Origin of the sequence: Haladaptatus salinisoli (assembly GCF_020614375.1) — an archaeon.
GTDB lineage: Archaea > Halobacteriota > Halobacteria > Halobacteriales > Haladaptataceae > Haladaptatus > Haladaptatus salinisoli.
Genome location: NZ_CP085330.1, coordinates 332,405 through 539,871 on the forward strand (window position 1 = coordinate 332,405; position 207,467 = coordinate 539,871).

Below are 207,467 nucleotides of genomic sequence, written 5' to 3' on the forward strand. Positions count from 1 at the left end.
CGCAACGGACGGCGGCGCGCGGCCCGTCAACGTGGACGACGACGGGAACCTCGGCGACGTCGAGTTCACGGAACCGTCGGTCGGCACCAGTCAGGACGTGGACGGCGGGAATCCGACGGCCCGCCCCGGAGTGCCCGAGGGCGTCGAACTGGAAACGCCCTCCTACTCCATCCGGAGCGAGATGAACGACATCGACACGCCGGACGAAAAGACGTGGTTCATGGAACTGGACGAGGCGGTCATCGAGGAGGACCGCTGCATCCAGTGCGGCACCTGCGTCGCCGCCTGCCCGTCGGACTCCATCGGCATCGGCGACGACGACCTGCCGGAACTGGTGAAGATGTGCACCGGCTGTTCGCTCTGCTGGGACTTCTGTCCCCGCGGCGGCCTGCGCTACGAGCGCCAGTGGAAGATAACCGGCGGCGACGACAACGTCTCGGGCGCGGGCGACCCGATAACGGAGTTCTCCGCGAAGGTCACCGACGACTGGCGCGAGAACGCCCAGGACGGCGGCGTCGTCACGTCGATTCTCTCCCACCTCTTGGAGGCCGGGGAGATCGACGGCGCGCTCATCGCCACGGAGTCCGACGAGGAGGCGTGGAAGGCGGAGAGCTTCCTCGCCACGAACCGCGAGGAGCTGGTCGAGAACGCGGGGAGTTTCTACAACCAGACGATGGCGCTCGGTAACTTAGACCTCTCGCGGTGGGAGCACAAGCTTCCCGACAAGAGCGTCGACGAGTTGAGCCTCGCCGTCGTCGGCACGCCGTGCGAAATCGAGGGCATCCGCGCGCTCCAGGATTTCGACTGGGATTACCAGTCCCAGGACGGCGGCGTGCGCGCCATCGACTACACGATCGCCCTGATGTGCACGAAGAACTTCAACCACGAGCGCCTCATCGGCGAACAGTTGGAGGAAAAACGGGATATCGCGGCCGAGGACATCGGCAAGCTGGACGTGCTCGACGGCGAACTGCGGGTGTACGACCACGACGGCGAACTCGCGTTCTCGGAGTCCATCAAGAACTTCCACGACGCCGCGCTGAAGGGCTGCGACGAGTGCGCCGACTTCACGGGGTACTGCGCGGACCTCACCGTCGGCTCCGTGGGAAGCCCGGACGAGTACTCCAGCGTCATCGTCCGAACCGAGACCGGACTGGAGGCGTGGAACCTCGCCGAACCGGACCTCGAGTACGAGGACCTCTACAACCGGAGCGCCATCGGACGGCTGCAGAGCTGGGACAAGGACAAGGCGTTCTCCTCGCTGGAGCGACCGTTCGACCCGGACGCGCCGCGGTTCATCGAGTACACCGACCACGCCGAGGCGTACGGTACGGAGCGCAATCCCCACGAGGCCGAGCACTGATTTTCGGCGTCCGGTCCCGCCTTTTGGGACCGGTTAGCGCCCGCGATTTCCCGACCCGTTCCGCGGGGCGTCGCCGTTACGAATCCGAATCATATAATTACTGACCGATACCATAAGGAAGGTAATGTTCCGCTTCCCGCGATCCGTCTCGTCGATGGGGTGGGAGCGCGTCGTCGTGGGACTGGGTGCGCTGTACGTCGTGCTCGCCGGGGGACAGGTCGCGCTCGCGACCGCCACGGGCGAATCGCTCGCGGAAGCCCTCATCGATTTCGTCCTCGTGGGCGGTCCCGGCATCATCCTGCTGTACGTCGGGCACCGATTGCCGAAGACCGACCTCCACCCGGAGACGTATCCGCGCATCATCGCGTGGTGTCTCGGCGGGTTCGGGTCGCTTCTCGTCGTCGTCTGCCTGCTCGTCCTCAACCCCAGCGTCACCGTCGACCACCTGCTTTGGACGCTCGCGCTCGCCACGGGAATCGGCGCGGTCGGCGGGTTCGCCATCGGAGCGAACGAATCGCGAGCCGTCACGCAGGCGTACGAGACCGAACGGCGCAACCGAGAACTGACCCGGTACGAGACGCTCATCGAGGAGGCGACGGACGTCAACGCCGTCCTCGACCCGGACGGGACGCTCCGGTATCTGACGCCGTCGGTCGAACACGTCCTCGGATACGCGCCCGACGAACTCGTCGGTCGGAACGCGCTCTCCTACGTGCACCCCGACGACCGCCAGCACGTCCGGGAGCGCTTCGTTCGAACGATCGACGAACCGAACCGACGGACGACGGCCGAGTTTCGATTCGAACGCGACGACGGTTCGTGGGTCGTGCTCGAAGCCCGGAACCGCAACCTGCTGGACGACCCCCTCATCGGGGGCGTCGTCGCGTACACGCGGGAGGTCACCGACCGTAAGCGGTTGGAGGACAACCTGACGGCGTTGAACTCGCTGACCCGGGAGTTGATGGAGGTCGAAACCGCCGAAGAAGTGAGCGACCGCGTCATCGAGACGGCGGAGACGACTCTCGATTTGCCCTGCGCGGCGATAGGACTCCGCGACGAACGGGGTGAGGCCGTTCGAACCGTCGTCGAGACCGAGGCCGCGTCCGAGGTTCTGCGCGCCGACTCGCTGCTTCGGGACGAAGACGGCGTCGTCCGGAAGGCCGTCGAGAAGGGAATCCCGCGGCGGGTGACCGACGTCCCCGGCGCTGCGGACGGTTCGACCGCACCGACGGTCACCGAAGTGGCCGTCTTTCCGCTGGGCTCTCACGGCGCGTTCGTCACCGCCTCCGCGGCGACCGGCGGGCTGAGTCCTCCCGCGTTCGACTTCGCCGAGACGGTCGCCGCCAACACCGAGGCCGCGCTCGACCGGGCCGAGCGCGAAGGGGAACTCCAGCGCCAGAACGACCGCTTGGAGAGCTTCGCGAGCATGTTGGCCCACGAACTTCGAAATCCGCTCTCCATCGCGAAGGGGTACCTCGCGTTCGTCACGGAGGGTGACGAGGCCGCCGCGGACGAGGTCGCGACCGCCCTCGACCGAATCGAGGAGATGATAAACGTCCTGCTCGTCACCGCGCGCGGGGCCGATTTGACCGTCGAGCGCGAAACCGTGGCGCTCTCCGCCGTCGCCGCGGACGCGTGGACGAAACGCGCCGCGTCCGCGGCGACCCTCCTCGTCGAAACCGAGCGCGAGGTCGAGGCCGACCCGGTTCACCTCCGACACCTGCTCGAGAACCTGTTCCGAAACGCGGCCGAACACGGCGGCGAGGAGGTGACGGTTCGCGTCGGCGACCTCCCGACCGGCTTCTACGTCGAGGACGACGGCGGGGGAATTCCCGAGACGGCGCGGCGGTCGGTCTTCGACGCGGGCTACACCACGGAGACGGGCGGAATCGGACTCGGTCTCACGTTCGTCGCGCGACTGGTCGACGCGTACGACTGGAACTGCACCGTCGCCGAGAGCGAGTCCGGCGGCGCGCGGTTCGAGTTCACGGCCGTCGACTCGCCCGGCCGGCGGAACGACGAGTGAACGAACCGACGGTCGGTCGCACCCCCGCCCTCGAACTGAACGAACCGCGGCGTTTAACCGGTTTCCGCGCGACTATGGACGCCGTGTTCTCCCGAATCCTCATTCCGACGGACGGCACGCCGAGTTCGGACTGCGCCGTCGAAAACGGCCTCGGCATCGCGGCCGAGTACGGAGCGACCGCACACGCGCTGTACGTCGTCGAGACGAGTTCGTCGATGGGTCACGTCGATTTCGTCGTCGAGCGCCAGGAAGCGACGGGCGAGGACGCGGTCGAAGCGGTCGAGCGACGGGCGGAGGCGTTCGGCGTCGCCGTCGTCAAGGCCTTCCGCTACGGGGTCCCGCACGAGCAGATTCTCGATTACGCCGACGACTACGATATCGACCTCGTCGTGATGGGCACGCACGGACGGTCGGGTCTCGGCCGGTTCGTGAAGGCGGGCAGCGTCGCCGAACGCGTCGTCCGCGCGGCCGACGTCCCCGTGATGGTCGCGAGGCGAGACGCCTGTCGGCTCCCGATCTAACGTTCCCCGCGCTTCGCGGACTGCGGAACCCGCGCGCCGGTTCGACGGGGTGGACGGAAATCGACGCCGTTCGAACGTCCGGGGAGAGGTTGGCCCTCCGTAGCGAGGTACGCGCACTCTGCTACGAGAACAGGAACCGTATAACAAGGACGGTCGAGCGAGAGCGTGTTCCTATGGGGACACCGGAGTCGAAGAGAAGAGTCGAAAATCCGACGTTCGAAGGGAGCGACACGCGAGCAGAGACGGGGACCGAAAGGGAACGCGACGCGCGCTCGAGTCCGATGTGGGGGTTCTGGACGGCGCTGTTTCTCAGCAGCGTGTTCGGACTGTTTCTCTGGTTCGGCGTCGTCAGCGTGCTGTTCGGGTACGAACTGCTCAGCGTCTTCTTCGTCCTCCTCGGATGCCTGTTCATCTCGACCGCGTCTCGTCTCGTAGCGTAGCGCGACCCGAAAGCGGGGTTCGTCGGCGCGAGTACGCGGCGGTCGGTATCGCTCACCGACGGGAACGCCAAAAACGAACGAGGAGGGCGAGAATACAAACGACGGTGGGGGAAATTTCACGGCCACAATCCCTTTTGCCGTTGGAGGAATCCCCCTTATACGCGACTCTGAACTGCCCTCATGAGCAACACTGACGAAAATACGGACGATTCTTCTGGATGGTTCGAACGCGGTCTCGGAAAAACTCGCCTCCCCGTACTCCTGTTCGCCGGCCGTCGTCGACTGGCGTCGGTTCTCGCCGTCGCCGTCTTCGTCACCAGCGCCTATCTCCTCACGCACCCCTACCCGGCGTTCGGTGCCGGCCTCTTTCTCGAGATAGCCGAGACGATAGCGGAGCGAAATTACGCGTTTCCGAAACACATCTCCGGATACACGCGGGACGGCGTCCCCTTCGCGTATCCGCCGCTCGCGTTCTACCTCATCGCGGTCCTCCTCGACATCGGCGTCGATCCGCTCGTGATACCCCGCGCGCTCCCGACCGTGGCGACGATATTAGCCCCCATTCCGTACTACTATATGGCCCGCGAACTCCTGCCGTCGCCGACGCGGGCGGGCGTCGCCGCGATAATCGCCGCCGTCACGCCCGTGCTCCTCGAGTGGCACCTCTCGGCCGGCGGCATCGTCCGCGGCCCCGCGTTCTTGCTCCTCCTCTGCGGACTGTACGTCGGAATCAGACTGTTCCGCGAGGGGGGTCGGCGGTGGCTCCTCCCCGCGTGCGCCCTCTTCGGGCTGACGGTGTTGACGCACCCGACGTACGCGGTCTTCTTCGGCGTGAGTTACGTGCTCCTCTTCGCCGCGGAGAGTCGGTCGCTCGTCGGCTTGCGCGACGGAGCCACCGTCGCGGGGGCCGGACTGGCGATAGCGTTACCGTGGATAGCGTTGGTCGCCTCGAACCACGGCATCGGCGTCCTCACGTCCGCGGCGGGAACGCACGGCGGACTCGGTGCGGGACCGGCGCTGTTCGTCCAACGGCTCGAAGACCCGCTCTCGACGTCCGTCTTCATCGTCGTCTGGTACCTCCTGCTGGCGCTCGGGATCTACTACTTCGTCTCCGAACGGCGACCGTTCCTCCCGATTTGGTTCGGCGCCGCCGTCTTCCTGATGGACGAGATACGGTTCGCCTTCGTTCCCGGCGTTCTGCTCGTCACGATGGGTCTCACCGACGTGGTTCCGGCGATACAGTCGCGGCTCTCCGGGTCGGACGGCGGAGCGGTTTCGCCGACCGCGGTTCGGGCGTTCGTCCTCGGTCTCCTCGTCGTCTTCGGAACCCTGTTCGCGGCCGGGCTTCCCGTCGCGGGCCAAACGCCGATGCCGGCGTTCATCGACCAGGACGACACCGAGGCGATGGAGTGGGTGCAGTCCGAGACGCCGAGCGACGCGGAGTTCGTCGTCCTCGGCGACGCCGCCGAGTGGTTCCCGTACCTCACGGAGCGGACGATGCTCGTCGGTCCGTGGGGCGTCGAGTGGAAGACGCCCGCGAAGTATCGCCACCAGATGGACGCGTACACCGACCTCTCCGCGTGTCACACCGCCGGTTGTCTGACGAACGAGCTTCGGTCTAAGGGCGTCCGACCGACGTACGTGTACGTTCCGAAGGGGACGTACACGGTCCGAGGAGCGACGTTCGACCAACCGGAGCGCATGCGTCGCTCGCTGGAGCGAAGCGAGCGGTATCGGATCGCCTACGAAAACGAGGGGGTGCTTATCGTCCGGGTTCTCGCGGACGGTCGATGATTCGGCGCGGACGGCGAGGCGACCTCGCCGTCCGCAAAACGGTGCGTCACGCGCCCGACACTCCGAGTGCCCCGGCCGAGACTATGTTGAGCAGCGCGAGCAGCCACAGCACGACGCCCGACGCGATCCACGCTATCAACCCGATCACTATCGCGTTCCCCCACCCGCCGGGGTAGCGCCAGTTGATGACGCCGACCCACGCGATGAGCGCCAGGAGCGCGCCGAGGATGGGTATCCACCCGACGAAGAGGCTGACGATGCCCCACACTATCGCGCCGATGAGCGCGGTTACGACGGCGTGGAGGTAGCTCGTCGAGCGGCCGAGTATCATTCTAGCGCCGACGTAGATGCCCAACCCCCCGACCAGCAGGCTGATGACGAAGATGATGGTCGTAGAGACGATGCCCATACTTACACCCCTCCCCAGAGGCGCTGTACGATTTCGTGACCTTTCTGACGATGTTCGTATTCGTCCATCGTTCCCACCCGTCGTATCCTACGCCGGGAACGTTTGAATGTCTGATGGCTCCCGGTAGCGCCCATGGGTGAGAATCCGAACCTTCCCTGCTCGCCCGGTTCAGAACTCGGTGACGACTGGGATGCCGACGGTGTCGTAGGTTCCTAACGACGTGAGCGTCTCCGGCACGTCTTCGAGGGCGATGGTCTCGGCGACGATTCTGCCCGGGTCGATGGACCCGTACTCCATCATCCGGAATATCTCGTCGTACCTGTTCGGCGGCATCCCGAACGCCCCGTAGAAGTCCCGTTCGTCCATGGCCATCACGTCGACCGGCAGCGAGACCTCCCCTTCCTCCTCCGATGTCGTCAGCCCTATCTGCAGGTGTTGACCGCCCTTCCCGAGGCTGTTCACCGAGTTGCGGCAGGTCTCGGCGATGCCGAGCGCGTCGATGGAGATGTCGACGCCGCGACTGCCGTCGGTGACCCCTTTCACGGCCTGCGGAACGTCGGCCACCTCCGTCACGGGAATCGTCTCGACCGCGCCGAGTTTCTCGGCCTTCGCGAGCGCGTCGTCGTCGATATCGACGGCGACGACGTTCGCGCCGAGCGCGTCGGCGATGTGAACCGCCGACAGGCCGACGCCGCCGCAGCCGTGAACCGCCACCCAGTCGCCCGGCGTCAGGTCGACGCGGTGGGCGAGGCCGTGGTACGCGGTGGCGAACCGACAGCCCAGACCGGCGACGCTGACGGGGTCGACCTCGTCGGGCAGTTTCACCGCGTTCTGGTCGGCCGCCCGGACCGGGAACCGCTCCGCGAACCCGCCCGGGGCCATCTCGAGAAAGCCCATCGGAACCATCCGTTCGCAGATGTTCCCGCGACCGTTTCGGCAGTGGACGCACGTCCCGTCGCTCAAGTTGAACGGCGCGGTGACCCGGTCGCCCTCGCGGAGTCGTTCGACGTCGTCCCCGACCTCGACCACCGTCCCGGCGGCTTCGTGGCCGAATATCAGTCCCTCGGTCGGCATGACGCCGATCCAGTCCCAGTCGCCCTGCCAGGCGTGCCAGTCGCTTCGGCAGACGCCGCACGCTTCCGTCTCGACGACGACCTCGTCGTCGGCTGGCTCCGGCTCGTCGACTTCCTCGATTTGGAGCGGTTCGTTCACCCCTTTGAACACGGCGGCTCGCATGACACTCCCTCTATTCCAAGAGGTGATTAGTGTTGGGCAGGGTATGCGAGGTTCGTTTTTTGCGGGGGCTTTAACGCGCCGTGCATTAGTGGCGCTACCGCTTTCGCGTTCCGTGATAACACCTATCTGTCACATCGCGGGGCGGAGACGCCTCCCGAACGCCGCGAACGACGGTGACCACATCCCATGCAACGCGAGAACGATTCCGAGTACGGAACGATAAGCGAGGAGGTAGCGGAACAGCACCGAACGGTCGCCGACGACATCCTTCCGGACGAACCCTACGGATTACTCGTCGGCGGCGAGTGGGTGATCGGCGAGACGGGCGAGACGAACGAAGCGACCGACGCGACGACGGGCGAGACGCTGGCGACCTATCAGGCCGGAACGCGGGACGACGTCGACCGGGCGGTCGCGGCCGCGCGGGACGCCTTCGACGGGGCGTGGGGGCAGTTGTCGGCGACCCAACGCGCGGACGCGCTGTTTGAAATCGCGGACGAGATAGAGGACCGGAAGGTCGAGTTGGCCCGCCTCGACTCGCTCGAGATGGGAAAGCCCAACCAGCACTCGCTGCTCGTCGACATGACCATCACGGTCGAGCAGTTTCGCCACTTCGCCAGCATCGCGCGGACGGCCGAGGCCGGGCGACACCCCACCGCGAACGGCGACAAGCTGTGTTACACGCGGAGCGAACCGTACGGCGTCGTCGGCCAGATAAGCGCGTGGAACTTTCCCTCGATGTTCGTCGCGTGGAAGGTCGCCCCGGCGCTCGCCGCCGGGAACGCCGTCGTGTTCAAACCCGCGAGTCGGGCCGTCCTCTCGACGCTCGAACTCGGGCGAATCATGGACCGAATCCTCCCGGACGGAACGGTAAACGTCGTCACGGGAAGCGGCTCCGAGGTCGGGTCCGCGATAGCGAACCACGAGAAGATTCGGAAGGTCGCGCTCACCGGTTCGACGGCCGCGGGGCGGTCGGTGATGCGAGACGCCGCGGAGACGATAACGCCGGTGTCGCTCGAACTCGGCGGGAAGAGTCCGAACATCGTCTTCCCCGACGCCGACCTGGAGAAGGCGGTCGAGGGGACGCTCATCAGCATCTTCTTCAATCAGGGCGAGCAGTGCACCGCCGGGTCGCGGCTGTACCTCCACGAGGACGTCGCCGACGAGTTCCTGGAGCGGTTCACCGAGGAGATGGAGCGACTCACCGTCGGCGACCCGCTCTCCCCGACCACGGACATCGGCCCGCTCGTCGACCACGACCACTTGGAGGCCGTCCGTTCCTACGTCGAGACGGCGAAGGCCGAGGGTGCGCGGGTGCTCGTCGGCGGGGAGCGAATGGACGACGGGGACCTCGACGGCGCGCCGTTCTTCGAACCGACCGTCCTCGTGGGCGTTGAACCCGACCACACCGTCGCGCGGGAGGAGATATTCGGCCCCGTCCTCTCCGTCTTCGAGTGGTCGGAGCGCGACGAGGTCGTCGCGCAGGCCAACGACACCGAGTACGGGCTGACCTCCGGGGTCTGGACGACCGACCTCGAAACGGCGCACGAGATGGCCGCCGAAATCGAGGCCGGGACGGTCTGGGTCAACACGTACAACGAACTAGTCGACAACCTCCCGCACGGCGGCTACAAACAGAGCGGTATCGGGCGCGAACTCGACGTGGAGGCGTTCGACGCCTACCGCCAGACCAAGACGGTCGTGTGTAACTTCGGCAACCTTCCGAAGTTCGGGTGAGCTATCGGACACTTTCGGGTCGCCCGCCTCGTTCGGTCGGAAACCGGCGGGCGAGCGGCGGTCCGCCGAAACGGTCTCCCCCGATAAAATCGTTATTTCCGTGGCAAAATATATGGTGTAAGAAGAATAACGTATGTGCGTCATGTCGAAAATCGACAGGCGAGAATTTCTGAAAAGCGCGGCGGCCGGCGCCGTGGCACTGACCGCGATGGGCGTCTCCAGCGCCGCGGACGGCCGCGACCAGTTCGTCGCGACCGTTCGAGAGAAGGGCGTCCGAGAGCGCCTCGATCGAGCGGGGGTCGACGTGCGGGCGGCCATCGCCGACGGGCGCGTCCTGCTCGTCGCCGCGGACGCCGAATCGACCGTTCGGGGGGTCGACGGCGTCGAGCACGTCGCACCGAACCTCGGCTATCGACCGGTCGGACCCGAACTGGAATCCACCGACGAATCGATGGACGAGGAGTACGCGAGCCTCCAGTGGGACAAGCACGCCGATACGACCGGCGCGTTCGAGGCGCACGACGCCGCGACCGGCGACGGGCGGACGGTCGCCATCATCGACACCGGCATCGACACCGCGCACCCCGACCTCCGCAACAGCGTCGAACGGGGCCAACTGTTCCGCGCGGACGGCGTAACCAGCCCCGACGGGAGCCCCACGGTCGCGGGTGACACGACCATAGACGCGCGACTCCCCCCGAGCGGCGAGGAAATCGCCTCCTACACCTACCTGGGAGCGCCGGACACGCGGTCGCAGGCGGCGGCCGACGACGTACACTCGCACGGGAGTCACTGCGCCGGCATCGCCACGGGGAAACACGACGGAACCCTCGGCGTCGCGGGGATGGCTCCGGACGCCGAGGTGGTGCCGCTTCGCGTGTTCTACTGGAAGGAACTCACCGGCTATCCGTACGACGAGGACGGCGACGGCGAGGAAGAGAGCATCACGGTGACGACGCTCTGGACGACCGACTTCGACATCCTCAGCGCCATCGACTACGCGGGGCGAATCAGCGCCGACGCCGCGAACATGAGCCTCGGCGGCGGCGTCGTCAAGGGCGACGCGCACAGCAGCGGGGAGCACGTCGGTTACCAGACGGTCATCCAATCCGCCGTCCAAAGGGGTACCGTCGTCACGACGAGCGCCGGGAACTCGAGCGCCGACCTCCAGCACGAGGGCTACTACACGCTCCCGAACAGCGTCCCCGGTTCCATCAGCGTCTCCGCGACGGGACCGAACAACGAACGCGTGTTCTACTCGAACTACGGCACCAGCGACATCGACGTCGGCGCGCCCGGCGGCGGATACGAGACCCTCGAAAAGACGCTCGCGTCCGACACCGAGTGGCCCTACCCGACGAACCTCGTCCTCTCGTCGGTGCCGCCGGACCTCAACGACGGTGCCGCGTACGCCTGGTACGCGGGCACGTCGATGGCGGCCCCGCAGGTCGCCGGACTGGTCGCGCTCGTCCGCGAGGTCAACCCGGACTTGAGCGCGAAGGAAGTACAGAGCGTCATCGAGAACACGGCGCGCTACAGCAACGGCAAGGGCGACGCGGACCTCGGCGCGGGAATCGTCCACGCACCGGGGGCCGTCGCCGAGGCCGCCCGACGCGAGTAACGCGAAACGAACTCGTTTCGCTCTTTTCGTCGGTTCGACCGCCCCGTTCGAACATCACTCAGTTCGGTCGCGGCCGAGCACCCGCTCGATTTCGTCGGGCGCGAGGCCCGCCTCCCGGAGCGCGTCCTCGGTGTGCTCGCCGCGGTCGGGGACGGTCGTCGGAACCGACTCGGCCGCCGGAGTGCGGGCGGGGAACCCGAGACGGGGCGGCGCTCCCGACTCGGTCACGACCATGTCACGAGCCGCCGTCTGCGGGTCGTCGAGCGCCTCCGGGAGGGTGAACACGCCGCCGACCGCCGTGTCCACGTCCTCGAACTCGTCGAGCCACGCTTCGAGGGGCTTCGACTCGAACGCGTCCCGCAGCGTCTCCCGGACGGCCGTTCGAACCGCCGGGTCGTCGCTGAGGTGGTTCTCGGCGAGTTCGGGCCGGTCCATCGCCGCGCAGAGCGCGTTCCAGAACTTGGGTTCGAGGGCTGCAAGCGTCAGATATCGTCCGTCCGCGGTGCGGTACACGTCGTAGCAGGGGTACTTCCCCGTCAACATCGTCTCCCCCGGGCGGGGCGCGTCGCCGGCGAGCGCGCCGCCGGCGAAGAGTTGCGAGAACGACAGCATCACGTCCGTCATCGCGATATCGACGCGCGTTCCACCCGAACCGAGTTCCCGAGCGAGCAACGCGCTAACGATGCTGAACGCCGAGAACAGACCGCTCGCCATATCGACCACCGGATAGCCGGGTATCGTCGGCTTCGAGTCCGCGTCCGGTCGCGTCATGTCCAAGAGACCACTGGCCCCGGCGTAGTTGAGGTCGTGGCCCGCCCGCTTCGCGTTGGGGCTCTCCCGCCCGTACCCCGAGAGGGAGACGTAAATCAGCTCCTCGTTGTACCGCGAGAGCGTCTCGCGGCCGATTTCCAATCGCTCGGCGACGCCGGGACGGAAGGTCTCGAACACGACGTCCGCACCTTCGACCAGTTCGTAGAACGCCTCGCGCCCGGCCTCGTCCTTGAGGTCGAGGGCGACGCTCCGCTTCCCGCGGTTCACCGCCTCGAAGATGCGGCCGTAACCGCTCTCCCCGACCGTCCCCATCCCGCGGGCGTAGTCGCCGTCCGCCGGTTCCTCTATCTTGAGCACCGTCGCGCCGAGGTCGGCGAGGAGTTGCGTCGCGTACGGTCCGGGGAGGAGTCGGGAGAGGTCGAGCACGCGCACGTCGTCGAGTCGCATGGCGGTAGAGAGGAAGCGGACGACTAAATGGTTCGGGACGCCGAACGTTTCAAGCGAGTCGCCGGACAACCGTTTCCGCATGGCAATCTCCGGAACCGTCGACGCGCACGTCCACCTGATGCCGCCGCGCCTGATGGCGGCGATACGCGACTCGCTGGCCCGCGACGCGGGGTGGACGTTCGACCATCCCGTGGAGCGGGAGGCGATGGAGAACGCGCTGCGGTCGGCGGGCGTGGAGCGCTACTTCGCGCTCCCCTACGCGCACGAGGCGGGCATGGCCGCCGACCTGAACGAGTGGGTGCTCCGCGAAGCCGCCGCCTCCGAGATGGCCGTCCCGTTCGCCACGGTCCACGGCGACGACGACGTCGAGGCGGTGGTGCGAAACGCGTTCGAGGCGGGCGCGCGAGGGCTGAAGTTCCAGTGTCCGGTACAGGAGTGCGGGCCGGCGGACCCCCGACTGGAACCGGCGTTCGACCTCGCCGCCGAGTACGACCGGCCGATACTGTTCCACGCCGGAACCGCCCCGATGTTCGAGGAGAGCCCCCACGTCGGGGCCGACCAGTTCGCGCAGTTTATCGAATCGCACCCGGACGTGCGGGCCTGCGCGGCCCACATGGGGACCTACGAGGCGGCGGAGTTCCTGGAGTTCGCCCGCCGGCACGACCAGGTGTTCTTGGACACGACGATGGCCCTCTCGCCGCGCTCGGCCGACGTGCTGGGATTCGACCCGTCTTCGATATCCGACGAGACGCTGACCTCGCTCTCCCGCTCCGTCATGTTCGGCTCCGACTTTCCGAACGTCCCCTACCCCTACGAGGAGGAGCGACGGGGGTTGCTCGACCGGGACCTCCCGGAGTCGACGTACCGCGACATCTTCCGCCGAACCGCGGAGCGGTTCCTCGGCGAGCGGGACTGACGCGCCGTTCCGGCGTCGGAGAACTCACTCGCCGAGTTCGGTTTCGACGGTGCACCACCAGAGGTGGCCTCGGCCGCGGGCCTCGGCGCGTTCGAGGACGCCGTCGGCGACCAGTTCGTCCAAACGCTCGCGCATCGATTCGGTCGACGTTTCGAACTCGCCCGCGAGGTACCCCGTGTTCACGACCGGCGCCGGCGCGTCTCGAATCGCGGCCGCGATTTCGTCGTTCCCGACCCGTCGGAGCGGGTCGTCGCGGTTCTTCTCGTCGGATGTCACGATCGGGCGAAACTGACCGCGCGAGAACTAATCGACTTCGGCCAGGGTGAAAATCGGATCGCTTCGTTCGCGCCGACTCGCCCTCAGTATCCGCCGTCGCCGCCCGACGAGGAGGTCGTGGTGGTCGTCGTCGCCTTCGATCGTATCGGCGTGCCGTCGGGCGCGAGCACCCACCACACGTCGTTGACCCCCTGTCCGCTCGCGTCGCCGGGGTTCGCGTCGGACGCAAAGTAGTACAGCGGCCAGCCGTTGGCCGCCACCTGTTTTTTGCCCGACTTCCGCTCGAAGGTCGAGAGCGTCGCCGCGACGCCGTCGCCCTTCGTCGGCGACCCCCCGACCGTGAGCGGCGGCCACGCGTCGGCGCAGGAGTCGTAGCACGTGCTCGCCATCTTCCCCTTCGTATCGCTGTCGAACATGTAGAGCGTCATGTCGTTCGGACCGACGAGGACGTCGCCGAGTTTCGGGTGCGAGGAGACTCGGACGGTCGCTTTCGACGCCTGTCCGTCCGTCGTGGTCGTCGTCTTCGTCGCTCCCGCAGTCGTCGCGGTCGTCCGATTCGTTCCGCCGTCTCCGCCGAGGCATCCCGCGAGCGTCATCGTCGCGCCGACGGTCGTGAGGAACGCGCGTCTTGTTGGGCGCATGACTAAACGGAGGTCGACTCGGGGGATGAGCGTTTTCCGAACTCAGTCCAAAATTCGTCCAACTTCGGCCCCGAATCAGAGCCACGTGATTCGGGCGAGAAAGGCGAGCGCGACCAGTTCGAGGCCGCAGAGGAGCGTCACGCCGACCTGAACGTCGACCGCGGCGTGGTCGAACCAGCCGATGAACTCCGGATGGAGGAGGTAGAAGTACAGCCAGAGCGCGTTCTCCACGAGGAGGAAGGCCGCGAACACGAGCAGTCCGAGGGTGTGTCGAGCGCCGTGCCGGCGGTAGTTACGAAGCCAGACGGAGCCCAGCGCCAGCAGTACCAACAGGTTCACCCCCGCGGCGGCCCGGGCGACGTCAAGCCAGATGGTCATCGGTACTCCGTTTGCAGTCGGCGGCTATATGTGCTGTCCAAATTTCGTCCGGAATCATGGGTCCTCCGAGTCGACGACGGCGAGTATCTCCTCGACGGTCCCCCAGTTCGATTCGACTTGCTCGGTGAACAGGTAGACCGCGGCGTACTCGTCGTCCGTCCGCCTGACGACGTTGTTCTCCAACAGCACGTCGAGGTGGTGGCGAACCGTCGTGTAGTCGAGTTCCAGTTCGGTCGCGAGTTGGTTGGCGTTCCGCGGTCGCTCGTCCAGCGCCCGGAGGATGCGGACTCTCGTCGGTCCGCCCCGGGAACTCGCGAGAAGGTACCAGAGAACGCCTTCCATCAGTTAACCGATGGAAGGCCGGTGACAAAACACGTCCGGTCGAACGACGAAACTTACCGCTGGGATTCTCGGAGAATAAACGGGCCGATGGCGAGCGTTCGTTTGGCTACCGGAGCGATGCGAAGGATGTACGCCGTGAACAACAGGAAGGGGACGAGCGTGATCGTGAACGCGATACTAACTACCCACGTGACGGTCGGAATCCTCAGTACGGTTCCGGAGAACGTCTCGGCTCCGACGAACGTCAACATTCCGCCGGAGACGACGAGCGCCGGAATCGCCGCGTAGAGGATGTACTGGGAGAGGTCGACGAGCGCCCACTGGAAGTAGAGCGTCTTGATGTGCTCGCGCGCCGGACCGAACATGGCGAGCGCCGTTTCCAGGTCGTCGAACGCGGCGCGCTGGTCGTCGTTCAAGGAGTCGGAGAACTCCTCGCTCATCCGTTCGACCTGATATATCTTCCATCCGTAATTGAAGTTCAACGCGGCGAACAGCACGTCGAACGTCCCGAACTGCGCTCCCTCCAGTTCGTCCTGCACTTCCTTTGTGTTTCCGTGTAGGCTGTCGATGAACTCGGACGCTTGGCGAACCAACTCCTCGTCGTCGCTCTCTCGGACGAGACGGTCGAGCACCTCGGCCCGCCGTTCGGTCGCGGCGACGAGTCGACCGAGGAACGCCGAGGGGTCGGCCGGAACGACGGAGCCGAACAGGTCCTTCGTGTACGTTCGAAAGTCCATCGCGTCGCTCATGCGCTCTCGTTGGTCGCCCAACGGGCCGTTCTCCTGCGAGAGGACTAGTTGACTGATGGTGACGACGAGCGTCGTGCCGGTGACGATCACGCCGATCATCGCCGAGAATATCGTCTCGATGGTGTCCGTCGATTTGATCTCGCTCGGAAGCGGCGGGTCGAGAGCGGCGCTAAACGCGACGAGCGAAACGAAGACGAGGAACGCGAGTAGTCCGGTTAGAAGAAACCGATTCGTGCGGAAGAGCAACCAGATTTTGAGCCGACTTTCCTCCGACCGCCCCCGCATCGTGTCCGCAGTTTCGACGTCGCCCGCTTCGTCGTCACTCATCTTCTGCCCCCGCGTCCCTATTCAGCGGCCGTTTCAGCACCAAGAACTTCGTTCCACCGCCGGTGTAGTCGACGGTGTCGACGAACTCCCACCCCTCACCGCCGAGTTCGTTGAGTCGGTCCGTCGGGTCGCTCGCCTCCTTCTGCGTTTCCTCGCGGGGAGGTCTGAGACTTCGGTACTCCCACTTGGCGGGATTGCTAGCGCGCATAGAAACATCACTAGCGACGCTACCATAAGCGTGTTAGCGTGCGGCGAGGGGTGCTCCGGGCGACGCCGGGGCGAGCGCGTACGCTTGCGGCAGACGGCACGCCCGTTCCGCTCGACGTCGAGAGTGCTACTTTCCCTTCTCGTCGGGGCCTCGACCGATGATGAGGGTGTTCTTCACGAGGTTCTCGTGGGCGCGTCGGAGGCGTTCGGAGACCGCCTGATGCGTGATACCCAACTCTTCGGCGAGGTCGCCGGCGTCCAGATTGCGGGGGATGTCGTAGTAGCCCTCGTCGTACGCGAGCGTGAGCGCGTCCTGCTGTTCCTGCGTCAGGCCGAAACGCCCCTGCCGACCCTCCTCCAGACGGTAGATGTTCAGTATGTCGAGCGCGAGTCCGTTCTCTTCGCAGTAGTCGTAGGTTCGCGACAGGGAGTCCCGGTCGGGAAACAGGATGCGGAGATTCCAGTGGTCGCTGTTGCCCGTCGCGGCGAGGATGGTCCCCTCCTCCTCGACGAGAATCCGAACGAGCGTCTCTATCTGGTCGACCCACTCCATCCGATAGAACCACTCTTCGTTCGGATTGGCGAGCAACTCGAACTCGCTTACGCTCGGGTCCTCGGAGAGGGCGGTCTCGATCGCCTCGCGCTCGCCGCCGCTCACCCAGACGAACGGCATCATCATTTCGGCATCGTGGGCGACGACGCGCTCGATTTCGAATTCGGAGTCCGCCACGGCGGAGAGCGTCTGGCTGAGCGCGAACTCGTCGGCCGGAACCTCGACCTCAACGACGGTTCCCGTCATGTGACGGATATGGAGTGGGTCCTTGATATACCCGTTGGCTCCCGAAATCGGGGGCGACGACGGTGAACGAAACGACGGTGCGGACGCGATTCGGCGAACGATGTTCGGAGAGCGACAGACGCCGCGCCGCCCGGCGCATCCGACCGCCGCGACGGTCGAAACGTTTTTCACTCGAACCGCCCGAGGGAAAGACGGTATGTTCGCAGCCACCACTGCCGGTGGTCGATTTTGGCCGACCACGGCGCACTGAGCCGATTTCTGCCGTACCGTTAGCGAGAGCGTTCCCGCACGGAGGTCAGTCGTGACGAAACTCGACCCGTGGGGCGACGTGGAGGTGACCGACTACGAGGCGACGATGGCGCAGTTCGGCATCGAACCCATCGAGGAGGTGGCCGACCGCCTGCCGGACAACCGGCTCGTCCGGCGGGGGTTGGTGTTCGGACACCGCGACCTCGACGTCGTCCTCGACGCCCGCGACGACGGCGAACCGTTCGCGACGATGACCGGAATCATGCCCTCCGGCGTCTTCCACTTCGGCCACCGCACCGTGGTCGAGCAGGTGCTCATGTTCCAGGAGATGGGCGCGGAGGTCACGCTCTGCGCGGCGGACGTCGAGTCGTACGCCACGCGGGACGTGTCGCTCGAAGAAGCCCGCGAACTCGTCGTCGAGGAGTACCTGTTGAACTACGTCGCGCTGGGGTTGGACCTCGACGCGACGGACTTCTACTTCCAGTCCGGGGCGGGCAACGACCACCACGTTCGGAGCAAACTGTTCGCCCGGCACGTCACCCAGAACGAGTTCGAGGCGACCTACGGGAGCGCCGACCCCGGAAAACTCGTCTCGGCGCTGACCCAGTACGCCGACATCCTCCGGCCGCAGTCGCCCGACCGCGGCGGGCCGAAACCCACGGTCGTCCCGGTCGGCATCGACCAGGACCCGCACGTCCGGCTGACTCGCGACGTCGCCGCCCGCTACCGCGACGCGAGCTACGTCAAGCCGGCGAGTACGTACCACCGGTTCATGCGCGGCCTCCAGGGCGGGAAGATGAGTTCGTCCGACCCGAAGAGCTACATCGCGCTCACCGACTCCGTGGCGGACGCGAAGCGGAAGATAGACGAGGCGAAGACCGGCGGTCGGGTCAGCGTCGAGGAGCACCGCCGAAAAGGCGGGAACGTCGAGGAGGACACGGTGTTCGAACTGCTCGCGTACCACCTCGTGGAGGACGACGACGAACTGGAGCGCATCCGCGAGGAGTACGAGTCGGGCGAGATGCTCTCGGGCGAGTTGAAACAGATCGCCAAAGAGCGACTCGAAGCGTTCCTGCGCGACCACCGGCGCAGGCGCGAGGAGGCCCGCCCGGAGGTCGAAGCGTACCTCGACGAACACACCGCCGTCGGAGCGTCCGACTGATGCGAATACGGCGACTCCGGGCGGACGAACTCGCGACGTTCGTCGACGACCTCTGGTTGCCCTTCGCCCGCGAGATGGCCGCGGTGGACGACTTCGACGCGCTCGCCGAACGGGGCGTCCGACGGGAAGTTCGCTCCTACGTGACGGAGCGGTTTTCGGACGACGACGTCGCCACCTACGTGGCCGACGACGACGAACCGGTCGGCTTCGTCGCGGTCGAGAAGGGGTCGTCTCCCCCGGTGTTCGCCCGCGGCCCGCGAGGGTACGTCGACGGACTCTACGTCGCGCCGGAGCGCCGCCGGGAGCGCATCGCCTCGCACCTCCTCGCGCGCGCCGAGGCGTGGGCGCGACGCCGGGGGTGCGACCACCTCTCGCTCGACGTGCACGCCGAGAACGGGGTCGCGCGATCGCTGTACGAGGACGGCGGGTTCGAAACGACGCGACACCGGATGACGAAGCGGTTGTAGCGTCCGCGGCGAACGGAGGTTTATACCCTCGCGCGAAGCTAACTCTTCCATGTACCTCGCCGACAGGACGTGGCCGGAACTCGGTGACTACGTCGCGGAGGAATCGCTGGCGGTCGTCCCGCTCGGGTCGACCGAACAACACGGTCCGCACCTCCCGCTGGCGACCGACCACCTCATCGCGGAGGCGCTGGCCCGCGAGGCCGCCGACCGCGGGGGCTACCTCTGCACGCCGACCGTCGACGTCGGCGTCAGCCCCCACCACAAGCAGTTCCACGGGACGATGTGGGTCGACCCGCCCGCGTTTCGGGACTACGTCGATAGCTTCTCGCGGAACCTCTCCTACCACGGCATCGACCGCATCGTCTACGTCAACGCGCACGGCGGGAACACGGAGCACCTGCGGGAGGTCGGTCGCCGACTGCGGGAGGACGAGGTGGCGTTCGCCGTCGAGTGGATGTGGGACGAGTCCATCCCGACGCTCGTCAGCGACCTCTTCGAGCACAACGGTCCGCACGGCGGCCCGAAGGAGACGGCGATGATACTGCACATCGCGCCGGACCTCGTCCGCGAGGAGAAACTGGAGGACGCCCGGGACGGCGGACTGGTGGAGCTATCGGACGGGGACCTCTTCGTCCACGGCGCGCGCAACTACTACGACGCCATCGACAACACCGAAAACGGTGTGCTCGGCGACCAGACCGACGCGACGCCGGAGAAGGGCGAGCGGTTGTTCGAGGCCGCGACCGATCAACTCGTGAACCTGCTCGACTGGATAGACGAGAAGGACTTCGCCGACCTGATGGCGAAACCCCACGTCGACCCGCAACCGGGAAGCCGGCGGTCGTAGGCGCTCGCGGAAAGCGAAGTCGGCGGACGGGCGATTCAGTGGACGGTGCGCTCGTCGGACGTGTCGATATCCTCGATCGGATCGCTGTTTCCGCGTTCCACGTCCGGCCCGTCCTCGTTCGGCGCGGCCCACTCGCAGGCGTTCGCCAGCACCCGCTGGATATCGTCGTCGTGGTAGATGGGGTACGTCTCGTGACCCGGTCGGAAGTAGAACACTCGGCCCTCGCCGCGCTGATAACAGCACCCGCTCCTGAAGACCTCGCCGCCCTCGAACCACGAGGTGAAGACGAGCGAATCCGGTTCGGGAACGTCGAAGTGCTCGCCGTACATCTCGGCTTCGGACAGTTCGACGTACTCGTCGATGCCGTCGACGATGGGATGGGCGGGGTCGGTCACCCACAACCGCTCTGTCTCGGCGGCCTCGCGCCACTTCAGCCCGCAGGTTGTCCCCATCAGCTCCTTGAATATCTTCGAGAAGTGCCCCGAGTGGAGGACGAGCAGCCCCATTCCGTCGAGGACGCGCTCTTTCACACGTTGCACCACCTCGTCGTCCACCTCGTCGTGGGCGGCGTGGCCCCACCACGTCAACACGTCCGTCTCGTCGAGGACCTCCTCCGACAGCCCGTGTTCCGGTTCGTCGAGGGTGGCCGTCCGCGTTTCGAACCCCCGGTCGGCGAGCGCGTCAGCGATGACCGCGTGAATTCCGTCGGGGTAGATCTCCGCGACTTCGTCGTGGTTCCGCTCGTGGACGTACTCGTTCCAGACGGTGACCGTCGTCGACATAGCTACCTCCTACCGCCGTTCGATTAAACCGTTTCACCAAGCGGCAAGAATCCACCATCGGCGGCGACTCTCGAACCCCCTCGACGTCGTGGAGTATCGGCGTCGAGACCGTCGCCGCCGACGGATCGTCCCGCCTCGCCTCGAAACGAACGGTGGACTGAAACGCGTCGGTCGCGTTAGTGCGGTAACGAATGTCTTTCCGCGCATCCGACGCCAACGAGTGTCCCGCCTGCGGTACCGAGTACGACCAGCGAATCATCGTGGAACGCGGCGACCGGTGGGACGACCTCTTCCCGGGGTCGCCGCTCGATTTCTTCACCCGCTATCGGCGGCGATGCACCGCCCCGTACGACGCGGACGAGGACAGACAGCTACCGGAGCGCGAACGAGCCGTCTACTTCCACGAGAAGTAGCCGACCCGCGTCGGTTCCCCCTCGCCGCAGAAGGAGAAACTCGTCCCAACGCCTCGTCGGTTCTAGAATCCTTTAACAGCGGGGATGGTGTGCGATGACACATGACATCCCCGCCGTTCGACTACGGTCGCCACGACGAGGGTCGCGGCATGAACTACTGGCGCCACGACCCGGCGCTGCGGAAGGAAGCGCGACGGGTCTACCCAGAGGACGAGTTCGAGTGGGCCGAGGACCGACTGGACGAGTTCGGCGCCGTCGTCGGCGACACCATCGCGGACAACGCGGACGTGATAGACGAACGCGGTCCCGAACTGTCCACGTACGACGAGCGCGGGAACGTCGCGAACGAGGTGTACTACCACCCCGCCCAGCGCGAGAACGAGCGTCTCACCTACGAGCGCGGCGTCGTCGCCGACGCCTTCCGACCGCCGCCGGGGCGCGACGAACCGCTCGGTCTCGTCCACACGCTCACGATGCAGTTGCTCCTCTCCTACGTCGACGCGGGATTCGTCTGTCCGGTCTCCATGACGGCGGGGGCCGCGCTCGTCCTGCGGAACCACGACGAGGACGGCCACCTCGACGACTACTTCGAGGGGCTGACCAGCCGGAACCGCGACGACCGCATCGAGGGGGCGATGTTCCTCACCGAGGAGCAGGGCGGCAGCGACGTGGGCGCGAACGAGACCGTCGCCGAACCGGTCGGCGATCCCTCCGAAACGCGGACGTACGAACTCACCGGCGAGAAGTGGTTCTGCAGCAACATCGACGCGCAGGGGACGCTCGTGCTCGCGCGCCGCGCCGGCGCGCCGGAAGGAACGAAGGGGCTCTCGCTCTTCCTCGTCCCCCACGAGACGCGGGACGGCGAGTTGAACGACCAACTGTACCGCCGCCTCAAGGACAAACTCGGCACCATCAGCGTTCCGACGGGCGAAGTCGAGTTCCGCGGGGCCGAGGGCCACCTCGTCGGCGAACCCGAGCGGGGGTTCGAGTACATGACGACGATGCTGAACTGGGAGCGCGTCACCAACGCCGTGGGCGCGGTCGGCATCATGGGGCGCGCGCTCGTGGAGAGCAAGGTGCAGGCCGCGAACCGCGAGGCGTTCGGTCGGCCGATTCGGGAGTACCCGCTGATGAAGCGCGACCTCGTGGAGATGGCGGTGGACTACGAGGCGGCGCTGGCGTTCTCGCTGGAGGCCGGTCGCTGGCTCGACCGCTACGAGCGCGACCGCGACGACCGCGAGGCGTTCCGCCTGATGCGGACGCTCACGCCCATCGCCAAGCTTCGAACCGCCCGCATGGCGGTCGAGAACGCCTCCTACGCGATGGAGATTCAGGGCGGAAACGGCTACGTCGCGGACTTCGTCACCCACCGACTCCTCCGCGACGCCCAGGTGCTCCCCATCTGGGAGGGGACGTCGAACGTCCTCTCGCTCGACCTCCTGCGAACGCTGGAGCGGGAGGACGCCCACGAGGCGCTCCTCCCGCTCGTCGAGGGGTTCCTCGCCGACGCGGAGCATCCGTACCTCGAACCCCTCGCCGAAACCGTCTCCGAGGAGTTCGCGTCGCTGCAGGAGGCCACGCTCGCGCTGGCGGCGGGGGACGACGACTACGCGCAGCACGAGGCCAAGCGACTCGCCGACTACGTCTTCGACGTGGTGACCGCGAGCCTCCTGCTGTCGAACGCGCAGCGCGAACTCGACGAGGACGACGACGCCCGGAAGGCCGTCGTCGCCGAGCGGTTCGTCCGCCACATGCTCACGACGCCCTCCGCCCGCGGAATCGCCGACCGCGACGCGCCCGCGCTGGAGCACTTCGACGCCGTCGTCCGCCACGCGCCGCTGGACCCGGCGATGCTCGGCGAACCCGCGCCGGCCGACGACTGAGTCCGACCGACGGTGCCGCCGACCGCCGCCACGTCGCGGCTTCGAGGCGGCTCACCCCTCGTACTCGGGGATGTTCTCGAGTTCGCTCGTATCGACGTTCTCGAACGCTTCGCGGGCGATGACGCGCTTGTGAACCTCGTCCGCGCCGTCGACGATGCGGAACGCGCGGACGTTCTCGTAGAAGTCCGCGATGGGGAGGTCCTTCCCGATTCCGCTCCCGCCGCAGAGTTGGAGGCAGTCGTCGATGACGTCCTGCACGACGTTCGCAGTGAATACCTTCGCCATGGAGACGGGGACGCGGGCCTCGCCGCCGCCCGCTATCTCGCGGGCGGCGTGTCGAACCATCGTCCTCGCGGCGTGCAGTCGCGTCTCGGCCTCGGCGACCCTGAAGCGCGGATTCTGTTTCTCGCTTATCGGCGTCCCGAACGCCTCGCGCTCGCTCGTGTACGCCTTCGCGACGTCGAGCGCGCGCTCGGCCATCCCCGAAAAGCGCATGCAGTGCGTGAGTCGGGCGGGGCCGAGGCGCTGCTGTGCGTGCCTGAACCCCTCGTTCAGTTCGCCGAGGAGGGCGTCCTCGGGGACGCGGACGTTCTCGTACCGTATCTCGGCGTGTCCGGTCCCGGTGAGACCGCCGCCGACGTGCGGGATGTCCCGGACGATTTCGACGCCCGGCGTCTCCGCGGGCACGAGGAAGAGCGAGCACCCGCGGTAGGGGTGGGCGTCCGGGTCGGTTCGCGCCATCACGATGAGCACGTCCGCCTCGCTCCCCTGCGTCGTCCACCACTTGTGACCGTCGATGACCCACTCGTCGCCGTCCTTCTCGGCGGTCGTCCGAATCATCTTCGGGTCCGACCCCGCGCCCGGCGACGGTTCGGTCATCGAGAATCCCGACCGCGCTTCCCCGGCGACGAGGGGGCGGAGCCACGCCTCCTTCTGCGCGTCGGTTCCGAACTGCTCCAGCGTGTGCATGTTCCCCTCGTCCGGCGCGTCGACCCTGATGGCCGCCGGACCGAGCAGGCTGCGCCCGGCCGCTTCGAACACCGGGAGCATGTCCCGGTACCCGAGTCCGTGACCGCCGTACTCCTCGGGGAGGTGCGGGGCGTAGACCCCGTCGTCTCGGGCGGCGTCGCGCAGTTCTCGAATCGTCCCGTCGTCGACCGGCCCGTTTCCGAGCGCCTCGCGCTCGACGGGAACCACGACCTCGTCGATGAACTCGCGCGTCCGCGCGGCGAACGTCCGGGCAGTCTCTGAGTCGTCGTACTCCATACCGTCTACACTGACCCACATTGTAAAAAGAGTAGCGCAGAACAGCCACTATCGTTAAGCTTCACCCATAAATACTCGTACAATGAACACGAACGGAGGAGTATGTCCGACTCGAATCAGGAGGAGTACTTCGACCGACTCGTCGACGAGGACGCGCTGGAGGCGTTTTTGACGGACGAACTCGGCTCGGCGGGGTCGTACGCGGTCGAGCGCCACGCGGCCGGCCACTCGAACGAGACCCTGTTCGTCGAGTGGGGCGAGCGAACGCTGGTCGTCCGACGACCGCCGCCGGGCGAGACGGCGGACACGGCCCACGACGTCCTCCGGGAGTTCCGCGTTACGGACGCCCTCCAGGGAACCGAGGTTCCCGTCCCGAATACCGTCGCGGCGTGCGAGGACCGCGGCGTCATCGGGAGCAACTTCTACGTGATGGAACTGGTCGAGGGCGACGTGCTCCGCGAATCGGAACCCGACCGGTTCGACTCGCGGTCGCACCGCCGGCGAATCGGCGAGGAACTCGTCGACACCCTCGCGTCCGTCCACACCGTCGAGTACGAGGCGGTGGGACTCGGCGAGTTCGGCCATCCCGAGGGGTACACGGAGCGACAGGTCGAACGCTGGGGCCAGCAGTTGGCGTGGGCGTTCGAGCGCACCGCCGACGAGCGCGCGGTTCCGGAACTGGAGCGGGTCGGCGAGTGGCTCGAAGCGTCGACGCCGACGGGCCACCCCCGAGCGCTCGTACACGGCGACTACAAACTCGACAACGTGATGTTCGGGCCGGGAACGCCGCCCGAGTTGGTCGCGGTCTTCGACTGGGAGATGAGCACGCTCGGCGACCCCCGCGCGGACCTCGGGTGGATGCTCTCGTACTGGCGCGACGCGAAGGACCCGGAACCGGCCGTTCCGGAGCTGACGGCGACGTTCATGGAGCGCGACGGCTACCCGACCCGCCGGGAACTCGTCGAGCGGTACGAGGAGCGGACGGGAATCGCGTTCGAACACGAGCGGTTCTATCGGGCGCTCGCGGTCTACAAACTCGCCGCCCTCGGCGAGATGTTCTACCGGCGCTACCTCGAGGGGAACAGCGACGACGAGATGTACCCGCTCATGGAAGAACGGGTGCCGGCGCTCGCCGAGCGCGCGGTTCGCATCATCGAGGGGGAGGAACCGCTGTGAGCACTTACGCGGACGTCGCCGTCGGCGACGTCGACGAATTCGGCCGCTACGAGGTCACGAAAGGGGAGATACTCTCGTTCGCCGAGCGGTACGACCCGCAGCCGTTCCACGTTGACGAGGAGGCGGCGGCGGAGTCGATGTACGGCGGATTGATCGCGAGCGGGTGGCACACCTGCGCGATGACGATGCGACTGCTCGTGGAGAACTCCCTCGACGAGGAGGGGAGCCTCGGGTCGCCGGGCGTCGACGAGATTCGGTTCCGCCGACCGGTGCGACCGGGGGACGTGCTCTCCGTCCGAACCGAGGTGACCGATAAACGCCCGCTGGAGAGCGACCCTCGGCGAGGACTGGTGAAATCGCACGTGGAGACCTCGAATCAGGACGACGAAATCGTGCTCTCGATGGAGACCGCGATGTTCGTGCGCCGCGGCGAGTGAACCGACCAACCGCTATCGAAACCCGTGTTTAGCTTTCCAGTGCTTTCTCAGAACGAATTTTTCCTAACAACGTAATGTAAAAAGTGAGGATTAATGTAGGACGGCGCGAACAGGTACGTATGGACGTCACCGACATCGAACGCGTCGCGGTGCTCGGCGCGGGCAACATGGGTCACGGCATCGCCGAGGTCGTCGCCATGGCCGGGTATCCGGTCACGATGCGCGACATCGAGAGCGACATCGTGGAAGACGGGTACGAGAGCATCGAGTGGAGTCTGCGGAAACTCGCGGAGAAAGACCGTCTCGACGAACCCCCGGAGGAAATCCTCGACCGCATCGAGACGACGGTCGACCTCGAAGCGGCGGTTTCGGACGCCGACTTCGTCGTCGAGGCCGCCCCCGAGCGACTCGACCTCAAACGGGACATCTTCGCCGAACTCGCCGAACTCGCGCCGGAGGACGCGCTGCTCGCCTCGAACACGTCGTCGCTCTCCATCACGAAGATCGCCGCGGCGACCGACGACCCCGACCGCGTCGCCGGGATGCACTTTTTCAACCCGCCGGTGAAGATGGACCTCGTCGAGGTCATCTACGGGGAAGAGACCGCCGACGAGACCGCCGAAACCGTCTACGAGTTCGTCGAAGCCGTCGGAAAGACGCCGATCTACGTCCGGAAGGACGTGAACGGATTCGTCGTGAACTCGGTGCTCGGCCCGTTCTTGGACGAACCCGCGTGGATGGCCTCGAACGACGAGGCGACCGTCCGACAGGCGGACGCCGCGATGGTTCACCGGCGCGGCTACCCGATGGGGCCGTTCGAACTCGCCGACCTCACGGGACTCGACGTGGGCTACCACGTCCGAAAGGAGGCCGGGAAAACGATTCCGCCCGTCCTCCGAGAGAGGGTCGAGGCGGAGGAGCTCGGCCGGAAAACCGGAACCGGGTACTACGAGTACGAGGACGGCGACGGGGCGGACTACGAACCGGAGGACGGCGAGGGGTTCGACACCCTCCGCGTCGAGGCTCGCATGGTGAACGAGGCCGCCAAACTCGTCGGCGACGACGTGGCGACCCCCGAGGCGGTCGACACCGGGATGCGCCTCGGCACCGGGTTCCCCGAGGGGCCGTGCGGACGCGCGGACGAAATCGGACTCGACGCGGTGCTCTCGAAGTTGGAGGACCTCCGCGAGGAGACCGGCGAGGACCGCTTCGAACCCGCCGAGTACCTCGTCGAACTCGTCGAAGCGGGGAAGACCGGGCGGGATTCCGGCGAGGGGTTCTACGAGTACTCGTCCGACGGAATCGGCGACTACCGGTTCCTGAACTACGAGCTCGACGACGGCCTCCTCACCGTCGAACTCGACCGCCCCGAGCGACTGAACGCGCTCTCGGGCGACCTCCTCGGCGAGATAGACCACCTCCTCTCGAACGCGGACGTAGACGACGTCCGCTGCGTCGTGTTCGAGGGCGCGGGCGACCGGGCGTTCAGCGCGGGTGCCGACATCGGCGGCTTCGCGGACGCAACGCCAACCGACTTCGTGGACGTGACGCCCGCCTTCGAGACCGTCAACGAGTTCGACCGTCCGACGATAGCGAAGGTGGACGGCTTCTGTCTCGGGGCCGGCCTCGAACTGGCGCTCGCCTGCGACCTCCGAATCGCCACCGAAGGCTCCGAGTTCGGCTCGCCCGAGATCGGCCTCGGCCTCATCCCGGGCGGCGGGGGCACCCAGCGTCTCCTCCGGATACTCGGGGAGACGCGGGCGAAGGAACTCGTCTTCCGCGGCAACCGCATCGACGCCGAGCGAGCCGAGGAGTGGGGCCTCGTCAACCGCTGCGTCCCCGAGGACGAGTTCGAGGGGGTCGTCGCGGAGTTCGTCGACGACCTCCTCCGAGGGCCGCCCGTCGCGCTGAAGGTCGCGAAGACGGTCATGAACGAGGGGGCGGACGCCAGCCTCGACGCCGCGCTGGCGATGGAGAGTCAGGGCTTCGGCCTGTTGATGAGTACCGACGACGTCCGCGAGGGGACGGCGGCGTTCCGCGAGAAGCGCGACCCCGAGTTCGAAGGGCGCTAGGTCCGTCGGTGCTGCATCGGCTCCGTCGATGACGAGGCGACTTCGCGGAGAACGCCCTCGTCCGCTCGCGACGAACAGCCTTTGGTTGAGACGAGCGGGGCACCGAGGAGCAGACGCCGAAAGTTCCTGATCCCTTTCAGTTCCCCCAACAGTACCTGCCATCGTAGCCCACTCCCTCCCAGCCGATTCCCTCACCCACTGCGTTCGTTCGTCATCCCTCGCGCGACAGTCAGACAGACCCTCGGACGACCGTGTCCTCGGGCTCGTGGCTGATGCGGTTTGGGCGGGGGCTTTCGGCGTCCGCATCACTGCGGTAGTGTTGCGAGCGTCGCTGTGCACAGCGTCGAAACAGAACCGACTCGTAGCGATGGGGACGTCCCACCGTCGCTTTCCTCCCGTCGGAAACTCACTCCCCGCCCTTCGGGAGGTGGTCGAACAGTTCCGAACTCGTCCCGAACTTCAGCACGTTCGTCACGACGCTGTTCCGGATGTTGTCCACGACCTTCCCGTGTTCCTTGTAGAACTCGTGAATCCACCGCGACTCGGCCTCCCGGGTCTGGAACATCATCACGGATTTCCACTGGTACTCGCCGTCGGAGAGGAAGTAAAAGAGCGTGTTCTCGTCGTTCTGGATGTACTCCATCGCCTCCCGCCACCCCTCCGCGAAGTGCTCGGGGTTGAACTTGAACTCGAAGAGCGCGAAGATGAAGTAGGCCTCGTTCGGGATAACGGCCTCCCGGAAGACGCCGGCGTTCCGCATCTTCCGGATGGATTCGCTCACCGTCACGTGCGAGACGTCGATGTCGTACTTCTCCGCGAGCACTTCCGTGAGGTTTCGGGAGGATATCTGGGGGTCGTGCGCCAGTTCCTGGAGGATGGCGATGTCGCGCTCCTTGAACTCCCAGTCCGGTTCGTCCTCGGTCATACTGCGGTCTACGAAGGACATCGTTTTAGTTCCGTACGATGTTCGCCCGCGGTTCGCGTGTCGCCGTCCATCGTCAGAGCAGGCGGTCGGAGATGATGTTCTTCTGAATCTCGCTCGTCCCCTCGTATATCTTCGTGATGCGGGCGTCGCGGTAGTATCGCTCGACGGGATGGTCGGTGACGAACCCCGCGCCGCCGTGCACCTGAATCGCCTCGTCGGCGACGTCGACCGCGTGCTCGGACGCGAAGAGCTTCGCCATGCTCGCGAAGCGGGTCGCCAGTTCGTCGTCGCCGGAACCGACGTGGGACGCCGCGCGGTAGGTCAGCGACCTGGCGGCTTCCACGTTCGTGGCCATCTCGGCGACCTTGTGACCGATGGCCTGGTAATCCTTGATGAGTCGGCCGCCCTGCTCGCGCTCGTTCGCGTAGTCGACGGCCTCGTCGACGGCGGCCTGCGCGACGCCGACGGCCTGCGAGGCGACGCTCACCCGCCCGGACGCGAAGAAGTCCATGAGCTGGTAAAATCCCTTGTCCTCCTCGCCGATGACGTTCTCGGTCGGGACGCGAACGTCGTTCAGGACGATTTCGGCGAGATCGGACGCGCGGATGCCGAGCTTGTTGTCTATCTTCGTGGGTTCGAACCCGTCCGTATCGGTGGGGACGAGGATGGCGCTGATGCCGCGGTGCGGCGGTTCGGCCTCGGGGTCGGTCTTCGCCATGACGACGGCGACGTCCGCGACGGTGCCGTTCGTTATCCACATCTTGTTCCCGTTGATGACGTACTCGTCGCCGTCGGTCTCCGCGACGGTCTCGATGCCGGCGACGTCCGAGCCGTGACCCGGTTCGGAGATGCAGCTACAGCACGCCGACTCGCCGCTGGCGATGCGGGGCAACCACTCCTCTTTCATCCGCTCGTCGCCGTACTTCCGAATCATGTTCGAGCCGAACCCGCGGCTCCCGATGGCGCTCCCGATGCCGCCGTCGGCGCGCCAGAGTTCCTCGGTGACGATGATGGACGAGAGGGTGTCCATCCCCGCGCCGCCGTACTCGACGGGGATGCTCGGCGCGACGAAATCGTACTCGGCGGCCTTCTCGACCAGTTCGTGGGGGTACGATTTCTCCTCGTCGTGTTCGCGCGCGACGGGTTCTATCTCGTTCTCGCCGAACTCGCGGACGGCCTGCCGGACGGCGCGGTGTTCGTCTGAGAGTTGGAAACTCATACGCCCACCTTTGCGTTCCATTGTTTAGTATTTTTCCGATATTGGAAACTAAGTTAACAGTCGTCCCCGAGGGCCGCGAGCGAGTCCGCGTTCCGGGAGCGGTGACGAACCGCGCGAGATACGTTTTTCCCTTCCGCGCTCGATATGGAACCATGCCAAACGAACCGCTCTCCGCCCTCGAATCGCAGGTCGGAGCGACGAACCGAACCGTCGAGGGGTTTCGGGTGGAAGCCGGGAAAGTAGCGGAGTTCGCGCGGGCGATTCGCGATCCGCACCCGACGTACCGCGACCTGGAAACCGCACGCGAAGCGGGCCACCACTCGCTTCCCGCGCCGCCGACGTTCACCCGGTCGTCGTTCTTCCCCCGGTACCGCCCGCCCGGCGTCGACCACGACTTCGGCTTCGACCTCGGCTTTCGACGCGAGTACGTGCTCCACGGCGAACAGCGGTTCCGGTACGAGCGCCCGCTGCACGTCGACGACGAACTCTACGGCGAGACGACGCTCGAGGACGTCTTCCAACGGGAGGGGCGAAGCGGCGGGACGATGACGTTCGCCGTCCTCAGAACCGACTTCTACGACGCCGACAGCGACGCCCTCGTCCAGTCGGCGTGGAACACCCGCATCGAGACGGACGGCGCGCCGACGGGAGAAAGCGCCCCGGCGCGCGGCGAAATCGACGCCCCGGAGGACGCCGCGCCCGCCGAAGACGCCGCCGACCTGACGGTCGGTGCGGTCGGCCCGACGGTCGAAACGTCGCCGCTGGAGCGCCGGGATTTCGTCCGATACGCCGGGGCGAGCGGGGACTTCAACCCCGTCCACTACGACGAACCGTACGCGACGGACGCCGGTCACCCGAGCGTCTTCGCCCAGGGGATGTTCAGCGCGGGCGTCGCCTCCCGCCTCCTCCGGGAGTGGTTCGGACTCGGCGGACTCGAGTCCTACCGGACGCGGTTCACGGCGCGCGCCTTCCCGGGCGACACACTCTCCGCGCGCGCCGAAGTTCGGGAGATAGCGGACGCGGGCGACGAGGGTGCGGACGAGCGCGGCGGTCGGCGCGTGACCGTGGCGCTCGAAGTCGTCGCGGACGACGGTCAGAAGGTCGTCGACGGCGACGCGACCGCGGTCGTCTGATCACTCGCCGAGGTAGGCGGTTCGGATGTACTCGTCCCCGCGGAGGGTCTCGGGGTCGCCCTCCCGCTCGACCTTCCCGTTCTCCAGGAGATACACGCGGTCCGCGTGGTTCATCGTGAACGTCACGTTCTGTTCGGCGAGCAACACGGTCACCCCGGCGTCCCGAATCTCGTCGAGGCCGTCGCTGATGTCGCGGAGGACGACGGGCGCGAGTCCGAGCGTCGGTTCGTCTAAGAGGAGGACGTCCGGGTCGCCCATCAGCGCCCGCCCGATGGCGAGCATCTGCTGTTCGCCCCCGCTCATCGTCCGGGCGTTCTGGTCGGCGCGCTCCGCGAGCACCGGAAAGAGGTCGTAGACGAACTCCAAACGGTCTTCGACGCCGTCGCGGTGACGGTACGCGCCGAGTTCGAGGTTGTCCTCGACCGAGAGGTGGCCGAAGAGGTCGCGGCTCTCCGCGCAGTGGACCAACCCGTCGGCGACGAGGTCGGCGGGGTGGTGGCCGGCGACTTCCCGGTCGCGGTAGGCGACGCGCCCGTCGTAGTCGTGGAACCCGGAGACCGTCTCGACGAGCGTCGTCTTCCCGGCCCCGTTCGGGCCGATGACGCCGACGATTTCGCCGTCGTCGACGCGCGCGGAGATTCCGCGGAGCGCGGCGACCTCGCCGTACGAGACGCGAACGTCCTCGACGGATATCAGGTCGCTCACGAATCGGCACCCCCGAGGTAGGCCTCCTGAACCGTCTCGTTCTCGCGTATCGCCTCGGGCGTCCCCTCGGCTATCTTCGAGCCGAACTGGATGACGACGGCGCGGTCGATGAGCGAGAGCAACCCCCGCATGTTGTGGTCGACGACGACGAGCGTCACGCCCTCGTCCCGGAGCGAGCGGAGGAGGTCGGACAGTTCGCTCACCTCCCCGCTCGACAGTCCGGCGAACGGTTCGTCGACGAGGAGGAGGTCGGGGTCGGTCGCCAGCGCCCGGGCGAGTTCGAGGCGGAGGAGCCCGGCGTGCGGCAGTTCGTCCGGGGAACTGTCGGCGCGGTCGCCGAGTCCGACGCGCTCGCAGATGTCGGTCGCGCGCGACAGCGTCTCGCCGCGCAGTCCCGAGAGCGAGAGGATGCGGTCGGGGGTGAGCGCGATGGCAACGTTTTGGCGGACCGTCCTGTCTCGGAAGGGCCGGAACGACTGGAACGTCCGCGCCATCCCGCGCTTGACCATCTCGTAGGCGGGTTCGCCCGTGACGTCCTCGCCGCGATACCGAACGGTTCCGGCGGTGGGCGGATACGCCCCGGTGACGCAGTTGAACGTCGTCGATTTCCCGGCCCCGTTCGGCCCGATGAACCCGAGTATCTCGCCCTCCTCCACCGCGAACGAGAGGTCGTCGACCGCGGTGAGACCCCCGAACTCCTTCCGGAGGTCGTCGAGGACGAGGATGCCGTCCGATGGACTCCGCTCACCGCTCACGGTCGCCACCTCCGATTCGGTCGAGCGCCTCTCGGTAGGCGTCGAGAACCTGCTCCGTCGGCGTCCGGCCGCCGTCGGCGACCGGTTCCGGATTGTCCACGACGACGCTCCGACCCCGTTCGATGCCCCAGCGGAGGAGACCGCCGGGCAGGAAAAAGAGGAGCGCGAGCGTGACCAGCGAGAACAACAGGAGGTCGAGGGAGGCGACCTGCACGTTCAACACCGGGACGGTCGCGCTCACGTTCGAGAGCCACTCCCGAAAGAGGCTGAAGAACAGGCCGCCGACCGCCGCGCCCGTGATGGTTCCCATCCCGCCGACGATGGTGGCGATGATGACCTCGATGCTGACGGACATCACGAGCAGTTGGCTCGGTTGTGGTTTGCCCGCCGTGTGCACGAAGACCGCGCCCGCGAGGCCGCCGACCGCCGCGGAGAGCACGAACGCGAATATCTTGAACTTCGCCGGGTTGATGCCCGCGGCCGCGACCGCCTCCTCGTCCTCCCGGATGGCCGTGAAGACGGACCCGGCGTCCGAGCGCGTCACCGCGAGCAGGACGCCGAGGATGGCGACGAACAGCGCGAACGCGACGTAGTAGTCCGCCATCGTCTGGGCCGTGAAGCTCGACGCCGGAACGAGCGGGTCGGGACTCGGAAGCCCGAGTTCCCCGCCGAACGTGTCGCTGAACACGATGAACAGCTGGAGCAGGATGAGGGGTGCGACGAGCGTGATGAGCGAGAGGTACGGACCTTCGAGGCGGAGCGCCGGGACGCCGATGAGAACGCCCGCGAGCGCCGCGGCGACCGTTCCGAAGAGTATCGCCGCGACCGGGGGGACGCCGAATTCGAGGTTTAGCAGCGCGGAGCCGTAGCCGCCGACCGTGAAGAACAGCGCGTGACCGAAGCTTATCTGACCCGTGTAGCCGGAGACGGCGTCCCAACTCATCGCGAACATGGCGAAAAAGAGCGCGACGGTGAGCGTGACGACGGCGAGGAGGCCCTGACCGCGACCGAGGACGACCGGGAGCAAGAACGGCGCGAGCGCGAGGACGACGAGTCCCGCCAGCCCGAACACGTACCGCGGCGCGAGCGAGCGGACGGAACCGAAGTTCCGGGAGTCGACATCTTCGCTCATCGAATCACTCCTCCAACTCCCGTCCGAACAGCCCCTCCGGTTTCACGAGCAGGATGACCACGAGGACGACCAGCGACGCCAGCCCGCTCAGGCTCGAATCCACGTACGACACCGTGAACACCTCGAGGAAGCCGATGATGTACGCGCCGACGAGGCTGCCCCGGATGGAACCGATACCGCCCAGGACGACGATGGAAAACGAGAGCACGAGCGGTTCCCGCCCCATGGCCCAGTCGGCGGTCTGTATCGACCCGAGGAAGACGCCCGCCAGTCCGGCGAGCGCGCCCGCTATCATCCACGTGTAGAGGTACATCCTGTCGGTTTCGATGCCGACGAGCGACGCCCCGCGCGTGGACATGCTGGTCGCCAGGATCGCCTTGCCGGTCCGGGAGTAGTTCACGGTGGCGAAGAGGACGCCGATGACGACCCACGAGAGCGCGAACGCGAGCACGCGATTCGACTGGACGCCGCCCGCGACGGCGATGTGGCCCGCGAACAGCGACGGGATGGCCTGCGGCTGGGTGCCGACGAGTATCTTCACCACCTCCTCGACGACGATGGCGACGACCAGCGTGAGTATCATCACGGTGATCGGGTTGTCCTGCACGCGGCGTATCATCACGAGGTACAGCGCGGCCGCGAACAGGGCCGGTACGACGAGCGCGGCGAACGCCCCCACCCAGACGTTGAGTTCGATGACCCTCGTTACGAAGTACGCCGTGAACGCTCCGACGGTGATGTTCGCGCCGTGGCTGAGGTTGAGGACGCCGCCGACGCCGAAGATGAGCGTGAACCCGATGGCGACGAGCGCGTACAGCGCGCTGATGAGCACCGCGTTGACGACGGTGTTGAGAACTCCTGCCATAGCGAACTCTCACACCCATGGCGGCTTCTTGTACGACCCCGTCGCGATGTCCGACGGCCAGATGGGCTTTTGGACGCCGCTCTGGCCCTCCTTCTGCCACTGGAGCCACATCGGCCACGCGGCGTCCTTCCCGTAGACAACGTCGTGCGGGTACTTCTCGCCCTTCCCGTAGTACTTCAGCGTGCCCGTGGTGCCCGTGTACGTCGACGATTCGAGCTTCGGGATGACGTCGCCGGCCTTCCGCGAACTGGCGCTCTTCACGGCGGCCGCGTACTGCTTGACGGCGTCGAACGTGATGTAGCCCGTGTACACCGGGTACTTGTCGTACTCCTTCTTGTAGCTCTCCGCGAACGGGACGGTCTTCTTCGTGACCTTCGAGGTGGGGGTCGCGGAGTTCTGCGTGAGCGCGTACCGACAAGCGCCGCTCACCGAACCGTAGTAGGACGGGAACTGCATGGGAACGTGGATGCCGCCGAACTCGAACTTCCGTTGCTGTTTCGCCCACTGGACGACCGCGGCCGTCCCGGTGTGGGCCATGACGACGTAGGCGGCGTCCGCGTTCGCGCTCTCGATGTCGTCGTAGATGGGCGAGAAGTCCTTCGTTCCGCTCGCGTACCGCTTGTTGAGTGGAACGTCGACGCCGGTTTTAGAGAGCTGTTCGCCCAGCACCTTCGTCACCGGCTTCGTCCACGCGTAGTCCTCGGCGAGGACGGCGACGGACTTCCAGCCCATCTTGTCGAACTGCGACTTCGCGAAGTCGACCATGTTGACCCCGAGGAAGTGGGAGTTCACCGGACCGGTTCGGAAGAAGTACTTGTACTTGTCGTAGTTCTGCGCGACGCGCTTGCTCGCCTCCGGCGTGGCCGCGCCCGACCCCATGTGGACGGTCTTCTGTTGGGCGATGGAGTCCATGAGGTTCAAGAGCACCTCGCTGGTGAACACGCCGGTCGTGAAATCGACGCTCTGCCCGACGGTGAGGTTCTGGTACTTGGATTTCCCCGTCGAAGGGTCCTCGTGGGTGTCCTTGACGATGACCTTCACGTCCTCGCCGAGAACGCCGCCGTCCTCGGTGAGCTGTTTGGCCGCTAACTTCGCGCCGTTGGCGATGGACGCGCCGATGGGGTTCTTCGTCGGTTCGGGCGCGAGCACGCCGACTTTGATGGGTCCCGATGGGCCGCCGCCCCCGCTTCCGAGGCACCCGGCGAGCCCGACGGTTCCCGAGACGCCTGCCGTTTTCAGCACCGACCGACGAGAAAACAGCCCGGATGTTTTCGTTGTTTGATTGACAGGGCTGTTCTTCTTATTCTGGGTCGGTTTCCCGACGCCTTGGTTACTATCGTTAACCATCGTCTGTGTTGCCTATTGCAGAGATACATCATAAATATGCGGGTTGGTAGCACTCGGCCCGACGGAGGACGCGACCGACCTTCGCTCGTCGCCGGCGTCCGAAAAGCGGGCGAGGGGGTCGGCGTTCGCCTACACGTCCGGCGATTCGTCGATGCGCGGGACGCCGGCCGCGGTGATCGTCTCGCCGACGAGGTAGGAACTCGCGGGACTGGCGAGGAACTGCGCCACGTCCGCGATCTCGTCCGACGTGCCGATTCGGCGCTCCACGTCCTCGCGGTCGACGTCCTCGGCGGAGACGCCCATCTGCGATTCGAGTCCCGGCGTGGCGACGAAGCCGGGTGCGATGCAGTTCACGCGCACGTCGTCGCCCGCCCACTCGAACGCGAGCGTCCGCGTGAGGTTGATGACGCCGGCCTTCGCCGCGCCGTAGTGGCTCATGTACGGCGACCCGCGCTGTCCGGCGACGCTCGCCAGATTGATGACGGTGCCGCCGTCGCCAGCGCGCATGTGTTCGCCCGCGACCTGCGTGCAGTGGTAGGTTCCGGTGAGGTTGATGTCCACGATGGTCCGCCAACCGTTCGGGCTGATGTCGTCGAACCCCGCCATGAAACTCGCCCCGGCGTTGTTCACCAGACAGTCGATGCCCCCGAACTCCTCGACGGTGGCCTCGACGAGCGCCTCGACCGCGTCCCTCTCGGTCACGTCGCACTCGACCGCGAGGGCGTTCTCGCCGATCCCCTCGGCCACCGGGTCGACGTTCCCCTGCTCGCGCGAGCAGACGACGACGTTCGCGCCCTCGCGCGCGAACTGCTCCGCTATCTCGCGCCCGATACCGCTCGACGCACCGGTGACGACGGCGGTCCGTCCGTCGATGGAGAACCGGTCGTTCATCGCGGCCTCCGATTCGAACTCTTCGTTATCATCGTTAATTCGATTCCCTTGTTCCTCGCCATCGTTAATAAATACTCGGCTCCGTCGAATCTCCGTTAAGGTAATGTGTGATACCACCGCACATGGGGTATGGACGTACCAGCAGCGCTCCGCTCCGTGCCGGCGGGGAACGCCGCCCGCCTCTTCGAAGCGACCGCCGACCGCCGCGGCGACCGCGTCGCGGTCGAGATGAACGGCCGCGAACTCTCCTACGCGGATATCGCCGAGCGGGCGGCCGCCTTCGCGGGAGGACTCCGCGAGCGCGGATTCGAACCCGGCGACCGCCTCCTCCTCTACCTCCCGAACTGCCCCGAGTACGTCGTCGCGGTCCTCGGCGCGCTGCGGGCGGGGGTCGTGGTCTCGCCGGCCAACCCGCAGTACAAGGCGCGAGAACTCACCCACCAACTCGAAGACGCGGACGCTCGAATCGCGGTCACGCACCCGGCGCTGGTCGACACCCTCGCGGACGCGTGCGCGAAGACGAACCGTGACCCGACGGTCGTCACCGTGGGCGGGACCGGCGACGGCGTCGCGTTCGGGGACGTGACGGGAGACCCCGTGCTCGTCGAGCGCGACGCCGACGACACGGCGATGCAACCGTACACCTCCGGAACGACCGGCCGACCGAAGGGCGTCCTCGTCACGCACGAGAACCTCCGCGCGCAGGCGTTCTCCGGCTTCCGGTTCACCGAGCGGTCGCCGGATGAGCAGCGCGAACTCGCCGTCCTCCCGCTGTACCACATCACCGGCTTCGTCCACTCGACGTGGCAGTCGCTGGTGCGGGGCGGGACGGTTCACCTCTGGAGTCCCGCCGACTGGGACGCCGACGAGGTGATGCGGACCGTCGAGGAGTACGAGATAACCGGCTTCGTCGGCGTCGCCGCGATGTTCGTGGACATGGTGAACGCCGACTCGTTCGGCGACCGCGACCTCTCCAGCCTCGACACCGTGAACGAGGGCGGCGCGAAGATGCCGGTGGCCGTCCAGCGGGCGTTCGAGGAGACCGCCGGAGTCGAGATGACCGAGGGGTACGGGCTGACCGAGACGACCGCGGCGACGCACACCGGCGTCGGTTCCACCTTCGGCGCGAAACACGGCTCCATCGGACAGCCGCTCCGGATGACCGACTGCAAGGTGGTCGACGACGCCGGCGAGGAGGTTCGCCCCGGCGAGACCGGCGAACTCCTCGTGCGCGGCCCGCACGTGATGAAGGGCTACCACGACCGCCCGGACGAGACCGCCGCGGCGTTCACCGACGACGGCTACTTCCGAACCGGCGATATCGCGCGCCGGGACGACGACAACTACTACGAGATCGTCGACCGGAAGAAGCACACGATAAACACCGCGGGCTACAACGTCTATCCGAGCGAAGTCGAGGAGTTGCTGTTCGAACACCCGGACATCGCCGACGCCGCCGTGGTCGGCGTCCCCGACGAGCGCCGGAACGAGACGGTGAAGGCGTTCGTCGTCCGCGCACCGGAGGGCGACCTAAGGGCGGAAGCGGTTCGGGAGTTCTGCCTGTCGAACCTCGCGGAGTACAAGCACCCGCGGGAGGTCGAGTTCGTGGACGACCTCCCGCGAACCGCGAGCGGAAAGGTGCGGAAGTTCGAACTCGTGGAGCGCGAGGCCGACCAATGACCGACTACGACGCGGTCTTCTGGGACGTGGGCGGCGTCCTGCTCGACGTTTCGTCCGTCCGCGAGGCGCACGCGGCGTTCGTCGAACGACTCCTCGCGGAAAACGACGTCGAGGCCACCGCCGACGAATCGCTCGACGTTTGGCGGAGCGTCGTCGGTCGGCACTTCCGGGAGCGCGACGGAACCGAGTTCCGGTCGGCCTGCACGGCCTACGGGTTGGCCGTGGACGAGGTTCTCGGCCGGGACGTTCCCGACGACGAGTGGTATGCGCTGTTTCGCGCGACGGTTCGGGAGCACCTCCGCCCGAATCCGGGCGCGCGCGAGGTCACCGCGCGACTCGCCGACGCGGGCGTTTATCAGGGGATCGTGAGCGACGTGGACGCCGACGAGGGCGCGTTCATCTTGGACCACCTCGAAGTGCGCGAGCACGTGGACGACGTGACGACGTCGGAGGCCGTCGGCCGGACGAAACCCGACCCGGCGATGTTCGAGGCGGCGCTGGAGAAGAGTCCGGTTCCCGCCGACGGGACGGTGATGGTCGGGGACCGGTACGAACACGACATGGCGGGGGCCGCCGAACACGGCATCCACCCCGTGAGCCACGGCGCGGAAGACGGTCCCGCGGTCGAGCACGTCGTGGACGACCTCCGGGGCGTGCTCGCGGTCGTCGGCGTCGACGACTGAGCGCGCCGAACTTGGTCGAGTCGACGCGCCGGTCGAGTCGCTACCTCCCCTCGAAGTCGGGGGTTCGGCCTTCGAGGAAGGCCTCGACCCCCTCTTCGTGGTCGGCCGTCTCGAAGACGATGCCCTGCGCCGTCGCCTCGTCCGCCATCGCCCGGTCGAGGGGTTTGTCGAAGCCGTCCTGGACGAGGCGTTTCGCGTGACGGAACGCGACCGTCGGCCCGTTCGCGATTCGGTCGACGAGCGCGTCGACGCGCTCGTCGAACTCCTCGTCCGGGTAGACGTGGTTGAAGAGACCGAGGTCGGCGGCGCGCTCGGCGTCGCACACCTCGCCGGTGTAGACGAGTTCCTTGGCGACGTTCTCGCCGACGATGCGCGGCAGTAGGTACGAGGTACCCGCGTCGACGGTGAGGCCGACCCGCCGGAAGACGAACCCGATGCTCGCCGACGAACTGGCGAGTTGGAGGTCGCAGGCGATGGCGAGGTTCGCGCCCGCGCCGACCGCCGGTCCGCCCACCTTCGCCACCGTCGGATACGGACAGTCGACGACCCGGGACATCGTCTCGCTCGTGGTGCGTTCGAGCGCGGCGACGGCGTCGTCCAGCGACTCGTCGCTTTCGAGGCGTTCGCGCATCCGCTCGATGTCCCCGCCCGCGGAGAACGCGCTTCCCCGTCCGGCGACGACGACGCACCTGACGTCGTCGCGACCCTCGATTTCGTCGAGGTGGTCGCGGAGGGCGTCGGAAACGCCCCGGGTGAGCGCGTTCCGGGCGTCCGGTCGATTCAACGTGAGGGTGGCGACCTCGTCGGTCACGTCGAGGGTGACGGCGTCGGTCAACGCGACCACTCCGTGCTGTCGGGTAGCATACGCCACCATTGGCGTACGAAGGAATAAAACTTCGCCGCTTGTCGCACCATCGTTCGATATTTCGTCCTGAATCTTTCCAACGTTGTCCGGAAGGCGAAGATTTACCGTCGCGGCCGCACGATTACGAGCGAGATGACGAGCATCCATTCGGAGCGGCGGCGTCGCGGCCGCCACCGTCGGGAGGGGTCGGCGTGACCGAACCGGAGTCGTTTCAGGCGTTCATCGACGCTCACGGGTACCTCTCGTGGCTCGACCTCCGCGTCGAAACCGTCGAGGAGGGCTACCTCGAGATGCGGATTCCGTACGACGAGAAGCTCCTCAACCCCGTCGGGAATCCGAAGACCATCCACGGCGGCATCGCCGCGACGCTCGTCGACACCGCGAGCGGGTTCGTCCTCCGGACTGTCTTCGACGACCCCGCGAACGCGCGGCTGGCGACGACCGACCTCAACGTCTCGTACCTCCGGCCCGCGAGCGACGACCTCCTCGCGGAGGCGACCGTCGTCCGCGCCGGAAACTCGATGGGCGTCGTGGAGGTGACGGTCCGAACGACCGACGCCGACGGTGAGCCGACGGAGGCGGTCGTCGGCCGCAGTTCCTATCGGCTCTTTCGCTGAACGATTCGACGATGACACACGAAATGTTCGAACTCGACGGTCGCGTCGCGGTCGTCACGGGCGGAACGCGCGGCATCGGTCGCGCCATCGCGCGGGCGTTCGCCGACGCGGGAGCGGACGTGGTCCCGACGTCCCGGAGCGAGGATGCCGTCGACGCCGCGGTCGCCGACGTCCGCGACCGAGGGGCCGACTCGTTCTCGTGCCCGGTCGACGTCGCGAACGAGGACGACGTCGACGCCCTCTTCGAGCGAGTCGAGGCGGAACTCGGCGGCGTCGACGTGGTCGTCAACAACGCGGGAATCAATCCGGACGCGGCGCTCGGTCGCCCGGAGGCGGTCGACGCCGACGCGTTCGACGAGACCGTGGAGGTCAACCTCGGCGGCGCGTTCCTCTGCGCGAAGCGCGCCGCCGAGCACCTGCACGACGCCGGCGGAAGCGTCGTCAACGTCGCCAGCGTCGGGGGACTCGTCGGACTCCCCCGCCAGCACCCGTACGTCGCGTCGAAGCACGGACTCGTCGGACTGACGCGGAGCATGGCGCTCGATTGGGCCCCCGAGGTTCGCGTGAACGCCGTCGCGCCCGGCTACGTCAGCACCGAACTGACGGACGACCTCGAAGCGAACGACCGATTGCGCCGGTCCATCCTCGACCGAACGCCGCTCGATCGGTTCGCCGACCCGGAGGAGATCGCCGGACCCGCGCTCTTTCTCGCCAGCGACGCGGCCTCGTTCGTCACCGGAAGCTGTCTGACCGCGGACGGCGGGTGGACGGCGCGTTGAATCGACCCGAGCGACGCGCCTCGAGCGGGCCGGAGACTCGGTACGCTAATGAAGATCCGAGGGGAAACGTCACGAACGAGTATGTCTCGCCGACGGTCGAGTGCGTCCCGGTGGCAACTTCTGATGGTGGCCGGAAACTGCGGCGTCCTGCTCGGTCTCGCGCTCGCGGTGTTCGCGTCGAAACTCACCTTCCTCTGGGCGTCGCTTTTCAGCCTCGTTCTCGTCGTCGTCGCCGCGTACGATTACCGGACGAGCGAGGAGTACCGCGCGTCGCTCGACCTCGGGGACGAGTCGGACGAGGAGTAGGGCGGGGCGGAACGCGGTTCGGCGGAGTCACCGTCCCCACGTCCACCGCGCGTCGAGCACGTACCGATACAGCCCCGTGAGGCCGATTGCCCCGGCGTTCGCCACGAGGTAGGGGATGCTGCGCCACGTCACGAGAACGTAGAGGACGCCGAGTTGGAGGGGGATGGCGCTCCCGCGGACGACGTTCGTCTTGAGCAGTCCGACGAGGTACGAGACGCGACCCACGTTCCGGGTCGCTCGAAACGTCCACGCGTCGTTGAGAACGTACTGGAAGACGATGGTGAGCTCGATGGCGAGGAGCGCCCCCAGGAGGTAGTCGAGTCCGCCGTGTTCGACGAACGTCCAGAGGAGCGCCGTCTGCACCACCGAGGCGACTGCGCCGACGACGACGAACCGCCTGAGTTGCGGCGCGACCGGTCCGCTGAGGAGGTTTCGAAGGAACGCGCGGAACATCAGCCGTCTCCCTCCTGTTTCGCGGCCTCGCACCGGTTCGGGGCGGTCGACGTGATCGTATCGGTATCGACCCGCCCGTCGTCTCGGCGTGCGTCGGTGCGCGGCGCGTCCACGACGTACCATTTCGGCGTTCGGCTACTGAAAGTTCCGGCGTCCGTCCGCGGGCGCGGTTCCCGACCGGGACACCGGCCGGAGGTTTCTCCCGTGCCGAGAGCGAACCGGGTGCCGACGGGCGACGAGCGCGTCGGGAGAATCCAACGATGTCACCGGACACGTCTTCGATGCAAAACGACCGACTCGACCGAATCGAACGCGGTCTCGACCTGCTGTTCTCGACCGAGATAGCGAAGGAAATCCTCGACAGCGTCGACGTCGAGGCGCTCGACCGCGGAGCGAGCTTCGACGACGCGGTCGAGTACGAGCGACTCGGCGAGCTACTGGGTCGCGCGCTCGGACGCGGTCTCACGAGGCGGTTGCTCGACCGCGTCGCGAACGACCGCTTCGTCACGCGCGTCGTCGGTAGTTCGGTCGCCGGGCGACTCGGCGGGATGGCAGTTCGGGAACTGCTCGACCGAACCGACCCTGAGGAACTGCTGACGTGGCTCGCCGATTTCGGCGGTGCCACCGACCGGGAGTCGTTCGACGACGCGATTACCATCCCGGTCGAGAGCGACGGGCGCGAGTGAGAGGCCGCACGCCGCGGACGAAAGCTCGGTGCGGCGGTGTCCCATCGCCGCACCGCCACAACGCCTATTCGGTTCCCTCGGGTATCGATTAGTATGGTACGAGCCTCGACCCTAGTACTTCTCGCGGGAATCGTGCTCCTGTTCGTTCCGATTCCGCCGATCGCGACGATTCTCGGAATCATCGTCATCGTCCTCGGCGTCGCACTGCGGTTGCTCACCGACCGCTAGCGGTCGGTCGCCGGTTCGGCCGAGGGCGACCCCCTTCCGACTACATCTGCTCTTCCAGTCGTTCTATCATCTCGTCGGCGGGAAGCTCCGTCATCGATTCGTCGGCGAGTTTGAGGCGGAGCCGCGGACGGCCGACGTCGATGGGGACCTTCTCGGTGTCCAGAATGCCGAGGTCCTCGAGCCGCGTCTTCGTGCGCGAGAACGTCGCCTTGCTGGCGAGACCCACGTCCTCGCCCCACTTGCTGATGTCGTAGAGCAGGATGTTGTTCCGCGCCGCCACCAGCAAACTGATGGCGACTTCGTCCAGCCCCTGACCGCCGCGAATCTCGTCCAAGGACGTGAGTACCGTCGTGAAGTCCTCTTCCACCTGAGGCCCGATTTCGTCCTCCAGGGTTTCGCGCACCTCCGAAATCGGCGGAGTTCGGAGCGTGAACTCCTCTCCCTCCTCCCACGCCGACATCAACGAATCGCGCGCCGTCTCGACCAACTCGCCGTCGTCAGACTGCAACCCGTCGATTCGACGGTCGAACTGAACGAGCGTGACGATTCGGTCGTCCATCACCACCATCGAGCTCCGATAGACCTCGTCTACCGTCCGTAGGGACAGCTTGTCCCGGTGGATGAGGTCCGCCGTCTCGCTCGCTATCAGGAAGTCGTCGGCCATCGTCTTGAGCGTCTCCGAGGCGGCGATGATTCGGAGCTCCGGTAGCTCGTCCTCGAACTCGCTCGCGGTGACGACTGCGGCCTCCAATTGCGCCTGCGATGGATTGACGAACAGGATCGGCTCCGATGTTTCCTCGAAGAGTTCTACGAAGATATCCCCCATCTCCCGGTCGAGTAAGTCGGCCATCGACATGGATGTTTGAACAGACCCGACGTACTTAGTATTGAGTCAGTTAATTTAGGGTAATCCGGCGTTGTTTCGCGCGTTTCACGGAAAGCCAATCATACGACCGGCGGGGCTCCACTAACGCCGTCATTATCCGAATCAACGTCCCCGTAAACGCAATTTATCGGGCCGTTTCCCTGCCTCAAACACCCGCGTTGGCGGGAGATATCGTGGGGTTCCATAACGTTTTCGGCCCGATGATGACGTAATATGACAATGACAGGCGAACGACTGCGGACCGGGATTCACGGCCTCGATACCGTTTTGAACGGCGGACTCGCTTCGAAGCGCACCTACGTTCTCCGCGGCGACGCCGGCGCGGGCAAGACCCTCACCGAATTACGGTTTCTCGAAGCCGGAGCGGAGGACGGCGAGACGACCCTGTTCGTCCACCTCTCCGAGACCGAGGACGAACTTCGAGAGAAGGCGGCGTCGGTCGGTATCGACGCCGAGGCGATCTCGTTTCTCGACCTGCGCGCCGATACCCCCGAGGCCGACGGCCGACGGGAGACTTCGCGGCGACCGCGGACGACGCGGCTCTCGTCGGTCGACTCTCCGAGCGCATCTCCTCGCTCGACCCCGACCGCGTGGTCGTCGACCCGGTCGCTCGCCTCAGGGACGTCCTTTCGAGCCGGGAGCGGTACCGCGAGGAGGTCGTCGGACTGGGTCGGCATCTCAAAGAACGCGGCGCGACGGTGCTGTTCACCTGTCGCACCGACCGACACGGGGACGACCTCTCGCTCGTCGAAGACGGGCGGTTCGAACTACGGACGGGCGAGCGAACCCGGACGCTGACGGTGCCGAAAACGCCCACCGAGGGCGCGCGAGACGGGGCGCACGGGGTTCGCATCTCCGACGACGGCATCGACGTCTTTCCCTCGTTCGACCCCGAGGTTCACGACCGGGACTTCGAACCCGAGAGCGTCTCCTCGGGCATTCCGCAGGTCGACCAGTTGCTCCACGGGGGCATCGAACGCGGCACCGTGACCGTCCTCAGCGGACCGACCGGCGTCGGCAAGACAACGTTCGGTACGCAGTTCATGAAGGAGGCGGCCGGGCGCGGCGAACGCTCCGTCATCTACATGTTCGAGGAATCGACCGAGACGTTCCGCGAGCGCAGCGGAGCCATCAACGTCCCGGTGGCCGCGATGGTCGAGGACGGTTCGCTCCACTTAGAGGAGATAGAACCCGTCGAGCGGTCGGCTATCGAGTTCGCCACCGCGGTTCGACGGGAGGTCGAGAACCGCGGCACGGACATCGTGATGATAGACGGCGTCGAGGGGTACAACGTCTCGCTCCGGGACGACAGGCTGAACCTCGTCGAGACGCTGCAGGCGCTCTGTCGCTACCTCCGAAACATGGGGGTGACCGTCATCCTCGTCACCGAACAGGACTCGCTGACCGGTCGGGTCGAGGCGACCGGCGAGGGCATCAGCTACCTCGCCGACAACATCATCCTGCTGCAGCACCTCGAACTGGGGGGCGAGATGCGGAGGGCCATCGGCGTCCTGAAAAAGCGCACGAGCGACTTCGAGCATCTCCTTCGGGAGTTCCGCATCACGGAGCACGGATTCGAGGTCGGCGAACCGATGGCGAACGTCCAGGGCGTGCTCACGGGGATGCCCCGGATTCGAGGGGAAGCCGAGTAACCGCCCTCTCGAACGCCCGCACCGGACTCGTCGGTACGCGACGAGCGACCTGCACCGGCGGTTCGAATCGGCATCGGCGGTTCGACGGACCAACCGCGCGAAAGTTCACTCCACAAAACTTATTCCAAACTGGACGAAGCATCGAGCGAGAACGCGACCGACAGAACCGACGACCCTATCCCCCAACCCATGACGTTACGACGCATCGCGACCGGCACGGCGTACGGCATTATGAGTATCTTCACACTGGCGTGTCTGTTCGGCGGCGACCCGGACGATATCTGAAACCGTCCGCGACGACCGAGAGACGCGCACCCTTTCTCCCGCCCCTTCGAGGTCCGTTACGAACGGGTATGGTTGCAACGCGGGCGTTCGCCGTCGAAACCGCGGGCGGAAGGGCGGCGAACGGATGAGGCGCTCCGCGCCCGACCGTCAGACGCGCGCCTGACTGACTTTCTTGTAGGTGCGCGCCGACCTCCACCGTATGGCACTCACGACCGCTCTGTTCGTCGCCGGGGTGGAGAGAAAAGACGGACGGTGGCCGGGATGACCGAACGGACGATAGATATCGAACTGCTGGTCGCGGACACTCCCGAGGACGCACCGGCCGTCGAACCGAACTCGCGCGTCGACGTGTCGGTTAACGGTCAGATGTACCCGACCGCGAAACTGACCGACGGTCGTTACGTCGCGTGGTGGTTCGAGGCGACCGCGCCGCCCCCGGACGCCCGGGTGGCGACCGAGTGGGTGGCCGCACCGACCCGCTACCTCGCGGCGGCGACGTTGGGCGAACTGTGGGAGAACCCGACCGCCTTCGACTCGCTCACGAAATCGTCCATCTCGTGAGCACGTCCCGGACGGGGGCTATCGCGGCGCGAACACCGGGGCGGGCAGTCCTTTCATCTCGATGCTGTCGACGAACTCGACGGCGTCGCCGACCTCCGCGCGTCCCTCGATTCGACCGAGGAGGCGCGCGTCGCCGAGGTCGACGACGGCGACTTGGTACGGTCCTTCGACCCCCGCGGGCGGTACGTTGATCGTGGTCTCGCTGTGAACCTCGCCGGTCTCCGGGAGTCGGCGGGGAGCGAGGTCGCGGTCGCCGCACTCGATGCACGCGCGCTTCGGCGTGGCGGTGACGTGGCCGCACGACCGGCATTCGAGTCCGAGCAGTTCGCCCGCTCGGAGGCGCGCCCGCCAGTCGGCGTACGTCGCGGCGTCCCCCTCGGACGGGTCGTTCGAACTCACGTTCGGGCCTCCATGACGGTGACGACGGTCGTCGCGGCGTCGCCGCCGAGGTTGTGCGCGACGCCCGTCGCGGCCCCCTCGACCTGGCGACGGCCGGCGTCGCCGCGAAGTTGCCCCGTCAGCTCCACGATTTGGGCCGTCCCGGTCGCCCCGATGGGGTGACCCTTCGCCTTGAGACCGCCGCTCGGGTTCACCGGGATGTCGCCGTCGAGGTAGGTGCGACCCTCGGCCGCCGCCCGCCCGCCGGTGCCGTCCTCGAAGAAGCCGAGCGCTTCGATGGCGAGCACCTCCGCGCCGGTGAAACAGTCGTGCACCTCGGCGAAGTCGACGTCGTCGGGGGTGACGTCGGCCTGCGCGTAGGCTTCGGCCGCGGCGTCCCGGGCGGCCCGCGTCTCGGTGAGCGACGCCTTGTCGGCCAGCGGAACCGCGTCGGTGCTGTGGCCGACGCCCGCGACGGAGACCGGTTCGCCGGCGAAGTTCTCGGCGAGGTCGTCGGCGACGACGACGACCGCCGACGCCCCGTCGGAGAACGGACAGCAGTCCATGAGGTGGAACGGGTCCGCGACCGTTGGGCTCTCCAGCACCTCCTCGACGGTCGCGTCGCGGCCGAAGTGCGCGTTGGGGTTGTACCGGCCGTGGTGGTGGTTCTTGACGGCGACCTCGGCGAGCTGCGCCTCGGTCGTCCCGTACTCGTGCATGTGGCGCTTGGCGAGCAGCGCGAACACGCCGGGGAACGTGAGCCCCGCCGGTTGCTCGTACTGGCGGTGGGCCGCGCTGGCGAATATCTCGGTCATCTCGCCGGTGCCGAGACCGGTTTCGGGGGTGCACCGCTCGACGCCGCCGACCAAGGCCACGTCGTGGACGCCGGATTCGACCGCCTGAACGGCGTGTTTGAAGGCGTTCGACGAGGTGGCGCACGCGTCCTCGAATCGTTGGCAGGGGATACCCTGGAGACCGACGTGCGTCGCCAGTTTCGGCGCGAGGTGCGTGTCGCCCTCGGCCTGCCCGCCCAGCGCGTTGCCGAAGTAAAAGGCGTCTATCTCGTCGAGCGTCGCACCGGCGTCGTCGATGGACGCGAACGCGGCGTCCGCGAAGAGCTCTTCGAGTGGCCTGTCGTGCGGGCCGAACTCGGTCATCCCGGCACCCACGACGGTAGCTCGTGACATGATTACACGTTTTTCGAGCGACACTAAGAAATTACTGCTCACCGCATTCTTCCGCCGAACCGCCGCGTATCGAAAAGACTATACTTTCGATTCGAAACACTTGTAGCGTCGTGCCCCGCTTCCCGAACCCGATACGCCTCCTCATCTTCGCCATCGGTCTCGCGCTCTCCCGCGTCGGTCTCGTCTCCCGGAAAAACGTCCGTCGAACCACCGACCTCGCGTGGCCGCGCATCGTCACCGGTCTGGCGCGGATGTCGAAGAACGCCGTCGACGTCGCCTTCGTCGGCATCGCCGTGGGACCGGTGGCCATCGCCGGGGTCGGGTTCGCCACGCCGTACTGGGGCGTCGCGTTCTCGCTCGGCGGGGGGTTCGCGGGCGGAACCATCGCGCTCGTCTCGCAGCGATACGGCGCGGAGGCGTTCGACGAACTCGGACGGGCGATTCGGTCGAGCGTCGCGCTCGTCCTCGCGGTGTCGCTCCCCGTCGCGGTCGTCTTCGGACTGTTCCCGGCGGAACTCGTCTCGGTGATGACCGACGACGAGGCGGCCATCGGGTTCGGCGCGTCGTACCTCCGCATCCTCTCGGTCGGCGTCCCCTTCGCCGGACTCAACCTCGTCGGCAGTCGCATCTACATCGGCGCCGACGACGCGTGGACGCCGATGCTGGTTCGGACCGGCGGCGCGCTCGCGAACATCCTCCTCAGCGCCGCGTTCGTCTTCGGACTCGGGATGGGCGTCGAGGGTGCCGCGCTGGGGACGGTGCTCGCCAACGTGGTCGTGACCGTCGGGTTCGCCGTCGGTCTCGTGGCCGGTCGGCTCCCCGGCGGCGGGGAACTCCCCATTCGGGTCGACCCGTTCGCCGACTACCTCGACGCGGAGACGCTCCGTCGACTCGTTCGAATCGGTCTTCCGGTCGTCGGGCGAAATCTGGTGTGGACCGTCGCGAAGTTCCCGATGCTCGCCATCGTCGCGCTGTTCGGGCCGAGCGTGGTCGCCGCCTACGTCATCAGCCGACGCGTCTGGGGGCTGATGAACACCCCCGGCTGGGGGTTCGGACTGGCGTCCAGCAGCCTCGTCGGGCAGGAACTCGGCGGCGGCGACGAACGCGCCGCCGAGACGTACGCGCGCGACGTCATCGTCTTCTCGGTGGCGACCTACGCGGTCGCCGCGGTGGTCGTCTTCCTGCTGGCCGAACCCATCGTGCTCTCGTTCGGCGGCGACCCGGCGGACCCCTCGGTTCCGGTCGCGGTGTCGCTCGTCTACGCGGCCTGCGTCGCGGTCGTGGCGCAGGGAATCAAGGGCGCGGCCGCCGGACCGCTCGACGCCAGCGGCGACACCCGCTGGCCGTTCTACAGCCAGATAATCGGGATGTTCGGCTGCGCGATACCCCTCGCGTACCTCGGTGCCGTCACCTCGCTCGGACTCGCGGGCCTGTACCTCTCGTTCGTCGCCGAGGCGGCGGTGCCCGCGGCCATCAACTACCGCCGCTTCTCGACCGGAAAGTGGAAGGCCATCAGCCGGGAGTTCCGCCCCGGCGGTTCCGTCGCCGACGACTGAGAGCGAGTCCCCGTCGAAACGCCTTCGTACCGCGACCGCCTCGGTCGCCGCATGGTTCACACGGCGGCCCACCTGCTCTCCCTGCTTCCCGCCGTCCTGACCCACGGCGTCGTCGGCTACGCGCTCGTCCGAACCCTGACGGACGAACCCCCGGCGCTCGGATTCCTCGCCGGCGTGCTACCGGATATCGACCTCTACTTCGGCCGACACTGGCGGTTTCCGCTCGTCCACCGCGGCGCGGTTCACACGCCGCTCTTCGTCCTCGGGTGTTGCGCCGCGCTCTACCTCGCGACCCGCGACCGCTCGGTCGCGGTCGCCGCCGGTCTCGCCGCCCTCTCCCACCTCGTCATCGATTCGTTCACGGACATGGGGATACCGTGGTTGTACCCCCTCAGCGCGCGCTACTTCTCCTACGACGTCGAGATGCACGGCGTCCGAAACACGATACTCATCTGGACGCTGGTCGGGGCGGCGCTCGCGGTCGACCGCCGGCGAGTTCGTCGCGACCGGACCGAGGACGACGGCTGAGACGCTAGCCGTCGACCACTTGGGGAACCGGCGAGGCGGGTTCCGACGCGTTCGTTTCGTCGCTCTGCGGGGAACGTACGCGCTCGTCAGGTTCCTCCTCCGGCGTCGACGCACGTACCTTCTCGCGTTTTTCGTCGCCGCGAACCGGGTTCCCGGAGAAATCACAATATTCATACTGTTCGATGCGGAATATTAAGTCACGTTCATGCTCGCAGCTCCCCTCCAAGCCTTTCCCGGCGGACTCGAACTGATAGTCATTTTCTTCTCGCTCCTCGTCTGGCTCGTTCCGCTGGCCGGTATCGTGCTGGTGCTCTACTACCTCAGAAGCATCGATAAGCGACTCGAACGGTTGGTCGAGCGCTCCGAGTAGACGCCCCGACGCCCGCCGCCCCCGACCGCGGTTCGCACGGCGAGTCCGGGAGTAATCGACCGTGTGCATCCTACGAAGTTTCGTTCAGCGTCCCCCACCAGAGAATCGGCAGCGACATCGCCAGTATCGGTAAGCCGAGGAGCGCGGCGACGAGCGTCCCGCCTTCGATGGTCAGGAAGAGAGTCGATTCGAGGGAGCGCGGCATCGTCGACCAGTGACGCCAGAACTGCTGCCACAGCCGAGGTAAGAACAGGAATATACCCACCCAGCCGAGCCACGCGGCGACCGAGACGGCGAGCCGAGCCGGCGGACGTTCGGAGAGACGACCCATGAGCGTGGTATCGTTTTCGGCGCTTCCGTATTGGTTTTACTGACACGCGGCCGACATCCTATCGGCGCGAGTCGACTTCCGTCCCGCGGAGTTCGGATGGTCGGACCGCCGTCCCCGCCGGCGAGCCTCAGGATCGCGGTTTCGGAGGCGGGATAGCTCCGAATGCGCTCGTTCGTCGTTCCCGAGCGTTCCAGCCGTAACCGTCGCTCCTCGGACGCGGTGCGCGACGGTTCGGACGAGGCGGGTTCGTCCTCGGTATCGAACTCGGCTACCAGAGGGACTGGACGACGTTCGCGTCGATGAACGACGAGACGCTGATGATGAGCGTCATCCCCACCGCGAGGAGGACGACGATGCGAACGTGCCACAGCCAGTACCGCGGCAGGAATCGCTCGTGGAGCCCCTCGCCGAGTTCGGCCATCGCTTCCCGACCGTAGTTCCAGCCGACGAACACCGTGACGAGGAAGATGCCGGACGGGAGCAACACCTCGCTGGCGACCGAATCGAACAGTTCGAGCGTTGCCGTGTTCAGCGCGGTCGGAACGCCGAGGAGGAACGCGGCGACGCCGAGCACCCCGGCGACCACCGGTCGCCGAACCGGGTAGTTATCGACGAAGTACGCCGTGGGAATCTCGAGCAGGCTGATGGACGACGAGACGGCCGCGATGAGGACGACGAGGTAGAACACGACGCCGAGCGCCTCCCCCGCCGGAAGCGTCCGGAAGGCGTTCGCGATGCTGACGAAGATGGCGCCGGCCCCCGCCTCGCCGGGCCGCACGCCCTGCGCGAAGAGCAGGGGAAACACGATGAGACCGGCGAGGTAGCCGACGAGCGTGTTCACGACGACGATGGCGATTCCGTCGGTGACGAGGCTCTCGGAGTCCTCGACGTACGACGCGTAGGTTATCATGATGCCCGAGCCGAGGGACAGGGTGAACAACACTTCCCCGACCGCGGCGGGGATGAGGGTGTCGAGGTTCGAGAAGAGGTACTGGAAGTCGGGTTCGAGGAAGTACCGGTACCCGGCGGCCGCTCCCGGGAGGGTTCCGGCGTAGAGCGCGAGCGCGACCATCAGGAGGACGATGGCGGGAACCATGATTTTGGTCGCCAGTTCGATGCCGCGCTCGATGCCGAACGCCACGATTCCGACGGTGACGAGGAGGAAGAGCGCCCCGTAGAACAGCGCGTCCGCGCCGGCGGCGGCCGCCTCGAAGTGCGCGGCCGGTCTGGCGAAGTACGCCCCGGTCGGGCTTTCGAACAGGTAGCGCATCACCCAACCGCCGACGACGCTGTAGTACGCCACGACCCAGAACGACGTCACGGCGGCGAGCGCGCCGGCCGCCTTCCACGCCCGGCCGCCGGCCCCAAAGGCGTCGACGACGTTCCGGTGCGTCCGTCGCCCCATGGTGAACTCCGCCAGCATCGCGGGAAGTCCGATGAGCAGGACCGCGACGAAGTCGGCGAGCAGGAACGCGGAACCGCCGTGGCTCGCGGCTTCGTACGGAAAGCGCCATACGTTGCCGAGCCCCACCGCGCTCCCTATCGCCGCCGCGATGAAACCGAGCCGCGACCCCCAGTGCTCGCGGCCGGGGATTCGACCGGTTAGCCCCGACGTATCATTGGTACTTTGTGGCATATAATGATCGATGGCGAAAATTAATAATATCGATATTGGCCGATTCTTCGAAACAGAGGCCGCTCCGGCCGGTCTTTTACCGCTGGCCGTGCTACGGTGAGGCATGACCGAGGGAGTGAACGCGACCGAGTACCACGAGCGGACGAAACACTCGCCGGAGAGCGTCGGCGGCGGTCGATTGGATTGGGAGAACCAGCCGACGCCGTACAAGACGTACGCCGACGTCCCGCGGGTGGGGCTCGCCCGGTCCGTTCGACCGCCCCAACTGCCGACGCTCTCGGCGCTTCGCTGGCGGGTTTCGGACGCGGGCGAAGGAACGAATCCGGCCGTCGACCGCGAGATTCTCACGCAACTCTGCTACTACGCCGCGGGCGTCACGCGCGAACTCCCGATTCCGTCGCGGTCGCCGCTCCGGAGGGACACGGCCCGCTACCGGGCGGCCTCGTGTACCGGGAAACTGTATCACGTCGACCTCTACCCCGTCGTCGGCGAGGGCGTCGAGGGCGTCGACCCCGGCGTGTACCACTTCGACCCGACGACCCTCTCGCTCGACGCGCTCCGCGAGGGCGATTTCCGGGGCGTCCTCGCCGCGGCCAGCGGCGGCGAAGCGCACGTTTCCGACGCCCCGGTCGCGTTCGTCGCCACCTCGACGTGGTGGCGGAACGCGTGGAAGTACGGCGACCGAACCTACCGCCACGCGTTCTGGGACTCCGGAACCGTCCTGGCGAACCTCGCGACGGTCGCCCGCGCGCTCGAACTCCCCGCCGACGTCGTGACCGGTTTCGCCGACGAGGAGGTGGCCGCGCTGCTCGGCCTCGACACCGCCGAGGAAGCGCCGCTCGAACTCGTCCCCGTCGGCTCCGGCGCGCCCGCCCCCGACGCACCCCCGGTACGAACGATCGACCCCGAGACGGAACCGCTCTCGGAGCGCGTCGTCGACCACCCGCTCATCCGCGAGGCCTACGTCGGTTCGTCGCTCCCGGACGGAGACGCCGCCCGCGACTGGCGCGAACGGGCACCCCGCGAACCGCTGACCCGCGAGGCGGGGGACGGCGAGCGCGTCCCCCTCGAACCCGTCGGCCCGGAGCGAGCCTCGAAGGTGCCGCTCCACGGGACGATAACCCGCCGGGGTTCCTGCCGGGAGTTCGCGCGCGACGACCTCAACTTCCGGAAGGTGTCGACCGTCCTCGACCGGGCCGTGAGCGGCGTTCCCCTCGACGTGCGGCGCGCCGACGGTGCGCTCCAGTACGTCGACTGTTACCTGCTGGTAAACGGGGTCGAAAGCGTCGACCCCGGCGCGTACCACTACCACCCCGAGGCCGGTGAACTGGAACGACTCAAAGCCGGAGAGTGCCGGACGGAGGCCGGACACCTCGCGCTCGACCAGCGACTCGGCGCGGACGCGGCCGTCTGCGCGTACTTTCTGGCCGACCTCGACGCCGTCACCGACCGACTCGGAAGCCGGGGTTACCGCGTCGCCCAACTCGAAGCCGCGCTCGCCGGCGGCAACCTCTACCTCGCCACCTACGCGCACCGCGACCTCGGCGGCACCGGACTGACCTTCTACGACGACGCGGTTGCCGAGTTCCTCTCGCCGCGCGCGGCGGGCCAGACGCCGATGTTCCTCTACGCGCTCGGGCGACCGGCGTGACCCCCGCCGGGCGACGACGGTACTCGCCTCGGGGTTTCCGCGCCGACGTCCCCGTCGAAACGGTCATGATTCGGGCGAGCGTACCGTGTTACTGAGTACCACACCGGCGGTTTCGTTCCGCCGGCGTGTAGTGCTCCGGCCGCATCGGAGGGGGAAAACATGACACCGAAAACACGAGAAGAAACGCTTCGAAGCGTCGAACTCTACCGCTTCGACGGAGCCGACGTGTGGCAAGAGGGCGACGAGCGCGCCCGACTGCGCGGGTACTTCCCGCTCTCGCCCGGGACGCCGGGGGCGGGGGAGGTCGCCGGCGAGAGTCTGATGATGGTCTGCATCGAACTCGAACCCGGCAACTATCTCCCGACTCACCGCGACAGCGCCGAGGAACTGCTCCACGTGACCGCCGGGCGGGTGGAAGCGACCGTCGGCGACGAGACGATCGAACTTGCGGCGGGCGAGGTGACCGTCGTTCCGGTCGACGCTCCGCACGGCCTGCGGAACGTCGGCGACGAGACCGCGCACGTCCTCGGGATATTCCCGAGCAACGAGTTGACCGCCACGTTCGAGGAACCGCTGGAGCCGTTCGGCACGGACGTCGTCACCGTCGGCCCGGAACCGAACGTCGAGTAACGGGCCCGACGACGGGGTCGGCGACCGCCTTTTTCTGCCCGCCCGTGGAATCCGAGACCATGATAGTCGCCGAGCGGGAGAACAGCTATCGGTTCATCACGCAGCCCGACCACGCCGACCTGTCGGGGCAGTTCGCCGAACGCTGGGGAAACGACGAGGTCGAGCGCCCGAAACCGTCCCCGCCGATGGTGCTCGCGGCGTACACCCACGATAACGGCTGGTGGGAGTACGACCTTCACCCCCACCTCGACGAGGACGGCGAACCGATCGGGTTCACACGGATACCGGCGGACGCGTGGATCGACTGCTACGATCGGGGCGTCGACAACGTCGTCGAGATGGACCCGTACGCGGGTCTCGTGGTGTCGATGCACGGGACCGGCCTCCGTCGCCGGCGGTACGGCCTCTCCCCGTCGATGCCCGACCTGTCGTCCGAGTTCGCGGCGTTCGTCCGCCGGCAGGAGGAGCGCCAGGAACGACTCCTCGCCGAACTGCGCGACGCGAATCGCCACGGGTGGCTCTCCGAGGCGGACGAGTCGTTCCTCGCGGCGCTCCACGAGCGCGGAACGCCGCCCGAGGACTACGACGGACGCCTCTGGTTCGATTACAAACTCCTGCAGGCGTGGGACACCCTGTCGCTCTCGTTCTGCACCACCGAATCGCCGCCCGGCTACGACCCCATCGGCGCGGTGCCGACGGCCCCCGGCGCGCCGGACGAGACCCTGTCCATCGCCGCGCTCGGCGGGGACGAGTTCCGGGTGGAGCCGTGGCCGTTCGAGGAGTCGCCCGTCCGCGTCTCGGTGCCGGCGCGAACCGTTTCGAAGAGCGACTTCGACGGGGAAGACGGACTGGTTCGAGCCTACTACGGAAGCGAGCGCGAAACGGTGACGTTCACCCTCCGCCGGTGAGGGGGCGGGGACGCGCGGTGAATTCGAGTTGTTCGCCCCGAAACCGGCGGAGGGATTTTCGGGACGACACGAGTTCGTCGACGACGACCGAGATGTGGATAGAGCCGAGCACGCCGCAGAAGACGGAGGTCAAGGGCGGGTCGGGTCGCATCGCGAACGTGAAGTTCGGTAACGAGTCGGCGGGGAGAACGGCGGTTACCGCGACTTCGACTTGAAGGTGACCGCCGATACGCGGTTCCCGAACGTCGACCCGAAGAGCGACGGGGGACCGTACTTCCTCGTCGCGGTGAGCGGAAAAGCGGTCGCGCGAAAGGACGCGAAGTGGGACCATCGAGTACCGGTCCGGCGGATAGCGCTTCGAGGTCTCGCGGCGGCCGACGGAGGGGTACGACCGACGGGCCGTGCCCGAGAGGTCGCGGCGAGCGAGGATCGGCCGTAAAAATCGATTCGCATAACCGCCGTCAGCTACTCTATTTTCGTGCCGAAACGTGCGAGCGCAGGGAGAACACTCACGGTATCATGGTAGAGAGTGCCTTGCGCGTTTGCTAACAGATCCCTCACACCCCTCCCTGCTCCCGCCGATTGTTCGTTTTCCGCGCGCGAGACGCGACCGGCGGGTAGCCGCCGAACCGAAGGCGGCGCGGGAAAGCGATTATCCTTCGCCGATGAGTCGCTCCTCGTCCTCCCAGAACTCCTGGCGCAGTTGGTACTTCTGTACCTTCCCGGTCGCCGTCTCGGGGAGGTCGTCCTGAATCAGGATCTCCCGCGGGACCTTGTAGCCGGCCATCCGTTCGCGGCAGAACTCCTCGACGCCGTCTTTCGATAGCTCCGCGCCGGCTTTCGGCACGACGATGGCCGTCACCATCTCGCCCCACTCCTCGCTCGGGGTGGGGATGACCGCCGCCTTGGCGACGTCGGGGTGGTCGTAGAGGTGGTCCTCGACCGCTATCGAGGAGACGTTCTCGCCTCCGGAGATGATGATGTCCTTCTTCCTGTCCTGGATGGCGACCATCCCGTCCTCGTCGATGGTGGCGAGGTCGCCCGTGTGGAAGTAGCCCGGAAGGCGGTCGTTGAACGCCTCCTCGGTCGCCTCCGGCTTGTTGAGGTAGCGGTCCATCACCTGATTACCCTGCACGACTATCTCGCCCATCGTCTCGCCGTCGCGGGGGACGTCCTCGCCGTCCTCGTCGACGACGCGCACGTCGGTGCAGAGCGTCTCGCTCCCCTGTTTCACCTTGAGCGAGCGCCCGCGCTCGGCCAGTCGGCGGGGGGAGTTCGACGTCGTGATGATAGGCGCGGTCTCGGTCAGTCCGTAGATGTGGATGATGCGCCAGCCGATGTCGTCCTCGATGGTCTCGATGGTCGCCGTCGCGGGCGCGCTCCCGGCGGTGGCGATGCGAACGTCGCGGTCGCCCGTCGTCTCGACCTCGGGATTCTCGTCGTAGTGCGCGATGATGCGGTTGAGCACGGTCGGCGCGCCGCACATGAACGAGACGTCGTAGTCGCGCACCTTCGAGAGCGTTCGCTCGGGCGTGAACTTCCGCAGGCAGACGTGCGTGCCGCCGGTTCCCGTGATGGCGTAGGTGTGGCCCCAGCCGTTGCAGTGGAACATCGGCAGCGTCCAGAGGTACGTGTCGTCGTCGCGTATCTCCATGTGCTGGTTGAGCACGAGCGCGTGCCAGTGCTCGGTTCGGTGAGTTCTGACGACGCCCTTCGGGTCGCCGGTCGTCCCCGAGGTGTAGTTGATGCTCGCGTCGTCGTCCTCGGAGATGTCCGGGCGCTCCGGCGGTTCCGAGGAGGCGTCGTCCACGAGGGTCGCGTAATCGAGCCAGTCGCCGTCGATTCGGTCGGCCTCGTACCCGACGAACCGCTCCGCCGGGACCGAGTCCCGCACCGCCTCTATCTTGTCGGCGAAGTCGTAGTCGGCGATGACGACCGATGCCTCGCAATCGTCGAGGATGTACTCGTAGTCCTCGGGGACGAGGCGGTAGTTCATCGGGACGTACACCGCGCCGAGTTGGTTGGTCGCGTACAGCGATTCGAGGAAGTAGTGCGTGTTCGAGGCGAGCATCGCCACGCGGTCTCCCCGCCCGATACCGAGGTCGGCCAGCGCGTTCGACAGACGATTTACCCGTTCGTTGAACTCCCCGTACGTGTACTCCGTGCCGTCGTCAGCGATGACGCCGACGACGTCGTCGTAGCAGTCGACGGCGCGGTCGAGGAAGTCCAGCGTGGTCATTTCCGTCTTCATGAACCGTCGTTCGAGTCATTTCCGGGGGACGGGGTAAGTATTTCGCCTCGTGTTATCACTTCTCAGTGTCCGGCTCGCCCGTCGCTACCCCTCTCCGGGGAGCACCGCGTAGCAACCGAGCGCGACGGCCGAGAGCGCCGCCAGCGCGAGGAACGCGGCGTCGAAGCGGTTCGCGTCGGCGAAGAGGCCGACGAACGTGGAACCGGCCGACCCGACGAGGAAGAAGCCGGTGCGGAGGAACCCCCACGCGGCCCCCTCGACGTGGTCGGGGAGCGCCCCGACGATGTAGGCGTTCGTGACGGGCGCGATGGCCATCCGCGTCCCGAGAACCGCGACGACGACCGCGAGCGCCGCCACCCCCGACGCGAGCGTGAGCGCGACCGGCGTGACGACGCCGACGGCGGTGACGACGAGGAGGACGGGTTTGACCCCGACGCGGTCGGCGGCGTTACCCGCCACCAACTGCGAGAGCGCCCCCGCGACGAACATGAGTCCGTAGAGGAGCGCCGCGGTCCGCTGGTCGAGTCCCTTGACCTGTTCGAGGTACGTCGGCAGGAACGCGGTTAGGCCCTGAAAGACGAACAGGAGGAGACCGACGGCGGCGGACGAGGCGAACACCGACCGGTCGGAGAGCGTTCCGGCCACGTTCCGGAGGAGGCGGGTCGAACGCGGGGCGTCTCCCTCGGCGTCCGTCTCCGCGCTGGGGTTCGCCTCCTCGGACGTTCGCTCCGGGACGACTCGCCACGCAAGCGCGGCGACCGCGAAGAACGGTACCGAGAGACCGGCGAGGATGAGTCGCCACCCGACCCGCCCGACGAGGGCGGTCGCAGCGCCGGGGAGCACCGCGGAGCCGACGCTTCCCGCGGCGAGCGTGACGCCGAACGCCGCGCCCGCCCTCCGCGTGAACGCGCGCGAGAGCACGGTTCCTCGGCTCGGCCCGTACAGTCCGGAACCGAGTCCGAAGGCGGTGGCCCCGACGAAGAAGACGGCGAACGCCGGGGAGAGGCCTATCAAGCAGAGGCTCAGCCCCGAGAGGCAGAGGCTCGCCGCGAGCAGCGCGCGTTCGCCGACTCGGTCTATCAACACCCCGGCCGGGAACTGCATCAGGGCGTAGCCGACCCAGAGCGCCGTGATGGCCAGCCCGGCGGTCGCGTTGGAGACGGTGAACGCGGCCTTTATCTGCGGCAGCAGGGGCGGGATGAGAAAGCGCAGTCCGAGCGTGAACGCCCACCCGACCGCGACGACGGCGAGCAGCCGACCCCGACCGTCGCCGCGAAGTCCGCGCACTCCGTCCCGGAGGTGAGCGACGACCGACCGGCGACTCGGCGACATCGATGCTGTGCGTCGAACGTGGGCGGGCGGGCGGTTAAACGGGCGGATGGCCGCCAATCTCTCCGGTATCGAAGTCCGCCGCGCGACCGAGGAAACGAATAACTCGGTCGGCGTCGACGAACCGGTATGGGGGGACGCTCGGAGCACGGAGGCGACGGAGACGAGTCGCACGGGGACCCGCGCGGTTACGGCCCGGAGGGGCACGCCGCGCCGGGCGGACTGTCGCTCGCCGCGAACGGATTTCGGTTCGAACCGACGGAGACGCGGTTCGAACCCGGTACCGCGACCGACTGGACGTTCCGAATCCGCGACGACGACGGGGTCGTGACCCAGTTCGAGGAAGCGCACGGCGAACGCATCCACCTCGTCGTCGTCCGGCGCGACCTGACCCGCTTCCAGCACCGCCACCCGACCGTCGACGGGGACGGGACGTGTCGCGTGAGCGATTTTTCCCTGCCGGAACCCGGCGCGTACCGCGCGTTCGCGGACTTCGTCGCCGACGGTCGCCCCGCGACGCTCGGGTTCGACCTGTTCGCTCCGGGGTCGACCGCCGTCGAACCGCGCCCCGATTCCTCGCGGCGAGCGACCGCCGAGGGGTACGCGGTCGAACTCCTCGCCGACCGAATCGCCGCCGGCGAACGGACGCGACTGGCGTTCGAGGTTCGCCGCGACGGCGAGCGCGTGTCCCGGCTCGGCGAGTACCTCGGCGCGCTCGGCCACCTCGTCGCGCTTCGGGAGGGCGACCTCGCCTACCTGCACGTCCACCCGGAGGCGACCGACCCCGAGAGCGGTCGGGTCGAGTTCGACGCGCGCTTTCCGACGCCGGGGCGGTACCGGCTGTTCTTCCAGGCCAAGCCGGACGGCGTCCTCGTCACCACGCGGTTCGACGTTCGCATCGACGGGTGAGCGCGACGCTCGGGCGGTTCTCGACGTCGAAAAAAGGAACGCCGTCCGCGTTCGGGTGCGACCGGTTTACGACGCGATCATGGTACGACAGCTCTCGGCGCACTCTTCGAGCACGTCGGCGCAGACCTGACAGTGCTCGGCGTCGTGGCGCGAACACTCCTCCGCGCACTCCTCGCACGCGCCCGCGCAGGCTTCCGCGAGCTCCTCGCTGTAGTTCGAGTTCCGGACCATGAACCGGGCGTGGAGGGTGGCGAGGTCGGCCACGTCCCGACAGAGCCGGAGACACTTGGCCATCTCCTCGCCTTCGCCGGCGCACTCGTCCGCGCACCACTCGCAGGCTTGCGCCGCCTCGAAACAGTTGTCCACGCACTCCGCGGCGTCGTCGTTGAGGTCGAGTTCGCTCAGTGCCATAGCGTTCCTAGAGACGGGACGCTCGCTTTTTCCGTTTGAGGCCAACGTCGTTCGACTCGTCGGCGCGAGCGCGTCGATGTCCGAAGGGAGCGCGGTACATATCTCGGATTCGAAGGCGAGTCGGCGGTCGGATTTCGCGTTCGTAAATCGCCGCGTTCGCGCGGTCGAACGTCCGGTCGTCGGGCCGCTCGCTCGGGGGGTTCCGCGCGGCGTTCGGACGGGACTCAGTCCGCGCCCTCGGAGTCCATCCGAGCGGCGAGCGCGTCGGAGACGTTCGAGAGGTGGGCCGCACCCCAGATCGCGACCGCGACGCCGCCGACGGTGTCGAACACCAAGTCGAGCATCGTGTTCGATAGCGAGTACTGGGCGAGGACGCTGTCCGTGTTCGTCATCGACGCCAGTCCGTCGAGTCCGAACTCCAGAAGCTCCCAGAGCACGCCGAACGCCAGCGTGAACACGAGGATGAAGACGACCATGAACTTCTTCGGAAGGTAGACGCTGTCGGCGTGGATGTCGAGCGCGCGCACCGTGGTGTAGCCGGCGGCGGCGACGAGCGACGAGGAGAGCGCGTGGGTGAGTTGGTCCCACAGGCCTATCGACTGGTACAGTCCGAGGGTACCGACCGCGTGGAGGAACACCGGCACGACGATCCAGAGCGTCAGTCCGGCGTCGATGGGCAACCGGAGGTTCCGTTCGAGCAGCGCGGGGAGTTCCATCAGCGCGAGCGCTATCGCCGCGTTGACGATGATGCCCACGTTCGTCTCGTACAGTCCGACGAGCAACACGCCGACGAGGACGAGTTGGAGCCCGCGAACCACCTGTCGCTGGCGGCGCTCGGAGAGGCGTCCCCGCCCGCCGGAGGGCTCCGCGACGGTCTCGCCGTCCGGTCGGTTGCGCTCGCCGCCGGCGTCGAAGCCGAAGCGCGCCGTGTCGACGCGGCGAAAGTACGCGTCGAACAGCACGCCGGCCGCGACGCCCGCGCCGGTCGCGGCGAGCAGCGACCACATCACCCTGCTGAGTCCCCGGAGGTTCTGCGTGCCGAGCGCCTGATCGGCGACCCACTGGACGACCGCCCACGTGCCGGCGGTCGCCATGGTCGCGGTGACGACGAAGAGCACCGCGAACGCCGGGGAGAACTCGACCGCGGTGAACGTGTCCAACTCGACGGCGATGACGAGCGCCAACCCCGCGACGGCGAGGAACGCCGCGACGGGACGCGGGAGCAACGAATCGAACGACACGTTGGCGACCGGCGCGGCGACGAAGAGGAGCGCCTCCCACGGGAGCATCGCCGTGGCGCTGCGATACGCGGCGACCGGCACCAGCGCGATGGCGACCGCCGCGAACGCCAGCCCCGCCCACAGGTAGTCGCCGTCGACGACGCTCACGAGCGCCGAGACGGCGATGGCCGCGACGAGCGTCCACGCCGCGACGGCGTTTCGGTTCCGGGGGACGAGCGCGTCGTCGCCGGGTTCGACCCCCTCGTCCGTTTCCCCCTCCTCGCGCGTCCCGCTCCCGACCATGGGTGCGATACGGGCGAGGGAACCAAAAAGAGCGCGTCGACCCGTCGGCCGCGGGACTCGGCGGGAGACGAAACCATAAGTGCGCTCGACCGCAGTAGACGAGACGATGACGAACCGCATCACGGTGTCGTTAGACGACGACGCGCGGACGGCGCTCGACGGTCTCGTGAAGCGAGCCGACAAACCCCGGAGCGAACTCGTCAGGCAGGCGCTCACCTTCTACGCCGCGAACTACGACGCGGCGACGGCGGACGCGGAACCGAACCTCGAAGCGTACCACCAGATGCTGTCGAGCGGCGAGCACGTCCTGCTCGACGTGGATTTTCTCCACTGCTTTCTGAACTACGTCGAGGACGAGTCCGGCGACCCCGACCCGGCGTTCCTCAAACTGGCGGACAAGGTCTCCGAGTACCACGCCCGCGAGTACGAGCACCGGTTCGCGTCGCTCGGCGAACTCCTCGATTGGCTCTCGTTCTGCGGGTTCCTGACGGTTCGGGAGACGGAGGGCGACACCTACCACGTCGTCTTTCCGACCGAGTCGGTCAAGTGGTTCATGATGCGGTTCGTCGAACTGAGCACGGCGCGCCTTCCGTTCGAACTGGAAGTGGAAGAGGGGGTTTCGAAGGTGCTCGTCACCGAAGTTCGCCCGGGCGACCGATGAACGGTTCACACTCGTTCACACGTCCTCACACTCCGGCGCACCGCGATGCACGGCGTTCTTAGGCGGGTTTTAAGTCCACCCGTGGGTTGTGACAGCATATCACGGCTATGGTAACGAACATCGTCAATCGACTCCGTTCCATCGGGCCGGGCGCGATGGTCGCCGCCGCGTTCATCGGCCCCGGGACGGTCACGACCGCGAGCGTGACGGGCGCTCGGTTCGGCTACGCGCTCGTCTGGACCATCGCCTTCTCCATCGTCGCCACCATCATCCTCCAGGAGATGAGTGCGCGGTTGGGGGTCGTCACCCGACAGGGCCTCGGAGAGGCGCTCAGAGACCAGTTCGACCACCCGACGCTGTCGGTTCTCAGCGTGGCGCTCGTCGTGAGCGCCATCGGTATCGGAACGGCGGCGTACGAGGCCGGCAACATCCTCGGCGGCGCGGCGGGCTTGGCGACCGTCACGGGCATCGGCCCGTCGTTCTGGGGACCCCTCATGGGGCTGTGCGCCGGCGCGCTCCTGTGGAGCGGTCGGTACGAGCTCATCGAGCGCGCGCTGGTCACCCTCGTCGGGGTGATGGCGTTCTCGTTCATCGTCGACGCGATACTCGTCGGCCCCGACCTGAACCGCCTCGTCCTCGGGTTCGTCCCGTCAGCGCCCGCGGGGTCGGCGTTCCTCATCACGGGCCTCATCGGGACGACCATCGTCGGCTACAACCTCTTCTTGCACGCGAGCAGCGTGCAGGAGCGGTGGGGCGGGCCGAACGACCTCCCCGAATCCAGAACCGACACCGTGGCCTCCATCCTCGTCGGCGGGGTCATCACGCTCTCCATCCTCGTCACCGCGGCCGCGGTCTTTCCCGCCGGAACGCGGATTCAGGACGTGGGGACGATGGCCGAGCAGTTGCGGCCGCTCGTCGGCGACCACGCGACGATACTGTTCAGCATCGGGCTGTTCGCCGCCGGGTTCACCAGCGCGACGACCGCGCCGCTCGCCGGCGCGTACGCGACGGCGGGGGCGCTCGGCTGGGACGTCGACCTGAAGTCGACGCGCTTCCGCGCCGTCTGGGCGACCATCCTCGGGGTCGGTACCGTCTTCTCCGCGCTCGGACTCGAACCGGTCGAGGCCATCGTGTTCGCGCAGGTCGTCAACGGGATACTACTTCCCGTCGTGGCGGTGTTCCTCATCTACGCCATGAACGACCGCAGCGCGCTCGGCGAGTACACGAACACCACCGTTCAGAACGTCCTCGGCGGCGTCGTCACCGTCATCGTGATCTGGCTCGGCCTCCGCGCGCTCTACACCGTCGGCCAGGATTTGGGGGTGTTCTGAGTGACCGGCGAAACGCGCGTCGGCGTGGACGTCGGCGGCACCTTCACCGACGTGGTGCTCCTGTTGCCGGACGACGAACTCGTGACGGCGAAGGTGCCGAGCACGGACGACCAGAGCGTCGGCGTCCTCGCCGGCATCGAGAAGGCCTGCGAGGAGGCGGGCATCGACCCGAGCGACGTGGACGCGTTCGCCCACGCGATGACCGTCTCCGTGAACGCCCTGCTCGAAGAGCGCGGCGCGAAGACCGCGCTCGTGACGACCGAGGGGTTCCGCGACGTGCTCGAAATCGGTCGGCAGAACCGCCCCGACCTCTACGACATCGACACCGACAGGCCCGCGCCGCTCGTCCCCCGCCGCCGCAGGTTCGAGGTCGCGGAGCGAACCGCGGTCGACGGCGTCCGCAGGCCCGTCGACGAAGGCGAGGTCCGCGACGTCGCGGAGGAAATCCGGCGGTGCGGCGCGGAGAGCGTCGCGGTCTGTCTGTTGCACGCGTACCAGCACCCCGAGAACGAGCGGGTCGTCGCCGAAATCCTCCGCGAGGAACTCGACGCGCCCGTCTCCGCGTCCCACGAGGTGCTGGCGGAGTTCCGCGAGTACGAACGAACCTCCACGACGGTCGTGGACGCCTACGTCACGCCGGCCATCGACGCCTACGTCGGTCGCCTCGAGGAACGAGCCGAGGAGCGGGGCGTTCCCGCGCCGCGAATCATGCAGGCGAACGGCGGCATCGCCCCGGCGAAGACGGTGCGTGAACACGCCGTGACCACGACGATGTCCGGTCCGGCGGCGGGCGTCGTCGGCGGCGCGGAGACCGCCGGGGAGCGCGGTCTCGACGGCCTCGTCACCTTCGACATGGGCGGCACCTCCAGCGACGTGAGCCTCGTCCGGGACGGCGAGGTCGAGCGGACGACGAACGCCGAGATAAACGGGCGGCCAATCAAGACGCCGATGGTGGACGTGAACACGGTCGGCGCGGGCGGCGGGTCGGTCGCGTGGGTGGACGCCGGGAACGCCCTGCGCGTCGGGCCGCGCTCCGCCGGGGCGAACCCGGGTCCGGCCTGCTACGGACGCGGCGGGACGGAGCCGACCGTGACCGACGCGAACGTCGTGCTGGGGTACATCGGCGGCAGTTCGGCCCTCGGCGGCGAACTCGAACTCGACGCCGAGGCGGCCCGCGGCGCGCTGGAGCGACTGGCGGACGACGCGGGACTGGACGGTGCGCTCGACGCCGCCCGCGGGGTGTACCGGATCGCCAACGCGAACATGACCCGCGCCATCCGCTCGGTCACGGTCGAGCGGGGGCACGACCCGCGAGGGTTCGGACTGGTCGCCTTCGGCGGGGCGGGACCGATGCACGCCGCCGCGCTCGCCGAGAGCCTCGACATGGAGTCGGTCGTCGTTCCGCACGCCTGCGGCGTCCTCTCCGCCTACGGGTTGCTCGTCGCCGACGAGAAACACGACTCGGTTCGCACGCTCCGGAGTCCGCTGGCGAACGTCGCGCTCGACGACGTGGAGGCGACGTACGACGACCTCACGGAGGACGTGCTGGCGGACGTGGCGACCCCCGATGCGGCGGAGGTTCGTCGCGCCGCCGACCTGCGGTACGTGGGCCAGAGCTTCGAACTGACCGTGCCGGTCGACGGGGCGTTCGACGCGAGCGCCGTGGCCGACCGCTTCCGGGAGGCGCACGAGAGCGCCTACGGGTACGCGATGGACGACCCCGTCGAACTCGTGAACCTCCGGGCGACGGCGGTCGTCGAGCGCGAACCGCTCTCGGTGAGCTACCGCGACTCGGGCGAGGCTCGGAAGGGAACGCGGGAGGCGTTCTTCGGCGACCGGTTCCGCGAGACGCCCGTCTTCGCCCGCACCGGACTCGGCGAGGGCGCGACGGTCGAGGGGCCGGCCGTCCTCGAACAGAACGAGAGCACGGTCGTGGTGCCGCCGGGGTGGTCGGGGTCGGTGCGAGCGGACGGAACGCTCGCGCTCTCGGGAGGTGGGGACGAGTGAGCCCCGACGTCGACCCCGTCACGCTCGAAATCGTGCGGAACCAGTTCGAGAGCGTCGCCGAGGAGATGGGGCAGGTGCTCGTCACCTCCTCGTACTCGCCGAACATCAAGGAGCGACGCGACTGCTCGACCGCCCTCTTCGACGCCGACGGTCGCCTCGTCGCGCAGGCCGAACACATCCCGGTTCACCTCGGCGCGATGCCCGAGGCGGTGGACACGGTGCTGGAGTACGACCCGCGACCGGGCGACGTGTTCGTCCTGAACGACCCGTTCGAGGGCGGTACGCACCTCCCCGACGTGACGATGGTGTCGCCTATCGCCGTCGACGGGGAGACGCTCGGCTACGCCGTCTCCCGCGCGCACCACGCCGACGTCGGCGGGATGACGCCGGGAAGCATGCCCGCCGGAGCGCGGGAGATATTTCAGGAGGGCATCCGACTGCCGCCGGTTCGGCTGGTCGACGGCGGCGAGGTGAACGACGACGTGATGAACATCCTTCTGGCGAACGTCCGCAACCCGGGCGAGCGCCGGGCGGACGTTCGCGCGCAGATCGCGGCGAACGAGCGCGCCGAGGAGCGACTGGGCGACCTCGTGGACGAGCACGGGCGGGACCGAATCGTCGCCGCCTTCGACGCCGTCATCGACTACTCGCGCGACCGCGTGACCGCGGAGCTCTCCGACCTGCCGAACGGCGAGTTCGGCGCGCGCGACGTGATGGAAGGCGACGGGGTGACCGACGACGAGATTCCCGTCGAGGTGACCGTGACGGTCGAAGACGAGCGCGTCGAGGTGGACTTCGCCGGCACCGCGCCGCAGGTCGCGGGCAACGTCAACGCGCCGGTCGCGGTGGCGAGGAGCGCGGTGTACTTCGTGCTCCGGTGCGTGACCGACCCCGAGATACCGCCGAATCAGGGCTGTTACGACCCCGTCTCGGTCTCGGTGCCGGAGGGGTCGCTGTTGAACCCCCGTCCCCCGGCGGCGGTCGTCGGCGGCAACGTCGAAACCAGCCAGCGGGTCACCGACGTCGTGTTCACGGCGTTCGCCGAGGCGGCCCCCGACCGCGTCCCGGCGCAGGGACAGGGGACGATGAACAACCTCACCATCGGGAGTCGTTCGGGCGGCGAGGACGGCTTCGCCTACTACGAGACCATCGCGGGCGGGTTCGGCGGCCGACCGACGAAGGACGGATTGGACGGCGTGCAGGTCGGGATGACCAACACGCTGAACACGCCGGTCGAGGCGCTCGAAGCCGAGTACCCCCTGTTCGTCGAGGAGTACGGTCTCCGCGAGGACAGCGGCGGTCGCGGCGAACGCCGGGGCGGCCTCGGCGTCGTCCGCTCCGTCACCGTCGAGGCGGACGCGACGGTCTCGCTGCTCACGGAACGGCGGCGGGTCGCGCCGCGCGGCATCGCCGGCGGCGAGGACGGCGCGACGGGCGAGAACCGCATCGGGGGCGAGGTCGTCCCGGCGAAGACGACGCGCGACGTGTCCGCCGGAACGACGGTCGCGGTTCGGACGCCGGGCGGCGGCGGGCACGGTTCGCCCGCGGACCGCGACCCGGAGGCCGTCGAGCGCGACCGCGCGGACGGGAAGATGGGGTGGGAGGAATGAACCGGGTCGGAACCGCGATCCGGAACGACCGTCGGGGGGCGAACTGATGTTCGGCTGGCGCGGTCGAATCGGCGCGGTCGTCCCCTCCTCCAACACGACGGTCGAAGGGGAGTTTCGTCGCGCGGTGCCCGACGGCGCGAGCGTCCACGCGGCGCGGATGCCCCTCGAAGCGGTCACCGTCGATGAACTGGACGCGATGGCCGACGACGCCGTCGGGTGCGCGGAGCGACTGTCGCACGCGAAAGTCGACGTCGTCGCGTACGCGTGTACGACCGGGAGCCTGCTGCACGGCCCCGGATTCGACGGGGAACTCGAAGCGGCGCTCTCGGAGGCGGCGAGCGTTCCCGCGGTGGCGACGGCGCTGTCGGTCAAGCGCGCGCTTCGGGCGCTCGACGCGGAGCGAATCGCCGTCGCGACGCCCTACGCCGACGAGTTGAACGACCGGGAAGCGTCGTACCTGGACGACGCCGGTTTCGACGCGGTCGAACTGAACGGTCGGGGAATCGAGGCCAACACCGACATCGGGTCGCTGCGGCCAGAGGACGCCTACCGGCAGGTTCGGGGGACGGTCGCCGAGGCGGACGCGGTGGACGCCGCCTTCGTCTCGTGTACGAACTACCGGACCCTCCCCGCGATAGAACCGCTCGAGGCCGACCTCGGCGTTCCGGTCGTGACGAGCAATCAGGCGACCCTCTGGGACGCGCTCCGGAAAATCGGCGTCGCGGCGGACGTGCCGGGACGCCTCGGCGAGTTCGGGAAAGAGGAGGAGTGAGTCGATTCGACGGTGTCGTCCGCGCTCGCCGGGGACGCTCGGCGAAGGACAGCGGAAACGGCAGGGGTCGTGGGAAGCACCCTCGTCGGAGGTGCGGCAGCGGTCGACCTCGGGGCGGTGTCGCGGTTCCGGCCGACCGCGAACGTCACTCTCGAACCAACATGGTCACGCCGAGCAGGCAGGCGAGGAGAACGACGACGACGATTCGAACGCGGGTAATGTTCGCCAACTCCGCGATCGTGTTCACGAACGTCGTAAGCATCGTTACGACAGTCAGCACTTCCTTGAGTAGGTGAGTCGTTGGTCTCATGGTGGCAGTGTGCGGATACTATGACGACCGCGCTTCGCGCGGCCATTCTTGCATGGAATAGCTGCACTTATGAAAGCCGACGACCGTTTTCCGCCGTGAACGGTCGAACTCGGCTTAGCAGGGGGCTAAGCCCGTCGCAACGCCGACCGTCGCCGGGGGAAACGACGAACGACCGCGTTTCGCCTTCCCGTCGCGGATGAACGGAATGAATGGGTTACGCCCGTGCTAACGCTCGCCCGTCCGCGTTCGATATCCCGTTCGACGTCGATTATCGACGGCCTATTTCATCGTCACGTAGGTGAGGAAGGCGAGCGCGACGAACTCCAGCGTTCGAAGGACGAGGACCGCCCGCTGAACGTGCGGCGTCATCCCGTAGAACCCCTTCATCGTCAGGAAAAAGTACAGAGCCACCGCGTTCTCCGCGAGCATGACGACCGCGAACGCGAGGAGACCCAGCACCAACCGGGACTTGAACAGGGCGTAGTTCCGTATCCAAACGCCCGTCAGCGCGAGGAGAAAGAGGACGTTCACGCCCGTCAAAACGCTCGCCGCTTCTATCGTCGTTGCCATGGTTACAGGTTCGTTTTTTCGAGTATCGTCTCGAACGTCTCGCGGGAGGATTCGAACCGGTCGGTGAGGAAGTACAGCTTCGCGTACTTGTTCTCGCCCGACTCGACGACGCCGTGGTCTTCGAGCATCGCCAGGTGGTGTCGGACGGTCTTGTAGCCGAGTTCCAGTTCGTCGGCGAGTTGGTTCGCGTTCATCGGTTTCTCGGAGAGAGCGCGGATGATTCGGACGCGGTTTTTGCCGCCGCGCGTCGCCGTGAGCAGATACCAGAGCGCCTTCTCCATCGCACGTTCCTACGTTTCCCTGTGTGAGGCTTGCATAAATGCTTTTGCGGGTTTCGAAGTCGCCGGTTCCCTCCGGAAAAATCGGAGGCGAAGCGGTCGGCGGGGCGTCGGGCGCGTCGCTCGTCGCCGGTCACAGTGGCTCTATCGTCAGTTGCAACACGTCGCACGCGTCGGGGTAGTCGTATCCGTTGACGTCGGCTATCGGCGCGACGGTTCCGCGTTCGACGAGGCCGACGCCGGGCGCTCGCTGTCGTTGCGCCTGATTCGGCCCGGTTCCCGGTTCCTCGTTGATCTCGGTGCCGGCGTCCCAGAGCGAGACGCGCTTCGAAACGTCGCCCGAAACCGGGTCGTTTCCGTCGAAGAGCCGCATTCCGGACGCGCCTCCGAGCGCGAAAAACAGGTCGTTCGACGGGACGAACATCGTCACGAGCGAGAGTCGGACGTTCGACGCCTTCGGCGTTTCCACCTCGAACTCGTACGCCTCTCCCGGCGGAAGCGGACTCGGCTCGTCGCTCCCCGTCGGCGTCGTGAACGCGCCGCTCGCAGCGACCGAGTCGCGCTCCGCGAGCGCGGACGCGAGTCGTTCCGGGTTACCGTCCTCCGCGACCTCTTCGAGACCGTTGTTTCGCTCCGGTTCCCCGGACGTGAATATCGGTTCGTCGTTCCGGTGGACGGCGTACGCGCCCGGCGAGAGCGGAACCGGTTGCTCCGCGAGTTCGCCGTCCGCGCTCGTCGCGAGCGTCGCCCCCGTCGAGACGTTTTCGAGTCGGACGGCGAACGACCGCGTCTCGTTTCGGCCGAATCCGGCCGTGCTTCCGATGCTAGCGGCGCCGAGCGCGGTCGCTCCGGCGGCGGCGAGGAACGTTCGCCGCGACCGGTCGAACCGGTTCGACCGGTCGCTCGACTTCGGCGTTGGTCGTGAATCAGTGGAGTCGGTCATTCGAATTCCGTGCGTTGGGACGCACGAACGGTACTGCCCCGCGGATAGAAAAGTAGATTTTTCAACATTCGGCGCGAATCTCACCCAAATCTCGGTCGAAACGGTTCCGAGACGATTCCCACTTCCCGCGGTCGCCGTCCACCCGGGTTCGGCGCGAACCGCGTCCCCGCGGAGGCGGTTGCGCGGACCGGCCCGTAAAATTCCGTAGAGTTACTTTGTTATCGTTCGAGGGAGAACGGGGGGTATGAGCAGGCGAGTCGGCCGCCGAAAATTCCTCGCGTTGAGCGCGGGGGCAGGTGTGGGAGCGGTCTCCAGCGTATCGAAGAGCAGCGGCGTCGTCGGGGGGAGTTCCGGGCGAAACCGGCCGGAGAACCGCCGTCGAACCGACCTCAACTTACCGCCCGAAACCGACGCCCCGGTCGACGTTCGCGGTGCGATATACATCCCGGCGCGGGCGTTCAACCGCTATCAGATGTGGCGGGACTACGACCCGGCGGTCATCGAGCGCGACATGGGGTACGCCGCGAGCGTCAACCTGAACGCCATCCGAACGTGGCTCAGCTACGAGTACTGGCTCGAAAATCCGCAGCGACACGAGGAGGCGCTCGACCACTTCCTGGCGACGGCCGAGCGGAACGGGATACGGGTGTTGCTCGGACTGTTCGACAGCGTCGGGCGCGAACCCACGTTCGAGAACCTCATGAACGACGACCCGCTGACCGCGGTGCAGGCGTTCTCGCCGTCGACCAGAACGATGGCGAACGAGGAGTTGTGGGACAAACCGCGCGACTTCATCGTCTGGTTCATGCAGAAGTACAGCAACGACGAGCGACTGCTGGCGATCGAGTTGACCAACGAACCCGGCTGGAACAACAAAGACCTCCAGTTCTTCAAGGAGATATCGAAGACGTTCACGCTGTATCGCGGCGAGATTCCGCTCACGGTCGGGTCGACCAGTTTGGCGAACAACGTCGACTACTTGGGCTGGGGCATGGATATCCTCCAGTTCCACTACAACTTCGCGCGGACGCCGAACCTCTACAAGCAAGTGCTTCGGCAGGCGAACCACGTCTCGTCCAAGCTCGACGCGCCGGTCTGGCTCTCGGAGTGGCAGCGAATCCGCCCCGGCCAGAAGTTCTTCGCCGACGTGGCGGAGCAGTTCGAGGTTCCGAACTACGCCTCGCTCGCGCCGACCATCCGGGAGTCCGGCGTGGGGAACTTCTTCTGGTCGCTCATGGTCAAACCGGCGTTCTCGCTCTACATGCGGGAGAAGGGCGTTCTCAACGGTCTCTTCCACGAGGACGGGGCCGTCTGGAGTTTGGCCGACGCGAGGAGCATCAAGTCCATGTCCGGCGACCCGGAGTACGAGGGCACCGAACGAAAGGAGTACCCCGACTGGGCGAGGATAATCAAGAAGAAAGAGGACGTCGCCCCGGGAGAAGAACAACCCGAGTGAGGCGCGTTCGCACGCTCAGCCGCCGCTCTGCCGATACTGCCCGCGACCGTGCGTCGTATTCGCGGCGCGGTTGTTCCGGAAGTGCACCGAGGAGAAGGTGACCTGTCGGCTCTCCTCGTCGATAACGACGCCGAACAGGTTGTTGGTCACCCACGAGTTCTCGACCGAGACCCGCGTGCCGTTCCAGACGGCGATTCCCTCCGCGCTCCGAACCACGGTGACGTTCCGAATCGTCACGTCCGAGGCGTTCGTGACGTGGATGCCGCGGTTCCATCGCTCGACCCTGACGGAGTGAATCTCCACGTTGGAAACGCTCTGATCGCTTCCGACGATAACGCCGGTCGTGTCGGTCACTCCTCGTCCCTGAATCGTGTGTCCCGAGCCGTTTATCGTCACGTCGCTCGCGTTGATTTCGAGACACCCCGACGCCAGTCCGGCCGCACCGCCGAAGTCCTTCGTCAGCACGTACGTTCCGGAGCTGTTGATTTCTCGGCAGTTCTGGATGGGGACCGCCTCGCCCGACTGCGAACCGGGGGGACCGTTCCCCGGTAGGTCGGTGATATCGACCGCGATAGTCAGTACCACGAGGAGAAGAAGCGGAGCGACGATGATGAGCTTTCGCCCCGCAGACGACGCATCGATAGAGACCATTCGTAGTCCCACTTCAGGCGTGTGCGTAATAAATTCCGATGACTTCGAATCCGTCGACTCGAACGGATATCGAGTCCGTTCGGCGAACGGCGGCGTCCGCTATCGTTTCACGCCCGGTTTCCGATGGCTCTGAGCCGCCCGTCCGACGCGCCGACGAAGACGCGACCGCCGGCGACCGCCGGGGAAGAATCCACGTACGGGCCGTCTTCGCGCTCCCCCTCGAAGTCGATCCGCCACGCGCCCGCGCCGTCGACGGTCACCGCCGAAATCCCGTTCGCACAGCCGACGTAAACGATGCCGTCGGCGACCGCCGGCGACGAGCGCGTGTCGGGTCGGATCTCCGCCGTCCACCGTTCAGTTCCGGTCTCCGCGTCGACCGCGTACAGTCGACCGCGGGTTACGCCCGAGCAGTCGTCCGAATCGCCGGCGGCCAGACAGACTCGCTGGGACGCCGCGGGCACGTAGACGGTGCCGTCGGCGACCGCCGGCGAAACTTTCTGAGCGGTGTCCGCCAGGTCGTACGTCCACCGGGTCTCTCCGGACGCGGCGTCGAGCGCCCACAACCTGCTCGGCGCGTCTCCGCCCCGATACGGCCCGGCGTAGTAGACGAGTCCGTCGCGAACGGCCGGGGAAGCGCGAGCGCTCGCGGCGACGTTCCGCGTCCAAATTTCGCTTCCCGTCTCGGCGTCGAGCGCGTAGAGGTTCTCCCCACCGCCGACGTGGACGCGCCCCGACGCGACCGCCGGCGATGAATCGACGTTCTCGCGCTCGCCGAACTCGTCGTAGCGCCACACCTCCTCGCCGGTCTCCGCGTCGAGCGCGAGGACGGCGCAGGCTTCGAACTCCTCCTCGTCTTCCGGACCGCTCACGACGAGCGGACCGTCGCCGTTCGCTCCGACGACTACCGTGCCGTCCGCGACGACCGGCGAGGACGACCCGAACCGGTGGCCGACGTCGACCTTCCAACGCTGCGTCCCGTCCGCGACGTCGACCGCGTAGAACGTCTTTCCCCACGTACCGGCGTAGAGGACGCCGTCCGCGACCGCCGGTGCCGACGAGACGTACCCCTCGGTCTCGAACCGCCACAGCGAATCGCCGGTGGTCGCGTCGACGGCACAGATACCGCCGGGGTCGCCCGTTCCCGCCGCGTAGACGACGTTCTCCACGACGACCGGCGAACTGTTCATCGTCGGCGTCCCGCCGTCGAACGTCCACTCGACGTCGGCGGTTCGGCCGGGGCCGCGCGCGGCCCCGGCGGTTCCGCTGTTTCGGTTATCGCATCCGAAACACGGCCACGAATCGGCGCTCTGCGTTCCGGGGCTCGGATCGTCCGTTTTCGGTTTCGATCGCCGCAGGCTCGAACTCGTGACGCATCCCGCGAGTGCGCCGACCGCACCGAGCGTCCCGAGCGTCCTCCGACGCGTCCATCGGCGAGCGGCTGATGTTTCGTCGTGCACGATTGAGCTATCGATTCGTTCCGCGAAAAATAAACCGAAGGCTCAAAGAATCGCTGTACTCATCGTTCGGCGACTAGACGGCCGCGCGTCGCGCCCTTCCGCCTCGTCGCGTACCGCGTCTTCGTATCAAAAATCGACTCGTATGCGTAGCGCGCATGGTAACGACGGCTTGAAACGGTGTTGACAGCGAGCGAACGCTGCCGGGACGGTCTTTCGCGTCGCTATCGGGAAATAGAAAACCCCCGCACGGAGCTGTTGCTCTGTACGAGGGTTGATGTGGTATGAATGGAGGCGGCGAATCGAATTTCCCAGAGGCTCGCGCACTCCAGTACTGACCGAAACGCAGGCAGGCTTAACTACCGTGTTCGGGATGGGTACGGGTGTGACCCTGCCGCTCTGGCCGCCTTAACGTCAACGCACGGAATCGAACCGTGCCGATGGATACCAATCGTTGATGGTCCTTGCGACCGTGTGTACGTGCAATCCAGTTAGCGCCTGGACTCACACTGGTGAGTGTGATCCAATATGCGGTATGAGTGTGTGGCGTCGACCAGTTAGTGCTCGCGGGCTAAACACCTCGTTGCCTCGGTGCGTACACCCCGAGTCTATCGAACTCGTCTTCTACGAGCGGTCTCAGGTGGTTCCTCTTTTCCAGGTGGGTTTCGAGCTTAGATGCGTTCAGCTCTTACCCCGTGGTGCGTGGCTGCCCAGCACGCGCCTTGTCAGACGACTGGTACACCAGTGGCACCCATTCGTAGTTCCTCTCGTACTATACGAACGTTCCCGTCAGGAACCGTAACACCCCCAATAGATAGCAGCCGACCTGTCTCACGACGGTCTAAACCCAGCTCACGACCTCCTTTAATAGGCGAACAACCTCACCCTTGCCCGATTCTGCACGGGCAGGATGGAGGGAACCGACATCGAGGTAGCAAGCCACCGGGTCGATATGTGCTCTTGCCGGTGACGACTCTGTTATCCCTAAGGTAGCTTTTCTGTCATCAATGGCCCGCATCAAGCAGGCTCATTGGTTCGCTAGACCACGCTTTCGCGTCAGCGTCCCTCGTTGTGTAGGACACTGTCAGACTTCCTTGTGCTCTTGCGCTCTTCTCCGAGTCTCCGACTCGGGTGAGGAAATCTTGGGGCGCGCTCGATATCTTTTCGAGCGCGTACCGCCCCAGTCAAACTGCCTGGCTACCGGTGTCCTCCGCCAGGAGTGAGGGTCGCAGTCACTACCGGGTAGTATTTCACGGGTGCCTCGGCGACGCGCTGGCGCGCGTGCCTGGGTAACGGCTCCTACCTATGCTGCACAGTAGCGACCACGTCCCAGCGACAGCCTGCAGTAAAGCTCTATAGGGTCTTCGCTTCCCCTTGGGGGTCTCCAGACTCCGCACTGGAACGTACAGTTCACCGGGCCCAACGTTGGGACAGCGACGCTCTCATTGATCCATTCATGCAAGCCGCTACTGAAGCGGCAAGGTACTACGCTACCTTAAGAGGGTCATAGTTACCCCCGCCGTTAACAGGTCCTTCGTCCCGTTGTACCGGGTGTTCAGATACCTGCACTGGGCAGGATTCAGTGACCGTACGAGTCCTTACGGATTTGCGGTCACCTATGTTGTTACTAGACAGTTGGAGCGTCCGAGTCACTGCGACCTGCCCTTCTGCAGGGCAGGCATCCCTTATCGCGAACTTACGGGACTAATTTGCCGAATTCCCTAACGTCGGTTGTTCCCGACAAGCCTTGGCTTTCACCGCCAGAGTACCTGTGTCGGATCTCGGTACGATCTTCACACTCACCTTTTCACGGGCCCCAGATTGAGCCGACTTGCGCTATCCCGCCATTCGCTCGCTTCCTGCCATTACGGCTTCCACGGGCTTGGACGGTTCGACCGGGCGACTGCCCGGCTCGGCCTGCTCCGAGGCGTCGGTTTTCACTGTGTGAAGGCACTGGAATATTAACCAGTTTCCCTATCGTCTCGCTCGAATTACGACGAGACTTAGGATCGGCTAACCCTCAGCTGAACAGCATTGCTGAGGAACCCTTACTCGTAAGGCCGTCGAGGATCTCACCCGACTAACGCTGCTACTATGGCCAGGATTTTCTATACCGAACGGTCCATACGAACTCTCGCCCGTACTTCCACCCGTCCGGAATGCCAACCTACTGGATCACTCGATGATGAGTGCCGCCAGGTCTCGGTGATGAGCTTGAGCCCCGATCATTTTCGGCGCCGCAAACCTCGGCCGGTAAGCTGTTACGCTTTTCTTAGAGGGTAGCTGCTTCTAAGCTCACCTCCCGGCTGTTTAGGGCTTGCGACCACCTTCGATTGCACTTAGCTCATACTTTGGGACCTTAACCCAGCTCTGGGTTGTCTCCCTCACGGTACACAGGCTTACCCCGCGCACCGGATTCCTCGCGTCGACGGCGTTCGTAGGTTCGGAGTTTGACAGGGAGGCCGACTCCTCTCGGAGGCGGCGTTCCCAATCGGTCGCTCTACCCCACGAACTATCTCAGCGAAGGTCATGCTTCGACATGTTTCGGTTGGAACCAGCTGTTGCCGGGTTCGATGGGCCTTTCACCCCTACACATAGGTCACGAGAGGGTATTGTAGGACACCAACTCTAGCAGGCCTCCACGTGGCTTTCGCCACGCTTCGCCTTGCCCATGCGTAGATCACCCGGTTTCGGGTCGTATCCGGTCGACTCCCCGCCCTTGAAGACGGTGGCCCTCGCAATGCTGCGGCCGTATTGGTTTCCCTGTGCCTGCCCCGATGCTCGGGTTAGGCTCGCCGATCAGATACACTCCCTGGCTCGTTTTTCAAAACGTACGACGGAACTCCGGCTCCCATCGATTCCTACTACGGGATTGCTCCCGATTCGTTTTTCGATGGGCCTTGTAAGCCCCGTCGCTCTATCGCCACTTGATTTCAAGTCCTATTTCACCTCCCTTTTCGAGGTGCTTTTCAGCGTTCGCTCACGCTACTTGTTTGCTATCGGTCTCGAGTCGTGTTTAGTCTTCGCGGTCGATGCCCGCGATATTCACAAGGGATATCCGACCCCTGTTACTCGGGAGCTGACGCACAACCTACTGGATTCGACTACGGGGTTGTCACCCTGTTTCACGCTCCGTTCCAGAAGACTTCGTCGAACCGGTCGGTTGCTGAGAGCCAGTCCGCACACCACATTGCCTGTGTAGGCTTCGGTTTGGACTGTGTCGTGTTCACTCGCCGTTACTAGCGACATCGCGTTTGCTTTCTTTTCCTGCCGATACTGAGATGTTTCAGTTCTCGGCGTTCCCCATTGCGCGAAGCAATTGCGGTGGGGATTCCCATTCGGAGATCCTGAGTTCTTCGCCTCCGTGCGGCTCCCTCAGGCTTTTCGCAGCTTGGCACGTCCGTCATCGGCGCTCGAGCCGAGCTATCCACCAAGTGGCACAGTAGCCACGTACTTGATTTTGGATTCACTGTAGAACTCACTAATGTGAGTCCAGTGGACGCCTGGATTGCACGTACATACGGTCGTCATCGCACGTCCCGGTGGTCGCCAAGAGCGTGCGTCGAACCCTTCCCAACCGCGCTTTCGCGGGATGGTGCATCGGTTAACTTCGGAATAGTTCGTTTCGCCCCCACGTACTTAAGGGGAGCGATTCGAACTACCCGACGGAACGGCCTTCCTCGGGATTCGAACCCGAGCGTTCTCCGAAGCGGAGATGCTCACCACTGAGCGAAGGCTTCCCTCGTCGAGGGGAGTAGCCTTGGTAGTTCTGAGGTGCCTCGTCGGAATACGAGGATGTCTCGGAGATGAACGCCACCCGTCAGCGCGCTGCTGACGGGAAAGGTGAGCCGGGCGCGTCGGCCCGGTCTCGATCGTTAGGAGGTGATCCAGCCGCAGATTCCCCTACGGCTACCTTGTTACGACTTAATCCCCCTTGCGAAGCCCAGATTCGACCATCGCCTGATGGCCTCATCCGGACCTCACTCGGGTGATTTGACGGGCGGTGTGTGCAAGGAGCAGGGACGTATTCACCGCGCTCTTCTGAAGCGCGATTACTACCGAATCCAGCTTCATGAGGGCGAGTTTCAGCCCTCAATCCGAACTACGACCGAGTTTCCGAGATTACCGTCCTCTTTCGAGGTAGGAACCCATTGTCTCGGCCATTGTAGCCCGCGTGTAGCCCAGCACATTCGGGGCATGCTGACCTACCGTTGCCCGTTCCTTCCTCCACGTTAGCCGTGGCGGTCTCCGTAATGTACCCAGCCACCACAAGGGTGCTGCTGGCAATTACGGATACGGGTCTCGCTCGTTGCCTGACTTAACAGGATGCCTCACGGTACGAGCTGACGGCGGCCATGCACCTCCTCTCAGTAGCTCTAGTAAGCTCATCAAACTGACCGTCACTGCTACTGTCGGTGCTGGTGAGATGTCCGGCGTTGAGTCCAATTAAACCGCAGGCTCCTCCGGTTGTAGTGCTCCCCCGCCAATTCCTTTAAGTTTCATCCTTGCAGACGTACTTCCCAGGCGGCTCGCTTCCGTCTTCACTGTGGCACAGCACAGGCTCGTAGCCTGTGCCACACCTAGCGAGCATCGTTTACGGCTAGGACTACCCGGGTATCTAATCCGGTTCGTGACCCTAGCTTTCGTCCCTCACCGTCGGGTCCGTCCTCCCAAGGTGCTTTCGCGATCGGCGGTCCGTCCAGGATTACAGGATTTCACTCCTACCCCAGACGTACCCCTTGGGTCTTCCGGCCCCAAGCCACGCAGTTTCCGCCGGACGCCTGCTCGTTGAGCGAGCAGATTTCCCGACGGACTTGCGTGGCCGGCTACGGACGCTTTAGGCCCAATAATAGCGGCCATCACTCGAACTGCCGGTATTACCGCGGCGGCTGGCACCGGTCTTGCCCAGTTCTTATTCGTGCATCACCTTACGATACACAAAAGCGAGGACTATATGCCCTCGCACTTGGAGTTCCCTTATCGCACTGTCGTGCAGTGTAAAGTTTTCGCGCCTGCTGCGCCCCGTAGGGCCCGGAATCTTGTCTCAGATTCCGTCTCCGGGCTCTTGCTCTCACAACCCGTACCGATTATCGGCACGGTGGGCCGTTACCCCACCGTCTACCTAATCGGCCGCAGCCACATCCTATAGCGCCGGAGCGTTTCTAGCTCTCCGTATTCCAACGTGAGAGCCTTATCCAGTATTAGCCCCAGTTTCCCGGGGTTATGCTGGTCTATAGGGTAGTTTGGCCACGTGTTACTGAGCTTTCCGCCACGAGTCTAAACTCGTGCAACTAGCATGGCTAAATCGAACTCCAATAGCAATGGCCTCTGGCAGGATCAACCAGAATGCCGCTGGACGCGAAGTCCAGCATTGTAGGCGGAGACACTCTCGAAGAGAGTGTATCACATCGTTCGAGACACCGCGTCGATTCCGACAAGGTGTCACCGAACTACCAAGGCTAACATCAGATTCCATCGTGTACGGCTGACCGCAGGGGTGGAATCCTCATTTCCTGATGACCGTGACGGGATGTCCGCCACCGTCCTTCACATTACTGCGAAGTTGTCGCCGTCATATAAGGGCTTCGAATCAACCCGTACCGAGGTGGATCGAAACACCGGGCGACTTCGACATTCTATCCGAGTGGCCGGTCGAATTTAAGTACATCGAATCGAACCCGCCGTGACACGTTTCGGCAATCCACACCGCGGTATCGTTCGATTGACCGCGGCCCCGGTCGCGCCGTGCCTTCCTACGCGAACGAAACGAGCGATTACTCGGCCGAAATCGACCGTTTCTCACGGTTTTTGTGTACGCCCCCGGAGGCCGACGCCGCGCGGAGCGCGCCCGAAGGACGACGAACGGGCGTCGCGGTCACGAACCGGCGGACTTCGGTTCGGCCGACCCCGCGGAGACCACCGGGGGTGTCCGGAGGAGGGGTCGCCGGTGACGGCGACGGGGCCGGACGTCGAGCCGTCCCGTGTTTTGAGAATCTGGTCAGAATTCCTTTTTGAGTAGCGGCGGTCGAATAGAGTGGGTCGAGTGACCTCGACCGCCGAAACGAACCGACCGGAGTTGGCACCCATGTCAAATACACCGCGCCGTGGTGGGAACGCGACGACGGAGCAGCCCATCGAAGAGACGGGATACGGCCCGCCACAGCACTCGACGCGCGCAAAGGCACCCGAGCAGACGCTCTACGGCAACCCGCAGCACGAGACTGACGTCGTGGTCAACGCCGACCTCCGAGAATCGCTCGGCTACGAACTCTCCTGGAACGAAAATCGAGACGAGCGGCGACGGCGACGCGAACGCCCGCGGTTAGTTTCGCCGTGTAACACCGAACAGTCCCACCCATGACAGCCACGAAACAGAAAGACGGGTTCGACGACTTCGTCGAAGCCTGCGACGAGTGTGGAACCGACACCCCGCATCAGGTGGAGATTTCGATTCTCACGGAGAACGAGGCGAGCGACAACGCCGAGTTCTCGCGAGAGCCGTACCGCGTCGCCACCTGCCGATGGTGCGGGGAGACGACCGCCGTCCGGATGAACAACGCCTGACACCCATGGCGCACGACACGCCCACCGGGAGCGGCGTTCGCGTTCGACGACCGAGCGCGCCGTCGCGGAACCGCTGTCGAAAGTGCGGTGCGTTCGTCACGCCGCAGTTCGCCCGCGTGTTCGGGAACAACGTCGACGAGGTGTACGGGTGTTTCACCTGTCTCGAAAAACGGGCGGTACGCCGAGGCGCGGCGCGCGTCGGGTACGAGTAGCGCCCCCGAGAGCCGAAGCGACCCGGTGCTCAACTGGGGAGGTAATCGGCGAAGAACTCCCGATCTTCTCGCTCGATGCCGAGTGCGTACAACACCGCCGCGAACGCGGCGAGTCCGAGGACACCTCCGATCGCGCCCAGCACGAGCGCGGCGAGCGCGCCGGAGACGGGAAGCGAGACGGGACCGGTGAGGAAGTACTTGGATCCGTACATGACGAGCGCCGCCGCCGCCGCGGCGAACACCGGCTTGGCGTACTTTACGGAGTAGGGGAACAGCCCCTCCGTGTACCACACCTCGGCGATTCGCAGGAGGTTGACCGCCGCGATGACCGTGGCGCTGGCGACCGCCGCCCCGATGAGGCCGAACTGCTGGATGAACAGGTAGTTGAGCGCGACGTTGAACGCGCCCAGCACCCACTGGTTGACGAGCGTCAGGTAGTGGTGGTCGGTCATCATCAGCACGTACCCGCTGGGACCGACGCTCGCGTTCGTGAGTTGGGCGACGACGAACAACAGCAACACCCCTTGTCCCTTGGTGAAGCCGTCCCCGAAGAGCGTGAGCAGTTCGTTCGAGTAGACGATGGCGCCGACCGCCGGAAACAGCGCCATCGTGAACGACCACCGGGTCACCCGCCGGTAGAGCGACTCCAAGTCGCCCATCCGACCGTCGCTGTACATGCGCGAGGCGATGGGCGGGAACAGTTGGCTGAAGGCGCTCAGCGGGAGGATGAGCAGTCCGGCTAGCACGGTGGCGCTCCGGTAGATACCGGCGGCGTCCGGACTCGCGATGTACGCGCCCAGGAAGCCGACCATCAGGATGTCGACGCGGTTCGAGAGGACGTACCCGGCCTGGTTGAGCGTCAGCGGAAGGGAGAAGTCGTAGAACTCGACGACCTCCGACCGGGACGCGCGAAACGACGGTCGGAGGTCGGTCCTCGTCAGCACCAGCCAGACGGCCGCGACGAACACGAGTACGGTCGCGGCGACCGTCGCGGCGACCACGCCGAAGATTTGGTAGCCGAGCAACAGCGCGATTCCGACCGCGGCGAAGCGGGTGATCGGAATCAGGACGTTCATGATGAAGACCTGATACTCCGGCAGTTCGAGGCCCTTGAAGACGCTCTTGATGCAGTTCGTGAGCGTGTTCAGCGGGAGAACGAGCGCCAGCACCCGAAGGACGCCGGTGAGGTACGGACGGTAGGCTTCGTCGGCGAAGCGCGTCACGACCGGCGCGGCGAAGTAGAGGGCGGCGGCGACGACGACGCCCGCGACCAGCGAGGTGAGGTAGGCGAGGCCGAGCATCCGGCGTCGCTTCCTCGGGGCGTCCTCGTACTGCGGAACGAACTTCATGATGGACTGGTCCGTCCCGAGATTGGTCAACACCTCCACGAACTGCAGGAGGATGAAGCTGAACGAGTAGACGCTGAACAGCACCCCGCCGAGTCCGCGCGCTAAGACGAGCGTGATGAGGAATCGGAGGCCGTTGTCGAGCCCCTTCCCGACCATGAAGAACGACGCGCCGCGGGAGAGCGACCGGAGCGGCGAGTACGAGTCCGACGACTGGTCAGCCATTGGCGTGGGGAGACGGTAGTGAACTACCGGGAATTATCCCTTCCGCTTTCGCCCTGCGGGGAGCGCTCGTCGCGTCCGCCGCGGCCCGGGAGGTCACAGGTAGCCCAGTTCCTCCAGGCGCGCCTCCGTCGTCGAATCGATGTCCGCGTCGGCGTCGGGGGAGCCGTTCCGCGCCGACTCCTTCGCGTCCGCTATCGGCTCGTCGAAGAACTCGGATTCGACGGCCGGCGTCCCCTCCGTCGTCTCGACCCGCCGCTGCCACGACGGGCGGTCGGGGTCGAGTTCGTACTCGATGCGGGTGCCGAGCGAGTCCCAGACGGTCTTGGTCGTCCCGTCGTACGCGCACCGAATCGCTCGGTCCCAGTACTCGTAGTCTGACGGCGGCTCCGGACCCGCGCTCATCCCGATGAGCTCCGCGGGAATCCGATCGCGCTCCACGTCGGGCGTCCGCCCGTGCGCCAGCCCGACGACCAGGTCGCCGAGCGCGAGTTGCGAGACGGGCTCCGTCTCGCGGTCGTCGTAGCCCTCCGGCGGGTTGACGATACACAGCGGAACGTGGAGCAGGCCCTCCGAGAGGCTGCTCTTGTGGTTCGCCATGAAGTCGTCCGCCTCGTCGCCGTGGTTCTCTCCGTGGTCGGAGGTGACGATTATCGTCGTCTCGCGCTCGGACCGTTCGAGCACGTCCGTCACGAAATCCGCGACGACGCGGTCGAGGTACTCGATGGTCGCCCCGTACACCTCCTTTCGGGCGCGCCAGTAGTCGTCGTGTTCCCCCGGTTCGTCCATCAGCTCCCAGACGCCGTACCGGCTCGACGTCCACGAGTTCGGAACGCGCTGGAGGGACGAATCGAACGCGAGACAGGGCTGAAGCGGTGTGTGCGCGTCCATGAGATTGCAGAAGCCGAAGTACGGGCGATCGATTCCGTCGATGTGGCGCTTCGCGGCGCGGAGCACCGCCGACGCGCCGTCGTCGACGCCCTTCGGCACCGGGCCGTCTTTCGTCAGCTCGTGGAGGTAGCCGAGCGCGGTGTTCTTCAGGCTCCGAACCGGGTATTCGTGCGTCAGCGCCGCCCGCAGGTACTCGACGTACTTATCCGGACCGCTGGTGTCGACGCGTCGGCTCGCCTCCCGGAGGCTCGTCGCTTCGGGGTAGCGGTGTTTGGGTTCGACGGGGGAGAACTCGTCGAACCACGAGTCGAAGCCGTAGTCGGGGTTGACGAAGGCGTTCGCGCTCGCGCCGAACGCGGTGTAGCCGTCGAGGTCGTCGAGGAACGTCTCCGCCCGGTCGATGGTGTCGAACCGGCGGTTGTGGGTGTGAACGCCGTGGTTCGAGGGGAGCTCCCCGGTGAACATGCTCGCGTGGCTCGGGACGGTCCACGAACTGGCGGCGCGACACCGGGTGAACGAAACGTCCGCGAGCCGCTGGAGCCGCTTCGCGTAGTCGGCGAAGAAGTCCGCGCGAACCGTATCGAGACACACGACGAGGACGTTGCGACGCTCGTTCGCGTCGTCGTCTGCTGCGGGAGCCATTGCTACCCTGATTGCACATGGAAGGTAAAACGGTGTTGGCCAGAAATTTTGGATATCGACCGTTAGCCGAACGTCGACGCGGCGTAACATCCGCCGGTCGGGGGAGGGTCGGAATCGCGCTCGGCGACGGGTCGGAGACGGGGTCGTCCGGCGTCGGTGTTTCTGCTGCGCTCTCGACTCACTTCGACTCACCGCGGTCGCGGCGACCGTTCGACAGATTCGAAGGAATCGAGGAAGACGGCGATGGAAACCGCGTGAACGGGGGCGACGACCGCGGAACTCACGAACGTGCCGACGACGGGCGTGCTCCCGATAATCCACGCCGAGAGGCCGACCGCCAGGACGAGACCGAACACCGTGACGCCCTCGCCCGCCGTGAGCCGCGAACTCCGTCGGACCGCGGTTCGAACGTCCGCGCCGGCGACGACGAGCGCCGGCGCGACGAACAACCGAACGAACGCCGCGAAGAGGCCGACGAGCGCGACGAGGGTGACGAGTCCGAGACCGTCGACCGCGCCGAGGAGGCGAAAGGTCGCTTGGACGGCGGCCACGAACGTCAGGTACGTGAGCAATCGCCCCGTCGTCCGCTCCGCGTCGAACGCTCGGGCCAGCGTGTACCACCCGGCGATACCGACCGCGAGGAACGCGAGGAGCTCTAAGCCGACCGCCCAGAGGAGGTACGGGAGTTTCATATCCACGAGCGCCGCGAGGGGGAGCCCCGTCGTCTCGGAACCCGTCGGATAGAGGGAGAACTGCACCCTCACCGTCGTCTCGCCGAGACCGTCGGAAACTCGCGTCGGGACCGCGTCGACGCGTCGTAATCGACCGACGACGCTGAGGACGACGCCCGCCGCGACGAACGGCGCGACGAGTCCGAGGTCGCGGCCGAGGCGACGGACGGCCTCGCCGAGAATCCCGGTCGTGGTTCGATGCGTTCCGGAGCGGGCGTCGAACGCCGGAAACCGCGCACCGTCGCTCATCGCCCCTCCTCCAGCGCGACGACGCGGCCGTGAGAGACGACGTACAGCACGCCGTCACCGACGGCGGGGGGAGACGCCGGACCCGTTTCGAACCGCCACCGAACCGCCCCGGTCGCCGCGTCGAGCGCGACCAGTTCGGAGGAGAACGAGGCCGACACGTAGACGACGCCGTCGGCGACGACCGGCGTCCGCTCGCCGAGAACGGGGGCCGACCAGAGCACATCCCCGGTGGCGAGGTCGAGCGCGAACAGCGACCCGTCGTCCCCCGCGGACGCGACGAAGACGCGACCGTCCGCGACGGCGGCGGCACCCTCGGTCGCGTTTCCGTCGTGCCGAAATCGCCAACGAACGCTCCCGTCGCGGGAATCGAGGGCGACGACGCCGGTTCGGTGGGGAACGACGACGGCATCGTCCGTCGCGGTCGGCGCGAGTACCATCTGTTCGTCGAGGTCGCGTGTCCACAGACGGTCGGCGGTCGTCGCGTCGTACGCGCTGACGCGGAACGGCCAGTTGACCGCGAACAGCGTTCCGTCGCGAAACGCGAGACGGCGGAGTTCGTCGCCGGAGGAACGTCGCCACAGTTCGCGGCCGCTGCTCGCGTCGAGCGCGACGATGCGAGCGGCGTCGGGGGCAGGTCCGGGAACGGTCGCGTAAACGGTGCTCCCGACGGTGACGGGCGGAACGGCGCTCGGCGAACCGAAGAAATCGAAGCTCGGTTCGCGGCTCGACCCGTGCCATCGTTCGACGCCGAACTCGTAGTCGAAGAGGCGAATCCCGCCGCCCGCGTTGAGGCCGTAAACGCCGGTCGGGGCGGTCACGGCCAGCGTGTCCGTCTCGTAGGCTTCCGCGTCCGCCCGCGCCGGACTCGACCGGTACGGCCCCTCGCGGGAGAAGCGCGTCGCCCCCGTCGCCGCGTCGAGCGCGACCAGTCCTCGACCGATCGCGTAGAGGGTATCGCCGAGGAGGACAGGCGAGGCGACGCCGCCCGAGAATCGCTCCGGTCGGCGTCGCCACTTCACTCGGGCGGCACGTTTCGGCCCGACTGCGTCCGGGTTGTATCCGGTTCCGGCGGCGTCGTAGCGCGCCATCGGCCAGTCGGTGCCGGCGTCGCGTTCGTCGGGAGCGACGTCGCTACCGACCCGGTCGGCGAGGACGGTACAGGAACCGAAGACGGCGGTTCCCAGTCCTGAGAGGGCGGTTCTTCGGGAGACGTCGGGGACCATCTCCCGGATTGTTCCCCGGCCGTGGTAAATACTTCTTGGTAATTTCACTCCTCGCGCGCGACGACCGTCCCGCCCTCCCCGACCGCGACCGCCCGCCGAGCGCCGAGCGCGACCCCTCGAAGCGCCCCGGTCGCGGGCGTCGGAACGCGCTCCCAGTCGGCGGTCGCGCCCGCGCGCTCGTAGACGACTCCCGAGTCGGCGCACGCGACGGCCCGACCGTCGTCCAGCGCGAGCGCCCGGAGCGCCTCGTCGCCGAGTCGAACCGGCGTCCAGTTCCCGTCGTCGTACCGGTGGAGGACGCCGTCGTCGGCGGTCGCGGCGCAGTCGCCGCGCGCCGTCGCTGCGACGTCCGTGAACGTTCCGTCCGCGCTCTCGACGCCGACCCGTCGAAACGACTCGCCGCCGTCCGTCGTCTCGAAAACGCAGTCGTTCGTGTCGCAGAGGTAGCCGACGGACGTATCGACGAGCGCCGCGGCGCAGAGGCTCGACCCGCTTCCGGGTTTTACGGGGGCGTCCCACGCGACGTCCCCGTCTCGACGGCGGCCGCGCAACACCTGACCGGAGCCGTTGACGAGGAGTATCGTCTCGTCGCCGTCCGACCCCGCGACGGCGACGTCAGCCCAATTGTCGGTGACCCCGGACGGCGCGGAGTGGTCGGCGTGCCGACCCGTCTCCGGGTTCAACCGACCGAGCGCGCCGCCGTCGCCGGCGAACCAGACGGCGCTTCCGTCGGTCGTCGCGTCGACGCCGCGCAGGTCGTTCGCCTCCGCGCCCGGTCCGTCCGGAAGCGCGACGCGCCACTCGCGCTCGGTCGCGCGCGCGAGGACGACACCCCCTTCGCCGACGGCGTGCGCACCGGCGTCGGTGACGCCGGCGTCGAACAGCGTCGCGTCGGTCGGGACGTCGGCCGTCGTCCAACTCGCCGTCCCCGCCGCCGGTTCGTCGGGGTCGATGGGAGCGTCCTCCGAGTCGGACGCGGATTCGGTCGCGGAATCGACGCCGGCGGCGTCGGTGCCGTCCGCATCGACGCCGCCGAAATTTCCCCCGGAGAGGTAGAGCGCGACCGGCGGGACGACGTAGACGGCGAGCGCGACGACCGCGAACCCGTCGTGCAAGAACGTCAACATCCCGAACGCGGTCAGCGCCGCCGTCGCCAGCGCGTGCAGCCACGTCTTCGTGTAGCGCCGGTAGAACGCGACGAATCCGCGAGGGGAGCGAGCGGAGCGTTCCATCGGGAGGTCGTACTCGCGCGGAACGGAAATGACCTTTCGCCCGAGGGTGGCGAACCGGGGGTCGTTCGCGTCGGCCGAGACGGCGATCCGGAGAGAGTGTTCGCTATCGACGTTTCGCGTCCGGTTACGAACGCCTCTAGACGGTGACTTCTCCCCCTCGCCGCGACGGAACCGCCAGAGCGGTCAGCCCCGCTCAATCGAAGTCGTCCGGGTCGAACCGGTACTCCCCGTCGGGATGGGTCGGAGTGGGCCGCCCCAGACGAATTTCCGAGAGGAAAAACCGGAAGAGGACGACGATTCCGACGAACGCCGGTAGCACCGTGAAGAACGGAATCGTCGCGTTGAGCCAGCGAACCAGCTCTAACACCTCCGGCAGCGCCACTAGCATTCCCATGTGTACTATGTCATGACGGCACATACTTTAATTTTTCTGTGACATCGTGAGACGCTGATTTATCCGAGCGTCGTCGCGGAGGACGTCGCCCGCGGCGGACGTCGTAGCCGGCCGACGGTACTCGTTCGAAAGAAGAGCGAGGCGGTCGATTCGGTTTCGCGTTTTACGGTACTTGACGCGCGACCCCGTCAGGTGGAGTAGCCCGGCGACTGCGATTCGATGACGGTCGACACGTCCTCCAGTTCCTCGCCGACCGTCGACACGACGTCGTCCAGCGTCGCGATTCCCTGTAGCTTTCCGTCCTCGTCCACGACCGGAACGCGGCGCACGTTTCCGTCCGCCATCTTCTTCGGCAACTCGACGGCCTCCGCGTCGGCTTCGATGGTCAGCGGGTCCTCGGTCATGAGGTCGCTCGCCTTCGCGGACGAAACGTCCGAACCGTCCCCGACCGCGAGGGCGATGTCGCGGTCGGTCACGATGCCGACCGGTTTCTCGTCTTCGACGATGACGATGTCCCCGATACCCTCGTTTTTCATGGTACCGGCCAGTTCTTCGACCGCGGTATCTTTGCTTGCCGTGACTGCGTCGACAGCCAAGTTACCTACGGGCATGGTTCGGTCGAATATGGACGCTGGATATCAATCAAAGGTTTGGCCGCCCGTCCGACGACGGAGGAGTACCGGAGAAGCGGACGGTAGAGCCGAGTTCTTTTACCCTCGCGTTCCCTCGAACCAGCATGTATCCCGTCTCGCGCTATCTGAGCATCGACGCCGCGGAGTCGCCGACCCTCACCGTCGACGGCGCCCTCGTCTTCCTCGTCAACACGACGGGCACGCCGCAGGTTTGGACGCTCGACTCGCCGAACGCGTGGCCCGACCGACTCACCACCCACGACGAGCGAGTCTCGTTCGTCTCGGCGTCCCCGACCCGTCCGGAGGTCGTCTTCGGCATGGACGAGGGGGGCGACGAGCGCGACCAGCTCTACCGGTACGATCTGACCGACGGAACCGAAACCCGACTCACGGACGTTCCCGAGGCGATACACCTCTGGGGCGGCTGGAGCCCCGACGGCGACCGCGTCGCGTTCGCCGCGAACCGCGACGACCCCGGGAGGTTCGACGTGTACGTGCAGGGTCGGGACGACCGCGACGCGACGCTCGTCCGCGAGGGCGAGGGCGGCTTTCTCGGCGTCGAGACGTGGGGCGAGCCGGGCATCGTCCTCTCGAAGGCGAACGCCAGTTTCGACCAGAATCTCTCCCTCCTCGACCCCGAGACGGGCGACCGCCGCGGGCTCACCGACGGGGCGGAAGCGAGCTACGCGGACGCGCAGTTCGGCCCCGGCGGCGACCTCTACTGCGTGACGAACCGCGGCACCGACACCGCCTACGTCGGTCGAATCGACCTCGACGACGGCACCCACGAGGTCGTCTGTGACGGCGGCGAGTGGAACGTCGAGCGACTCGCCCTCCACTCCGAGACTGGGCGCGTCGTCTGGAGTCGGAACGCGGACGGTTACTCCGAGCTATCGGCCGGCCGACTCGCGAGCGACGGGGCCGCCGTCGAATCGCTCCCCGACCCGGACCTACCCGAGGGGGTCGTCTCCGAATTCGCGTTCGGTCCGGACGGAGGGCGGTGCGCGCTCTCGCTGAGCCGGAGCGACGACCCGAAGAGCGTCTACCTCCTCGACCCCGAGACCGGTGCGGCGGAGCGGTGGACCGACTCCGGAACGCTCGGCATCCCGCGCGACACCTTCCGCGAACCGGAGACCGTTCGATACGAATCGTTCGACGGTCGGACGATTCCGGCCTACTGGACGCGTCCGGCGGACGCGAGGCCGGGCGAGACGCCCGTCATCGTGGACATCCACGGCGGGCCCGAGCACCAACGCAGGCCGTGGTTCTACCCGATGAAGCAGTACTACCTCCGGCGCGGCTACGCCGTCTTCGAACCGAACGTCCGCGGGTCGTCCGGCTACGGCAAGGCGTACGCCCACCTGGACGACGTGGAAAAGCGGATGGACTCGGTGCGGGATATCGCGGCGGCGGTCGAGTGGCTCCGCGAGCGGGAGATCGTCGACCCCGACCGAATCGTCGCCTACGGTCGCTCCTACGGCGGGTTCATGGTGCTCGCGGCCATCACCGAGTACCCCGATCTCTGGGCGGCGGCGGTCGATTTCGTCGGCATCGCCAACTTCGTCACCTTCTTGGAGAACACGGGCGAGTGGCGTCGTTCGCACCGCGAGCGCGAGTACGGGTCGCTGGCGGACGACCGGGAACTCCTCGAAGATATCAGCCCCATCCACGAGGCCGATCGCATCTCCTGTCCGTTGTTCATCCAGCACGGCGCGAACGACCCCCGCGTCCCGGTCGGGGAGGCGAGACGGATCGCCGAGGAGGTTCGCCGTCGGGGCGTTCCGGTCGAGACGTGCATCTTCGAGGACGAAGGACACCACACCACCTCGCGGGAGAACCTGATAGCGCAGTTCGAACGAATCGCCTCGTTCCTGGACGAGCACGCGTAGCGACGAACGACCGCGCCCGAGTCGCCGATTCCACGGTTCGATTTCACGTTCTACTGCGGCGCAGTCGACCGAGAGTGGGACGTGGTGACAATCCTTATACGCATTCGGGGCGGAGAGCACGCATGGAGGATATTTTCGTCGGTCGGCTCATGACCACCGACCTGTACACCGTCTCCCCGGATACGCTCGTCGAAGACGCCGCCCGGTCGATGCTCGACCGGGAAATCGGTTCGGTGCTCGTGGTGGACGAGGAGAACGAGTTGAAGGGTATCCTGACAACCACCGATTTCGTCGAAATCGTCGCCAAGAGCCAGCCGAAGGCGAAGACGGCGGTTTCGACCTACATGTCGACGGACGTCGTCACCGCGACGGCGCAGGACTCCATCCGCGACGTCGCGGACGCGATGATAGAGCACGGCTTCCACCACGTGCCCGTCCTCGACGACGCGGAAGGCGTCATCGGCATCATCTCGTCGACGGACCTCGCGTCCTACCTGTCGCACGTCCAGACGCCGAGTCCGTCGTAGTCGGCTCCATCGAACGGTCGGTGACCTGAGAGGGCGGGCGACGCACGCGGGAACGCTCAACAGGGCGTCACCGAGTCGCCGCGAACGCGGCGTGAGCGTTCGGGGGTGACGACGTAGAGCGCGTTCGACCCGCCGTCCGCCGCCGTCTTCTCCGTCGAGTACGAGTACGGGTGCGTGACCTCGACGGACACGCCCTCGGCGGTGCGCTCGGTGACCGTCGCCCGCTCGTCCATCGTCGTCGGGTACGTCCCCCAGTCCGTGAGACAGGACGCGTTCCGGAGCCGCTCGGTGAGGTACCGTTCCTCGGCGGCGAGGGCGCGTTCTTTCGCCTCCTCGTCCGAGAGGACGGACGCCGCTATCGTCGGTCGGTTGCGGAGCGAGCGTCGGTGGTGGCGGTGGAGTTCGCGACGGAGCGCGAAGACGTGCCCGTCGGCGCGTCGGTTTCCCGCGAGACGCTGGCGAGGGTCGACCTCCCGGTCATCGTCGACGCGGTCGCCATCGAACCGGCGCTGAGCGGCGACCTCTCGAACACGGTCTTCGCGCCCGACGAGGGGGAAGAGGAGGCCGTCGTCGACGAGTACGGGTCGCTGGAGAGGTTCTCCGAGACGACGGGAGCCATCGTCGTGATGACCGGCGACGTCGACACCATCGTCGTCGACGGGGAGGAGACGACCAACGAGACCGGCACGCCGGCGCTGACGGTCGCCGGGACGGGCGACACGCTGACGGGGGTGATCGCCTCCCTGCTCAGTCAGGGACTGAACCGCGCCGAGGCGGCCGAGCTCGGCGCGTGGATCGTCGGGAAGGCCGGCGAACTCGCGACGGCCGAGCGGGGCAACGGTCTCGTCGCCACGGACGTCATCGAACGGATCCCCGACACCATTCGTTGAGTCCGAACCCCCGCTCGGCAACCGACCCCGGAGAATCGCCGGAGCCGGTGCGTATCGCTACCCGAGTTCGGACGCGCTCGCAGGACTACTCGTCCCCGACGATTGACGGGTATCACTCGACAGTCCGCAATAGATGGGCGCGCCCGTCTTCGAGCGGACGACCGTGCCCCGGACAGACGTAGTCGAACCGACGGGTTCTGTCGAGCAGCGTTCGAATACTCTCCTCGACCGACCGCGGGTCGTAGCTGGTAACGCGACCGGAGGGTCGTAGCCGACCGCCGACCTCGAAGGCGAGGTCACCTATGAAAGCGGCGTCGAGACCCTCGTGGACGTACGCTACGTGTCCGGGCGTGTGGCCCGGAGTGTGATACGCACGAAACGAACCGATTTCGTCGCCGTCTCCGATTCGACGTATCGGGAGATTCGGGAGGGTGAGCCGGCGGTAGTACAGCCGATGAAAGGTTTCGAGACCGTTTCGGGCGGTCCACGGGGGAAGTCGGTTACCGGCGACGTACGGAGCGTCGTCGCGGTGGACGAAGACGGGGGCGTCGAGGGAGGGCGTCAGTCTCGCGAGGGTGCCCACGTGGTCGGCGTCGTAATGCGTTAACAGGACTTGGTCAATATCTTCCGGTTCGAATCCCGCTTCGTCGAGACCGTCGCGAACCGTCTCCTCGTCGCCCGGCCACCCGGCATCCACGAGCGTACGAACGCCATCGTCGACGATGTAGACGTTTGGCCTGTCTCGGGTTCGGCAATCCACGTGCCAGAGCCCTTCCGAAAGTTGCGTCGCCATCGGTGACAGTACGGATTCACAGGTTTAATACTCCGCATATTCGACAGGTTTTCGCTCCCCGTCACTTCGACCTGTGGCTCGTCGAATCTCCGACTCGGATCGAATAGAACGGCTTCGTGAGAAGAACGGTCGGTAACGCCTGTGAGTTCCTCCGAACCGTCGCGGTGACGGGGGACGGCCACCTCCGGCCTCGTTCGCGTTTCCTTGTGCGTATTCCGCGGTACGTTCGGGGTTGTTGGGGCGCGTTCGGCGTGTTTGCCACGCGTTTCCGCGACTCGCTCTTTTCGACTCGCTCAGAATCTACAACCGCTCGACCCTGATACAGCGCTGGGCGTTGGCGGACGACCGGTCGAAGAGCGTCCCGAACGAGCGGTCGGGGTCGGCGCGGAACGTCGCCAGACAGTCGCGGCACAGACCGGCGAACGCGGCCGACGACCGGCGTCCGGGTGCGACCGATCGTCCGATGGCAGTGCAGGTCACCCTGACCGCCGCGCGTCCGCCGCAGCGTTCGCAGGTCGGGTCGTCCGTCGCGTCGTATGCGTCGCTGGTGTTCCGAGTGGGCATCGATCTCGTACGGAACACGGGGCGCGGTTCCAAGAGTATGATCCGCGTGCGTCGGCGCTTCCGGAGCACAAGCGTCGCCTACTCGGCCGGTCCGCGAACCTCATCCTCGACCGCCCGACGACCGGAATCGGCGGTGCGCTTCTCGCACCCGTCCGACGACGGCGAAGAGTCCGACCGCCGACAGCGTCGCCAGCCACGGCAGGAGATACACCCAGTACGTCGGAAACGGGCGAACGAACAGCGGGAGACAGAACGACGCCGCGAATACGAACGTCCGCCGCTCCGGCGACCAGCGTCCCCGCCCGACGCCGAATCCGCGGCGAACCACGACGAGGACGCCGACGGCGGCGAGCGAGAGCAGGTGCCACAGGGTGAGCGCGGTTCGTCGGTGGAGCGCGGCCCACGTCTCCGTCCCGTTCCACAGCGACGGCGTCCACTCGAACACGTAGCGCCGCGACGCCCACAGGGTTCGGTCGAGGCTCGCCGCGAACGCGGCTTCGCCCCAGACGAGGAAGACGCTCGCGTAGCCGACCGCCGCCGCCGCGACCGCGACGCCGACGAACCGCACCCCCCATCGCAACCGTCCCGGCGGCCTCCGTTCCGCCGCGTCCGACGCGAGACGGTCGCACAGCACGGCGGGGGCGGCGAGCGCTCCGTACTGCGATAACAGCCCCGCCGAGGCGACGGCGAGGCCGCAGGTCGCTCGTCGCAGGCGGAGCGCGAGGAGCATCCCGACGAGCGTGAACGACCGGGCGTTGACGGCGTGCCCGTTCACGAGCGGGACGGCCGCGAGAAACAAGACGCCGCCGGCGAGTCCGACGACGCTCCGGCCGGACTCCGCGTGCACCCGCCAGAGCAGGTACGCGACCGTCCCGTTGGCGAGGCCGACAAGGAGCAGGAACACCCCCAGATACCGGTTCGTCGCGGCGACCGCGAGGTTGAGATACTCGAACAGCGGCGGCTTGTTGTCCACGGAAGCGGTGAGGTACAGCGGCGTTCCGGCGAGCACCGCCTCGGCGACCGGTCGCCACGTCGTCGTCACGTCCGGGTGCGGACTCGCGCTCGTCGTCAGAATTTCGAGATACCGGACGAGGGCTTCGAAGCAACCGACGCCGAGCAGCGCGAGCGCGACCGGTCCTCGGTTCGACGCGCTCAAAGACGGATGCTCCCCGTTCGTCGCGAACGGGGACGCTCGCTCGGGCGAGGAGTTTTCGGAGGGCACGACTGTAATTCGAACGTTCATATCAAATAATAATACAACGATTTCGAGAAGTTGGGAAACGACGCGAAAGTATAAGTACATCGTCGGGCGAGCGAGACGGACTTCGGCGGCGAGACGGGGCGCAAAGGAACGGCGTGTTCACTCCTCGCGCCGGGACAGCGCCCGGAACCCGAGGCCGAGAAGTCCGCCGAGCGCGGCTACCGCGCCGAATCCGGCCTGTCCGTCGGATTCGGTCGTCCGCGCTGCGGGGCCGCCGACTTCGTCCGCGGTCGTCGACCGAATCGTCGACGGTGGCGCGGTCGTGGCGGGTCGGGTGCTCGTCGCGGGCGTCCGCGTCGAGGTCGTCCGCGAGGTGGTCGGAGTCGTCCGGGTCGTGGTCCGGGTCGTTCGAGGGGGTGTCGTCGTGGTCGTCGGCGTCGTCGTGGGCGAAGCGGTCGTCGTCCGCGTCGGAGGGGTTCCCGACCCGGCGCACTCGCCCGACCGAACGACGACCGGCGTCTCCATGTCGAGCGAAAACCACCGTGGTTCGTCCGCGTCGGCGACGAGGACGTTCCACCGCTCGACCTCGCCAACGTAGTGTTCGCCGTACAGTCGCGCCTCCTCGTTGAACGCGGGGTCGATTCGAACCTCGGCGTCGTCGGTCACGCCGCGGAAGGCGCCGCCGTCGGAGCCGCCGCCGTTTCGGGGGTCGGTCGCCCACGTCCAGTCCACCGTCGAGTCGTCGCCCGACCGCTCGAAACGGTCGTAGTTCGTGGTGGCGTTGTACTGGTCGTCCGTGACCGCCCACTCGCCGTCGGCGGGGAGGCCCGAGAAGTCGAGCGTCACCGCCCCGCCGCTGTCGCCGCCGCGCTTGCCGTGCATGAACACGAGGCTCGTGCCGTTCGGACCGTCGTAGAGGTAGAGGACGCTGTTTCCGGCCTGTTCGAACGCCTTGGCGGGGCCGTACGCGCTGTACCAACCTGTCGGGTCGGTGTCCGACGACCGGTAGTCGTAGAACTCCTCGACCGGCAGGTTCTCGTCGGACGTGACGACGGCGAGCGGGAGACACGCGTCCCCCTGTTCGAGGACGAACGCCGACCGCCCGATATCGCCCGCCTCGAAGTCGTCGCCGGGGTGCGATTCGTCCGCGAGAACCGACGAGACGCCGGCGAGCGTCCCGGCGACGCCGGCGGCCGCCAGCAGGTAGGAGCGTCGATTCAGTCCGTCTTCGGTGGGATCCTTCTTCGTCGTCATCGGAATCGGTGGAGGGTGTCGTCGTCGTTCACTCGGAGAATACCTTGAGCGGGGCGGGCAGTCGCCGATACACGCCGGTCACCGCCCGCATCCGCGTCGTCTTTCGCTGGGCGGTGTAGTAGGGCACCGGCTCCGGGCCGAACTTCGATTTGTACCGACAGAGTCGGGGGAGGTTCGCGCCGACGAGGTCGTACCGGGACCGCCCCCGCGATTCGGCCTCCTGCATGATGTGCCAGTCGAGCAGGTCGTTGATGGGAAAGTCCACGTCCGGTTTCGCGCCGCCCTGCCAGCGATAGACGGTGTCGTCCCCCTCGAGCGCGACGATACCGCCGAGGATTCGACCGTCGCGTTCGCAGACGTACGGTCTGACCCGCCCGTCGGGCAATCGGTGGAACAGTTCGGTCGCGAACGCCGGGTCGATTCGATACTCCTTGCCCTGCGCCTCGTGGCGGTCCTGAACCTGCCCGATGACCGCCTCGATTCCTTCGACGCCGGCTTCCCGAATCGTACACTCCTCGTCGCAGTCCCGGACGTTGCTCCGGGCGTCGCGGCTGAACTGCATCAGCAGGTCGTCGGCGGTGAGGTCGAGGACGTACGTGTACGAGGGCGACACGTCGAACCCGTTCCACGAGAACGGTCGCAGGTCGGAGTAACCGTCCACCGTCCGCACGTCGACGTAGTCCGGAGCCAGTTCCGCGTCCACCCAGTCGAGACAGCCGTCGATGAACTCCCGGTGCCGGCGCTCCGCCTTCCGCTGTTTGAGCTTTTCGAAGTTGAGCAGGGCGGGACCGAGGCAGTACACCTCCAGGTGCGGCGGCGGCGAGTAGACCATCCGAAACCGGCCGGTCGTCGTCTCGAACAGCGGGAAGATGCCGACCGGTTCCTGCCCCTTGTAGCCGACCAGCGGTCGCAGTTCCGCGTTCGCGGTTCGCGCGAGGTGCGAGAGCGCCTCGCGCCGATGGAAGGGCGTCGCGTGCTCAGAACGCTCCACGTAGGCGTTCCACTCGTCGAGCGCGTCGTCGTCCGCTTCTCGTATCGTTATCGTCATGGTATCACTCCAAGTAGCCGAGGGCCGTCAGTCGGTTCGCTATCGATTCGTCCTCTCCGTCGCGTCGCTCCGTTCCGCCTCTCCGGGTTTCGTCTCGCCTCGTCTCGTCGTCCGCCCACTGCGGTCGCTCGCGCCGCGTCGAGTACGCTCGCTCGCCGCTCGCTTCGACGCAAGATAGCACCGAACCGTCCATCTCGACGCTCTTCGGGACGCCGAAGAGCGCCAGCACGGTCGGCGTCACGTCGAAGATGTGCGCGCCGTCGAGCGTTCCGTCGACGCCCTCGCCCGCCGCGATCGCCACGCCGTCGCGCTTGTGGTTCCACGGCTGACCGGGGGCGGCGAACGCGCGTCCGTGGAGTTCGGCGGAGAGGAAGTGGTCGAAGTCGGCCGGGACCGTGACGATATCCACAGCCCGGTCGGCCTCGGGGCCGTCGAAGTACGCCTCGCGCCGGGCGACGTCCTCGAAGACGAGGTCGCCCTCCGGCGTCTCGACGCCGCGCAGGAGTTCGATCAGCTCCGTCCGCACCTCCTCGTACCGCTCGGGCGGGACGACGCCATCGGGTTCGCGTCCCTGCAAGTTGATTCGGACGCCGCACTCGATTCTGGCCCGCATGAACGCCCGCGAGGCGGGGAAATCGACCTGTCTGCTGCTCGCGCGGACGACGTGGTCGGGGACGATTCTGGCGGCGACGTCACGGAGACCGACCGCTTCGAGCAGTTTGCCCGCCCGGTGGGTCGTGAAGCCGTATCGGGCGGCGAGCGCCGCGAGTCGCTTCGACGGTCCGGCGTCGTCCGACGAATCGTCGCCGGCGCGAAGTCGCCCGTCGCGAATCGGAACCCACGAGGGCATCCCGTCGCCGCCCCGCGAGACCGCCGCGTAGCCGTGCTCCGCGAGGAACTCGTTGAGGTAGAATCCGTACCCGTCGTACTCGCCGATGCCGTGGTCGCTGACGACGAGGACGGTGTCCGGGTCGCAGTCCTCGAGGATGCGCCCGACCTGTTCGTCCACCGCCTCGTACACCGCCCGCACCATCCCCCGCTCGCCGGGGTGTTCGTGAAACACCGTGTCGGTGCTCTGGAACTGGACGAACCCGAAGTCCGGGTCGAACCGGTCGGCGAGGTAGCGGAAGGCGTCGCCGCGCATCTCGGTGACCGCGCGGTACTCCGAGACGGCGCGAGCCCCGCCGACGCCGTCGGAGTTCGGATACACCCGGTAGTCGCCGAGCGCCTCGCGCAGTTCGTCGAGGAGACCCGGAGGGTGACAGCGCGGGGATTCGGGGGCCATGTACCCCGGTACGAGCGCGCCGTCGAACTCGCCCGGCGGGTGGGTCACGGGGACGTTGACGACGACGCTCGAATAGCCGCGCGCCGAGAGGAGTTCCCAGAGGGCGTCCGACCGCACGTCCGTTCCGTCGACCACGTCCCAGTCGTAGCCGTCGTAGTCGAGAAAGCTGAAGACGCCGTGCTTGCCGGGGTTGACGCCGGTGTACATCGAGGGCCAGGCGCTGGGCGTCCACGGCGGCACCTGCGACTCCAGCGGCCCGGCGACGCCCTCGCCGACGAGTCGTTCGAGGTTCGGGAGCGCACCCGCCTCGAACAGCGGTTCGAGCACCGGGAGGCAGGCCCCGTCGAGACCGATCACCAGCGCTCGAAGCCCGTTTCGGTCGCTCATCGGGCGTCACCCCGACTCCCGGCCGCGGCCGTCGGCGGCGATTGGGGCGGGCGGCGGCCGGTGGCCTCGCTCTCCTCGGAATCGGCGTCGCGGTCGCGGAGGCGTTCCGTGACCGGCATCTTCAGCAGGGTCAACAGCGTGTACAGTTCGACCGTGTTGTCCGCGCCGTCGAGGTGGTCGCCGTAGCACCGTTTCACGCCGTCCCAGTCGAGGAACGGAAGTCGCTCGACGGTGGCGCGACTCTCGGCGAGCGCGTCCGCGACGAAGCCGTGGTTCCTGACGAGTTCCGCGTCGTTCGACCACGGGCCGTGCGTGAACCACGGTTCGGGAAGTTCCTCCGCGCCGAGGAACTTCCGCCGGAGCGCGTTCAGGTGTTTGCCGACGTACTCGGCCGGGAACGAGCGGTCGATCGGGACGCCGGACCCCGCGTGCGGAACGGCCGCGAGCCGCGGGGAGAGGCGTTCTATCGCCCGGTGGACGACGTTCCGCCGGAGCCGATACCGAACCGGCATCGAGAGGTGGAGGTCGACGAGGCGGTTGTCGAGGAACGGGGTACGGTAGGGACGTAGCTGGCGGAGGGCGTTCGTGTAAATGAGTTCGGTGTCGTTCGAGAGCGGGTAGTAGTCGCCACAGACGACGAGTTCCCGGAGCGAGCGATACCGAACGCCGTGGTGGTCGACGTACTCGCCCTCGTCCGTGATATTCTCCCGGAGCACCCGGTCGAGGTCGACGCCGTCGAGGTACGGCGGCGTTCCGACGGCGAGTCGGTCGACGAACTCGTCCACCGATTCGACCCGGTCCTCGATGGGGAGCGTCACCGTCCCGAGCGGGCCGATCGACACCCGCGGGGACGAGAGCGAGTGTCCCTTGAACAACGTGTCGGAGTACAGCCCGGACAGCAACACGTCCACCGAATCCGTTATCTCGTCGGCGAAGCCGGTCGGGTACGCCTGCGTGAACCAGCCGTCGAAGTTCGAGAGCGGGGCGTTCCGTTCGAGCGCCCGCGGCCGATAGTCGCGGTCGCGCCGGAGGAAGACGAACTCGTTTCCGGCGACCTCGGCGACTCGCTTCGCGGTTCTCGCCTCGCGGTTCGGCCAGTCGTTCATGTGGAATCCGACGACCGGTTCGGACATCGCGGCCATGACGAGTCGCGAGTCGCTCCCGCCGCTCAACAGCAGGCCGTAGTCGAGGTCGTCGCGCGTCCACTCGTCGAGCACCCGCCGGAAGAGGTCGGTGAAGCGGTCGACGAAGAACCGGAACGGCGCGTCGACGGGGGTGTACTCCGGCCGCCAGTAGGAGCGCGCGTCGGTGGTCATCGAGTCCAAGTCGAGGGTGGTCACCGTGGCGGGCGGGAGCTTCTCCACGCCGGAGAGCGGCGTCGTCACCCCGAACGAACGCTTGAAGGCGAGGTACTCGGCGAGGTAATCCGGGTCGAACGACGGTTCGAGGCCGGGGTAGGACGGGAGCGACTGCACGTCGGTCGAACACAGCAGCGTTCCGGAGGCGGTCGCGTGAAAGAGCGGGTACGAGCCGAGTCGGTCGGTCAGCAGGTGAACCTTCCCCGCCTCGCGGTCGTAGACGACGCCCGCGAACTGTCCGTTGAGACCGTCCACGAACTCGATGCCGTAGGCATCGTAGAGGTTCGCGCAGTACGTCGGCGCGTCCAGCACCGTCGGGCGAGGCGAGTACGACCCGCCGCGCTCGAAGCCGTACACGTCCCCTTGAATCCATATCAGCGCGTCGCCGTCGGTCGTTCGAACCGGCTGCTCGTCGGCCGTCACCGGGTGGAACGAGTTCGTCACCGCGACGCGTTCGTCGGAGAAGGTCGCGGTTCGCTCGTCGTCCGACCACGTCGTGTCCGGAAGCGCCTCTAGGCCGCGCCTTCGCTCTCCGAAGGCACCGAACAGCCCTACCATGTTGCCTTCCCTCCCGCTCCGATACCGCGACCCTTCGACTCCGTAGCGTCAGCGTAGCGTTTGCTAGTTCGACCGTGCTTCGGCAACGGAATCGACCGCTCTCTCGCGGTGAGACGTCGGAGTCGGGTTCGGCGCGCGTTTCTCTTCATTTGATTTCACGAGAAAGTGAATGAACGTGTCTCGGTATTGTTATAAGCGGCCTGTACTTCGAATGCCCGCGCTTACCGCGCGTTCAGGGTGGGGCTACCGACGCGAAGGCGGTTCTTACCGAACTCGACGAACGGCGACGGAGAACGGCGTCGGATCCGGCGTCCGCGGTGCGGAACCGCAATCCGGCGCGGGATTCCCGAGGACCGGTGCGGTCATCTCTCTCCCTCGTGTCAATTTAGTCCAAAGACTAAGTACCTCCCAATGGTAGCGCGCGGCATGGATGGGGAGACTATCTTTCGAGTGCTCGTCGGCGGAGTGCTCTCCGTCGCTCCGACGATACTGTTCCTCGGCCTGTGGCGCGGGCTGATGGCGCTGCGCGACGACGACCTCATCAATCGAACCATGAGCGGCGAGTTCGGCACGATACCGGAGTCGCCGATTTCGGCGATGATGTTCGGCCGGAACGCGGCCGGACGGGAATCGGCGCCGGCGAACGTGGCGCGAATCGAGCGGGTTCGCTGCCCGTCGTGCGCGGAACCGAACACCAGTTACGCGGCGTTCTGTCGGAACTGCCTCGAAAAGCTCCGGTGACGGTCGGCGGGGGGGTCACTCGATTCGCCGGTCCGCGCTCCGACCGTCGACGACGCGGAACCCGCCGGTCTCCTCGCGCGTCGCCACTTCTCGTTGCGGGAACGGTATCTTGATCCCCTCGCGGTCGTAGGCCGCCTTCACGCCCCCGATGACCGCCGCGATGGCGCGCCACTTCCGGCGACTGCTCGGTCGGTCTATCCAGAACCGGAGTTCGAGGAGTACGGCGGACTCGCCGAAACTCGTCGGGACGGCGGTCGGTTGGGGAACCTCCAGCACGTCATTCTGGTCGGCCATCGCGCGCTCCGCGACGGCGACGGCGTGCTGGAGGTCGGCGGCGTAGTCGACGCCGACCTCCAGTTCGAATCTGAGTCGCCCCTTCCGCCCGTAGTTGATGATGGTGTTCGACCCCACGACGTCGTTCGGAATCACCACGAACTTGCCGGAGAACGTCTCGATTCGCGTCATGAACAGCGTGATGTCGGTGACGATGCCCTCGTCCTCTGCGATCTGAACCCAGTCGCCGATTTCGAAGGGGCGCGAGAACATGAGCGTGAACCCCGCGACGAGCGCGCTCAGCGGTTCGTTCGCGGCGAGTCCGATGATGATACCGAGGAACCCGGCGCCGATGAGGAGGGCGCGAACGTCGACGTTCCAGACGCCGAGGAGCAGCAGACCGGCGAGGACGTACACGCCGACCTCCATGAGCCGCGAGAATATCTCGGTCTGGTGGCTCGTTATCTCGCCGGTTCCGCTGGCGAACCGCTCGACGAGCCGTATCAACATCCCCGAACTGATGTACGCCGCCGCGATGACGCCGAACGTGACGGCGATTCGAATCCCGGTCGAGGTGAGCCGCGAGAAGACGTCGACGCGCCGGACGGCGGGTTGGGAGTCCGCCAAGAGCGTGAGCGCGTACTCGCCGACGAAGAGCGCGGCGACGCCGGTCGCGGTGAGGAGGACGACGTCCACGACGCGCGGGTTGACCCGCCGTTTCAACCGCGGTGCCGCCCGCCAGAGTACCCACACGGCGAACACGAGCGCGACGAGGAGGAGCGTCGATAGCAGGATTCGCGCCTCGGGGACGGGAAGCTGTTCGACGGGTCGAGCGAGCGAATTCGGCGAGTAGGTCATTGATGCACTCCGGCGAGGGCCGACCACCGGTCACCGGCGAGTTACGAGCACCCCACCGCAGTCAGTGTCGATGGCGCTGGGCTTGAGCGTGTTGGGGAACTGCGTTCGTTCCGACCATCTTCGAGCGAAAAGCGGAGTTATTTTCCGCGGGCGGCGTTCCGTGAGATGGGGCAGGGTTTAGGCGTTCGGGATGGTACCGAACTTATGGTCGCCAGCCACTCGGCGACGGGGGCTGATGGGGGTTCGGGGGACGCTGTTGTACTGACCGACGTTCGGAAGACCTACTATCTCGGCGCGCCGGTTCACGCCATAGACGGCGTGACGCTGTCGATTCCGCGAGGGTCGTACACCGCCGTGATGGGACCGAGCGGGTCGGGAAAGAGCACCCTACTCAATCTCATCGGCTGCCTCGACACGCCGACAGACGGGACGATTCACGTCAACGACCGGGAGGTGACGGCGCTGTCCGACAGCGAGCGGACGACGGTTCGCGGACAGGAAGTCGGCTTCGTCTTCCAGACGTTCAACCTGATGCCGCGGCTGACCGCCCGCGAGAACGTCGCCCTCCCGCTCATCTTTCAGGGAATCTCCCGCTCCGAGCGACGGGACCGCGCCGACGAACTGCTCTACAAGGTCGGTCTGCGCGGGCGTGAGGACCACCGCCCGAACGAACTCTCCGGCGGCCAGCGCCAGCGCGTCGCCATCGCCCGCGCGCTGGCGAACGACCCGGCCATCGTCCTCGCCGACGAACCGACGGGGAACCTCGACACCGAGACGGGTCAGCAGATAATGGCGCTCTTCGAGGAACTCAACGACGACGGGCACACCATCCTGATGGTGACCCACGAGCGCGATATCGCGGAGCACGCTGAGCGCGTGGTACACATCCTCGACGGAACCGTCGAGCGCGTCGAGGAGATAGAGGCCCCGCGCCGAGTCGGCGAGGCGCGGTGATGGAGTTCGGCGAGTCGCTTCGGATGAGCCTGCGGGCGATTCGAGGCCACCGGGTCCGGTCGTCGCTCTCGGCGTTCGGCGTCGTCATCGGCGTCGCGGCCGTCATCACGCTCGTCACCCTCGGCACGAGCCTCCGGGCCGAAATCCTGAGCCAGTTCGCGGGCGACAGAGCGCCGAACATGTTCGTCTGGGTCGGACCGCCCGGCGGAGGGCCCGGCTTCGGCGCGCAGGCGGCGTTCACGCAGCACGATATCGCGGGACTCCGACGACTCGACGGCGTGGCGGCCGTCGTCCCGCAGGGCGTCGTCCCGGTCGTCGCGCTCGCGCACGGCGGGGAGACGGTGAGCCAGAACGACGTCGTCGCCACGACGCCGGCGCAGTTCAGGAACCGGGAGTTCGCCGCCGGGGGTCCGTTCGAGCAGGGGAAGCGGGAGGTCGTCCTGAACCCCCTCGCGGCGCGGCTGTTCGAGGACGGGGTGACGGTCGGCGACCGGGTGTCCATCCGGACGGCGAGCGGCGAGACGGTGAGCGCCCGCGTCGTCGGCGTGCTCGACGGGTCGGGCGGAACCGGCCGATTCGACGACGGGGCGCTCCCGCGGGCGTACGTCCCGACGCGTCCCTTCTACGATTCGACCGTCGAGAGCCCGACGCAAGGCACCGAACAGCGCGTCTACCCTCTGCTCACGGTCGTCGCCGAGAGCCACGGGGAAGTTCCGGAGACGAAGGAGAAGGTGCGGTCCTACCTCCGCTCCGACTCCGACGCGGCGCGCCTCGCGCCCGACGACTACGGCGTCCACGTTCGGACCGACCGCGACCTCGTCCGGCGGGTGGAGGAACTGCTCACGACGCTGACGACGTTCGTCACCAGCATCGCGGTCGTCTCGCTGGTCGTCGCCGCGCTCGGCATCGCCAACGTGATGCTCGTGAGCGTCACGGAACGCACCCGCGAGATCGGCATCATGAAAGCCGTCGGCGCGCAGAAACGCGACGTGCTCCAGTTGTTCCTCACGCAGGCGATACTGCTCGGCGTCATCGGGTCGGTCTTCGGCGTCGCGGTCGGCGCCGTCGGCGGCTACCTCGCCACGGACTACGTCGGCCTGCCCCTCGTGTTCGCGGCGGAGGTGGTGCCTGTCGCCATCGCGGTCGGTCTCGTCGTCGGGATGGTGACGGGACTCTACCCGGCGTGGAGCGCGGCGCGGGTCGACCCCATCGACGCGCTCCGATACGAGTAAGTTCGCTCCGATTGCCGACTCGGTCGGAGAGACGAGGCGGTCGATGCGCGTTTTTCCTCGCAACACCCAAGCGATTCGCCTCCGAACTCCGGCCATGCACATCGCGTTCGTCGCGTACGACGGCATGACCGCGCTCGACTTCGTGGGCGTCTACGACCCGCTGACGCGACTCGGTACGATGGGGTTCCGCGACGACGTCTCGTGGGACGTCTGCGCCCGGACCGAGCGCGTCGCCGCGAACGCCGGACTGGAACTCGTCCCGGACGCGGTCGACGAACCGCTCTCGGGGTACGACGTGCTGGTCGTGCCGGGCGGGTTCGCGGCCCGGGACCTCGCCGAGGACGAGGGGTTCGTCTCGTGGCTGGCGAGCGCCGAAGCGGAGCGGGTCGCCTCGGTCTGCACGGGGTCGCTCCTGCTCGGCGCGGCGGGCTTTCTCGACGGGAAGCGGGCGACCACCCACCCCGACGCCTACGACCGACTCGCCGAGCACTGCGAGGTGGTCGAGGAGCGCGTGGTTCGTGACGGGCGGGTCGTGACCGCCGGCGGCGTCGCGTCGGGCATCGACCTCGGCCTGTCGCTGGTCGCCGAACTGACCGACGAGGACACCCGCGACGCGGTGGCGACCCAGATGGACTACCCGTACTAACGATGGCCAGAATCGGGCGTCGTCCCCCGGTTTCGGGCGTCGCTGTCCGGGTCTATCTCAGCAGGATTAAGGACGCCGCTCGCCAGCCCTCGGATATGCGAGCATATCGGGCGAAAGTCGTCGAGCCGATTTCCCTCCCCGACCGAGAGGAGCGGACCGCCAACCTCGAAGAAGCGGGCTACAACGTCTTCAATCTCGATTCGGACGACGTGTTCGTCGACCTGCTGACCGACAGCGGGACGGGGACGATGAGCCAAGACCAGTGGGCCGCGATGATGCGCGGCGACGAGGCGTACGCCGGGAGCGACAGCTTCCGACGCCTGCGCGAGAGCGTCGCCGACGTGATGGGGTTCGAGAACGTCGTTCCGGCCCACCAGGGTCGCGGGGCGGAGAACGTCCTCTACGGCGTCCTCGTCTCGGAGGGCGACTACGTGCCGAACAACACCCACTTCGACACGACGCGGGCGCACGTCGTGAACAACGGCGGGACCCCCGTCGACTGTCCGACGGACGCCGCCGGGGACGACCCCTTCCAGGGGAATCTGGACCCCGAGAAAGTCCGCGAACTGGCGGACGACGTCGGTGCCGAGAACGTCCCCGCGCTCGTCGTCACCGTCACGAACAACTCGATGGCGGGTCAGCCGGTGAGCGTCGAGAACGTCCGCGAGGCGCGCGAGGTCGCCGACGAACTCGACGCGACGTTCGTCGTCGACGCCTGCCGGTTCGCCGAGAACGCCTACTTCGTCCAGCAGCGCGAGGAGGAGTTCGCGGAGTCGAGCGTCGCCGCCATCGCCCGCGAACAGCTCTCCTACGCCGACGCCGTCGTGATGAGCGGGAAGAAAGACGCGCTCTCAAACATCGGCGGGTTCGTCGGCGCGCGCGACGAGGACCTGTTCGAGCGGGCCAAACAGCGCGGCATCCTCTTCGAGGGCTTCTCCACCTACGGCGGTCTCGCAGGACGGGACTTGGAGGCGATGGCGGTCGGCCTCCGCGAGGCCGTCACGCCGGAGTACATCGAATCGCGGGTCGAACAGGTGCGCGAACTCGGCGACCTCCTGCGGGACGTCGGCGTGCCGATACACACCCCGACCGGAGGGCACGCGGTGTACGTGGACGCCGAAGCGTACCTGCCCGATATTCCGCCCGAGGAGTTCCCCGGGCAGGTGTTGGTCGGCGAACTCTACCGCGAGGGCGGGGTTCGGGCGGTCGAACTCGGCGAGTTCGCCTTCCCGGGCGAGGACCGCCCCCAACTCGTCCGCCTCAGTCTCCCCCGGCGCTCGTACTTCCGCGACCACCTCGAGCACGTCGCCGAGACGTTCGAGAAGGTCTCGGCGCGGCGCGGCGAACTCGTCGGCCTCGAAGTCGTCGAGGAGCCGCCGATGAAGGAGCTGCGCCACTTCAGCGCGAGGCTGGAGCCGGTGGCGTAGGCCGCGCGGAAAGGGGTTTGTCGGTGGCCGTCGTTTACGGTACGATGGTCGGAATGCCAACGGTTCGGCGGTGGGGGGTCGCGGTGCTCCCGGCGGTGCTGGTCATCGCGGTCAAGGGACTCGTGTTCGAGGGTGCGATTCCGGTCGGTCACGAACGAGTGGACGTGATTCTGACGGTGTTGGAACTGGTCGCGCTCCTGTTACCCGCGCTGGCCATCGCCTTACAGGTTCTGCTGACGTACTCGGAGTCGTTTCCGATCCAGTCGCAGGGGCGAGGGCCCGCGCTCCGGCGGATGAGTTTCCTCACGGTCGGGGTCGCGTCGGCCAGCCTCTTTTTCGCCGTGCTCATCCTGCTCGGAAGCGTGAACCTCGAACCGACGCTCTGGCTCGGCATCGCGCTGGTCTGGTTCGCGGTGTACCTCTTCACGCTCCTCCCGCTGACCGCGGCGCTGGTCGCGTTTCGCGCGGAGGAGGCGGACGAGCAGTTTCACGACGTGCTCGGCCTCTACAGGCCGATAGCGGAGTACGTCCACTATCCGAGGGAGGTACAGGAACTGGCGGCGGAACACTACGCGAGGGTCACCGAGGCGGAGCGCGAGTAGTTCGGCGCGGAACTCGAACCGGGCAACGGATTCACCGCGCGAAGGTGCCGCCGCCGCAATCGCGTCGATTCGAACCCGACATCGGGCCGTTTCTCGTTTTTCCGCGTTCGTCGCTATTGTACGGTAGCTGTTGTTTTCAAGCGCGGCTCCGCGCGGCGAATTTCTTTTCTGCTGTTTCGCACGCAAGGTATTTGACGCTCGTGACGAACTGTCGAGTAGCGGAACTTCGCCGCGACCGACAGAATGAGCGCAAACGACACGCCCGCAACCGTACTGTTCACCGTCGATTCGCTTCGAGCCGACGCGATTCCGGACGACGGTGTCGCCGCCGCCCTCGGCGAGCGAGGAACCGTCTTCGAGAACGCGTTCGCCCACGGAAACTGGACGCCCTTCTCGTTTCCGTCCGTCCTCGGCGCGAAGCGAGTGTTCAGCGATTCGCGGAGCATCGGCGTCGCCGACGAGCCGACGTTGGCGGAGACGCTCCGCGACGGGGGCGTCGCCACCGCGGGGTTCAACGGGGCGAACGGATTTCTGACCGAACACTGGGGGTACGACCGCGGCTTCGACGAGTTCGAGACGTTCACGTCGGGGACCGGCGATAGCCTCTACAGCAAGTACCTCACCGCCCACCCGACCGTGCAGGCGTGGCTCCAGGTCGCGTCGTCGCCCGTCCGCCGACTGCTCGGCCGCGAGGGCGGCGCACGAAACGTCTCCCGGATGCTCGACGTGGAGCGGCGCGCGGTCGAGTTCGTCGAGCGGGCGGAGCCGCCCTTCTTCCTCTGGGTTCACTACATGGACGTTCACACGCCGTACGTCCCCGCGCCGAAGTTCGTCAGGGACGAGACGGGGGCCAGCGTGGGCACGCTCAGGATGCTTCGAGCGCACGCGAGGGCGGGGCTGGGCCGCGAGGTGGGCGAGACGACGCTCGCCGAGTTACGGTCGCTCTACCTGGCGGCGGTTCGGCAGGTGGACGAGAGCGTCGGGCGCGTGCTCTCGGCGCTCGAACGCGAGGGGCTCCGGGAGGACGCGTGCGTCGTCTTCGCGGGCGACCACGGCGAGGAGTTCATGGAGCACGGCCACCTCGCGCACTACCCGAAGCTCTACGAGGAGCTGATACACGTCCCGCTGGTGGTCGACCACCCCGACGCCGACGGCGGGCGCGTCGAGCGGGCGGTCGGTCTCGACTCGATTCCGCCCACCGTCTGCGGGGCGATGGGCGTCGAGCACGACTTTCAGGGGGAGAATCTCCTCGTCGGCGACCCCGACCCGGTGCCGATCACCTCGGTCGCGGTCCGAGGCGAACACGTTACCCGCCAGCCGATTCCGCGGCGTCTGGACGACGGCGAACTGCTCGTGAGCGCGCGGACGGAAGGGTGGACGTACGTCTACTACACCGAATCGGGCCGGAGAGAGCTGTACGACAGGGACCGCGACCCGGAGGAGCGCGAGAACCGGTGGGACGAACTCGCGGACTCCCACGTCGCCGGCCGGCTTCACGAAGCGGTCGAAGAGCGCATCGAGGGCATCGAATCGGAGGAAGGAGGCGACTCGACCGAACCGCCGTCCGCGGTCACGAACCGACTCGAGGCGCTCGGCTACCAGTAGCCGGTCGATTCGCGCACCGCGATTTTCGCGACGACGGCACTCACAAGCACTATGGCTCACCCGCGAGACGGGGTACGTATGCCAATCGAATCGACGTTCGAACTGTATCAAGACACCGCCGGCGAGTGGCGGTGGCGGCTCGTCGTCTCCAACGGAAACATCATCGCGGACAGCGGCGAAGGGTACAAGTCGAAACAGGGCGCGAAGCGCGGTATTCGGAGCGTGAAGAACAACGCGCCGAACGCTCGGGTCGTCGCTATCGACTGAACGCGACCCGAGACGGCGGCGATACGACTCCGAGTCGCTCTCCCCCCGTACGTGGCCAAAACGGAGCCGTCAGCCCTCGTAACGACCGTCCGCGTGGTTCGCCGCTATATCAGAGAAACCGGCGTCTCGACCCGCCTCGACGCCGATATCGGCGTCTGGCGCGTTATCTTGTGTTTTTTGCCGTCGTCCCGCGTGTGTGCTACACGCATGAAAGAGCGCCTCGTTAGAACACGTCGAACCACCGAAGGGCACTCCGAGGACCCACCCGCCGCCAGCGAGCGGCCGGAGTTGCCCTCTCGGTACCTCCCGTCGACGCGCCCCGTCGTTCCGGTCGGACGGTCGTCCGAGGCGACCGACGGGCGGTCCGTGCTCCGAACGTCGCGGAACAGCGCAAGAGATAGGTGCGGTCCTTCTCTCTACTGGAGCAATGCTTAATCGTCTCCGCCACCCGCTCGTAGCCGTCGCCGCGGCGCTGCTGTTGACGGTTCCGTTCGTCGCACTGTTCGTCGTGCACGGCTACCACCTCGACCCGGCCTCGACTCCGGAAAGCCCGGGAGCGAACGTCTCTCCCACCGTGGCGGTTTTCGTCGGCGGCCTCGCCATCCTCGGCGCGGCGTTCCTGCTCGCGTGGGGCGCGGAGACCGCCGAAAAGGACGTTCCGACCGCGTTCGCCATCGCCGTCCTCGCGGTGCTCGCCGTCGCGCCCGAGTACGCCGTCGACGCGCTGTACGCGTGGAACGCCGGGGCGTTCGAATCGACCCACCGCGGAGTGGAAGCGGCCAACCTCGCCATCGCGAACATGACCGGGGCGAACCGCATCCTCATCGGCCTCGGCTGGTCCGGCATCGCGCTGTTCACGATTTATCGAGCGAAGCGAACCGACGACCGGGCGGTCAAACTGCGCTCCGGATTCCTCGCGGACGCCGTCCAAATCGACCGCGACATCTCCCTCGAAATCGCCTTCCTGCTCGCGGCGACGGCGTACGCGTTTTTCGTCCCGCTCGGCGGCGGCATCGGAATCGTCGATACGGTCGTTCTCGTCGGTCTCTACGTCCTCTACATCGGCATCATCATTCGCGGCGACGTCGATGAAGGCGAGACGCACGTCGGCGTCCCCGCGTACTTCCAAGAGTATCCGAAGGGGCGACGCATCGCGGTCGTGCTCTTCCTGTTCGCGTACTCCGGACTGATCATCTTCGAGGCGGTTCACCCGTTCGCGTTGGGCCTCGAAGAGCTCGGAACCGCGCTCGGCATTCCGCCCTTCTTCATGATCCAGTGGCTCGCGCCCCTCGCGAGCGAGAGCCCCGAGCTCATCGTCGTGGCCTATCTGGTGAACAAGGCGCGCTCGACCGCCGGCTTCAACGCGCTCATCTCCTCGAAGCTGAACCAGTGGACGCTGCTCATCGGCACGCTAGCGGTCGTGTACTCCATCGCCGCCGGGCACATCGGCACCCTCTCGTTCGACCAGAAACAGACGGCCGAGATATGGATCACCGCCGGCCAGAGCCTCTTCGCGCTCGCCATCCTGACGAACTTCGAGATAAGCGTCCGCGAGGCGGTGGCGTTGCTCGTGCTGTTCGTCTCACAGGTCGTCGCGGAGTTCTACGTGATTCAAATCTACGCCGAACCGACCGCCGCGAACCTCAGCCTCCTCATCCTGCACGCCTACACCGCCGTCTACATCGTCCTCGGCGTCGGCCTGTTCGTCACGCGCTCTAGGAGTTTCCGCGAACTCGTCGGGCACACCGCCGCGAACATCCGCAGCGCGGTCGGAGGAGACGCCGGCCCGCCGGAACGCGCCGACTGAGAACCGACAGGTAGGGAATCGACGCCGCGACACTGGACGATTCCCTGACCGGGTGCGAGCGAAATCCGATATATAGTCTTTGCGCAGAATCGCCGTTCCGGCGGCCGTGCGTTACGCCTTATCGTCGCACCGCCCGTCCGGGCGTACGTGAAACTCGAAATGGACAGGGAAAGACTGGGCTTCGCTTTCGGGACGGCGTACCTGTGGGCCGTACTGATACTCCTCGGGGCTATCGTGTTCGAGACGGTGGTGATATATCCCAATATCTTCCACGACGTTCCGAAGTCGTTCGAAATCGGGATGGAATTCATGGCGGTACGGGGGCCGCACGACTTTTTCCCGCCCGTCGGACTGCTCGCGGTACTCGTCGGAACCGTTTCGCTGGGGCTGGCCTGGCGCGCGAAGGGAGTCCGCTACTGGCTTTTGGCCAGCCTGCTCCTCTTTATCGCCGGAGAGTTCCTACTGTCGGTGGTCTTCTTCTGGCCTCGGAACGCGATCATGTTCGAAGAAGGAACCGCGGTTCACTCGGTCGCGGTCCTGAAACGGACGGCCCGCGAATTTCAGACGGGCCACTGGGTTCGCGTCGGAACCAACGTAGTCGCGGCCGCGACGGCGTTCGTCGGATATCTAAAGTTCCACCAACGGAGAATCGAATCTCGGCGTTAATCGGCGTGCGCGGCCATCTCGCCGTGTTCGCCGCCGGACTCGAAGTACGTCACGTACACCTGTACGGCGAAGACGACGGTGAAGACCGCGTTGAGCACCAGGGTGTAGGTGTGGGGCACCGTCCCGCCGGTTCCTCCCCGTTTCGGAATCAGGCCGGCGGCGAGCCACGCGTAGTGGGTGACGATTCCCGCCACCGTCGCCACGGCGAAGATGGAGACGAACAACACCGCCGCGAGGCGCTTGCCGTAGTATTTGCGGTACATATCCACGATGTGCGGAACGATGAGGTCGGCGTAGATGAAACTCATCACGCCGCCGAACGGGATGCCGGACGTCCACAGGACCAGCGCGAAGGGGACGTTCGCCACCGAGCAGACGAACGTGATGACGCCGACGAAGACGCCGATGGCGGAGCCGAGGACGACCCACGCGACGGTGCCCTGCGGCGCGAGCGTGAACAACTGCGCCCACCACGACCGAGGGACGAACGCCGCGAGGAGCGAGGCGACGACGAACCCGGCGACGATGTCGTCCCAGAGCATTCCCCACTCGCCGACGGCGTTGCGGAAGGCGTTCTTCCAGCCGTGCGCCGTCAGGAGCTTATCCGTCCACGTCTCGTCCTCCCGCCGGTTCAGGAAGGTCCGCTTGCACGATTCCGAGCAGAAGTACTCGGTTCCGCCGTCGGTCTCGACGCTGAGCGTTCCTTCGTCGTCGGGGTCGACCTCCATCCCGCAGACCGGGTCGCGGACGGTTCCGTCCTCCTCGTCGTCGCGGACGTGGTCGCGGGCGGCCGCGAACCACGAATCGGGCACGACGTACTTCGTCAGCGCGGCCAGCAGGAGAATCATCAGGATGCCGCCGAACACGTCGGCGGCGACGAACTGCCAGCCGAGCAGAATCCACATCACCAGCCCGAGTTCAATGACGAGGTTCGTGCTGGCGAACTGGAACGCGGCGAACGAGGACTCCGGCGACGCCCCCTTCTTGAACAGCGACTTCGTCGTGGCGACGGCCCCGAACGAACAACTGGACGAGAGGAAGCCGAAGAAGCTCCCCAATCCGAGTTCCCTCAGCCCGCGACCGCCGAGCACGTTCGTCATCCGCTCCTCGCTCACGAACGCCTGCACCGCGCCCGCGATGGTGAATCCGAGCACCAGCGCCCACCACGTCTTCCACGTCATGTTGCCGAGGAATTTGGCGGCCTCGACGAGGCTCTGGACGACGTTCATGGGCGTACCTAGTGGCGGGACACTTTCTACGATTGTGGCTAAGGGAACGAAGTGTCCGCAGCCGCCCGTGCGCCGCGTCGTCCCGGAGACATAGCCGCGAGACCGATTCGGCGGGCGTTCGTGGCGAAATCGCGCCGTCAGTTCGACCGCTTCCCGCCGGAAGGGTTTAATTTCCAAACCGGAGTCCGTGCTTCGCCTCGGAAAGTAATCCCACGGGCGGCGAGTGCCGAGTCGCTCGGAGCGACTAATACTCGACGCGGACGTGCAACGAGCGGGTCGACTCGCGGTCCCAGACGATGATTTCATCTGCGTTCGGGCCGAGTAGAGACCGTATGCCGACCGTTCGAACGAACGACATCGAAACGTACTACGAACGACGGGGGACCGGCCCGTCGATAGCGTTCGTTCACGGGGCCGTACTCGACCACGCCCAGTGGGCACCGCAAGTGGACGCGCTCGGCGACGAGTACGCGACCGTCGCCTACGACGTCCGAGGGCACGGCCGAACCGGCGGGTCGGCGAAGGAGTCGTATTCGGTCGACCGCTTCGCCGACGACCTCGACGCGCTCGTCACCGCGTTGGACCTCGACCGGCCGGTTCTCTGCGGCCTCTCGACGGGCGGATGCATCGCGCAGGCGTACGCGGCCGCGCATCCGGACCGGGTGGCCGGTCTCGTGCTCGCCGACACGTTCACCCCGGAACTGTTCGACCGGTTCGAGTGGCTCCAGCGGTCGGCGCTGTTGAAAGCGACGATTCCGCCGGTTCGACTCGTCGGTTACGAGCGAGTGGAGAAGGTCCTGGTGTGGCTCCACGAGCGGATTTCGGGGAAGGAAGTCGGCGGCGACTACGAGAAGATCGAGCGACTCCGGGCGGCAGGTCCGAAGATGGACGCCGACGAGTTCGCCAAAGTGATTCGCGCCGTCGCGACCTTCCACGAGGCGGAGGTCGACCTCCGCGCCATCTCCGCCCCGACGCTGATTCTGTACGGCGAACACGAACCGCCGTTCATCCGGCGACACGCGCCGAAGATGGAGGCCGAGATACCGAACGCCGTCGTCCGGGAAGTGCCCGACGCGGGGCACGCTTCCAACCTCGACAACCCCGAGTTCTTCTCCGCCGCACTGCGGGAGTTCCTCGCGTCCGTCCTCCCGCGCGACGCCGCCGACGGCGCCGAGGGAAACGGTGGTGCGGAGGGGGCGGGATGACGGTTACTCGGCCCGCCCGGTGAGGACGGTTCGAACGTCCGTCGCGGACGCCGACGCCGCCGCTACGCGCCCAGTTCCTCGGCGAGTTCGTGGAACGATTCGACGGTCAGATCCGGTTCGTCGCCGAACGGCTCCCACGGCTTTCCCTTGCGATTCGCCCACACGCCCTGCATTCCGGCGTGCTTCGCGCCCTGCACGTCGAACCATCCGGCGGAGACGTGCGCGATGCCCTCGACCGGCGTTCCCGTCCGATCGGCGGCGTGACGGTACAGTTCCGCGTCCGGCTTGAACGTCCCTATCTCGTCGGCGCTGATGGTGTCCGCGAGCAGATCGCCGATGTCGGCGTGTTCGACCATCGAATCTAGCATCTCGGGGTCCCCGTTCGACAGGACGTAGCAGTCGTACCCTCCGTCGCGGAGGCGGCGGATGCCGTCGCGAACGTCGTCGAACACGTCGAGTTCGTGGTAGACCGCGAGGATTTCGTCGCGCTCGCGCTCCGATACGTCGGCGTCGTGGGCGGAAAGCGCGTACTGGAGCGCGTCGCGGTTCATCTCGTAGAACGGTTGGTACGCGTCGACGTGGTTGGCGACGAACGTGTATTCGAGCGACCGGGCTCGCCAGAGCTTCGAGACGGGTTCGGGGTTCTCGACGCGCTCGGCGAGCGCCCGCTCCGCCGCGTCGACGTCCACCAGCGTGCTGTAGGAGTCGAACGTGACGGTCGCGACTCGTTCGGGGTCGAACATGGTCGAGCGAATTTCGTCCACCGCGGAGTTAATTGTAGGGGTCCGCGAACCGCGCGGTCGAGTTCGAAGAACGGTGCTCCCGCGACGGTAGCAGTCCCCCGAAAAGGGGTCGAAGCCCGCCGAGAGCGACTGCGACGGTGACGCGCTTCGACGCTCGCAGAGCGCGAACTATCAGCCGTCGTCGGACGAGGCGGTTCGCAGATTTATCGTGCGCTCGGTCGCTCCGCCGTGCCGATCGAGTTCGGCTATCCGGCTTCCGCACGAACTCCGCGTTTCGTTCGGCGTGAGGTACACGTCGAACTGCGAACTACAGCTCATCGTCCCCCACGTCTCGACGAGCGTCGTCCGATTCGCCGACCGCGGCTTGAGCGTGTAGAGTAGTTGGCCGCGCTCGGGTATCCCTCGCAGTCGAAACAGGAGCGCCGAGTGCGCCTCGACGGTGTACTCGCGGTCGAAGACAACGCCGTTTTTCGGTTCTATCTTCGTCGCCTCCGTCCGCACCGCGGACGCCAGTTGGAGGCCCTCGTCGACGCGCTGGACGACTTTCGTCTCTCCGCGCCGGTTCGTCAGTACGAACGCCGAAATCGGGCGGTCCGTTGCCGAAAGCGAGAACCGTAACGGACGGTTCGTCGGATTCTCCACGAGGAGGCGGCCCTCCGTCGAGGAGTCGGAACTGGCCGAGGACTCGGAGTTCGTCGCCCGCTTCGCGACGCGAGAAGCGCCTATGCCGGCGAAGAGAACCCCGGTCGTTGCGAGAACGCTTCGTCTCGATACGTTGCTGAGTAGATCCCCCATGATGTACCCCCAAGGAACGTAGTCGTCCGTCAATTAGTTCAATGCTCCGGTGCGCTCAGTTCGCCGGGCGACCGAATCCGGCCGACGTCCCGTCACTCGTGGCCGGAGACGCGAACCGGCTCGTAGGGCTCTTCGAGGTACGCCATATCGCCGGACGAGAGATCGACGTCGAGCGCCTCGACGGCCTCTTCCAGGTGTTCGACGCTGGTCGTCCCGACGATGGGAGCGTCGACCCAGTCCTTGTGAAAGAGCCACGCCAGCGCGATTTGGGCCATCGAGACGCCCTTCTCGGCGGCGAGTTCCTGCACGCGTTCGTTTATCTCCGGGCCGCCGCCCTCGCGGTAGGGGTGTTCGTACATGTGCTCTTCCGTCTCGCCGCGGAGCGTGGCGTCTATCTCCTCGTGCGGTCGGGTGAGGTAGCCGCGTGCGAGGGGACTCCACGGGACGACGCCGATTCCCTCGCGGTCGCAGAGGGGGAGCATCTCGCGCTCCTCCTCGCGGTAGACGAGGTTGTAGTGGTTCTGCATCGTGGCGAAGCGGTCGAGTCCGAGTCGGTCGCTCGCGTGGAGGGCGTCCGCGAACTGATGCGCCCACATCGAACTCGCGCCGAGGTATCGTACCTTCTCGCGCCGAACCGCGTCGTCCAGCGCGCGCATCGTCGTCTCGATGGGCGTGTCGTCGTCCCAGCGGTGAATCTGATAGAGGTCGATGGTGTCCACGCCGAGTCGGTCGCGCGAATCGTCGAGTTCCTGCTCGATGGCCTTCCGCGAGAGGCCGCCCGAGTTCGGGTCGTCCTCGTCCATCCGGAAGTAACACTTCGTGGCGACGACCATCTCGTCGCGGCGGCCCTCCAACGCTTTGCCGAGGATGCGCTCGCTCTCGCCGCGCGAGTACATGTTCGCCGTGTCGAAGAAGTTGATGCCGAGGTCGATGGCCCGTTCGATGATGGGCAAACTCTCGTCCTCGTCGAGGACCCACTCGCGCCAGTCGCTCGACCCGAAACTCATGCAGCCGAGACAGATGCGACTGACCTTCGTGCCGGTGTCGCCGAGCGTCGTGTACTCCATGTCGCGGAAGTCGCACGCGGACGGGAAAAACCTATGTCCGGTCGAGATTTCCGAGTAGATTCCCGAGTAATCCACCGGAAACCTAAAAGCGACTTCCCGGTCGCTACCACCGATTCGGCCGCGGCAGTACGTCGAGGAACTCTGACAAACCCGGAACGCCGTCGCTCACCCAGAGCAGTATCGTCACCGCGACGAGTAGGAGTTCCGGCGCGGAGAATCCGAGCGAGAGCAGACTCTCGAAGTGGGCGGCGAAACTCGGTTCGGTGTCCGCACGGACCGGAAGAACGGGCCAGAGTAAAAACGTGAGGTAAACGTACTCGCCCGCCAAGAGGGGGCCGAAGGCATCGCCAACGATGTGGGAGAAGTAGCCGACACAGAACGCGAGTGCTCCCTCTCTACCGGTTCTCCGGCAGTAAATCGTGACGAACGTGACGATGATCGACGCGGTGAGCAGTGAGTGGGCGAACGATCGACCGCTAGGGAGAATCGGCACCGTCCACGCGAGTGGCTTGTCGACGATGTCAGGAAATTGCGTCGCGATAGCTACGACGATCGCTTCGCGACCGTCCGGCGGACGACCTCGCCACCGGTGAGCGACGAGCGAGTACGCAAGGTAGCCAAATGCGAGATGTCCCCACGGCCACACAGTGCGCGCAGAAGGGAAGCCGAACCTTAATTAAATCGGCCACGCGGGGTCGTTACCGCCGAATTCCGCAGAGTTATTCGTCACTTAACTGCGGGTAAACATTGTTACGACCTTTCGATTCGCCCGAAGCCGTGAATACCGACGACTTAATTCGCGGACACCAACGGTGCTCTCCAAGGATTCGGGCTAATAACTAAATGACAACCGACCTTTCAAACGAACCGACGGAAATTCTAGTGCCTCTGGAATAGTCTCGTACTAATGGAAACGTCCACTGATAGTGTATGTCCTCAGAAGAGAACGAACGCCCGCTGATCGGACAATACGACAAGCCGGCGGTCGGCGTAGTCGCAACTCCAACCAACGCTGATGCCATCGCACGCGTTATTCTTCGGGCGAAGCGGCACGGTTATCCGACGCTGGTCGTGGAGGCGGGCGACAAAAACGCCGAGTCGGTCACAGTAGCCACGCAACTCGGATGCCACGTCTTACACTTAGAGTCGCCGCAGATTAGCTTCGAGTCGCTCCGCTCCAACCTCGCTCACGCGGCGAAGGAGTTCGGATTTCCGGGCGTAGTCTTCCACAAAAACCCGAAGGATCGACTAGATTACGACAGAAGCATCAAACGCTTTCTCCGGACGAACGACTACGTCGTTGAGGGGAAAGCAACATCCATTTCGAACGATGTCTCTATCGTCGTCGGAATTCCGGCTTACGACGAGGAGGATTCGATCGGCGAAATCGTCGATCAGGCGAGTGAGTACGCAGACGCCGTCCTGGTCGTGGACGATGGGAGCGCCGACGAGACGGCAAACCGCGCTCGGGCGGCCGGTGCAGTTGTAACAACACACAAACAAAACAGGGGATACGGGGCGGCGCTACAGACGCTCTTCTGCAAAGCCGACCTCTGGAACGTAGATCACTTAGTCGTCCTCGACGGTGACGGACAACATAATCCGGCGGACGTAGAGCGGCTCGTAACCGCCCAGCGCCGAACCGGAGCGGAACTCGTCATCGGTAGCCGGTTCACCGGCAGCGCTAGAAGCGATATCCCGAGATACCGCCAAATAGGGCTCCGCATCGTAAACTTTCTTACGAATTTGAGCCTCGGCGTCGTCAGGTCCGATTCGAGAATTAGCGACACGCAAAGCGGATTCCGAGCGTACGACGCCCACGCGATCGAAAAGTTAGCCGAGGACGGGACTCTCGGGAGTTCGATGGATGCGAGCACCGACATCCTCTATCACGCCCACAATCACGGTTATAAAATAGAGGAAGTGAGTATCGAAGTCGCTTACGATGTAAAAAGCGGGAGCAGTCTCAACCCAGTTCAGCACGGTATCGTGCTAATAAGAAACATCATCAAGACGATCGAGCGTGATCGACCGTTTACAATTCTCGGCGCTCCGGGGTTCGTCGGAGTACTCGTGGGATTCGGCTTCGGGTACTGGGCGTTTTCGGACTATATTCGAACGGAAACGTTTTCGCTCGGGTTAGCAGTCACCTCGACGCTATTCTTGCTTACGGGCATCTTCGCTTGCTTCACCGCGATCATCCTCCATTCGCTCGAAACACACACAAACGGGGGTAAAGGATGACATCGGTGCCCAACGCGCTCACGTTCGACCTCGAACACTGGTATTCCGCGACGCTCGTTCGGGACGCCGTCGACGATCCGCGAGATCGCGTTCACGAGTCGGTTGCCATCGTCCGCCACCTCCTCGACAAACACGAGGTGACCGCGACGTTCTTCGTCGTCGGCCAACTCGCACGTGAATATCCCGACTTAATCGAGCAGCTCGCGGACGACGGCCACGAAATCGGTTCGCACGGTCACACCCATACGCCCCTCCATGATCTCACCGCCGTCTCGTTTCGACGAGAACTTGCCGCCAGTGCCGACGCTATCGAATCGGCGACGGGACGACGCCCGGAGGGGTTCAGAGCGCCGAATTTCTCGGTCGGGCCGGAGACCGAGTGGGCGTTCGATGCACTCCTCGCCGAGGGGTATCGGTACGACTCCAGCGTCTTCCCGGCGTGGACGCCGATGTACGGAGTCCCTAGAGCGGCCGTCTACCCCTACAGCGTAGACGTGACCGATCCGTTCACCGCGAAAGTCGACGGTGAACTGTGGGAGTTCCCGGCCGCGGTGTTTCATCCGCGGATTCGGATGCCTATCGCCGGAGGATTCTACGCACGCTTGCTCCCCGTGAGAGTCATCCAATGGGGCATTCGCTTACTGAACCGCCGTGAGATACCTGCGACGTTGTATTTCCACCCGTGGGAATTTAATCCGGCTGTGAAGGTCGCCGATCTGCCGTCTCACAATCGATTCATCACGTTTCACGGAATCGATCGAACGAGGGAGAAGCTCGACCAACTGTTAAATTCGTTCGAGTTCGGCTCGATAGAGGACGTGTTCGGCCCGATGGATGACGAAACCCAAAAAAATAACTCTTCGTCGATAGTCGACTAGCTTCGATGAGGGTGGGGTTAGTTAGAGACCACGAGGAGTGGAACAAGTTCGTCGAAGGGAACGGGGGGTCCGTCTTCACGCTCTGGGAGTGGGGCAGCGCCTGCGAACTGTACGATCACCAGCGGTTGTACATCGGAGTGAAGAAGGAGGGGGAACTCGTCGGTGGATTGCCACTCGTGTACATGCGGAGTAGATTATTCGGTGACAAGCTGGTCTCGATGCCGTTCTCCGAACGGGGATCAGCCGTTCTAGCCGATAGCGAACCGGAGACGGTAAAGCGACTCTTGCTCGAGAAGACGAAAGAAATCGCGGACGAATTTAACGTCGATTTCGTCAGCCTACGAGGGTTTGATCTCGGTGATTCGACATTTAGTAAAGAAAATAGATTCGTCACGTTCGAGATACCTCTCGAAGGGGGTTCAGAAGCGGTCTGGGAGCGACTCGATTCCAGCCGTCGTGGGCACGTCAGAAGCGCTCAAGACAACGCTTTAGAATTCGAGGAGGGGAAAACTCTCGCGGACTTGAAGGATTACTACGACCTCTACGTCGATAACATGCGAAGCCACGGGAGTCCACCGCATTCGTTCAAGTTCTATCGAAAGCTCTGGGAGGGATTGGGGAGCAGTCGAATGAAGCTCTATCTTGCCAAGAAAAATGGAGAGTTAGTCAACGGGATCATATTCTATCCTTTCGACGACCGAGTATTTCACTGGGGGAGCGTCTCCAACTACGAACGACGCGATTTAGACGGAGGGAGTTTACTGCTCTGGAAGGCACTCGAATGGAGTGCGGAGAACGGATATGCGACGTACGATTTGGGCCGAACGAGGGAGGGATCCGGGGTGTACATGTTCAAAAAGAGTTTCGGTGGGAGAAAAGTCTGGCTCGACGACTTTCACTATTATCCGAACGAGCGAGTAGAACTTCCGCACCCCGAAAACGAGAAGTACGATACGGTAAAGAATATCTGGCGACGTTTACCGCTACCCGTCGTACGACTACTCGGACCCAGAGTACGGAAGGATATTAGCCTCTAATCCCGCGCGGTGGTTTCGATCGAAGCGTTAAACGAGCGCGGGTACGGCGTTAGTTTGAATTTCGAGAGGCCAAATTTTCGCCAGAATCACCTCTTTCGTGCCGCGGTTAACGGAACATTGTCAAACTATTGTCTGTTCCCGTTACGGCTCATCCACTCAATACTTATGCACAACATCGTTGAGCGAACCTACTATGGATGTAGCGTTTCAGGGGACGATAGACTACGGTGGACACGGCCGAGTCACTATCGAACTGACACGCGAGTTAGCGCAACTTTGTGACCGAGTAACGATCTACCCTACGGTAGTGTCGATCGACGATCCCACTAGCCACAAGTGGTGGAAAGACGTTCCCTCAAACGTCACGGTCGCCTCGAAAAAGGGGTTGCTCGACGGCTATCTTCGCGACGTGACCGCGTTTCCCGAACACGATGTCGTTCACATCAACTACGGAGTTCTCGGTTGGCCCGCTGTAATATCGAAGTACACCGGCGATACGCCGTTCGTGTTTACTGCGCACGGGATTGGAGAACCGCGCGAGATGGTTAGCGGTATAAAGACACAACTGAAGTGGTGGACCAGCCTGAAACTGTTCCTCCCAATCGTCGCTCGATTCGGAGAGTTCGCCACCGTATCGGACTACAATCGGCGAAGATTACGAGAGGAGCACGGTTTAAATGCGACCGTAATCCCCCACGGAATCCGTCCTGAACGATTTGCGTCGATCAGTCCGGGCAATGTACGAGAAGAACACGGAATCGAACCCGACGCTGACGTTCTTCTTTTCGTCGGTCGATTCCACAAGTACAAAGACATCGATACACTGCTAGAGGGATACAAAATAGTATCGGACGAGTACCGGGGGAACGTGGAATTAGTACTGTTAGGAGGGGGAAAGAACGGGGATGAAATACAATCCAAGATTCAAAGGGTAGGACTTTCGGACAGCGTCACGAGGATAACGGATGCTGACGACGACGTTCTGGCCAAATTCTACGGTGATGCGACCCTGTTAGCGTTTCCTTCGTACGGTGAACGGTTCGGACTGGTATTCCTCGAAGCGATGGCGGCGCAACTTCCCATCGTCTATGTGACATCAGGTTCGGCTCCTGAAGTCGTGGACGGTGCCGGCATGGCAACCAAACCGAAGGATCCGAAATCGTTCTCCGAAGGGATTCTTACGCTCTTGGAAGACGAAGAACGGCTAGCGGAGTTAGAGCAGCAGTGTGAGTCTAGGGTCGCGGAGTTCACGTGGGAACGGGCTGCGAGAGAGTACGTCGGACTGTATCGAAAGGCGATACGCGGAAATCGATAGAGCAGAGGAGCCGATTAACATAGTAGAGCTCTAATTCGTATGAGTCACGGTATCACGAGCTCGTTCTCGATTGAATCCACCGGTGGAGTAGTCGAGAAAGTCCGGATAAAACCCTCGCTCTCCATTAATGCGATGGCGTTGCTCATCTCGGATACGTACCGACGAACTAGAGTACTACGTTTAGTTACGTGGAGAACGAAAAACGGTTGGCGGAGATATTTCTCGTATACTATCGATCACCGTCGAGATGGCTCCTGTGAACGACTATTCGGATCGGAGCACCCGATGATGCGATCAAAAAAACGCCTTATAGATTCGTTTGGTCGTAACTGGTCTGGAAATCTTACTAATTTCTTTTACCTTCTCGTCGCGTAGCTAGAACGATGTATGGCCAGTCCCCTTTCGTCTCCGGATTAACCATAAAAAGAATAGCCTTCACAGGGTTGCGGTCACTGTCGTCGAGAATAAACAGACGTTCGTTTCTTATCTCGGCTATCGTTACCTTTCTCGGAATCAGAGCTATCGACGAGGGTCTCAGAGACCGAAGCGTAGTTTCATTCACTCGATACGGCTACGGTGGCGATCCGATCGCTTATCCGGGATCGGATATAAATTTCGTGTCGCCGAGAGGCAGTTTCGAAAAAGGAGCGGAAGGAAAATTTCAGGGGTACGGTGTGTACGGCTACGGCGGAGTATTGAGCGGTACGTGAATTTCCGAATTCACTTCGTTGCGATTAGTTTGTCGCTCCTCGTAGTGAATAGCGATCTCGTGTAATACTAGTTTGAGACGGTTATAGCGGGGTGAAGAGGAGGTCTCGATACGCCGACCAGTAGAAGAGCGACACCCCCGCAAACAACGACGGGTCACTCGCCGATCGAAACCGACTACTACTGCAAAATCGACGGTCCTGACCTTCCCCGCGTTGGAAACGGCGGATTTCGGATAGTAGACGGACGTAGTTGTCACGAAACGCCCGTTACTGTTACTATCGATTGAGAGCGTTCGACGGCGGTCTTCCCCTTTTCTCGCTAATCCAAGCGACACCGATAGAATCGAGTCAATAACAAAGTCGGGGCTGACCGACTGGGGTACACTATAAGTAATGTCCGATGACACAAGTCGCCTTCACAAATTCAATGACACAGGTAGAATCGGTATTCCTCCTGATCTCGCAGCCGTAGCGTTGCTAACTGCGGTTGCCATGCTGATGAGCGTCACTCCGTTAGTCCGGTATTCACTGCTGCGCATCATCCTAGGCATCTGTCTCGCGCTTTTCTTCTTCGGATACGCAATCACTGCTGCGCTGTTTCCTCGGCGATCAAACGATGAAATTGGAGGTATCGACGGTGCCGAACGGGTCGCATTGTCGGTCTTACTGTCGGTTGCAACCGTACCGTTAGTAATCCTCGCGCTAACTTTTACCCACTGGGGCGTTTCATTTAGCTCGGCTGCAACCGCGGTCGGCGGACTGACGGAGATAACGACGGCTGTCGCTGTGGTTCGCCGAGCGTCCGTTCAGCCAGACGAGCGGTTCGCGATTCCGATTCGAAAACGGGCACGATCGGTCTATAAATCGACTGTGAAGCCGACGAGACTTGAGGCCAGCGCCAACGTCGTTCTGGCATTGGCGCTGATGTTTGCACTCATCGGCACAGGCTATTCCATGGTAGCGGAGGACTCGAACGACGCATTCAGCGAACTGTACCTGCTTTCGAAGACAGCCGACGGCGACCTCTCAGCCGAGAACTATCCGACAACGTTCGCCAAAGGGGAGACGCGTTCTATCGTCGTTGGAGTCGGTAATCACGAGAACCGGCCCATGGAGTACACCGTAGTCACGGTGCTCCAGCGGGTCGAACGGGACGGAGAGACGATGGAGATCGTCGAGTCAAAAGAACTTGCACGTTACGACGTTCGGTTAAAACCCGACGAAACCGACCGGCGCTCGGTCACCCTCGAACCAACGATGGTCGGAGATCACCTCCGCGTCGCGTTCTATCTCCACAAGCGAACCCCCCGCTCGGATCAGAAAAATCCGTACCGCCAAGTGCATCTCTGGATAACCGTCAGACCTAACGGCGATACAGCATCGGTAGCCGCTGACAAGCGCCCGAGTCACGAGTACGGATGTAAATGCTCCCGCCGGACACCAGTCACCCTCGACGCCAATGCTAGGAGCGGTAGCCGACTCGCCACCGGCGCGAGTTTGGGCTTGAACGACCAGGAGAATCGTGTTATCCAAGCGGTACAAGAGAAGTGACCAGTCGAATGGCCGTCATCCAGCATCGCGCAAGGAAGTTGATCCGTCTTGAAACAACGCTCGGAGCCACATCAGCGGAGAACTAAATGACAACACTTCCTTCACTATCGATCGATAGGCGGGTTCACCTCGTCCTCGCGGGTGGCATTACAACCGTGCTCGTTCTTCTCTACATCGCGTACACTGCGCTCGGCCCGCGTGTCGCGTTACAAGGAAGCTACGCTCTCGCCGGCCTGCTGCTTGCACTGATGGTCTATTACTCGTTCGATCCGCCCACTAGGCGTTCCGCCGTATCCGACCAGTACGTATCAGTCTATCCGCGTTTCGTCTTGGCTGTTGTCGCTATCAGCATCGGCGCGGTTGGTTTCACTGACAACCGACTGGCAATCGTCCCCGGTCTCGTCGTCGGATACGCGCTAGTCGCGCTCCAACTTCGGGGGGACTCCTCCGCGACCGCCGTACTAGCTCAAATCGTGGTTCTTTTCGCATTGTCCCCAACGGTGAAGTATCTGACATCCGGATTCTACTTCGGGAACTGGGACACGTTCTTTCACGTCCGCCACGTGGAGCAATTTCTCAAAGCGGGGACGCCCGCTGCTATCGACGGCATTTACTCCCTCTTCCCCGGGCTCCACGCGCTCGTTGGGGCTGTGAGCCTTTTCGCTGGCATACCCGCCTACGATGCTTTACTCGTTACCGGCATCGTCTCGTACGCAGCACTGATCGTACTGGTGTTCGCGTTTGCCAAAGCGGTGACCTTCGAGACACGATTGGCACTTCTCGTCGCTCTCTCGACGACCTTCGCGTACCACCTCTCGTTGTACTCCGCGTACTTCTTCCCACAATCGCTCGCAGTCATTTTCCTACTAATTCTGACCCACATTTCATTCCGTTATTACTCTGGAGGAAATAACCGCGCATGGTTAGTGGTCGCTGGGTTCGTACTCGCTACTGCGACGTTCACCCACCACTTGACGTTCATATTGTTCCTCCCGGTGTTCTTGGTACTAGCGGCGAGTAACTACGCTTCCGAGGCGTTAGCACACCTGTATCGAGAACGTTCTCCAGTCGAGCCACACTACTGGCCGCTCGGAGTCAGTCTACTGATGGCGTTCGCGTACTGGTACTTCGAATCTCCGTCGTTCTTCGTCGAGTTATCAGAGGCGTTCGGCTACATGATCGCCGCCGGTTTAGGAGGTTCGTTCACCACAGGGACGGCGTATGGCTTGGGAGCTACGGTACCCTCCAGTTTCGAAGTCGGCTTCAAGTGGTTAGTGGGTGTCCCCGGCGCGTATTTCACCGCCCTGCTAGCGCTGTTCCTTCTCGGGATCGTCTCCTTGTTGGAGTCACCATCGTGGCCAGAGAACGGAGGCGGCGTCCCGATTCATCCGACAATCCTGGCCGCTGGCGTCGTGGGAGCCGTATTCGTGTTGCGGTCGCCATTATCGGCACTGAAATCGCCCGACCGTATCGGAGTAGTGTGGGTGTTCTTCTTCGCTTTCGTGGTCGCAGTCGGTCTCCGTCGATTAGTAGCGGTCGCACGGACAAACAACAGATATTTTGCCGTACCACTGGTCGTATTCGTTCTGGTACTCGGAACCTTGGCACCCCTCGCGATGCCAAATGACTTTTACGGGGTCCAGTCGACCACCTCGCAGACGGACTTCTCGGAACGAGAGTACGAGTCCCTCCGAGCGACTACTGCATTCGTAGCGCAGTCCGACGACGTCAGCAGTTTCGTGGTTACAAACATGGCGTTGTATCGATTCGGGCGCTCAGATACGCAAAGCGCTCAACTCGTGGAGACAGGAATCGTCGCGCCAAAGGGACTGTTCGTCTACCGAACGAGCTGGTCGGAATACCAAGTGCAGACCTACGCTGAGCGAATGCACCACGATCAGCTGTACGTCTCCCGAGCGTGGATCGAGAAGACTGCCAATCGGCAGAGTAAGGTATACGATTCCGGCGCGACGGGCGTTCTCTGGCTGCCAAACGAAACCACGCTCCGCTCCGGCGGTGAGGGCTAAGATGCGCTTAGCTTGGGTGACGCCGAGTCCACCTTACCCGCCCAACGAGGGCGCGCGAGTCGTTGCTTTCAACCGTATCTCTCGACTCTACGACCGGGGTCATGAAATACACGTCCTCGCGCCCGTCGACAAGCGGATGGCCGAACGTGAGCGACGGATGGAAGCCTACTGCACTACAGCCACCTACTTCCCTCGCGACGGGGCCCTCGCCGAACAACTTAGACGCCCTTGGACGCCTCATCTAACCGCGCGTACGCGAAGCGAGGCGCTCCAAACACGTTTGGATGAACTCGTGAAAGAGGGTATCGACGCGATATTCGTCGAGTACACCCCAATGGCGGAGTACGCCGACGACCGCAGCGTGCCGACCTGTATAGGTGTTCACAATGTCGAGTATCGCCTATTGGCTGGGATGGCGCGTTCTCTCATTCCGTCCCCAGTGGCGGCCGCGTACGCCATCGAGGCCGCGCGTCTGTTCCGCTACGAGCGCGCCGCCTACCGCGAAAGGTGGGCGGATGCCTACGTCTTCCTCTCTTCGGACGAACGACGCGAAGTCACCGACCGGTACCCCAACGTCGCCGAATGCGCTTTCGAATCACCGGTAGGTGTGGACATCGGACGCTTTCGCTCCGTCGAGCGTCCGGAATTCTATCCAACAGATCAGCCGGTTATCGTCTACACTGGATCGATGTCGTACAAGCCGAACATCGACGCAGTCCGATGGTTCGTACACGACATCTTCCCACGTGTTCGCGAGCGACATCCGGAGGCCACGTTCTTTGTCGTGGGCAAGGATCCCGACCCGACCGTGTGCGAACTGAGTGACCGTCCAGGGGTGACCGTGACGGGTCGCGTCGAGCACATCGAACCCTACATTGCCGGTGCCGACGTCGCCGTCGTCCCGCTCCGTCAGGGTGGTGGTATGAAAATAAAACTTCTGGAGGCGCTGGCGGCAGCACAACCAGTTGTGACGACTAGCGTCGGTATAAGGGGAACTGCCTTCGAGGGGGGAGAACACGTCTTCTTGGCAGATATCCCGGCGGTGTTCGCGGAACGCGTCGCCGACGTTCTCAACGACGCTAATCGAGGTGACGTCCGCATAACGGGTCACCGCTTTGCGTGCGATACCTACAGTTGGAAGGCCGTCATCGACCAGTTGGAGACCGTTCTCCGAACGGTGGTGAATCAGCGATGAACTCCACCGATCTCTCCAAATTGCTATCTGGGACGACTGTCGTGTTGGTCGCGAACGTAGTGGGATCATCGGCGAAATTGTTCGAGCGGATCATCCTCGGACGAGTGCTATCACCGACGACCTACGGAGACGTGAGCGTTGGACTCGCGTTACTGTCCTTCTGTACCGTCATCGCTCTCGCCGGTTTTACCGAGAGCATCCCCCGTTTCATCCCTCGCTTCGAACGTCGCACCCAGCAACGTGGCGTCTGGTTCGCTGGTATCGTCGTCACGGGTGCGATAACTGGTAGTGCGTTGGTTGCCATATATATGCTCGAACCGTTTCTCGTCGGACGGTTGTTCGAAAGCGAGTCCGCAGGATCGATGCTGTGGTTGTTCTCCCTCTCGATTCCGTTCATCGTCGCCGCTCGAATTACGGCCGCCGCGATTCGCGGCCACGGTAACACCGTGTACTATGAAATCGTCGAGGACTTGGCGTATCCGGCCATTCGTATCCTGGTGCTCGTAGCCCTATTACTTGCTGGTTTCGGGGTTTTGGCTGCAGGATACGCCTATCTTCTCGCGGCCGCCTTCGCATCGGTACTGGCTCATCTCTTTCTCAATCGGATTGCGCCTCTATTGGGTGCTATCGAAGTACAAACCAGGGAACTGCTCGTCTTCTCGTTACCCTTAGTGGTTGCAACCACGAGCATCTTCTTACTCCACATCGTTGATACGATGATGCTCGGTTACTTCCGCCCCTCGACCGACGTGGGGATTTATAACGCAGCCTACCCGTTGGCGATGAGTATCGCCACCGTTCTCCAGTCGTTCGGTATTCTTTTTCTACCGATGGTTTCCGAACTCGACGCCGCTCGCGAGCACGAGCGTATTCGTAGTCTGTACCGGATCACCACGAAATGGATGTACGTCGCCACTTTTCCGGTATTCCTCTTGTTCGTCGCTTTCCCGGAAGATGTCCTCGCGGCAATCTTCGGTTCGGAGTATGCCGTTGGCGGGACGGTGCTCATCGTGCTCTCGGTCGGTTTTTTCGTCCGCGTTATCGCGGGTCTCAACAACGAGACGCTAATGGCACTCGGACATACCAGACACATCATGTACGCTAACATCACCGCTTTCATCGGTAATATCGCACTCAACGTAGTGCTGATACCAACCTACGGTATTCTCGGCGCGGCAGTTGCTTCGGCGCTGTCTTTCATCTACATTAATATTTTCCTCTGTGCAGTACTTTGGGTCGGCTTCGACGTTACGCCGGTCTCGAAGCCGCTGATCCGAGCGGGTATAGCCACGCTTCTTTTGGTCCCAGTAGCGATTTTGTTCTCAGAGTCTGTTACGCTCTCCTTCGGTGGGCTCGTCGGAACCTCCGTGTTAGCAATCGTGGTAACCGTTCTCGCCGTAGTCACGAGCGGTGGGCTCGAAGCCGCCGATGAAATCTTTCTCAATTACGTGGAGGACGCCGCGGGCATCACGGTTCCGTACGTTCGTCGGTTTCTTTAATTATCCCGCAACGACGCGCTCCACGAGACTCTCACGTCTCGGCCGGGATTCGTATTAAGAGACAGTTCGAAACCATCTGCGCCGATTTTACCCACGTACAACGTCGTCCCTTCGCCGAGAGGCGTTTGAGGCGTGATAAAGATGTCCTGAGCACGTGGACTGTCTACGAGGCCATGATTGACGGTCTTCGATGAGCTTCCGGCGGATATCGTTACCGTCCCTCCGTTGGAGGTACGAATGGAGGTATTCCGGAAATCCTCTGCTGTGTTAGCTTCGATAATGGTTTGGTAGGCACCGGTCACGTTTGTCCCCTTCACGGCCGCATCGCCGACGTATCCTCCTGTCGTACTCGCGAACCAATTGTTCGTGATACAACTACGAGAAATCTTGGCTGGTGAGCTAAAGTTGTAGTGGATACAACTTGCTCCGTCGCCTGCCAGCAGACGATTGTTGTGAATCTGCTCTGTGAATCCGGTTTTGAATTCGACACAGGCGACGTTACAGACGTCAGTCTTGTTGCCTATCAATCGCACGCGTCCATCGAACCGGAAGCCGTAGTCGATCCTGTCGACAGTCCCGGTGTAAACGTGGTTCTCGGTGACCTGCTGTTCGCCCTTGTTGAGGTAAATACCGGTCTCAAAGCCGACGACCATATTGTTGTGACACTCAATATCGGGTACGTTGTTGGTGTAGACGCCCTTCGATCCCGTGCCGCTCCCGGTATCGGAAATGAACGTATTAGCGCGAATCTTCGTCTCTGCATCCCACTGGTCTTTCCTTAGAGTGTGCAGTCCGATGCCGCGAGCGAATACGTGACAGTTATCGACAACCGTGTATCCGTTACACCGGATGCCGACCCCACCGTCGGCCCGATTCTCTACACGGAGGCCGGTCAAACGCCCCCACCGCTCGATAGAGACGAGTTCACCGTCGACGTCACCGTAGAAGCCAGCACCGTGCGGGGTGCGGTTTATCCAATCGTAAACTCCATTGCCCCGCACCGTTAGCCCCCGAGGAATTACCAACGGTTCGCTCAGTTCGACCGGCTCGGCGACCCACACTTCGCCGACGTCCGCATCAGCCGCGGCGTCAAGTGTAGCCTGTGGGTCGCCCTCGTCGGTTAGGACTGGAACGCCGTTTAAGGTGTTCGTCTGGACTGAGTTAAATGTCGGATCGCGCCCGGTCGACGAAAGCCGAAACCACCGGTTGCCGTCCGCGATAAATGCAGATTCGGTATCCGTCGCAAGGAATTTTGCACCCGATTTAGGCTTGTACTCGTTGAGGTTCGCCTCTTTATCTCGTATTTCGACGTCGCGGTCGAGGCGTTCGAAGTTGTTGTTCAACGGGACATTCCAGTCGGGCGCTCCCTTCTCTGGGGTTTCGTAGCTGTGATTATCGGTCATTTCACGTTGTTGTCGTTTTTTTGTACTCCCTTTGCCTCTATCCGAGAAATGCGCCAGAAACGTCCTGCGCAAAGTCGGTAGGGAACACGATAAACATTTGCATCCCATCCGAGTCGGAATCCGTAGAAAGTGAAGGATAGAGTCCTTATTAGTATCAACAGTTTAGCTGGTGAACTCTTCGGTGGTGATGACTCCCTCTCACCTGGCGCTCCCTCGTCCTTCCTTTTGACGACGATACTCGTAATGCCACCCGGATATAGTATTGATTTTTAGGAGAGTAGTCCCATGTCCAACTAAGAAGTGATAGAATGGAGACAACCATCCGGGTGCTGTACGTTGATCCCGATGCCGATACGGGAGTAACTCCGAGTAAACTCGACGTTTTATCGGAGCTATCCGTTGACACTGCGGACGACGGAAACGATGTCTTCGACGCAGTAGCGGCCGACAGTGTCGACTGCATCGTCAGCGGACACGAACTTCCAACAGGAAACGGAGTCGCCCTGTTGGAGCGAGTTCGTGACCGACACCCGGATGTCCCGTTCGTGCTCTGTACAACGTCCGGCGACGAACGAGTCGCCGGCGAAGCCATCGCAGCGGGCGTGTCGGAGTACGTACCCGCCGAAACGGAGAGCGAGCGCGCCGTCGCGGTCGCCGACGCGGTCGAACGCGCGGTCGCCGACGCTCGCCGGCCGCGCGAGCGGTTCGACCGCTACAGGTCCATCGTGCAGGCGATGGGCGACGGCGTGTACACGCTGGACACCGACGGCCGCGTGACCGCCGTCAACGACACCTTGACGGAGATGTCGGGGTACGACCGGGACGAAATCGTCGGCGAGCACATCTCCGTTCTTCTGAACGACGCTGACGTGACGCGCGGCGACCGATTCATCAGAAAACTCCTTCGAGGGGAGGAGGACGTGGGAAAGCTTCAGGTGACGCTCCGAACCGCTGACGGGCAGACGGTGCCGTGCGAGGCGCGCATCGGCTTGCTCACGCACGACGAGGAGTTTCGCGGAACCGTCGGCGTCCTCCGGAGCATCGCAGAACACGAGCGCATCAAGGCAGCGCTCCGGGAGGAAAAACAGAAGATCGAGGAACTCCACGAGGTCGCCTCCGAGATGGAAGCGCGCCAGACCGCGGAGGGGATATGCGATATCACCGTCGACGCCGCGGAGAGCATCCTCGAGTTCGATATCTGCGGCGTCGACCTCGTCGAAGACGGCTACTTCGTCCCGAAGGCCATCTCGACGGGAATGACCGACGACGGGTACAGCAGGCTTCGCGTCGACGAGGGCGTCGCCGGGCGGACGTACCAGAACCACGAAACGTACATCGTCGACGACGTGCGCGAAGAGTCGGACGCCGTCCCGGCGCAGGCCGAGTATCGGTCGCTCCTGAGCGTCCCCGTCGGCGAGGAAGGGATATTCCAGGCCGGGTCTCGGGAGGTCGGAGCGTTCGACCGGGACGTGGCGGAGTTGGCCGAGCTGCTCGTCTCGCACGCCAGCGAAGCGCTCCGACGCATCAATTCGCAGACCGCGCTCCGCGAGAGCGAGGAGAAGTACCGGACGCTGGTCGAGCAGAGCCACGACGCCATCTACATCTACCGGGACGACCGATTCGTGTTCGTCAACCAGCGCGTCTGCGACCTCAGCGGCTACTCCCGCGAGGAGCTCGCGGAGATGGAGATTTGGGAGCTGTTACACCCCGACGACCGAGAGCGAGTCGAGCGCCTCGCGGAGGAGCGCGCACACGGCAACGCCTCACCGCACTACGAAGCGCGCGTCGTGACGAACGACGGCGACGTTCGTCACGTGGAGTTCAACGTGCGTCTCATCAGCTACGAGGGTGTGAACGCGCAGCTCGGTTCCGCCCGCGACGTGACGGAGCGGAAACAGCGAAAACAGGAACTCAAGCGCCAGAACGAGCGCCTCGAGGAGTTCGCCAGCGTCGTCTCCCACGACCTTCGTAACCCGCTCAACGTCGCGCAGGGTCACCTCGAACTCGCCAGAGAACGCGGCGACGAACGGCACTTCGACAAGTCGAGGAACGCCCTCGACCGGATGGGGAGCCTCATCGACGATCTGCTGACACTTGCTCGGCGAGGGCAGGTCGTCAGCGGGATGGAGACCGTCGAACTGACTTCGGTCGTCCGGCAGGCGTGGTCGAGCGTCGAGACGCGGGAGAGTGCCCTTGTAGTGGATTCGCTGGGGACGGTGAAAGCCGACCGAGGGCGACTCCAGGAGCTGTTCGAGAACCTGTTTCGCAACGCCGTCGAACACACGGGAACCGCGACGACGATCCGCGTCGGGAGGCTCGACGACGACCGCGAACCGGACGCGCCCGAAGGCTCGACGGACGACATCGTCAGCGGCTTCTACGTCGAAGACGACGGTCCCGGCATCCCCCCGGAGGAGCGCGAAAAGGTGTTCGAGTACGGGCACACGACCGCCGACGACGGGTCGGGACTCGGCCTCTCCATCGTGGACGGAATCGCGGAAGCGCACGGCTGGTCGGTCTCGATTTGCGACGGGCGCGACGGCGGGGCGCGCTTCCAGATTCGCCGGAGGTGACTACGTTCGGCGGAAGCCCTCGACGCTCGGCGGTTCGAGCGGACTCGACGGTAGTCCGGAGGTGGGGTCGGGGTCGTTGTAGCCGCGGGGGGCCACGTCGTTCGGCGCGTCCGGATAGAACAGCGACGCCAGCAGTTGAATCTGCGCTCGACCGACGCCGAGTTCGAACTGGCCGCCGCCGTACAGCCGAACGCCGTGACGCTCGCAGCGTTCGAGCGCCGCGAACAGCGATTCGACGCTCCCGAACCGCGAGGGCTTGACGTTCAACCACCGTGGTTCGAACGGAAGCGCCTCGATGCTCTCGACGCCCGTTATCGGCGCGTCCCACGAGATGCGGTCGGCGGCCGGGTCGAGAATCGACGCGGTCTCGTCGGTGTACGCCGGGTCCTCGATGACCGCGTTCGGCAAACCGTCTCGAACGCGCCGGTAGAGGTCGGGGTCGGGCGACTGGTTGACCTCGGAGTCGCCGTAGTGGGCTTTCATGTCCACGACGCGAACGCGACCCGTCTCCGCGAGTTCCGAGACGAGGTCGGGAGACCACTCGGGCGTCGCGTCGAGTTTGAACGCCAGTTCCGGGTCGATGTCGAGCCACCGCCGGACGCGCTCCGCGCTCGGCGGGTCGCCCAGTCGCGTGCTCACCACGAACCGCACCGGGGAAGGGGAGCGGTCCAGAGCGGTCGGAAGGTCGGTGTCGGCCTGTCGGAGCGCCAAGTCCAACGCCGCGCTCTCGAAGCCCCACCGCCGGTAGTGACGGAAATCGTCGCGGGACGGCCCCTCCGGAAAGAGGTCGCGGTCGGTCAACTCCGTCGAGAACTCGTCGAACGCGTACTCGCCCGAGAGGTCGAACTCGGCTCCCGCCAGCGCGCGCTGGTCCTCTTCGTCGTAGGTCACGTCCTCGCCGCGCCCGGTTTCGCCGGCGCCGCGGAGGACGATTTCGGTCGTGACGCGCGTGAACTCGCTGGATGTTTCGCGCTCTTGCGTCTCGAACTCGCAGGAATCGATGTCGAGCGGGAGGTCGGCGACCGCGTCGTAGAGCGTCATGGTCGAAGGTCGGTCGGTAGAAAGTTAACTGTCGGGTGGAAATCCCCGAGGTCGCTCTCGGTCAGGGGACTCGAAGGACACGGAGACGGCGTCGGTGCGAGCGAAGTCCACCTTCGGAGGCGACGTGCGAAGGCGACGGTGAGCGAGAACGGGACGACGAACGCAACGGCGCGTCGTCCGGAGCACCGTCGTATCAAGCCCGGGTTTGAGCGTGACGCATCGCCCACGTCGAAAGTGGGAAGCTAGCCGCGATCAACCCGTACACGCCGCCGAGTATCGGTTCGACGTCGAACGAAGGGGCAAGTAGGAATCCCGCGATGAATCCGATCGGGTCCAGAACGAGCGCGAGTATCAGTATCTGTTGCCCGAAGGGCTTCGACTGGAGCCAACGGAGTCCGGAGCGAAACACGGTTCGATACAGTGGGAACCAATCTGACAAATTATACGTCTTTCGGTTATCGCCGAATGTCGCGCTAGGGGTTCGAGTCCCTACTACCCGCTCGTTTCACGGGAGCCGTACCCGAGTAGTACGGTTTCGACGGGGACAACCGAGTCGCGTTTCGGCCACCGTGACCGTCACCCCCGAACGAGCGAGGCGCTGCCGGGGAACGTGAGCGGGACTACGCTCCCGAAGTTGCGAACGGCGAGTTTCGTTCCCCGTCGAAGAGGACGTTATCGACCGAGAGTTCGCCGGCACCGCTCGCCACGAGCGAGAGCGCCGCCAGCGCGAGGACGACGGTGAGTTCCGAGTCCGAGTACCCCTTCGGCAGATGCACCAGTGCCGTGGCGACGACCATCTCGACGGCGAGCACGAGCGCCGTAATTCGCGTGAACAGGCCGAGCAAGAGGAGTAGGCCGCCGCCGACCTCGACGACCGCGACGACCCACGCCAGCGGCGACGCGAACGGAAGTCCGAGCCCGGCGAGAAACCCCGCGAACTTCGACACCGGCATCGCGGCCGGGCCGACGGCGAACAGTTTTCCGACGCCGTGGACGAGCACGACGAGACCGACCGCGACTCGAATCAGGAGCGGACCCCACGTCCGAGAGTCGTTCATGTTCCGCCATTGCCGCGTCGTCGTGAAATAATTGTACGTAAGCTAAATTACGATTTGAAAGGGCGGCGGTTCGAACGAGCGACCGGGTCGGGGGAAGGCTCGGAGGAAGCGCGCTATAATAACAGCCCCGGATGAGTGTGAGTACGCTTACCGCGGTGATGGTCGAAACGCCGCCGACTACATCATGGTCGAAGTAGAGTACGATCCGAATCCGCTGCGTTTCCGAGCCAAGCGTGGTTCGCGGCGTACGAGGAGACTATCAACGACGACGCGAAGTACGAGTCGGCGAGCGACGGATGGGGCGACGGCTTCGACGGCGACTTTGTCTTCGAGATGACGGAGATGCCCGTCGACGAGATGGACGTCGACGCGATGCCCGAGTACCTCCGGGCGGAACTCGAGCGGTACGTCGCGGAGACCGACGACCGCGGCTACGTCGGTCGGGCGTACTGCGGACTCGGGTATCAGCGGTACACCGGCGCACGACTCGTCGAAGATCCCGACGAGGTCGACACAGGCTTCGTGCTCTCCGCCACGACGGAGAAGTGGAAGTCGCTCCTGCGACGGGAGCAGGGAATCATCGACGGTCTGATGGCCGGCGATTTCGAACTCGAAGGGAACATGCAGAAGATACTGCAGTACTCCGACGCCGCCGTTCGTCTGACCGACCTCGCGGGGTCGGTCGACGCCGAGTTCGCCGACGAGAAGTACAGAGGCGGCTGACCGATCCGCCGTGAAAGTCCGCGCAGGTCGGTGCGTTCGTTTCATCCGTCCGTCGGTGGAGCGTCGGTTCCTCGAACCGCGTCTTCTCACGCTCCGTCGCCGAGTACGGTCTCTATCTCCCCGAGCGAGTCGATGACGTAGTCCGGTCGAACCGTCGCTTCCGCGAGGTCGTCCGGCGTCGTCACTCCCGAGCGGACGAGCACCGTCGTCGCTCCGATTCCGTCGCCGAGAGCGATGTCGGTGTCGAGGCGATCGCCGACGACGAGAATCTCGTCCGCCGGAACGCCGAGGCGGTCGAGCGCCGCCGCTCCCGCTTCGCGGGAGGGTTTTCCGAGCACGCGATCGGGCTCTCGACCCGCGACGCCCGCTATCGCGTTGAGGATGGCCCCCGACCCCGGGACGAGACGCTTCGCTGCGGGAATCGTCACGTCCGGATCGGTTCCGACGAACGCGGCACCGCCTTCGAGCGCCCAGAACGCCTGCGCGAGCGTTTCGTAATCGAACTCGCGGTCGATGGAGGCGACCACTGCGTCGACGGCGTCGGGGTCGTTCCGGAGCGCGAACCCGCGTTCGCGCAGGAGGTCGCGGAGATACGTCTCGCCGACGACGAACAGGTCGCTTCCGGCGTGTTCGGCTTCGAGGAACTCGGCCGTGACGAGCGCCGAAGTGAGCACCTGTTCGGCGTCGATACGAACGCCGTGGGCGGCGAACCGTTCGACGTAGTCCTCGGGGGGATTCGTCGGATTGTTGGAACAGAGGAGGAGGTCTATCCCTTCCTCGCGCAGTTTTCGGATACCCGTGTCCATGCCGGGCAAGCCGTCGTCCCCGCGAACGAGCGTCCCGTCCACGTCCAAAATCGCGCCGCGATACGGAGCCATTACGCGGAACGATACGCTCCAGCCAGTTCAATCGTCCGACCGGCCGACCGAGCGCCGTCGCGGCGGCCGCGACCAGTGCGGGCGACGGAAATCGGTGCATCTCGGCGGGGTTGGTACCGTTTCGGTATATGAATCTACGCGAAGGAGAAACGGTACGCGAATCGACGGAGGGCACGCGGAAAAACCGACTGCGGACGGCAGAGTAAAGTTACACGAATTAGAGTCGATACACGAGAATGGCTCAGCGACCCCCATGGTTCTCGACCTATCTCGGCTCGTTCGTCACGCGACAACGACGGCGCGCGCTTCTCTACCTCCTCTCTTTCGCCGCGGTGCTGAGCCTGTACACGGTCGCGTACTCGTGGGGGATGGCGACGTTCGAGGACAAAGAGCGGAGCCTGCTGTACTCCTTTTCCATCGTCATCGAGACCTTCTCCACGACCGGGTACGGCGTGGACGCGGAGAGTTGGACGACGCCGCAGATGCGACTGGTCATGGTCGCGATGCAGGTGACGGGCGTCTTCCTCATCTTCATGGCGCTGCCGCTGTTCGTCGCACCCTGGGTTCAGCAGGCGCTCCGGGTCAGCCCGCCGACCACCGTCGACGAGCTGGAAGACCACGTCGTCATCTGCGGCTACTCGCCGCGCGCGGAGACGCTCATCGACGAACTCGAATCGTGGAACCGCGACTACGTCGTCGTCGTCCGAGACCGCGACGAGGCGCTCGACCTCTACGAGCGGAACGTCTCGCTGGCCCACGGCGACCCGGAGTCGGCGGAGGTGCTCAGGAACGTCCACGTCGAGCGGGCCGACACGGTCGTCGCGGACGCGACCGACGAGCAGAACGCCAGCATCGCGCTGGCGGTTCGGGAGGTGACTGACGACGTGCAGATAATCAGCCTCGTGGAGGACGCCGACCTGACCAGCTACCTCCGATACGCGGGAGCGGATCAGGTGTTCTCGCCGCGCCACCTCCTCGGCCACGGTCTCGCGGAGAAGGTGACCGCGTCGGTGACGACCGACCTCGGCGAGACGGTCGTCGTCGGCGAAGATTTCGAAATCGTCGAGCTATCGATACAGGACGGCAGCGAGGTGTGCGGGAAGCGACTCGCGGAGAGCGAAATTCGCGAGCGAACCGGCGCGAGCATCATCGGTCTGTGGCGGCGAGGCGAGTTCCAGAGTTCGCCGTCCCCGGACACGACGCTGGACGAGAACACCATCCTCGTCGTGGCGGGGCGGGAGGCCCAACTCGAACGGTTGAAGGAGATGACGCTCTCGGACGAGCGCGGCGACGCCCGCGGGACGGTCATCGTCGCGGGACACGGGGAGGTCGGCTCGACGGTACGGGAGGCGATGCGGTCGACGACGATGCGAACCGTCGTCGTCGACGTCGAAGAGAAGCCGAACGTCGACGTCGTCGGCGACGTGACCGACGAGAGGACGCTTCGGGACGCCGGAATCGAGCACGCGAACGCGCTCATCTTCGCGCTCGCGGACGACACGACGACCATCTTCGCCACGCTCGTCGCCCGGGAACTCGACCCGAGCGTCGAGATAGTCGCCCGAGCGAACGAGACGGAGAACATCGGAAAGCTCTACAGCGCGGGCGCGGACTACGTGCTCGCGCTCGAAACCGTCAGCGGACGGATGCTCGCGTCCACCATCCTCGAAGGCGAGGAGATAATCTCGCCCGACAAGCAGATAGAGGTCGTCAGAACGACCGCCCCGCGACTCGCGGGACAGAGCCTCGGGGACGCCGACGTCCGCTCTCGGACCGGCTGTACCGTCATCGCCGTCGACCGGAACGGCGACATCATCACCGACCTCGGGGCGGAGTTCGTGATTCGAGACGACGACCAACTCGTCATCGCGGGAACCGACGAGGACACGAACGAGTTCGCCGAAATCGCACAGTAAGCGGGGAACGACGACGGCTCACGCGACGGCCGAGGCGATCCACCACGTCAGAAACGCCTCGATGAACGCCGCGACGATGAACACCGGGAGGAGACCGAGCAGGACGTAGTACGCCCGGACGAGTTCCGCCGCGAGACCGTCCGCCGCCGTCGAACCGCGGACGTACGACCACGCGACGCCGCCGAGGTGGAGACCGAGCCCTCCCGCGACGGCGAGCGCGGGAATCTCGACGACTCCGTGCGGCGCGATGAGCGCGACTCCGAGGCGAGGGTCGGGCAGCAGGCCGACGACGCCGCCGACGACCGCGCCGTTGAACAGGAGCGTGACCACGGTCGGAACGCCGAATCCGAGTCCGGCGTACGCCGCCGAGATGGCGACCAACCAGTTGTTCGCCGTCAGCGTGACGAACACGTCGACGGGGGCGGTGCCGAACACGTTCTCGGACACGTCCGTTCCGAGGCTTTCGAGCGCGAACGGGCGAGTGGCGAACCAACCGACCGCGCTACCGACGGCGAACAGTGCGAGCGCGACGACCACCAGCGCGGGGCGGCCGACGAGGAACGACCGGAGTTCGCGGAGACCGCGGCGCAGAGCGCCGCGAACCGACCCCCGCTCGCGAGATGCGACCGGCGGTTCGTCGAGATACAGCGCCGTCTTCAGCACGCCGAGGGTCGGTGCGAGACCGAACGCGAGCACGACGCCGAGGAGGCGGCCGATTCCGAGCAGTTGGAAGAAGAACGACGCGAAGCCGAACATACCCACGAGACCGACGACCACGACGAAGTAGGCGGCGACCCGAAACGGCTCGCGTCGAACGAACCCGGCGCTCCGCCGGATTCCGCCGCGCACGCCGACGCCGTCGATGACGATCGCCTGCGGGACGAACAGGAAGAGGAGGTAGACGACGAACGCCAGCGGAAGCCACACGAGCATCGAGAGGACGAGCAGGAGGCCGGCGGCGGCGCTCCCCGTCGCGGTGAGAAATCCGAAGACCGCGACGGGTGCGGTTATCAGGAGGACCGCGAGAGCGCGAGCGACTCCAAGCGCGAGGAACCGCTTCCAGTCTTCGGTCGCGCCGGTGACGCCGGACGCGACGGCCCGTTCGTCCCGGAGCGCCGCCGTCACCGCGTGGACCTGCGCCGCGCCCGCGACGGCGCGAGCCGCGAACAGGACGACGACGCCGAGAAGCGCCGACACGAGGAGAACGGCGACGACCTCGGGCGTGAACAGTCCCGCTACCGCCTCGCCGAGTCGTTCGAGTTGGGCGTCGCTCATCGCCGCCCCTGAGAAGTCGATGCGCCCGACCGCGGTGACGACCGCCTCGATTCGCCCGCTTCCGAACAGGAGGGCGTAGACGAGCGCGACGCCGACGAGCGGAACCGTCTGTGCGACCAGTCCGACGCTGGTTCCGGCGAGATACAGCGGCAACACCGCGGCCGGTCGGGCGAGGAGCACCGACCGAACCGACGAACTCGCGTCGCTGAACTTCATACCCGAACGTCTCACCCGAATTAGATATACGTGGCGGTGGTTCCGTCGCGCGATTCGTACTCGACGGTGAGGAACCGCCGACCGAACAGCCACATCTCGTGACGCGCTCGAACCCCGTCCTCGTCGGGCCACACGCGGAACGACTGGTGTATCGGAAGCGCGACGGAACCGAGCGACGTGACGAAGTACAGCCCTTCGTCGCCCGTCTCCGTCTTCGTCGTCAGTTCGATACCCGGCGGTTCGTCGCCGCGGTCGAGCGGCCGGACCGACAACACCGTGCTCAGATTCGACCGCGGGAGGGGGGCGGCGATGTTGACGTAGCGCGTTCCGTCTCGAACGTGACTGGCGTAGATGGCGACGAACACCGCAGCGCCAGACTCGTTCGTCCGAATCCACGCTCGCGCTCCGTCGCGGGGGTCGTCGCCCGCGTCGACGGCGACGATTCGACTGGTGAGCGTGCCCGTCGCCGACTCCCACGGCCCGGGGAGGTCGAGTTGTTCGATTCGACTCGTCAGTCGGGCGGCGAGGGCCGCACCCAGTCGAAACCCGCGGTGCCACGTCACGCGATAGGAGAGGTCGTACTCGGCGGTGCGTTCGTAGAACCGCCGAACCGCCGGGTGAATCGCCTCCGGGTCGAAGTCGGGTCGGGCGTACGCACTCATGTCGTCCATCTCGCCGGACAAGGGGTCCCCGGTCGCGACGCCGTGTCGTCGGAGGTACTCCGCGCCGACGCGCCCCTTCGCGGTGAGCGGGCTGAACGGAATCGCTCGCGCGCGGCCGACCGCCCGGCGAACGCGCCGAAACCAGACGCTCGCGCCGGCCAACAGGGCGACCGAGAGAGCGACGACGGCCGACGACCGGCGAGCCGCGCCTCTCACGTTCATACGAGTCGATTGGTCGCCTCGCTATTTCAGTCCACCCCCGCCCCGCCGGCACTTAACGGGGTCATAACTAAGCCGTTTGAGATGTTTTACTAACGGTGTGATGGCTTCCGGAACGAAGGAGCGAGAACCGACCGCGGGCGAAACGACGCGCCGGGACGAAGCGGTGCGACACGACCCGAAGACGCACGACGACGAGGCGACGCGACGCGAGAGCGGAGGGAGAACCCGTCGGTCCTACTCGCTCCGAGCGCTGCTCCCCGGACCGTACGTCCGATACCCGAAGTGAGTGGCGATACGGCGTTCGCCCGCTCGAACGGCGGGGCTCACTCGTCGGCCGAATCGACGAACAGCGCCTCGAAGAGCTTCCGCTCGGCGGTGCGAACGTGCTGGTGGAAGGTCGGTGGACTGACGCCGAGCGCGTCGGCGACGTCCTCGCCCGTGTTCTCCCGCGGCCAGTCGAAGAACCCCAAGTAGAAGGCGGTCGCGAGGGCGGCTCGCTGGCGTTCGGTCAGGTCGGTGAACGCCCGCTCGATAACCTCCGGCGTCGCGTCCGAGCGGTGTTTCTGCCGGCGCGTGAGCATCTCCGCGCCGGGGTACGCCTCCCGAATCACGTCGGTGATGTGTCGTACCTCCACGCCGGGGGGGAGGTGGATGGTCATGTGGAAGTCGCCGCCCTCGATAACCGCGTCTTCGATGAACCCGCCGTACGACGCGACGAGCGATACCACGGGGGGTTCGACGAGGCGCATTTCGAACCGCGCCTCGTCGCCCTCTCGACCGAAGAGGGTCACCTCCTTACAGTGAGACAGTCGGTCGACGAGTCGCTCCAACGTCTCGACCGCGTCGTCGGTCACGGTTCCGTACTGGAGGTACGTCCCGTCGTCGACCGGAATCGTTCGGTCGATCGTGACCGTCCCGGGCGGAATCTCCACCGGCTCCGGGGTTTCGAAGATTTGGGGGACGCGAAGTTCGAGTTCGACGACCTCGTCGCTCATCAGCGCTCGTTTGCGCTCGACGGCTGCGATGGCGTGACCGGTGATCTCGTCCAGTTGGCCGACGACCTCCAGTTCCTCGTCCGTGAAGGCGTTCGGGCGGTCGGTGTAGAGGGACAGCACTCCGTAGATTGTCTCCTCGTAGACGATGGGAATCGACGCCGCGGAGGAAAAGCCGTACTTGCGGGCGATGTCGCGCCACGGCTCGAAGTTCGGGTCGGAGAACACGTCCTTCACGACCTGTAGCTCCTGCGTTCGAATCGCCCTTCCGGCCGGCCCGCGACCCTCCGGGTCGGCGGCGTCCATCGAGAGGTCGATTTCGTCGAGGTAGCCGTCGACGCCGGCTTCGACCCGCGGACGTATCGCGTCCGCCCTCAGGTCGACCTCGGCTATCCACGCGAACGCGTAGGAGTCCGATTCGGCGAGGGATTCGACGATGACCCGCTCTATCTCCTCGCGCGTCGATTGGTCGATGACGCCGTTGGTAACCTCTCGGATAACGGTGTTCAAGTCGTTGAGCGCCGCGAACTGTTCGCGCTGCCGTGTGAGTCGTCGTTCGTGCTCGATTCGCTCGGTGATATCCCTGAGAACGGAGAGGTGTCGCCCGGGGCGAACGTTCGGAGTCGCGGCGTACTCGGTGATTCGCACTGTTCCGTCCGGTCGTCGCAGCGGGAACGTTCCGTGAGGCAGGTCGCCGTCTCTGAACGCACCCCACGCGTCCTCGAAATCGTAGTCGTCAGCGGCGAACTCGTCGACGGTGCGTCCCAGCAGTTCGTCTCGGGGAACCCCGAAGAGGTCGCTGGCCGCGGGGTTCGCCGCGACGTACTCGCCGTCGTCGTCGGTGAGCACCATCGCGTCGAACGCCTCCTCGAAGACGGCGACGAACTGCTCTCGACCCCCCTCGAAGAGCGCGTCGCGTTCCGCTCGCCACCACACCCGCCCGCGGGCACCGACTTTCTTGGTTTCGAGTTCGTTTCGCTCGGCCAACGTCGTCAACCGGTCGTACGCTGCGCGACGCGTGCAGTCGAGGGCGTCCGCGACTTCGCTCGTCGTCAGCGGTGCGTGCGAAGGGTCGGCGGTGTCGAAAACGAGGAGCGTTTCGGCGAGATGGTCGGTACCCTCGTACTCCATGCGACGGGTACGCACCCACCTGTTGTTATACTTCCGTTAACAGAAGTCACTTCGTTTCCGTCGGTGACGCCGTCTCGTCGGTAGACCGTCACGGGAGCGACCGATTCGAGTTAACGGCGGGGGCAGATGGTGAAAAGCGCCCCTCGTAATAAATGAAATCGTCGCTCGCAGCCTAATATCTTAGGCGGGACGTTTCCGCGGCGTCGCCGCCGCGCCTCGCGTTCGCGCCGCTGGACGCCCTCGGACCGAGATTCCCGGTCGTTCGAGTCGGGTAAGCCGGCGTTTCTCCGTCGAAACGCGGGATGACTCGGTGAACGCCCTGCGATGTTTTTGGTCGTGCCCGTCGCAGGCGGGTCACATGACGACGACCGCCGAGACGGCAGATTTCGTGATGGAGACGGCGTTCGACGACCTCTCCGCCGACACCGTGGACGAGTTGAAAAAGCGGATCCTCGATTCGCTGGGAATCGCCGTGGGCGCGATGGGCGCGGAGCCCGTGAAGAGCGTCCGCGCGACGGTCGAGGAACTGGGGGAGGGCGACTGCACGCTCTGGGGCGGCGGAACCGCGCCTCCCCCCGACGCGACCATGCTGAACACCGCGTCCGTCCGCTACCTCGACTACATGGACTCGTTCCTCGCGCCGGGCGAGACGCCGCATCCGAGCGACAACATCGCGGCCGCTATCGCGTGCGGCGAGTACGCCGACCGCTCCGGCGAAGAGCTACTGACCGCGGTCGGCGTCGCGTACGAAGTGCAGGGCGAACTGGCGTGGAACGCGCCGGTCCGCAACAAGGGGTGGGACCACGTCACGCACACGGTCATCTCCGCGACCGCGGGCGCCGCGAAGCTGCTCGGACTCGACCGCGAGGCGACCCGCGCCGCGGTCGGCATCGCGGGAACCGCCCACAACGCCCTCCGAGTGACCCGAACCGAGGGAATCACGGAGTGGAAGGCGCTGGCCTCCGCGAACGCCGCCCGGAACGCCGTCTACTCCGCGATGTTGGCGAAGAACGGCGTCGAAGGGCCGACGAACCTCTTCGAGGGACAGAAGGGCTGGAAGCAGGTCATCTCCGGCGAGTTCGACGTGGACTACTCGCCGGGCGAGCGCGTCCACGACGTGATGACGAAGAAGTACGTCGCCGAGACGTACGCCCAATCCGCGGTGGAGGGTATCATCGAGTTGGCGGAGCGCGAGGATATCGACCCGGGCGAGGTGACGGAGATTCGCCTCGACACGTTCGCGGGCGCTAAGCTCATCATCGGCGGCGGCGAGGGGTCCCGCTATCAGGTCGAGACGAAGGCGCAGGCCGACCACTCCCTCCCGTACATGCTCGCCGCGGCGCTCATCGACCGCGAGATGACGAACGCGCAGTACGAACCCGAGCGCATCCAACGAGAGGACGTCCAAGAACTCCTCCGAAAGGTCGAGGTCGAGGCGGACGACGAGCTGACCGACCGGTTCGAAGCGGGCGAGATGCCGGCCGTCGTGGACGTGACGATGGCTGACGGCACGACGTACCGGATCGAGAAGGACGATTTCGAGGGACACCCCAACAACCCGATGTCGTGGGAGCAGATACAAACGAAGTTCCACCGGATGGCCGAAACGCGGTACGACGAGTCGCGCCGGGACGAGATAGTCGAAACGGTGCTGCAACTGGAGGATCAGGACGTAAGCGACCTCGTGGTACTGCTGGACTGATTTTCCCTAAACCCACCGTCGGCGCTCCGCGAGAGTCGTCGGTCGCCGCGCTCCCGAGGTTTTCGACCGAGTTCCGACGTCGTCGCGAACGACGCACAAAAAAGGATGCGTCGGTGAACCGTTGCCGAGTTAGGAGAGGATGCCGCCGTATTCGATCTCGTTCTCCTGTTCGACGTCCTTCGCGGAGTTCGAGGCGACCGCGACGCCGGTCTGGCTGTTCTCGTTGGACTGGCTGCTCGCCTGCACCGCCGTCGCGTCACCGCCCTTCACTGCCACGGCGGTGTTGTCGTCCTGGACGTTGACGTTCGTTTGTTCGGCCCACTGCTCTTGGTCGACTTCAGCCTCTGCTTCCTGTTCGAACTCGTTTTCCTGTTCCTGCGCGGCGACGCTCCCGGCGAAACCGCCTACGAGTACCGAGGAGACGAGCGCCAGCGCGAGCAACAATCGAAGTGCTTTCTTCATGGTTGGTAGTCCTCCGGTGACTCCGCGGCGGGGCGGGGAACATCGCTAACGACGTTCCCGTTCGCGGTTGGCGCTTCCCGCCCGGAACCACCCGAAAGTCGCTGTCGATGGACGGCTACATTAACCGGCTAGATCGTTATCACCGTTCGAACGGGCTTAACGTTGCTATCCGAATCGTACCCGCACATAACGGAAAGTTGTGTGGAATTCTCGGACGATATTCGGCCCGCCGGCGGTATAGTCCGACCGTACACGAGGTTCTCGTCGACGATGACGGTCGAGGCGATGAACGAATCGGGTAGTGACGATCGCCGCGGATGACGCGGACGAGCGACGATTGCGCGAGCGTCTCGCCACTCCGCCCGCGTTTCGACGCGCCTCGTCGCCCACCGCCGTTCGAGTCGCCCCTGAACGCCTCCGCGATCGATCTCTCGCCGAATCCGCTTCGCCCGCCTTCGGGACGTCTCTCCGGAAAGTCGGAGAACGAAAGCGGTACGGGTGGACCGCTCGCGCGGCGAACGCCCGGCGAGGAGAGAACGAGTCGCCGTACGAACTCGAACTCGACGTTCGATTCGCCGTTCGTGCGACGCAGTCGCTCGTTCGACCGCGGCCGCTCGCCGCAACGTCCGAACCTCGGTCGACGCGACGATGCGACGACCGTCGCGTCTCGCCGATTCTCGGCGGGATGCGATCGGGCGATTCGCTCGGCCGGTCGAAGCGATCCTCCGGGTGGAGCTGCCGATCGAACTCCTCGTCCGAGGCACCGAGCGTACCGAGTTCTACGGGGTACTCCGCGTTCGACCGTCGGCACGTCCGACGGACGACGTCACATAAAAGAATTCGCGTCGATTGGCTACCGATTCACCGTCGAATCGAACGGTCTCCGGTCGGTGTTCGCTTCTGAAGTACCGTTTACGTGGCGAACGGATATTCTATCTCGTTCTCCTGTTCGACGTCCTCGGCGGAGTTCGAGGCGACCGCCACGCCGGTCTGCGAGTTGCTGTTGGACTGGCTACTCGCCTGCACCGCCGTCGCATCGCTCCACTTGCCGATCGAGACGGCAGTGTTGTCGTCCTGGACGTTCACGTTCGTCTGCGAGACCCACTGCTCTTGGTCGACTTCGGCTTCAGCTTCCTGTTCGAACTCGTTTTCCTGCTCCTGTGCGGCGACGCTGCCGGCGAAGCCACCGAACAGCACGGTGCTTACGACCGCCATCGCGATCAGAATCCTAAGCGTTTTCTTCATGTTTGTAGCTCCTGGTGGCGGGGGCGCGAATCGCGTGCGATCGCGCTTCTACGAATGACGCGCGCGTACTTCGCGCCCCCTACGGGCGTTCTGCACCCTTCACCACCGCAGAATCGATAATATACGGACCCGTATTTGAACCCCGAGTATCGTTAGAGTCCTTCCAAACGGGCTATACGAATACCAGTCAGCGTTTCCGCTCGATAACGAAAGTTAATGCGACAGAAACGCCGAAATAGGCCGTACTTAGACGCGTATCCCGCGTTTTTCGGCATCGGGGTCCCCCGGGAGGAACGCCTCGGTTCCGCGTTCCGTCGCGGGGCGGCGGCGAGGATTCGTATAAGCGTTCCAAACGTTCCCTATATTCTACCCCACGTCGAATCGTCGCGGTTCCCCTATTTGCGCGTTCGACTTCCTTAGGTCGGGAATATCGAGATAGCTGACGTCTAAGCTCGAAGCGCGCGAACGGAAAAAACTCGTCCGTTCGAACCTCGATATCGCTCGTAATCTCGGTTGTGTCGGTTGCTCTCGGCCGGCATCCACGTTTCGACGATTTTCCGGGAACCTCGGTCGGAGGCGAACGGTAGAAACGGGACGCTTCCGATCTTTCGTCCGCGCCGACGGACATCGGGTTCGCCTCGAAGGCGAAGTTCCAGCGCCGAGTAACCGCCGTTGTACGCCGCGAGACCGGCCAATAACAAAGGATAGCCGTCCCGTTTTCCGTTCGCAGCTATGACCAACTACGTTCGCGCATCCGGTGGTTTTCACCGTCGGGCGGGTGCTCGAAGACCTTCGAGGCGTCGGCACGATCGACATCTGGGGGGAAGCCGATGAGCAAAACCGTCCGAATCACTCTGGTACTCGCTCTCGTTGCCGTGTCGATTTTCAACGCATCGGTCGGCGCGGCGGAGGCGAAAAACGCCTGTTCGATTGCGGGGGACACGGACGTCGTCCGGCATCTCGAACGGTACGGGGGAGGTTGTGAACTCGGCGGGGAGACGTACATCGCGTTTCCGGAGGGAGAGCAAATAGATCACACCGGCGAACCGCCGTGGACGCCGTTGTAATTCGATCGCCGCGTTCGACAGCGATTTTTCCGGCACGTTCGGCAGAGCGCGTAGAGTAAGTCCGCGGGTGATTCGCCTTCCACCGACCCGATCGACAGCGACCGTTTAGCGCTAACGTATTCCTTTTCGAACTAGTCGCTGTCGGTCAGCGATCAGTTCGTCTTTCCCGTGGGTCGGCTTAACGGTGTCTCAGATGTCATATTCTCCTAATTCCGGTCTAGTAGCAGATATTTTTCGCGGCGTCTAAATCTCTATCGGGCGTAATTCCCGGTTTAGAGGAGAGTGTATCCGTATCGAGAAACCGTTCGTAGCGCTCAAATTTCTGTCCGTTACCCTCCGCTTGTCCCGGTGTTAGGTTCCCCCTGTCCATTCTCAAGTTATCAATAACAAAGGTAAATACCGGATTTAGACCAAGTTGCGGCGAAATGCCAGAGTAACAAACGATGATTCAGGAAGTAACGAAGATACGAATCCGGTGAAAGAATGGTGTGGAAATCAAAGGCGAGCAGCGTAGTTCTCGCTGCGATGCTCGTGATGTCGACGATGGGTATCGGACTGGTGAGCGCGGCCACCCTCAGCGCGCCGGCGAACCAAGACGACGGCGTCGTTCACGCGAACGGGGACGACGTGTACATCGTTTTCGGCGCCGACACGTCCTCGACCGACCTCAAATCGTGGGTCGAGGAGTACAAGAACAAGGCGAAGACGAGTTCGCAGGAGTCCTCCTCCCAGGTGCTTCAGTACCAGGACGTTCAGCAGTTGAACGTCAACCAGCAGGGTAACTCTGTCGCCATCTCCATCGACGGTGGAAAAGCGGAGGCGATTCAGCGGACCTACCAGGACAACACGAACACTCAGACCGGTGTTGCCCAGTCCGTGAACGCGAAGAAGAAGACGCAGAAAAAGACGTTCAAAGACGTGAAGAACGTCTACGTCATCTTCGCGGGCGAGACCGGTTCGCGCGAGTTCTCGGGGTGGGTCGTCAGCGACAGCTCGCACGAGAGCAAGCAGTCCGCCGACGCGCACGTCGACCAGTATCAGGACGTCGACCAGCTGAACTACAACAACCAGAGCACGGCCGTCGCGGTCGCGGAAGGCGGTAGCTACGCACGAGCGTACCAGCGAAGCTACCAGTCGAACACGAACGTGCAGGACGCGGAAGCGGTCGCGGCCAACGTCGGCGACGGAGATAACCAGAGCGCCAATTCGAGCGTCTGGCAGTACCAGAACGTCTCCCAGTTGAACGTCAACCAACAGGGCGTCGCGGTCGCCATCGCGGTCGGCGAGGGAAGCGTCGCCAAGGCGTGGCAGGTGAGCTGTCAGTTCAACACGAACAAGCAGATCGGGAAGGCTACCGCCATCAACTTCGATCCGAAGTCGGTCGAGGAAGTTACGGCGTCCGCCGACATGCAAGGCGACTTCTCCGACTCGGACGTGAAGCGGACGAGCGACGACGGAGCGCAGTCGAACTCGCAGAACGCGTCGGCCAACGTCAGCCAGTTCCAGAACGTCAGCCAGCAGAACATCAACCTGCAGGACGCGGCGGTCGCCATCGCGCTCAACGACAGCCAAGCGACGGCCACGCAGGTCAGCTATCAGGCGAACTTCAACGCGCAGATAGCCTCGGCGAACGCTGTGAACCTCAAAGACGGTAACTACGAGGCGACCACGGTGCTGAACGGAACGGACGTGAAGGGCGACGGCTCGTGGGCCGTCAGCTACGACGACGGCGACGAGCAGGTCAACGAGCAGCACGCCATCGCCAACATCACGCAAGTTCAGTACGTCGAGCAGTTGAACGTCAACGAGCAGTACAGTGCGGTCGCCTTCGCCACGAACGGCGGCTGTGCCAACGCGGAGCAAGTGAACTACCAGGTCAACGAGAACGTGCAGGTCGCCGAATCGAACGCGACCAACACCGACTCGCAGGACGACCAGCAGAGCGTCGCGCTCGCCGGAAGCAACCTGCAACTCGTCGCGTGACGAGGTCGGTCATCCGGTGACGGTTCGGTTCCGAACCACGTTCGCGGCTACCTCGTTTGACTATTTTCTTCGCGCCGGAGCGGTCGGTGCGACCGCACTCTCGTGGAAGTCGGCACGAACCGACGAGACGGCGAGTACCGGCAGTCGTCGAGAAACCGTGAGAAATCCGGCTTCGCCCAACGTCTTTTGTAGCAGTTCGTCGTACCCCATGCAGGGGTTTCCATGACCGACAGAGCATTCGACTTCCTGCACCACAACGACCGACCAGACAAACCCCGCGAAACGGGCATCACGGAGATACGCGGCCCATACTACGATCCGATGGGGCCACGGGAACTCCGGGACATTCTCGAAACGATGGGGTGGTACGTCGATATTTACAAATTCAGCGGCGGATCGTTCGCGCTGATGCCCGAAGACGCCGTCACCGAGCTCATCGACATTTGTCACGAACACGACGTCAAAGTCTCGACCGGGGGGTTCATCGAGAACGTCCTCGTGCGCGACCACGACAAGGTCGAAGACTACATCGAGGAAGCAGAGAACCTCGGCTTCGACATCGTTGAGATCTCTAGTGGGTTCTTGGCCACCGGTACCGACGACATGGTTCGACTGACCGAACTCGTTCAGGAGTACGATCTGAAGCCGAAGCCGGAGATCAACGTCCAATTCGGCGCCGGCGGTGCCTCCGACCCAGAGGAACTGGAGCGCGGCGGGCAGCAGAGTCCCGAACAAGCCATTGAGGAAGGAAAGCGCCACCTCGAGGCCGGTGCCGACTTACTGATGGTCGAAGCGGAGGGTATCACGGAGGAAGTCAAGGAATGGCGCACGGACGTGGCCTACCAGATCGCCAACGAGCTGGGTATCGAGAACCTCGTCTTCGAAGCACCCGCGCCCGATATGTTCGAGTGGTATATCAAGAACTTCGGGCCGAACGTCAACCTGTTCGTCGATAACTCACAGATCGTCGAACTTGAGTGCATGCGCTCCGGGCTATGGGGGAAGATCAGTAGTTGGGGCCGAACCGTCACATACCAACACGACTGACACCGCCGAAGAGAGGGTTGGGCGATCGGGGATTCGTTACGCGAGATCGAGAATCGTCTTTGCGATGAGGGCGGGGCAGCAGGGTAGTCGCTTTCTGCAAGGGCTTCCAGTACGACTCAAGCCGACACCCGACCGGGCTCACCAAGGTTTTGCGATCATCACGTACACGATGGCAGCGAACACCAAACCTGCACCAGCACCGAGGACGATGCCCGCGAGCGCCAGGCGACGGTAGCCACCGTCCTCGGCGTCTCCGTCCTCGAGCATCCGGATCTGGTGAGTCACAACCCACGCGTACGCGAGCATTGCCACGAACACGACTGCCCATAGCACGGTGGCGACCACGATCCACCCCAGCGTCAGCGGCAGCCCTCCGACCCAAGCGGTGGCTACGCCCGTCGCCGGGATGAGCACCAGGCCTGGGAGCACGAACCGAAGGTGGAACCGGCGCACCTGGCGCAGCACGAAGTATTCGTATTCACCCCGGGCTGCGAACTCAACCCAGAACCCCGAGCCGGCACTCATGCCGCCGACGAGCACGACCAACATGATGTGTACGAACTTCGTCGTCGTGTACCAATCGACCATCAGTGCCTGCCTCGTGACCTAATGTGGAGCGTGCACTTGCCGACGCGGCTATTTTCGGACTGGCTACTGACCAATTGAAATCCCCCAGAATCGTCATGATGGCGCTGATGAAACCAAGGCATACGTTCTTCAAACCACCTGACTACTTATCGTACTAGTGTAATATTTGCAACGATAAATGAGCGCTGTGTATCTTGCAGTGGCCCAACGAGTTGCCGAACTTCTGCACAAACGGCGTGCTGAATGGAGAGGCGATATTCATCACAGAAGCTTCGTTATTCCACCCAGTCAAAGCCAAACCGACCGAACGTAAGATCTGTTTACTGACCGCCCATTCGGTTTTTATCCCCGAAGGGAAATCCAACCACATGAGCGAAACCACGATCACGTTCGCGGGAAGCGGAGATACGCTCGGTAGCGGTGGGAGGCTACAAACATGTATCCACACGGACGCGGACTCGACGCAGTTTTTACTTGACTGCGGTGCATCTTCGTTACCCGCACTGAAACGGCACGAAATCGACCTTAATGCAATTGATGCGATTCTTCTCACGCACCTTCATGGCGATCATTTCGGCGGAATTCCGTTTTTCGTTCTAGATGCACAACTCGTCTCGAAGCGGACAGATCCGTTGATAATTGCCGGGCCACCGGGTACTGAAAAACGAGTACGAGCGGCGATGGACGTGATGTTTCCCGGACTCTCCGAGGTCAACCAAGAGTTCGAGATCTCTTATGTCGAACTCGAAGACCGAGAGGAAACGATGGTCGGGTCACTACGCGTAACTCCGTATCGCGTCGTTCACCCGAGTGGTGCCCCACCGTACGCCCTCCGAGTCGTGGTTGACGATAGCTCCATCGCCTATTCGGGGGACACTGAGTGGACTGACGCGCTGGTTGACGCTGCTCGCGGAACGGATGTTTTCATCTGTGAAGCGTACTTTTTCGACAGAGAAGTCCCTTATCACATAAGCTACGATACTCTTCATTCCCACTACGCAGAACTTGAGTGTGATCGAACGATCATCACGCATATGAGTGAGGAGATGCTGAGCCGTCTCCCAGACATTGAACTCGAACACGCAGACGACGGAAAGCAGATCACAATTTAGTACTCGTTCTCACGCGACGGAAGGCGGTAACCGTACCTACTTTACTCACCACCCGCTCTGCCGGTCTAAATAGAGTTCGGTACCCGCTGAATATGCGCCTTCTGTGCAGCACCAACTGATCGTATTGCCGAAATGCTGTCAAGAGAGCCGCGCTGAATACAGAGAGGATATCCAACAGTCCACGGATGGTATTGAAGCTCGTTGTATTTCAGTTGGATGTGTCAAATACTTCCTTGTGTTATCCCAATAATTATCCCCATTCCCCGTGGTATTGAATCACATGAGTCATTCCCGTCGTCTGTTCCTCACCTCCGCCTCGACGGTTTTCACTGTCGCGGTAGCCGGATGTACTAGCTCGCCCAGATCAACCGAGCAAGACAATAGCCCTCAACGGAATGCCGTGAATGATGGAAATCCGATTCCGGCTGCTCGATTACAGATGACAGCGGTAGAGAACAGAGACATTGGTGGACGGCATACTCTATCTATGAGGGAGAATCAGGAGAAAGGACGACGCGTCATCAAGCGGGCCGTAAAAAACGGGTCGACAATAGTCGACGACCAATCACCGCCACTCTGGGAAGGCAGTAGACCATGGGTGTACGACGGCAGTGTGTATCGACTCTCGTATGAGGTACGAAACGAACGCCCGGCGACTCGCTACTTCTGGAATCTTATCCCTGTGCAACAGGCTAACGAGGATGACATCGTGCAGTTCAACGAGCTTCCGCGTTTCGATCGCGAGAAGTTTCGGTTAGTTGGCCTTGGAGACGACACTGTGGGAGCCGACACGTCACTCGATGTCGGGAAGACGTTCGTGTACGCGAATGCTGACCGAAACCAGTCGGCACTCGTACCAACTCTTGAGCGTTCGGTTATCGAATGGAAATCTGGCTCACGTGCGCGGTTTTCGATCACCGGCTCGAACTCTACAGATGCGACGCTCAAAACGTACCGTTACACGGCTCGCCAACTTGCACCGACCGTCGAAGCGTATGGTCAGCAGCTCCGCGACCAATACACGTTCGAACTCTCGGGGCTTGCTGACGTCGAGCGCAGCCTCGTAAACCAAGCCATCGCAGAGCACGGATACACCGTCGAACGAGGCGGATCGCCTCCCGATGCGTTCTGGTCACTGGTCGAGACGTTCCAGCAACACGAAGCGGTCGCCGATAGAAAAGACGGTGTGACCGGTGGGTATCTCACCGCATACGATGGCCAAGTCTATTGGACGGAATTGATAAACAGGAACGACTTTGGGAGACAAAAAACGACCACCACGACAGAGCAGTAGGGCGACGAGTTCACTTCGCTCTCAACGAGACTTTTAAACGGTGGTCGATGGCTGACAATCCCACTACGGACATTGTAGTTCACCAGCCACGGAGCTAATCGGAGAGCGTCAATCCATCGCTACGGAGTGTGATATTTCGTGGCAGGCGACCGATAGCATTTTTATCATCTGAGAGTGATCTTCGAGACAACTCATGGCTGACCCGTTTGCCCAGGCGCTTTACGATTTTCATTTTGACGAACTGCAGGGCCCAGTTCTCTATCGGCGAGGAGACGAAACCCGGGAGGTCAGCATAGACTTTTATTTTGATGAGGTCACTGCCGAGGGCTCGGGGCTAGAGTCACGGCTCGAGGGACCGCTGCTGGATATGGGTGCCGGCGCTGGACGGTTTTCACTCTATTTCCAAGACCAATTCGAGACCGTCGCGATTGAACGCGATGAACTGCTTGTCGAGGTACTCCGTGACCGCGGTGTAACCGACGCTCGACGCGTGGACATGTTTTCGTTACTCGAAGCGTTCGAGACTAATCGGTTCGAGTCAGCGATTGCAGTTGGGACTCAGGTAAGCCTATCTCGGTCGATGCGGGGTCTCAGACAGTTCCTACGCGACCTTTCGTACGTCACAACACCGGATGCAACTGCGGTCATTGACGGGTATGACCCCGACCACGAAACGACGAAAGGGAAATTGGATTACTACGACGATCCATCGACCGGTCTTGCCTATCGCCTCCTTCAGATCGAGTACGATGGAGTGCTCGGGGAGCCGTGGCTGTACAGGCTCTTCACCCCTGACCGTTTCCGCGAAGCTGCCACCGACGCAGGATGGGAAGTTGTTGAGGTAACGTATGAGCCCGAACATCTCTACCAACTGGTCTTACGGAAACGGTGAGACGCCAGCTTTGCAAAGGCATTCCCGTCTATACTGATATCGGTGATCGTTATGACCGGTAATAAATACGATGGGCGGTCGAAGACGCGGTACTCGTCGTGGCGAGCGCGAACGCCCGCCGCGTTTACTTCGCAGAGATACCGTCGCGCATCGATTCGCCAATCGCTATTTACCGCTCGCTCCCGACCGTGGCCTATGGAGTACGAGACGATTCGCGGGGAGCAGATTCCGAAGATCGGTCTCGGAACGTGGCGAATGGAGGGGGCGACCTGCCGGAACGCGGTTTCGACGGCGCTCGAACTGGGCTATCGACACGTCGACACTGCACAAGCCTACGGCAACGAGCGGCAAGTCGGACAGGCCATCGCGACCGCCGACGTGGCCCGCGAGGACGTGTTCCTGACGACGAAGGTGTGGCCCATGCACCGGAGCTACCGCGACATCGTGGACTCGGTTCACGGCAGTCTCGCGCGACTCGGCACCGACTACGTCGACCTACTCCTCATCCACTGGCCGAACCCCATCGCCTCGACCCGCGAGGTGATGCGCGCCCTGTCCGACCTGCGGAGCGAGGGACTGACCCGACACATCGGCGTGAGCAACTTCGACGTCGACCAGTTGGCGGCGGCGCAGAACGCCGCGGGCGCACCCGTCCTCACCGATCAGGTGCAGTTCCACCCGTTCCACCCGCAGTCGGACCTCCTCGACTACTGCCGGGAGCACGGCGTGTTGTTGACGGCGTACAGTCCCCTCGCGCACGGCGGCGTCGTGGACGACCACGTCCTCACCGAACTCGGGGCGAAGTACGAGAAGACCCCGGCGCAGGTCGCGCTTCGCTGGGTCGTCCAGCACGACGGGGTGGTGACTATTCCGAAAGCCGCGAGCGAGGAGCACCTGGAGGAGAACCTCGCCGTCTTCGATTTCGAGTTGACGGAGACCGAGATGGCGCTCGTGGAGCGACCGTCGCGCGTACGAACCGGGGTATCGAGGCTTCGCGGGCGGTTCGAGCGCTGATTCGGGACGAATCAGCGACCCCGTTCGAACCGCTCCCGGTCGCTCCGTATCGCCTCGACGACGCGGGACCCGACGCGAACCGCGTTCTCCAACCCGAGTTCGACGGTGTGCGGACCCACTCCCTCGCGGAGACTCTCGCGCGCCGAGACCCCTTCCGGGGGCTGGTCGAAGTTCGCCGCGCCGCGTACGCTCAGGTAGCGGTGCAGGAGACCGAAGCGGTCGAGCGCGGTCGCGGTTCCGAAGTCCTCCATCTCGGTCGTCGCGTACACCCCCGCGTCGTACTCGTCGGCGAGCCACTGCGCCTGTTCCGAGAACTCCGTCCCGTGCCAGAACTCGTCCCCGCAGAGCGTCGTCCCGGTCGCGACGGTCGGCTTCGAGCGCGCCGCGTCCTGCGCGTACCGGTTTCGGTACCGCCGCGCTCGCTCCGAATCGAGCAGTTCGACCCCCTTCGCCGAGCGGTACGCCTCCGCGACGAGGGCTTCGTTCAGGCGGAGGACGTAATCGTGCGGGCGGTAGCCGAGCAGTTCGACCGGCGCGCCGTCGTCCCGGTCGGGAAATCGGTGTTTTCTGTCCCAATCGACGACGGCGTCGGCGATGAACACCGAGCCGAGGGTTCCGACGTCGGGTCGGACGCCGGCGATCCCGACCGTCAGGAAGTACGCGTTCGAGCAGTCCAGTTCGGGGTGCGCGAGCACCGCCGTCAGGGTCGCCGCGGCGTCCGCCTTCCCCATCCCCGTCGCCGTGATTCCGACGCCGTCGTCCGTGTGGAAGACCGGCGCGTTCGCGCCGGGAACCGACGTCTCATTGGAAAATTCGTAGGCGTCCAGCCACGGTCGGAACTCGTCCGGGAGATCCTCCTCGGCGGAGAAATCGTCCGCGGCGAACGCCGGGAGCAGGAGCACGTCGAGTTCGGTCGGGGAGGAGTCGGCATCGTCGACCGTCATCATCCGAGGAGATGTCGTCGAGGGGTAAAGTTCCCGCGGAGCGGCGGGGTCACACCGGAATCTCGACGAGCGACATCTCGTCGCTCTCGACGCCCGCTCGCAGCGCGTCCGCTATCTCCCCCCACGTCTCCGCCCGCGTCGCGCCGATGCCGAAGCTCTCCGCGAACGCCACGAAGTCGGGGTTGGTCAGGTGCGTGCCGAAGTGGTCGTCGCGGTGTTCCTCCTGTTCTTCGGTGATGAGGCGGTACTCCGAGTCGTTGAACACGACGATGGTGTAGTCGCAGCCGAGTCGGGTCGCCGTCTCTATCTCAGCCGCGTTCATCAGGAATCCGCCGTCGCCCGTGCCGACGACGACCTCCGAATCGAGCGCGAGGTCGGCGGCGATACCGCCCGGCACCGCGATGCCCATGCTGGCGAGACCGTTGGAGACGATGACCGTGTTCGGCTCGTACGCCGGGAAGTTCTGCGCGATGGCCATCTTGTGGCTCCCGACGTCGGAGATGAGCACGTCCTCGTCCGCCATCGCCTCGCGGAGCACGGGGAGGACGTTCCGCACCGTCACCGGGTCGTCGGCGTCGGGCGTGCGCGTGACCTGCTCCACGATGGCCTCGCGCTGGTCGCGGTACCACTCCGCGGGGCAGGACACGTCCACCGCGGGGAGGAGGGCGTCGAGTCCGGCGGAGATGTCGCAGACGAGTTCCACCTCCGGGTTGTAGTGTTCGTACACCTCGGCCGGTTCGTGGTCGAGGTGTACGACGTCCTTGTCGAGGTCGGGGTTCCACTTCTCGGGGTCGTGCTCGGCGATGTCGTACCCCACCGCGAGCACGCAGTCGGCCCGCGCGATGGCGTCGGCCGCCTCGCCGTTCGCGCCGGAGTCGAGCGTGAACAGGGAGTGCTCGTCGGCGTCCGAGAGCGCGCCTTTCCCCATGTACGTTCCGACGACCGGAACGGCGGTGTCCGAGACGAACCTGCGGAGCGACTGGGCCGCCCGCGTTCGGACCGCCCCGTTGCCCGCGATGATGAGGGGTCTGTCCGCGTCCTCCAGCAGTTCTGCGGCGCGTCTGACCGACTGCCGGTCGGGGTCGGGTCGGCGCACTCGACGGCGGGGTTCGAGGGGTTCGGCGTCCGTCTCCGCCGCCGCCACGTCCTCCGGGAATTCGAGGTGCGTCGCGCCGGGTTTCTCGTACTCCGCGAGTTTGAACGCCTTGCGAACCGACTCGTTGATTATCTCGGGCGAACTCAACTGCACGTTCCACTTCGTCACCGACCGATAGGTGTGGACGATGTCCAGCGCCTGGTGGCTCTCCTTGTGGAGTCGTTCGAGTCCGGCCTGTCCCGTGATGGCGACGAGCGGACTCTTGTCGAGGTGGGCGTCCGCGACCCCGGTGAGCAGGTTGGTCGCCCCCGGTCCGAGCGTCGAGAGGCAGACCCCCGCCCGCCCGGTCACGCGCCCGTGAACGTCGGCCATGAACGCCGCACCCTGTTCGTGTCGGACGGGGATGAACTCGATGTCGGATTCCCGGAGCGAGAACAGCACGTCTTCGAGTTCCTCGCCCGGCAGGCCGAAGACGTACTCGACCCCCTCCCGCTCGAGGCACTCGACGAGTAGGTCTGATGCCGTCATCGTTCGTGGTACGCCGGAGGGGGACTAGTGCCTGTCGGCGGTTCCGCGACGCCCGCTCCGCGGAAATCGGCGGCGACATTTATCGTCGCGCGAACCGAGGTACGTTCTAGGGGGTTCCTATGAGTCAGCAAGAACGGGAAATCGAGCGCTCCGAGGGACAGATGAGCGCCGAGGAACCGACGGAAGACGCGCAGGCCGAGGAGTTCCGAGCGGAGCGGTCGCCGCAGGAGCGCCGCCTCGCCAGAAAACGACGGACGCGGGAGCGGGAAACCGGAAGGAAGCCCGAGGAGGAAGCGGAGACGGCGCACCTGAAGGTGTTCCGCTACGACCCCGAGGTGCCCGAGAAGTCGAAGCCGCGCTTCGACCACTTCCACGTTCCCTTCGAGCGCGGGCTAACCGTCCTCGACGCGCTCATCTACGCTCGCGACCACTTCGACTCGTCGCTCACGGTGCGCCACTCGTGTCGGCAGGCCATCTGCGGCAGCGACGCCGTGTTCATCAACGGACGCCAGCGACTCGCCTGCCGAGCGCAGGTCGCCGAGTTGGACCAGCCGGTGCAGGTTGAACCGCTCCCGCATCAGGACGTGGTGAAAGACCTCGTCGTGGACATGGAGCACTTCTACGACCAGATGCACTCGGTCGAACCGTACCTCCAGACCGACTCGCTTCCGGACGACGAACTGGAAGAGCAGCGCCAGTCGCGCGAAAACCGCGAGGAGATCAAGATGTCCACGCGCTGCATCTGGTGCGCCGCCTGCATGTCCTCGTGCAACATCTACGCCGAAGACGAGCGGTATCTCGGCCCGGCGGCCATCAACAAAGCGTACCGATTCGCCATGGACGAGCGCGAGGGCGAGGGGATGAAAGAACACCGGTTGAACCTCATGGACCAGACCCACGGCGTCTGGCGGTGCCAGACGCAGTTCTCCTGTACCGAGGTGTGTCCGAAGGACATCCCGCTGACCGAGCACATCCAGGAGCTCAAACGCGAGGCGGTGAAACAGAACCTCAAGTTCTGGTGATTTCTGCGCAAGCGACAGTTCCGTCGGCGTCTAACCGAGCGGACGTTTTCACCCCTGTCGCACGTCCCGGAAGACGAGCGAGTGCGACTTTCGTTCCGTGGGAAAACGTACCACGATCGGCCAAAAATACGACTGTGTCGCCCTGGTACCGACTACTACTCGACCGATTCGTTCGGAGTTCCGGAGGCGTTGACTACGACGGTAAGCCTCATCGGCGGCCACGACGCATCCGATCACCGACCCCGCTTCGCCCGGTTCGCCATCCGACTCGTCAGGCCAGCCGCCGCCAGCTCCAGTCGGGCTCCCAGTCGAACAGCGTCCGCGCCTTCGTGGTATCGACGAGCGCCGAATATTCGCCCTCGCCGAAATCGCGGCGCACTTCGACGTCGGGGAAGACCTCCGCGACGAGCTTTCGAGTCGGCGTTTCAGCGCTCGTATCGGGTGCCGACACCCAGACTCGCTCGTGCCCGTCGAAGGTGGCCTCGACGGCCCGCCGGACGAGGTCGACCGCGTCCGACGCGTGGACGTAGGTGAACAGCGTGTTGCGCTGCGTGTGGAAGTGTTCCGAGTTTCGCATCCCCGTCAGCGTGCGATCAGCCTCGACGAACGTCTCGCGGGCGAGGGCGTCGTCGACGACCCACGGAAACCGGAGCGACGCGATGGTCCGCGGTCGGTCGTCGACGCGGCGTGCGAACCCGTCGGCGGCGATTTCGAGCGCCTGCTTCCCCAACCCGTACGGGTTCGACGGCGTCAGACGGTGACTCTCGTCGACCGGCAGGTAGTCCACGGTGATGCCTTCGGGCTCGAAGCCGCCGCCGATAGCGCTGAAACTCGACGCCAGAACGACCGTGTCGATTCCGAGCGCACTCGCGGCTTCCAGCGCGTGGTAACTGGACACGACGTTGCTCTCGTACGTTCGATAGCCCGGCGTTCGGTCCGGCGTCGGAATCATCCCCAGGTGAACCACCGCGTCGGCGTCGCTCTTCGCGAGCGAGCCGTAAACCTCGCCCGCGTCCAGCAGATCGGTCGTGAGATACGCGTCCGAACGCTCCTCCGCTCGCTTCCCCCGCGAGAGGTTGACGGTCCGGTAGCCCTCGTCGTTCAAGTGCGCCAGCACGCTCCGCCCGACGCGACCGTTACCTCCGGTGACGGCGACCGTCTCGGTCATGGTCGTACTTTCGTCCGCGCTCCCTAATAGCCCGGCGCATCCCCCCGGGAAATTCCGAAGTCCTGTTCGGACATCCGGACGCTCAGTCCCTTCGACGGTCGAATCGTCGGCGCGAACGCCGCCATAGACTCGTTCCCCGTCGCGAATCGAGCGCACCTCCCTCGGTGACCGTTCGTCGGCTTCCGGTCGGCGTTCCGAACTCGTACCGTCGCAATCAAGTCAGGTCATAGATTGGACGCGAACCGGGTCGGAATAAATGACAACTGACCGAAAGGAATTACCATCCTCCGACCGAGTACCCAGTACGATGGTTGCGCTTACGACGGACTTGGCGCTCACCATCCTGATGGGCGGGTTCCTCCTCCTCGTGCTGTACTACGTACTGCGCGTTGAGGACTGGCGGTCGTACACGCCCGCAGGTGGGGGGTGGGGTCAAGTCGAAGACCGACGCGTCGAGTACGCGGAGAAGCCGGCCGGAATCGTTCGCTGGCTGACGACGGTCGACCACAAGGACATCGGATTGCTCTACGGAACCTTCGGTCTCGTCGCGCTGACGTGGGCCGGATTCGGCGCGATGCTCATGCGAACCGAACTGATAGCCCCGGAGAGCAACATCCTCGAGGCGACGACGTACAACGGGTTGATGACCTCGCACGGTACCACCATGCTGTTCCTGTTCGCGACGCCGATGATCGCGGCGTTCGCGAACTACTTCATCCCGCTGCTCATCGGGGCGGACGACATGGCGTTCCCGCGCATCAACGCCATCGCCTTCTGGCTCCTCCCGCCCGCCGCGATCTTCATCTGGATCGGCTTCCCGCTCATGGCGACGAACGCGGGCGTCCAACCCCCGCAGACGGGGTGGACGATGTACACGCCCCTCTCCGTCGAGCAGGCGAACCCCGGCGTCGACTTCCTGCTCCTCGGCTTGCACCTCTCGGGCATCAGCACGACGATGGGAGCCATCAACTTCATCGCCACCATCTTCACCGAGCGCGACAAGGACGTCGGCTGGCCGAACCTCGACATCTTCTCGTGGACCGTCCTCACGCAGTCGGGACTCATCCTGTTCGCGTTCCCGATGCTCGGCAGCGCGCTCATCATGCTCCTGTTGGACCGCAACTTCGGCACGACCTTCTTCGCGCCTCAGGGCGGTGGTGGCCCGATTCTGTGGCAGCACCTCTTCTGGTTCTTCGGCCACCCCGAGGTGTACATCATCGTCCTGCCGCCGATGGGCCTCGTCAGCCTCATCCTCCCGCGATTCGCGGGGCGGAAGCTGTTCGGGTTCAAGTTCGTCGTCTACTCGACGCTCGCCATCGGCGTCCTTTCGTTCGGCGTCTGGGCCCACCACATGTTCGCCACCGGCATCGACCCGCGGATTCGGCTCAGTTTCATGGCGGTGTCGCTCGCCATCGCCATCCCGAGCGCGGTGAAGGTGTTCAACTGGATCACCACGATGTGGAACGGCCGACTCCGCCTCACCGCGCCGATGCTGTTCAGCATCGGTTTCGTGCAGAACTTCATCATCGGCGGCGTGACGGGGGTCTTTTTGGCGGCGATTCCCGTCGACCTCGTGCTCCACGACACCTACTACGTCATCGGCCACTTCCACTACATCGTGGTCGGCGCCATCGCCGTCGCGTTGTTCGCGGCCATCTACTACTGGTTCCCCATCTACACCGGCAAGATGTACCAGAAGAAGCTCGCACACTGGCACTTCTGGCTGACGATGATCGGCGTGAACGTGACGTTCTTCGCCATGCTGTTCCTCGGCTACGACGGCATGCCGCGGCGGTACGCGACCTACCTCCCGCAGTTCACCACGTGGCACCAGGTCGCCACCCTCGGCGCGTACGTCCTCGGACTGGGGCAGGTCATCTTCACCTGGAACATCGTCCAGTCGTGGTACGAAGGCCCCGAGGTCGAGAGCGGCGACCCGTGGGGACTCGAGGCGGAAGGACTGCGCTCGAACGAGTGGACGTGGTTCGAGAAGAAGCGCGAGACCGCGCTCGCGGACGGCGGCGAAGAGGGAGGTGAGAACTGATGGACGACTCCACGTTCGACCGCGAGACGCTCCTCGACATCACGGTGAACGTCGTTCCGATGCTCATCCTGCTGTTCTTCGTCGTCCTGTTCACCGTCTGGACGCCGTGGGAGGGCCAACCCTTGATATACGCCATCTCCCACTTCCTGACCATCTTCCCGCTTCTGGTGCTCGCGCTGCTGACGTGGGTGGCGGCGCACTACATCTGAAGCGGAGTCGAACGCGACGAACTGAAAATCGGAAGTTCGTCAGTCGAGGTCTATCGAGACGCGCTCGCCCGACCTCGCCGACTCGTAGGCCGCCTCCGTGAGCGCGGTCACGGCGAACGCGTCGCGGGCGGTCGCGGGGGGTTCTTCCCCGCTCTCGATGGCGTCGATGAACGCCGCGGCCTTGCTATCGTGGCGTTGATTGTCGAGGAAGGGGACGACGGTCGTACTGTCCTCTTCTATCTCCGTCAACTGGCGGGGTTCCCACTGTCGCCCTTCGAGGTACAGCGCCCCCTCGTCGTCCCAGACGTGGACGTGTTCGCGGACGCAGGGCGCGTCGCTGTACACCGAGATGCTGGCGGACGACCCCTCCTCGAACTCGACCGTGAGTTGCGCCCGTTTGTCCACCCGCCGGGCGTCGTCGGCGAACTTCATGTTCGCCTGCACGGAGGTGGGCGTCAGTCCGGTCGTCCAGAGGACGGCGTCGATGAGGTGACTGCCGGTGTCGTAGAGGTTGCCGCCGCCGGAGAGGTCGGGGTCGGTTCGCCACGTGTCCTCGAACCGCGAGATCCAGTTCTGCGTGATCTCGGCGCTGATGAACCGCGGCGTCAGGTCGGTCCCGTTCCACCGCTCTCGCGCGCGGACGAACGCCTGATTGAGGTGACGCTGGTAGCCGACCATGAGCACTTGGTCGCCCTCGCTCCGTTCGACGAGTTCGCGGGCCGTCTCGCGGTCGGTCGTGAGCGGTTTGTCGCAGAGGACGTGTAGTCCGCGGTCGAACGCCTTCGTCACCTGCTCGTAGTGGAACGCGTGCGGCGTTCCGATGAGTACGGCGTCCAACTCCTCCGCGTCGAGCATCTCGTCGTACGCCTCGTACCGCGAGCCTTTCCCGACGTAGAGTTTCTCTCCCGCCTCGTCTCGCGCCGCATCGCTCACGTCCGCGAGGGCGACGACCGTCGAGCGGGGGTCTTCCTCGAACTCCCGACCGACGGTCTGTCCGATGTAACCACCGCCGACGACTCCGACTCTAAGCTTCTCCTGTTGTGGATTTGCGCCTGACATGAATTGTACCTGGGACTGGAGTAAATCTTTCCGCTCGTCGGTTGGCGGGGTCGGGACTTATGTCTCACGGCGGTCGCTACGATTCGTACGCGAGCGCGACGACCCGACCGTCACCGTAGGTGACGTAAATTTCCTCGGCACCGTCGCCGTCCAGGTCGGCGAGCGCCGGATGCGTGTAGATGGGAACCGACCGCTCGTACGTCGCCAACACGTCGCCCGAGTCGGGTTCGACGACGGCGACCGTGCCGTCGTTCGTCGTCGCCACGAGTTCGGACTCGTCGTCGCCGTCCACGTCGCCGACGAGCGGCGGCGGCGTCATCTGCGTACCGGTCGTCAGCGAAGTCTTCCACTCGACGCTGCCGTCGGTCGCCCGAAGCGCGAACAGCGTCCCGTCGCGGGAGACGGCGTACACCTCCGGCGTACCGTCCCCGTCCGCGTCCGAGACGTCGTGAACCGCCGCGAGGTCGCCGACCGAACGGCGCCACTCGACGCTTCCGTCGTTCCCGTCCACGAGGACGACGGCACCGCCCGACGTCGCGACCGAGATCTCGATCGCGGGGTCGTCGTCCGCCTGTCCGGTGCCCATCCAGAGGATGGAGCTATCGACGGCGTCGTTCCGCCATTCGGTTCGGTTGTCTCCGTTCAGCAGCACGACGCGGCCGCCGTCGGCCGACGCCACGCCGACCGCGAGTTCGGTGGAACCGTCGGCGTCGAAATCGGCGGCGGCGGGTTGCGCCCACACCGTGCCGCCGAGGTTCCGACTCCACAGCGCGGTTCCGTTCGCCCGGACGACCGAGAGCTGCCCTTTCACGTCCACCACGGCGGTCTCCCGTCCCGAGTCGGGCGCGAGGTTCGAAACGACGGGCTGCGTGTAGCCATACGCGCTGAGTTCGTGACGCATCTCCTCGTCGCCCGAGAGCGGATGGTAGGCCGTGACTCGCTGCTCCGTACTCGTCGCCAGCACCTCTCGGGTTCCGTCGCCGTCGAAGTCCGCCACGGTCGGGTCGGCAACGGCGTGGAGGGTGCAGTTGGCGGGCGAGACCCGGTCGTCCCAGACGACGCTACCGTCGTTCGCGTCGAGCGCGTACAGCCCGCACCCCGTCCCGTTTCCGCGGTCGCTTATCGGCGCGAAGACGAGCGACCGTCCCGAGACGTTGGCCGCCGCCGGGGCGTGGTGATTTCCGTTCATGTCTCGCCCGGTGTCGCTGACCCAGCGTTCCGAGAGCGTCCCGCCGTCGCTCGCGCCGAACGCGACGAATCCGACGCCGACGAGGGCGGCGACGGCGACGAAGAGAACCGCCCCGGTTGTGAAGCGCATCGAGTGTCCTTGGAATTCGTCGGGGAAAAGCGCTCCCTCTCGGCGACGGGATTCGAGGCGCGTACCACGTTCGTTCTGCGCCCCGCGAGCGTCGGCGAACGTCCCGATCTGATCGGACGAACGCTACGTCGGGAGCGGTCCCGTCGGACCGGAAGTGGTCGGGTGCCACCCATCCGCCACCTCGAAGATGGCGACTCCGTCGTTTTCGAACACGAGGCGATACTGCGACGAGGAGAGCATGGTCGCCATCATCGTGTTCGGTTGCGACATCTGCATCCCGCGAATCGTGTAGGTTCCTTTCGGAACGTAGACGTAGTCGGGGTGGACTCGAATCTCCATCAACCGTCCCGTCAAGCAGTACGAACTGTGACACCGCGATAGCTGGCGGAAGTGACGCAACTGGGAGCGATACTGGGAGTGACCCTTCCACTCGACGCCCCAGGGGCCGACGAGTATCGTCCGGTCGGTCTGCTGCGGAAACCACTCGGCCGCGTCCCCCAGCACGACGAACTCCGCGGACGGACTGGTGTTCGATTCCGCCCACGCCATCGCCTCGACGTCGCCGTCGTCCACGAACTGCGGAAGCGACGGACTCCCGGCGTGAGCGTTCAACCCGCCCGTCGCGTACAGCGTCCCGCCGCTGAGTCCGACGGTCACGAGGAGCACGACCGAGAACGTCACGACCTTCTCTCGGTTCAGCGACACCAACGCGCCGTCCTTCAACCAGCGAGCGATTCCGTCGAAGACGAATCGCGCGCTGACGAGCGCGCCGACGAGGAACACGAAACGGGGTTCGCCTATGGCCGCGACGACGACGAACAACCACGCCGGCAGGAAGAACTCCCGTTTCAGCACTAGCCAGAGACACCCGACGGCGGGAATCATGTACCAAACGGACAGGAACGGCGGTTCGTTGAGTTGTTGCTTGAACAGGTGTTTCACCGTGGGAATAACGCCCCCGATGCCGCCGTGGGTGCCCGCCGCGGCCGCGAACACGGTCGAACCGTGCATCGAGAGCACCGCGCTCCACCACGGCGCGGTGAGGACGACGCCCCCGACGCCGACGAGCGAGCCGTAGAGGAACCCGCGAAGCGACCGGTCGAACCGAACGTAGAGCAGGAAGAAGCTCATCGCGAAGAAGATGGTGTACATGGGGTGGGTGAGAATCGTCAGCGAGAACGCGATGAGCGACGGGACGAGCCACCGAACGTCGCGCTCTCGAAAGAGGTGGAGCCCCGAGTAGATGCCGGTGAGCGCGAACAGCATGGCCGGCGCGCGGACGATGCCGCCGGCGGAGATGTGCCACTGGAGTATCTGCGGGCTGACGGCGACGATGAGGGTCGCGAGCGACGCCTGCGGTCGCGACCCGGACAGGTCGCGGACGAAGAAGTACAGCGGGACGAGGTACGCGACGGTGACGAGCCCGGGAAGGAATCGGGCGATAGTGAACGGGCTCAGGTGCGTCACGTCGAGTATCACCGCCAACGCGTAGAACATGAGCGGCGGGTAGGCGAACGGGACGCCGTCGGCGGTGTATCCCGGGATGGTCTTCGGGAGGGCGTACCCGTTCTCGCCGATGTGTTCCGCGATCTGGAAGTACAGTCCCGCCCCGAACGAGGGGTACGAGTGAGAGCTGAGATAGAAGTAAAAAATACCGAATCCGGCGAGTAACGCCGGGAGAAGCCACGGTAGCTCGTAACCGAGTCCGTGCTGTTCTTGTGTCGTTTTCGAGTCCGTCTGATGACTAGCCATGGTTGGAATCGGAGGCGACCGCTCGGCGGAGCACGGCGGCGGCGTTCTCGTTCGAGGGGGACTATCGCCGGATTCGTTCTTTGTTATCCAGTGGCTATCGGCGGTACAGTGACGAATACCGACCTCAGGACGACGGTAGGCGATCGTTCCCCGGAAGTAACGTCGAATTTCTGAACTGTTCCGCGCGGAGGGCGCGCCGGTCGACCGGTTGCGAGCGACCCGGAGCGTCTCTCGCGGCGAGCGGCGGTCTCGTCGCGCCGTCGTCGCCGTCCGGTCGAGCGCCGCATCGTCGAGACGTCCGCGTTACTCGTAGCGAAGCGCGTCGATGGGGTCGGTTTGTGCGGCGTCCCACGCCGGGTAGATTCCGGCCAGGATACCGACGATAACGCCGACCGCGACGGCGATACCGAACCATTCGGGTCGGAACGCGAGCGGTAAGCCGATGAACTCCGCCGCGACGTAGCCGCCGCCGAGTCCGACGAGCGCGCCGAACGCCGACCCGAACATGCCGAGCAACACCGCCTCGAACAGGAACAACTGGAGCACGTCGGAGTTTTGCGCGCCGACGGCTTTCATGATGCCGATCTCGCGAGTTCGCTCGGTGACGCTCACGAGCATGATGTTGGCGATGCCGATGGCACCGACCACGAGCGAGATGAGCGCGATACCGGTTATGTACGCGGTGAACGTGTTGCTCACCTGTTTGACCTGGTTGATGAGTTCCTCCTGCGTGGTGACTTTGAACCGATAGTTACTCGATTTCAGCTGTCGGGCGTCGGAGCGTTCTCCGAGGTACGTGTACACTCGACCCTGCACCGCGTCCACCTTCGCCGGATTCTCCGCCAGTACGAGCACTCGTCCGTAGACGCGCTGGTTCTCGTTCGCCGAGGGGCTGTACACCGTTCGCTGGTAGAACGGGTCGGTCGGCGCGAAGATGCGCGGCGTCGGCCCTTCGCTGATGCTGAGGGCCGACTCCTCGGACGGTTCGACGATACCGACGACCGTCGCGTTCACCTGTCGACCGCCCGCGGCCCGCGTGAGGGTGATGTTGTCGCCGACGGAGACGTTCTCGTTCCCGAACATCCGCGTGGCGGGGCGATTCAGGACGACTTCGCGTTCCCCGCTCTGGAACGCCCCGCCCGCGATGAACTCCTTGTTCTTCACGTCGAAGTACGACGGCGTCGTCACGACGACCCACTGTCGACCCACCGTCGAGTTGTTGAACCCGACCGTCGAGGCGGCGACGCCGCTCTCCGGAACCGCGGCTTCGACGCCTTGCAGGGACCGAATCTCGTTGATGTCGTGCTCGGTGAATATCGTCTGTCCGCCGTCGCCGAAGTTCGGAAGGCCGGTCTGGCTCTCCGACTGCGCGGAGACGTACATCGTCGCCGCGTTCCCTCCCGCGACGGTGTTGACGATGTCCGCCTGCAAGCTCGCACCGAGCGTGACGAACGTGATGACCGCGGCCACGCCGATGATGACGCCGAGCGTCGTCAGCGTCGAGCGAAGTTTGTGTTCGCGAATGTTGCGCCAACTTATCCGGAGGCTCTCGAGAACGTTCATCCGCCCCGGTCGTTCTTCGTGTCTTTCATTTCCCGTCCACCCGTCACCAGCTACGTGCGCCACCGACAAAAATCCACGACGCGAAACGCCCTCTTAATCGGGCGAAACGCCGGATTATACGGGTTTGAACGGTTTTCGCCGTCCCGCGTGCGACCGGGCTACTCGTCGCCGGCGACTCCCGACGCGGCCGACTTTCGACCGCCCGCTCGAATCTCGCTCACGCTTCTTCCATCCTAACCGTGAGCACGGGAACGTCGGAGATGCGAACCACTTTCTCCGTGACGCTTCCGAGGAGGTAGCGGTCGAGTCCCCGGCGACCGTGCGTGCCCATCACGACGAGATCGATATCGTGGTCGTCGGCGTAGTCGAGGATGGCGCGGTGCGGCGTTCCCCGGAGCACGGCGGTCTCGACGTCGATTCCCGCTTCGCTCGCCTTCGTCTTGATATCGTCCACGGCGTCGTCGGCCTCGTCTTCGAGTTCGTCGTAGAGGATATCGGCGCGAACGTCCGGCGGAACGACCGTCTGGTCTACCACCGAGACGACGTGGAGGGTCGCGTCGTAGGTCGCCGCGATGTCGAGCGCCTGTCGAACGGCTTTCTCGGTCGTCTCGCTTCCGTCCGTCGGGAGGAGGATACGGTCGTACATCCCTCCGTATCTCGCTCGCAATCGGGAAATGACTATCGGCGGCCTCTCCCGCGCCCCCGACCGCAAGTACGGGACGAGTCTTTCGGGACCGAGATCACGCGGTCGGGGTCGGTCGCTCCGTCTCGGCGTACTTGTCCTCGAACTCCCGAATCAGCCGGCTCATCTCGGCGTACCACTCGTTCACCATCCGTCGCATGTCGCGGGACACCTCGCCGGGGTCGGTCGGTCGATAGACGTGGTAGTAGCCGCCCTGCTCGTAGTTCACTTGTGATTTCTGGATAAAGCCGGCCTGTAACAGTCGCTGGATGGAGCGGTAGGCGGTGGAGCGTTCGCGGTCGATGCGCTCCGCTATCTCGTCGATGGTCATCGGCTCGTCGCCGTCTATCACGACCTGATAGCACTTCCTGTCGAGTTCCTTGAGTCCGTGAATACACTCCAGCAGCCCTTCGCACTCCATATCCTGCTGGAGGTACTCGGCCATGGAATCAGCCATCGTACGACCCCCGGTAGGAACTACGGGGGTAAAACGGTTCGTGTGCCTCGTACGACGCTCCGGAACGTTCGGGCGGCCCCGGTCGCGACGTCGGCCCGTTCGCGGCCGACGTCGGTCGTCCGGTCGGAGGGCCGACGTCCCCGGAACCTTTTTTAGGAAGATGGTCGTTTCGGCAAACAAGGTCGAAGCATGACCACCTCTCTCCTCCACTGACCGGGCGCCAGTTGGGTCGTCGTCCGCCTCACGGTAGCGGCGCGCACCCACCCTCCCGGTTTCGTTCGCGAGACGTCGACCAGCGCCGAGTGGCGATTTTCGCCGAGGTACCGACGAAGAGACGCACGCAGACGATTCAACCTTCAACCATGCAAACAGGTTCAGCGGTCATCGCGAAACGAGCGGACGACGGAACAGCGGAAACGACGGAGATACGGGCGCTCGCCGACGCGGCGGGCTACGAGGTGGTCGACGCCGTCACCCAATCGCGGCCGGAGGACTCGACGTACCACTTCGGTCGCGGCAAGGCGGAGGAGTTGGCCGAGACGGTCGCGGAGGCGGGCGCGAGCGCCGTCGTCTTCGACAACCCCCTCAGCCCGCGGCAGACCTCCGAACTCGGGCGGCTGTGTCCCGACGAGACGGAAATCATCGACCGGTATCGCCTCGTCCTGCACATCTTCGCCCGACGGGCCGGAACGAAGGAGGCCCAACTGCAAGTGAAACTCGCGCGACTCCGGTACGAACTCCCCCGAGTGCAAGCGGAGATTCGGCTCGAAAAGGAAGTGGCGAACGAGCGGCGGGCGCGGGGCGGCCTCGGGGAGAAGGAGAACCGCCGTATCACCGATATCAAAAACCGTATCGACCGAATCGAATCGAAGCTGGACAGCATCTCCGACGTCGGCGGCCAGCGGCGCGAAAAGCGCCGGAGAGCCGGCTTCGACCTCGTGGCGCTCGCGGGCTATACCAACGCCGGGAAATCGACGCTCCTGCGGCGATTGGCGGACGAGATGGAACTCGACCCGGAGCGTCACGACGACCTCCACGAGAGCGCCGCGGTCGAAGACCGCCTCTTCGAGACGCTGGAAACGACGACCCGTCGGGCCGAGATTCGGGGGCGGAAGGCGCTCGTCACCGACACCGTCGGGTTCATCCGAGACCTCCCGCACTGGCTGGTCGAATCGTTCGAGGCGACGCTGACCGAGACCTACGAAGCGGACCTCGTCTGCCTCGTCGCGGACGCGAGCGACCCGGCGTCCGAACTGCGCGAGAAACTCCGAACCTCGCTCGACCTACTCGAGGGCGAAGCGGAGCGGGTCCTCACGGTTCTCAACAAGGCGGACCGCGTCGCGGACGACGAACTGGACGAACGAGTCGCGGAAATCGCCGACCTCGCGCCCGACCCCGTCGTCGCGAGCGCGACCGAGGGGACCGGTATCGACGCGCTCCGGGGGCGAATCGCCGACGAACTGCCCGACCGGAAGACCGACCGACTGCGGCTTCCCAACACGAGCGAGACGATGTCGTTCCTCTCGTGGCTCTACGACCACGCCCGCGTCGAGTCGGTGCGATATCCGGGCGACAGCGAGCGGGTCGTCGTGGAGTTCGACGCCGACCCCGGCGTGGCCGAGCGAGCGGCGGCGAAGGCCGCCGCGATTTCGGCTTAAATCCGCGCCGACTCGCCCGAATCGTCCTAATATTCATCACTGTCCCTCCCTAACGGCCTCTAACGCCCGCCGAGGCGGGCGATGGGGTGGGGAACGTGAGTGAAAAATCACAGCCAGAGATACAGGAAGGCGGTCCGCCCGAAGACAGGATGGCCACGCCGACCAGTCGGGAAAAGGCGAAAGAACAGCTACCGAACCGGTTCGACTCGAAGCTCCGAGACGCGCTCGGAACGTCGCCGTTCATCCTCACGAAGTTCGATTCGTTCATGAACTGGGTGCGAGGGTCGTCTATGTTCATGCTCCAGTTCGGCATCGCCTGCTGCAGCATCGAGATGATGCACACCTACGCCGTCAAACACGACTTGGACCGCTTCGGGGCAGGGGTGCCGCGCGCGTCGCCGCGACAGGCCGACGTCATCATCATCCCGGGGACCATCGTCTCGAAGTTCGCGCCCCGAATGAAGCGCGTCTACGACCAGATGCCCGAACCCAAGTTCGTCGTCAGCATGGGGTCGTGCACCTGTTCCGGCGGCCCGTTCCAAGGGGGATACAACGTCATCAAGGGCGCGGAGGAGGTGCTTCCGTGCGACATCCACGTCCCCGGATGCCCGCCGCGCCCCGAGGCGCTCATCTACGGCATCGCCAAGTTACAGGAACGAATCGCCCACGGCGAGGCGAGTCCGGTCGTCGTGAAGCCGTACGAACTGGAGCAGTTCGGCGACCTCGAACGCGACGAACTCGTCGAATCGCTCGCCGACCAAATCGACGAGGACACGCTCGTCATGCGCTACAACTGGGTTGATTCGCCGTGAGTTCGGGAGTGCAGGAACCGCTGGTCGACGACGACGAACTCGCGGAGTTGCTGGGCGATCACGTCATCGGCCGCGACGACCACTACAACGCGCCGGGCTTCGTGATTCGACCCGACGAGGTGCAGGACGCGCTCACCCTCCTGCGCGACGAGGCCGGATTCGACCACCTCTCGTGTCTGACGGCCCAACAGTACCGCGACCGCTACGAGAGCATCTACCACCTGAAGAAGTACGACGACCCGCGACAGGAGGTGAGCGTCGTCGTGCCGACGTCCACGGACGAGCCGGTGAGCCAGACGGCCGAACCCGTCTACCGCACCGCGAACTGGCACGAGCGCGAGGCGCACGACCTCGTCGGCATCGAGTACGACGGGCACCCGGACATGCGTCGCATCCTGCTGCCCGAGACGTGGCAGGGCCACCCGCTCTCGCTGGACTACGATCAGGACAGACCCCAGATAGTGACGCTGGAGGAGCACCGGAACCCGCTGTTGGAAGACCACGTCGGCGGCGACGCGGACACCATCTTCATCAACATCGGGCCGCACCACCCGGCCACACACGGCGTGCTCCATCTCGAAACCGTGTTGGACGGCGAGCAGGTGCTCGACGTGGAACCGGACATCGGCTACCTCCACCGCTGCGAGGAGCAGATGGCCCAGACCGGCAACTACCGGCACGAGATAATGCCGTACCCCGACCGGTGGGACTACACCGCGAACATGACCAACGAGTGGGCGTACGCGCGGGCCATCGAGGACCTCGCGGACATCGACGTTCCGGACTACGCGAAGGTGCTTCGGACGCTCGGGGTCGAACTCTCGCGGATGGCGGGACACTTCCTCGCGGTCGGAACGTTCGCGCTGGACGTGTACGGCGATTTCACCGCCATCTTCCAGTACGCGTTCCGCGACCGCGAGAAGACCCAGAGCATCCTGGAGGACCTCACCGGCCAGCGCATGATGTTCAACTACTTCCGCCTCGGGGGGGTCATCTGGGACATTCCGGAGCCGCGCGAGGAGTTCTTCGAGAAGACGCGCGACTTCGTCGACGCGCTGCCGAGGGCGCTCGAGGAGTACCACAACCTCCTCACGAACAACGAGATATTCCAACTCCGGTGCGTCGGCACGGGCGTCCTCGAACCCGACGTCGCGAAGGAGTACGGCGTGACCGGGCCGGTCGCCCGCGGGTCGGGCGTCGACTACGACCTGCGCCGCGACGACCCCTACGGCTACTACCCGGAACTCGATTGGGAGGTCGTCACCGAGGACGGGTGCGACAACTACTCGCGCGTGCTGGTTCGCCTCCGGGAGGTTCAGCAATCGGCCAGAATCGTCGAGCAGTGCGTCGAACTGCTCGAAGACTGGCCGGAAGACGACCGCGAACTCCAGTCGAACGTCCCCAGGACGCTCAAACCGCCGATGGACGCCGAAACGTACCGCGCGGTCGAAGCCGCGAAGGGCGAACTCGGCGTCTACATCCGCTCCGACAACACGTCGAAGCCGGCGCGCTTCAAGATTCGCAGCCCGTGTTTCCACAACCTCTCCGCGCTTCCGGAGATGGCGACCGGCGAGTACGTGCCGGACCTCATCGCGTCGCTCGGGAGCCTTGACATCGTGCTCGGGAGCGTCGACCGATGATCGGGATACTGAAATCGATGGCGACGACGATGAAACACGCGCTCGACGGGGCGACGTTCACGGTGGAGTATCCGGATGTCGCGCCCGAGGTGAGCCCGCGCTTCCGCGGCATCCACAAGTTCAGCCAGGAGCGCTGCATCTGGTGTCGCCAGTGCGAGAACGTCTGCCCGAACGACACCATCCAGATAGTGATGGACGACCAACGAAACGGCGAGCAGTACAACCTCCACGTCGGCCAGTGCATCTACTGCCGACTCTGCGAGGAGGTCTGTCCGGTGGACGCGATTTTGCTGACCCAGAACTTCGAGTTCACGGGCGACACGAAGGACGAGTTGGTCTACAACAAAGAGCAACTGAAGAACGTCCCGTGGTACAAGGACATCGACCCGCTGGAGTCGCGCGAACCCGACAGGGGCGCGTGGATCGGCGAGGGCGAGGGGGACGTTGACTACCAGTAGTTTCGGGCGGTCGGCGTTCGATAGCCCGTTCGCGCGACGGTAGCGGATTCGAACTCCGGGCCGCTTCCCGCGTCACCGCCGCCATCTCGATTTTTTCGTCGCGTATTTCGACGACGAGCAGATTCGAACTCGCCGGGTTTTTCCACGGATACTCGCCGGACGGTCCCGATTCCGCGTCGACGTTCACGGTGTACGCACCGCGCCGTACGTCGAACACGGTTTTCGAAGATTCGACGCGAACGATGCGCACGTCGAACGTTACGGCTTCGGAAGCGTCGTTCGACGCGGACGCCGAGCGACCGTCGTCGTACAGAATATCGTGGAGCGAGAGACAGCCCGACGGGGGGTGTACCCCCGTCGGAACTGCCTTCGCGAATCGTCGTTTCGTGATCATCGGTCGAATCGGCGGGGGGGTCGAACGGGCGTAATCAGGCTAACCGCCGCACGCCGTAGTAAATCCGCTTTCGCTGGTAGACCAGTTCGCCGACGGCCAAGCCGAGCACCAGCAGGATGGCGAACAGCGCGGCGATGAAGGCGTACTCGCTCATCCAGATGGGGCGGATGAACGGCGTCACCTGGTCCCACTGCTCGCCGTACTGTCGCATCTCGTCCTCGAACGACGTTCCGCTGAACGCGTCGGCCAGTAACACCGACATCTTCACGCTGTCGCCCGTACCGGGGTCGATGTTCGCGCTGCCGTGCACCTGATACTCGCCGGTGACGCCGAGGTCGGCCATCGTCGGGCCGTTCGACCCGCCGCCGTGGGCGATTCGCTCGGCGTCGTAGGGGAGCCACGGGGAGTAGAACTCCCAGACTATCTTCCCCTTCGGCGTCACTTCGAGGACGCGGTGGTTCGAGGAGTCGACGATGAGCGTGTTGCCGTTCGGCAGGCGGTCGGCGTCGCGGGGCCAGGTGAATTTCTCGGACGAACCCATCTGCCACGTCTTCTCCCAGCTACCGCCGCGCTTGGCGTACTCGACGACGCGGTGGTTGTGCGAGTCGGCGACGAGGATGGTCGGATTGCCCGACTCGCTTTCGAGGTAGTCGGGGTTGTGCTGCTCGTAGAGGATGTCGTGGTTGCTACCGTCCTCGCCGAGTTTCACCGTGACGTTCTTCGTTTCGCGGTCGATGACGAGGACTTCGTCCATGTTCCGCGGGTCGGCCATGTACTTACCCGGGCCGATCTTGTCCACGTCGTTGACGTGCGTCCAGTCGCCCGTGTACTCGTCCATTCCGGCGCTCTTCTCGTAGTAGTTGCGGAAGTACCAGCGCCAGACGATTTTATCCTTCTCCAGGTCGTAGACGTAGATGCTGTCGTCGTTCTGCCCGGTGGTTTCGTTGTAGGCGCGCATGTTGGCGACGAGCAACTGCGTCCCGTTGTTGATGAGGTCGACGTCGTGCGTGTCGTGGATTTCGAGGAACTGCTTCCAGACCTTCTCCTTGGTCTCCGGATTGTACTCGTAGACGAGCGTGCCGCCGCGCTGCGTCGAGACGACGAACAGGTTTCCGTTCGGAAGCGGGTCGACGTCGTAGAACCACGTCGCGCCTTCCTTCGACCCGTTGTGCACCCACTCGACGTTCCCCTTCGGGCCGACGGCGACGAGGCGGGCGGGCTTTTTCTTGTTCCCCTTCCCCTGGAAGTGGAACCCTTGGACGCTGATGACCGTCGTTCCGTTGGCGGGGCTCTCGATGGTTCCTCGTTGGAGGTTCGATTCCTCTTGGTCGTACGTTATCGCGGAGACGGCGGAGGGCGCGAGCAGGGCGACGACCAGCAGTAAGACGACACCGCGCACGATCCACGGCCGCGGCGGTAGTCGTTCCGTCCAGTCCATAGACTATACTCGGGAACGTTCACTTTGAGTATTTTGTGTTTCGTCCGGCACTGTTGGCGGGTGATTTTGCGCCGGTCGGCCTTGATACCGAGGCTGACAATCGGTACGGAATAGTCATCGACGCGTCGTCCGACCCGGCGACGACCCCTACTCGTTCGGGCCGGGGGACGGTCGAAGGCGGCGACGTACTCGTCACTCGTCGACCCGTTCGACGCCCGTGAACTCGAACCGCGCTCCGCCCGCGCTCGACTCGCCGAGCGAGACGCGCCAGTCGTGCGCCTCGGCGATCTGCTCGACGATGGTCAGGCCGAACCCGGTGCCGCCCTCGTCGGAGGAGTGGCCCGACTCGAACACCGTCTGGCGGTCGGCGGGCGGGACGCCGGGACCGTCGTCTTCGACGTAGAAGCCGGTTTCGAGTTCGCCGACGACGACCGTCGCGTCTGGGCCGCCGTGCTCGACGGCGTTCCGGAACAGATTTTCGAGCAACTGCTGGAGCCGACTCGCGTCCGCGTCGACGGTCGAATCCCACGAGGCGTCGAGGGTCGCCGACTCCGTCTCGACCGACGCCCACGCGCTCGCCGTGACCGCCTTCCCGTCGACCGGTTCGGTTTCGCTGACCGTCCGCCCGTGTCGCGCCAGCGTCAGCACGTCCTCGACGATGCCCGCCATCCGGTCGTGAGCGCGGACTATCCGATCCAGGTGCTCGTCTTCTCCCGTCGCCCGGTACATGTCGAGGTATCCCTGCGCGACGTTGAGGGGATTACGCAGGTCGTGGGAGACGACGCTGGCGAACTCCTCGAGGCGCTCGTTCTGGCGCTCCAGTTCGCGTTGGTCGGCCTTCCGTTCGTCCTCGCGCTCGGCCCTGTCGAGGGCGGCCGCGGTGTTCGAGGCGAGCAGTTGGGCGTAGTACACGTCGATGTCGTCCAGTCGCTCGCCGCCGAACGCCATCACGCCGCGGTCACCCAACGGAACGAGCGCCTCCGACTGGTCGTCGGTCGTGTTCCGTCGCCGGACGACCGCCTCGCCGGTTTCGAAGGCGTCGAGCGCGGCGCTCGGGTCGGGTACCGTCTCGGAGCCCCCGCGCGCTTCGTAGTGCTCTTCGGTTCTGGCGGCCAACCGGAACGCCGCGTCGTCGTACCGCCAGATGCTGGTCATCGGGAGGTCGAGAACGTCGCGCGCCGCCCGAACCGCGATTTCGCTGACCGCGGTCGTCGTCTCGGCGGCCATCAGTTCGCGGGTCACGTCGTGGAGGGCTTCGAGCGTCCGCTCCCCGCTCTTCCGACCGGTCACGTCCCGGGAGTTGAGCACCAGTCCTTCGACGGCGGGGTCGTCGAGTCGGTTCTCGCCCGTCGTCTCGAGGTAGCGCCACGATCCGTCGGCGCGGCGGAATCGGTACGTGATGGTTCGATAGCTGTCAGCGTCGTCGACGACCTGGTGGAACGTCTCGACCACGCGGGGGCGGTCGTCGGGGTGGACGTACTCGAACGAAACGTCCCCCACGACCTCGTCCGGGGCGTAGCCGAAGCGTTCGATGGACGGACTGTGGTAGCGGAAGACGCCCGACTCGTCGACGAGCGCGATGAGGTCGTGCGAGTGTTCGATGAGCGCGTGCAACCTGTCTTCCGTTCGTTTTCGGTCGGTCACGTCCCGAACCGATCCGATGGTCGCCGGGCGACCCTCGTAGCTCGTCCGGCGGACGGAGAAATCCCCGTGGCGCGTCTCCCCGTCTTTCGTCCGGAATCTGGCCTCGTAGATCGAAACGGCGTGTTCGCCGCTCTCACGGCTCGCCACGACGTCCCTCACGCGGTCGTGGTCGTCCGGATGGAGGAGCGACCAGACGTTCATGCCGCACAGTTCGTCGGCGTCGTAGCCGGTGAGTTCGCACGCCCGCTGGTTGACGAAGGTTAACCGGTCGTCCCGGTAGATGTAGATGGCGTCGTGGCTCCCCTCCACGACGGTGCGGTAGTGTTCTTCCCGCTCGCGAAGCGCGTCGTCGGTGCGGTACGAGTGGACAGCCTTCTCGATGCGGTTCGCCAGCACCGCGCACTGGTCGCTCGAAACGTCCTTCTGGAAGTAGTCCGTGACGCCCGCGGATATCGCACGACTCGCTAACGCCTCGCTGCCGACGCTGGTGAAGAGGATGAACGGGAGTTCCGGGCGGAGTTCGCGAACCGTCTCGAGGAAGTCGAGTCCGTTCGCGTCGCCCAACTCGTGGTCGCAGACGATGCAGTCGATACCGCCTTTTCGAACTTCCTCGCGGGCGTCCGCGACCGAGGACGCCGTTCGGAGCCGCAACCGCTCCGACTCCCGTTCGAGGAACGTCGCCGCGAGGTCGAGCAGGTCTTCGTCGTCGTCAACGTGCAGGACGACGATGGGCGGTGAGTCACTCATTCTCAGTCGTTTCGTTGACAGACTGAGTACGCCACCATAGTTGTTGCGTCTGTGAGGTATACGGCCTGTCAATAGCGTCTCGCCGAGCGCTTTTACTGGTTGGGTGCGCTAGTCGACGTAGGGGGAGGAGGATGTTCGAGGACAGAACGGACGCGGGAGAGCAACTCGCCGACCTCGTCGTGCGCGAAGGGGTGGCGGCGGACATCGTACTCGCCATTCCGCGGGGCGGGCTACCGGTCGGACGGCCGGTAGCCGACGCGCTCGGCGTCCCGCTGGACGTGGTGGTCGCCAAGAAACTGGGCGCGCCCGGCAACCCCGAACTCGCCATCGGCGCGGTCGGTGCGGACGGGAGCGTCTGGCTGAACGACGAACTCATCGACCGGTTAGGCGTGGACGGCGCCTACGTCGAACGAGAGCGCGAGCGACAGGCCGAAGCGGCCCGCGAGAAGGCGTCGACGTATCGGGGCGACGAACCGATTCCGGACGTCGCGGGCGACCGAGTCGTCGTCGTGGACGACGGCGTCGCCACGGGAGCGACGACCATCGCGTGCCTCAGGCAGGTGCGAAACGCGGGGGCGAGCCGCGTCGTCCTCGCCGTACCCGTCGGTTCGCCCCGGTCGGTCGAGCAACTGGCCGACGAGGCGGACGACGTCCTCTGCGTCGAGGTTCCGCCGTACTTCAGCGCGGTCGGGCAGTTCTATCGGGCGTTCGAGCAGGTGCCGGACGAGGTGGCGAGGACGTACCTGGACGAGGGGGCGTAGGACGATCAAACCGACGTCCTCGGTTCAATCGTCTCATCAGCGTACCCGATACGAGCCGAAAAATCAACGCAAAATCACCCGGCGTAAAACCGATACAGTTTTGTCGGTTTCGTTTCAGGATTTCGCGGTTCGCCGAGCAATAAAACCGCCGTTGGTGCCGGTTTCAGGCCTCACATCTGGGCATCGCGGAAAATCATAAAAGACACCATACTGCGAAACATTTAAGTACGTTTCGCCCTAACTGTTGGTTAGGAAGTGGCTATCCGGGATTCTTCAGGTTCTCCCTCCCGGGAGCGTCCGCCAACCCACAACCATGACATCCACCAAGATTCAGAGCTACAGCGAGTCCGACGTATCGACCCGCGAGCGAGAGAACGAACGAGAGGAAGGCGGCTGTCCCGAGTGCGGCGGAAAGCTCGTCGCCGACGAAGGACACGGCGAGACCGTCTGTCAGGACTGCGGACTGGTCGTCGAAGAGGACAACGTCGACCGCGGGCCGGAGTGGCGCGCCTTCGACGCGAAGGAGAAGGACGAAAAGAGCCGCGTCGGCGCGCCGACGACGAAGATGATGCACGACAAGGGCCTCTCGACCAACATCGGCTGGCAGAACAAGGACGCCTACGGCCGGACGCTCGGCTCTCGGCAGCGCGAGAAGATGCAACGGCTCCGCACGTGGAACGAGCGGTTCCGCACGCGCGATTCGAAGGAGCGCAACCTCAAACAGGCGCTGGGTGAAATCGACCGGATGGCCTCGGCACTCGGCCTCCCCAAGAACGTCCGCGAGACCGCCAGCGTCATCTACCGCCGGGCGCTCGAAGAGGACCTGCTGCCGGGACGCTCCATCGAGGGCGTGGCGACCGCCTCGCTCTACGCGGCCGCCCGCCAGAGCGACATCCCCCGGAGTCTGGACGAGGTGGCGAGCGTCAGCCGCATCGACGAGATGGAGTTCAAGCGCACCTACCGCTACATCGTGCGCGAACTCAAGCTCCAGATTCAGCCCGCCGACCCGCAGAACTACGTGACGCGGTTCGCGTCCGACCTCGACGTCGGCGACGAATCCGAGCGGTGCGCCCACGACCTGCTCAAGACCGCGAAAGAGCAGGGCGTCCACAGCGGGAAGTCGCCGGTCGGCCTCGCCGCCGCCGCCGTCTACGCGGGCGCGCTCCTCAGCAACGAGAAGGTGACGCAGGCCGAGGTGAGCGACGTCGCCAGCGTCAGCGAAGTCACCATCCGCAACCGCTACCAGGAGCTGCTCGAAGCCGCGGAAGATGGCCGTGTCGTCGCGTAAACCGTCCTCGTTTTTCTCTCCGAAGCGATAACAGTCGACCGAGACGCATCTGCGACCGAACAGTGGCTTCGCCATCGGAGGGTGCCGAATCCCGCCCGACCGGCGGAAGGGCTACGTATCGAAGGGGAGAGCGGTTGCCGTATCGATGCGTCCGGACGACCGAAAACGGCCGGTACACTGATTTTGTGCGGCTCGGAATTCGTCGGCACGCATGCCCGACTCACGGAGCGGGATCGACCGCCGCGTCGCGACGGGCATCCTCTTTATCGTCCTCTTCGGTCTGGCCGTCGTCCAACCTGCATTCCTCGCGCCGCACTCGGTCGACGAGGCGGAACGGAAAGAACCCGGGGACGTGCGGCTCGTCGCGCCGAAAGAGAACAGTTCGGCGAAGCTCTGGCCGTTCACGAGCCGACGCAAGTCGTTCGATTCGTTGACCCTCCCCATCAACGCCGTCATCCGCGGGCACTCGGAGCGGGTGGTGGCGCAGTTGAAGACCGGACGGGGAGCGAAGTGGGACAATCAGTCGAACGAGTGGCGGGGAGTGGGCGACGAGGACGAATCCGTGGTCGTCGACGACGGCGTCGTCGAGTGGCGCAACACCACGGGGGCGACGCGATACACCTACATCCAGGCACCCGGTCCGCGCGGCGGGTGGGTCACGGAGACGGCGCAGCTTCACGACGGCACCTACTTCGGGTCGCGGTATCACCTCCGACTCTACGAGGCGGGGAAGGGGAACCAGACGTGGACCGCCGTCCAGGCCCACCACGAACACTGGGATTGGTTCCGGTTGCGACACTCGGTCGGGTCGCTCTCGATGGCCCAGTACTATCTCGACAGTCAGTACTACGGGAAGTGGTACGTCGACGATATCTCCCGCGAGCGATTCGCCAACGGGGGTATCTCCGACGCCGACGGATGGGTGTCGGTCATCGAGCTTCGAGAGACCAGCGAGCTACGACCGGTGTCGCTGGCGTGGGTGGTACTACTCCTCGGCTCCGTCGGCCTGCAGGAATCGGTGCGCTCGTCGCTTCGCGAGGCCGAGTCGTGGCTCTCGACGGAGACGAACCGACGCGGAATCGCGCTCACCGTCTCGCTCGTCGGCCTCCCGCTGTTGGTGCGCAGCGCGAGCATCCTCGTCGAGACGACGTTCCCCGTCGTCCCGGTGAAGGCGGTCGCCGGCGTCGGCTACCTCGTCTACGTCGTCGGTCTGCCGCTGGCCGCGGCCGGCGTACCGAAGGGCGGGCGGTCGCTGGACTGGTTCGGCGTCGCCGTCGTCGCTCTCGGCCTCGGGTTCCTCCTCGACTATCGGAGCATCGGCGTCAAGGTGCTCCCCATCGCGGTCGTCCTCCACCGACTCGTCGTCCTCGCCGTCGTCGGGACGCTCGCGGTCGGCGGGTCGCGACGGGAGGTGGACGGACGCTGGAACGCGGTAGTGAAGGCCGGCCTCGTCCTCTGGGTCGCCGTCCTCGCGTGGCCGCTGTTTTACGGATTCTGAGGGTTACGAAACCGAAAACCGCATCTTCGGCATCGAGAGAAACGCCGTCTCGTACCCTTCGTGTCGGGAAACCTGCGGCGGCGAATCGACGAGGACGGTCAGTTCGTCGCCCGATTCGACGCCCTTCACGTTCGCGCCGTAGTGATAGCCGATATCGGGGTCGAGCGTCGGTTGCAGCGCGCCGTCGAACACTGACTTTCCGCCGCGGCGCAGTTTCGCCGAGAGCGACATCATCGGAATCGGGTAGCGGCGGTACGGCGTCCGCGGCGAGACGAGGAGGTAGGTGTCGTTCGCGAGGGGGGTGTCGCTCACCGCGGCGACGAGGAACTTCGCGTCGCCGCTCGACTTCTCGCCGACGAACCGGCCGGGAAGGTCCTTTTTCGGCGGGACGCGGCTCATCGGCATCTCCATCTCCATGGCAGGTACCGCACCTTTCTTCCCCTTCTTGTCGTCCAGCCGCTTGAACGACAGTTCGTCCAGTTTATCCTGAGTGAACTCGAATTTCGTCGAGAGCGTCGCGCCCGAGCCGAACTGTCCCGCGAGCGCCCCCGTCCGGCGGACGCTCAGCCCGGCGACCCGTATCTCGGCGGCGTACGTTCCGTCGCCGTCCAGCGACATGTTGTCGCCGAAGTGAAAGCCCATGTTCTGCGAGAGCATCGGCCACATCGTCCGGGTCGCGCTCCAGTCGCCCTTCGAGAGTTCGATTCGAACGTCCCCCGCGGGGAGCACCGTCTTCGTCTTCGCGTCCCAGACGGACGCCATCAGGTGGAGGTCGTCGCTCTCCTGTACGGTGACCTTCTCCTGCTGTTTGGCCGTCCCGCCGCCCATCAACCAGAACCGGTGGGGAAACGAGTAGAACAGGGCGAGTCGATACCGACCCTGCTTCGCCATCCCCGCCATCTCCATCCCCTCCACGTGCGTCGGATAGTACACCGCGTCCGGGCGATTTTTCACCATCGGCGGCTCGTTCGGTAACGTTCTCGTCTGGAACATCCCCGAACACCCCGCGAGCGCGGCGGCACCGGTGACGCCCGCTGTCTGCAGAAATCTGCGACGGTTCATCGACCGAGAGTTGACAGTCGCCGGGAAAAGGAGTTCTGGTACACCCGTCGAAACGCGTCCCCGGTGGGGTTTCGGGGTGGCAAGTCTAGAAATCTGTCTGGATATCTATTCGGACAGCTATCCAGAAGACCGACGGACGAGGAGGGACATCGAGAACAGCCGCGAAAATTCCCTCACTGCGTCTGGCTGTACTTCTCCACCCACTCCTGCAGCGTGATTCCCATCGCGGACTGGGTGATGGCGTTCGAACTCGCCGAGTTGGCGCTCTTCACCAGTTCGGCCTCGAGGGTTCGTTTCGGAACCTCGCCGAGGAAGTGGGGAATCGCGCGCTGAACCGCCAGCGGACAGCCGACCTCGTGAGCCAGCGCGTACCCCGAGAGCGAGTGCGGAATCTCCTCGGTGGCGTACGTCGGGTCGGGGTCGAGCAGCGCCTCCTCGTCCACGAAATCGACGTACTCGTAGCACTTGCCCACGTCGTGGAGCAGGCAGGCGGCGACGACGACGTCCTCGTCGGGGTCGGCCCCGTGGAACTCGCGCTGCTCCTCGGCGGCGCGCGCGGCGATTCGAGTCACGCCGCGGACGTGCTCGACGTTCGTCACCTCGTGGATGTTCCACGCGTAGGGAATGTCCTCGATGTCCCGCCAGCCGCCGCGTTCGAGGCCGAGCACCCACGCCTCGACGACTCGCTCGCGCAGTTCGTCGCTCTCGATGGAATCGAGTTCGGGGAAGGCGTCCTCGACCTGTTCGCGGTAGTTCGGGCTGTCGCTCATACGCAGTGGTTCGCGGCCCGCGACGTAATGGTTCGTGAATCGGCCGGGTGGAGACGGCGTAGTCGGTTCGGTCGACGGTACGGAGAACCGAGTTCGTCGGAACGCCCCTTCAACAAACGCGGGTGACGTTCAGTGTTCGATGGTCGTGATCTCCTCGACGGGCCACTGGCTGAGAATCTCCACGCCGTTCTCGCGCACGACGACCATCTCCTCGACGCGCACGCCCTGGCTGTCGGCCGGTTCCATCGTCTCCACCGCCATCGTCATCCCCTCCTCGATTTCGATGGGGTGGTCGGGCGAGATGCCGCGCCAGATGAGCGGGACCTCGTACAGTTGCAGGCCGAGACCGTGCGCCCAGTGGTTCGTCGTCATCTGCCAGTGGTCGGTGGCGCCGTACCAGTCGGCGTGCTCGCCCTCCATGTCGGGGAATCCCTGCGATATCTCGTCGGTCGTCGCGCCGGGTTCGATGCGTTCGAGCACGTCGTAGAGGTTGTCGCGGGCGATCTCGTAGGCGTCCCGCTGGGCCTGCGTCGGCTCTCCCACGCTGAATGTGCGGTAGTAACAGGAGCGATAGCCCATGAAGCCGATGTTGTAGAAGTCGGCGTAGACGAGGTCGCCGGGTCGAATCACGCGGTCGGTCGTGTTCGCCTGATGCTTCGGCCACGTGTTCGGCCCGGACGTGACGTAGCCGCCCTGCACCATCGCTCCGAGCCGCCAGAGTTCCTTGGTCGCCTCGCCCCAGACCTCCGACTCGCGCATGCCCGGCTTCGCCGTCTCCGTGATGCGCTGGAATCCGGCCTCGCAGAGCGCGGCGACCATCCGCAAACACTCGACCTCGTCGCGCGTCTTCACCTTCCGCGCGCTCTCCATCACCTCGGCGCACTCGTCGGTTCGCACGTCGACGCCGCGGTCTTCGAACTTCGAGACGAGAGCGCCGTTGCCGACGTCGATGCCCATCGGCTCCTTCGCCACGCCGTACTCCTCCATCGCCTCGTGGACGAGGTCGGCCATCTTCCCCTTCAGCCAGTCGCGGGCGGAGTCGCGCCCCGACGCGCGGGGGACGTTCCCGAGACCGGGGCAGGCGTAGCGAATGTCGTCGAGCCACGGGCAGTTGAACCGCTGGTTGCTCGCGTGGTCGGCTGTGTCCCAGTGGACGACGTCGCCGTCCTCGGTGAGCAGGGTGTAGTGGTCCGCGCCCGACCCGCCCGTCATGGCGAGACCGGTCACGTACCGGACGTTCGGGTCGTTGATGAGGAGCATGCTCCCCAGGTCCGCCTCGCGCATCCGGGTCAGGGCGCGCTCCTTGCGCTCCTCGCGCATCCGCTGCATGTCGATGCGCTCCTCCCAGTCGACGCTCATCGTCCCGCGCGTCCCTTCCATGAAGTCGCGTTGGTAGAATCCCATGGGGCGGGCTACTCCGAGGTTCGTATTGAAGGTAGGTGAAAGCCCGTGGACGAGGTAGCGCGGAAGGCGTCGTCGTCGCTACAGAGTGCGACGACGATGACCGCGCCGAGCGCGATAGGCATTACGTCGGCCGACGCCAGACCGAGAGGGACGCCGAAATCGCACAGGCCGTATCGATCGTTCGTACCCCGGTCGCGCCGCCGCGACAGGCCCAAAAGAGCCGCCGATTTTCCGAGCGCAAGCGCGAGTAGAATCGAACCGGAGACGACCGCCTCGACGCTCACCGCCCGCTCGGCTGTCGAGAATCCGAGAACGACGTCGAAGGCGGCGATGGTGTATTTTATGATAGTTGTGCTCCGGCGAGTTCGACGAGACGGTCGGCCGATTCCGCGAGGCGAACCGTTCCTCGGGGGCGATTCCGTCCGCACTCAAGATTCAAGATATCACCCCTCGTCTGCGCTCACTATGCGAACCCACGACACGCCGATTCGGGTCGACCACGTCGGCGTCGCCGTCGAATCCGTCGAAGACGCAGAACCCGTCCTGCTGGCGCTCGGCTGCGAACGCCTCACCGTCGAACCCGTCGAGGATCGATTTCGGTGGGCGTACTACCGACTCGGCGACGCCTCCCGACTCGAACTCATCGAACCCGTCGCCGAGGACACCTTTCTCACCAAATTCCTCGACGAAAACGGTCCGGGACTCCACCACGTCACCCTCGAAGTCGCCGACATCGACGCGGTCATCGAGTCGCTCCGCGAACACGGTCTTCGAGTCGTCGACCGCGCCGAGTTCGATACGTGGACGGAGGCGTTCGTCTCGCCCGGCAATCCGACCGGCGCGCTCTTTCAACTGATGGAGTACCACGACGACTACCACGAAGACCGCCTACCGTCGGAGGAACTGTTCGTGAACGGGAGTCGAGTCGGGGAGTTGTTCAAGCGGTAGTTCCTCTCCGGGCCCGGGACGAAACGGCCGAAACAAGTCCGCACGTCGACCGCTCGTTCGCAGCGACGCGTCACTCGCCTCCTCAAACGTGCTCGTATGGGATAGAAGACGAGTGGCCCGAAGTTGGGTCGTTCGACTGAACTCCCTCCAAAATCCGGTGCAAATCACTCCGAGCGCGCCGTGACGGTTCCGTCACCGGTCACCGAGACCTCGACGCCGTCGTACGTGAACTCCACGCGCACGTCGTCGACGGTGTTGCCTCCCCGTACGGTAGCGAGCGCGTCCAGCGCGTCGGGGTTGAGAAAGTCGTACAACGGTGGCACGTCCGTGGTATCGCGGCCGGTGACGGCGGCGACGGCCTCGACGACGGCGATACTGGGTTGTCCGTTTCGCGCCCAGTCGAAGGAGGTGGAACGTACCTCGAAAGGCGATTCCGACCGACCCGTCTCGGCTGGTGGTTCCTCATCGTCCATGATAGATGTCCTCTCTGAACAGAGGGATGCTCTTTTACGGTCGCCTCGTTCAGCGTGACGAACTACGTCATCTATGCCATAAAGATTTTTGTGATTATATGGGTGAATGTGGTTTCGAGTCGAGCGGTGGAACCGTTTCGGGAAGAGTACCGCGCCATTCGAAGACGGCCCCGTTCGGTGGCTAGTTCCGGTCGGTTTCCTCTCGATGGTGGAATCCGTTCATCGAACCGCGACGAAGAGATAGGCCAAAGTCTCGTTCGCAAGGGCTACCACGGGAGTGGCAACCTCGGCACGGAGCGACGATTGGTTGGGACCCTCTCGGACTCCGTGCGTTCGGCACTTCGAGCTAGCCCGGTATAATCTTACTGTGATTATACGGGTGAACGATCCGACGAGTGATAATTCGGGCGAGCGGTTGAACGAGGTGCGGCGCCGTCGCACCCAGATTACAGGCGGTCGGCGTTCGTACTCGACTCGTGTCCAGAGAGTTGGACGACGAAACGGGGGTATCCTACGGATTCTTCGAGAGGATGCCCGGCAGACGACCGCCCAGGAGATCGCCGATACGGTCGGCGTCTCAGCGAGCACCGTTCGAAATCGAATCGACCAACTCGAGGCCGAGGGAATCGTCAGAGGGTACCACCCGAAATCGATTACGAAACGGCGAACCTCCCGCTCCGAGTAGTCTTCGTCTGTACCGCCCCGCCGACCGAACGCGGGAGACTGGCGGAGGTGGTTCCGGACATCAAGGGAGCGGTCGACCCGGAGATGATGACCGCCGGAGGAACGTCCACATCGAAGTCGTCGGGACGAGCACGGTCGATATCACTCGTATCGCGGACGCCGTCCACGACCTCGGACTCGAGATAGATAGCTCCGAACCCACGAAACGGCGCGAGATGCAGCCGTTCAATCACTTTCATTTCGCCGCCGAGGATTCCGATACGGCGGCGGGCGAAGTGTAGACGCTTCTCCTCGGTTACTACATCCGCGCTTTTCGGCTTCTATTCTTCGTTTTCCGCCTCAGAGATTGCGGAACACCTCGCTCACGGCCGAGAGAAGGAGGGAAACCGCAAGATGATCGGTGTCCCATAAGTATAGTTAAAGTTGGTCGATGCCCTTCGAGCGAACATGGAAGGCCGTACTGTCAGACGCTCACGAGTAGTTCGACAGGAACTAACTTGTGAGTGGCGACAGAACAACGGAGACGGTACCGGATTCGCCGGTAGCATGGTTGGGACCCATGAAGGATTTATCTAATCATCAACAAGCGATCGAACTGCTTCAGAATCTCGGGCTGAAAGAGTACGAGGCGAAGTGCTTCGTGGCGTTATCGCGGCTCCCGAAAGGGACGGCCAAAACGATTAGCGAGAACTCCGACGTTCCTCGGACGCGAGTCTACGACGCGATTCGGGTGTTGGAGGCCAAGGGACTCGTCGAAGTTCAGCACTCGAACCCGCAGCAGTTTCGGGCCGTGGGCGTCGACGAGGCGGCCGAGACGCTTCGAGAGGAGTACGAAGATCGGACGGAGTCACTCGTCGCGGCGCTCGAAGACATCGAGCCGGCACTTCCGGACGACGACCAAGAGGTGACGCACGAAGTTTGGGCGCTGTCCGGCACCACGCCGATTGCGAATCGGACGCAACAGCTCATCGACACAGTCGGGAGGGAAATCGTCCTCATCGTCGGTCGCGAAGCGGTTCTCACTGAAGATTTGATAGAGCACCTGCAAACGGCTCAGGAAACGGGAATCAGCGTTCTCATCGGAGCGGTGACCGAACAGCTCCGCGACCGAATTCAAGAGGAGATTCCCGACGCCGAGGTCTTCGTCTCGGGGCTGGAGTGGTTGAGCGGTTCGCTGACCGACCAGACGGAGGACGTGACCATCAGTCGACTCCTGCTGGTCGACCGGAACACGATACTCGTCAGCTCGGTGTACGAGAAGAACTCCGACGAGGCGAGCGAGGAGAAAGCCGTGTTCGGGAGAGGATTCGACAACGGCATCGTGGTGATCGCCCGACGACTGATGGCGACGGGGCTGAACTCGACCGACGACCCCGGAACCGCCGACGGGTAACGACCGCCATCCTCACACGCTGACGCCGAGGTGCGCGTCCATCACGTCCTCGTTCGCTTCCAGTTCCTCGGGCGTCCCTTCGAAGACGATGCTCCCTCGGTCGAGCAGGAAGACCCTGTCCGCGAGCGAGAGCGCGACCGCGACGTTCTGCTCCACGAGGAGCACCGTGATTCCCTCCTCGTTCAGGTCGCGGATCAGTTCCTCCACCCGCTCGACGATGAGCGGGGCGAGTCCCTCGGTCGGTTCGTCGAGCATGAGCAGATCCGCGCCGCAGACCAGCGCCCGGGCGATGGCCAGCATCTGCTGTTCGCCGCCCGAGAGGTCGGTTCCCCGGCTGTCTCGCCGCTCGCGGAGGTTCTCGAAGGTGTCGAGCACGTCGTCCACGTCCCGCCGGTGCGCGCTGTCGCTCCCGCCGAGCGCGCCGACGGCGAGGTTCTCGCGCACCGAGAGGCCGGGAAACACCCGGCGCTCTTCGGGCACCAGCGCGACGCCTCGCCGGACGGTCTCGACCGGCGACAGTCCGCCGACGTCCTCGCCGTCGAATCGAATCGACCCCGAAGTAGGTGACAACGCCCCGGTGATACAGCGCAGCGTGGTTGTCTTCCCGACCCCGTTGCGCCCGATGAGCGCGACGACCTCGCCCTCCGGCACGTCGAGCGAGACGCCCGAGAGCACATCGGTTTCGCCGTAGCCCGCCCGCAGGTTCTCGACGGAGAGCATCAGGCGCGAACACCCCCGAGGTACGCCGCCTGCACGTCGTCGTCGGCCGCCACCGCCTCCGGCGTCCCGGTCGCCAGTTCCTGCCCCCGGTTCAACACCGTGATGCGGTCGGAGATGTTCATCACGAGGTCGATGTCGTGTTCGATGAGCAGCAGCGTCCGCTCCGCGAGCACGTCGTCGATGAGTTCCATCGTCGCCCGCGTCTCCTCCGCGCTCATCCCGGCGGTCGGTTCGTCCAGCAGGACGACCCGCGGGTCGGTCGCCAGCACCAGTCCGAGTTCCAGTCGCCGACGGTCGCCGTAGGCGAGCGCCGCCGCTCGCTCGTCGGTTCGCCCCGCGAGTCCGACCCGGGAGAGCACGTCCTCGACCCGCCGATTGACCGGTTCGAAGCCGTCGGCCGGTCGGAACAGTCGCTCGCCGAGCGAACGCGACTCCTCGTCGACCGATTGGGCCGCGAGACGGACGTTCTCCCGAACGGTGAGCCCGCCGAAGACGGTCGTTATCTGGAACGACCGCCCGATGCCGCGCCGCACGCGCTCGTGCGGGGGAAGCGTCGTCACGTCCTCGCCCGCGAAGACGACGCGACCGGACGTGGGCGACAGCGCGCCCGAAATCAGGTTGAACAGCGTCGTCTTCCCGGCCCCGTTCGGGCCGATGACGCTCCGGAACTCGCCCGCCTCGACGGAGAGGTTCACCCCGTCCACCGCGACGAGTTCGCCGAACTGCCGGGTGAGACCCTCGGTCTCCAGCGCCGCCATCAGTCGCTCACCTCCGATTCGGGGTCGGCCACGGGTTCGGGGCCGCCGCCGGTCTTCCGTTCGGCGGGCCGGGCGAGCGTCGCCGGAAGCGAGACGAGACCGCGCGGCACGAAGATGACGAAGACGACGAAGACGAGGCCGAGGATACCCTGCCACTGCTCCGTGAACGAACTGAGAACTTCCCCGAGACCGACGTACACGCCCGCGCCGAGCATCGGCCCGTACAGCGTCCCCATCCCGCCGAGGATGGTCATCACGATGACCTCGCCGGACTTGATCCACGCGAGGAACGAGGGCGCGACCCCGCCCGTGTGAATCGCCGAGAGACCGCCCGCGAGACCGGCCATCGCGCCGCTGACGACGAACGCCCGGCGCTTGTAGGCGGTCACGTCGTAGCCGACGAACGACGCCCGCTCCTCGCTCTCGCGGATGCCCTGCAGGACGCTCCCGAACGGGGCGTTCATCATCCGCCGGGCGAGCAGGTACGACCCGACGACGAGTGCGAGCACGAAGTAGTAGAACAGTTCTATCTCGCCGAGCAGGGCGACGTCTCCGACTTCCGGCCCACCCATCAGCCCGTACACCGGGTCGAAGTCGAACAGGCCGTCGCTCCCGCCCGTGAACTCGGCCTGCTGCGCGAGTTGGAAGAACAGCTCCGCGAAGCCGAGGGTTATCATCGAGAAGTAGACGCCCGACACGCGAATCGAGAGGTGGCCGACGCCCCACGCGACCAGCGCGGCGACGACGATGCCGACGCCGAGCGCGGCGAACACCGACGGAATCGCGTGTTGGACGGTGAGGACGGTGCCGTAGGCACCAAGCCCGAAGAAGAGGACGTGTCCGAGCGAGACGAGTCCCGCGTACCCCATCACGAAGTCGAGGCTGAGCGCGAACAGCGCCCAGACGAGCGCGGTCAGCAGGAGCGAGTTCACCTCGTAGGACGTGTAGAGCACGCCGATTCCGAGGGGGGCGAGAAAGAGCAGACCGACGACGGCCGCGCCGAGTCGGAAGCGCGTCCGGTCGTCCAGCACCCCGCCGCCGCCGCCCGTCAGCAGTTCGCCGCCGCCGTCCGAGGACGTCCACTCCGGGTTGCCGAACAGCCCTTGCGGACGGACGAGCAGGACGCCGATCATCAGCAGGAAGACGACCACTCCCCCGATGTTCGGGAGGACGGCGTCCAACCCGAACGGGGGACTCCGGAAGAACGTCTCGATGATGCCGACGGAGAACCCGCCCAGCACCGCGCCGCGGAAACTGCCGAGGCCGCCGAGAACGACGATGACGAACGCGGGGATGATGACGGAGTTTCCCATCCCCGTGCTGACGCCCTGTTTCGCGCCGAGCACGATGCCGCCGAGCGCGGCGAGGAACGCGCCGAACGCGAACACGAGCGTGTAGTAGCGGTCGATGTCGATGCCGAGGTGGCGCACCATCTCGCGGTCTTGCGCGCCCGCGCGCACGACGAGACCGAACCGGGTTCGGTTCAACAGGAGCCACGTGCCGACGGCCGTCACCGCGCCGACGGCGATGACGAAGAAGCTGTACTTCGAGTAGCTGAACCCGAGCAGGTCGACCGGCCCCCGGAGCGAGGGCGGTTGGGCGAACGGCTTGGGGTTCTCGCCCCAGACGAAGGCGATGGCGTCCTTGAAGATGAGCACCAGCCCGAACGTGAGCAGGATGTGGTACAGCGGATTTCGCCCGTACAGCGGTCGAATCGTCGCCCGTTCGACGACCGCCCCGAGGAGCGCGACGAGCAGCGGGGCGACGACGAGCGCGACCCAGAACGCGCCCCCGCCGGTTGTCACGGCGACGATGGCGACCGCGAGGTACGCGCCGAGGGCGAAGAACTCCCCGTGCGCGAAGTTGATGACGTCCATCACGCCGAAGATGATGGACAGCCCCGCCGCGAGCAGGACGTACACGGCCCCGATGGTCAGCCCGTTCAGGAGTTGTTCGACGAAGGCTCCCGCCATATCAGAGCTGACACCCGGTCTGATTACACGGCGGGATGGCTTGGTCGCCCTCGACCTTCTTGATGAGTTTCACGTCGGCCATCTTGCCGCCCTCGAAGACGTTCCGTCCGACCCAGACGGGATTTTTCGCCTGGTGGTCGCACTCGCGGAACGAATTTTTCCCGAAGAGGGTGTCCATCTCCAGTCCCGCCAACGTATCGACGACCTCGTCCGGGTCGGCGCTTCCGGCCTCCTTGATGCCGTTCGCGACCATCCGAATGGAGTCGTAGGCGACGCGCGCGAAGTTGTCCGGTTCGGTTCCGTTCGCTTTCTTGTACGCCTTCACGAACTGCTGGTTGTCGCCGGCGTCTATCTTCGGCACGTACCGCGTCCCGCTGTAGAGTCCGTCGGCGGCCTCGCCGAGCGCCCCTCGGATGACCGCGAACGACCCCGTCGTCGTCATCACCTTCTTCTGGCCGACCAGCCCCTGCGATTTCGCCTGCTTGGCGAAGTTGATGAGGTCGCCGCCGGTCGAACCGACGACGACCACGTCGGCGTCGGAGTTCTTTATCTGGCTGATGAACGAGTCGAAGTTCTTCGCGCCGAACTCCGCCCGAGAGACGCCGACCTCCGTGAAGTCCGCGCTCGATTTCTTCATCCGCGAGCGCCACTCGCGGAGCACCGACTGGCCGTACGCGTAGTCCGCGATGTGGAACCACACCTTGCTTCCGAGGTTGTTCAGCGTCCACTCGGAGCAGGCTTCCGCGATCTGCGCGGTGTTCGTCTCGCAGCGGAAGACGTACTTGTTGCAGTTCTTCCCGGTGATGGGGATGGCCGCCGCGCCGGGGGAGTAAACGACGCTCTCCTCCGAGGCGAACTCGTTGAGACCGAGCGCGACCGAACTGGAGATGGCGCCCATCAGGAACGACGCGTCGTGCTGTTCGACCAGTCGCTGCGCTTCCTGCCGACCGGTTTCGGCGTCGGCCTGCGTGTCGCCGTACTTGGCGTCGATGGTGAACTCGGACTCGTCGCTTTCGTTTATCGTCTGTATCGCCAACTTCGCTCCCTTCCGTTGCTCCTCCGCGAGCCCCGCGTACGGTCCCGTCATTGGATTGAGGACGCCGTACTTGACCGTATCGACGCTCCCACCTCCCCCACCGCCGCCGATGTTTCCGAGACACCCCGCCACTCCCGCAAATCCGCCCGCCCCCACCGCGCCGAGCACGGCGCGCCGAGTTGCTCCGAATCCGTTTGCCTTCTTCGGGTTATCGCCTACCATGCCACCAAGGAACAAGGGTCGGGTAATAAATGATTGTATAAATTTTATTGAATTTCTCCGATAGAACGGAACTGCAGAGAGCGAAGTCGATTTCCGAGGACGCGACCGAGTCTCTGTCCGCGAGCGCGTTCCGCGAGAGCGCAGGGCGCGGGACGTGACTCGATTTCGATACGCCGTCGGAATGGATGAGCCGCCCTCGGAGGACGAACGCCCTCGCGAGGACCCGCCCGCGGACATCGGAAACGGTGGTGTCGAGCGCGAACGCCGCCGCCGAGTCGCCGACGACGGTGACGATTTCCGCCGGCGGGCGCGCGTTCGACCCTCTTCGGGTGCTTTATGACACCGCGAATCCTGCCCTCGGGTGAAATGTACAAACACGTCGCGTTGCTGGTGCGCAAGGAGGGGATGAGCCACGACGAGTTCGTCGAGTACTGGCAGACCAACCACACCGAAATCGCCCGCGAAATCGAGGGCGTCGCGAAGTACGCCACGGTGCTCCCGGTGAACTCCGAGGCGGCCGAGTTCGACGGCCTCGCCGAACTCTATTTCGAAGATTTGGACGCCCTGCACGACGCGCTGGGGAGCGAGGGGTCGCGCGACTACGACCCGGCCAAGGGGAAGGCAAAGGAGGCCCGCGAGGACGTGGACAACTTCCTCGCCATCGAGGAGCGCCCGCGATTCATCGGCGAAGTCGTCACGCAGAAGGACGAGGTCGGCGGCGAGACGGACGGCCTCTACAAGCACAGCGCGTTCCTCGTCCGCAAGGAGGGGATGAGCCACGACGAGTTCGTCGACCACTGGCAGAACAATCACACGCCCATCGCCCGCGAAATCGAGGGCGTCGTGAAGTACGACACCGTCCTCCCGACCGACCCCGAGAACGCCGAGTTCGACGGTATCGCGGAGCTCTACTTCGAGGACCTGGACGCCCTGCACGACGCGCTGGGGAGCGAGGGGTCGCGCGACTACGACCCGGCCAAGGGGAAAGCGAAGGAGGCCCGCGAGGACGTGGACAACTTCCTCGCCATCGAGGAGCGCCCCCGGTTCATCGGCGAGGAAACCGTGCAAAAAGACGAGACGCGGGACTGAACCGAGGGCTCAACTAGCCGCTGAGCGTTCACCGCCGGCGGTCTCGGAAACGCTGGTTTCGCTCCACCGCGCCGTGCGGGCCGATGCCAGCGTCCCCGAACAACTCACCGTGCGTCCGGCGTCCTCGATCGACCGCGCGATCAAATTCGCCGCCGTCTTTCCGGGGCCGTACGGAATCGTCCGTTTCGTCGCCTCGATTCCCGAACCTCGGGGCCATCCGGGTCCGGCGGGTGTTGGGCCCCTGTTCATCGTCGTCGGACTCGCTCTCATCGTCCTCGGGGGAGTCCTCGTCCGTACGCTGGTCGAATACTACTACCTCCGGCGCTCCCTCGACGCGCGTCCCGACCCTGCCCGCTGAACCACCGACGGTCCCTCGTTCACCCCGCGCGACCGCGACGAAAAAACGGACGGCTGCAGCTATCGTCGAAGCTCTCGCGAACCGACGATGCCCGACTCCCGGTACCGCTCGTTCGCGCCCAACAGCACCAACGCCCAGCCGAGGAGGACGAAGTCCGACCGCGCGAAGACCAGCGACGAGACCGGAACGAGCGCCACCAGTACGGAGAGCAGGAAGGGACTCGCGGCGGCGACGAGACCGCCGAGGAACGTCAGGCCGTCCGCCGCAGGCGACCTGACGAGCGAGAGCGCGGAGGACCGCGGCCCCGGGTCGGGGAGCACGAGACCGAGGTGGAACGCGAGGCTGGCGACCGCGAACTCGACCGACCCGGGCGCGACGGGCGACCGCCACTCGACGAACACCGTCGCCATCCCGGCGACCACGACGGGAGCGCCGCCGACCACGAGGAGGGTTCGAACCGTCGCCGCGCGAGCGCGACCGGGGGCGAGCGGAATCGACGCCAGCGACTCGGAGACGGTCGCGGGGAGCAAGCGCGGGAGGTGGAGTTCGCCGGTGAGATGGCCGCCGAGTCCGAACAGGACGAGCGCCCAGCCGAGGGACACCGGGAGCGTCGCCAGCGGCGACAGAACCGAGTCGCCCGGCAGCGGGCTGAACAGCACGCTGACGAGGACTCCGACGAACGGACCGACGACGGAGAGCGCCGCGCCGCGAGCGACGAGGACGCGCCGACGCCGGGAGAAGGCGAGTTCGGGAACGCCCGGAACTCGGGAGGCCCCCGGAATCACCAACCCGGTCGAGACGAGCGCGACGCCGACGAGGGTGGCGGCGGCGACGACCAGAAAGAGGAACAGCGCGCCGAGCGAGACGCGACCCCCCGACCCGAACCCGAGCGCGAGCAGTCCGCCGAGGCACCGCCACCCGAGAGCGAGCGCCGCGAGTCCCGCAACGACGAAAGGGGTTCGCGCCCACGGCGGAAGCGGAAACGAACGTTCGGAAATTCGACCGCTATGAGCCACGGATTCGTTTCGAGGATGTGATGTAAAAGAATTGGCTGGAGAGTTGAAGGGATATAAGAGGTCGCGGACGGGGACGGACGGAACCGACGGAAATCTAACCCTTTAGACGGACGATGGGTATGAGTTCGACGGTCATCTTCCTCGTCGGAACCTCGACGTCCGGCAAATCGACGCTGGCAGAGCACCTCCAGGAGCGACTGCGCGAGACGTTCCTCGCAATGGAACTCGACTCGTTTATCGACGTGCTTCCCCGGCGGCCCGTTCGACCAGAACGAGACGGACTTCGAACGGATGGAACGGGGGTACCACGGCGCGATTGCGGCGGCGGCGGAAGCGGGCAACAACGTCATCGCGGACCACCACCGCGCCGACCTCGACCCGCGACTGCTCGCCGGATTCGACGCGCTGATGGTCGGCGTCCGCTGTCCGCTAGGCGAACTCGAACGCCGGGAGGCGGACCGCCCGCCGGAGTTGCGGGGATTCGCCCGAAGCCAGTACGACGACGTTCGCGGGGGAAACGAGTACGACGTGGAGGTGAACACGGCGGAGTCCTCGCCCGAGGAGTGCGCTCGGCGAGTGGCGGCGCAGTATCGAAAGACCGCATCGTCGGGGTAACCTACCGGTTCGAGCGCGTCGGGAATCAACGCCGAGGGTCGGCGGTAGAAGTCTCGCGTGGAGACGGCCGGATGTCGGAGACGACCGCTATCCGTCAGTCGTTGTCAACGATTAAGACGCCGGCCTCCGATTTCCGGGTATGAAACTCGGGACAGGGCTGTTCACCTGCCAGCGACGCCCCGACGACGACCGTTCGATGACCGAGATCTACGACGAGATGCTGGAGATCGGGGCGGCCATCGACGCCGCCGGACTCGACAGCGCGTGGGTGTCGGAACACCACTTCGCCGAGGACGGTTACCTCTCGGCGACGATGCCCTCCTTGGGCGCGCTGGCGACCCGCACCGAGAACGTCGAACTCGGCACCTGCATCGCGCTCGCGCCGCTCTACGACGCGGTTCGCCTCGCGGAGGACGCCGCGACGGTCTCCCTGCTGGCCGACGGTCGCCTCACGCTCGGACTCGCCATCGGATCGAACCCCTGCGAGTTCGAGTCGTTCGGCGTTCCGCGAGAGGAGCGGGTCGAGCGGTTGACGGACGCGACGAACCTCCTACGAGCGGCGTGGTCGGACGGACCGCTCGACTACGACGCGGAGTTCCACGACGTGTCGCCCGACGCGACCGTGACGCCGAAACCCGAATCGCCGATACCCGTCATGTTCGGCGGCGGGGTGAAACCCGCGGTCAGGCGGGCGGCCCGCGTGGCGGACGCGTGGTGCGCCCCCTCGTCGCTCTCCGTCGAGGGCGTCCGCAAGCGCAAGGAGGACATCGAACGCGTTCGGGAGGAGGAGGGAATCGACGGCGACTTCGAGGTGTACGTCCTCCAGCACGGGTTCGTCGCCGACTCGCGCGAGGAGGCGTGGGAGGCGATGAAACCCGGCTACTTCTACATCCAGCGCCGGTACGCCGAGATATTCTCCGGCGAATCGGTGCCCGAACTCGACGCCGAGCGAAAGGAGGAACTGAGGGAGCAGGCCATCTTCGGCACGCCCGAACAGGTCGCCGAGGAACTCGGGGAGTACCGCGACGCGCTGGGCGACGACGTCCACTTCATCCTCCGCACGTATCACCCCGGCATCGGCACCGACGCGATGGTCGAGTGCGTGGAGCGCCTCGGCGACGAGGTCGCCCCGCTCGTTCGATAGCTCCGCGTCGGTCGACCGAATTCGACGGACTCGCCGGACTCGCCGACGACACCCCACCGTTTCCGCTGTTCTACCGCCGTCCCGGGCGCGAGAAACGTCGAGCGGCGCGAACGGTTCAATTCCGCTCGCGGCGTTTCCGTCGTCACCGCGACGAAGTTTCCGTCCGGTGAGGCGACCGCCGGAATCACCCGCTCGTCGGGGGGTCGTCGGCGCGGTCGAGGAGGTGTCGGAAGGCGCGAAGCGAGTTCGCCCCGTCGTCCGTCAGCGAGACGAACTTCTTGCGGCCGATCCGCGTCACTTCCACGTAGCCCCTCTCCGTCAACGGACGAACGACGTGCGAGTCGAGTAGCCTGTAGTACCCCTTCTCCGTCGTCACCTCCGACTCGGCGACGAACGGAAACGCCCGCTCGCGGACTCCGTCGTCCGCTCGGCGATGTGGGCGAGAAACGCGACGTGGGTGTCCGACGGACGGTCGATGGGGTACGTGGGCAGGTCGAATATCTCCGCGACCTCCTCGTGCAGCGGGGCGTCCGGAATCCGCTCCCCGTCCGGACCGTAGTTCGGGCGGGCGTAGATGGGACGAGCGCCCGTCGCCATGCACGCTATCATCCCCGCGATGGCGGTGATCTTGCTCCCCGCCGAGAGGTTCACGTACACCTCGTCGTCCGCGGGTTCGCTTATCGATTCGACTATCGTCCCGAGCGTATCGTACAGGTCGAAGATGTCGCACGAGCGCCGTTCGAATTCGATCCGCTCGTTCGCGCGCAGTTCGTCGAGAGAGTCGGTCAGAAGCGAAATTTCCGCTCGCTTCCGCTGTACTCGACGGCGACGACGACGTCGGCTCTCCACTCCATCACCGGTTCGCGCAATCGGGCGTACTCGAACCCCAGCGGGACTATCTGTACCCGGTTCGGAACCGACGAAGGCGGAGTCATACCTCGTCTGATTCCACTTCTATAAACTACATTTCGCCATATTATTCTGGCGGGTAATTTATAGGTTGAGTCAGCATCCACTTAGCGCCACGCCTTGAGACGAGCGAGCAACCGGGGTAACCCAGACGCAGCACCAGCTGCACCAGCGAGGAGTAACAAGAGAGAAACCGCGGACACGACCCATCTGGCTTTTCCTTTGAGGCGTGGTCTGAGACCAAGCGCAAGCACGACGCCAATCGTGAGGAACCAGTCATCGAACCGTTCGAGAAATCCACGAACACCCGATGGTGAGTTTGTATCTGTGGTCATGATGGAAACCGGTCGTCTGACCGGATAGCCCCATCGACGACACCCCAAATTAATGGGGTAGATGTGGGCTTAGAGCCCGAGCGTCCGAAGGGCAACGACCAACGCCGTGATGATTTTCACGACGCGCCAGATGATTTGTGTGACCAAATCAGTCAGTTCGAGTCGTCGTCTTCGGGCGTCTTGGTCGTCTTGGGGTTTTGATGAGGTCATTAAATGACCTCATCTATAGGTATGCACTACCTCTACTTAATACTTATCATTTTTTTGTTACTTATGGGGAAGAATTCGGCGGTAGATTTTCATACCTGCCCAATGTAGATACACTTGGGTTTTGATGAGGTCAGCTCGCGGGCGGACCCCGCGAGTCTTCATCCACAAGTTTGCTGAGATGCATCTGTCTTCGTGGGTTGCCGCCAGTTACTCGTCGAGAAGGGATTACTGAATCCGAGACAGGACTACATCACACCTAGGACACTGTTCTTCGTCGGTGGAATATTTGACGTTCAACTCTTTCTCGCCGGGGTATCGCGTTCCACAATCGGGGCAGACAACGCTGGTTTCGTTATATTTCGACGGTGGACCGTAGGGATCGTCGCTCTTGACGTGTGTCCAAGGCTTCTTCTCAATTTCCTTTTGTGTCATTTTGTCTCATCACCGCTTGTGAGTGGACTGGTAAATACTTTCCCTACTTGGGAAGTGCGTATCATCTACTGAACAGCCTCCCCGATGTGAGATTGATTCTCGTGATGATGTGAACCGTTTCCGCGAGTAGTTCGCGCAGCGCACCTTCTCGCAGGATGAGGTGAATTGCCGTGACGAAAAGCCAAGCGGGGAAGACGAAGTTCGCCACGATCCCCGCAGGAGCAAGGAAGACGATGTTCTCACCGATAGCTTCGACAACCAGGACGGTATAGAAGAACGCTACCAGCACGAGAAATCCACCGTAGATAATCGGCGTTTGGGGGCGTGTGCTTTTGAACCAGTGCAGGATTCGTCCGGGAGACTTCTCACTCCTCATGGACGTCCACCTTGGTCCTCCGTTCTGGTATCGTCGCAGTACATGCAACGGTACACGTCGTCTGCATCGTCCCAGTGGTAGGCGTGGGGACACGTGGCCAAAGGGCGATGAATCACCGTCTCGTACTCAGCAGTCATGGCGTATCGACCGCCATATTCAGTTCTGCCGCTGCTTCGGTGAGGCCGTCTACGCCTTCCTTCCCGATTTCGACTGCTGTCATTCCGTCGTGTCCGTGTATTTCGAGAACCAGGTCGCCACCTTCGGCAGGGTAGCGAAGAACGAATCCGTCGAACTCGCCTTCACACACGACGCATTGGCGACCGAGATCCACACCGTGCAGGATACCCTTCGAAGACATATCACACCACCCGCGAGGTACGGCGTTCGGACCCGGCACCGTCCAGATAGATATAGCGAAATGCGATATACCAGTTCACGTCGCCAGCAGAACGACGGCCCCGACCGCCAATCCGATTCCCGCCACGTCGCGCACGTCCACCGATTCGCCGAGGAAGACGACGCCCATGACGGCGGCGACGACGAAGTAGAGCGCGGTGACCGTCGTGGCGACGGCGGTGTTCCCGCGCTGCAGGGCGGCGTAGTAGCTTATCGACCCGACTCCGGAGAAGAGACCGCCCACGACCGCGAACGCGACGCCCGACCCGGCGAGCGACACCGACCCCGACTGCGCCGCGATGTAGGCGAGCGCGACGCCGACGCCCACCGCGTAAGAGACGGCCATCGACACCTCGGGCGCGAGCGTTCGAGTGGAGAAGTCGGCGAACAGCGCCCACGCACCCCACGAGACCATCCCGACCAGCGCGAAGAGTACCGCGGTTCGAACCATGTTCTGGGCAACGTCCTGCAAGGGGGAATCGGTTCGGATTCCGGCGGAGCAGGCGGGAGCTACCGGCGTTCAGGTGCGCCCTGTTCCGAGCGCAGTCGCGGCATAACAAACTCGGTCGTCGGCGACCATCGCGCATGATACGCACTGCGACACTCGTGTTCGTCGTGCTCGTCGCGTCCTGTGCGGGGGTCACGGCCCTGTTCGGGAGCGCGGTCGAGGCGCAGGCGGAATCGGAACCGACCGAACGCTGGAACCGAACCTACGGCGGTTCGGGCGACGACATCTTCGCCGACATCGCCCGGACCGAAGACGGCGGCTACGTCCTCGCCGGGGAGACGGAGCGGTCCGGCACCGGAATCGACGGCTGGGTCGTGAAGATAGGTCCGGACGGCGAACCCGAGTGGGAACGGACGCTCAGCGGGCCAGGAACCGACAGGCTGTACTCGGTCGTCGCGACGGACGACGGATACGTAGTCGCCGGGCGAACCGACCGCGACGGACGGGCGCGGGGATGGGTGGTCGAACTCGGCCCCGACGGCGCGACGCGGAACGAGCGAACGCCCGGCGTCGGCGCGTTCTACGGGGTGGAACGCGCCGGCGAGGGGTACGTCCTCGCCGGGTGGACGCGGGGCGACTCCGGCGTCGCGGGATGGCTCCTGAAGTTCGACGGGTCGGGTTCGAGGGCGTGGGAGCGAACCTACGCCGCACCGGACGGCTACTCGGCGGGGCGGCTGAAGGCCGTCGTTCCGGCGTCGAACGGCTACTTCCTCGCCGGCGAAGTCGAAGGCGAGAGTCAGGACGCGTGGGCGCTACGGGTCGGAGACGGCGGGGAGCGACGCTGGCAGCGGACGCGCGGCGGCGCGGCCAGGGAAGCCATCTGGGCCGCGACGGGCGGCGACGACGGAATCGTGCTCGCGGGCGAGTCCGAGAGCGGCGACTCCCGCGACGGCTGGGCGCTTCGATACGACGCGAACGGGAAACTCGCGTGGGAAGAGCGATACGGCGGGGAGCGCGACGACTGGCTCGACTCGGCCATGCGAACGGAGGACGGGGGATACCTGTTCACCGGCGGTACGTTGACGGGAGGAATCGGCAGTGCAGACGGATACGTCGTGAAAACGGGGCCCGACGGGCGCGTCGGGCGGGAGACGACCCTCGGAAGCACCTCGTGGGACAAGCCGTGGCCCGCGATTCGGGCGCACGACGGCGGCTACCTCCTCGCGGGGCAGACCGGCGGCTTCGGCGCGGCGGGGATGGACGGCTGGGTGCTCCACCTCGGTTCGGACGGACAGGGTTCCGATTCGGCGAGAACGACCGAGGAGGGCGACGGGGCGACCGGGTCGGGGGCGACGAAGGGCGAGCGAACGGACGGAACGACGCCGGACGGGAAATCGAGCCTCCCCGGATTCACAGGCCCACTGGCGCTCGTCGCGCTAGCGCTCTCGGTGCTCCTCTGGCGGGCGCGCTCGAAGGAGTGAGGCCGGTCGCCCGCCCTCGTATCCCGCGCTTCGGGCGGCGAAGTCGGACGTCGGGTCGAGAATCGCGGGGCCGAGATGTTTTCGGTGGGCGACCTCCGCTCGGCGGGCGCGGAAAATAATTGTTCCTTTTCATGATAGTCAGTCAAGTAGAATGATCTGTTGCTTTTAATTATAATCGAGGTTCTTTTATCCTTGTAACCAGTCTGCCCCATCATCCGAACAGTACTGGTACGTGAGACTATGAGAGAAGAGCAACTGACAGAGCGGGTGTCGGAACTCGACCGCGACGAGTGCGCGGCGTATCGAATCAAGAGGGGTGACGACGATATTAGCACGCGGATAATTCGGGGAGTTGAGGACATCGTGGGGCCCGACGAGGACAACACTGCGTGGCTCTACGACAGCATCGATCCGGACGCGCTCGACACAATCTTCAGCCCAAAACATGACGGAACGCCGCGGGACGACGGAAAGGTCGTCTTTACCGCCCGTAACTGCGAGATTTCCGTCCGCGGTAACGGCGAGATAACGGTGTACGTGCCGAGGAACGACGACCCCGAGGAGTGACCGGACCGATTTCGAAACGGTATTAGTGGTGCGCTCACGAGTCGCGGTAAGGGCCGATTGATGACCGACGAAGCGACCGTTTCCTTCCGAGAACTGTGCCGCGAACTGCCGGCACAGACCGCTCTGTTCAGTTTCGGCCCCGTGGCGCTCGGGGCCGCCCAGTTATGGAACGGCTACTCGCACGAAACGGCACTCACGTTTCACGCACTGTTCGCGCTCGTCATGGTCGGATTCGCCGTGCTCGTCACCCGCTACCACCTCGCCGCGTTTCGGCTGAAGAAACTGGAACGGAGTTAGGTGGTTCCCGCGGTCGCGCCGGTTCTCGTTCCTCGGCCGGCGTAGGCGTTGTACCCGGCGATGACGGCGACGATGACTCCCGAGATGACGTCGCTCCAGAACGCCTCGCCCACGGCCATGACGAACGGCACGAGTATCATCCACAGTCCCAGCAGCGCGACGAACGACGAACTGCCGACGCTGGCGGAAAGCCCCTTCGACATGCGGTAGTAGTTGTATCCCGCGACGAGGAAGATGGCGGCCCCGATGATGAGGTTGTTCCAGTAACTCGCGACGGACATCGTCGGGTAGATGAACGCCGAGATGAATATCCACGCGCCGACCAGCGATACGAAGCCGCTCAGCCACCGCAGGTTCGACTCCCCGGTGTCGGTCGTCCGCGTCGTTTGCTCCCTAGTTTCAGTTTCACTCATCGATTTTTTCCTCCGAGCGGAGGTAGGCCGAGCGGGCGAATAAGTAGCGCGACCGTTCAAGAACTAATGAACCATTACACCCGACCGGGGTCGTGCGTCTCGAACCACTCTGTCAACTGTTCGAGGCGGTGAACGGCGCGGTCCGGGTCGCCGACGTTGTGGTGTTCGTCGGGATAGACGACCAGTTTCGACGGGACGCCCTGCTTTTTCACGCTGACGTAGAGCTGTTCGGACTGCGAGGGCGGGCACCGCCAGTCCTCGCTGCCCGCCGTGACGAGCAAGGGCGTTTCGACGTCGCCGACGTCCGTGATGCTGGAGGCGGCGTCGTACGCCTCCGGGTTCTCCCAGGGCAGGCCGAAGTCGTTCTCCCACCACTTGTGGGCGTCGTCGGTGCCGTAGGCCGAGCGCAGGTCGTAGATACCGTGTTCCGCCGCCGCGGCGGCGAACCGGTTCGTACTCGTGACGAGGTAACCGGTCGTGATACCGCCGTAGGAAAAGCCGGTGGCGAAGGTGCGGTCGGCGTCGACCCAGCCGCGTTCGACGAGGTGGTCGACGCCCGCGAGCACGTCTTCGACCTCGCGCGGACCCCACTTCCCGCGGATAGCCTCGCTGAACTCGCGTCCGTAGGAACTACTGCCGCGGTAGTTGGGTCGGAGCACGACGTAGCCGCGGTCGGCCCAGTAGGCGTACTCGAACTTGAACTCGGGCGCGTCGTAGGAGACCGGGCCGCCGTGAATCGAGACGACGAGCGGGCGCGGGTCGGGGTCGTCGGGGTCGAAGTCGGACGGATAGTAGGCGATGCCCTCGATTTCGTCGCCGGAGTCGTTTCCGTAGACGACGCGCCGACAACCGGGCATCGCGTGCGTCTCCTCGAACGCTCCGTTGAGGTCGGTGAGTCGAGTGGGTTCGCCGGCCGCGAGCTCCTCCGCGTCCACCGCGTACAGGTCGCCGACCGTCGCGGGTTCGGTGAGCAGGACGGCCGCGGTCTCGCCCGCGAAGTCGAACGTTCGAATCGTCCGGTAGTCGCCCAGCGACTCGAAGGTGAACTCGGGGTCGCTCCCGTCGGCGAAACAGCGCGCGAGCCGGACGCTCCCCTCGTCGGCGATGGGCGCGAGCACCGTCCCTTCGTCCAGCCAGCGGAGTCGGCTCGCGTGGGAGACGGTTCTGTCGAGCGACGCGGTGACCGATTCGTACTCGTCGTCTTCGGCGACGTACACCTGCGTCGGAACGTGCCAGTTCGTGGCGTCGCTCCCGACGAACGCGAGGCGGGAGCCGTCGGGGCTCCAGCGGGGAGCGCCCGCGGTGAGGTCGGTGTCGGTGACCTGACGGAGGTCGCCCCCGTCCGGGTCGACGGTGAACACGTCCATCGCGCTCGAATCGTCCGGGCGCTCGGTGCGATTGGAGACGAACGCGATTCGCTCCGGCCCCCACGCCGGTTGCAGGCCGGCCATTGGTTCGTACGTCCCGCCGCCGTAGGCGTCGTCCAGTCGGCGTTCCTCCCGGGTTTCCACGTCGACCACGAACAGGTAGGTCGTCACGTCGTCGAGGAAGCCCTTACCGTCGAATCGGTGCTGGAGGCGCTCGATTTCTATCGGGCCGCCGTCCCGTCGTTCGGCGAGGTACTCCCGCTGGTCCTCGGTCGGGTCGCGCGCCGAGACGACGATGCGATCGCCGTCGGGCCCCCAGTCGAACTCGCGGACGCCCTCCTCGCGGTCGGTGACCTGGCGGGCGTCGCCGCCGCGGTCGAGATCGAACGTCCACACCTGCGACTTCGGCTCGTCGTCGCCGGTCTCCGCCGCACCGTTCTCGTCGTCTTCGGCGTCTTCGTCCTCGTCGTCCGAATCGTCGCGCACCGAAAGCGCGACGTCCTCGTCGCGGGCGGCCAAAAATCCGAGCTTCGAGCCGTCGGGGGACCACTTCGGCGACCCGGCGTCGGAGGCCCGCGAGAGCCGATACGGGTCGTCGCTCCCGTCCGTCGAGACGACGAACAGGGACGTTCGCCGCTCGTCCTCGCCTCGGTCGAACTCGCTCGCGACGAACGCGAGTCGGTCGCCGTCCGGCGAGAGCGCGAAGTCGGCCGCGAGCGTCAGGTCGTAGAAATCGTTCAGTTCGAACGTCTCGGTCATCGATGGCACGTCTCGCGCGAGGGATAATAGTTGTACGCTCGCCAGCAAGTCGGGCGAGAATCGCGGCGGGAGGGCCGACGGCGCGTCAGGCCACGTTCCGCTCTTCGACCGTCCTCCCCTCCGCGAATCGCGCACCGTCCAACTCCGAGATGTCGACGAGCGACGCGCTCCCTTCGAAGACGAGTTCCGCGACGAGTTGTCCGGTCGCGGGTGCGTGCTGGAACCCGTGACCCGAGAAGCCGACCGCGTTCACGAACCCGGGAACCGTCTCCTCGATGATGGGGTGGTGGTCGGGCGTGACGGCGTACAGGCCCGCCCAACCGCGGCGGACGCGGGTTTCGGGGCCGAAGTAGGTCGCGCAGTCGGCGGCGCGCTCCAACGCCTCGACGGTCCAGTCGAGGTCGGTCGTTCGGTCGTAGGCGTCCGGGTCGGCGCTCGCGGACGGCGAGAAGTGACCCCCGACGAGCGCCGCGCCGTCGCGCTCCGGGCGGAAGTACGACCCGGTGTCGAGGTCGATGGTCAGCGGCACCGACTCGGGAACCGGCGTCTCCGGTTCGACGACGGCTATCTGGCGGCGTTCGGGGACGACGGGGAGGTCGACGCCCGCCATTCCGCCGATTCGTCGCGCCCACGGTCCCGCGGCGTTGACGACGAACTCCGCCTCGATTCGGCCCTCGGTCGTCTCGACCCCGACGACGGCGTCTCCCTCGCGGAGTACGTCCGTCACCTCGACGCCGGTTCGGATTTCGGCCCCCGATTCTCGGGCGCTCGCGGCGAATCCCTGCAGCGCGAGGTGCGGGTCGGAGAAGCCGTCGGTCGGGGAGTACGTCGCGGCGCGGAACGATTCGCGCCGCAGGCCGGGACAGCGTTCGTGCGCTTCTTCGGGAGTCAGCAGTTCGCTCGGGACGCCCAGTTCGTTCTGCACGGCGACGGCGTCGGCCAGCCCCTCCGCGGTCGCTTCTTCGCGGGCGAGAAATAGGTAGCCCGGGCGGCGGTACGCGATGTCGGTGCCGAACTCCTCTTCGAATCGCTCCCAGACCCGCACGCTCGCCCGCGAGAGGGCGACGTTGACGGGCGTCGAGAACTGGGCGCGGATGCCGCCCGCGGAGCGCTCGGTGCTCCCTGCTCCGACGTTCGAGCGCTCGCAGACGACTACCTCGGCACCCCGCTCGGCGAGGTAGTACGCGCTCGCACACCCTACGATACCGCCGCCGACGATGACTACTCGCATGAACCGGAGTACGAACCGCCGGGTAATGGTTCCACCGCCGGGAGATAAGACGCGTCGGGACGAAACGCCGCCATGGTTCGAATCCTCTCCGACGCCGACGTGGCGTCCCTCCTCGACGTCGAATCGCTGCTTCCGGTCGTCCGCGACGCCTTCGTCAAGCAGGGTCGCGGCGAAGTCGAACGCCCCGACAGACCGCACTTTCCGGTCGGCGCGGGACTCGCGGGCGACGACCCGCTCGGCACCGGACTCGTCATGCCGGCCTATGTCCACGGGGCGAATCACTACGCGACGAAACTGGTCGCGGTCCACGAGGGGAACGTCGACCGAGGACTGCCGACCGTCAACGCGCAGATCGCGCTCACCGACGCCGAGACGGGGGAACCCGCCGCCTTCGTCGCCGGGACGAGGATTACGAACGCGAGAACCGGCTGTATCGGCGGACTCGCCGCCGCCGAACTCGCACCGGCGCCGGTCGAACTCGCGCTCGTCGGCGCCGGAACGCAGGCCCGATGGCAGGCGCGCTGTATCGCCGAGGCGACCGAACTCGAATCGGTTCGGGTGTACTCGCCGAGCGACTCCAAGCGCGAGTGCGCGGAAGAACTCGAGTCGGAACTCGGCGTTCCGACGAGAGCGGCCGAATCGCCGCGGGACGCCGTCTCGAACGCGAACGTCGTCGTCACCGCGACGACGGCGACGTCGCCCGTCTTTCCGAGCGACGGCCTCGAACCGGGAGCGCTCGTCGTCGCCGTCGGCGCGTTCACCGCCGAGATGCGCGAACTCGACCGCGCGACGTTCGAACGCGCCGACGAAGTCTACGCCGACGTACCCGACGAGGCCGCGGAAATCGGCGACCTTCGGGCGACCGACCTCGAGGCGGACGACCTCGTACCGCTCTCGGACGTGTTGGACGGGCGCGCCGGCCGCGACGCCGAATCCGATATCGTCGTCGTCGAAAGCGTCGGCACCGCCGCGTTGGACGCCGCCGCCGGCGAACACGTCCTCGAACGAGCAGAGGCGACGGGGGTCGGCCGGGAGGTAGCGCTGTAGCGATAGCCGACCCGCCTTCGCGGCGATATTTCTACGGAGCTATCCCGATAGCTTTCCGGATACGGAACGAGGTGAGAAGAGTCACCAACGAACCTTTCCAGAGAGATATCCATCCAGCTATCCAGATAGGTAGCCACCTCGCCGA

At 65.1% G+C, this 207,467-nt stretch carries 196 protein-coding genes, 3 rRNA genes and 3 pseudogenes (1 of these 202 cut by a window edge); 99 read left to right on the top strand and 103 right to left on the bottom strand.

The annotated features are described in order from the left end of the window. The 5 genes from LIX00_RS22190 to LIX00_RS22210 all read left to right on the top strand — a co-directional run. On the top strand, nt 1-1,363 hold the 3' portion of the coding sequence (locus tag LIX00_RS22190; protein ID WP_227356699.1) for a Coenzyme F420 hydrogenase/dehydrogenase, beta subunit C-terminal domain. Its footprint begins 92 nt before the window's first position; the window shows 1,363 of its 1,455 coding nt (coding positions 93-1,455); its start codon lies beyond the left edge, outside the window; the stop codon is at nt 1,361-1,363. 124 nt (nt 1,364-1,487) lie between these two features. Next, nucleotides 1,488-3,389 carry a PAS domain S-box protein gene (locus LIX00_RS22195; protein ID WP_227356700.1) on the top strand — a complete coding sequence of 634 codons (1,902 nt, stop codon included), beginning with the start codon at nt 1,488-1,490 and terminating at the stop codon, nt 3,387-3,389. Beyond that, nucleotides 3,386-3,910, top strand: coding sequence for a universal stress protein (locus LIX00_RS22200; RefSeq protein WP_368410778.1), 525 nt, complete (start codon nt 3,386-3,388; stop codon nt 3,908-3,910). The genes LIX00_RS22195 and LIX00_RS22200 overlap by 4 nt, the downstream gene beginning before the upstream one ends. Nucleotides 3,911-4,083: 173 nt before the next feature. After that, the gene (locus LIX00_RS22205; RefSeq protein WP_227356701.1) at nt 4,084-4,350 is read left to right on the top strand and encodes a hypothetical protein; all 267 of its coding nucleotides are present in this window, start codon (nt 4,084-4,086) and stop codon (nt 4,348-4,350) included. A gap of 180 nt (nt 4,351-4,530) precedes the next feature. Further along, entirely contained in the window at nt 4,531-6,144 is a 1,614-nt protein-coding gene (locus tag LIX00_RS22210; protein ID WP_227356702.1) for an ArnT family glycosyltransferase, read from the top strand. Nucleotides 6,145-6,190: 46 nt separating this feature from the next. Here LIX00_RS22210 and LIX00_RS22215 read toward each other — a convergent pair whose 3' ends face one another. Together LIX00_RS22215 and LIX00_RS22220 are read right to left on the bottom strand one after the other, a co-directional pair. After that, nucleotides 6,191-6,553, bottom strand: coding sequence for a hypothetical protein (locus LIX00_RS22215; RefSeq protein WP_227356703.1), 363 nt, complete (start codon nt 6,551-6,553; stop codon nt 6,191-6,193). A gap of 168 nt (nt 6,554-6,721) precedes the next feature. Then, the gene (locus tag LIX00_RS22220) at nt 6,722-7,789 is read right to left on the bottom strand and encodes a zinc-dependent alcohol dehydrogenase family protein (protein WP_227356704.1); all 1,068 of its coding nucleotides are present in this window, start codon (nt 7,787-7,789) and stop codon (nt 6,722-6,724) included. A gap of 186 nt (nt 7,790-7,975) precedes the next feature. Here LIX00_RS22220 and LIX00_RS22225 point away from each other — a divergent pair, with 186 nt between their 5' ends. Next, entirely contained in the window at nt 7,976-9,526 is a 1,551-nt protein-coding gene (locus LIX00_RS22225; protein ID WP_227356705.1) for an aldehyde dehydrogenase family protein, read from the top strand. A 142-nt stretch (nt 9,527-9,668) separates the two neighbouring features. After that, entirely contained in the window at nt 9,669-11,147 is a 1,479-nt protein-coding gene (locus LIX00_RS22230) for a S8 family peptidase (RefSeq protein ID WP_227356706.1), read from the top strand. A gap of 54 nt (nt 11,148-11,201) precedes the next feature. Here the strand turns inward: LIX00_RS22230 and LIX00_RS22235 are convergent, their stop codons facing one another. After that, nucleotides 11,202-12,365 (bottom strand): CaiB/BaiF CoA transferase family protein, encoded by a 1,164-nt coding sequence (locus tag LIX00_RS22235; RefSeq protein ID WP_227356707.1) that lies wholly within the window; start codon nt 12,363-12,365, stop codon nt 11,202-11,204. Between the two features lie 79 nt (nt 12,366-12,444). Here LIX00_RS22235 and LIX00_RS22240 point away from each other — a divergent pair, with 79 nt between their 5' ends. Next, nucleotides 12,445-13,281 carry an amidohydrolase family protein gene (locus LIX00_RS22240; protein WP_227356708.1) on the top strand — a complete coding sequence of 279 codons (837 nt, stop codon included), beginning with the start codon at nt 12,445-12,447 and terminating at the stop codon, nt 13,279-13,281. A gap of 24 nt (nt 13,282-13,305) precedes the next feature. On the opposite strand, the gene LIX00_RS22245 is transcribed toward LIX00_RS22240, so the two are convergent. The 7 genes from LIX00_RS22245 to LIX00_RS22275 all read right to left on the bottom strand — a co-directional run bounded on the left by LIX00_RS22245 (nt 13,306) and on the right by LIX00_RS22275 (nt 17,000). Beyond that, nucleotides 13,306-13,557: a hypothetical protein gene (locus LIX00_RS22245; RefSeq protein ID WP_227356709.1), complete on the bottom strand. Its 252-nt coding sequence runs from the start codon at nt 13,555-13,557 to the stop codon at nt 13,306-13,308. Nucleotides 13,558-13,640: 83 nt separating this feature from the next. Then, nucleotides 13,641-14,198: a COG4315 family predicted lipoprotein gene (locus tag LIX00_RS22250; RefSeq protein WP_227356710.1), complete on the bottom strand. Its 558-nt coding sequence runs from the start codon at nt 14,196-14,198 to the stop codon at nt 13,641-13,643. A gap of 75 nt (nt 14,199-14,273) precedes the next feature. Further along, complete coding sequence (locus LIX00_RS22255; protein ID WP_227356711.1) at nt 14,274-14,576, bottom strand: DUF8036 family membrane protein; 303 nt, start codon at nt 14,574-14,576, stop codon at nt 14,274-14,276. Between the two features lie 54 nt (nt 14,577-14,630). Further along, on the bottom strand, nt 14,631-14,918 hold the full coding sequence (locus LIX00_RS22260; RefSeq protein WP_227356712.1) for a winged helix-turn-helix domain-containing protein: 288 nt from the start codon (nt 14,916-14,918) through the stop codon (nt 14,631-14,633). Between the two features lie 53 nt (nt 14,919-14,971). Next, nucleotides 14,972-15,994, bottom strand: coding sequence for a DUF7972 family membrane protein (locus tag LIX00_RS22265; protein WP_227356713.1), 1,023 nt, complete (start codon nt 15,992-15,994; stop codon nt 14,972-14,974). Then, entirely contained in the window at nt 15,987-16,202 is a 216-nt protein-coding gene (sp36, locus tag LIX00_RS22270) for a Sp36 family protein (RefSeq protein ID WP_227356714.1), read from the bottom strand. The genes LIX00_RS22265 and sp36 overlap by 8 nt, the downstream gene beginning before the upstream one ends. A 126-nt stretch (nt 16,203-16,328) precedes the next feature. Further along, nucleotides 16,329-17,000, bottom strand: coding sequence for a helix-turn-helix domain-containing protein (locus LIX00_RS22275; RefSeq protein WP_227356715.1), 672 nt, complete (start codon nt 16,998-17,000; stop codon nt 16,329-16,331). A gap of 22 nt (nt 17,001-17,022) precedes the next feature. Between LIX00_RS22275 and LIX00_RS22280 the strand changes: the two genes are divergently transcribed. From LIX00_RS22280 to LIX00_RS22295, 4 genes are read left to right on the top strand one after another with little or no spacing between them, the layout of a single operon-like run. Next, on the top strand, nt 17,023-17,250 hold the full coding sequence (locus LIX00_RS22280; protein ID WP_227356716.1) for a hypothetical protein: 228 nt from the start codon (nt 17,023-17,025) through the stop codon (nt 17,248-17,250). Nucleotides 17,251-17,301: 51 nt separating this feature from the next. Beyond that, entirely contained in the window at nt 17,302-18,411 is a 1,110-nt protein-coding gene (gene trpS, locus LIX00_RS22285; protein ID WP_227356717.1) for a tryptophan--tRNA ligase, read from the top strand. Further along, a complete protein-coding gene (locus LIX00_RS22290) occupies nt 18,411-18,878 on the top strand; it encodes a GNAT family N-acetyltransferase (RefSeq protein ID WP_227356718.1) in 468 nt (155 codons plus the stop codon). Before trpS ends, LIX00_RS22290 begins: the two co-directional genes overlap by 1 nt. Nucleotides 18,879-18,927: 49 nt before the next feature. Further along, nucleotides 18,928-19,725, top strand: a complete 798-nt coding sequence (locus tag LIX00_RS22295; protein WP_227356719.1) for a creatininase family protein — start codon at nt 18,928-18,930, stop codon at nt 19,723-19,725. Between the two features lie 35 nt (nt 19,726-19,760). Here LIX00_RS22295 and LIX00_RS22300 read toward each other — a convergent pair whose 3' ends face one another. Beyond that, nucleotides 19,761-20,507, bottom strand: a complete 747-nt coding sequence (locus tag LIX00_RS22300; protein ID WP_227356720.1) for a ThuA domain-containing protein — start codon at nt 20,505-20,507, stop codon at nt 19,761-19,763. Nucleotides 20,508-20,698: 191 nt separating this feature from the next. Here LIX00_RS22300 and LIX00_RS22305 point away from each other — a divergent pair, with 191 nt between their 5' ends. Beyond that, nucleotides 20,699-20,920, top strand: a complete 222-nt coding sequence (locus tag LIX00_RS22305) for a hypothetical protein (protein WP_227356721.1) — start codon at nt 20,699-20,701, stop codon at nt 20,918-20,920. A 101-nt stretch (nt 20,921-21,021) separates the two neighbouring features. Further along, nucleotides 21,022-22,803 carry an acyl-CoA dehydrogenase family protein gene (locus LIX00_RS22310; protein ID WP_227356722.1) on the top strand — a complete coding sequence of 594 codons (1,782 nt, stop codon included), beginning with the start codon at nt 21,022-21,024 and terminating at the stop codon, nt 22,801-22,803. 51 nt (nt 22,804-22,854) lie between these two features. Here LIX00_RS22310 and LIX00_RS22315 read toward each other — a convergent pair whose 3' ends face one another. Then, entirely contained in the window at nt 22,855-24,069 is a 1,215-nt protein-coding gene (locus LIX00_RS22315; protein WP_227356723.1) for an acyl-CoA dehydrogenase family protein, read from the bottom strand. Between the two features lie 102 nt (nt 24,070-24,171). Here LIX00_RS22315 and LIX00_RS22320 point away from each other — a divergent pair, with 102 nt between their 5' ends. The 3 genes from LIX00_RS22320 (at nt 24,172) to LIX00_RS22330 (ending at nt 27,754) form a co-directional block, all read left to right on the top strand. Further along, a complete protein-coding gene (locus LIX00_RS22320) occupies nt 24,172-25,245 on the top strand; it encodes a phosphotransferase family protein (RefSeq protein WP_227356724.1) in 1,074 nt (357 codons plus the stop codon). Next, entirely contained in the window at nt 25,242-25,682 is a 441-nt protein-coding gene (locus tag LIX00_RS22325; RefSeq protein WP_227356725.1) for a MaoC family dehydratase, read from the top strand. The genes LIX00_RS22320 and LIX00_RS22325 overlap by 4 nt, the downstream gene beginning before the upstream one ends. 119 nt (nt 25,683-25,801) lie before the next feature. Further along, the gene (locus LIX00_RS22330) at nt 25,802-27,754 is read left to right on the top strand and encodes a 3-hydroxyacyl-CoA dehydrogenase/enoyl-CoA hydratase family protein (protein WP_227356726.1); all 1,953 of its coding nucleotides are present in this window, start codon (nt 25,802-25,804) and stop codon (nt 27,752-27,754) included. Nucleotides 27,755-28,160: 406 nt separating this feature from the next. Here the strand turns inward: LIX00_RS22330 and LIX00_RS22335 are convergent, their stop codons facing one another. Both LIX00_RS22335 and LIX00_RS22340 read right to left on the bottom strand, forming a co-directional pair. After that, complete coding sequence (locus LIX00_RS22335) at nt 28,161-28,679, bottom strand: Lrp/AsnC family transcriptional regulator (RefSeq protein ID WP_227356727.1); 519 nt, start codon at nt 28,677-28,679, stop codon at nt 28,161-28,163. A gap of 73 nt (nt 28,680-28,752) precedes the next feature. Beyond that, on the bottom strand, nt 28,753-29,898 hold the full coding sequence (locus tag LIX00_RS22340; protein ID WP_227356728.1) for an acyl-CoA dehydrogenase family protein: 1,146 nt from the start codon (nt 29,896-29,898) through the stop codon (nt 28,753-28,755). A 152-nt stretch (nt 29,899-30,050) separates the two neighbouring features. Between LIX00_RS22340 and LIX00_RS22345 the strand changes: the two genes are divergently transcribed. Continuing rightward, nucleotides 30,051-31,031 (top strand): FAS1-like dehydratase domain-containing protein, encoded by a 981-nt coding sequence (locus tag LIX00_RS22345; protein ID WP_227356729.1) that lies wholly within the window; start codon nt 30,051-30,053, stop codon nt 31,029-31,031. Here the strand turns inward: LIX00_RS22345 and LIX00_RS22350 are convergent, their stop codons facing one another. From LIX00_RS22350 to LIX00_RS22375, 6 genes are all read right to left on the bottom strand, one after another. Beyond that, entirely contained in the window at nt 31,032-31,736 is a 705-nt protein-coding gene (locus LIX00_RS22350) for an ABC transporter ATP-binding protein (protein WP_227356730.1), read from the bottom strand. Continuing rightward, nucleotides 31,733-32,491, bottom strand: a complete 759-nt coding sequence (locus LIX00_RS22355) for an ABC transporter ATP-binding protein (protein WP_227356731.1) — start codon at nt 32,489-32,491, stop codon at nt 31,733-31,735. The genes LIX00_RS22350 and LIX00_RS22355 overlap by 4 nt, the downstream gene beginning before the upstream one ends. Continuing rightward, on the bottom strand, nt 32,481-33,623 hold the full coding sequence (locus LIX00_RS22360) for a branched-chain amino acid ABC transporter permease (protein ID WP_227356732.1): 1,143 nt from the start codon (nt 33,621-33,623) through the stop codon (nt 32,481-32,483). Before LIX00_RS22360 ends, LIX00_RS22355 begins: the two co-directional genes overlap by 11 nt. Nucleotides 33,624-33,627: 4 nt before the next feature. Beyond that, a complete protein-coding gene (locus tag LIX00_RS22365; protein ID WP_227356733.1) occupies nt 33,628-34,488 on the bottom strand; it encodes a branched-chain amino acid ABC transporter permease in 861 nt (286 codons plus the stop codon). Between the two features lie 9 nt (nt 34,489-34,497). Beyond that, nucleotides 34,498-35,730, bottom strand: a complete 1,233-nt coding sequence (locus LIX00_RS22370; protein WP_227356734.1) for an ABC transporter substrate-binding protein — start codon at nt 35,728-35,730, stop codon at nt 34,498-34,500. 234 nt (nt 35,731-35,964) lie between these two features. Continuing rightward, entirely contained in the window at nt 35,965-36,726 is a 762-nt protein-coding gene (locus LIX00_RS22375) for an SDR family NAD(P)-dependent oxidoreductase (protein WP_227356735.1), read from the bottom strand. Between the two features lie 129 nt (nt 36,727-36,855). Between LIX00_RS22375 and LIX00_RS22380 the strand changes: the two genes are divergently transcribed. Next, the gene (locus LIX00_RS22380; protein ID WP_227356736.1) at nt 36,856-38,406 is read left to right on the top strand and encodes a class I adenylate-forming enzyme family protein; all 1,551 of its coding nucleotides are present in this window, start codon (nt 36,856-36,858) and stop codon (nt 38,404-38,406) included. Continuing rightward, nucleotides 38,403-39,089, top strand: a complete 687-nt coding sequence (locus LIX00_RS22385) for an HAD family hydrolase (RefSeq protein ID WP_227356737.1) — start codon at nt 38,403-38,405, stop codon at nt 39,087-39,089. Before LIX00_RS22380 ends, LIX00_RS22385 begins: the two co-directional genes overlap by 4 nt. 40 nt (nt 39,090-39,129) lie before the next feature. Here LIX00_RS22385 and LIX00_RS22390 read toward each other — a convergent pair whose 3' ends face one another. After that, the gene (locus LIX00_RS22390; RefSeq protein WP_227356738.1) at nt 39,130-39,963 is read right to left on the bottom strand and encodes an enoyl-CoA hydratase/isomerase family protein; all 834 of its coding nucleotides are present in this window, start codon (nt 39,961-39,963) and stop codon (nt 39,130-39,132) included. Nucleotides 39,964-40,145: 182 nt separating this feature from the next. Here LIX00_RS22390 and LIX00_RS22395 point away from each other — a divergent pair, with 182 nt between their 5' ends. The 3 genes from LIX00_RS22395 to LIX00_RS22405 all read left to right on the top strand — a co-directional run bounded on the left by LIX00_RS22395 (nt 40,146) and on the right by LIX00_RS22405 (nt 41,656). Next, nucleotides 40,146-40,571, top strand: coding sequence for a PaaI family thioesterase (locus tag LIX00_RS22395; protein ID WP_227356739.1), 426 nt, complete (start codon nt 40,146-40,148; stop codon nt 40,569-40,571). An 11-nt stretch (nt 40,572-40,582) separates the two neighbouring features. After that, nucleotides 40,583-41,350 (top strand): SDR family NAD(P)-dependent oxidoreductase, encoded by a 768-nt coding sequence (locus LIX00_RS22400; protein WP_227356740.1) that lies wholly within the window; start codon nt 40,583-40,585, stop codon nt 41,348-41,350. Between the two features lie 81 nt (nt 41,351-41,431). Further along, the gene (locus tag LIX00_RS22405; protein WP_227356741.1) at nt 41,432-41,656 is read left to right on the top strand and encodes a hypothetical protein; all 225 of its coding nucleotides are present in this window, start codon (nt 41,432-41,434) and stop codon (nt 41,654-41,656) included. A 27-nt stretch (nt 41,657-41,683) separates the two neighbouring features. Here LIX00_RS22405 and LIX00_RS22410 read toward each other — a convergent pair whose 3' ends face one another. After that, nucleotides 41,684-42,109, bottom strand: coding sequence for a GtrA family protein (locus tag LIX00_RS22410; RefSeq protein ID WP_227356742.1), 426 nt, complete (start codon nt 42,107-42,109; stop codon nt 41,684-41,686). 260 nt (nt 42,110-42,369) lie between these two features. On the opposite strand from LIX00_RS22410, the gene LIX00_RS22415 reads away from it, so the two are divergent. Both LIX00_RS22415 and LIX00_RS22420 read left to right on the top strand, forming a co-directional pair. Next, complete coding sequence (locus LIX00_RS22415; protein WP_227356743.1) at nt 42,370-42,795, top strand: hypothetical protein; 426 nt, start codon at nt 42,370-42,372, stop codon at nt 42,793-42,795. 93 nt (nt 42,796-42,888) lie between these two features. Next, nucleotides 42,889-43,023 carry a transporter gene (locus LIX00_RS22420; protein WP_227356744.1) on the top strand — a complete coding sequence of 45 codons (135 nt, stop codon included), beginning with the start codon at nt 42,889-42,891 and terminating at the stop codon, nt 43,021-43,023. A 40-nt stretch (nt 43,024-43,063) separates the two neighbouring features. On the opposite strand, the gene tbsP is transcribed toward LIX00_RS22420, so the two are convergent. Continuing rightward, nucleotides 43,064-43,873, bottom strand: a complete 810-nt coding sequence (gene tbsP, locus LIX00_RS22425) for a transcriptional regulator TbsP (RefSeq protein WP_227356745.1) — start codon at nt 43,871-43,873, stop codon at nt 43,064-43,066. Between the two features lie 255 nt (nt 43,874-44,128). On the opposite strand from tbsP, the pseudogene LIX00_RS26195 reads away from it, so the two are divergent. The 3 genes and pseudogenes from LIX00_RS26195 to LIX00_RS22435 all read left to right on the top strand — a co-directional run. Further along, nucleotides 44,129-44,311: pseudogene (locus LIX00_RS26195) on the top strand (ATPase domain-containing protein); the annotation flags it as partial. A gap of 164 nt (nt 44,312-44,475) precedes the next feature. Next, the gene (locus LIX00_RS22430; RefSeq protein ID WP_368410785.1) at nt 44,476-45,561 is read left to right on the top strand and encodes an ATPase domain-containing protein; all 1,086 of its coding nucleotides are present in this window, start codon (nt 44,476-44,478) and stop codon (nt 45,559-45,561) included. Between the two features lie 546 nt (nt 45,562-46,107). After that, nucleotides 46,108-46,407: a hypothetical protein gene (locus LIX00_RS22435; RefSeq protein WP_227356746.1), complete on the top strand. Its 300-nt coding sequence runs from the start codon at nt 46,108-46,110 to the stop codon at nt 46,405-46,407. An 18-nt stretch (nt 46,408-46,425) separates the two neighbouring features. On the opposite strand, the gene LIX00_RS22440 is transcribed toward LIX00_RS22435, so the two are convergent. Both LIX00_RS22440 and LIX00_RS22445 read right to left on the bottom strand, forming a co-directional pair. Then, entirely contained in the window at nt 46,426-46,806 is a 381-nt protein-coding gene (locus tag LIX00_RS22440; protein WP_227356747.1) for a Zn-ribbon domain-containing OB-fold protein, read from the bottom strand. Then, complete coding sequence (locus tag LIX00_RS22445) at nt 46,803-47,972, bottom strand: thiolase domain-containing protein (RefSeq protein ID WP_227356748.1); 1,170 nt, start codon at nt 47,970-47,972, stop codon at nt 46,803-46,805. The genes LIX00_RS22440 and LIX00_RS22445 overlap by 4 nt, the downstream gene beginning before the upstream one ends. A gap of 110 nt (nt 47,973-48,082) precedes the next feature. Here LIX00_RS22445 and LIX00_RS22450 point away from each other — a divergent pair, with 110 nt between their 5' ends. From LIX00_RS22450 to LIX00_RS22460, 3 genes are all read left to right on the top strand, one after another. Next, a complete protein-coding gene (locus tag LIX00_RS22450; RefSeq protein WP_227356749.1) occupies nt 48,083-49,528 on the top strand; it encodes an MATE family efflux transporter in 1,446 nt (481 codons plus the stop codon). A 51-nt stretch (nt 49,529-49,579) separates the two neighbouring features. Then, a complete protein-coding gene (locus LIX00_RS22455) occupies nt 49,580-50,056 on the top strand; it encodes a metal-dependent hydrolase (RefSeq protein ID WP_227356750.1) in 477 nt (158 codons plus the stop codon). 205 nt (nt 50,057-50,261) lie between these two features. Beyond that, nucleotides 50,262-50,426 (top strand): hypothetical protein, encoded by a 165-nt coding sequence (locus LIX00_RS22460; RefSeq protein WP_227356751.1) that lies wholly within the window; start codon nt 50,262-50,264, stop codon nt 50,424-50,426. Between the two features lie 70 nt (nt 50,427-50,496). Here the strand turns inward: LIX00_RS22460 and LIX00_RS22465 are convergent, their stop codons facing one another. Further along, a complete protein-coding gene (locus LIX00_RS22465; protein WP_227356752.1) occupies nt 50,497-50,757 on the bottom strand; it encodes a hypothetical protein in 261 nt (86 codons plus the stop codon). A gap of 268 nt (nt 50,758-51,025) precedes the next feature. Continuing rightward, complete coding sequence (locus LIX00_RS22470; protein WP_227357176.1) at nt 51,026-52,351, bottom strand: sodium-dependent transporter; 1,326 nt, start codon at nt 52,349-52,351, stop codon at nt 51,026-51,028. A 145-nt stretch (nt 52,352-52,496) separates the two neighbouring features. Between LIX00_RS22470 and LIX00_RS22475 the strand changes: the two genes are divergently transcribed. The 3 genes from LIX00_RS22475 (at nt 52,497) to LIX00_RS22485 (ending at nt 55,582) form a co-directional block, all read left to right on the top strand. Next, nucleotides 52,497-54,044: a SagB/ThcOx family dehydrogenase gene (locus tag LIX00_RS22475; RefSeq protein WP_227356753.1), complete on the top strand. Its 1,548-nt coding sequence runs from the start codon at nt 52,497-52,499 to the stop codon at nt 54,042-54,044. Between the two features lie 159 nt (nt 54,045-54,203). Next, the gene (locus LIX00_RS22480) at nt 54,204-54,674 is read left to right on the top strand and encodes a cupin domain-containing protein (protein WP_227356754.1); all 471 of its coding nucleotides are present in this window, start codon (nt 54,204-54,206) and stop codon (nt 54,672-54,674) included. A gap of 59 nt (nt 54,675-54,733) precedes the next feature. Beyond that, nucleotides 54,734-55,582 carry a DUF3891 family protein gene (locus tag LIX00_RS22485; RefSeq protein WP_227356755.1) on the top strand — a complete coding sequence of 283 codons (849 nt, stop codon included), beginning with the start codon at nt 54,734-54,736 and terminating at the stop codon, nt 55,580-55,582. Here the strand turns inward: LIX00_RS22485 and LIX00_RS22490 are convergent. The 3 genes from LIX00_RS22490 to LIX00_RS22500 all read right to left on the bottom strand — a co-directional run bounded on the left by LIX00_RS22490 (nt 55,566) and on the right by LIX00_RS22500 (nt 59,165). Beyond that, on the bottom strand, nt 55,566-55,913 hold the full coding sequence (locus tag LIX00_RS22490) for a hypothetical protein (RefSeq protein WP_227356756.1): 348 nt from the start codon (nt 55,911-55,913) through the stop codon (nt 55,566-55,568). The two genes, LIX00_RS22485 and LIX00_RS22490, sit on opposite strands and share 17 nt — an antisense overlap. Before the next feature lie 321 nt (nt 55,914-56,234). Continuing rightward, nucleotides 56,235-57,833 (bottom strand): long-chain-fatty-acid--CoA ligase, encoded by a 1,599-nt coding sequence (locus tag LIX00_RS22495; RefSeq protein ID WP_227356757.1) that lies wholly within the window; start codon nt 57,831-57,833, stop codon nt 56,235-56,237. 84 nt (nt 57,834-57,917) lie between these two features. Further along, a complete protein-coding gene (locus LIX00_RS22500; protein ID WP_227356758.1) occupies nt 57,918-59,165 on the bottom strand; it encodes an MFS transporter in 1,248 nt (415 codons plus the stop codon). 126 nt (nt 59,166-59,291) lie between these two features. Between LIX00_RS22500 and LIX00_RS22505 the strand changes: the two genes are divergently transcribed. Next, nucleotides 59,292-60,071, top strand: a complete 780-nt coding sequence (locus LIX00_RS22505) for a DUF8832 domain-containing protein (RefSeq protein ID WP_227356759.1) — start codon at nt 59,292-59,294, stop codon at nt 60,069-60,071. Nucleotides 60,072-60,137: 66 nt separating this feature from the next. Here the strand turns inward: LIX00_RS22505 and LIX00_RS22510 are convergent, their stop codons facing one another. Together LIX00_RS22510 and LIX00_RS22515 are read right to left on the bottom strand one after the other, a co-directional pair. Next, the gene (locus LIX00_RS22510; protein WP_227356760.1) at nt 60,138-60,482 is read right to left on the bottom strand and encodes a four-helix bundle copper-binding protein; all 345 of its coding nucleotides are present in this window, start codon (nt 60,480-60,482) and stop codon (nt 60,138-60,140) included. A 224-nt stretch (nt 60,483-60,706) separates the two neighbouring features. Beyond that, nucleotides 60,707-62,005: a DUF2238 domain-containing protein gene (locus LIX00_RS22515; RefSeq protein ID WP_227356761.1), complete on the bottom strand. Its 1,299-nt coding sequence runs from the start codon at nt 62,003-62,005 to the stop codon at nt 60,707-60,709. Nucleotides 62,006-62,111: 106 nt separating this feature from the next. Between LIX00_RS22515 and LIX00_RS22520 the strand changes: the two genes are divergently transcribed. The 5 genes from LIX00_RS22520 (at nt 62,112) to LIX00_RS22540 (ending at nt 68,386) form a co-directional block, all read left to right on the top strand. Beyond that, the gene (locus tag LIX00_RS22520) at nt 62,112-62,666 is read left to right on the top strand and encodes a ribbon-helix-helix protein, CopG family (RefSeq protein WP_227356762.1); all 555 of its coding nucleotides are present in this window, start codon (nt 62,112-62,114) and stop codon (nt 62,664-62,666) included. A gap of 107 nt (nt 62,667-62,773) precedes the next feature. Continuing rightward, nucleotides 62,774-63,997, top strand: a complete 1,224-nt coding sequence (locus tag LIX00_RS22525) for an Nramp family divalent metal transporter (RefSeq protein WP_227356763.1) — start codon at nt 62,774-62,776, stop codon at nt 63,995-63,997. Then, a complete protein-coding gene (locus tag LIX00_RS22530) occupies nt 63,998-66,004 on the top strand; it encodes a hydantoinase/oxoprolinase family protein (protein WP_227356764.1) in 2,007 nt (668 codons plus the stop codon). It abuts the gene before it with no gap. Next, nucleotides 66,001-67,614: a hydantoinase B/oxoprolinase family protein gene (locus LIX00_RS22535; protein ID WP_227356765.1), complete on the top strand. Its 1,614-nt coding sequence runs from the start codon at nt 66,001-66,003 to the stop codon at nt 67,612-67,614. Before LIX00_RS22530 ends, LIX00_RS22535 begins: the two co-directional genes overlap by 4 nt. Before the next feature lie 46 nt (nt 67,615-67,660). Beyond that, complete coding sequence (locus LIX00_RS22540) at nt 67,661-68,386, top strand: maleate cis-trans isomerase family protein (protein ID WP_227356766.1); 726 nt, start codon at nt 67,661-67,663, stop codon at nt 68,384-68,386. Between the two features lie 145 nt (nt 68,387-68,531). On the opposite strand, the gene LIX00_RS22545 is transcribed toward LIX00_RS22540, so the two are convergent. The 4 genes from LIX00_RS22545 to LIX00_RS22560 all read right to left on the bottom strand — a co-directional run bounded on the left by LIX00_RS22545 (nt 68,532) and on the right by LIX00_RS22560 (nt 70,487). Then, the gene (locus tag LIX00_RS22545; protein WP_227356767.1) at nt 68,532-68,696 is read right to left on the bottom strand and encodes a hypothetical protein; all 165 of its coding nucleotides are present in this window, start codon (nt 68,694-68,696) and stop codon (nt 68,532-68,534) included. 279 nt (nt 68,697-68,975) lie between these two features. Beyond that, on the bottom strand, nt 68,976-69,266 hold the full coding sequence (locus LIX00_RS22550) for a DUF8036 family membrane protein (RefSeq protein ID WP_227356768.1): 291 nt from the start codon (nt 69,264-69,266) through the stop codon (nt 68,976-68,978). A 2-nt stretch (nt 69,267-69,268) separates the two neighbouring features. After that, nucleotides 69,269-69,547, bottom strand: a complete 279-nt coding sequence (locus LIX00_RS22555) for an ArsR/SmtB family transcription factor (RefSeq protein WP_227356769.1) — start codon at nt 69,545-69,547, stop codon at nt 69,269-69,271. 130 nt (nt 69,548-69,677) lie between these two features. Next, nucleotides 69,678-70,487 (bottom strand): spondin domain-containing protein, encoded by an 810-nt coding sequence (locus tag LIX00_RS22560; protein ID WP_227356770.1) that lies wholly within the window; start codon nt 70,485-70,487, stop codon nt 69,678-69,680. A 244-nt stretch (nt 70,488-70,731) separates the two neighbouring features. On the opposite strand from LIX00_RS22560, the gene LIX00_RS22565 reads away from it, so the two are divergent. Next, a complete protein-coding gene (locus tag LIX00_RS22565; protein WP_227356771.1) occupies nt 70,732-71,943 on the top strand; it encodes a glycoside hydrolase 5 family protein in 1,212 nt (403 codons plus the stop codon). A gap of 15 nt (nt 71,944-71,958) precedes the next feature. Here LIX00_RS22565 and LIX00_RS22570 read toward each other — a convergent pair whose 3' ends face one another. From LIX00_RS22570 to LIX00_RS22590, 5 genes are all read right to left on the bottom strand, one after another. After that, nucleotides 71,959-72,594: a right-handed parallel beta-helix repeat-containing protein gene (locus LIX00_RS22570; RefSeq protein ID WP_227356772.1), complete on the bottom strand. Its 636-nt coding sequence runs from the start codon at nt 72,592-72,594 to the stop codon at nt 71,959-71,961. A gap of 107 nt (nt 72,595-72,701) precedes the next feature. Beyond that, nucleotides 72,702-74,051 carry an outer membrane protein assembly factor BamB family protein gene (locus LIX00_RS22575; protein WP_227356773.1) on the bottom strand — a complete coding sequence of 450 codons (1,350 nt, stop codon included), beginning with the start codon at nt 74,049-74,051 and terminating at the stop codon, nt 72,702-72,704. A 286-nt stretch (nt 74,052-74,337) separates the two neighbouring features. Further along, nucleotides 74,338-74,459: ribosomal RNA gene (gene rrf / locus LIX00_RS22580) — 5S ribosomal RNA — on the bottom strand. Nucleotides 74,460-74,586: 127 nt separating this feature from the next. Then, a 23S ribosomal RNA gene (locus LIX00_RS22585) occupies nt 74,587-77,503 on the bottom strand. Nucleotides 77,504-77,925: 422 nt separating this feature from the next. After that, nucleotides 77,926-79,396 (bottom strand): 16S ribosomal RNA (locus tag LIX00_RS22590). Together the 16S, 23S and 5S rRNA genes form the textbook arrangement of a ribosomal RNA operon. A 737-nt stretch (nt 79,397-80,133) precedes the next feature. On the opposite strand from LIX00_RS22590, the gene LIX00_RS22595 reads away from it, so the two are divergent. The 3 genes from LIX00_RS22595 to LIX00_RS22605 are packed head-to-tail and all read left to right on the top strand — an operon-like array spanning nt 80,134 to nt 80,824. Then, nucleotides 80,134-80,409 carry a hypothetical protein gene (locus LIX00_RS22595; protein WP_227356774.1) on the top strand — a complete coding sequence of 92 codons (276 nt, stop codon included), beginning with the start codon at nt 80,134-80,136 and terminating at the stop codon, nt 80,407-80,409. Beyond that, nucleotides 80,406-80,612, top strand: a complete 207-nt coding sequence (locus LIX00_RS22600) for a DUF7835 family putative zinc beta-ribbon protein (protein ID WP_227356775.1) — start codon at nt 80,406-80,408, stop codon at nt 80,610-80,612. The genes LIX00_RS22595 and LIX00_RS22600 overlap by 4 nt, the downstream gene beginning before the upstream one ends. A gap of 5 nt (nt 80,613-80,617) precedes the next feature. Then, on the top strand, nt 80,618-80,824 hold the full coding sequence (locus tag LIX00_RS22605; protein WP_227356776.1) for a DUF7563 family protein: 207 nt from the start codon (nt 80,618-80,620) through the stop codon (nt 80,822-80,824). 29 nt (nt 80,825-80,853) lie between these two features. Here the strand turns inward: LIX00_RS22605 and LIX00_RS22610 are convergent, their stop codons facing one another. The 7 genes from LIX00_RS22610 to LIX00_RS22640 all read right to left on the bottom strand — a co-directional run bounded on the left by LIX00_RS22610 (nt 80,854) and on the right by LIX00_RS22640 (nt 88,365). After that, nucleotides 80,854-82,395 carry a flippase gene (locus LIX00_RS22610; RefSeq protein ID WP_227356777.1) on the bottom strand — a complete coding sequence of 514 codons (1,542 nt, stop codon included), beginning with the start codon at nt 82,393-82,395 and terminating at the stop codon, nt 80,854-80,856. Between the two features lie 93 nt (nt 82,396-82,488). After that, the gene (locus tag LIX00_RS22615; protein ID WP_227356778.1) at nt 82,489-83,925 is read right to left on the bottom strand and encodes a sulfatase-like hydrolase/transferase; all 1,437 of its coding nucleotides are present in this window, start codon (nt 83,923-83,925) and stop codon (nt 82,489-82,491) included. 188 nt (nt 83,926-84,113) lie between these two features. Beyond that, nucleotides 84,114-84,905: a hypothetical protein gene (locus tag LIX00_RS22620; RefSeq protein WP_227356779.1), complete on the bottom strand. Its 792-nt coding sequence runs from the start codon at nt 84,903-84,905 to the stop codon at nt 84,114-84,116. Beyond that, a complete protein-coding gene (locus LIX00_RS22625; protein WP_227356780.1) occupies nt 84,902-86,128 on the bottom strand; it encodes an outer membrane protein assembly factor BamB family protein in 1,227 nt (408 codons plus the stop codon). Before LIX00_RS22625 ends, LIX00_RS22620 begins: the two co-directional genes overlap by 4 nt. 44 nt (nt 86,129-86,172) lie before the next feature. Continuing rightward, nucleotides 86,173-87,360 carry a sialidase family protein gene (locus LIX00_RS22630; RefSeq protein ID WP_227356781.1) on the bottom strand — a complete coding sequence of 396 codons (1,188 nt, stop codon included), beginning with the start codon at nt 87,358-87,360 and terminating at the stop codon, nt 86,173-86,175. Nucleotides 87,361-87,553: 193 nt separating this feature from the next. Next, on the bottom strand, nt 87,554-87,754 hold the full coding sequence (locus LIX00_RS22635) for a hypothetical protein (protein ID WP_227356782.1): 201 nt from the start codon (nt 87,752-87,754) through the stop codon (nt 87,554-87,556). Between the two features lie 188 nt (nt 87,755-87,942). Beyond that, complete coding sequence (locus LIX00_RS22640) at nt 87,943-88,365, bottom strand: CBS domain-containing protein (RefSeq protein ID WP_227356783.1); 423 nt, start codon at nt 88,363-88,365, stop codon at nt 87,943-87,945. Between the two features lie 125 nt (nt 88,366-88,490). On the opposite strand from LIX00_RS22640, the gene LIX00_RS22645 reads away from it, so the two are divergent. Both LIX00_RS22645 and LIX00_RS22650 read left to right on the top strand, forming a co-directional pair. Then, entirely contained in the window at nt 88,491-90,275 is a 1,785-nt protein-coding gene (locus LIX00_RS22645) for a S9 family peptidase (protein ID WP_227356784.1), read from the top strand. Nucleotides 90,276-90,397: 122 nt separating this feature from the next. Next, complete coding sequence (locus LIX00_RS22650; RefSeq protein WP_227356785.1) at nt 90,398-90,802, top strand: CBS domain-containing protein; 405 nt, start codon at nt 90,398-90,400, stop codon at nt 90,800-90,802. Between the two features lie 56 nt (nt 90,803-90,858). On the opposite strand, the gene LIX00_RS22655 is transcribed toward LIX00_RS22650, so the two are convergent. Continuing rightward, nucleotides 90,859-91,035 carry a hypothetical protein gene (locus LIX00_RS22655; protein WP_227356786.1) on the bottom strand — a complete coding sequence of 59 codons (177 nt, stop codon included), beginning with the start codon at nt 91,033-91,035 and terminating at the stop codon, nt 90,859-90,861. A 216-nt stretch (nt 91,036-91,251) separates the two neighbouring features. Between LIX00_RS22655 and LIX00_RS22660 the strand changes: the two are divergent. After that, nucleotides 91,252-91,692 (top strand): annotated as a pseudogene (locus LIX00_RS22660) (ADP-dependent NAD(P)H-hydrate dehydratase); the annotation flags it as partial. A 112-nt stretch (nt 91,693-91,804) separates the two neighbouring features. Here LIX00_RS22660 and LIX00_RS22665 read toward each other — a convergent pair. The 7 genes from LIX00_RS22665 to LIX00_RS22695 form a co-directional block, all read right to left on the bottom strand. Continuing rightward, on the bottom strand, nt 91,805-92,485 hold the full coding sequence (locus LIX00_RS22665) for an MBL fold metallo-hydrolase (RefSeq protein ID WP_227356787.1): 681 nt from the start codon (nt 92,483-92,485) through the stop codon (nt 91,805-91,807). A 300-nt stretch (nt 92,486-92,785) separates the two neighbouring features. Then, nucleotides 92,786-93,049: a hypothetical protein gene (locus LIX00_RS22670; RefSeq protein WP_227356788.1), complete on the bottom strand. Its 264-nt coding sequence runs from the start codon at nt 93,047-93,049 to the stop codon at nt 92,786-92,788. Nucleotides 93,050-93,149: 100 nt separating this feature from the next. Then, the gene (locus tag LIX00_RS22675; RefSeq protein ID WP_227356789.1) at nt 93,150-94,271 is read right to left on the bottom strand and encodes a hypothetical protein; all 1,122 of its coding nucleotides are present in this window, start codon (nt 94,269-94,271) and stop codon (nt 93,150-93,152) included. 138 nt (nt 94,272-94,409) lie between these two features. After that, entirely contained in the window at nt 94,410-95,504 is a 1,095-nt protein-coding gene (locus tag LIX00_RS22680) for a hypothetical protein (RefSeq protein ID WP_227356790.1), read from the bottom strand. Between the two features lie 28 nt (nt 95,505-95,532). After that, nucleotides 95,533-96,552: a lipid II:glycine glycyltransferase FemX gene (locus LIX00_RS22685; protein ID WP_227356791.1), complete on the bottom strand. Its 1,020-nt coding sequence runs from the start codon at nt 96,550-96,552 to the stop codon at nt 95,533-95,535. 4 nt (nt 96,553-96,556) lie between these two features. Then, nucleotides 96,557-98,224, bottom strand: a complete 1,668-nt coding sequence (locus LIX00_RS22690) for an alkaline phosphatase family protein (RefSeq protein WP_227356792.1) — start codon at nt 98,222-98,224, stop codon at nt 96,557-96,559. Continuing rightward, nucleotides 98,221-100,140, bottom strand: coding sequence for an asparagine synthase-related protein (locus LIX00_RS22695; protein WP_227356793.1), 1,920 nt, complete (start codon nt 100,138-100,140; stop codon nt 98,221-98,223). Before LIX00_RS22695 ends, LIX00_RS22690 begins: the two co-directional genes overlap by 4 nt. Before the next feature lie 426 nt (nt 100,141-100,566). Between LIX00_RS22695 and LIX00_RS22700 the strand changes: the two genes are divergently transcribed. After that, nucleotides 100,567-100,881, top strand: a complete 315-nt coding sequence (locus LIX00_RS22700) for a zinc ribbon domain-containing protein (RefSeq protein WP_227356794.1) — start codon at nt 100,567-100,569, stop codon at nt 100,879-100,881. Nucleotides 100,882-100,896: 15 nt separating this feature from the next. Here LIX00_RS22700 and LIX00_RS22705 read toward each other — a convergent pair whose 3' ends face one another. Further along, entirely contained in the window at nt 100,897-102,012 is a 1,116-nt protein-coding gene (locus LIX00_RS22705) for a mechanosensitive ion channel family protein (RefSeq protein WP_227356795.1), read from the bottom strand. A gap of 204 nt (nt 102,013-102,216) precedes the next feature. Here LIX00_RS22705 and LIX00_RS22710 point away from each other — a divergent pair, with 204 nt between their 5' ends. The 9 genes from LIX00_RS22710 (at nt 102,217) to LIX00_RS22750 (ending at nt 111,218) form a co-directional block, all read left to right on the top strand. After that, on the top strand, nt 102,217-102,966 hold the full coding sequence (locus LIX00_RS22710; RefSeq protein WP_227356796.1) for an ABC transporter ATP-binding protein: 750 nt from the start codon (nt 102,217-102,219) through the stop codon (nt 102,964-102,966). Next, complete coding sequence (locus LIX00_RS22715) at nt 102,966-104,198, top strand: ABC transporter permease (RefSeq protein WP_227356797.1); 1,233 nt, start codon at nt 102,966-102,968, stop codon at nt 104,196-104,198. The genes LIX00_RS22710 and LIX00_RS22715 overlap by 1 nt, the downstream gene beginning before the upstream one ends. Before the next feature lie 94 nt (nt 104,199-104,292). Then, nucleotides 104,293-104,844: a DJ-1/PfpI family protein gene (locus LIX00_RS22720; protein ID WP_227357156.1), complete on the top strand. Its 552-nt coding sequence runs from the start codon at nt 104,293-104,295 to the stop codon at nt 104,842-104,844. A gap of 95 nt (nt 104,845-104,939) precedes the next feature. Next, nucleotides 104,940-106,271 carry a tryptophanase gene (locus LIX00_RS22725; protein ID WP_227356798.1) on the top strand — a complete coding sequence of 444 codons (1,332 nt, stop codon included), beginning with the start codon at nt 104,940-104,942 and terminating at the stop codon, nt 106,269-106,271. Between the two features lie 44 nt (nt 106,272-106,315). After that, nucleotides 106,316-106,873: a hypothetical protein gene (locus LIX00_RS22730; RefSeq protein ID WP_227356799.1), complete on the top strand. Its 558-nt coding sequence runs from the start codon at nt 106,316-106,318 to the stop codon at nt 106,871-106,873. A 243-nt stretch (nt 106,874-107,116) separates the two neighbouring features. Further along, a complete protein-coding gene (locus LIX00_RS22735; protein WP_227356800.1) occupies nt 107,117-108,478 on the top strand; it encodes a sulfatase family protein in 1,362 nt (453 codons plus the stop codon). Between the two features lie 78 nt (nt 108,479-108,556). Beyond that, complete coding sequence (locus LIX00_RS22740; RefSeq protein WP_227356801.1) at nt 108,557-108,745, top strand: HVO_2922 family protein; 189 nt, start codon at nt 108,557-108,559, stop codon at nt 108,743-108,745. A 427-nt stretch (nt 108,746-109,172) separates the two neighbouring features. Then, entirely contained in the window at nt 109,173-110,552 is a 1,380-nt protein-coding gene (locus LIX00_RS22745) for a calcium:cation antiporter family protein (protein WP_227356802.1), read from the top strand. A gap of 147 nt (nt 110,553-110,699) precedes the next feature. Continuing rightward, nucleotides 110,700-111,218 carry a DUF1772 domain-containing protein gene (locus tag LIX00_RS22750; RefSeq protein WP_227356803.1) on the top strand — a complete coding sequence of 173 codons (519 nt, stop codon included), beginning with the start codon at nt 110,700-110,702 and terminating at the stop codon, nt 111,216-111,218. Here LIX00_RS22750 and LIX00_RS22755 read toward each other — a convergent pair. After that, on the bottom strand, nt 111,215-112,447 hold the full coding sequence (locus LIX00_RS22755) for a permease (RefSeq protein ID WP_227356804.1): 1,233 nt from the start codon (nt 112,445-112,447) through the stop codon (nt 111,215-111,217). The genes LIX00_RS22750 and LIX00_RS22755 overlap by 4 nt on opposite strands. 332 nt (nt 112,448-112,779) lie before the next feature. Between LIX00_RS22755 and LIX00_RS22760 the strand changes: the two genes are divergently transcribed. Continuing rightward, nucleotides 112,780-113,652: an alpha/beta fold hydrolase gene (locus LIX00_RS22760; protein ID WP_227356805.1), complete on the top strand. Its 873-nt coding sequence runs from the start codon at nt 112,780-112,782 to the stop codon at nt 113,650-113,652. 62 nt (nt 113,653-113,714) lie between these two features. Here the strand turns inward: LIX00_RS22760 and LIX00_RS22765 are convergent, their stop codons facing one another. From LIX00_RS22765 to LIX00_RS22780, 4 genes are all read right to left on the bottom strand, one after another. Next, nucleotides 113,715-114,395 (bottom strand): haloacid dehalogenase type II, encoded by a 681-nt coding sequence (locus LIX00_RS22765; protein WP_227356806.1) that lies wholly within the window; start codon nt 114,393-114,395, stop codon nt 113,715-113,717. A gap of 171 nt (nt 114,396-114,566) precedes the next feature. Next, nucleotides 114,567-115,190 carry a hypothetical protein gene (locus LIX00_RS22770; protein ID WP_227356807.1) on the bottom strand — a complete coding sequence of 208 codons (624 nt, stop codon included), beginning with the start codon at nt 115,188-115,190 and terminating at the stop codon, nt 114,567-114,569. Nucleotides 115,191-115,282: 92 nt separating this feature from the next. Beyond that, the gene (locus tag LIX00_RS22775; protein ID WP_227356808.1) at nt 115,283-116,257 is read right to left on the bottom strand and encodes an aldo/keto reductase; all 975 of its coding nucleotides are present in this window, start codon (nt 116,255-116,257) and stop codon (nt 115,283-115,285) included. A gap of 103 nt (nt 116,258-116,360) precedes the next feature. Further along, entirely contained in the window at nt 116,361-116,903 is a 543-nt protein-coding gene (locus tag LIX00_RS22780; protein WP_227356809.1) for a metal-dependent hydrolase, read from the bottom strand. A 284-nt stretch (nt 116,904-117,187) separates the two neighbouring features. On the opposite strand from LIX00_RS22780, the gene LIX00_RS22785 reads away from it, so the two are divergent. The 8 genes from LIX00_RS22785 (at nt 117,188) to LIX00_RS22820 (ending at nt 128,713) form a co-directional block, all read left to right on the top strand. After that, nucleotides 117,188-118,501, top strand: a complete 1,314-nt coding sequence (locus tag LIX00_RS22785) for a glycosyltransferase family 2 protein (RefSeq protein WP_227356810.1) — start codon at nt 117,188-117,190, stop codon at nt 118,499-118,501. Beyond that, nucleotides 118,498-119,379 (top strand): polysaccharide deacetylase family protein, encoded by an 882-nt coding sequence (locus LIX00_RS22790; protein WP_227356811.1) that lies wholly within the window; start codon nt 118,498-118,500, stop codon nt 119,377-119,379. The genes LIX00_RS22785 and LIX00_RS22790 overlap by 4 nt, the downstream gene beginning before the upstream one ends. A gap of 5 nt (nt 119,380-119,384) precedes the next feature. Next, entirely contained in the window at nt 119,385-120,416 is a 1,032-nt protein-coding gene (locus LIX00_RS22795) for a lipid II:glycine glycyltransferase FemX (RefSeq protein WP_227356812.1), read from the top strand. Nucleotides 120,417-120,609: 193 nt separating this feature from the next. Continuing rightward, nucleotides 120,610-121,731 (top strand): glycosyltransferase family 4 protein, encoded by a 1,122-nt coding sequence (locus tag LIX00_RS22800; protein ID WP_227356813.1) that lies wholly within the window; start codon nt 120,610-120,612, stop codon nt 121,729-121,731. A 1,202-nt stretch (nt 121,732-122,933) separates the two neighbouring features. Then, on the top strand, nt 122,934-123,992 hold the full coding sequence (locus tag LIX00_RS22805) for a DUF1616 domain-containing protein (RefSeq protein WP_497007355.1): 1,059 nt from the start codon (nt 122,934-122,936) through the stop codon (nt 123,990-123,992). A gap of 86 nt (nt 123,993-124,078) precedes the next feature. Next, on the top strand, nt 124,079-126,019 hold the full coding sequence (locus LIX00_RS22810; protein ID WP_227356815.1) for a putative glycosyltransferase family protein: 1,941 nt from the start codon (nt 124,079-124,081) through the stop codon (nt 126,017-126,019). A 1-nt stretch (nt 126,020) separates the two neighbouring features. Beyond that, on the top strand, nt 126,021-127,214 hold the full coding sequence (locus tag LIX00_RS22815) for a glycosyltransferase family 4 protein (protein ID WP_227357157.1): 1,194 nt from the start codon (nt 126,021-126,023) through the stop codon (nt 127,212-127,214). Next, nucleotides 127,211-128,713 carry a flippase gene (locus LIX00_RS22820; RefSeq protein WP_227356816.1) on the top strand — a complete coding sequence of 501 codons (1,503 nt, stop codon included), beginning with the start codon at nt 127,211-127,213 and terminating at the stop codon, nt 128,711-128,713. The genes LIX00_RS22815 and LIX00_RS22820 overlap by 4 nt, the downstream gene beginning before the upstream one ends. Here LIX00_RS22820 and LIX00_RS22825 read toward each other — a convergent pair. Beyond that, nucleotides 128,710-130,116: a right-handed parallel beta-helix repeat-containing protein gene (locus tag LIX00_RS22825; protein WP_227356817.1), complete on the bottom strand. Its 1,407-nt coding sequence runs from the start codon at nt 130,114-130,116 to the stop codon at nt 128,710-128,712. The two genes, LIX00_RS22820 and LIX00_RS22825, sit on opposite strands and share 4 nt — an antisense overlap. 308 nt (nt 130,117-130,424) lie before the next feature. Here LIX00_RS22825 and LIX00_RS22830 point away from each other — a divergent pair, with 308 nt between their 5' ends. Further along, entirely contained in the window at nt 130,425-132,689 is a 2,265-nt protein-coding gene (locus tag LIX00_RS22830) for a PAS domain S-box protein (protein ID WP_227356818.1), read from the top strand. Here LIX00_RS22830 and LIX00_RS22835 read toward each other — a convergent pair whose 3' ends face one another. The 3 genes from LIX00_RS22835 to LIX00_RS22845 form a co-directional block, all read right to left on the bottom strand. Then, on the bottom strand, nt 132,690-133,730 hold the full coding sequence (locus LIX00_RS22835) for an enolase-like domain-containing protein (protein ID WP_227356819.1): 1,041 nt from the start codon (nt 133,728-133,730) through the stop codon (nt 132,690-132,692). 193 nt (nt 133,731-133,923) lie between these two features. After that, complete coding sequence (locus LIX00_RS26555; RefSeq protein WP_227356820.1) at nt 133,924-134,139, bottom strand: DUF8141 family membrane protein; 216 nt, start codon at nt 134,137-134,139, stop codon at nt 133,924-133,926. A gap of 211 nt (nt 134,140-134,350) precedes the next feature. Continuing rightward, the gene (locus tag LIX00_RS22845) at nt 134,351-134,788 is read right to left on the bottom strand and encodes a DoxX family protein (protein ID WP_227356821.1); all 438 of its coding nucleotides are present in this window, start codon (nt 134,786-134,788) and stop codon (nt 134,351-134,353) included. Nucleotides 134,789-135,130: 342 nt separating this feature from the next. Between LIX00_RS22845 and LIX00_RS22850 the strand changes: the two genes are divergently transcribed. After that, nucleotides 135,131-135,511, top strand: coding sequence for an SCP2 sterol-binding domain-containing protein (locus LIX00_RS22850; RefSeq protein ID WP_227356822.1), 381 nt, complete (start codon nt 135,131-135,133; stop codon nt 135,509-135,511). A gap of 86 nt (nt 135,512-135,597) precedes the next feature. On the opposite strand, the gene LIX00_RS22855 is transcribed toward LIX00_RS22850, so the two are convergent. Next, nucleotides 135,598-136,389 carry an HAD-IIA family hydrolase gene (locus LIX00_RS22855; RefSeq protein WP_227356823.1) on the bottom strand — a complete coding sequence of 264 codons (792 nt, stop codon included), beginning with the start codon at nt 136,387-136,389 and terminating at the stop codon, nt 135,598-135,600. Between the two features lie 236 nt (nt 136,390-136,625). Here LIX00_RS22855 and LIX00_RS22860 point away from each other — a divergent pair, with 236 nt between their 5' ends. Beyond that, a complete protein-coding gene (locus LIX00_RS22860) occupies nt 136,626-138,305 on the top strand; it encodes a potassium channel family protein (RefSeq protein WP_227356824.1) in 1,680 nt (559 codons plus the stop codon). 18 nt (nt 138,306-138,323) lie between these two features. Here LIX00_RS22860 and LIX00_RS22865 read toward each other — a convergent pair whose 3' ends face one another. After that, entirely contained in the window at nt 138,324-139,796 is a 1,473-nt protein-coding gene (locus LIX00_RS22865) for a stage II sporulation protein M (RefSeq protein ID WP_227356825.1), read from the bottom strand. A gap of 20 nt (nt 139,797-139,816) precedes the next feature. After that, nucleotides 139,817-140,680, bottom strand: coding sequence for a hypothetical protein (locus LIX00_RS22870; protein ID WP_227356826.1), 864 nt, complete (start codon nt 140,678-140,680; stop codon nt 139,817-139,819). Between the two features lie 100 nt (nt 140,681-140,780). Here LIX00_RS22870 and LIX00_RS22875 point away from each other — a divergent pair, with 100 nt between their 5' ends. Then, a complete protein-coding gene (locus tag LIX00_RS22875) occupies nt 140,781-140,966 on the top strand; it encodes a hypothetical protein (protein WP_227356827.1) in 186 nt (61 codons plus the stop codon). A gap of 37 nt (nt 140,967-141,003) precedes the next feature. Here LIX00_RS22875 and LIX00_RS22880 read toward each other — a convergent pair whose 3' ends face one another. Next, nucleotides 141,004-142,803, bottom strand: a complete 1,800-nt coding sequence (locus LIX00_RS22880) for a bacterio-opsin activator domain-containing protein (RefSeq protein WP_227356828.1) — start codon at nt 142,801-142,803, stop codon at nt 141,004-141,006. A 358-nt stretch (nt 142,804-143,161) separates the two neighbouring features. Here LIX00_RS22880 and LIX00_RS22885 point away from each other — a divergent pair, with 358 nt between their 5' ends. Beyond that, the gene (locus tag LIX00_RS22885; RefSeq protein WP_227356829.1) at nt 143,162-144,505 is read left to right on the top strand and encodes an MmgE/PrpD family protein; all 1,344 of its coding nucleotides are present in this window, start codon (nt 143,162-143,164) and stop codon (nt 144,503-144,505) included. Between the two features lie 129 nt (nt 144,506-144,634). Here LIX00_RS22885 and LIX00_RS22890 read toward each other — a convergent pair whose 3' ends face one another. Both LIX00_RS22890 and LIX00_RS22895 read right to left on the bottom strand, forming a co-directional pair. Then, entirely contained in the window at nt 144,635-144,967 is a 333-nt protein-coding gene (locus LIX00_RS22890; RefSeq protein WP_227356830.1) for a hypothetical protein, read from the bottom strand. Between the two features lie 912 nt (nt 144,968-145,879). Then, nucleotides 145,880-146,212: a hypothetical protein gene (locus tag LIX00_RS22895; protein WP_227356831.1), complete on the bottom strand. Its 333-nt coding sequence runs from the start codon at nt 146,210-146,212 to the stop codon at nt 145,880-145,882. An 830-nt stretch (nt 146,213-147,042) separates the two neighbouring features. Between LIX00_RS22895 and LIX00_RS22900 the strand changes: the two genes are divergently transcribed. The 3 genes from LIX00_RS22900 to LIX00_RS22910 all read left to right on the top strand — a co-directional run bounded on the left by LIX00_RS22900 (nt 147,043) and on the right by LIX00_RS22910 (nt 150,309). Then, nucleotides 147,043-147,279 carry a hypothetical protein gene (locus tag LIX00_RS22900; protein ID WP_227356832.1) on the top strand — a complete coding sequence of 79 codons (237 nt, stop codon included), beginning with the start codon at nt 147,043-147,045 and terminating at the stop codon, nt 147,277-147,279. Between the two features lie 483 nt (nt 147,280-147,762). Next, nucleotides 147,763-149,262, top strand: a complete 1,500-nt coding sequence (locus LIX00_RS22905; protein ID WP_227356833.1) for a hypothetical protein — start codon at nt 147,763-147,765, stop codon at nt 149,260-149,262. Nucleotides 149,263-149,484: 222 nt separating this feature from the next. Further along, nucleotides 149,485-150,309, top strand: a complete 825-nt coding sequence (locus tag LIX00_RS22910) for a phosphosulfolactate synthase (RefSeq protein WP_227356834.1) — start codon at nt 149,485-149,487, stop codon at nt 150,307-150,309. Between the two features lie 138 nt (nt 150,310-150,447). Here the strand turns inward: LIX00_RS22910 and LIX00_RS22915 are convergent, their stop codons facing one another. Beyond that, complete coding sequence (locus tag LIX00_RS22915; RefSeq protein WP_227356835.1) at nt 150,448-150,897, bottom strand: DUF2269 family protein; 450 nt, start codon at nt 150,895-150,897, stop codon at nt 150,448-150,450. Nucleotides 150,898-151,265: 368 nt separating this feature from the next. On the opposite strand from LIX00_RS22915, the gene LIX00_RS22920 reads away from it, so the two are divergent. The 4 genes from LIX00_RS22920 (at nt 151,266) to LIX00_RS22935 (ending at nt 155,209) form a co-directional block, all read left to right on the top strand. Continuing rightward, nucleotides 151,266-152,009 (top strand): MBL fold metallo-hydrolase, encoded by a 744-nt coding sequence (locus LIX00_RS22920; RefSeq protein ID WP_227356836.1) that lies wholly within the window; start codon nt 151,266-151,268, stop codon nt 152,007-152,009. Between the two features lie 487 nt (nt 152,010-152,496). After that, complete coding sequence (locus tag LIX00_RS22925; protein WP_227356837.1) at nt 152,497-153,303, top strand: hypothetical protein; 807 nt, start codon at nt 152,497-152,499, stop codon at nt 153,301-153,303. Between the two features lie 193 nt (nt 153,304-153,496). Beyond that, nucleotides 153,497-154,195 carry a class I SAM-dependent methyltransferase gene (locus tag LIX00_RS22930; RefSeq protein WP_227356838.1) on the top strand — a complete coding sequence of 233 codons (699 nt, stop codon included), beginning with the start codon at nt 153,497-153,499 and terminating at the stop codon, nt 154,193-154,195. 195 nt (nt 154,196-154,390) lie between these two features. Further along, nucleotides 154,391-155,209 (top strand): aldo/keto reductase, encoded by an 819-nt coding sequence (locus LIX00_RS22935; RefSeq protein WP_227356839.1) that lies wholly within the window; start codon nt 154,391-154,393, stop codon nt 155,207-155,209. An 11-nt stretch (nt 155,210-155,220) separates the two neighbouring features. Here the strand turns inward: LIX00_RS22935 and LIX00_RS22940 are convergent, their stop codons facing one another. Both LIX00_RS22940 and LIX00_RS22945 read right to left on the bottom strand, forming a co-directional pair. Then, complete coding sequence (locus LIX00_RS22940; protein WP_227356840.1) at nt 155,221-156,153, bottom strand: phosphorylase family protein; 933 nt, start codon at nt 156,151-156,153, stop codon at nt 155,221-155,223. A 49-nt stretch (nt 156,154-156,202) separates the two neighbouring features. Beyond that, entirely contained in the window at nt 156,203-157,777 is a 1,575-nt protein-coding gene (locus tag LIX00_RS22945) for an acetolactate synthase large subunit (RefSeq protein WP_227356841.1), read from the bottom strand. Between the two features lie 161 nt (nt 157,778-157,938). Between LIX00_RS22945 and LIX00_RS22950 the strand changes: the two genes are divergently transcribed. Continuing rightward, on the top strand, nt 157,939-158,799 hold the full coding sequence (locus LIX00_RS22950; RefSeq protein WP_227357158.1) for a succinate dehydrogenase/fumarate reductase iron-sulfur subunit: 861 nt from the start codon (nt 157,939-157,941) through the stop codon (nt 158,797-158,799). 271 nt (nt 158,800-159,070) lie between these two features. On the opposite strand, the gene LIX00_RS22955 is transcribed toward LIX00_RS22950, so the two are convergent. Then, nucleotides 159,071-159,967, bottom strand: coding sequence for an NAD-dependent epimerase/dehydratase family protein (locus LIX00_RS22955; RefSeq protein ID WP_227356842.1), 897 nt, complete (start codon nt 159,965-159,967; stop codon nt 159,071-159,073). A 346-nt stretch (nt 159,968-160,313) separates the two neighbouring features. On the opposite strand from LIX00_RS22955, the gene ctaD reads away from it, so the two are divergent. Both ctaD and LIX00_RS22965 read left to right on the top strand, forming a co-directional pair. Next, complete coding sequence (gene ctaD, locus LIX00_RS22960; RefSeq protein ID WP_227357159.1) at nt 160,314-162,011, top strand: cytochrome c oxidase subunit I; 1,698 nt, start codon at nt 160,314-160,316, stop codon at nt 162,009-162,011. Next, nucleotides 162,011-162,220 (top strand): DUF6684 family protein, encoded by a 210-nt coding sequence (locus LIX00_RS22965; RefSeq protein WP_227356843.1) that lies wholly within the window; start codon nt 162,011-162,013, stop codon nt 162,218-162,220. Before ctaD ends, LIX00_RS22965 begins: the two co-directional genes overlap by 1 nt. A 39-nt stretch (nt 162,221-162,259) precedes the next feature. On the opposite strand, the gene LIX00_RS22970 is transcribed toward LIX00_RS22965, so the two are convergent. The 6 genes from LIX00_RS22970 to LIX00_RS22995 all read right to left on the bottom strand — a co-directional run bounded on the left by LIX00_RS22970 (nt 162,260) and on the right by LIX00_RS22995 (nt 169,051). After that, nucleotides 162,260-163,279 (bottom strand): Gfo/Idh/MocA family protein, encoded by a 1,020-nt coding sequence (locus LIX00_RS22970; RefSeq protein WP_227356844.1) that lies wholly within the window; start codon nt 163,277-163,279, stop codon nt 162,260-162,262. Nucleotides 163,280-163,355: 76 nt separating this feature from the next. Then, a complete protein-coding gene (locus LIX00_RS22975) occupies nt 163,356-164,597 on the bottom strand; it encodes an FG-GAP-like repeat-containing protein (protein WP_227356845.1) in 1,242 nt (413 codons plus the stop codon). A gap of 123 nt (nt 164,598-164,720) precedes the next feature. After that, on the bottom strand, nt 164,721-166,349 hold the full coding sequence (locus LIX00_RS22980; protein WP_227356846.1) for an ArnT family glycosyltransferase: 1,629 nt from the start codon (nt 166,347-166,349) through the stop codon (nt 164,721-164,723). Between the two features lie 303 nt (nt 166,350-166,652). Further along, complete coding sequence (locus LIX00_RS22985; RefSeq protein WP_227356847.1) at nt 166,653-167,912, bottom strand: ABC transporter permease; 1,260 nt, start codon at nt 167,910-167,912, stop codon at nt 166,653-166,655. 217 nt (nt 167,913-168,129) lie between these two features. Continuing rightward, nucleotides 168,130-168,558 carry a universal stress protein gene (locus tag LIX00_RS22990; RefSeq protein WP_227356848.1) on the bottom strand — a complete coding sequence of 143 codons (429 nt, stop codon included), beginning with the start codon at nt 168,556-168,558 and terminating at the stop codon, nt 168,130-168,132. Between the two features lie 94 nt (nt 168,559-168,652). Continuing rightward, nucleotides 168,653-169,051 carry a helix-turn-helix domain-containing protein gene (locus LIX00_RS22995; protein WP_227356849.1) on the bottom strand — a complete coding sequence of 133 codons (399 nt, stop codon included), beginning with the start codon at nt 169,049-169,051 and terminating at the stop codon, nt 168,653-168,655. A 362-nt stretch (nt 169,052-169,413) separates the two neighbouring features. Between LIX00_RS22995 and hflX the strand changes: the two genes are divergently transcribed. The 4 genes from hflX to LIX00_RS23015 all read left to right on the top strand — a co-directional run bounded on the left by hflX (nt 169,414) and on the right by LIX00_RS23015 (nt 173,619). Beyond that, on the top strand, nt 169,414-170,709 hold the full coding sequence (hflX, locus tag LIX00_RS23000) for a GTPase HflX (RefSeq protein ID WP_227356850.1): 1,296 nt from the start codon (nt 169,414-169,416) through the stop codon (nt 170,707-170,709). Between the two features lie 149 nt (nt 170,710-170,858). Next, entirely contained in the window at nt 170,859-171,521 is a 663-nt protein-coding gene (locus tag LIX00_RS23005; protein ID WP_227357160.1) for an NADH-quinone oxidoreductase subunit B, read from the top strand. After that, nucleotides 171,518-173,161 (top strand): NADH-quinone oxidoreductase subunit D, encoded by a 1,644-nt coding sequence (locus LIX00_RS23010; RefSeq protein ID WP_227356851.1) that lies wholly within the window; start codon nt 171,518-171,520, stop codon nt 173,159-173,161. The genes LIX00_RS23005 and LIX00_RS23010 overlap by 4 nt, the downstream gene beginning before the upstream one ends. After that, nucleotides 173,158-173,619 carry a NuoI/complex I 23 kDa subunit family protein gene (locus LIX00_RS23015; protein WP_227356852.1) on the top strand — a complete coding sequence of 154 codons (462 nt, stop codon included), beginning with the start codon at nt 173,158-173,160 and terminating at the stop codon, nt 173,617-173,619. Before LIX00_RS23010 ends, LIX00_RS23015 begins: the two co-directional genes overlap by 4 nt. A gap of 428 nt (nt 173,620-174,047) precedes the next feature. On the opposite strand, the gene LIX00_RS23020 is transcribed toward LIX00_RS23015, so the two are convergent. Together LIX00_RS23020 and LIX00_RS23025 are read right to left on the bottom strand one after the other, a co-directional pair. After that, complete coding sequence (locus LIX00_RS23020; RefSeq protein WP_227356853.1) at nt 174,048-175,451, bottom strand: aryl-sulfate sulfotransferase; 1,404 nt, start codon at nt 175,449-175,451, stop codon at nt 174,048-174,050. A 192-nt stretch (nt 175,452-175,643) separates the two neighbouring features. Further along, complete coding sequence (locus tag LIX00_RS23025; protein ID WP_227356854.1) at nt 175,644-177,842, bottom strand: hybrid sensor histidine kinase/response regulator; 2,199 nt, start codon at nt 177,840-177,842, stop codon at nt 175,644-175,646. Between the two features lie 131 nt (nt 177,843-177,973). Here LIX00_RS23025 and LIX00_RS23030 point away from each other — a divergent pair, with 131 nt between their 5' ends. The 3 genes from LIX00_RS23030 (at nt 177,974) to LIX00_RS23040 (ending at nt 181,389) form a co-directional block, all read left to right on the top strand. Further along, nucleotides 177,974-178,603, top strand: coding sequence for a phosphoribosyltransferase (locus LIX00_RS23030; protein WP_227356855.1), 630 nt, complete (start codon nt 177,974-177,976; stop codon nt 178,601-178,603). A gap of 313 nt (nt 178,604-178,916) precedes the next feature. After that, nucleotides 178,917-179,891, top strand: coding sequence for a transcription initiation factor IIB (locus LIX00_RS23035; protein ID WP_227356856.1), 975 nt, complete (start codon nt 178,917-178,919; stop codon nt 179,889-179,891). A 211-nt stretch (nt 179,892-180,102) separates the two neighbouring features. Continuing rightward, on the top strand, nt 180,103-181,389 hold the full coding sequence (locus LIX00_RS23040) for a hypothetical protein (protein WP_227356857.1): 1,287 nt from the start codon (nt 180,103-180,105) through the stop codon (nt 181,387-181,389). Between the two features lie 3 nt (nt 181,390-181,392). Here the strand turns inward: LIX00_RS23040 and LIX00_RS23045 are convergent, their stop codons facing one another. The 4 genes from LIX00_RS23045 to LIX00_RS23060 all read right to left on the bottom strand — a co-directional run bounded on the left by LIX00_RS23045 (nt 181,393) and on the right by LIX00_RS23060 (nt 184,909). Beyond that, nucleotides 181,393-182,451, bottom strand: coding sequence for a DUF7350 domain-containing protein (locus LIX00_RS23045; RefSeq protein ID WP_227356858.1), 1,059 nt, complete (start codon nt 182,449-182,451; stop codon nt 181,393-181,395). 173 nt (nt 182,452-182,624) lie between these two features. After that, entirely contained in the window at nt 182,625-183,221 is a 597-nt protein-coding gene (locus tag LIX00_RS23050) for an HD domain-containing protein (protein WP_227356859.1), read from the bottom strand. Between the two features lie 129 nt (nt 183,222-183,350). Further along, the gene (locus LIX00_RS23055; RefSeq protein ID WP_227356860.1) at nt 183,351-184,625 is read right to left on the bottom strand and encodes a M24 family metallopeptidase; all 1,275 of its coding nucleotides are present in this window, start codon (nt 184,623-184,625) and stop codon (nt 183,351-183,353) included. 8 nt (nt 184,626-184,633) lie between these two features. Beyond that, a complete protein-coding gene (locus LIX00_RS23060) occupies nt 184,634-184,909 on the bottom strand; it encodes a hypothetical protein (protein WP_227356861.1) in 276 nt (91 codons plus the stop codon). Nucleotides 184,910-185,090: 181 nt separating this feature from the next. Between LIX00_RS23060 and LIX00_RS23065 the strand changes: the two genes are divergently transcribed. Next, nucleotides 185,091-185,573, top strand: a complete 483-nt coding sequence (locus LIX00_RS23065) for a VOC family protein (RefSeq protein WP_227356862.1) — start codon at nt 185,091-185,093, stop codon at nt 185,571-185,573. Between the two features lie 164 nt (nt 185,574-185,737). On the opposite strand, the gene ddfA is transcribed toward LIX00_RS23065, so the two are convergent. Continuing rightward, on the bottom strand, nt 185,738-186,046 hold the full coding sequence (gene ddfA / locus LIX00_RS23070) for a DdfA family disk-determining factor (protein WP_227356863.1): 309 nt from the start codon (nt 186,044-186,046) through the stop codon (nt 185,738-185,740). Nucleotides 186,047-186,470: 424 nt separating this feature from the next. On the opposite strand from ddfA, the gene LIX00_RS23075 reads away from it, so the two are divergent. Continuing rightward, nucleotides 186,471-186,731: an Lrp/AsnC family transcriptional regulator gene (locus LIX00_RS23075; protein ID WP_227356864.1), complete on the top strand. Its 261-nt coding sequence runs from the start codon at nt 186,471-186,473 to the stop codon at nt 186,729-186,731. On the opposite strand, the gene LIX00_RS23080 is transcribed toward LIX00_RS23075, so the two are convergent. Further along, nucleotides 186,700-186,969: a hypothetical protein gene (locus LIX00_RS23080; protein WP_227357177.1), complete on the bottom strand. Its 270-nt coding sequence runs from the start codon at nt 186,967-186,969 to the stop codon at nt 186,700-186,702. The genes LIX00_RS23075 and LIX00_RS23080 overlap by 32 nt on opposite strands. Before the next feature lie 320 nt (nt 186,970-187,289). On the opposite strand from LIX00_RS23080, the gene LIX00_RS23085 reads away from it, so the two are divergent. Further along, the gene (locus LIX00_RS23085) at nt 187,290-188,123 is read left to right on the top strand and encodes a TrmB family transcriptional regulator (protein ID WP_227356865.1); all 834 of its coding nucleotides are present in this window, start codon (nt 187,290-187,292) and stop codon (nt 188,121-188,123) included. Nucleotides 188,124-188,135: 12 nt separating this feature from the next. Here LIX00_RS23085 and LIX00_RS23090 read toward each other — a convergent pair whose 3' ends face one another. Genes LIX00_RS23090 through LIX00_RS23105 form a run of 4 tightly spaced genes read right to left on the bottom strand, consistent with a single transcriptional unit; the run spans nt 188,136 to nt 192,832 of the window. Beyond that, nucleotides 188,136-188,843, bottom strand: coding sequence for an ABC transporter ATP-binding protein (locus LIX00_RS23090; RefSeq protein ID WP_227356866.1), 708 nt, complete (start codon nt 188,841-188,843; stop codon nt 188,136-188,138). Beyond that, nucleotides 188,843-189,601 carry an ABC transporter ATP-binding protein gene (locus tag LIX00_RS23095; RefSeq protein ID WP_227356867.1) on the bottom strand — a complete coding sequence of 253 codons (759 nt, stop codon included), beginning with the start codon at nt 189,599-189,601 and terminating at the stop codon, nt 188,843-188,845. The genes LIX00_RS23090 and LIX00_RS23095 overlap by 1 nt, the downstream gene beginning before the upstream one ends. Beyond that, a complete protein-coding gene (locus LIX00_RS23100; RefSeq protein ID WP_227356868.1) occupies nt 189,601-191,574 on the bottom strand; it encodes an ABC transporter permease in 1,974 nt (657 codons plus the stop codon). Before LIX00_RS23100 ends, LIX00_RS23095 begins: the two co-directional genes overlap by 1 nt. A gap of 1 nt (nt 191,575) precedes the next feature. After that, nucleotides 191,576-192,832, bottom strand: coding sequence for an ABC transporter substrate-binding protein (locus LIX00_RS23105; RefSeq protein ID WP_227356869.1), 1,257 nt, complete (start codon nt 192,830-192,832; stop codon nt 191,576-191,578). Between the two features lie 366 nt (nt 192,833-193,198). Between LIX00_RS23105 and LIX00_RS23110 the strand changes: the two genes are divergently transcribed. After that, a complete protein-coding gene (locus LIX00_RS23110; RefSeq protein ID WP_227356870.1) occupies nt 193,199-193,921 on the top strand; it encodes an EthD domain-containing protein in 723 nt (240 codons plus the stop codon). Between the two features lie 73 nt (nt 193,922-193,994). Further along, nucleotides 193,995-194,279, top strand: coding sequence for a hypothetical protein (locus LIX00_RS23115; RefSeq protein ID WP_227356871.1), 285 nt, complete (start codon nt 193,995-193,997; stop codon nt 194,277-194,279). A gap of 59 nt (nt 194,280-194,338) precedes the next feature. On the opposite strand, the gene LIX00_RS23120 is transcribed toward LIX00_RS23115, so the two are convergent. Beyond that, a complete protein-coding gene (locus LIX00_RS23120) occupies nt 194,339-195,295 on the bottom strand; it encodes a hypothetical protein (RefSeq protein WP_227356872.1) in 957 nt (318 codons plus the stop codon). A 119-nt stretch (nt 195,296-195,414) separates the two neighbouring features. Between LIX00_RS23120 and LIX00_RS23125 the strand changes: the two are divergent. Both LIX00_RS23125 and LIX00_RS23130 read left to right on the top strand, forming a co-directional pair. Then, nucleotides 195,415-195,910: pseudogene (locus LIX00_RS23125) on the top strand (phosphotransferase-like protein). 139 nt (nt 195,911-196,049) lie between these two features. Then, nucleotides 196,050-197,054, top strand: coding sequence for an LLM class flavin-dependent oxidoreductase (locus LIX00_RS23130; RefSeq protein WP_227356873.1), 1,005 nt, complete (start codon nt 196,050-196,052; stop codon nt 197,052-197,054). A 184-nt stretch (nt 197,055-197,238) separates the two neighbouring features. Here the strand turns inward: LIX00_RS23130 and LIX00_RS23135 are convergent, their stop codons facing one another. The 5 genes from LIX00_RS23135 to LIX00_RS23155 all read right to left on the bottom strand — a co-directional run bounded on the left by LIX00_RS23135 (nt 197,239) and on the right by LIX00_RS23155 (nt 200,163). Then, nucleotides 197,239-197,430 carry a DUF6293 family protein gene (locus tag LIX00_RS23135; protein ID WP_227356874.1) on the bottom strand — a complete coding sequence of 64 codons (192 nt, stop codon included), beginning with the start codon at nt 197,428-197,430 and terminating at the stop codon, nt 197,239-197,241. Continuing rightward, nucleotides 197,427-197,903: an HFX_2341 family transcriptional regulator domain-containing protein gene (locus tag LIX00_RS23140; RefSeq protein ID WP_227356875.1), complete on the bottom strand. Its 477-nt coding sequence runs from the start codon at nt 197,901-197,903 to the stop codon at nt 197,427-197,429. Before LIX00_RS23140 ends, LIX00_RS23135 begins: the two co-directional genes overlap by 4 nt. Before the next feature lie 1,098 nt (nt 197,904-199,001). Next, nucleotides 199,002-199,316, bottom strand: coding sequence for a hypothetical protein (locus tag LIX00_RS23145; protein WP_227356876.1), 315 nt, complete (start codon nt 199,314-199,316; stop codon nt 199,002-199,004). Between the two features lie 133 nt (nt 199,317-199,449). Beyond that, nucleotides 199,450-199,674: a hypothetical protein gene (locus tag LIX00_RS23150; protein ID WP_227356877.1), complete on the bottom strand. Its 225-nt coding sequence runs from the start codon at nt 199,672-199,674 to the stop codon at nt 199,450-199,452. Nucleotides 199,675-199,749: 75 nt separating this feature from the next. Continuing rightward, nucleotides 199,750-200,163: an EamA family transporter gene (locus LIX00_RS23155; protein WP_227356878.1), complete on the bottom strand. Its 414-nt coding sequence runs from the start codon at nt 200,161-200,163 to the stop codon at nt 199,750-199,752. 134 nt (nt 200,164-200,297) lie between these two features. Between LIX00_RS23155 and LIX00_RS23160 the strand changes: the two genes are divergently transcribed. The 3 genes from LIX00_RS23160 (at nt 200,298) to LIX00_RS23170 (ending at nt 202,505) form a co-directional block, all read left to right on the top strand. Beyond that, nucleotides 200,298-201,641 (top strand): hypothetical protein, encoded by a 1,344-nt coding sequence (locus LIX00_RS23160; protein ID WP_227356879.1) that lies wholly within the window; start codon nt 200,298-200,300, stop codon nt 201,639-201,641. 240 nt (nt 201,642-201,881) lie between these two features. Then, nucleotides 201,882-202,208: a HalOD1 output domain-containing protein gene (locus tag LIX00_RS23165; protein ID WP_227356880.1), complete on the top strand. Its 327-nt coding sequence runs from the start codon at nt 201,882-201,884 to the stop codon at nt 202,206-202,208. Between the two features lie 60 nt (nt 202,209-202,268). Beyond that, the gene (locus LIX00_RS23170) at nt 202,269-202,505 is read left to right on the top strand and encodes a hypothetical protein (protein ID WP_227356881.1); all 237 of its coding nucleotides are present in this window, start codon (nt 202,269-202,271) and stop codon (nt 202,503-202,505) included. Here the strand turns inward: LIX00_RS23170 and LIX00_RS23175 are convergent. The 3 genes from LIX00_RS23175 to LIX00_RS23185 all read right to left on the bottom strand — a co-directional run bounded on the left by LIX00_RS23175 (nt 202,502) and on the right by LIX00_RS23185 (nt 206,275). After that, entirely contained in the window at nt 202,502-202,918 is a 417-nt protein-coding gene (locus tag LIX00_RS23175) for an SPW repeat domain-containing protein (RefSeq protein WP_227356882.1), read from the bottom strand. The two genes, LIX00_RS23170 and LIX00_RS23175, sit on opposite strands and share 4 nt — an antisense overlap. Nucleotides 202,919-202,992: 74 nt before the next feature. Further along, nucleotides 202,993-205,044, bottom strand: coding sequence for a S9 family peptidase (locus tag LIX00_RS23180; RefSeq protein WP_227356883.1), 2,052 nt, complete (start codon nt 205,042-205,044; stop codon nt 202,993-202,995). 85 nt (nt 205,045-205,129) lie between these two features. Beyond that, complete coding sequence (locus LIX00_RS23185; protein ID WP_227356884.1) at nt 205,130-206,275, bottom strand: NAD(P)/FAD-dependent oxidoreductase; 1,146 nt, start codon at nt 206,273-206,275, stop codon at nt 205,130-205,132. A 72-nt stretch (nt 206,276-206,347) separates the two neighbouring features. On the opposite strand from LIX00_RS23185, the gene LIX00_RS23190 reads away from it, so the two are divergent. Next, complete coding sequence (locus LIX00_RS23190) at nt 206,348-207,322, top strand: ornithine cyclodeaminase family protein (RefSeq protein WP_227356885.1); 975 nt, start codon at nt 206,348-206,350, stop codon at nt 207,320-207,322. Nucleotides 207,323-207,467: the final 145 nt, after the last annotated feature.

What these genes read in the sequence shown, in the direction of transcription:
- LIX00_RS22195 (WP_227356700.1), top strand. Translation starts at nt 1,488, where the DNA reads ATGTTCCGCTTCCCGCGATCCGTCTCGTCGATGGGGTGGGAGCGCGTC.
- LIX00_RS22205 (WP_227356701.1), top strand. Translation starts at nt 4,084, where the DNA reads ATGGGGACACCGGAGTCGAAGAGAAGAGTCGAAAATCCGACGTTCGAA.
- LIX00_RS22210 (WP_227356702.1), top strand. Translation starts at nt 4,531, where the DNA reads ATGAGCAACACTGACGAAAATACGGACGATTCTTCTGGATGGTTCGAA.
- LIX00_RS22215 (WP_227356703.1), bottom strand. Translation starts at nt 6,553, where the DNA reads ATGGGCATCGTCTCTACGACCATCATCTTCGTCATCAGCCTGCTGGTC.
- LIX00_RS22220 (WP_227356704.1), bottom strand. Translation starts at nt 7,789, where the DNA reads ATGCGAGCCGCCGTGTTCAAAGGGGTGAACGAACCGCTCCAAATCGAG.
- LIX00_RS22225 (WP_227356705.1), top strand. Translation starts at nt 7,976, where the DNA reads ATGCAACGCGAGAACGATTCCGAGTACGGAACGATAAGCGAGGAGGTA.
- LIX00_RS22230 (WP_227356706.1), top strand. Translation starts at nt 9,669, where the DNA reads ATGTCGAAAATCGACAGGCGAGAATTTCTGAAAAGCGCGGCGGCCGGC.
- LIX00_RS22235 (WP_227356707.1), bottom strand. Translation starts at nt 12,365, where the DNA reads ATGCGACTCGACGACGTGCGCGTGCTCGACCTCTCCCGACTCCTCCCC.
- LIX00_RS22240 (WP_227356708.1), top strand. Translation starts at nt 12,445, where the DNA reads ATGGCAATCTCCGGAACCGTCGACGCGCACGTCCACCTGATGCCGCCG.
- LIX00_RS22250 (WP_227356710.1), bottom strand. Translation starts at nt 14,198, where the DNA reads ATGCGCCCAACAAGACGCGCGTTCCTCACGACCGTCGGCGCGACGATG.
- LIX00_RS22255 (WP_227356711.1), bottom strand. Translation starts at nt 14,576, where the DNA reads ATGACCATCTGGCTTGACGTCGCCCGGGCCGCCGCGGGGGTGAACCTG.
- LIX00_RS22260 (WP_227356712.1), bottom strand. Translation starts at nt 14,918, where the DNA reads ATGGAAGGCGTTCTCTGGTACCTTCTCGCGAGTTCCCGGGGCGGACCG.
- LIX00_RS22265 (WP_227356713.1), bottom strand. Translation starts at nt 15,994, where the DNA reads ATGAGTGACGACGAAGCGGGCGACGTCGAAACTGCGGACACGATGCGG.
- sp36 (WP_227356714.1), bottom strand. Translation starts at nt 16,202, where the DNA reads ATGCGCGCTAGCAATCCCGCCAAGTGGGAGTACCGAAGTCTCAGACCT.
- LIX00_RS22275 (WP_227356715.1), bottom strand. Translation starts at nt 17,000, where the DNA reads ATGACGGGAACCGTCGTTGAGGTCGAGGTTCCGGCCGACGAGTTCGCG.
- LIX00_RS22290 (WP_227356718.1), top strand. Translation starts at nt 18,411, where the DNA reads ATGCGAATACGGCGACTCCGGGCGGACGAACTCGCGACGTTCGTCGAC.
- LIX00_RS22295 (WP_227356719.1), top strand. Translation starts at nt 18,928, where the DNA reads ATGTACCTCGCCGACAGGACGTGGCCGGAACTCGGTGACTACGTCGCG.
- LIX00_RS22300 (WP_227356720.1), bottom strand. Translation starts at nt 20,507, where the DNA reads ATGTCGACGACGGTCACCGTCTGGAACGAGTACGTCCACGAGCGGAAC.
- LIX00_RS22305 (WP_227356721.1), top strand. Translation starts at nt 20,699, where the DNA reads ATGTCTTTCCGCGCATCCGACGCCAACGAGTGTCCCGCCTGCGGTACC.
- LIX00_RS22310 (WP_227356722.1), top strand. Translation starts at nt 21,022, where the DNA reads ATGACATCCCCGCCGTTCGACTACGGTCGCCACGACGAGGGTCGCGGC.
- LIX00_RS22315 (WP_227356723.1), bottom strand. Translation starts at nt 24,069, where the DNA reads ATGGAGTACGACGACTCAGAGACTGCCCGGACGTTCGCCGCGCGGACG.
- LIX00_RS22320 (WP_227356724.1), top strand. Translation starts at nt 24,172, where the DNA reads ATGTCCGACTCGAATCAGGAGGAGTACTTCGACCGACTCGTCGACGAG.
- LIX00_RS22330 (WP_227356726.1), top strand. Translation starts at nt 25,802, where the DNA reads ATGGACGTCACCGACATCGAACGCGTCGCGGTGCTCGGCGCGGGCAAC.
- LIX00_RS22335 (WP_227356727.1), bottom strand. Translation starts at nt 28,679, where the DNA reads ATGACCGAGGACGAACCGGACTGGGAGTTCAAGGAGCGCGACATCGCC.
- LIX00_RS22340 (WP_227356728.1), bottom strand. Translation starts at nt 29,898, where the DNA reads ATGAGTTTCCAACTCTCAGACGAACACCGCGCCGTCCGGCAGGCCGTC.
- LIX00_RS22345 (WP_227356729.1), top strand. Translation starts at nt 30,051, where the DNA reads ATGCCAAACGAACCGCTCTCCGCCCTCGAATCGCAGGTCGGAGCGACG.
- LIX00_RS22360 (WP_227356732.1), bottom strand. Translation starts at nt 33,623, where the DNA reads ATGAGCGAAGATGTCGACTCCCGGAACTTCGGTTCCGTCCGCTCGCTC.
- LIX00_RS22365 (WP_227356733.1), bottom strand. Translation starts at nt 34,488, where the DNA reads ATGGCAGGAGTTCTCAACACCGTCGTCAACGCGGTGCTCATCAGCGCG.
- LIX00_RS22375 (WP_227356735.1), bottom strand. Translation starts at nt 36,726, where the DNA reads ATGAACGACCGGTTCTCCATCGACGGACGGACCGCCGTCGTCACCGGT.
- LIX00_RS22380 (WP_227356736.1), top strand. Translation starts at nt 36,856, where the DNA reads ATGGACGTACCAGCAGCGCTCCGCTCCGTGCCGGCGGGGAACGCCGCC.
- LIX00_RS22385 (WP_227356737.1), top strand. Translation starts at nt 38,403, where the DNA reads ATGACCGACTACGACGCGGTCTTCTGGGACGTGGGCGGCGTCCTGCTC.
- LIX00_RS22390 (WP_227356738.1), bottom strand. Translation starts at nt 39,963, where the DNA reads ATGGTGGCGTATGCTACCCGACAGCACGGAGTGGTCGCGTTGACCGAC.
- LIX00_RS22400 (WP_227356740.1), top strand. Translation starts at nt 40,583, where the DNA reads ATGACACACGAAATGTTCGAACTCGACGGTCGCGTCGCGGTCGTCACG.
- LIX00_RS22405 (WP_227356741.1), top strand. Translation starts at nt 41,432, where the DNA reads ATGTCTCGCCGACGGTCGAGTGCGTCCCGGTGGCAACTTCTGATGGTG.
- LIX00_RS22410 (WP_227356742.1), bottom strand. Translation starts at nt 42,109, where the DNA reads ATGTTCCGCGCGTTCCTTCGAAACCTCCTCAGCGGACCGGTCGCGCCG.
- LIX00_RS22415 (WP_227356743.1), top strand. Translation starts at nt 42,370, where the DNA reads ATGTCACCGGACACGTCTTCGATGCAAAACGACCGACTCGACCGAATC.
- LIX00_RS22420 (WP_227356744.1), top strand. Translation starts at nt 42,889, where the DNA reads ATGGTACGAGCCTCGACCCTAGTACTTCTCGCGGGAATCGTGCTCCTG.
- tbsP (WP_227356745.1), bottom strand. Translation starts at nt 43,873, where the DNA reads ATGGCCGACTTACTCGACCGGGAGATGGGGGATATCTTCGTAGAACTC.
- LIX00_RS22435 (WP_227356746.1), top strand. Translation starts at nt 46,108, where the DNA reads ATGACCGAACGGACGATAGATATCGAACTGCTGGTCGCGGACACTCCC.
- LIX00_RS22445 (WP_227356748.1), bottom strand. Translation starts at nt 47,972, where the DNA reads ATGTCACGAGCTACCGTCGTGGGTGCCGGGATGACCGAGTTCGGCCCG.
- LIX00_RS22455 (WP_227356750.1), top strand. Translation starts at nt 49,580, where the DNA reads ATGGTTCACACGGCGGCCCACCTGCTCTCCCTGCTTCCCGCCGTCCTG.
- LIX00_RS22460 (WP_227356751.1), top strand. Translation starts at nt 50,262, where the DNA reads ATGCTCGCAGCTCCCCTCCAAGCCTTTCCCGGCGGACTCGAACTGATA.
- LIX00_RS22465 (WP_227356752.1), bottom strand. Translation starts at nt 50,757, where the DNA reads ATGGGTCGTCTCTCCGAACGTCCGCCGGCTCGGCTCGCCGTCTCGGTC.
- LIX00_RS22475 (WP_227356753.1), top strand. Translation starts at nt 52,497, where the DNA reads ATGACCGAGGGAGTGAACGCGACCGAGTACCACGAGCGGACGAAACAC.
- LIX00_RS22480 (WP_227356754.1), top strand. Translation starts at nt 54,204, where the DNA reads ATGACACCGAAAACACGAGAAGAAACGCTTCGAAGCGTCGAACTCTAC.
- LIX00_RS22485 (WP_227356755.1), top strand. Translation starts at nt 54,734, where the DNA reads ATGATAGTCGCCGAGCGGGAGAACAGCTATCGGTTCATCACGCAGCCC.
- LIX00_RS22490 (WP_227356756.1), bottom strand. Translation starts at nt 55,913, where the DNA reads ATGGTCCCACTTCGCGTCCTTTCGCGCGACCGCTTTTCCGCTCACCGC.
- LIX00_RS22495 (WP_227356757.1), bottom strand. Translation starts at nt 57,833, where the DNA reads ATGAAGACGGAAATGACCACGCTGGACTTCCTCGACCGCGCCGTCGAC.
- LIX00_RS22500 (WP_227356758.1), bottom strand. Translation starts at nt 59,165, where the DNA reads ATGTCGCCGAGTCGCCGGTCGGTCGTCGCTCACCTCCGGGACGGAGTG.
- LIX00_RS22505 (WP_227356759.1), top strand. Translation starts at nt 59,292, where the DNA reads ATGGGGGGACGCTCGGAGCACGGAGGCGACGGAGACGAGTCGCACGGG.
- LIX00_RS22510 (WP_227356760.1), bottom strand. Translation starts at nt 60,482, where the DNA reads ATGGCACTGAGCGAACTCGACCTCAACGACGACGCCGCGGAGTGCGTG.
- LIX00_RS22515 (WP_227356761.1), bottom strand. Translation starts at nt 62,005, where the DNA reads ATGGTCGGGAGCGGGACGCGCGAGGAGGGGGAAACGGACGAGGGGGTC.
- LIX00_RS22520 (WP_227356762.1), top strand. Translation starts at nt 62,112, where the DNA reads ATGACGAACCGCATCACGGTGTCGTTAGACGACGACGCGCGGACGGCG.
- LIX00_RS22525 (WP_227356763.1), top strand. Translation starts at nt 62,774, where the DNA reads ATGGTAACGAACATCGTCAATCGACTCCGTTCCATCGGGCCGGGCGCG.
- LIX00_RS22540 (WP_227356766.1), top strand. Translation starts at nt 67,661, where the DNA reads ATGTTCGGCTGGCGCGGTCGAATCGGCGCGGTCGTCCCCTCCTCCAAC.
- LIX00_RS22545 (WP_227356767.1), bottom strand. Translation starts at nt 68,696, where the DNA reads ATGAGACCAACGACTCACCTACTCAAGGAAGTGCTGACTGTCGTAACG.
- LIX00_RS22550 (WP_227356768.1), bottom strand. Translation starts at nt 69,266, where the DNA reads ATGGCAACGACGATAGAAGCGGCGAGCGTTTTGACGGGCGTGAACGTC.
- LIX00_RS22555 (WP_227356769.1), bottom strand. Translation starts at nt 69,547, where the DNA reads ATGGAGAAGGCGCTCTGGTATCTGCTCACGGCGACGCGCGGCGGCAAA.
- LIX00_RS22560 (WP_227356770.1), bottom strand. Translation starts at nt 70,487, where the DNA reads ATGACCGACTCCACTGATTCACGACCAACGCCGAAGTCGAGCGACCGG.
- LIX00_RS22565 (WP_227356771.1), top strand. Translation starts at nt 70,732, where the DNA reads ATGAGCAGGCGAGTCGGCCGCCGAAAATTCCTCGCGTTGAGCGCGGGG.
- LIX00_RS22570 (WP_227356772.1), bottom strand. Translation starts at nt 72,594, where the DNA reads ATGGTCTCTATCGATGCGTCGTCTGCGGGGCGAAAGCTCATCATCGTC.
- LIX00_RS22595 (WP_227356774.1), top strand. Translation starts at nt 80,134, where the DNA reads ATGTCAAATACACCGCGCCGTGGTGGGAACGCGACGACGGAGCAGCCC.
- LIX00_RS22600 (WP_227356775.1), top strand. Translation starts at nt 80,406, where the DNA reads ATGACAGCCACGAAACAGAAAGACGGGTTCGACGACTTCGTCGAAGCC.
- LIX00_RS22605 (WP_227356776.1), top strand. Translation starts at nt 80,618, where the DNA reads ATGGCGCACGACACGCCCACCGGGAGCGGCGTTCGCGTTCGACGACCG.
- LIX00_RS22610 (WP_227356777.1), bottom strand. Translation starts at nt 82,395, where the DNA reads ATGGCTGACCAGTCGTCGGACTCGTACTCGCCGCTCCGGTCGCTCTCC.
- LIX00_RS22615 (WP_227356778.1), bottom strand. Translation starts at nt 83,925, where the DNA reads ATGGCTCCCGCAGCAGACGACGACGCGAACGAGCGTCGCAACGTCCTC.
- LIX00_RS22620 (WP_227356779.1), bottom strand. Translation starts at nt 84,905, where the DNA reads ATGAGCGACGGTGCGCGGTTTCCGGCGTTCGACGCCCGCTCCGGAACG.
- LIX00_RS22625 (WP_227356780.1), bottom strand. Translation starts at nt 86,128, where the DNA reads ATGGTCCCCGACGTCTCCCGAAGAACCGCCCTCTCAGGACTGGGAACC.
- LIX00_RS22630 (WP_227356781.1), bottom strand. Translation starts at nt 87,360, where the DNA reads ATGGAACGCTCCGCTCGCTCCCCTCGCGGATTCGTCGCGTTCTACCGG.
- LIX00_RS22635 (WP_227356782.1), bottom strand. Translation starts at nt 87,754, where the DNA reads ATGGGAATGCTAGTGGCGCTGCCGGAGGTGTTAGAGCTGGTTCGCTGG.
- LIX00_RS22640 (WP_227356783.1), bottom strand. Translation starts at nt 88,365, where the DNA reads ATGCCCGTAGGTAACTTGGCTGTCGACGCAGTCACGGCAAGCAAAGAT.
- LIX00_RS22645 (WP_227356784.1), top strand. Translation starts at nt 88,491, where the DNA reads ATGTATCCCGTCTCGCGCTATCTGAGCATCGACGCCGCGGAGTCGCCG.
- LIX00_RS22650 (WP_227356785.1), top strand. Translation starts at nt 90,398, where the DNA reads ATGGAGGATATTTTCGTCGGTCGGCTCATGACCACCGACCTGTACACC.
- LIX00_RS22655 (WP_227356786.1), bottom strand. Translation starts at nt 91,035, where the DNA reads ATGGACGAGCGGGCGACGGTCACCGAGCGCACCGCCGAGGGCGTGTCC.
- LIX00_RS22665 (WP_227356787.1), bottom strand. Translation starts at nt 92,485, where the DNA reads ATGGCGACGCAACTTTCGGAAGGGCTCTGGCACGTGGATTGCCGAACC.
- LIX00_RS22670 (WP_227356788.1), bottom strand. Translation starts at nt 93,049, where the DNA reads ATGCCCACTCGGAACACCAGCGACGCATACGACGCGACGGACGACCCG.
- LIX00_RS22680 (WP_227356790.1), bottom strand. Translation starts at nt 95,504, where the DNA reads ATGACGACGAAGAAGGATCCCACCGAAGACGGACTGAATCGACGCTCC.
- LIX00_RS22685 (WP_227356791.1), bottom strand. Translation starts at nt 96,552, where the DNA reads ATGACGATAACGATACGAGAAGCGGACGACGACGCGCTCGACGAGTGG.
- LIX00_RS22690 (WP_227356792.1), bottom strand. Translation starts at nt 98,224, where the DNA reads ATGAGCGACCGAAACGGGCTTCGAGCGCTGGTGATCGGTCTCGACGGG.
- LIX00_RS22695 (WP_227356793.1), bottom strand. Translation starts at nt 100,140, where the DNA reads ATGGTAGGGCTGTTCGGTGCCTTCGGAGAGCGAAGGCGCGGCCTAGAG.
- LIX00_RS22700 (WP_227356794.1), top strand. Translation starts at nt 100,567, where the DNA reads ATGGATGGGGAGACTATCTTTCGAGTGCTCGTCGGCGGAGTGCTCTCC.
- LIX00_RS22705 (WP_227356795.1), bottom strand. Translation starts at nt 102,012, where the DNA reads ATGACCTACTCGCCGAATTCGCTCGCTCGACCCGTCGAACAGCTTCCC.
- LIX00_RS22710 (WP_227356796.1), top strand. Translation starts at nt 102,217, where the DNA reads ATGGTCGCCAGCCACTCGGCGACGGGGGCTGATGGGGGTTCGGGGGAC.
- LIX00_RS22715 (WP_227356797.1), top strand. Translation starts at nt 102,966, where the DNA reads ATGGAGTTCGGCGAGTCGCTTCGGATGAGCCTGCGGGCGATTCGAGGC.
- LIX00_RS22720 (WP_227357156.1), top strand. Translation starts at nt 104,293, where the DNA reads ATGCACATCGCGTTCGTCGCGTACGACGGCATGACCGCGCTCGACTTC.
- LIX00_RS22725 (WP_227356798.1), top strand. Translation starts at nt 104,940, where the DNA reads ATGCGAGCATATCGGGCGAAAGTCGTCGAGCCGATTTCCCTCCCCGAC.
- LIX00_RS22730 (WP_227356799.1), top strand. Translation starts at nt 106,316, where the DNA reads ATGGTCGGAATGCCAACGGTTCGGCGGTGGGGGGTCGCGGTGCTCCCG.
- LIX00_RS22735 (WP_227356800.1), top strand. Translation starts at nt 107,117, where the DNA reads ATGAGCGCAAACGACACGCCCGCAACCGTACTGTTCACCGTCGATTCG.
- LIX00_RS22740 (WP_227356801.1), top strand. Translation starts at nt 108,557, where the DNA reads ATGCCAATCGAATCGACGTTCGAACTGTATCAAGACACCGCCGGCGAG.
- LIX00_RS22745 (WP_227356802.1), top strand. Translation starts at nt 109,173, where the DNA reads ATGCTTAATCGTCTCCGCCACCCGCTCGTAGCCGTCGCCGCGGCGCTG.
- LIX00_RS22755 (WP_227356804.1), bottom strand. Translation starts at nt 112,447, where the DNA reads ATGAACGTCGTCCAGAGCCTCGTCGAGGCCGCCAAATTCCTCGGCAAC.
- LIX00_RS22760 (WP_227356805.1), top strand. Translation starts at nt 112,780, where the DNA reads ATGCCGACCGTTCGAACGAACGACATCGAAACGTACTACGAACGACGG.
- LIX00_RS22765 (WP_227356806.1), bottom strand. Translation starts at nt 114,395, where the DNA reads ATGTTCGACCCCGAACGAGTCGCGACCGTCACGTTCGACTCCTACAGC.
- LIX00_RS22770 (WP_227356807.1), bottom strand. Translation starts at nt 115,190, where the DNA reads ATGGGGGATCTACTCAGCAACGTATCGAGACGAAGCGTTCTCGCAACG.
- LIX00_RS22775 (WP_227356808.1), bottom strand. Translation starts at nt 116,257, where the DNA reads ATGGAGTACACGACGCTCGGCGACACCGGCACGAAGGTCAGTCGCATC.
- LIX00_RS22785 (WP_227356810.1), top strand. Translation starts at nt 117,188, where the DNA reads ATGTCCTCAGAAGAGAACGAACGCCCGCTGATCGGACAATACGACAAG.
- LIX00_RS22790 (WP_227356811.1), top strand. Translation starts at nt 118,498, where the DNA reads ATGACATCGGTGCCCAACGCGCTCACGTTCGACCTCGAACACTGGTAT.
- LIX00_RS22795 (WP_227356812.1), top strand. Translation starts at nt 119,385, where the DNA reads ATGAGGGTGGGGTTAGTTAGAGACCACGAGGAGTGGAACAAGTTCGTC.
- LIX00_RS22800 (WP_227356813.1), top strand. Translation starts at nt 120,610, where the DNA reads ATGGATGTAGCGTTTCAGGGGACGATAGACTACGGTGGACACGGCCGA.
- LIX00_RS22805 (WP_497007355.1), top strand. Translation starts at nt 122,934, where the DNA reads ATGCTGATGAGCGTCACTCCGTTAGTCCGGTATTCACTGCTGCGCATC.
- LIX00_RS22810 (WP_227356815.1), top strand. Translation starts at nt 124,079, where the DNA reads ATGACAACACTTCCTTCACTATCGATCGATAGGCGGGTTCACCTCGTC.
- LIX00_RS22815 (WP_227357157.1), top strand. Translation starts at nt 126,021, where the DNA reads ATGCGCTTAGCTTGGGTGACGCCGAGTCCACCTTACCCGCCCAACGAG.
- LIX00_RS22820 (WP_227356816.1), top strand. Translation starts at nt 127,211, where the DNA reads ATGAACTCCACCGATCTCTCCAAATTGCTATCTGGGACGACTGTCGTG.
- LIX00_RS22825 (WP_227356817.1), bottom strand. Translation starts at nt 130,116, where the DNA reads ATGACCGATAATCACAGCTACGAAACCCCAGAGAAGGGAGCGCCCGAC.
- LIX00_RS22830 (WP_227356818.1), top strand. Translation starts at nt 130,425, where the DNA reads ATGGAGACAACCATCCGGGTGCTGTACGTTGATCCCGATGCCGATACG.
- LIX00_RS22835 (WP_227356819.1), bottom strand. Translation starts at nt 133,730, where the DNA reads ATGACGCTCTACGACGCGGTCGCCGACCTCCCGCTCGACATCGATTCC.
- LIX00_RS22845 (WP_227356821.1), bottom strand. Translation starts at nt 134,788, where the DNA reads ATGAACGACTCTCGGACGTGGGGTCCGCTCCTGATTCGAGTCGCGGTC.
- LIX00_RS22850 (WP_227356822.1), top strand. Translation starts at nt 135,131, where the DNA reads ATGCCCGTCGACGAGATGGACGTCGACGCGATGCCCGAGTACCTCCGG.
- LIX00_RS22855 (WP_227356823.1), bottom strand. Translation starts at nt 136,389, where the DNA reads ATGGCTCCGTATCGCGGCGCGATTTTGGACGTGGACGGGACGCTCGTT.
- LIX00_RS22860 (WP_227356824.1), top strand. Translation starts at nt 136,626, where the DNA reads ATGGCTCAGCGACCCCCATGGTTCTCGACCTATCTCGGCTCGTTCGTC.
- LIX00_RS22865 (WP_227356825.1), bottom strand. Translation starts at nt 139,796, where the DNA reads ATGAAGTTCAGCGACGCGAGTTCGTCGGTTCGGTCGGTGCTCCTCGCC.
- LIX00_RS22870 (WP_227356826.1), bottom strand. Translation starts at nt 140,680, where the DNA reads ATGAACGTGAGAGGCGCGGCTCGCCGGTCGTCGGCCGTCGTCGCTCTC.
- LIX00_RS22875 (WP_227356827.1), top strand. Translation starts at nt 140,781, where the DNA reads ATGGCTTCCGGAACGAAGGAGCGAGAACCGACCGCGGGCGAAACGACG.
- LIX00_RS22880 (WP_227356828.1), bottom strand. Translation starts at nt 142,803, where the DNA reads ATGGAGTACGAGGGTACCGACCATCTCGCCGAAACGCTCCTCGTTTTC.
- LIX00_RS22885 (WP_227356829.1), top strand. Translation starts at nt 143,162, where the DNA reads ATGACGACGACCGCCGAGACGGCAGATTTCGTGATGGAGACGGCGTTC.
- LIX00_RS22890 (WP_227356830.1), bottom strand. Translation starts at nt 144,967, where the DNA reads ATGAAGAAAGCACTTCGATTGTTGCTCGCGCTGGCGCTCGTCTCCTCG.
- LIX00_RS22895 (WP_227356831.1), bottom strand. Translation starts at nt 146,212, where the DNA reads ATGAAGAAAACGCTTAGGATTCTGATCGCGATGGCGGTCGTAAGCACC.
- LIX00_RS22900 (WP_227356832.1), top strand. Translation starts at nt 147,043, where the DNA reads ATGAGCAAAACCGTCCGAATCACTCTGGTACTCGCTCTCGTTGCCGTG.
- LIX00_RS22905 (WP_227356833.1), top strand. Translation starts at nt 147,763, where the DNA reads ATGGTGTGGAAATCAAAGGCGAGCAGCGTAGTTCTCGCTGCGATGCTC.
- LIX00_RS22910 (WP_227356834.1), top strand. Translation starts at nt 149,485, where the DNA reads ATGACCGACAGAGCATTCGACTTCCTGCACCACAACGACCGACCAGAC.
- LIX00_RS22915 (WP_227356835.1), bottom strand. Translation starts at nt 150,897, where the DNA reads ATGGTCGATTGGTACACGACGACGAAGTTCGTACACATCATGTTGGTC.
- LIX00_RS22920 (WP_227356836.1), top strand. Translation starts at nt 151,266, where the DNA reads ATGAGCGAAACCACGATCACGTTCGCGGGAAGCGGAGATACGCTCGGT.
- LIX00_RS22925 (WP_227356837.1), top strand. Translation starts at nt 152,497, where the DNA reads ATGAGGGAGAATCAGGAGAAAGGACGACGCGTCATCAAGCGGGCCGTA.
- LIX00_RS22930 (WP_227356838.1), top strand. Translation starts at nt 153,497, where the DNA reads ATGGCTGACCCGTTTGCCCAGGCGCTTTACGATTTTCATTTTGACGAA.
- LIX00_RS22935 (WP_227356839.1), top strand. Translation starts at nt 154,391, where the DNA reads ATGGAGTACGAGACGATTCGCGGGGAGCAGATTCCGAAGATCGGTCTC.
- LIX00_RS22940 (WP_227356840.1), bottom strand. Translation starts at nt 156,153, where the DNA reads ATGACGGTCGACGATGCCGACTCCTCCCCGACCGAACTCGACGTGCTC.
- LIX00_RS22945 (WP_227356841.1), bottom strand. Translation starts at nt 157,777, where the DNA reads ATGACGGCATCAGACCTACTCGTCGAGTGCCTCGAGCGGGAGGGGGTC.
- LIX00_RS22950 (WP_227357158.1), top strand. Translation starts at nt 157,939, where the DNA reads ATGAGCGCCGAGGAACCGACGGAAGACGCGCAGGCCGAGGAGTTCCGA.
- LIX00_RS22955 (WP_227356842.1), bottom strand. Translation starts at nt 159,967, where the DNA reads ATGACCGAGACGGTCGCCGTCACCGGAGGTAACGGTCGCGTCGGGCGG.
- ctaD (WP_227357159.1), top strand. Translation starts at nt 160,314, where the DNA reads ATGGGCGGGTTCCTCCTCCTCGTGCTGTACTACGTACTGCGCGTTGAG.
- LIX00_RS22965 (WP_227356843.1), top strand. Translation starts at nt 162,011, where the DNA reads ATGGACGACTCCACGTTCGACCGCGAGACGCTCCTCGACATCACGGTG.
- LIX00_RS22970 (WP_227356844.1), bottom strand. Translation starts at nt 163,279, where the DNA reads ATGTCAGGCGCAAATCCACAACAGGAGAAGCTTAGAGTCGGAGTCGTC.
- LIX00_RS22975 (WP_227356845.1), bottom strand. Translation starts at nt 164,597, where the DNA reads ATGCGCTTCACAACCGGGGCGGTTCTCTTCGTCGCCGTCGCCGCCCTC.
- LIX00_RS22980 (WP_227356846.1), bottom strand. Translation starts at nt 166,349, where the DNA reads ATGGCTAGTCATCAGACGGACTCGAAAACGACACAAGAACAGCACGGA.
- LIX00_RS22985 (WP_227356847.1), bottom strand. Translation starts at nt 167,912, where the DNA reads ATGAACGTTCTCGAGAGCCTCCGGATAAGTTGGCGCAACATTCGCGAA.
- LIX00_RS22990 (WP_227356848.1), bottom strand. Translation starts at nt 168,558, where the DNA reads ATGTACGACCGTATCCTCCTCCCGACGGACGGAAGCGAGACGACCGAG.
- LIX00_RS22995 (WP_227356849.1), bottom strand. Translation starts at nt 169,051, where the DNA reads ATGGCTGATTCCATGGCCGAGTACCTCCAGCAGGATATGGAGTGCGAA.
- hflX (WP_227356850.1), top strand. Translation starts at nt 169,414, where the DNA reads ATGCAAACAGGTTCAGCGGTCATCGCGAAACGAGCGGACGACGGAACA.
- LIX00_RS23005 (WP_227357160.1), top strand. Translation starts at nt 170,859, where the DNA reads ATGGCCACGCCGACCAGTCGGGAAAAGGCGAAAGAACAGCTACCGAAC.
- LIX00_RS23015 (WP_227356852.1), top strand. Translation starts at nt 173,158, where the DNA reads ATGATCGGGATACTGAAATCGATGGCGACGACGATGAAACACGCGCTC.
- LIX00_RS23020 (WP_227356853.1), bottom strand. Translation starts at nt 175,451, where the DNA reads ATGGACTGGACGGAACGACTACCGCCGCGGCCGTGGATCGTGCGCGGT.
- LIX00_RS23025 (WP_227356854.1), bottom strand. Translation starts at nt 177,842, where the DNA reads ATGAGTGACTCACCGCCCATCGTCGTCCTGCACGTTGACGACGACGAA.
- LIX00_RS23030 (WP_227356855.1), top strand. Translation starts at nt 177,974, where the DNA reads ATGTTCGAGGACAGAACGGACGCGGGAGAGCAACTCGCCGACCTCGTC.
- LIX00_RS23035 (WP_227356856.1), top strand. Translation starts at nt 178,917, where the DNA reads ATGACATCCACCAAGATTCAGAGCTACAGCGAGTCCGACGTATCGACC.
- LIX00_RS23040 (WP_227356857.1), top strand. Translation starts at nt 180,103, where the DNA reads ATGCCCGACTCACGGAGCGGGATCGACCGCCGCGTCGCGACGGGCATC.
- LIX00_RS23045 (WP_227356858.1), bottom strand. Translation starts at nt 182,451, where the DNA reads ATGAACCGTCGCAGATTTCTGCAGACAGCGGGCGTCACCGGTGCCGCC.
- LIX00_RS23050 (WP_227356859.1), bottom strand. Translation starts at nt 183,221, where the DNA reads ATGAGCGACAGCCCGAACTACCGCGAACAGGTCGAGGACGCCTTCCCC.
- LIX00_RS23055 (WP_227356860.1), bottom strand. Translation starts at nt 184,625, where the DNA reads ATGGGATTCTACCAACGCGACTTCATGGAAGGGACGCGCGGGACGATG.
- LIX00_RS23065 (WP_227356862.1), top strand. Translation starts at nt 185,091, where the DNA reads ATGCGAACCCACGACACGCCGATTCGGGTCGACCACGTCGGCGTCGCC.
- ddfA (WP_227356863.1), bottom strand. Translation starts at nt 186,046, where the DNA reads ATGGACGATGAGGAACCACCAGCCGAGACGGGTCGGTCGGAATCGCCT.
- LIX00_RS23080 (WP_227357177.1), bottom strand. Translation starts at nt 186,969, where the DNA reads ATGAAAGTGATTGAACGGCTGCATCTCGCGCCGTTTCGTGGGTTCGGA.
- LIX00_RS23085 (WP_227356865.1), top strand. Translation starts at nt 187,290, where the DNA reads ATGAAGGATTTATCTAATCATCAACAAGCGATCGAACTGCTTCAGAAT.
- LIX00_RS23090 (WP_227356866.1), bottom strand. Translation starts at nt 188,843, where the DNA reads ATGCTCTCCGTCGAGAACCTGCGGGCGGGCTACGGCGAAACCGATGTG.
- LIX00_RS23095 (WP_227356867.1), bottom strand. Translation starts at nt 189,601, where the DNA reads ATGGCGGCGCTGGAGACCGAGGGTCTCACCCGGCAGTTCGGCGAACTC.
- LIX00_RS23100 (WP_227356868.1), bottom strand. Translation starts at nt 191,574, where the DNA reads ATGGCGGGAGCCTTCGTCGAACAACTCCTGAACGGGCTGACCATCGGG.
- LIX00_RS23105 (WP_227356869.1), bottom strand. Translation starts at nt 192,832, where the DNA reads ATGGTAGGCGATAACCCGAAGAAGGCAAACGGATTCGGAGCAACTCGG.
- LIX00_RS23110 (WP_227356870.1), top strand. Translation starts at nt 193,199, where the DNA reads ATGTACAAACACGTCGCGTTGCTGGTGCGCAAGGAGGGGATGAGCCAC.
- LIX00_RS23130 (WP_227356873.1), top strand. Translation starts at nt 196,050, where the DNA reads ATGAAACTCGGGACAGGGCTGTTCACCTGCCAGCGACGCCCCGACGAC.
- LIX00_RS23145 (WP_227356876.1), bottom strand. Translation starts at nt 199,316, where the DNA reads ATGAGGAGTGAGAAGTCTCCCGGACGAATCCTGCACTGGTTCAAAAGC.
- LIX00_RS23150 (WP_227356877.1), bottom strand. Translation starts at nt 199,674, where the DNA reads ATGTCTTCGAAGGGTATCCTGCACGGTGTGGATCTCGGTCGCCAATGC.
- LIX00_RS23155 (WP_227356878.1), bottom strand. Translation starts at nt 200,163, where the DNA reads ATGGTTCGAACCGCGGTACTCTTCGCGCTGGTCGGGATGGTCTCGTGG.
- LIX00_RS23160 (WP_227356879.1), top strand. Translation starts at nt 200,298, where the DNA reads ATGATACGCACTGCGACACTCGTGTTCGTCGTGCTCGTCGCGTCCTGT.
- LIX00_RS23165 (WP_227356880.1), top strand. Translation starts at nt 201,882, where the DNA reads ATGAGAGAAGAGCAACTGACAGAGCGGGTGTCGGAACTCGACCGCGAC.
- LIX00_RS23170 (WP_227356881.1), top strand. Translation starts at nt 202,269, where the DNA reads ATGACCGACGAAGCGACCGTTTCCTTCCGAGAACTGTGCCGCGAACTG.
- LIX00_RS23175 (WP_227356882.1), bottom strand. Translation starts at nt 202,918, where the DNA reads ATGAGTGAAACTGAAACTAGGGAGCAAACGACGCGGACGACCGACACC.
- LIX00_RS23180 (WP_227356883.1), bottom strand. Translation starts at nt 205,044, where the DNA reads ATGACCGAGACGTTCGAACTGAACGATTTCTACGACCTGACGCTCGCG.
- LIX00_RS23185 (WP_227356884.1), bottom strand. Translation starts at nt 206,275, where the DNA reads ATGCGAGTAGTCATCGTCGGCGGCGGTATCGTAGGGTGTGCGAGCGCG.
- LIX00_RS23190 (WP_227356885.1), top strand. Translation starts at nt 206,348, where the DNA reads ATGGTTCGAATCCTCTCCGACGCCGACGTGGCGTCCCTCCTCGACGTC.